General features: G+C 62.0%; 201 protein-coding genes, 1 tRNA gene and 4 pseudogenes (2 of these 206 cut by a window edge). 110 read left to right on the top strand and 96 right to left on the bottom strand.

What is annotated here, in order from left to right:
• Both AC56DI_RS17995 and AC56DI_RS17990 read left to right on the top strand, forming a co-directional pair.
• Positions 1-2,317, top strand: partial view of a DUF1631 domain-containing protein gene (locus tag AC56DI_RS17995; protein ID WP_496347358.1) — the 3' portion only. Its footprint begins 92 nt before the window's first position; the window shows 2,317 of its 2,409 coding nt (coding positions 93-2,409); its start codon lies beyond the left edge, outside the window; its stop codon occupies positions 2,315-2,317.
• A gap of 9 nt (positions 2,318-2,326) precedes the next feature.
• Positions 2,327-2,659, top strand: a complete 333-nt coding sequence (locus tag AC56DI_RS17990; protein WP_496347357.1) for a PilZ domain-containing protein — start codon at positions 2,327-2,329, stop codon at positions 2,657-2,659.
• Positions 2,660-2,717: 58 nt separating this feature from the next.
• On the opposite strand, the gene clpB is transcribed toward AC56DI_RS17990, so the two are convergent.
• From clpB to rluD, 3 genes are all read right to left on the bottom strand, one after another.
• On the bottom strand, positions 2,718-5,282 hold the full coding sequence (gene clpB, locus AC56DI_RS17985; protein ID WP_496347356.1) for an ATP-dependent chaperone ClpB: 2,565 nt from the start codon (positions 5,280-5,282) through the stop codon (positions 2,718-2,720).
• Between the two features lie 147 nt (positions 5,283-5,429).
• Positions 5,430-6,161 (bottom strand): peptidoglycan editing factor PgeF, encoded by a 732-nt coding sequence (gene pgeF / locus AC56DI_RS17980; RefSeq protein WP_496347355.1) that lies wholly within the window; start codon positions 6,159-6,161, stop codon positions 5,430-5,432.
• Positions 6,161-7,123 (bottom strand): 23S rRNA pseudouridine(1911/1915/1917) synthase RluD, encoded by a 963-nt coding sequence (gene rluD, locus AC56DI_RS17975; protein WP_496347354.1) that lies wholly within the window; start codon positions 7,121-7,123, stop codon positions 6,161-6,163. Before rluD ends, pgeF begins: the two co-directional genes overlap by 1 nt.
• Before the next feature lie 146 nt (positions 7,124-7,269).
• Here rluD and AC56DI_RS17970 point away from each other — a divergent pair, with 146 nt between their 5' ends.
• The 4 genes from AC56DI_RS17970 (at position 7,270) to AC56DI_RS17955 (ending at position 11,571) form a co-directional block, all read left to right on the top strand.
• Complete coding sequence (locus AC56DI_RS17970; RefSeq protein WP_496347353.1) at positions 7,270-8,283, top strand: outer membrane protein assembly factor BamD; 1,014 nt, start codon at positions 7,270-7,272, stop codon at positions 8,281-8,283.
• A gap of 132 nt (positions 8,284-8,415) precedes the next feature.
• The gene (locus AC56DI_RS17965) at positions 8,416-8,646 is read left to right on the top strand and encodes a PP0621 family protein (RefSeq protein WP_496347352.1); all 231 of its coding nucleotides are present in this window, start codon (positions 8,416-8,418) and stop codon (positions 8,644-8,646) included.
• Complete coding sequence (locus tag AC56DI_RS17960; RefSeq protein ID WP_496347351.1) at positions 8,588-10,231, top strand: sensor histidine kinase; 1,644 nt, start codon at positions 8,588-8,590, stop codon at positions 10,229-10,231. The genes AC56DI_RS17965 and AC56DI_RS17960 overlap by 59 nt, the downstream gene beginning before the upstream one ends.
• A gap of 2 nt (positions 10,232-10,233) precedes the next feature.
• On the top strand, positions 10,234-11,571 hold the full coding sequence (locus AC56DI_RS17955; RefSeq protein WP_496347350.1) for a sigma-54-dependent transcriptional regulator: 1,338 nt from the start codon (positions 10,234-10,236) through the stop codon (positions 11,569-11,571).
• 63 nt (positions 11,572-11,634) lie between these two features.
• On the opposite strand, the gene thiO is transcribed toward AC56DI_RS17955, so the two are convergent.
• Positions 11,635-12,744, bottom strand: a complete 1,110-nt coding sequence (thiO, locus tag AC56DI_RS17950; RefSeq protein ID WP_496347349.1) for a glycine oxidase ThiO — start codon at positions 12,742-12,744, stop codon at positions 11,635-11,637.
• A 60-nt stretch (positions 12,745-12,804) separates the two neighbouring features.
• Between thiO and AC56DI_RS17945 the strand changes: the two genes are divergently transcribed.
• From AC56DI_RS17945 to AC56DI_RS17910, 8 genes are all read left to right on the top strand, one after another.
• Positions 12,805-13,305, top strand: a complete 501-nt coding sequence (locus AC56DI_RS17945) for a GspH/FimT family pseudopilin (RefSeq protein WP_496347348.1) — start codon at positions 12,805-12,807, stop codon at positions 13,303-13,305.
• Positions 13,306-13,399: 94 nt separating this feature from the next.
• Complete coding sequence (locus AC56DI_RS17940; protein WP_496347347.1) at positions 13,400-13,918, top strand: GspH/FimT family pseudopilin; 519 nt, start codon at positions 13,400-13,402, stop codon at positions 13,916-13,918.
• Positions 13,908-14,483 (top strand): type IV pilus modification protein PilV, encoded by a 576-nt coding sequence (pilV, locus tag AC56DI_RS17935; RefSeq protein ID WP_496347346.1) that lies wholly within the window; start codon positions 13,908-13,910, stop codon positions 14,481-14,483. Before AC56DI_RS17940 ends, pilV begins: the two co-directional genes overlap by 11 nt.
• A complete protein-coding gene (locus tag AC56DI_RS17930; RefSeq protein WP_496347345.1) occupies positions 14,480-15,286 on the top strand; it encodes a PilW family protein in 807 nt (268 codons plus the stop codon). Before pilV ends, AC56DI_RS17930 begins: the two co-directional genes overlap by 4 nt.
• A gap of 10 nt (positions 15,287-15,296) precedes the next feature.
• Complete coding sequence (locus tag AC56DI_RS17925; protein WP_496347344.1) at positions 15,297-15,797, top strand: pilus assembly PilX family protein; 501 nt, start codon at positions 15,297-15,299, stop codon at positions 15,795-15,797.
• An 18-nt stretch (positions 15,798-15,815) separates the two neighbouring features.
• Complete coding sequence (locus AC56DI_RS17920) at positions 15,816-16,166, top strand: hypothetical protein (RefSeq protein WP_496347343.1); 351 nt, start codon at positions 15,816-15,818, stop codon at positions 16,164-16,166.
• 16 nt (positions 16,167-16,182) lie between these two features.
• Positions 16,183-20,478 (top strand): PilC/PilY family type IV pilus protein, encoded by a 4,296-nt coding sequence (locus AC56DI_RS17915; RefSeq protein WP_496347342.1) that lies wholly within the window; start codon positions 16,183-16,185, stop codon positions 20,476-20,478.
• Positions 20,478-20,915: a type IV pilin protein gene (locus tag AC56DI_RS17910; protein WP_496347341.1), complete on the top strand. Its 438-nt coding sequence runs from the start codon at positions 20,478-20,480 to the stop codon at positions 20,913-20,915. Before AC56DI_RS17915 ends, AC56DI_RS17910 begins: the two co-directional genes overlap by 1 nt.
• Positions 20,916-20,978: 63 nt before the next feature.
• Here the strand turns inward: AC56DI_RS17910 and ispH are convergent, their stop codons facing one another.
• The 6 genes from ispH to murJ all read right to left on the bottom strand — a co-directional run bounded on the left by ispH (position 20,979) and on the right by murJ (position 28,428).
• Complete coding sequence (gene ispH / locus AC56DI_RS17905) at positions 20,979-21,926, bottom strand: 4-hydroxy-3-methylbut-2-enyl diphosphate reductase (protein ID WP_496347340.1); 948 nt, start codon at positions 21,924-21,926, stop codon at positions 20,979-20,981.
• Between the two features lie 130 nt (positions 21,927-22,056).
• The gene (gene fkpB, locus AC56DI_RS17900) at positions 22,057-22,494 is read right to left on the bottom strand and encodes an FKBP-type peptidyl-prolyl cis-trans isomerase (RefSeq protein ID WP_496347339.1); all 438 of its coding nucleotides are present in this window, start codon (positions 22,492-22,494) and stop codon (positions 22,057-22,059) included.
• Positions 22,487-23,011: a signal peptidase II gene (lspA, locus tag AC56DI_RS17895; RefSeq protein WP_496347338.1), complete on the bottom strand. Its 525-nt coding sequence runs from the start codon at positions 23,009-23,011 to the stop codon at positions 22,487-22,489. Before lspA ends, fkpB begins: the two co-directional genes overlap by 8 nt.
• Entirely contained in the window at positions 23,004-25,835 is a 2,832-nt protein-coding gene (ileS, locus tag AC56DI_RS17890; protein ID WP_496347337.1) for an isoleucine--tRNA ligase, read from the bottom strand. The genes lspA and ileS overlap by 8 nt, the downstream gene beginning before the upstream one ends.
• A gap of 15 nt (positions 25,836-25,850) precedes the next feature.
• Positions 25,851-26,789 carry a bifunctional riboflavin kinase/FAD synthetase gene (gene ribF, locus AC56DI_RS17885; protein ID WP_496347336.1) on the bottom strand — a complete coding sequence of 313 codons (939 nt, stop codon included), beginning with the start codon at positions 26,787-26,789 and terminating at the stop codon, positions 25,851-25,853.
• Positions 26,790-26,883: 94 nt separating this feature from the next.
• Positions 26,884-28,428, bottom strand: coding sequence for a murein biosynthesis integral membrane protein MurJ (murJ, locus tag AC56DI_RS17880; protein WP_496347335.1), 1,545 nt, complete (start codon positions 28,426-28,428; stop codon positions 26,884-26,886).
• 244 nt (positions 28,429-28,672) lie between these two features.
• On the opposite strand from murJ, the gene rpsT reads away from it, so the two are divergent.
• Complete coding sequence (gene rpsT, locus AC56DI_RS17875; RefSeq protein WP_324517308.1) at positions 28,673-28,951, top strand: 30S ribosomal protein S20; 279 nt, start codon at positions 28,673-28,675, stop codon at positions 28,949-28,951.
• A gap of 95 nt (positions 28,952-29,046) precedes the next feature.
• Here rpsT and AC56DI_RS17870 read toward each other — a convergent pair whose 3' ends face one another.
• The 5 genes from AC56DI_RS17870 to rplU all read right to left on the bottom strand — a co-directional run bounded on the left by AC56DI_RS17870 (position 29,047) and on the right by rplU (position 32,678).
• The gene (locus AC56DI_RS17870) at positions 29,047-29,508 is read right to left on the bottom strand and encodes a CreA family protein (protein WP_496347334.1); all 462 of its coding nucleotides are present in this window, start codon (positions 29,506-29,508) and stop codon (positions 29,047-29,049) included.
• A 20-nt stretch (positions 29,509-29,528) separates the two neighbouring features.
• On the bottom strand, positions 29,529-30,647 hold the full coding sequence (gene proB / locus AC56DI_RS17865; protein ID WP_496347333.1) for a glutamate 5-kinase: 1,119 nt from the start codon (positions 30,645-30,647) through the stop codon (positions 29,529-29,531).
• 96 nt (positions 30,648-30,743) lie between these two features.
• Complete coding sequence (gene cgtA / locus AC56DI_RS17860; RefSeq protein ID WP_324517305.1) at positions 30,744-31,964, bottom strand: Obg family GTPase CgtA; 1,221 nt, start codon at positions 31,962-31,964, stop codon at positions 30,744-30,746.
• A gap of 106 nt (positions 31,965-32,070) precedes the next feature.
• A complete protein-coding gene (gene rpmA / locus AC56DI_RS17855) occupies positions 32,071-32,328 on the bottom strand; it encodes a 50S ribosomal protein L27 (RefSeq protein ID WP_025240448.1) in 258 nt (85 codons plus the stop codon).
• Between the two features lie 38 nt (positions 32,329-32,366).
• On the bottom strand, positions 32,367-32,678 hold the full coding sequence (gene rplU, locus AC56DI_RS17850) for a 50S ribosomal protein L21 (protein ID WP_324517304.1): 312 nt from the start codon (positions 32,676-32,678) through the stop codon (positions 32,367-32,369).
• 241 nt (positions 32,679-32,919) lie between these two features.
• On the opposite strand from rplU, the gene AC56DI_RS17845 reads away from it, so the two are divergent.
• Both AC56DI_RS17845 and AC56DI_RS17840 read left to right on the top strand, forming a co-directional pair.
• Positions 32,920-33,888 carry a polyprenyl synthetase family protein gene (locus AC56DI_RS17845; protein ID WP_496347332.1) on the top strand — a complete coding sequence of 323 codons (969 nt, stop codon included), beginning with the start codon at positions 32,920-32,922 and terminating at the stop codon, positions 33,886-33,888.
• 128 nt (positions 33,889-34,016) lie between these two features.
• Complete coding sequence (locus AC56DI_RS17840) at positions 34,017-34,271, top strand: PA4570 family protein (RefSeq protein WP_324517302.1); 255 nt, start codon at positions 34,017-34,019, stop codon at positions 34,269-34,271.
• A 46-nt stretch (positions 34,272-34,317) separates the two neighbouring features.
• Here the strand turns inward: AC56DI_RS17840 and bamJ are convergent, their stop codons facing one another.
• Positions 34,318-34,935, bottom strand: coding sequence for a BamJ family beta-barrel-assembly machinery protein (bamJ, locus tag AC56DI_RS17835; protein WP_422588900.1), 618 nt, complete (start codon positions 34,933-34,935; stop codon positions 34,318-34,320).
• 202 nt (positions 34,936-35,137) lie between these two features.
• On the opposite strand from bamJ, the gene AC56DI_RS17830 reads away from it, so the two are divergent.
• Genes AC56DI_RS17830 through AC56DI_RS17820 form a run of 3 tightly spaced genes read left to right on the top strand, consistent with a single transcriptional unit; the run spans position 35,138 to position 38,555 of the window.
• Complete coding sequence (locus tag AC56DI_RS17830) at positions 35,138-35,767, top strand: c-type cytochrome (protein WP_496347331.1); 630 nt, start codon at positions 35,138-35,140, stop codon at positions 35,765-35,767.
• On the top strand, positions 35,767-36,996 hold the full coding sequence (locus AC56DI_RS17825; protein WP_496347330.1) for a cytochrome-c peroxidase: 1,230 nt from the start codon (positions 35,767-35,769) through the stop codon (positions 36,994-36,996). The genes AC56DI_RS17830 and AC56DI_RS17825 overlap by 1 nt, the downstream gene beginning before the upstream one ends.
• A gap of 2 nt (positions 36,997-36,998) precedes the next feature.
• A complete protein-coding gene (locus AC56DI_RS17820) occupies positions 36,999-38,555 on the top strand; it encodes a parallel beta-helix domain-containing protein (protein ID WP_496347329.1) in 1,557 nt (518 codons plus the stop codon).
• Between the two features lie 188 nt (positions 38,556-38,743).
• Here AC56DI_RS17820 and AC56DI_RS17815 read toward each other — a convergent pair whose 3' ends face one another.
• The 4 genes from AC56DI_RS17815 to AC56DI_RS17800 form a co-directional block, all read right to left on the bottom strand.
• On the bottom strand, positions 38,744-39,232 hold the full coding sequence (locus tag AC56DI_RS17815) for a TIGR00645 family protein (RefSeq protein ID WP_324517297.1): 489 nt from the start codon (positions 39,230-39,232) through the stop codon (positions 38,744-38,746).
• 193 nt (positions 39,233-39,425) lie between these two features.
• A complete protein-coding gene (locus AC56DI_RS17810) occupies positions 39,426-39,767 on the bottom strand; it encodes a PA4575 family protein (protein ID WP_496347328.1) in 342 nt (113 codons plus the stop codon).
• Positions 39,768-40,102: 335 nt separating this feature from the next.
• Positions 40,103-42,568, bottom strand: coding sequence for a Lon protease family protein (locus AC56DI_RS17805; RefSeq protein ID WP_496347327.1), 2,466 nt, complete (start codon positions 42,566-42,568; stop codon positions 40,103-40,105).
• Positions 42,569-42,682: 114 nt separating this feature from the next.
• Complete coding sequence (locus tag AC56DI_RS17800) at positions 42,683-43,006, bottom strand: TraR/DksA family transcriptional regulator (RefSeq protein ID WP_496347326.1); 324 nt, start codon at positions 43,004-43,006, stop codon at positions 42,683-42,685.
• A gap of 277 nt (positions 43,007-43,283) precedes the next feature.
• On the opposite strand from AC56DI_RS17800, the gene AC56DI_RS17795 reads away from it, so the two are divergent.
• Entirely contained in the window at positions 43,284-43,772 is a 489-nt protein-coding gene (locus tag AC56DI_RS17795; protein ID WP_324517293.1) for a DUF3015 domain-containing protein, read from the top strand.
• Between the two features lie 104 nt (positions 43,773-43,876).
• Positions 43,877-45,760 (top strand): Lnb N-terminal periplasmic domain-containing protein, encoded by a 1,884-nt coding sequence (locus AC56DI_RS17790; protein WP_496347325.1) that lies wholly within the window; start codon positions 43,877-43,879, stop codon positions 45,758-45,760.
• Between the two features lie 4 nt (positions 45,761-45,764).
• Here AC56DI_RS17790 and radA read toward each other — a convergent pair whose 3' ends face one another.
• The 3 genes from radA to AC56DI_RS17775 form a co-directional block, all read right to left on the bottom strand.
• A complete protein-coding gene (gene radA / locus AC56DI_RS17785) occupies positions 45,765-47,129 on the bottom strand; it encodes a DNA repair protein RadA (protein ID WP_496347324.1) in 1,365 nt (454 codons plus the stop codon).
• A gap of 57 nt (positions 47,130-47,186) precedes the next feature.
• Positions 47,187-48,683 (bottom strand): MltF family protein, encoded by a 1,497-nt coding sequence (locus tag AC56DI_RS17780; RefSeq protein WP_496347323.1) that lies wholly within the window; start codon positions 48,681-48,683, stop codon positions 47,187-47,189.
• 265 nt (positions 48,684-48,948) lie between these two features.
• Positions 48,949-49,224, bottom strand: coding sequence for an HP1242/YdcH family protein (locus tag AC56DI_RS17775; protein WP_496347322.1), 276 nt, complete (start codon positions 49,222-49,224; stop codon positions 48,949-48,951).
• Positions 49,225-49,430: 206 nt separating this feature from the next.
• On the opposite strand from AC56DI_RS17775, the gene mscL reads away from it, so the two are divergent.
• The 4 genes from mscL (at position 49,431) to AC56DI_RS17755 (ending at position 55,848) form a co-directional block, all read left to right on the top strand.
• Entirely contained in the window at positions 49,431-49,841 is a 411-nt protein-coding gene (gene mscL / locus AC56DI_RS17770; protein ID WP_324517281.1) for a large-conductance mechanosensitive channel protein MscL, read from the top strand.
• A 202-nt stretch (positions 49,842-50,043) separates the two neighbouring features.
• Positions 50,044-52,257: a GGDEF/EAL domain-containing response regulator gene (locus AC56DI_RS17765; protein WP_496347321.1), complete on the top strand. Its 2,214-nt coding sequence runs from the start codon at positions 50,044-50,046 to the stop codon at positions 52,255-52,257.
• 14 nt (positions 52,258-52,271) lie between these two features.
• Positions 52,272-53,432 (top strand): ABC transporter substrate-binding protein, encoded by a 1,161-nt coding sequence (locus tag AC56DI_RS17760; protein ID WP_496347320.1) that lies wholly within the window; start codon positions 52,272-52,274, stop codon positions 53,430-53,432.
• The gene (locus AC56DI_RS17755; protein WP_496347319.1) at positions 53,422-55,848 is read left to right on the top strand and encodes an ATP-binding protein; all 2,427 of its coding nucleotides are present in this window, start codon (positions 53,422-53,424) and stop codon (positions 55,846-55,848) included. Before AC56DI_RS17760 ends, AC56DI_RS17755 begins: the two co-directional genes overlap by 11 nt.
• Here AC56DI_RS17755 and AC56DI_RS17750 read toward each other — a convergent pair.
• A complete protein-coding gene (locus AC56DI_RS17750) occupies positions 55,799-56,575 on the bottom strand; it encodes a ferredoxin--NADP reductase (RefSeq protein ID WP_496347318.1) in 777 nt (258 codons plus the stop codon). The two genes, AC56DI_RS17755 and AC56DI_RS17750, sit on opposite strands and share 50 nt — an antisense overlap.
• Positions 56,576-56,642: 67 nt before the next feature.
• Between AC56DI_RS17750 and AC56DI_RS17745 the strand changes: the two genes are divergently transcribed.
• Positions 56,643-57,782: a methyltransferase gene (locus AC56DI_RS17745; protein WP_496347317.1), complete on the top strand. Its 1,140-nt coding sequence runs from the start codon at positions 56,643-56,645 to the stop codon at positions 57,780-57,782.
• A gap of 10 nt (positions 57,783-57,792) precedes the next feature.
• Here the strand turns inward: AC56DI_RS17745 and AC56DI_RS17740 are convergent, their stop codons facing one another.
• From AC56DI_RS17740 to AC56DI_RS17730, 3 genes and pseudogenes are all read right to left on the bottom strand, one after another.
• Positions 57,793-58,518 carry a methyl-accepting chemotaxis protein gene (locus AC56DI_RS17740; RefSeq protein WP_496347547.1) on the bottom strand — a complete coding sequence of 242 codons (726 nt, stop codon included), beginning with the start codon at positions 58,516-58,518 and terminating at the stop codon, positions 57,793-57,795.
• Between the two features lie 132 nt (positions 58,519-58,650).
• Positions 58,651-58,815, bottom strand: a pseudogene (locus tag AC56DI_RS17735) (HAMP domain-containing protein); the annotation flags it as partial.
• Positions 58,816-59,496: 681 nt separating this feature from the next.
• Positions 59,497-60,054: a DJ-1 family glyoxalase III gene (locus AC56DI_RS17730; protein ID WP_496347316.1), complete on the bottom strand. Its 558-nt coding sequence runs from the start codon at positions 60,052-60,054 to the stop codon at positions 59,497-59,499.
• Between the two features lie 219 nt (positions 60,055-60,273).
• Here AC56DI_RS17730 and AC56DI_RS17725 point away from each other — a divergent pair, with 219 nt between their 5' ends.
• The 3 genes from AC56DI_RS17725 (at position 60,274) to AC56DI_RS17715 (ending at position 63,397) form a co-directional block, all read left to right on the top strand.
• Positions 60,274-61,569 (top strand): NCS2 family permease, encoded by a 1,296-nt coding sequence (locus AC56DI_RS17725; protein WP_496347315.1) that lies wholly within the window; start codon positions 60,274-60,276, stop codon positions 61,567-61,569.
• Positions 61,570-61,626: 57 nt separating this feature from the next.
• Positions 61,627-62,712 (top strand): tRNA (uridine(54)-C5)-methyltransferase TrmA, encoded by a 1,086-nt coding sequence (trmA, locus tag AC56DI_RS17720; protein WP_496347314.1) that lies wholly within the window; start codon positions 61,627-61,629, stop codon positions 62,710-62,712.
• Positions 62,713-62,890: 178 nt separating this feature from the next.
• A complete protein-coding gene (locus AC56DI_RS17715; RefSeq protein ID WP_496347313.1) occupies positions 62,891-63,397 on the top strand; it encodes a DUF4136 domain-containing protein in 507 nt (168 codons plus the stop codon).
• 163 nt (positions 63,398-63,560) lie between these two features.
• Here the strand turns inward: AC56DI_RS17715 and AC56DI_RS17710 are convergent, their stop codons facing one another.
• The gene (locus AC56DI_RS17710) at positions 63,561-63,944 is read right to left on the bottom strand and encodes a DUF4345 domain-containing protein (RefSeq protein WP_496347312.1); all 384 of its coding nucleotides are present in this window, start codon (positions 63,942-63,944) and stop codon (positions 63,561-63,563) included.
• Positions 63,945-64,052: 108 nt separating this feature from the next.
• On the opposite strand from AC56DI_RS17710, the gene AC56DI_RS17705 reads away from it, so the two are divergent.
• The 3 genes from AC56DI_RS17705 to ypfJ are packed head-to-tail and all read left to right on the top strand — an operon-like array spanning position 64,053 to position 66,311.
• Entirely contained in the window at positions 64,053-64,493 is a 441-nt protein-coding gene (locus AC56DI_RS17705) for a DUF411 domain-containing protein (RefSeq protein ID WP_496347311.1), read from the top strand.
• Positions 64,494-64,530: 37 nt separating this feature from the next.
• Positions 64,531-65,433: a PhzF family phenazine biosynthesis protein gene (locus tag AC56DI_RS17700; RefSeq protein ID WP_496347310.1), complete on the top strand. Its 903-nt coding sequence runs from the start codon at positions 64,531-64,533 to the stop codon at positions 65,431-65,433.
• A gap of 23 nt (positions 65,434-65,456) precedes the next feature.
• On the top strand, positions 65,457-66,311 hold the full coding sequence (gene ypfJ / locus AC56DI_RS17695) for a KPN_02809 family neutral zinc metallopeptidase (RefSeq protein WP_496347309.1): 855 nt from the start codon (positions 65,457-65,459) through the stop codon (positions 66,309-66,311).
• 121 nt (positions 66,312-66,432) lie between these two features.
• Here the strand turns inward: ypfJ and AC56DI_RS17690 are convergent, their stop codons facing one another.
• The 3 genes from AC56DI_RS17690 to AC56DI_RS17680 all read right to left on the bottom strand — a co-directional run bounded on the left by AC56DI_RS17690 (position 66,433) and on the right by AC56DI_RS17680 (position 68,644).
• On the bottom strand, positions 66,433-67,023 hold the full coding sequence (locus AC56DI_RS17690) for an HAD family hydrolase (RefSeq protein ID WP_496347308.1): 591 nt from the start codon (positions 67,021-67,023) through the stop codon (positions 66,433-66,435).
• Entirely contained in the window at positions 67,020-67,889 is an 870-nt protein-coding gene (tesB, locus tag AC56DI_RS17685; protein ID WP_496347307.1) for an acyl-CoA thioesterase II, read from the bottom strand. The genes AC56DI_RS17690 and tesB overlap by 4 nt, the downstream gene beginning before the upstream one ends.
• 170 nt (positions 67,890-68,059) lie before the next feature.
• Positions 68,060-68,644, bottom strand: a complete 585-nt coding sequence (locus tag AC56DI_RS17680) for a GNAT family N-acetyltransferase (RefSeq protein WP_496347306.1) — start codon at positions 68,642-68,644, stop codon at positions 68,060-68,062.
• Between the two features lie 304 nt (positions 68,645-68,948).
• Here AC56DI_RS17680 and AC56DI_RS17675 point away from each other — a divergent pair, with 304 nt between their 5' ends.
• Both AC56DI_RS17675 and AC56DI_RS17670 read left to right on the top strand, forming a co-directional pair.
• Positions 68,949-71,459, top strand: coding sequence for an EAL domain-containing protein (locus tag AC56DI_RS17675; RefSeq protein ID WP_496347305.1), 2,511 nt, complete (start codon positions 68,949-68,951; stop codon positions 71,457-71,459).
• A 182-nt stretch (positions 71,460-71,641) separates the two neighbouring features.
• Positions 71,642-72,673: a GGDEF domain-containing protein gene (locus AC56DI_RS17670; RefSeq protein WP_496347304.1), complete on the top strand. Its 1,032-nt coding sequence runs from the start codon at positions 71,642-71,644 to the stop codon at positions 72,671-72,673.
• Here AC56DI_RS17670 and AC56DI_RS17665 read toward each other — a convergent pair.
• On the bottom strand, positions 72,666-72,941 hold the full coding sequence (locus tag AC56DI_RS17665; RefSeq protein WP_496347303.1) for a metal/formaldehyde-sensitive transcriptional repressor: 276 nt from the start codon (positions 72,939-72,941) through the stop codon (positions 72,666-72,668). The genes AC56DI_RS17670 and AC56DI_RS17665 overlap by 8 nt on opposite strands.
• Positions 72,942-73,024: 83 nt before the next feature.
• On the opposite strand from AC56DI_RS17665, the gene AC56DI_RS17660 reads away from it, so the two are divergent.
• The gene (locus tag AC56DI_RS17660) at positions 73,025-74,158 is read left to right on the top strand and encodes a nickel/cobalt efflux transporter (protein ID WP_496347302.1); all 1,134 of its coding nucleotides are present in this window, start codon (positions 73,025-73,027) and stop codon (positions 74,156-74,158) included.
• A 29-nt stretch (positions 74,159-74,187) separates the two neighbouring features.
• Here the strand turns inward: AC56DI_RS17660 and AC56DI_RS17655 are convergent, their stop codons facing one another.
• On the bottom strand, positions 74,188-74,919 hold the full coding sequence (locus AC56DI_RS17655) for a Crp/Fnr family transcriptional regulator (RefSeq protein ID WP_496347301.1): 732 nt from the start codon (positions 74,917-74,919) through the stop codon (positions 74,188-74,190).
• A gap of 178 nt (positions 74,920-75,097) precedes the next feature.
• On the opposite strand from AC56DI_RS17655, the gene AC56DI_RS17650 reads away from it, so the two are divergent.
• The 4 genes from AC56DI_RS17650 (at position 75,098) to AC56DI_RS17635 (ending at position 78,586) form a co-directional block, all read left to right on the top strand.
• Complete coding sequence (locus AC56DI_RS17650) at positions 75,098-76,342, top strand: TIGR03862 family flavoprotein (RefSeq protein ID WP_496347546.1); 1,245 nt, start codon at positions 75,098-75,100, stop codon at positions 76,340-76,342.
• Between the two features lie 42 nt (positions 76,343-76,384).
• Positions 76,385-76,999 carry a GNAT family N-acetyltransferase gene (locus AC56DI_RS17645; RefSeq protein ID WP_496347300.1) on the top strand — a complete coding sequence of 205 codons (615 nt, stop codon included), beginning with the start codon at positions 76,385-76,387 and terminating at the stop codon, positions 76,997-76,999.
• Positions 77,000-77,092: 93 nt separating this feature from the next.
• Positions 77,093-78,115: a response regulator gene (locus AC56DI_RS17640; RefSeq protein ID WP_496347299.1), complete on the top strand. Its 1,023-nt coding sequence runs from the start codon at positions 77,093-77,095 to the stop codon at positions 78,113-78,115.
• 21 nt (positions 78,116-78,136) lie between these two features.
• Complete coding sequence (locus AC56DI_RS17635; RefSeq protein ID WP_496347298.1) at positions 78,137-78,586, top strand: PAS domain-containing protein; 450 nt, start codon at positions 78,137-78,139, stop codon at positions 78,584-78,586.
• Between the two features lie 94 nt (positions 78,587-78,680).
• On the opposite strand, the gene rhlE1 is transcribed toward AC56DI_RS17635, so the two are convergent.
• Positions 78,681-80,012 carry an RNA helicase RhlE1 gene (gene rhlE1, locus AC56DI_RS17630; protein WP_324517256.1) on the bottom strand — a complete coding sequence of 444 codons (1,332 nt, stop codon included), beginning with the start codon at positions 80,010-80,012 and terminating at the stop codon, positions 78,681-78,683.
• Between the two features lie 177 nt (positions 80,013-80,189).
• Between rhlE1 and AC56DI_RS17625 the strand changes: the two genes are divergently transcribed.
• The 3 genes from AC56DI_RS17625 to AC56DI_RS17615 are packed head-to-tail and all read left to right on the top strand — an operon-like array spanning position 80,190 to position 82,166.
• Positions 80,190-80,798, top strand: coding sequence for a LemA family protein (locus tag AC56DI_RS17625; RefSeq protein WP_496347545.1), 609 nt, complete (start codon positions 80,190-80,192; stop codon positions 80,796-80,798).
• On the top strand, positions 80,798-81,523 hold the full coding sequence (locus AC56DI_RS17620; protein WP_496347297.1) for a TPM domain-containing protein: 726 nt from the start codon (positions 80,798-80,800) through the stop codon (positions 81,521-81,523). The genes AC56DI_RS17625 and AC56DI_RS17620 overlap by 1 nt, the downstream gene beginning before the upstream one ends.
• A 25-nt stretch (positions 81,524-81,548) precedes the next feature.
• A complete protein-coding gene (locus AC56DI_RS17615; protein ID WP_496347296.1) occupies positions 81,549-82,166 on the top strand; it encodes a TPM domain-containing protein in 618 nt (205 codons plus the stop codon).
• Here AC56DI_RS17615 and AC56DI_RS17610 read toward each other — a convergent pair whose 3' ends face one another.
• Together AC56DI_RS17610 and AC56DI_RS17605 are read right to left on the bottom strand one after the other, a co-directional pair.
• Positions 82,167-82,775 (bottom strand): 3'-5' exonuclease, encoded by a 609-nt coding sequence (locus tag AC56DI_RS17610; protein ID WP_496347295.1) that lies wholly within the window; start codon positions 82,773-82,775, stop codon positions 82,167-82,169. It abuts the gene before it with no gap.
• A gap of 35 nt (positions 82,776-82,810) precedes the next feature.
• The gene (locus AC56DI_RS17605) at positions 82,811-83,290 is read right to left on the bottom strand and encodes a LabA-like NYN domain-containing protein (RefSeq protein WP_324517251.1); all 480 of its coding nucleotides are present in this window, start codon (positions 83,288-83,290) and stop codon (positions 82,811-82,813) included.
• Between the two features lie 144 nt (positions 83,291-83,434).
• Here AC56DI_RS17605 and AC56DI_RS17600 point away from each other — a divergent pair, with 144 nt between their 5' ends.
• The gene (locus tag AC56DI_RS17600) at positions 83,435-84,109 is read left to right on the top strand and encodes a DUF7847 domain-containing protein (RefSeq protein WP_496347294.1); all 675 of its coding nucleotides are present in this window, start codon (positions 83,435-83,437) and stop codon (positions 84,107-84,109) included.
• Here AC56DI_RS17600 and AC56DI_RS17595 read toward each other — a convergent pair.
• Positions 84,084-84,926, bottom strand: coding sequence for an SDR family oxidoreductase (locus AC56DI_RS17595; protein WP_496347293.1), 843 nt, complete (start codon positions 84,924-84,926; stop codon positions 84,084-84,086). The genes AC56DI_RS17600 and AC56DI_RS17595 overlap by 26 nt on opposite strands.
• A 201-nt stretch (positions 84,927-85,127) precedes the next feature.
• Here AC56DI_RS17595 and AC56DI_RS17590 point away from each other — a divergent pair, with 201 nt between their 5' ends.
• On the top strand, positions 85,128-85,913 hold the full coding sequence (locus AC56DI_RS17590; protein ID WP_496347292.1) for a substrate-binding periplasmic protein: 786 nt from the start codon (positions 85,128-85,130) through the stop codon (positions 85,911-85,913).
• On the opposite strand, the gene hrpB is transcribed toward AC56DI_RS17590, so the two are convergent.
• On the bottom strand, positions 85,910-88,429 hold the full coding sequence (gene hrpB / locus AC56DI_RS17585; protein WP_496347291.1) for an ATP-dependent helicase HrpB: 2,520 nt from the start codon (positions 88,427-88,429) through the stop codon (positions 85,910-85,912). The genes AC56DI_RS17590 and hrpB overlap by 4 nt on opposite strands.
• Before the next feature lie 132 nt (positions 88,430-88,561).
• Between hrpB and pmcY the strand changes: the two genes are divergently transcribed.
• The 5 genes from pmcY (at position 88,562) to AC56DI_RS17560 (ending at position 91,703) form a co-directional block, all read left to right on the top strand.
• Positions 88,562-88,978, top strand: a complete 417-nt coding sequence (gene pmcY / locus AC56DI_RS17580) for a periplasmic Zn2+ metallochaperone PmcY (RefSeq protein ID WP_496347290.1) — start codon at positions 88,562-88,564, stop codon at positions 88,976-88,978.
• Positions 88,979-89,011: 33 nt separating this feature from the next.
• Positions 89,012-89,902, top strand: coding sequence for a cation diffusion facilitator family transporter (locus tag AC56DI_RS17575; RefSeq protein ID WP_496347289.1), 891 nt, complete (start codon positions 89,012-89,014; stop codon positions 89,900-89,902).
• A 113-nt stretch (positions 89,903-90,015) separates the two neighbouring features.
• The gene (locus AC56DI_RS17570) at positions 90,016-90,432 is read left to right on the top strand and encodes an MAPEG family protein (RefSeq protein ID WP_422587197.1); all 417 of its coding nucleotides are present in this window, start codon (positions 90,016-90,018) and stop codon (positions 90,430-90,432) included.
• Positions 90,433-90,907: 475 nt separating this feature from the next.
• Positions 90,908-91,387 carry an Lrp/AsnC family transcriptional regulator gene (locus AC56DI_RS17565; protein ID WP_324517244.1) on the top strand — a complete coding sequence of 160 codons (480 nt, stop codon included), beginning with the start codon at positions 90,908-90,910 and terminating at the stop codon, positions 91,385-91,387.
• A gap of 100 nt (positions 91,388-91,487) precedes the next feature.
• Positions 91,488-91,703 (top strand): DUF2788 domain-containing protein, encoded by a 216-nt coding sequence (locus AC56DI_RS17560; RefSeq protein WP_496347288.1) that lies wholly within the window; start codon positions 91,488-91,490, stop codon positions 91,701-91,703.
• A 132-nt stretch (positions 91,704-91,835) separates the two neighbouring features.
• Here AC56DI_RS17560 and AC56DI_RS17555 read toward each other — a convergent pair whose 3' ends face one another.
• On the bottom strand, positions 91,836-92,405 hold the full coding sequence (locus tag AC56DI_RS17555; protein ID WP_496347287.1) for a pseudouridine synthase: 570 nt from the start codon (positions 92,403-92,405) through the stop codon (positions 91,836-91,838).
• Between the two features lie 156 nt (positions 92,406-92,561).
• On the opposite strand from AC56DI_RS17555, the gene AC56DI_RS17550 reads away from it, so the two are divergent.
• Positions 92,562-93,611, top strand: a complete 1,050-nt coding sequence (locus AC56DI_RS17550; RefSeq protein WP_496347286.1) for an MBL fold metallo-hydrolase — start codon at positions 92,562-92,564, stop codon at positions 93,609-93,611.
• Here AC56DI_RS17550 and AC56DI_RS17545 read toward each other — a convergent pair.
• Positions 93,608-94,375 carry a helix-turn-helix domain-containing protein gene (locus AC56DI_RS17545; protein WP_496347285.1) on the bottom strand — a complete coding sequence of 256 codons (768 nt, stop codon included), beginning with the start codon at positions 94,373-94,375 and terminating at the stop codon, positions 93,608-93,610. The two genes, AC56DI_RS17550 and AC56DI_RS17545, sit on opposite strands and share 4 nt — an antisense overlap.
• A 247-nt stretch (positions 94,376-94,622) precedes the next feature.
• Here AC56DI_RS17545 and AC56DI_RS17540 point away from each other — a divergent pair, with 247 nt between their 5' ends.
• From AC56DI_RS17540 to AC56DI_RS17520, 5 genes and pseudogenes are all read left to right on the top strand, one after another.
• Positions 94,623-95,570 carry a lipase family alpha/beta hydrolase gene (locus tag AC56DI_RS17540; protein WP_496347284.1) on the top strand — a complete coding sequence of 316 codons (948 nt, stop codon included), beginning with the start codon at positions 94,623-94,625 and terminating at the stop codon, positions 95,568-95,570.
• 63 nt (positions 95,571-95,633) lie between these two features.
• Positions 95,634-96,638: a lipase secretion chaperone gene (locus AC56DI_RS17535; protein ID WP_496347283.1), complete on the top strand. Its 1,005-nt coding sequence runs from the start codon at positions 95,634-95,636 to the stop codon at positions 96,636-96,638.
• A gap of 80 nt (positions 96,639-96,718) precedes the next feature.
• Positions 96,719-97,486 (top strand): substrate-binding periplasmic protein, encoded by a 768-nt coding sequence (locus AC56DI_RS17530; RefSeq protein WP_496347282.1) that lies wholly within the window; start codon positions 96,719-96,721, stop codon positions 97,484-97,486.
• Positions 97,487-97,608: 122 nt separating this feature from the next.
• Positions 97,609-98,376 (top strand): annotated as a pseudogene (locus tag AC56DI_RS17525) (MCP four helix bundle domain-containing protein); the annotation flags it as partial.
• On the top strand, positions 98,377-99,252 hold the full coding sequence (locus tag AC56DI_RS17520) for a methyl-accepting chemotaxis protein (protein WP_496347544.1): 876 nt from the start codon (positions 98,377-98,379) through the stop codon (positions 99,250-99,252).
• A 22-nt stretch (positions 99,253-99,274) separates the two neighbouring features.
• Here the strand turns inward: AC56DI_RS17520 and AC56DI_RS17515 are convergent, their stop codons facing one another.
• Both AC56DI_RS17515 and AC56DI_RS17510 read right to left on the bottom strand, forming a co-directional pair.
• Positions 99,275-99,454 carry a rubredoxin gene (locus AC56DI_RS17515; RefSeq protein ID WP_496347281.1) on the bottom strand — a complete coding sequence of 60 codons (180 nt, stop codon included), beginning with the start codon at positions 99,452-99,454 and terminating at the stop codon, positions 99,275-99,277.
• Entirely contained in the window at positions 99,451-100,656 is a 1,206-nt protein-coding gene (locus AC56DI_RS17510; RefSeq protein ID WP_496347280.1) for an alkane 1-monooxygenase, read from the bottom strand. Before AC56DI_RS17510 ends, AC56DI_RS17515 begins: the two co-directional genes overlap by 4 nt.
• A 118-nt stretch (positions 100,657-100,774) precedes the next feature.
• Here AC56DI_RS17510 and AC56DI_RS17505 point away from each other — a divergent pair, with 118 nt between their 5' ends.
• On the top strand, positions 100,775-101,824 hold the full coding sequence (locus AC56DI_RS17505; protein ID WP_496347279.1) for an AraC family transcriptional regulator: 1,050 nt from the start codon (positions 100,775-100,777) through the stop codon (positions 101,822-101,824).
• Positions 101,825-101,938: 114 nt separating this feature from the next.
• Complete coding sequence (locus AC56DI_RS17500) at positions 101,939-103,063, top strand: GGDEF domain-containing protein (RefSeq protein WP_496347278.1); 1,125 nt, start codon at positions 101,939-101,941, stop codon at positions 103,061-103,063.
• Positions 103,064-103,083: 20 nt separating this feature from the next.
• Here AC56DI_RS17500 and pbpC read toward each other — a convergent pair whose 3' ends face one another.
• From pbpC to AC56DI_RS17485, 3 genes are all read right to left on the bottom strand, one after another.
• The gene (gene pbpC / locus AC56DI_RS17495; RefSeq protein ID WP_496347277.1) at positions 103,084-105,408 is read right to left on the bottom strand and encodes a peptidoglycan glycosyltransferase PbpC; all 2,325 of its coding nucleotides are present in this window, start codon (positions 105,406-105,408) and stop codon (positions 103,084-103,086) included.
• 162 nt (positions 105,409-105,570) lie between these two features.
• Entirely contained in the window at positions 105,571-105,909 is a 339-nt protein-coding gene (locus tag AC56DI_RS17490) for an endonuclease domain-containing protein (RefSeq protein WP_496347276.1), read from the bottom strand.
• Between the two features lie 160 nt (positions 105,910-106,069).
• Positions 106,070-110,965, bottom strand: coding sequence for an alpha-2-macroglobulin family protein (locus AC56DI_RS17485; protein ID WP_496347275.1), 4,896 nt, complete (start codon positions 110,963-110,965; stop codon positions 106,070-106,072).
• 164 nt (positions 110,966-111,129) lie between these two features.
• Between AC56DI_RS17485 and AC56DI_RS17480 the strand changes: the two genes are divergently transcribed.
• The 6 genes from AC56DI_RS17480 to AC56DI_RS17455 all read left to right on the top strand — a co-directional run bounded on the left by AC56DI_RS17480 (position 111,130) and on the right by AC56DI_RS17455 (position 119,216).
• Positions 111,130-112,476 (top strand): MATE family efflux transporter, encoded by a 1,347-nt coding sequence (locus AC56DI_RS17480; RefSeq protein ID WP_496347274.1) that lies wholly within the window; start codon positions 111,130-111,132, stop codon positions 112,474-112,476.
• A gap of 12 nt (positions 112,477-112,488) precedes the next feature.
• On the top strand, positions 112,489-113,517 hold the full coding sequence (locus AC56DI_RS17475; RefSeq protein WP_496347273.1) for a sensor domain-containing diguanylate cyclase: 1,029 nt from the start codon (positions 112,489-112,491) through the stop codon (positions 113,515-113,517).
• Positions 113,518-113,536: 19 nt separating this feature from the next.
• Complete coding sequence (locus AC56DI_RS17470; protein ID WP_496347272.1) at positions 113,537-113,992, top strand: DUF2214 family protein; 456 nt, start codon at positions 113,537-113,539, stop codon at positions 113,990-113,992.
• 71 nt (positions 113,993-114,063) lie between these two features.
• Positions 114,064-115,560 (top strand): multicopper oxidase family protein, encoded by a 1,497-nt coding sequence (locus AC56DI_RS17465; protein WP_496347271.1) that lies wholly within the window; start codon positions 114,064-114,066, stop codon positions 115,558-115,560.
• A gap of 223 nt (positions 115,561-115,783) precedes the next feature.
• Positions 115,784-118,243 carry a tetratricopeptide repeat protein gene (locus tag AC56DI_RS17460; protein ID WP_496347270.1) on the top strand — a complete coding sequence of 820 codons (2,460 nt, stop codon included), beginning with the start codon at positions 115,784-115,786 and terminating at the stop codon, positions 118,241-118,243.
• 142 nt (positions 118,244-118,385) lie between these two features.
• Positions 118,386-119,216 (top strand): class I SAM-dependent methyltransferase, encoded by an 831-nt coding sequence (locus AC56DI_RS17455; protein WP_496347269.1) that lies wholly within the window; start codon positions 118,386-118,388, stop codon positions 119,214-119,216.
• Between the two features lie 152 nt (positions 119,217-119,368).
• Here the strand turns inward: AC56DI_RS17455 and AC56DI_RS17450 are convergent, their stop codons facing one another.
• The 5 genes from AC56DI_RS17450 to AC56DI_RS17430 form a co-directional block, all read right to left on the bottom strand.
• Positions 119,369-120,127: a COG4705 family protein gene (locus AC56DI_RS17450; RefSeq protein ID WP_496347543.1), complete on the bottom strand. Its 759-nt coding sequence runs from the start codon at positions 120,125-120,127 to the stop codon at positions 119,369-119,371.
• 276 nt (positions 120,128-120,403) lie between these two features.
• A complete protein-coding gene (gene speA, locus AC56DI_RS17445; protein WP_496347268.1) occupies positions 120,404-122,317 on the bottom strand; it encodes an arginine decarboxylase in 1,914 nt (637 codons plus the stop codon).
• A gap of 126 nt (positions 122,318-122,443) precedes the next feature.
• Positions 122,444-122,806, bottom strand: coding sequence for a translation initiation factor Sui1 (locus AC56DI_RS17440; RefSeq protein ID WP_496347267.1), 363 nt, complete (start codon positions 122,804-122,806; stop codon positions 122,444-122,446).
• A 424-nt stretch (positions 122,807-123,230) separates the two neighbouring features.
• A complete protein-coding gene (locus AC56DI_RS17435; RefSeq protein ID WP_496347266.1) occupies positions 123,231-123,767 on the bottom strand; it encodes an NUDIX hydrolase in 537 nt (178 codons plus the stop codon).
• A 3-nt stretch (positions 123,768-123,770) separates the two neighbouring features.
• Positions 123,771-124,841, bottom strand: coding sequence for a DUF2333 family protein (locus AC56DI_RS17430; protein ID WP_496347542.1), 1,071 nt, complete (start codon positions 124,839-124,841; stop codon positions 123,771-123,773).
• Positions 124,842-125,108: 267 nt separating this feature from the next.
• Here AC56DI_RS17430 and AC56DI_RS17425 point away from each other — a divergent pair, with 267 nt between their 5' ends.
• The 19 genes and pseudogenes from AC56DI_RS17425 (at position 125,109) to ureC (ending at position 147,894) form a co-directional block, all read left to right on the top strand.
• Positions 125,109-126,725 (top strand): diguanylate cyclase, encoded by a 1,617-nt coding sequence (locus AC56DI_RS17425; protein ID WP_496347265.1) that lies wholly within the window; start codon positions 125,109-125,111, stop codon positions 126,723-126,725.
• Between the two features lie 1,522 nt (positions 126,726-128,247).
• A pseudogene (locus AC56DI_RS17420) lies at positions 128,248-128,763 on the top strand (methyl-accepting chemotaxis protein); the annotation flags it as partial.
• Between the two features lie 240 nt (positions 128,764-129,003).
• A complete protein-coding gene (locus tag AC56DI_RS17415; RefSeq protein WP_496347264.1) occupies positions 129,004-130,764 on the top strand; it encodes a protein-disulfide reductase DsbD in 1,761 nt (586 codons plus the stop codon).
• Positions 130,765-130,879: 115 nt separating this feature from the next.
• Positions 130,880-131,323, top strand: coding sequence for a type II 3-dehydroquinate dehydratase (gene aroQ, locus AC56DI_RS17410; RefSeq protein WP_324517225.1), 444 nt, complete (start codon positions 130,880-130,882; stop codon positions 131,321-131,323).
• Positions 131,324-131,347: 24 nt separating this feature from the next.
• Positions 131,348-131,809, top strand: a complete 462-nt coding sequence (accB, locus tag AC56DI_RS17405; RefSeq protein WP_496347263.1) for an acetyl-CoA carboxylase biotin carboxyl carrier protein — start codon at positions 131,348-131,350, stop codon at positions 131,807-131,809.
• A gap of 17 nt (positions 131,810-131,826) precedes the next feature.
• A complete protein-coding gene (gene accC, locus AC56DI_RS17400; RefSeq protein ID WP_324517223.1) occupies positions 131,827-133,176 on the top strand; it encodes an acetyl-CoA carboxylase biotin carboxylase subunit in 1,350 nt (449 codons plus the stop codon).
• 263 nt (positions 133,177-133,439) lie between these two features.
• Positions 133,440-134,318 (top strand): 50S ribosomal protein L11 methyltransferase, encoded by an 879-nt coding sequence (gene prmA / locus AC56DI_RS17395; protein WP_496347262.1) that lies wholly within the window; start codon positions 133,440-133,442, stop codon positions 134,316-134,318.
• 58 nt (positions 134,319-134,376) lie between these two features.
• The gene (locus tag AC56DI_RS17390; RefSeq protein ID WP_496347261.1) at positions 134,377-135,795 is read left to right on the top strand and encodes a DUF3426 domain-containing protein; all 1,419 of its coding nucleotides are present in this window, start codon (positions 134,377-134,379) and stop codon (positions 135,793-135,795) included.
• Positions 135,796-135,963: 168 nt separating this feature from the next.
• Positions 135,964-136,962: a tRNA dihydrouridine synthase DusB gene (dusB, locus tag AC56DI_RS17385; RefSeq protein WP_496347260.1), complete on the top strand. Its 999-nt coding sequence runs from the start codon at positions 135,964-135,966 to the stop codon at positions 136,960-136,962.
• On the top strand, positions 136,959-137,309 hold the full coding sequence (gene fis / locus AC56DI_RS17380; RefSeq protein WP_422589561.1) for a DNA-binding transcriptional regulator Fis: 351 nt from the start codon (positions 136,959-136,961) through the stop codon (positions 137,307-137,309). Before dusB ends, fis begins: the two co-directional genes overlap by 4 nt.
• Before the next feature lie 84 nt (positions 137,310-137,393).
• On the top strand, positions 137,394-139,001 hold the full coding sequence (gene purH / locus AC56DI_RS17375; protein ID WP_496347259.1) for a bifunctional phosphoribosylaminoimidazolecarboxamide formyltransferase/IMP cyclohydrolase: 1,608 nt from the start codon (positions 137,394-137,396) through the stop codon (positions 138,999-139,001).
• Between the two features lie 215 nt (positions 139,002-139,216).
• Positions 139,217-140,509: a phosphoribosylamine--glycine ligase gene (gene purD / locus AC56DI_RS17370; protein WP_496347258.1), complete on the top strand. Its 1,293-nt coding sequence runs from the start codon at positions 139,217-139,219 to the stop codon at positions 140,507-140,509.
• Between the two features lie 124 nt (positions 140,510-140,633).
• The gene (locus AC56DI_RS17365) at positions 140,634-143,420 is read left to right on the top strand and encodes a hybrid sensor histidine kinase/response regulator (protein ID WP_496347257.1); all 2,787 of its coding nucleotides are present in this window, start codon (positions 140,634-140,636) and stop codon (positions 143,418-143,420) included.
• Positions 143,421-143,449: 29 nt separating this feature from the next.
• Positions 143,450-144,046: a MarC family protein gene (locus tag AC56DI_RS17360; RefSeq protein ID WP_496347256.1), complete on the top strand. Its 597-nt coding sequence runs from the start codon at positions 143,450-143,452 to the stop codon at positions 144,044-144,046.
• A 182-nt stretch (positions 144,047-144,228) separates the two neighbouring features.
• A complete protein-coding gene (locus AC56DI_RS17355; protein ID WP_496347255.1) occupies positions 144,229-145,068 on the top strand; it encodes an urease accessory protein UreD in 840 nt (279 codons plus the stop codon).
• Positions 145,068-145,370: an urease subunit gamma gene (ureA, locus tag AC56DI_RS17350; protein WP_057397787.1), complete on the top strand. Its 303-nt coding sequence runs from the start codon at positions 145,068-145,070 to the stop codon at positions 145,368-145,370. The genes AC56DI_RS17355 and ureA overlap by 1 nt, the downstream gene beginning before the upstream one ends.
• Before the next feature lie 3 nt (positions 145,371-145,373).
• A complete protein-coding gene (locus tag AC56DI_RS17345; protein ID WP_496347254.1) occupies positions 145,374-145,892 on the top strand; it encodes a GNAT family N-acetyltransferase in 519 nt (172 codons plus the stop codon).
• The gene (locus AC56DI_RS17340; protein ID WP_496347253.1) at positions 145,889-146,194 is read left to right on the top strand and encodes an urease subunit beta; all 306 of its coding nucleotides are present in this window, start codon (positions 145,889-145,891) and stop codon (positions 146,192-146,194) included. Before AC56DI_RS17345 ends, AC56DI_RS17340 begins: the two co-directional genes overlap by 4 nt.
• Positions 146,194-147,894 carry an urease subunit alpha gene (gene ureC, locus AC56DI_RS17335; RefSeq protein ID WP_496347252.1) on the top strand — a complete coding sequence of 567 codons (1,701 nt, stop codon included), beginning with the start codon at positions 146,194-146,196 and terminating at the stop codon, positions 147,892-147,894. Before AC56DI_RS17340 ends, ureC begins: the two co-directional genes overlap by 1 nt.
• 51 nt (positions 147,895-147,945) lie before the next feature.
• Here the strand turns inward: ureC and AC56DI_RS17330 are convergent, their stop codons facing one another.
• The 3 genes from AC56DI_RS17330 to AC56DI_RS17320 form a co-directional block, all read right to left on the bottom strand.
• The gene (locus AC56DI_RS17330) at positions 147,946-148,590 is read right to left on the bottom strand and encodes a hypothetical protein (RefSeq protein WP_496347251.1); all 645 of its coding nucleotides are present in this window, start codon (positions 148,588-148,590) and stop codon (positions 147,946-147,948) included.
• Between the two features lies 1 nt (position 148,591).
• The gene (locus tag AC56DI_RS17325; protein WP_496347250.1) at positions 148,592-149,890 is read right to left on the bottom strand and encodes an ammonium transporter; all 1,299 of its coding nucleotides are present in this window, start codon (positions 149,888-149,890) and stop codon (positions 148,592-148,594) included.
• A 109-nt stretch (positions 149,891-149,999) separates the two neighbouring features.
• The gene (locus AC56DI_RS17320) at positions 150,000-150,872 is read right to left on the bottom strand and encodes a DMT family transporter (protein WP_496347249.1); all 873 of its coding nucleotides are present in this window, start codon (positions 150,870-150,872) and stop codon (positions 150,000-150,002) included.
• Between the two features lie 175 nt (positions 150,873-151,047).
• Between AC56DI_RS17320 and AC56DI_RS17315 the strand changes: the two genes are divergently transcribed.
• The gene (locus AC56DI_RS17315) at positions 151,048-151,518 is read left to right on the top strand and encodes a hypothetical protein (protein WP_496347248.1); all 471 of its coding nucleotides are present in this window, start codon (positions 151,048-151,050) and stop codon (positions 151,516-151,518) included.
• 1 nt (position 151,519) lies between these two features.
• On the opposite strand, the gene AC56DI_RS17310 is transcribed toward AC56DI_RS17315, so the two are convergent.
• The 3 genes from AC56DI_RS17310 to AC56DI_RS17300 form a co-directional block, all read right to left on the bottom strand.
• The gene (locus AC56DI_RS17310) at positions 151,520-151,786 is read right to left on the bottom strand and encodes a DksA/TraR family C4-type zinc finger protein (RefSeq protein ID WP_324517209.1); all 267 of its coding nucleotides are present in this window, start codon (positions 151,784-151,786) and stop codon (positions 151,520-151,522) included.
• Between the two features lie 71 nt (positions 151,787-151,857).
• Positions 151,858-152,724 carry an isocitrate lyase/PEP mutase family protein gene (locus tag AC56DI_RS17305; RefSeq protein ID WP_496347247.1) on the bottom strand — a complete coding sequence of 289 codons (867 nt, stop codon included), beginning with the start codon at positions 152,722-152,724 and terminating at the stop codon, positions 151,858-151,860.
• 181 nt (positions 152,725-152,905) lie between these two features.
• A complete protein-coding gene (locus AC56DI_RS17300; RefSeq protein WP_496347246.1) occupies positions 152,906-153,664 on the bottom strand; it encodes a substrate-binding periplasmic protein in 759 nt (252 codons plus the stop codon).
• Between the two features lie 283 nt (positions 153,665-153,947).
• Here AC56DI_RS17300 and AC56DI_RS17295 point away from each other — a divergent pair, with 283 nt between their 5' ends.
• The 4 genes from AC56DI_RS17295 to AC56DI_RS17280 all read left to right on the top strand — a co-directional run bounded on the left by AC56DI_RS17295 (position 153,948) and on the right by AC56DI_RS17280 (position 156,862).
• On the top strand, positions 153,948-155,213 hold the full coding sequence (locus tag AC56DI_RS17295) for an Hsp70 family protein (protein ID WP_422589573.1): 1,266 nt from the start codon (positions 153,948-153,950) through the stop codon (positions 155,211-155,213).
• 424 nt (positions 155,214-155,637) lie between these two features.
• The gene (locus AC56DI_RS17290; protein WP_496347245.1) at positions 155,638-156,417 is read left to right on the top strand and encodes a class I SAM-dependent methyltransferase; all 780 of its coding nucleotides are present in this window, start codon (positions 155,638-155,640) and stop codon (positions 156,415-156,417) included.
• Between the two features lie 21 nt (positions 156,418-156,438).
• A complete protein-coding gene (locus AC56DI_RS17285; protein ID WP_496347244.1) occupies positions 156,439-156,645 on the top strand; it encodes a hypothetical protein in 207 nt (68 codons plus the stop codon).
• Between the two features lie 13 nt (positions 156,646-156,658).
• A complete protein-coding gene (locus tag AC56DI_RS17280) occupies positions 156,659-156,862 on the top strand; it encodes a hypothetical protein (protein WP_496347243.1) in 204 nt (67 codons plus the stop codon).
• Positions 156,863-157,011: 149 nt separating this feature from the next.
• Here AC56DI_RS17280 and AC56DI_RS17275 read toward each other — a convergent pair whose 3' ends face one another.
• From AC56DI_RS17275 to urtA, 7 genes are all read right to left on the bottom strand, one after another.
• Positions 157,012-157,359: an FmdB family zinc ribbon protein gene (locus AC56DI_RS17275; protein WP_422589576.1), complete on the bottom strand. Its 348-nt coding sequence runs from the start codon at positions 157,357-157,359 to the stop codon at positions 157,012-157,014.
• A 119-nt stretch (positions 157,360-157,478) separates the two neighbouring features.
• A complete protein-coding gene (gene fmdA, locus AC56DI_RS17270) occupies positions 157,479-158,708 on the bottom strand; it encodes a formamidase (RefSeq protein WP_324517201.1) in 1,230 nt (409 codons plus the stop codon).
• A gap of 281 nt (positions 158,709-158,989) precedes the next feature.
• Positions 158,990-159,679, bottom strand: coding sequence for an urea ABC transporter ATP-binding subunit UrtE (urtE, locus tag AC56DI_RS17265; RefSeq protein ID WP_496347242.1), 690 nt, complete (start codon positions 159,677-159,679; stop codon positions 158,990-158,992).
• 174 nt (positions 159,680-159,853) lie between these two features.
• The gene (gene urtD, locus AC56DI_RS17260; protein ID WP_496347241.1) at positions 159,854-160,612 is read right to left on the bottom strand and encodes an urea ABC transporter ATP-binding protein UrtD; all 759 of its coding nucleotides are present in this window, start codon (positions 160,610-160,612) and stop codon (positions 159,854-159,856) included.
• Positions 160,609-161,787: an urea ABC transporter permease subunit UrtC gene (gene urtC / locus AC56DI_RS17255; RefSeq protein WP_496347240.1), complete on the bottom strand. Its 1,179-nt coding sequence runs from the start codon at positions 161,785-161,787 to the stop codon at positions 160,609-160,611. The genes urtD and urtC overlap by 4 nt, the downstream gene beginning before the upstream one ends.
• Before the next feature lie 11 nt (positions 161,788-161,798).
• On the bottom strand, positions 161,799-162,716 hold the full coding sequence (gene urtB, locus AC56DI_RS17250) for an urea ABC transporter permease subunit UrtB (protein WP_496347239.1): 918 nt from the start codon (positions 162,714-162,716) through the stop codon (positions 161,799-161,801).
• 72 nt (positions 162,717-162,788) lie between these two features.
• Complete coding sequence (gene urtA / locus AC56DI_RS17245; protein ID WP_496347238.1) at positions 162,789-164,033, bottom strand: urea ABC transporter substrate-binding protein; 1,245 nt, start codon at positions 164,031-164,033, stop codon at positions 162,789-162,791.
• A 270-nt stretch (positions 164,034-164,303) separates the two neighbouring features.
• Here urtA and AC56DI_RS17240 point away from each other — a divergent pair, with 270 nt between their 5' ends.
• Positions 164,304-167,705: a hybrid sensor histidine kinase/response regulator gene (locus AC56DI_RS17240; RefSeq protein WP_496347237.1), complete on the top strand. Its 3,402-nt coding sequence runs from the start codon at positions 164,304-164,306 to the stop codon at positions 167,703-167,705.
• Between the two features lie 14 nt (positions 167,706-167,719).
• Positions 167,720-168,394 (top strand): response regulator, encoded by a 675-nt coding sequence (locus tag AC56DI_RS17235; RefSeq protein WP_496347236.1) that lies wholly within the window; start codon positions 167,720-167,722, stop codon positions 168,392-168,394.
• A gap of 362 nt (positions 168,395-168,756) precedes the next feature.
• Here AC56DI_RS17235 and AC56DI_RS17230 read toward each other — a convergent pair whose 3' ends face one another.
• Together AC56DI_RS17230 and AC56DI_RS17225 are read right to left on the bottom strand one after the other, a co-directional pair.
• Positions 168,757-169,827, bottom strand: a complete 1,071-nt coding sequence (locus AC56DI_RS17230) for a fatty acid desaturase family protein (protein ID WP_496347235.1) — start codon at positions 169,825-169,827, stop codon at positions 168,757-168,759.
• An 11-nt stretch (positions 169,828-169,838) separates the two neighbouring features.
• On the bottom strand, positions 169,839-170,930 hold the full coding sequence (locus AC56DI_RS17225; protein ID WP_496347541.1) for a ferredoxin reductase: 1,092 nt from the start codon (positions 170,928-170,930) through the stop codon (positions 169,839-169,841).
• Between the two features lie 159 nt (positions 170,931-171,089).
• Here AC56DI_RS17225 and AC56DI_RS17220 point away from each other — a divergent pair, with 159 nt between their 5' ends.
• The 7 genes from AC56DI_RS17220 to ppk2 all read left to right on the top strand — a co-directional run bounded on the left by AC56DI_RS17220 (position 171,090) and on the right by ppk2 (position 175,833).
• Entirely contained in the window at positions 171,090-171,773 is a 684-nt protein-coding gene (locus AC56DI_RS17220; protein ID WP_496347234.1) for a TetR family transcriptional regulator, read from the top strand.
• A gap of 118 nt (positions 171,774-171,891) precedes the next feature.
• On the top strand, positions 171,892-172,392 hold the full coding sequence (gene ureE, locus AC56DI_RS17215) for an urease accessory protein UreE (protein ID WP_496347233.1): 501 nt from the start codon (positions 171,892-171,894) through the stop codon (positions 172,390-172,392).
• Positions 172,389-173,063 carry an urease accessory protein UreF gene (locus tag AC56DI_RS17210; RefSeq protein WP_496347232.1) on the top strand — a complete coding sequence of 225 codons (675 nt, stop codon included), beginning with the start codon at positions 172,389-172,391 and terminating at the stop codon, positions 173,061-173,063. Before ureE ends, AC56DI_RS17210 begins: the two co-directional genes overlap by 4 nt.
• 19 nt (positions 173,064-173,082) lie before the next feature.
• Entirely contained in the window at positions 173,083-173,697 is a 615-nt protein-coding gene (ureG, locus tag AC56DI_RS17205; RefSeq protein ID WP_324517188.1) for an urease accessory protein UreG, read from the top strand.
• A gap of 20 nt (positions 173,698-173,717) precedes the next feature.
• Complete coding sequence (locus AC56DI_RS17200; protein WP_496347231.1) at positions 173,718-174,290, top strand: HupE/UreJ family protein; 573 nt, start codon at positions 173,718-173,720, stop codon at positions 174,288-174,290.
• 81 nt (positions 174,291-174,371) lie between these two features.
• Entirely contained in the window at positions 174,372-174,959 is a 588-nt protein-coding gene (locus tag AC56DI_RS17195; RefSeq protein ID WP_496347230.1) for a cytokinin riboside 5'-monophosphate phosphoribohydrolase, read from the top strand.
• A 49-nt stretch (positions 174,960-175,008) separates the two neighbouring features.
• Positions 175,009-175,833: a polyphosphate kinase 2 gene (gene ppk2 / locus AC56DI_RS17190; protein ID WP_496347229.1), complete on the top strand. Its 825-nt coding sequence runs from the start codon at positions 175,009-175,011 to the stop codon at positions 175,831-175,833.
• Between the two features lie 39 nt (positions 175,834-175,872).
• Here ppk2 and AC56DI_RS17185 read toward each other — a convergent pair whose 3' ends face one another.
• Positions 175,873-176,718, bottom strand: a complete 846-nt coding sequence (locus AC56DI_RS17185) for a mechanosensitive ion channel family protein (RefSeq protein ID WP_496347228.1) — start codon at positions 176,716-176,718, stop codon at positions 175,873-175,875.
• Positions 176,719-176,945: 227 nt separating this feature from the next.
• Between AC56DI_RS17185 and AC56DI_RS17180 the strand changes: the two genes are divergently transcribed.
• Positions 176,946-178,001, top strand: a complete 1,056-nt coding sequence (locus AC56DI_RS17180; protein ID WP_496347227.1) for an extracellular solute-binding protein — start codon at positions 176,946-176,948, stop codon at positions 177,999-178,001.
• A complete protein-coding gene (locus AC56DI_RS17175) occupies positions 177,998-179,728 on the top strand; it encodes a diguanylate cyclase domain-containing protein (protein WP_496347226.1) in 1,731 nt (576 codons plus the stop codon). The genes AC56DI_RS17180 and AC56DI_RS17175 overlap by 4 nt, the downstream gene beginning before the upstream one ends.
• Positions 179,729-179,793: 65 nt before the next feature.
• Here AC56DI_RS17175 and AC56DI_RS17170 read toward each other — a convergent pair whose 3' ends face one another.
• From AC56DI_RS17170 to AC56DI_RS17160, 3 genes are all read right to left on the bottom strand, one after another.
• Complete coding sequence (locus tag AC56DI_RS17170) at positions 179,794-181,164, bottom strand: DUF1329 domain-containing protein (RefSeq protein WP_496347225.1); 1,371 nt, start codon at positions 181,162-181,164, stop codon at positions 179,794-179,796.
• A 59-nt stretch (positions 181,165-181,223) separates the two neighbouring features.
• Positions 181,224-183,173: a DUF1302 domain-containing protein gene (locus tag AC56DI_RS17165; protein WP_496347224.1), complete on the bottom strand. Its 1,950-nt coding sequence runs from the start codon at positions 183,171-183,173 to the stop codon at positions 181,224-181,226.
• A gap of 352 nt (positions 183,174-183,525) precedes the next feature.
• Positions 183,526-185,832, bottom strand: a complete 2,307-nt coding sequence (locus AC56DI_RS17160; protein ID WP_496347223.1) for a YgiQ family radical SAM protein — start codon at positions 185,830-185,832, stop codon at positions 183,526-183,528.
• A 209-nt stretch (positions 185,833-186,041) separates the two neighbouring features.
• Between AC56DI_RS17160 and AC56DI_RS17155 the strand changes: the two genes are divergently transcribed.
• Positions 186,042-187,967: a diguanylate cyclase domain-containing protein gene (locus AC56DI_RS17155; protein ID WP_496347222.1), complete on the top strand. Its 1,926-nt coding sequence runs from the start codon at positions 186,042-186,044 to the stop codon at positions 187,965-187,967.
• A gap of 3 nt (positions 187,968-187,970) precedes the next feature.
• Here AC56DI_RS17155 and alr read toward each other — a convergent pair whose 3' ends face one another.
• The 8 genes from alr to rnr form a co-directional block, all read right to left on the bottom strand.
• A complete protein-coding gene (gene alr, locus AC56DI_RS17150) occupies positions 187,971-189,050 on the bottom strand; it encodes an alanine racemase (RefSeq protein WP_496347221.1) in 1,080 nt (359 codons plus the stop codon).
• A gap of 100 nt (positions 189,051-189,150) precedes the next feature.
• Positions 189,151-190,545, bottom strand: coding sequence for a replicative DNA helicase (gene dnaB, locus AC56DI_RS17145; protein WP_324517176.1), 1,395 nt, complete (start codon positions 190,543-190,545; stop codon positions 189,151-189,153).
• A 160-nt stretch (positions 190,546-190,705) separates the two neighbouring features.
• Positions 190,706-191,152: a 50S ribosomal protein L9 gene (gene rplI, locus AC56DI_RS17140; protein ID WP_324517175.1), complete on the bottom strand. Its 447-nt coding sequence runs from the start codon at positions 191,150-191,152 to the stop codon at positions 190,706-190,708.
• A gap of 22 nt (positions 191,153-191,174) precedes the next feature.
• Positions 191,175-192,050: a hypothetical protein gene (locus AC56DI_RS17135; RefSeq protein WP_324517174.1), complete on the bottom strand. Its 876-nt coding sequence runs from the start codon at positions 192,048-192,050 to the stop codon at positions 191,175-191,177.
• Positions 192,051-192,086: 36 nt separating this feature from the next.
• Positions 192,087-192,317, bottom strand: coding sequence for a 30S ribosomal protein S18 (gene rpsR, locus AC56DI_RS17130; protein ID WP_324517173.1), 231 nt, complete (start codon positions 192,315-192,317; stop codon positions 192,087-192,089).
• Between the two features lie 28 nt (positions 192,318-192,345).
• Positions 192,346-192,768: a 30S ribosomal protein S6 gene (gene rpsF, locus AC56DI_RS17125; protein WP_324517172.1), complete on the bottom strand. Its 423-nt coding sequence runs from the start codon at positions 192,766-192,768 to the stop codon at positions 192,346-192,348.
• A gap of 215 nt (positions 192,769-192,983) precedes the next feature.
• Positions 192,984-193,733 carry a 23S rRNA (guanosine(2251)-2'-O)-methyltransferase RlmB gene (gene rlmB / locus AC56DI_RS17120; RefSeq protein ID WP_324517171.1) on the bottom strand — a complete coding sequence of 250 codons (750 nt, stop codon included), beginning with the start codon at positions 193,731-193,733 and terminating at the stop codon, positions 192,984-192,986.
• On the bottom strand, positions 193,730-196,264 hold the full coding sequence (rnr, locus tag AC56DI_RS17115; protein WP_496347220.1) for a ribonuclease R: 2,535 nt from the start codon (positions 196,262-196,264) through the stop codon (positions 193,730-193,732). The genes rlmB and rnr overlap by 4 nt, the downstream gene beginning before the upstream one ends.
• Positions 196,265-196,473: 209 nt before the next feature.
• Here rnr and AC56DI_RS17110 point away from each other — a divergent pair.
• Positions 196,474-196,560, top strand: a tRNA-Leu gene (locus tag AC56DI_RS17110).
• A gap of 79 nt (positions 196,561-196,639) precedes the next feature.
• Here the strand turns inward: AC56DI_RS17110 and AC56DI_RS17105 are convergent.
• From AC56DI_RS17105 to AC56DI_RS17040, 14 genes and pseudogenes are all read right to left on the bottom strand, one after another.
• Entirely contained in the window at positions 196,640-197,524 is an 885-nt protein-coding gene (locus AC56DI_RS17105; RefSeq protein WP_496347540.1) for a methyl-accepting chemotaxis protein, read from the bottom strand.
• Positions 197,498-197,758: pseudogene (locus AC56DI_RS17100) on the bottom strand (HAMP domain-containing protein); the annotation flags it as partial. The pseudogene AC56DI_RS17100 and the gene AC56DI_RS17105, both read right to left, overlap by 27 nt.
• Before the next feature lie 953 nt (positions 197,759-198,711).
• A complete protein-coding gene (locus AC56DI_RS17095) occupies positions 198,712-200,004 on the bottom strand; it encodes an adenylosuccinate synthase (protein ID WP_422586895.1) in 1,293 nt (430 codons plus the stop codon).
• A gap of 54 nt (positions 200,005-200,058) precedes the next feature.
• Positions 200,059-201,246: an ATP phosphoribosyltransferase regulatory subunit gene (locus AC56DI_RS17090; RefSeq protein ID WP_422586896.1), complete on the bottom strand. Its 1,188-nt coding sequence runs from the start codon at positions 201,244-201,246 to the stop codon at positions 200,059-200,061.
• Between the two features lie 35 nt (positions 201,247-201,281).
• On the bottom strand, positions 201,282-201,467 hold the full coding sequence (locus AC56DI_RS17085) for a DUF2065 domain-containing protein (protein WP_324517166.1): 186 nt from the start codon (positions 201,465-201,467) through the stop codon (positions 201,282-201,284).
• A gap of 106 nt (positions 201,468-201,573) precedes the next feature.
• On the bottom strand, positions 201,574-202,443 hold the full coding sequence (gene hflC / locus AC56DI_RS17080; RefSeq protein ID WP_324517165.1) for a protease modulator HflC: 870 nt from the start codon (positions 202,441-202,443) through the stop codon (positions 201,574-201,576).
• The gene (gene hflK / locus AC56DI_RS17075; protein ID WP_496347219.1) at positions 202,443-203,591 is read right to left on the bottom strand and encodes an FtsH protease activity modulator HflK; all 1,149 of its coding nucleotides are present in this window, start codon (positions 203,589-203,591) and stop codon (positions 202,443-202,445) included. The genes hflC and hflK overlap by 1 nt, the downstream gene beginning before the upstream one ends.
• Positions 203,592-203,688: 97 nt before the next feature.
• Complete coding sequence (hflX, locus tag AC56DI_RS17070) at positions 203,689-204,990, bottom strand: ribosome rescue GTPase HflX (RefSeq protein ID WP_496347218.1); 1,302 nt, start codon at positions 204,988-204,990, stop codon at positions 203,689-203,691.
• Positions 204,991-205,002: 12 nt separating this feature from the next.
• Complete coding sequence (gene hfq, locus AC56DI_RS17065) at positions 205,003-205,263, bottom strand: RNA chaperone Hfq (protein ID WP_324517162.1); 261 nt, start codon at positions 205,261-205,263, stop codon at positions 205,003-205,005.
• 118 nt (positions 205,264-205,381) lie between these two features.
• Entirely contained in the window at positions 205,382-206,356 is a 975-nt protein-coding gene (miaA, locus tag AC56DI_RS17060; protein ID WP_496347217.1) for a tRNA (adenosine(37)-N6)-dimethylallyltransferase MiaA, read from the bottom strand.
• 9 nt (positions 206,357-206,365) lie between these two features.
• A complete protein-coding gene (gene mutL, locus AC56DI_RS17055) occupies positions 206,366-208,237 on the bottom strand; it encodes a DNA mismatch repair endonuclease MutL (RefSeq protein WP_496347216.1) in 1,872 nt (623 codons plus the stop codon).
• On the bottom strand, positions 208,234-209,721 hold the full coding sequence (locus AC56DI_RS17050) for an N-acetylmuramoyl-L-alanine amidase (RefSeq protein WP_496347215.1): 1,488 nt from the start codon (positions 209,719-209,721) through the stop codon (positions 208,234-208,236). The genes mutL and AC56DI_RS17050 overlap by 4 nt, the downstream gene beginning before the upstream one ends.
• A complete protein-coding gene (tsaE, locus tag AC56DI_RS17045; RefSeq protein ID WP_324517158.1) occupies positions 209,721-210,191 on the bottom strand; it encodes a tRNA (adenosine(37)-N6)-threonylcarbamoyltransferase complex ATPase subunit type 1 TsaE in 471 nt (156 codons plus the stop codon). Before tsaE ends, AC56DI_RS17050 begins: the two co-directional genes overlap by 1 nt.
• Positions 210,179-211,678 (bottom strand): NAD(P)H-hydrate dehydratase, encoded by a 1,500-nt coding sequence (locus AC56DI_RS17040; protein WP_496347214.1) that lies wholly within the window; start codon positions 211,676-211,678, stop codon positions 210,179-210,181. The genes tsaE and AC56DI_RS17040 overlap by 13 nt, the downstream gene beginning before the upstream one ends.
• Positions 211,679-211,734: 56 nt before the next feature.
• Here AC56DI_RS17040 and queG point away from each other — a divergent pair, with 56 nt between their 5' ends.
• Positions 211,735-212,823, top strand: a complete 1,089-nt coding sequence (gene queG, locus AC56DI_RS17035; protein ID WP_496347213.1) for a tRNA epoxyqueuosine(34) reductase QueG — start codon at positions 211,735-211,737, stop codon at positions 212,821-212,823.
• Here queG and orn read toward each other — a convergent pair.
• On the bottom strand, positions 212,813-213,355 hold the full coding sequence (gene orn / locus AC56DI_RS17030; RefSeq protein WP_496347212.1) for an oligoribonuclease: 543 nt from the start codon (positions 213,353-213,355) through the stop codon (positions 212,813-212,815). The genes queG and orn overlap by 11 nt on opposite strands.
• Positions 213,356-213,489: 134 nt before the next feature.
• On the opposite strand from orn, the gene rsgA reads away from it, so the two are divergent.
• Positions 213,490-214,521 carry a small ribosomal subunit biogenesis GTPase RsgA gene (gene rsgA / locus AC56DI_RS17025; protein ID WP_324517154.1) on the top strand — a complete coding sequence of 344 codons (1,032 nt, stop codon included), beginning with the start codon at positions 213,490-213,492 and terminating at the stop codon, positions 214,519-214,521.
• 60 nt (positions 214,522-214,581) lie between these two features.
• Here rsgA and motB read toward each other — a convergent pair whose 3' ends face one another.
• A complete protein-coding gene (motB, locus tag AC56DI_RS17020) occupies positions 214,582-215,655 on the bottom strand; it encodes a flagellar motor protein MotB (protein ID WP_496347211.1) in 1,074 nt (357 codons plus the stop codon).
• A 5-nt stretch (positions 215,656-215,660) separates the two neighbouring features.
• Positions 215,661-216,512, bottom strand: coding sequence for a flagellar motor stator protein MotA (gene motA / locus AC56DI_RS17015; protein ID WP_496347210.1), 852 nt, complete (start codon positions 216,510-216,512; stop codon positions 215,661-215,663).
• Positions 216,513-216,630: 118 nt separating this feature from the next.
• On the opposite strand from motA, the gene AC56DI_RS17010 reads away from it, so the two are divergent.
• From AC56DI_RS17010 to AC56DI_RS16990, 5 genes are all read left to right on the top strand, one after another.
• Positions 216,631-218,157 carry an HDOD domain-containing protein gene (locus AC56DI_RS17010; protein ID WP_496347209.1) on the top strand — a complete coding sequence of 509 codons (1,527 nt, stop codon included), beginning with the start codon at positions 216,631-216,633 and terminating at the stop codon, positions 218,155-218,157.
• 208 nt (positions 218,158-218,365) lie between these two features.
• A complete protein-coding gene (locus AC56DI_RS17005) occupies positions 218,366-219,181 on the top strand; it encodes a rhodanese-like domain-containing protein (protein WP_496347208.1) in 816 nt (271 codons plus the stop codon).
• Between the two features lie 56 nt (positions 219,182-219,237).
• Positions 219,238-220,098 carry an archaetidylserine decarboxylase gene (gene asd / locus AC56DI_RS17000; protein ID WP_496347207.1) on the top strand — a complete coding sequence of 287 codons (861 nt, stop codon included), beginning with the start codon at positions 219,238-219,240 and terminating at the stop codon, positions 220,096-220,098.
• A 200-nt stretch (positions 220,099-220,298) separates the two neighbouring features.
• Complete coding sequence (locus tag AC56DI_RS16995) at positions 220,299-222,107, top strand: cyclic-di-GMP receptor FimW-related protein (RefSeq protein WP_496347206.1); 1,809 nt, start codon at positions 220,299-220,301, stop codon at positions 222,105-222,107.
• Between the two features lie 201 nt (positions 222,108-222,308).
• Positions 222,309-224,378 carry an EAL domain-containing protein gene (locus tag AC56DI_RS16990; RefSeq protein ID WP_496347205.1) on the top strand — a complete coding sequence of 690 codons (2,070 nt, stop codon included), beginning with the start codon at positions 222,309-222,311 and terminating at the stop codon, positions 224,376-224,378.
• Between the two features lie 59 nt (positions 224,379-224,437).
• On the opposite strand, the gene serB is transcribed toward AC56DI_RS16990, so the two are convergent.
• Positions 224,438-225,652 (bottom strand): phosphoserine phosphatase SerB, encoded by a 1,215-nt coding sequence (gene serB, locus AC56DI_RS16985; protein ID WP_422586912.1) that lies wholly within the window; start codon positions 225,650-225,652, stop codon positions 224,438-224,440.
• A gap of 132 nt (positions 225,653-225,784) precedes the next feature.
• Here serB and AC56DI_RS16980 point away from each other — a divergent pair, with 132 nt between their 5' ends.
• Positions 225,785-227,314, top strand: coding sequence for an AhpA/YtjB family protein (locus AC56DI_RS16980; RefSeq protein ID WP_496347204.1), 1,530 nt, complete (start codon positions 225,785-225,787; stop codon positions 227,312-227,314).
• A 7-nt stretch (positions 227,315-227,321) separates the two neighbouring features.
• Here AC56DI_RS16980 and AC56DI_RS16975 read toward each other — a convergent pair whose 3' ends face one another.
• Entirely contained in the window at positions 227,322-228,020 is a 699-nt protein-coding gene (locus AC56DI_RS16975) for a PqiC family protein (RefSeq protein WP_496347203.1), read from the bottom strand.
• A gap of 170 nt (positions 228,021-228,190) precedes the next feature.
• On the opposite strand from AC56DI_RS16975, the gene AC56DI_RS16970 reads away from it, so the two are divergent.
• Positions 228,191-230,686, top strand: the 5' portion of a protein-coding gene (locus AC56DI_RS16970; protein WP_496347202.1) for an alkaline phosphatase D family protein. It continues 3,309 nt past the right edge of the window; 2,496 of the gene's 5,805 nt are visible here — the first part of the coding sequence; its start codon is at positions 228,191-228,193; the stop codon falls past the right edge of the window.

The following is a 230,686-nucleotide window of genomic DNA, read 5'->3' as shown; positions in this document are numbered from 1 at the left end:
GGGCTGCCATAAACTGGTGATGAACCGTTTGGCCGAGCACCTGGGCGGTGTTTTCGGCCATGTCGATGACACGCTATTTGAATGCGCCGAGAAAGCCGAAAACAACCAGGTGCAAACGCTGTTCTTCGACAGCATGCGCGACATCCGCAAACAGCGAGCCCAGATCGAACGCACCTATCACCAGCACATCGCCCAGAGCTTTGCCGATTTCATCGACGGCAAACTGCAGCCCAGCAACCAACCGGGCCAACTGGACGCTGAAAAGCTGTCACTGGTGCAAAACGAGGACTACGAAGAAAGCCTGCTCGTGACCAATATGTCCAGCCGGGTGAAGACCCGCTGCGCGCAGTCGCTATTTGCCCTAGAGCAACGCCTGGCACTGTTGAACAACGGCAAGAAGCTCAGCGAAGACAGCAACCCCTTCGGCCCCCAGGCCATCGCCCAGACATTCCGCGACGCCCTGACACCAACGCCCTTCCCGCTGCGAATCAAGACGATCCTTTATATGCTGTTCGACCAGCATATGATGCAGAACCTCGACAGCCTTTATGAAGCCCTGAACCAGCGCCTGATCGAAGCCGGCGTACTGCCCAACCTTAAATACACCGCACAGCGCGCCAGCAGCCGCCCACGCCCAGCATCCAGCGGCGCACCTGAGGCAACCCCGCCCCCCCCTGACGAGCACACCAGCGCAGCGCTGCCTGCCCACAATCAGGCATACAACGCGCCTTCACCAGGACAAGCAGGAGTAAAGGCCGGCAGCGCCAGCGTTCCGCACGCTCAGGCACCGTACCAAGCGGCTGATCCTGGCGACCTCAGCGGACCGCCCTCCAGCGATCCAGCCGTACTCTTCAGCGGCCTGGCCACACTATTAAGCGAACACCGCCAACACGATATTGATGCCCCCCTGCTCGGCGGCACCCGAAGCATTGCCAGCTTTGCTCCGCGTGATGCAACCCGTACCTACAGCGCCAACGAACTGCTCGACGCACTCAATCGCCTGCAACAACAATCGGCCAGCGACCTCAGCCTGCGCTTGCACAAGCCGCAAGCGGTGGAGGGCCTTAAAGCCGACCTGCAACAACAGCTAGAAAGTCACAGCAGCCTCCCCGGCCAGCAAAAACTGTCCGACCAGGAAGCCGATGTGATCGACCTGGTGGGCATGCTGTTCGACTTCATCCTCGACGACGACAACCTACCCGACAATTGCAAGACCGCACTGTCACACCTGCACACGCCTTATTTGAAAGTGGCTCTACAGGACAAAGCCCTGTTCACCCAACACCATCACCCCGCCCGCCGCCTGCTCAATGCCATGGCCCAGGCTGGCGTGCTGTATGGCGGCGAGGGTGATGAACGCGGCCTGCTGGCAAAAATGCAGTGGGTGGTTGAGCGTGTCATCCATGGCTTTGCCGGCGATCTGCTACTGTTTGAAACCCTGCTGGACGAATTCAACGAATATGCGGCCACCCTGCAGCATAAAGTCGAATTGCGTGAGCGCCGGGCCGTAGAAGCAGCCAAAGGCCGCGACAAACTGTTGGGCGCACGCCAACTGGCGATCGACGTGGTTGCCACCGCCCTGAGCGAACGCACCCCGCCTGCGATTATCCGCAACTTCCTGGAACTGACCTGGGCCGATGTTTTGGTCTTTGTCCTCCTACGCCACGGCGAACGCAGCGAAGAATGGCAACGGGCCAGTGAAGTGGCCGAACAACTGGCCTGGAGCGGCACACCACTAGACGCCAGCGGCCGCGAGCGCCTGTCAGGCCTGCGTATCACCTTGCTGGAAGACCTGCGCAAAGGCCTAGAGCTGCTGGGCGGTTACCACGAGGACGGCATTCGCCGCCTATTGCAGGACATCGTCGCCTGCCAGCACGCTGTACAGGCCAAACAGCCACTGATTGCAGCTAAATTGAATCCAACCCTGCCCACCAGCCCCCTAGGCGCCATGCTCGGTGAAGACGCCGACCTGGCCACCAGCGCCCCGCGCGCCAGTGGTTTGTCGGCCCGCGCGCAACTGCTGGTTAAAGAGCTGGAAAGCATTGAGTTCGGCACCTGGTTCGAGTTTGTTATCAATGGCGCACCTCGCGAGCTCAAGCTCTCGTGGTTCAGCCCCACCACCCGCAACTACATGTTTGTTGACCACAGCGGCCAGCGCGTCGCCATCAAACCGCTGACCTTGCTGGCCAGCGAGATGGAACAAGGCCTGGCCCGCATCATTACCCCTGAGCGCGCCGGCCCGCTGGTCGACCGTGCCCTCAATGCCATCTACCGCGTCCTGCAGCGCTTTACCGGCCGCACGGCCGATGCCACCTAAGGAGCCCCCATGGATGATCGTCGTCAGCTCAGCCGCCATCACACCGAGCTGCAGCTGGAAGTCTTCGACTGCAACAACGGGCAATGCCTGGGACGTGTCGTTGACCTTTCCGGCGATGGCTTTATGCTCTTCAGCGAGACGCCCGTAAACGCCGACTCGGTCTGGGACCTGCGATTGGTCAGCGCCCAGCCAGTGGATGGCGTCAACGAAGTGCATCTTGGCGCCGACTGCCTGTGGAGCCGGCCCGGTGCCGACGGCCAGCACTGCTGGAGCGGCTTCCATATCATTGATCTGGCCGACGACCAAAGCGCAGCGCTGGACGTGCTCTTGCAGCACCTTTAACCCGCACACAAAAAAGCCCCGCAGTCAGACTGCGGGGCTTTTTTTGTTTTTCATGGCATTAGCTGAAAACAATCTCGTCGTTCTCAACCTTGGCCACTACCTGGCTACCGGGGGCAAACTTGCCCGCCAGAATCAGCTGCGCAAGTGGGTTTTCGATCCAACGCTGAATCGCTCGTTTCAACGGCCGTGCACCATAAATCGGGTCGTAACCCACGGCAATCAGCTTATCCAGCGCCTCGTCACTCAATTGCAGATCAAGCTCACGCTCCACCAGGCGCTTGCACAGGCGCGCCAACTGGATCTTGGCAATGCCGGCAATTTGATCACGGGCCAGCGGCTCGAAAATCACCACTTCGTCGATACGGTTGATGAACTCCGGACGGAAATGTGCACCGACCGCATCCATTACCGCCGCGCGCTGAGCCTCGCGATCACCGACCAGCTCCTGAATCTGCACCGAGCCCAAGTTGGACGTCATCACGATCACGGTATTACGGAAATCCACCGTACGCCCGTGGCTGTCCGTCAGGCGACCATCTTCCAGCACCTGCAGCAGCACGTTGAACACGTCCGGGTGGGCCTTTTCAACCTCATCCAGCAGCACCACCGAGTACGGCTTGCGACGCACAGCTTCAGTCAGGTAGCCACCCTCTTCGTAGCCGACATAACCCGGCGGCGCACCGATCAGGCGGGCCACCGAGTGTTTCTCCATAAACTCGGACATGTCGATGCGCACCAGCGCCTCCTCGGTATCGAAGAGGAACTCGGCCAGCGCCTTACACAGCTCGGTCTTACCCACCCCGGTAGGGCCGAGGAACAGGAACGAACCACTCGGCCGATCCGGATCGGATAACCCAGCACGGGAACGGCGCACGGCATTGGACACTGCCACCACCGCTTCTTCCTGACCGATCACACGCTGATGCAGCAGACCTTCCATTTTCAGCAGCTTGTCGCGCTCGCCTTCGAGCATTTTCGACACTGGAATACCGGTCCACTTCGACACCACCTCGGCAATTTCTTCCTCGGTGACCTTGCTACGCAGCAGCTGGTTCTCGGTCTTGCCGTGCTGATCGACCATTTGCAGGCTGCGCTCAAGGTCTGGAATGATGCCGTACTGCAACTCAGCCATGCGGCTCAAATCACCCTTGCGCCGCGCCGCCTCCAGCTCCTGGCGAGACTGCTCGATCTTCTGCTGGATCTGCGCCGAACCTTGCACCTCGGCCTTTTCTGACTTCCAGATTTCTTCGAGGTCGGCGTACTCGCGCTCCAGGCGAGCGATTTCTTCCTTGAGTTTTTCCAGGCGCTTGATGGCCGCTTCGTCGTCTTCCTTCTTCAGGGCCTGACTCTCAACCTTGAGCTGAATCAGACGCCGCTCCAGACGATCAAGCACCTCAGGCTTGGAGTCGATTTCCATCCGAATGCGACTGGCAGCCTCATCGATCAGGTCGATGGCCTTGTCCGGCAACTGGCGGTCGGTGATATAGCGATGGCTGAGCTTGGCCGCAGCAATGATCGCGCCGTCGGTGATCGCCACCTTGTGGTGCACTTCATAGCGCTCCTTCAGGCCGCGCAGAATAGCGATGGTGTCCTCTTCGCTCGGCTCGTCCACCAGCACTTTCTGGAAACGGCGCTCCAGAGCGGCGTCCTTTTCGATGTACTGACGGTATTCGTCCAGGGTCGTGGCGCCCACGCAATGCAACTCGCCACGGGCCAGAGCCGGCTTGAGCATGTTGCCGGCATCCATGGAGCCCTCGGCCTTGCCAGCGCCGACCATGGTGTGAATTTCGTCGATAAACAGAATGACTCGGCCTTCCTGCTTGCCCAGTTCATTGAGCACCGCCTTCAGGCGCTCCTCAAATTCACCGCGGAACTTGGCCCCGGCAATCAGCGCGCCCATATCCAGCGACAACACGCGCTTGTCGCGCAGACCATCGGGCACTTCACCGTTGACGATGCGCTGAGCCAGGCCTTCGACGATGGCGGTCTTACCCACGCCAGGCTCGCCAATCAATACCGGATTGTTCTTGGTGCGGCGCTGCAATACCTGGATGGTGCGGCGGATTTCATCGTCACGACCGATCACCGGATCGAGCTTGCCGTCCTCGGCACGCTTGGTCAGGTCGACGGTGTATTTGTCCAGAGCCTGACGCGACTCTTCGGCATTCGAGTCGTTTACCGCCTCGCCACCGCGCAGGTTGTTCACTGCGTTTTCCAGGGCCTTCTTGCTCACACCTTGCGCCAGCAGCAGCTTGCCCAGTTTGGTGTTCTCATCCAGGGCCGCCAGCAGCACCAGCTCGCTGGAGATGAACTGATCACCCTTTTGCTGCGACAGGCGATCAGCCTGATTGAGCAGGCGCGCCAAATCCTGGGACAGATTCACATCGCCCGTGGGGTTCTGGATTTTCGGCAGTTGATCCAGCTCTTTGCTCAGGGCCTGACGCAGGCCCGCCACATCGAAGCCGACTTGCATCAACAGCGGCTTGAGCGAGCCACCTTGTTGTTCAAGCAACGCCTGAAGCAAATGCACCGGCTCAATCGCCGGGTGGTCGTGGCCCACAGCCACGGACTGGGCGTCTGACAGTGCCAACTGCAACTTACTGGTTAAACGATCAATACGCATGATTTCATCCTTTCTGTTGAAGGGCGGGGCCGCTGCAATGCACACAGCTCTGACGAAAGCCCGCCTGATTACAAACTAGATGAGGATGATTCTGGGCGATTCAAGGCCAGCAGCCTTGATACAGATCAGCAGTCGCGCGGTGACTGCCTAGTCCAGCCAGACCAGCGAGGCGAAGCGCCCCGTGCGCGCGGCACGCCGATAGGAATAAAAGCGTGGATCACTGACGGTGCAAAAGCCGCCGCCGTACACCGAGGACACGCCACAAGCGGCCAGACGCAGGCGCGCCAAGGCATAGATGTCCGCCATAAAGCGCCCGGCATTAACGCTTGGCACAAACGCGCTGACAGCCTGCGGGTGGTCGGTGAGAAAAACGTCACGCACTTCACCGCCCACTTCAAAGGCTCGCGGGCCAATGGCCGGGCCCAACCAGACCAGCACCTCGCTCGCGGGCACGGCCAGCGCGGCCAAGGTCGCCTCCAGCACCCCACCCGCCAGACCACGCCAACCGGCATGGGCCGCCGCGACACAGGTGCCGGCGCGATCACAAAACAGCACAGGCAGACAATCGGCCGTCAGCACGGCACAGGCAACACCGGTTTGGGCCGTCCAACTGGCGTCTGCTTCGGCAACGATGGCAGGATCTGCATCAGCCACCACGACGCCATGCACCTGACGCAGCCAGGCAGTCGGGCACTCAATGAGCGCGGACAGGCGCTGACGATTCTGCGTCACTGCCTGCAGATCATCTTCAACATGGTCACCCAGATTGAAGGTGTCGAACGGCGGCAGGCTGACGCCGCCAGCGCGCGTAGTCACGCAGGCCTTGACCCGCGCCGGCGCCGGCCAGTCAGGCAACAACCAATCAGCCGCCGGCGTCATCAGCCGATGAACGCTTCGCGATCCTGACGCAGCAGCGTCAGCAACCAGACGAAGTCATCCGGCAGTGGCGACTCCCACTTCATGCGTTGCCCGGTGGTCGGATGTTCCAACTCTAGGAAGCGCGCATGCAGGGCCTGGCGCGGGAAGTCCTTGAGTGCCTGAACCATGGTCTGGCTGGCGGCTGGTGGAATGCGGAAGCGTCCGCCGTAGGCTGGGTCGCCCACCAGCGGGAAATTGATGTGCGCCATGTGCACGCGAATCTGGTGAGTACGCCCGGTTTCCAGCTTGACCCGTGTATGGGTATGGGCACGGAAACGTTCGAGCACGCGGTAATGGCTGACTGCAGGCTTGCCGCCTTCCATCACGGCCATGCGCTGACGCTGCTGACCATGCCGGCCAATGGGCGCATTGATCTTGCCGCCGGCGGTAATCACGCCGATGACAATGGCCTCATAGATGCGGCTGACGGTGCGACTCTGCAGCTGCTCGACCAGTTTGGTCTGCGCCTGCAGGGTCTTGGCCACGACCATCAGGCCGGTAGTGTCTTTGTCCAGGCGATGGACGATGCCGGCGCGCGGCACATTAATAATGTCCGGCACATGGTGCAGCAGGGCATTCAGCAGCGTGCCATCCTGATGGCCCACTGCCGGATGCACGACCAGGCCGGCAGGCTTGTTGATCACCAGAATCTGGTCGTCTTCATAGACGATATCCAGCTCAATGTCCTGGGCGATCCACTCGCCCTGGGCTTCCTGCTCGGCGCTAAGCGCCAGAACAGCGCCACCATGGACGATATCGCGCGGGCGCAAAACAGCCCCATCAACGGTCAGATGACCGTCCTTGATCCAGCTGGACAGGCGCGAACGGGAATACTCATCGAAGAGCTGAGCGGCGATTTGATCGAGACGCTGGCCACCGAGTTCACTGGGAACCTCGGCGCTATGTTGAATGATTTCAGGCATGGGCTGCTGCAGAGGGCGCGGAGCCTTTGGTTTCGGCTGCGCGCTTGTGGTTAAATACGGCGTCTTTGTCCCGGCATTTCGGGACGCCCATCATAACAGGACGACTGCGCTCAAGACAGCCAGCCGTCACAGGGACGCAAGCCGCCATGCAAGTGAAACACCTGCTGCTGATCGCCATCCTCGGACTCACCGCCGCCTGTTCGTCCAATGACACCGTTGACGAAAACCTCAGCGAAACCGAACTGTACCAGCAGGCGCAGGACGACCTGGACACCAGCAGCTACAGCAGCGCCGTGAGCAAGCTCAAGGCCCTGGAGTCGCGCTACCCGTTCGGCCGCTATGCCGAACAGGCGCAGTTAAACCTGATCTACGCCTACTACAAGAATATGGAGCCGGAAGCTGCCAAGTCGGCTGCCGAGCGCTTCATCCGCCTGCACCCGCAGGACCCAAACGTCGACTACGCCTATTACCTCAAAGGCCTGACCTCGTTTGACCAGGACCGCGGCATCATGGCGCGCTTCCTACCATTGGACATGACCAAGCGCGACCCTGGCGCTGCCCGCGACTCCTTCAACGAATTCGCACAGTTGACCAGCCGCTACCCCAATAGCCGCTACTCGCCCGATGCCAAGAACCGCATGGTGTACCTGCGCAACTTGCTGGCCGCCTATGAAGTGCACGTTGGCCACTACTATATCCAGCGCCAGGCTTACGTTGCCGCCGCCAACCGCGGTCGCTACGTGGTGGAAAACTTCCAGGAAACCCCGGCTGTGGCCGACGGCCTGGCACTGATGGTCGAGTCTTACCAGCGCCTGGGCATGACCGACCTGGCAGCTACCAGCCTTGACCTGCTCAAGCAGAACTACCCTGATTCGCCGTTTCTGGTCGACGGCCAGTTCGTGCCCAGCGAAGCCGAAGCCGACAACCGCAGCTGGCTGAGCAAGGCCACCCTCGGCCTGCTGGAAAGCGACGCCCCACTGCCACCTGGCCAGACCCGCGCCAGCCAGGACGTAATCCGCCAGTACGAAAATGCCGAGGAAGAAATCCCCGACGAACTGCAGCCGGAAAACCAGGACGACGCCGCTGATGACGAGTCCGCCAGCGACGACAGCACCGACCGCTCGGCCTGGAGTTACATGACCTTCGGCATGTTCGACTGACCGTCCTCGCGCAATAAAAAAGGGAGGCCACTGGCCTCCCTTTTTTGTTCAGACGGCCAATCACGCTCGACGCCCCTGTGCTGACACCCCGCCGACCGCTAAACTCGGGGTTTTCGCCAAAATGAGATCGCCATGCTGCTTCGTCTGTTGTTTACGCTGGCCCTCCTGGGTGCCTTGATCTGGTTCTGGCGCCGCAGTCGCCGCGCCAACACCCGCCCACCACAGGGCGAACCCAGCAGCGAAACCATGGTCCGCTGCGCCCGCTGCGACATCCACCTGCCGCAGCGCCTCGCCCTGCAACAGCATGACCACTGGTACTGCTGCCAGGACCACCTGCAACAAGGCCCTGCAACGCGTGAGTAATGAAACCATCCCCCTAAGCAGCAACCAGGGCCTGCGCATCCTGCGCCTGTCGCACCTGTACCGCCTGATCATCGGCATAGCCCTGGTGGTGCTGATCTCCAGCGACATTGATGAGCAGGTACTCGACCTCGCCAACAGCTCGCTGTTTCGCTATGTCAGCTGGGCCTATCTGGGCTGCAACCTGCTGTTCGCTGCCTGGGTACGCAACCCCACTCATCTCCTGCAGGTGTTTACGGTCGCCCTGCTTGATGTGCTGCTGCTCTCGGCACTGTTCTACGCTGCAGGCGGCAGCCCGAGTGGTCTGGGCAACCTGCTGATCGTGGCCGTAGCGATTGCCAACATCCTGCTGCGCGGCCGCATCGGCCTGTTGATCGCTGCCGTGGCGGCCATCGGCATGATCTACCTGACCTTCTACCAGAGCATCAGCCGCCCGGCCGCCGCCAACCAGTACCTGCAAGCCGGCGCCCTCGGCGCCCTGTGCTTCGCCGCTGCAATCGTACTGCAGGGCCTGACCCGCCGCCTGCAATTGAGCGAAAGCCTGGCCGCCCAGCGCGCCGCCGATGTGGCCAACCTGGAAGCCCTCAACAGCTTGATTTTGCAGCGCATGCGCACCGGCATCCTGCTGCTCGACAACCAACACCGCGTGCTACTGGCCAACCCTGGCGCCCTGAGCCTGCTGGGCCACGAGTCACTGCAAGGCAAGGTGCTTGATCCGCACTGCATCGAGCTGGTCAAGCGCCTGCAACAATGGCGAATCAACCCGAGCATGCGCCCGCAAAGCATGCAGGCCTTGAGCAACGGCCCACTGTTACAACCGAGTTTTGTGCACATGCAACGCGGCGAGAAAATCGACACCCTGGTGTTTCTCGACGACATCTCGCAGATCGCCCAGCAGGCACAGCAGTTGAAACTGGCCTCCCTTGGCCGCCTGACCGCCGGCATAGCCCACGAAATTCGCAACCCGCTGGGCGCCATCAGCCATGCGGCACAACTGCTGCAAGAATCGGAAGAGCTACCCAGCAGCGACCGGCGCCTGGCGCAAATCATCCAGGACCATTCGCGAAGGATGAACCTGGTGATTGAGAACGTGCTGCAGCTGTCGCGGCGGCGCCAGGCCGAACCGCAATTGCTCGACCTCAAGTACTGGCTGCACCGCTTCGCCAGCGAGTTCCGCCACAACCTACCCGAACAACAAACCCTGCACCTGAAAACCTGCAGCGGCAGCCTGCAAACCCGAATGGACCCGCACCAACTGACCCAGGTGCTGACCAACCTGGTACAGAACGGCCTGCGCTACAGCAGCCAGTGCCACCCGCAAGGCCAGGTGTGGCTCGACCTGTTTCGTGACCCCGTTAGCGACCTGCCGGTGCTCGAAGTGTTGGATGATGGCCCTGGCGTACCGGACGAACAGCTGCAGAATATATTTGAGCCGTTCTATACCACCGACAACAAAGGCACCGGCCTGGGCCTGTATATTTCCCGCGAGCTGTGCGAGAGCAATCAGGCCCGCCTGGACTACCAGCGCCGCCAGAGCGGCGGCAGTTGCTTGCGCATCACCTTCGCCCATTCACGCAAACTGAGCTAATCATGAGCCGGCAGAGAGCCCTGATCGTCGACGACGAACCCGATATCCGCGAGCTGCTGGAAATCACCCTCGGCCGCATGAAGCTCGACACCCGCAGCGCCCGCAACGTCAAGGAAGCCCGCGACTGGCTGGCTCGCGAGCCGTTCGACCTGTGCCTGACCGACATGCGACTGCCCGATGGCACCGGCATGGAGCTGGTACAGCACATTCAGCAGCGCTACCCCCACGTACCGGTTGCCATGATCACCGCCTACGGCAGCCTGGACACCGCCATAACCGCGCTGAAAACCGGCGCCTTCGACTTCCTCACCAAGCCGGTCGACCTCACCCGCCTGCGCGAGCTGGTCAACACCGCCCTGCGCCTGAGCACGAGCGACAGTGACGAACGCCCGGTAGACGACCGCCTGCTCGGCGATTCCCCACCGATGCGCACCCTGCGCGGGCAAATTGGCAAACTCGCACGCAGCCAGGCGCCCGTGTATATCAGCGGTGAATCGGGCAGCGGCAAAGAGTTGGTGGCACGCCTGATCCACGAACAAGGGCCGCGTATCGACAAGCCCTTCGTTCCAGTCAACTGCGGCGCCATCCCGTCCGAGCTGATGGAAAGCGAATTTTTCGGCCACAAGAAAGGCAGCTTCACTGGCGCCATCGAAGACAAGCAGGGCCTGTTCCAGGCGGCCAACGGTGGCACCCTGTTTCTGGATGAAGTGGCCGACCTGCCCTTGCCCATGCAGGTCAAACTGCTGCGCGTTATTCAGGAAAAAGCCGTACGCAGCGTCGGCGGCCAGCAGGAAGTCGTCGTCGACGTACGCATCCTCTGCGCTACCCACAAAGACCTGGCCGCAGAAGTCGCCGCCGGACGCTTCCGCCAAGACCTCTATTACCGCCTGAATGTGATCGAACTGCGCGTGCCACCGCTGCGCGAACGCCGCGAAGACATCGGCCTACTGACCGAGCGCATGCTCGTCCGCCTCGCCCAAGGCAGCGGTCTGCCCTGCGCCAAGCTCAGCAGCGAGGCCCTAGATAAGCTGAAAAGCTACCGCTTCCCGGGCAACGTCCGCGAGCTGGAAAACATGCTCGAACGCGCCTACACCCTGTGCGAAAACGAGCATATCCAGGCCAGCGACCTGCGCCTGGCGGAAGCCAGTTGCAGTGCCGAGAGCGGCGAAGTCAGCCTCGCCGGCATCGACAACCTGGAAGATTATCTGGAGAGCGTCGAACGCAAGCTGATCGAACAAGCCCTAGAAGAAACCCGCTGGAACCGCACTGCAGCCGCCGAACGGCTCGGCATGACCTTCCGCTCCCTGCGCTACCGACTGAAAAAACTGGGCATCGACTGATAGTCGCCAGCGAGTAGCCCGGATCAGCGCAGCGCCATCCGGGAGCTCCTTAGATAAAACCGATCAAAGCACGCCTAAACGCCCAGCCGGCGCATAAGGGGCTGGATCAACAATCGGCTCACGTCCCAGCATCAAGTCCGCCAGCAACTGGCAACTGGCCGGCGCCAACACCAAGCCATTGCGAAAATGCCCGCAGTTCAACCACAGCCCAGGGTATTCAGGCACTTCGCCGATATAGGGAATACCTTCCGGTGAGCCTGGCCGCAATCCGGCCCAATGCCCCACCACCTCGGCATCTGCCAGCGCTGGCAGCAAGGCAACCGCCGACGCCTGCAAACTGGCCAGAGCCTCGTCGGTCGGTGTTTTGTCGAAGCCCGCATATTCCAGCGTGCTGCCCACCAGAATATGGCCATCCTTGCGCGGAATGGCGTAGCGGCCGCTGGCCAACACCATGCTCGGCAGAAAATCGGCAGCGCACTTATAAAGGATCATCTGCCCCTTCACCGGCTCCACCGGCAAAGCGAGCCCAAGCTTGGCCAGCAACTCGCCACTCCAGGCACCGGCAGTCAGCACCACCTGATCCGCCTCAATCAAGCCCTGACTGGTTTCGACCCCAGAAATTCGGCCTTCATCGCGCAAAAAGCCTTGCACCGCACAATGCTCAACGAGTCGCACATTGGGCAACCGCTCCAGCTCGGCACGCAACGCTTGCACCAAACGCGGGTTACGCACATTGGCCACACCCGGCATATGCAAGCCACGCGTAAAACCATCGCCCAACGCGGATACATGCTCGCGCACCTGCGCCACATCCACCGCCAACAACTCGCGCCCTTCACGCTCAGCCCACGCCAAGGCCTCAGACTCATCCGGCAAATCCAGCCAATACAAACCGGTGACATACACCTCAGGATCAACCCCGGTGGACGCCAACAACCGCTCGCCCAACCCCGGATAAAACCCCTGCGACCAATGCGCCAGCGCGGTCACAGCAGCGCTGTAACGCCAGGGGTACAGCGGCGAAATGATACCGCCGCCGGCCCAGGAGGATTCTTGGCCGGCAGCCTGCTTATCGACAACAGCAACCATCTGCCCTGACCGAGCCAACAACAAAGCAGTAAGCAACCCCAAGGCGCCACCGCCAACAACAATTACGCGCTTAAAAGCACTCAAACTGGCATCTCCAGCAAAAACATCTTTAATCAAGAAACCCCACGGATTAGGGCGAGCATCATGCCAACAAGGAACAAGGCAGGGTTCAGCATTGCTGAACTTCTAACAACGCTTTCAATTACCTCAACCCTTGTGCTCATTGGCACACCAGTACTCAGCCGAGTGCAGGATCGAATGCAGCTATCAGGTACCTGCCAAGAGCTTTACAGCCTTATCCAGGCGGCACGCCAACAATCGATTAGCCAACAGACTCGCGTGACCTTGTGCCCACTACTGGCCAATGGCGACTGCTCTAACGATTGGCAGGCTGAACTCAGCGTATTTGCAGATCCTAATGGTAATCGCCACCTTGATGCCGATGAAGCATTGGCTAGGACGATGACCATCCCGCACAAGCTGAGCATCACCTGGCGCGGGATGGGTAGCGGCAACAGCCTACACTTCAGCAGCCAAGGGGTAACCTTTGTTAGCAATGGTACATTTAGACTGAGTATCGCCGACCAGGAGCGGCAATTGGTCGTGAGTCGCATCGGCAAGCCGCGTGTTAGCACCAGCCAATAACCGTCTACTCCCCAACTCTCGCCGAACATCCATTCAGAGTTGTCACCGCCCGAAGAGGCCCTTACCTTGCACCATACAGATAAGGGGTATTTTCATGCATGAGCAACGTGGTTTCACTCTGGTAGAACTGATGGTTACTATTGCCATCCTGGCCATTGCACTGGGCGTGGCGATACCCAATCTGACCCAATTTATTGTCAAGCAACGGGTCAACGGTCAAGCTAACGAGCTACTCAACTCTCTATCTTATGCTCGCAGCGAGGCCAGCAAGATCAACAACAACGTTGTTGTCATTCCCGTAACAAACGCCGCGACTGGATGGAGCAATGGATGGTGCGTAGGGCCATCGACCATTGCAAACTGTAACGATCCTGCCGTTCTTAAAAGCTATCCAGCCGTCACAGACGACATGATCATCACATCACCGTATCTACTAGCAACGAACAAACTGACTTTTAGGCGTGACGGAACCCTACTTTCAGGAGTTAGTGCCGAGTCGTTCAACATTACATCTGAGCGTTTGCAAGCAGCCGACAATGGTGCTCGCTGTATAATTCTTAATGCGCTGGGCAAAGCCTCGATGACCAAGGTAAACCGCGATGATGACTGCTAACAACATGCATTACTCCAAAGGCTCATCCTTAATCGAAGTATTAATCACGCTGTTAATTTTTGCCGTTGGGCTTTTGGGATTTGCCGGACTGCAGGTCAATGCATTACAAAGCACAGGTGATAGCAGTCAGCGCTCACAAGCAGTATGGATTACGCAAGAACTCGCTGAGCGAGTTCGCGCCAACTCAGCCGCCAGCAACAACGACTATACTTCCGTAGTCGTAAATTGCAGCAACCTGCCAGCACAAATTTGCGCAGATCATTACAACCCGGTTAATGGCGCAAAAGTAAACGCAACACAATGCACCCCGGCACAAATGGCAGCATTCGATATTTGGGAAGCTCAATGCCCCTACAGCGGCACAAATACCTACCAAGCTAATATCACTGCCGCCAGCGGCCGCTATAGCAGCCGAGACTATCTCTCACCACCGGTAGCGGGCACTCAGCCTCTGACCTTAAATATCTCAGGAACAAGCCTGACAATGACCTCAAACTGGTCGAGCAAAGGGGCAAGAAACTTAGCAGGTGAATCCCTTTCCTCTTCTCTGGATGTTCAAAGATGAATCATCTACCCCCCCAGCAAAGAGGTTTCAGCCTGATTGAGCTTCTAGTGGCCCTCCTAATAGGGCTCATATTGTTGCTTGCTATCAGTCAAGTCTTTCTAACAAGCCGCCAGACTTTTGCGACTAACAATGCGATGTCTAAACTGCAGGAAAATGGTCGCTTTGCATTAGAATTCATTGCACGCAGCGCGCGTCAAGCTGGTTATTTATCACCAGGCTCAACACTAAACATGCCTTACCCCGCAGAGCCCACTACCTGTGGTTTAGGCACAACAGCTAGCAACCCTTGCGCAGTTAACGGCACAGGCTCTGGCACAGCCTCAGATCAGGTGAGCTTTGCCGCTGAACCCGTGGCCATAGACGGTGCCTTGCGTGACTGCGCAGGGACTATCGTCGCGGCAAATAAAGTCATCATTAACTCATATTTCATTATTGCAGCCGACGTCAACAACCCCGAGCCCGCATTGGCATGTAGCTCATATAATCGTACTGACAATGCTTGGATTACAAAAAACCAACGCCTGATTGATGGAATAGAATCACTGCAAGTGCTTTATGGGGTAAATACAACTGGCAACTCGAAAAGCATCGATCAATTTGTCTCAGCCAATAGAGTCAGCAATTGGGCAAGCGTACTCGCTGTAAGGATTGCCGTCTTAGCCAACTCGCTGGATGACACTAGCCCTACACCTCCGCAGCGCAATTACTACTTACTAGATGCTGCTCCAGTAACACCAAACGCCGATGACAAAAAAACCAGACAAATCTTCACTACCACTGTTCACTTCAAGAACGTGTACTGAGGCAAATATTTTGAATACCTTCCCAAGCCCCAAAAAACAGCATGGCGCAACACTAATTGTCGCGCTAGTTTTTTTATTAATTTTAACCGCTGCTGGAATTACTGCAGTTCGGCTAGCCACCGTAGAAGAGCGCATGGCAAGCAACAGCCAATTTCGTGGCGCAACCTTTCAGCTTGCCCAGAGTGAAATAAAAGCCCAGCTGTTATTTTTCAACCAAAACATAGCAAACCGTGCGTCCCTTCAAACAGCACTAACTAATGCAGCAGCTCCAATCACCCGCTTTCCCAACCGGCTTGCAGATCAGGCCTTAACCGCCAAAATAAGCACCACCGGCTTAACGCAATCTAGCAAGATGAACTTCATGGCTAAACCCGACTGTGCCACGTTAGGCCTTGGCGATTCTTTTGAAAACTTCAGCTGCCGTCAATACGAAATGACTATGCGCTCCACCCTTTCTGGAGGCGCATACTCGGAACAAGTCCAAGGCATCTACTTTATCACTCCGAATTAAGCATAGAGAAATAGCGCCATGAAAACGCCGAAAAAGCTTTTCCTTGCCAGTCTAACCACAACACTAATTCTATCCCTTGTGACTTCCGTACACGCGCAAGAATCGGAGAACGCACACTACATTGAAGATGCAAAAATTATTCTCAACGTACAACCACTAACAAATTCCAGCGCCGCCGTAGGTTATTTACTTGCCACAGCCTGCAACTCCTGCACACCAGTACGAATCGAAGTAAATGAATCAACGACATTTTATTTAAATGGCACACCTAGCGCCGCAAAAAACCTAGGTCTAAAGATCGACTGGCAAGGTGCCGTATTTTTCATGCCAGGAACCACGCCAGTTGCTACACGACTGATGCTGAATTAACGCTGAGGAGCTAATCGTGAAAAAAGCCACCAACACCTCCGCAGGCGTCTTCGCCTTCACCTATCTCTTTCTATCTCTGCAAAGTGGCCTTGCGATTGCCGATGACACCGAAATATATTTGACTCGTGACCTGCCTGCCGATCAACGGGTCCGCCCTAACATCATGTTCGTGATCGATACATCCGGCTCCATGCAAAGCGGAGTTCCCGGCACTGACTGCAAAGCGCTAACCCCCGTATACAATACATCATCGGGAATGCCGATTGACTGGTGCACGAGCACTGAAGGTCGAGCAAACAGAACAAACAACGGGCAACTAACAAGACTGCAAGTAGTAAAACAAGTTGTTAATCAGCTAGTTGATGAATTAGCAACATCAAATGACTCAAATATCGGCCTGGCACGATACGATTCAAACAGCAATGGCGGCTTTATCAACGTACCTGTAAAGCAAGCAGGAACCATTGCCAGCACATTCAAGTCCCAATTAAGCAGTTACTACGCAAGCGGAGCAACACCGCTGCTCGAGACCTATCACGAGGCTGCGCGCTACATGAGAGGCGAAACCCCCTTATATGGCAACAACTCAAGGGGCTACATTGAAAAACCCTCTGATAGAACCACAAATCAATTAATCAATCCGTGGAAAAGCGATAGCACGGCATACACTGGAGCCAGCTACAAGTCACCAATTGAAAACTCATGCCAAAAATCCAACATCATCGTATTGACCGATGGCTTACCAAACGGCGACGTAGGAAGCAATGCCACAATCGCCGCATTAACCAGCGGCAAAAACACACAATACACCTCCTGCAATAGAAACTACCCCACCGATGGTGCGGCGGCAGACGGCTGCTGGATGCCTGGACTTTCGGAATACCTCGCCAACCAAGACAACTCTCCTGCAACTGGAAAGCAATATATAAACACCTATACCGTAGGCTTCGGCAACATCGGCAACTCGCAACTACTGCAGGATACGGCTGATTATGGCGGTGGCAAATTCTTCACCACAAGCAACACCTCAGGCCTAGTGACCGCATTAAAATCGATTGTCGTTGATATTCTTGCTGAAAACACAACATTTACTACACCTACTGTTTCGGTAAGTGCATACAGTAACTTTGGCTACCGCAATGACTTGTTTTACGCCCTATTTCGCCCCGCCGATGGTGCGCGCTGGGTGGGTAATATAAAAAAATACAAGGCCATCACTGATAACTCTACGGGCGACCTAGTGGTCACCGACGCTCTTGGTAATAACGCTGTTGACCCTACGACTGGCTTTTTCAATGACAGCGCACAGAGTTTTTGGAGCCCTTCTGCCGACGGTAAAAACGCGGAACGAGGCGGGGCTGCTAGCAAACTAACCTCGCCCAGCACACGAAAAATGTACACATACACCGGTAGCGACAGGCTTGCGGGCTCAGGCATGACAACCTCAGTCGACCTGACCAGCACCAGTCATGCCCTAAGCAGTAGCAATACCGCAGTCACCAAAGCAATGCTGGGTGACTCTGCAATGACCGATACGTATAAAGCAAACCTGCTCAGTTGGGCGCGCGGTACAGACCCAACAACTAACACTGCACGACTGCAAATTGCGGACGTACTCCATAACGCACCAAAAGTTGTGGCTTATATCAGCGACGAAGATCTCGAACGCGTAGCTGCAGGCACTAACCAAGACAGCATGGTATTGTTTTATGGCACTAATGAAGGCCATATAGGGGCTCTTGACCCTAAAACGGGAAATGAACTATTCGCCTTTATTCCAAAAGAAATTCTACCCAACCTCAAAGCCTACTACGACGACCCCAAAGGAAGCCAAAACAAGAAATATGGAATTGATGGTCAATTTGGACTAAAAGTCACCTATGGCGCGATAAACACTACGACGAAGCTTCGCCCTGTATCGGAAGTATTATTGTATGCAGGCATGGGCCGTGGCGGCCGCAATTACTATGCCCTTGATGTAAGCCCAACAACATCAGGAGCGCCTAGCACCATTCAGCCAAAACTGAAGTGGACAATTAAAGGTGGAACCGTAGGTACGGCTTATCAGCGCTTGGGACAGACTTGGTCCACGCCTAAAGTCAGCAAAATAAAATGGAACGGCGTCACCAAAGACGTTCTAATATTCACCGGCGGCTACGATGTAAACCAAGACGACGATACACCCAACACGCCAAATAACGACACTTACGGCAATGCCCTGTATATCGCCGACGCCAGCACGGGTGAACGCTTATGGATGGCCGGCCCGCCCCCTACATCCGGAGAGACCGCAGCGGCAAACTTGCAAATTAGCGACATGACCAACAGCATGCCTGCAGATCCCACCTTGGTAGACATTTCTGGCGACGGATTAATTGACACAATTTTCACGGCCGACACTCGCGGCCAGATATTTCGCTTTGACATCAATAACACCAATACCACCGCATCGAATTTCGCCAAAGGTGGCCGAATTGCACAATTCGGCGGTAGCACTGCACAAAATAACCGTCGATTCTACAATCAGCCCGACATAGCCTTAATCAAAGAACGCGGTGGAAAATCTTATTACACGATCGCAATTGGCTCAGGTTACAGAGGTCATCCATTAAACGAAGACACTATTGACCGATTCTATGTAGTCCGCGACCCAAACATCTATTCCGCACCAACGACATACACAACAGTCACTGAAAGTAACCTTATTGATGTAAGCAGCGTTGAGTTAAATGGTACTGCGGCCACCGCCATCCAAACACAAATAGACGCCAAGCGGGCCCAAATAGACGCATTAACCCTGGCCGAAAGCAATGCTCGCAAGGTACTTTCCGACTATCAAGAAAGTGTCGGCTACGCATCAAAGCAAGATCAACTCCTACAAACAAACAATGAAATAAATCTTAAGCAAGCAGCAATAGAAACCATCCTTAAAGCTGACCCCTACATTGTTGAGCACGCAACAGAATCCGACGCTCGCACACAGCTAAACAATTTAATTGTCTCTACACTTAACGGACTTGAACAATTAAGCAGTTTTATCGCACCAGCAACCCACGCCAATACCGGGTCATTCCTGAGCACCGAACTGAGCAATTCGAACACTGCCGACTGGGGCCTTCTGCAAACCAATTTACAAGCTTTAAACGCAAGCACCGATGACACCCAATATCAGAGCGTTCTCACGGCAGAGCAAGCGCTTAGTGACGCAATACAAAGTGGGGTTGCCGACACCACAACTCAACAAACAGCGCTTAATGACGCAAGAACCGCATATGAAGCAACATCCGCTTACACTCAGCGCCAGACTCTTCTAGAGAATCAACAAGCCATAAATAGCAAGTTAACATTCATACTAAACCTGCAAACCACAATATTTAACGCACTAAACGCAAACGACTCCGCAAATGTAACAAGCGCAACAGGGCAGCTATCTACACTCAAAAGCGAGTTAAACACGCTAATAACAGGACTAACAGACCAAGGCAGTGCTGACAACGACGAGTTACTCGCAGGCAAAACAACTACAAAACAGAACCAAGTCGATAGCGAGGCCATCAGCTCACCACTGGTTTCTCAAGCCTCATTGCTGAATAATTTACAAACGGAGAAGCTGGCTCTTAGTGGCCTAGCATCAACCCTGCAAAGCGAGCTGGTTGCGCTGAGCGATGCGGCATACAACACCAGCAGCAACGTACTTACTTCCGTCCAGATAAGCGCAGCAACTGCTGCAGACACTACACCACCGCTAAGCATGTTTGATGCATATAACTATTTGATCGAGCTCCAGCGCGCGACTGCAGTAGCTGAAATTCCAACTTTACGCACAGAAATAAATGACCTCTACGCCCAATTAACACCCGGCAATAGCTACATCCCTGACCTAGCTGCCCTCAACAACAGCAAGGGTTGGTTTATTCGGTTCCCCTTGGGTGAGAAAGTGCTTTCCAGCTCCATTAGCTATAAAGGTGCATTACTATTCAGTACGTTCCGCCCAAGCGGTCAGCAAGTTACTACTTGCGGCCCAGACGTAGGCCGAGGTCGCTTCTACGCATTGAGTCTCGTTGATGCGAGTGCCGTATTTACACAAACAATTGCCGGCGTAACGACAGACAAAAGGAGTTTTGATCTTATTCATGGCGGCATCCCACCCAAGCCAGCAGTTGTGCTACGTGAAGATGGCATACCAGGCCTACTCTGCGGAGCAGAGCAGTGCGATAAAGACAACAATGGAACGCCAACTGAGTGCAAGGCAGGCATTGGCTTCTGCGAAAGCGGCACACCTGTAAGCAGCACATACTGGAGAGAAAATTAATGCAGCCGCACAAGGGCTTTACCCTTATTGAGCTATTGATTGTGATGGCAATTATCGGCGCACTAAGTGCAATCGCATTCCCAAACTATCAACTTTATGTTATTCGTAGCGCTCGCACTGAAGGACAAGCAAAGCTGATGGAAGTAATGCAAGCGCAAGAGCGCTTCTATTCACAAAATCAAACCTACACCACCAACTTAGGCGTAGGTGGCCTAGCTTACCTCAATATTGCGGCAAATGCCGCGGCACCTTCTGAAGAAGGACGCTATCTCATCACCTCTGCAGCTTGCGCAGGAAGCACGATTGCCAGCTGCGTAATACTTAGCGCAGCCCCTCAGGGCAGCCAAGTGGCTGATGATGTGTGTGGAACTATTACAATCGATAGCAAAGGCATAAAAACAGAAAGCGGCACAGGAACAGTAGCAAACTGCTGGTAACTTTACTGCTCAAAAGCAAGGCCGGTAATTACCGACCTTGCTTTTTGTGGTTATAAAAGCAGATTACTGCCTAGTAATAACTCGCAACTCCCTCGGCATCGAAAACGTTACATTTTCCTCTCGCCCCAACAACTCATCAGCCCCGTTCGCTCCCCACTCACGCAATTGCTCGATCACGCCACGCACCAGTACCTCGGGTGCCGACGCGCCGGCCGTCATGCCGATGAGTTGTACGCCGTCGAACCACTCACGCTTGAGGTCTTCGGCGCCGTCAATCAGGTAGGCAGGGGTGCCCAGGCGCTCGGAGAGTTCGCGCAGGCGGTTGGAGTTGGAGCTGTTTGGGCTGCCTACTACAAGTACCACATCGCTCTCGGCGGCCAGTTGTTTGACCGCGTCTTGGCGGTTCTGGGTGGCGTAGCAGATGTCGTCCTTGCGTGGGCCACCAATACTGGGAAACTTGGCGCGCAAGGCGTCGATGACGCGACTGGTGTCATCCATCGACAGCGTGGTCTGGGTGACGAAGGCTAATTCGGCCGGGTTGCGCACGGCAAGGTTGGCGACATCCGTCTCATCTTCCACCAGGTAGATATCACCGCCATTGCTGCGGTCGTATTGGCCCATGGTGCCCTCCACTTCCGGGTGACCGGCATGGCCAATAAGAATGCACTCGCGGCCGTCGCGGCTGTAGCGCGCCACTTCGATATGCACTTTGGTCACCAGCGGGCAGGTGGCGTCGAATACTTTAAGCCCCCGTTTAGCGGCTTCCTGGCGCACGGCCTGGGATACGCCGTGGGCGCTAAAAATGACGATCACATCGTCCGGCACCTGATCCAGCTCTTCGACGAATACCGCGCCGCGCGAGCGCAGGTCTTCGACCACGAACTTGTTGTGCACCACTTCATGACGCACGTAGATGGGCGGGCCGAAGACTTCCAGGGCGCGATTAACGATTTCGATAGCTCGATCGACGCCTGCACAGAAGCCACGGGGATTGGCGAGTTTGATCTGCATGGTGTTATCTCGGCACGCGTGGCATAGGAGTTGTTCAATGTAACGGGAGGCCGCCAAACGACCTCACGCCTTTCGTCGCCCGGATGCAATCCAGGACCAACACATTCCCGGATTGCATCCGGGCTACCGATCAGAGCGCTTTAACCTCGATGATTTCAACATCAAAGGTCAGCGCCTTGCCGGCCAATGGATGATTGAAGTCGATGGTCACTTGAGCCTCGTCGAAGGCTTTAACCACGCCCGGCAGCTCGGTATTGGCGGCGTCGTTGAAGATCACCAGCAGGCCTTCGGCCAGCTCCATGTCCTTGAACTGACTGCGCGGCATAACCTGTACGTTCTGCGGATTTGGCTGACCGAAACCCTGTTCAGGTGCAATCGGCAGGCTGCGCTGGTCGCCGCCCTTGAGGCCGAAGAGGGCCTGCTCGAACCCTGGCAACAGGTTGCCATCGCCGATTTTGAAAGTGGCTGGCGCCTTGTCGAAAGTGCTGTCCACTACGTCGCCATTGTCCAGCTTGATAGCGAAATGCAGGGTGACCTGGCTGTTGTTGGCAATGCGAATATCAGTCATGAGCGGACTCTTCGGACTTCTGCGATTTGAACATATCCAGCGCCAGGAGGATGGCGCCCACAGTGATGGCGCTGTCGGCCAGGTTGAACGCCGGGAAGTACCAACGGTTCTGCCAGTGCACGAGGATAAAGTCGATCACATGGCCGTAGGCCACGCGATCAAACAGATTCCCCAAGGCTCCGCCGAGGACCAACGCCAGCGCCAGCGCCAGCCAGGTTTCATCGGCTTTCAGGCGCTTGAGCCACACCACCAGCACACCACTGACCACTAGGGCGATGGCCGCGAAGAACCAGCGCTGCCAGCCGTCCGCGTCAGCGAGAAAACTGAAGGCCGCGCCGGTGTTGTAGGCCAAGGTCCAGCTGAAGTAATCGGGGATCAGCACGATCTGCTGATACAGCGTCAGCGTGCCCTCGAAGTACAGCTTGCTCAGCTGATCCAGCACAAACACCAGCACACTCAAGCTCAGCCACGGCAGTTTGCCGAAGCGACCAGCCTGCTTCAGGCCGCCATCACGCATAGTGACGAACCTCGCCAGCGCCATCGATGTTCTCGATGCAGCGGCCGCACAACAGCGGATGGGCCGCGTGCTGGCCAACATCTTCACGGTGATGCCAGCAGCGCCCGCACTTGCTATGGCCCGACTTAACCACGCGCAGCTTGAGACCCGCCACCTCGGTGACCACGGCATCTTCAGGTGCCGCAGCCAATGGCTCGACAGCCGCAGTGGAGGTGATCAGCACAAAGCGCAGTTCATTGCTGAGCTTGGCCAGATCGGCCGCCAACGCGTCTTCGGCATACAGGGTCACTTCGGCCTGCAGGTTGCCGCCGATGGCTTTGGCTGCACGCAGGTTCTCCAGTTCCTTGTTGACCGCAGTTTTCACCGCCATTACTCGCTCCCAGAAAGCGCGATCAAGCTCAATGTCCGCCGGCATTTCGCTGAGGCCCTGATACCAGCCATTAAGCATCACCGACTCGTTGCGCTCACCCGGCAGGTACTGCCACAGCTCGTCAGCTGTGAAGGCGAGGATCGGCGCGACCCAGCGCACCAGCGCCTCGGAGATGTGGAACAGCGCGGTCTGGCAAGAGCGCCGCGCGGTGCTGTCGGCGGCCGTGGTGTACTGACGATCTTTGATGATGTCGAGGTAAAAGCCACCCAGCTCCTGGACGCAGAAGTTATGCACTTTCTGGTACACGTTGAGGAAGCGATAGCCGTCGTAGGCCTCGATGATCTCGCGCTGCAGCAACAGGGCGCGGTCCACGGCCCAACGATCCAGCGCCAGCATGTCTTCGGACGGCAGCAAGTGCTGGGCCGGATCGAAACCACTCAGATTGGAGAGCAGGAAGCGCGCGGTGTTGCGAATCCGCCGGTAGGCATCGGCGCTGCGCTGCAGGATCACCTTGGACACCGCCATTTCGGCGGAGTAGTCAGTGGACGATACCCACAGACGCAGGATGTCGGCGCCCAGGCTGTCGTTGACTTCCTGCGGCGCGACGACGTTGCCCAGCGACTTGGACATCTTGCGGCCGTTCTCATCGACCACAAAGCCGTGGGTCAGCAGCTCTTTGTACGGTGCGTGCCCGTCGATGGCGCTGCCGGTCAGCAAGGAGGAATGGAACCAGCCGCGGTGCTGGTCAGACCCTTCCAGGTACAGATCGGCGCGCGGGCCGGTGGCGTGGCCCAGCGGATGGGAACCGCGCAGCACATGCCAGTGGGTGGTGCCGGAATCGAACCACACGTCCAGGGTGTCGCTGATCTTGTCGTACTGCGCGGCCTCGTCACCGAGCAATTCGGCGGCATCCAGCTTGAACCAGGCCTCGATGCCTTGCTGCTCGACGCGCTGCGCCACCAGCTCCATCAGCTCGGTGGTGCGCGGGTGCAGGTCGCCGCTTTCCTTATGCAGGAAGAACGGGATCGGCACGCCCCAGTTGCGCTGACGCGAGATGCACCAGTCCGGGCGCCCGGCAATCATGCTGTGCAGGCGCGCCTGGCCCCAGGCCGGGATAAATGCGGTTTCTTCGATGGCCGCCAGGGCGCGCTCACGCAAGGTGGCGCCCTGTGCAGGCTGTGTGTCCATGCCGACGAACCACTGCGCCGTGGCGCGGTAGATCAGTGGCGTCTTGTGTCGCCAGCAGTGCATGTAGCTGTGCTGAATGACCGAGTGCTTGAGCAGGCAACCGACTTCCTCGAGCTTGGCGACGATATTCGGGTTGGCCTTCCAGATGAACTGACCGCCGAAGAACGGCAGCGACTCGACATACACGCCGTTGCTCTGCACCGGGCTGATGATGTCGTCGTTGCTCATGCCGTAGCCTTTGCAGGAACGGAAGTCGTCCTCACCATAAGCAGGCGCCGAATGGACGATGCCGGTGCCAGCACCCAACTCGACGTACTCAGCCAGGTAAACCGGCGCGAAGCGCTCATAGAACGGGTGGCGGAAGCGGATGTTTTCCAGCGCCGCGCCCACGGCGATGGCAATCACTTCACCTTGCAGGCCATAGCGCTGCAGGCTGCTTTCAACCAGCTCTTCAGCCAGCACCAGCAGCTTGTCGCCGGTATCGACCAGGGCGTAGTTGAATTCCGGGTGGACGTTGAGCGCCTGGTTAGCCGGAATGGTCCACGGCGTGGTGGTCCAGATCACGATGCTGGTCGGCTTGCTCAGGCTGGCCAGACCGAACGCAGCGGCCAACTGATCGGCATCTTCGACCGGGAAGGCCACATCGATGGCGTCGGATTTCTTGTCCTGATATTCGACCTCTGCTTCAGCCAGGGCCGAGCCACAATCGAAACACCAGTTCACCGGCTTCAGGCCCTTGAAGACGAAGCCCTGCTTGACCATCTCAGCCAGGGCGCGGATTTCCCCGGCCTCGTTGGCAAAGTCCATGGTCTTGTAGGGTTTGTCCCAGTCGCCCAGCACGCCGAGGCGAACGAAGTCTGCCTTCTGCCCTTCCACTTGCTCACCGGCATAGGTGCGGCAGCGCTCACGGGTCAGGTCTGAGGGTTGGTTCTTGCCGAAGGTGGTTTCCACCTTGTGCTCGATCGGCAGACCGTGGCAGTCCCAGCCCGGCACATAGGGGGCGTCGAAACCGGACAGGGTCTTGGAGCGGGTGATGAAGTCCTTGAGGATCTTGTTGACCGCATGACCGATGTGGATGCTGCCGTTAGCATAGGGCGGGCCGTCGTGAAGGACGAACTTCGGCCGGTTTTCGCCGAGCTGACGCAGCTTCTGATACAGGCCAATGCTGTCCCAATGCTGCAAGATCTGCGGTTCGCGCTGCGGCAGACCAGCCTTCATCGGAAACGCCGTTTCCGGCAGGTTCAGGGTCGCTTTGTAATCGGTCATGTCAGTCCCGGCTCATCATTGAAAGTGGTTACCCGGCCAACTAGCTCGGGCGGCAGCGATGTCAGCAGCAATCGCCGCCTTCAGCTCATCCAGCGAGGCAAAGCGCTGTTCGTCACGCAATTTATGGTGAAAGGTCACACTCAGGTGGCGGCCATAGAGGTCGCCGGCGTAGTCCAGCAGGTGTACTTCCAGATGGGCCAGCCCATCGCTTTTAACCGACGGACGCACACCGATATTGGCGGCGCCCGGCCATACCTGGCCATCCAGCTCGATGCTGACCAGGTACACCCCGGTCAAAGGCACGCGCTTACGCTTGAGCTGGATATTGGCCGTGGGCGCACCCAGTTGCCGCCCCAGCTTCTGCCCGTGCAATACCCGCCCGGCGATCTGGAAAGGTCGTCCGAGCAGCGCCTCGGCCAAGGTGAAATCTGCTACGCCTAAGGCATTACGCACCCCGGTACTGCTGACCCGCAGGCCATCCAGTTGGACAGTGGCGGCTTCTTCAACGGTAAAACCGTTAGCCAGCCCTGCCTGCTGCAAAAAACCAAAGTCGCCAGCGCGGTCACAGCCAAAACGGAAGTCGTCGCCCACTTCCAGATGCTGTACACCCAGGCCGTTGACCAACACCGTGTTGACGAACTCGGCGGCGCTCAACTCACGCAAACGGCGGTTGAAGGCCAGGCACAGCACACGATCAACGCCCGCGGCGGCCAACAGTTCCAGCTTGTCGCGCAAACGGGTCAGGCGGACCGGCGCGGTGTCTGGGGCAAAAAACTCACGGGGCTGCGGCTCAAAAATCACCACGCAACTGGGCACCCCAAGCTCCGCCGCACGCTCGCGCAGACGCGCCAGAATGGCCTGATGCCCACGGTGTACGCCGTCGAAGTTGCCGATGGTGGCAACGCAGCCCCGGTGATGGGGACGCAGGTTGTGAAGACCTCGGACCAGCTGCATAGCACGCTTCTTGGCTAAAAAGGGGTCGATTATACGCACACCCGCCGCCAGACAACAGGCGCCACACGCACGTCTGCCGGGCGGCAGGCGTGCTTTAACTCAACGAACGCCGGGCAAAATCCCTAGGACGGAAGCCCTGCGCGAACAGCATGGCGAAATAGCTGCCCGCTCCAGCCGCCACCAGCAAGCCCAGCCGCAGGCAGCGCTGCAGCATGCCGCCCTGCTCCCAAGCCGGAAGAAAATGCATAGCCCCCAACAGCACACCCACCATCACCAGCACCGCTAACAGCAGCTTGAGACTAAACACCAGCCAACCCGCCTGAGGCAGATACAGCCCCTGACGGCGCAATTGCCAGAACAGCAAACCGGCATTCAGGCAGGCCGCCAGGCTGATCGACAACGCCAGGCCCACATGGGCCAGCGGCCAGACAAAGATAAACAACAGGTTCATCAACTGAGTGGCCAGCAGGCTGACCAGCGCAATGCGCACCGGCGTCTTGATGTTCTGCCGCGCATAAAAGCCCGGCGCCAGCACCTTGACCAGAATAATGCCGAGCAAGCCCACCGCGTATGCGATCAACGCCCGCTCGGTCATCAGCGCATCATTGGCACTGAAAGCACCGTACTGAAACAGCGTCACTACCAGAGGCTCCGCCAACACCGCCAACGCCAGCGAGCACGGCAATGCCAGCAGGAGGCACAGGCGCAAACCCCAATCCATCAGCCGCGAATACTCCTGCGGGTCCTGGGAAGCAAAGCTCTTCGCCAGGACCGGCAGCAAAATGGTGCCCAGCGCTACACCCAGCACCCCGGCCGGCAGCTCCATCAGGCGGTCGGCGTAATACATCCAGGACACCGAGCCTGCCGCCAGAAACGAGGCGAAGATGGTGTTGATGATCAGCGAGAACTGACTGGCCGAAACCCCGAGAATGGCCGGCCCCATCTGCCGCAGCACGCGCCACACGCCGGCATCACGCAGATTCAGACGCGGCAGCACAAGCATGCCGATCTTCTTCAGGTGCGGCAGCTGGTAGAGCAGCTGCAGCAAACCACCGACCAGCACCGCCCATGCCAGCGCCATCACCGGCGGATCGAAATACGGGGTCAAAAACAGGGTAAACACGATCATGCTGAGGTTCAGCAAAGTCGGCACGAAGGCCGGCACCGCGAAGCGATTCCAGGTATTGAGAATCGCCCCCGCCAGAGACGCCAGCGAGATCAACAAAATATAAGGGAAGGTCACCCGCAGCAGTGCCGTGGTCAGCTCGAACTTTTCCGCCGAATCGGCAAAGCCCGGCGCCGTTGCCCAGATCACCCAAGGCGCGGCCAACATGCCCAGCACCGTAACCACCGCCAATACCAGAGTCAGCAAGCCACTGACATAAGCGACAAAGGTGCGCGCAGCCTCCTCGCCTTGCTGATTTTTATATTCCGCCAGAATCGGCACAAAGGCCTGGGAGAACGCACCCTCGGCAAAAATACGCCGCAGCAAATTGGGCAATTTGAACGCAACAAAAAAGGCGTCGGTCGCCGCACCCGCACCAAACACCCGCGCCACCAGCGTGTCGCGGACAAAGCCGAGGATGCGCGACAACATGGTCATGGAGCTGACGGCAGCCAGCGACTTGAGTAGATTCATAAGGCAAAATTTCTACTATTGAGAGAACAACAACACGCCTGGGCGATCGCACGCAGACCGCATCTGTCTGCACCACCCACCAAAGTCGCGGAGTGTAGGGCCGCCCAGCAATTAAATCACCCCAACACGAACAACCCCCAGGCGAGCAAAGTGCATTCACCCTTGACAAGGGGTAATCACAACGGCATTATTCGCGGCCTTATTTGTTTGCAATCACCCCCAGATTTTTTCGAGGAGCTTGACGGTGGCCAATACACCTTCTGCCAAAAAACGCGCAAAACAGGCTGAGAAGCGTCGTAGCCATAACGCCAGCCTGCGCTCCATGGTCCGCACTTACATCAAGAACGTGATCAAGGCTATCGACGCCAAAGAGCTTGAAAAAGCTCAGACCGCTTACGTTCTGGCTGTGCCGGTAATCGACCGTATGGCCGATAAAGGCATCATCCACAAGAACAAGGCTGCTCGTCATAAGAGCCGCCTGAACGGCCACATCAAAGCACTCAGCGAAGCCGCTGCCGCCTAAGATGTAAGCTGTTAAAAAACCGGCCTCGGCCGGTTTTTTATTGCCTGGAGAAAAGTGCCACTGCCAACCCGCGCAGCGGCGCCATAACTGCCAGCCTAACGCGTCGCCCAGGGCAGGATCGGAATGGCCGTCACCGCATTTTGCGGACTGCCTTCGATCACCCGGTCGCTGTAGACCAGGTACACCAGGGTATTGCGCTTACGATCAAAGAAGCGCACCACCTGCATGGTCTTAAACACCAGCGATGTGCGCTCCTTGAAGACTTCCTCGCCTTCTTTCAACTCACCCTTGAAGGCGATGGCGCCGACCTGACGGCAAGCAATCGACGCCTCAGCACGATCCTCCGCCAAGCCGATACCTCCTTTCACGCCGCCCGTCTTGGCGCGCGACAGGTAGCAGGTCACACCTTCAACCTTGGGATCATCGAAGGCCTCGACGACAATCTTGTCATTTGGCCCCACCCACTTGAAGACAGTGGAAACCTCGCCAATTTCCTCGGCCGCCGCCAGCATTGGCAGCGTCAGCAACAAGCCCAGCAATCCATTTGCAATGCGCATCGTTAGCCTCTCGCTCTCAGTCAGATCAGAATCAGATTGTCGCGGTGAATCAATTCAGGCTCATCAACATAACCCAGCAGCTGCTCGATGGCATCAGAACCCTGACCGACGATCTTTTGCGCTTCCGCCGCACTGTAATTGGCCAGACCACGCGCTATCTCAGCACCATCCGGCGCCAGGCACACCACCATCTCACCGCGACGGAAATTACCCTGCACCTGTTTGACACCCACCGGCAACAGGCTCTTGTGCCCACGCAGCAGCGCCTGCACTGCACCGTCATCCAGAGTCAGACTGCCGCGAGTCTGCAAATGCCCTGCCAGCCACTGTTTGCGCGCCGCCAGCAGACCACGCTCTGGTAACAGCAGAGTACCGAGCAACTCGCCCGCTTTCAGCCGATCCAGCACGCGCTCGATGCGCCCACCAACGATCACCGTATGCGCCCCGGAACGCGCCGCCAGGCGTGCTGCGCGCAACTTGGTTTGCATACCGCCACGGCCCAGCGCACCACCAGTGCCACCCGCAACAGCATCCAGGGCCGGATCATCGGCACGCGCCTCAGAAATCAACTGCGCATCCGGGTTATTGCGTGGATCGGCATCAAACATGCCGTCGCGATCGGTGAGAATGACCAGCAGATCAGCCTCCACCAGGTTGGCCACCAACGCCGCCAGGGTGTCGTTGTCGCCAAAGCGGATTTCGTCGGTGACCACGGTGTCGTTTTCGTTGATCACCGGAATGGCGCCCAACTCCACCAAGGTGCGCAGCGTGCTGCGCGCATTCAGGTAGCGCTTGCGATCGGACAGATCGTCATGGGTCAGCAGAATCTGCGCCGTGTGCTTGCCGTGTTCGCCGAAACTCGACTCCCAGGCCTGCACCAAGCCCATCTGACCTACAGCGGCAGCCGCCTGCAACTCGTGAATGGCGCTCGGCCGCACCGACCAACCCAAGCGACTCATGCCAGCCGCTACCGCCCCTGAAGACACCAGCACCAGCTCGACACCGGCAGCATGCAACGCCACCATCTGCTCAACCCACACCGCCATGGCCGTACGATCCAGCCCGCGACCGTCCGCCGTCAGCAGCGCGCTGCCGATTTTCACCACCCAGCGCCGCGCACCCGTCACCTTGTCCCGCATGTCATTCCAACCTTGATCAGCAGATTGCACGCACCCCGGCGCCAACCCTGGAGTTAGTCAGCACAACGCCGCTAATCAGCGGCGTTGTGGTTGTACTCAGTCGCGAACGTAGATAATTTCCGGGCCGTCCGCCTCATCCTCTTCATCCCAGAAGCTGTCGTCATCCTCGGTGCCGACCGCCTTGACCCCCGTACGCCGCAGCGCACGCTGATCATCCAAGGCCTGCAACTGGGCCCGCGCCTCATCCTCGATGCGCCGATCCAGCTCAGCGAGGTCCTTGGCGTACTGTGGCTCTTCAGCCAGACGCAAGGCGCGCTCTTCGAGGTAACGCATGATGTCGTAGCAGAGCTTTTCCGTGCCCTCGCCAGCAATGGCCGAGATCACATACACAGGACCCTGCCAGTCCAGCGCATCGGTGATTTCCTTGACCCGCGCCTCCTGCTCCTCTTCGAGGATCTGGTCGGACTTGTTCAGCACCAACCAACGATCGCGATCGGCCAACGCCGGGCTGAACTTGGTCAACTCATCAACGATAGTCACTGCCGCCTCAGTCGGATCGCTCATGTCCAGCGGCGCCATATCGACCAAGTGCAACAGCAAACGGGTACGCGCCAAATGCTTGAGGAAGCGAATGCCCAGACCGGCGCCATCGGAGGCGCCCTCGATCAAGCCCGGAATATCCGCCACTACGAAGCTTTTGTAGCGATCAACGCTGACCACACCTAGGTTCGGGACCAGGGTGGTAAACGGATAATCCGCCACCTTCGGTTTGGCGGCCGACACGGAGCGAATAAAGGTGCTTTTGCCCGCATTCGGCAAGCCCAGCAGACCGACGTCCGCCAACACCTTCAATTCCAGCTTGAGGTCGCGGGACTCGCCCGGCTTGCCCAGCGTGGTCTGACGCGGCGCGCGGTTGGTACTCGACTTGAAACGGGTGTTGCCCAGACCGTGCCAGCCGCCATGGGCCACCAGCAAGCGCTGGCCCGCCTTGGTCAGGTCGCCAATCACTTCCTGGGTACCGGCATCGATCACCGTGGTGCCAACCGGCACGCGCAGCACCAGCTCTTCACCCTTGCGCCCCGTGCAATCGGTACTGCCGCCATTGGAGCCACGCTCAGCATCAAAGCGGCGGGTATAGCGATAGTCGACCAGGGTGTTGAGGTTCTCGTCGGCGATCATGTACACCGAGCCGCCATCCCCCCCATCACCACCGTTCGGCCCACCATTCTCGATGAACTTCTCGCGGCGGAAACTCATGCAACCGTTGCCGCCATCACCAGCTTTTACAAAAATCGATACTTCATCGACGAATTTCATGGGCTACGCCTCCCGCCGCAACAGCGGGCAGAATAAAACAGTGAACACAGGATACAGAAACAAAAAAGCCCCGTCGCAAGACAGGGCTTTTGCAGCACTCTCGCGATTAAGCCGCGACAACGCTCACGTAACGACGACCGAAGGCGCCTTTAACTTCAAACTTGATCACGCCTTCGACTTTAGCGAACAGGGTGTGATCTTTACCCATACCAACGCCGTAACCAGCGTGGAATTGGGTGCCGCGCTGACGCACGATGATGTTACCAGCCTTGATAACCTGGCCGCCGTACATCTTCACGCCAAGGCGCTTGGCTTCTGAGTCGCGACCGTTGCGGGTACTACCACCAGCTTTTTTGTGTGCCATGAGTTCAATACTCCAAATTGTGGATCAGGCGAGAAAGATTAAGCCTGAATACCGGTGATTTTGATCTCGGTGTACCACTGACGGTGGCCCTGACGCTTCATGTGGTGCTTACGACGACGGAACTTGATGATGGTGACTTTGTCATGACGGCCTTGGGCAATCACTTCAGCCACAACCTTGGCGCCTTCAACAACAGGTGCGCCGATTTTCACGTCGTCGCCATTGGCAACCAACAGAACGCGGTCGAAATTCACGGCTTCGCCAACGGCCAGCTCGAGTTTTTCAATTTTCAGGTATTCGCCTTCGGCAACTTTGTATTGCTTGCCACCGGTAACAATTACTGCGTACATAATTTTGCTCCGTTAATCCTGCTCACCCAGCGCTTTATAGGAATAGTCGTCGGCTGGCATGGCTGCTTGGGGCCGGAAGGACGCCCTTGCAATTGCGTAAGGCAGGTAATGCCCAGGGAAGTTCAGGGGCCGCAATTGTACGCAAGCTGCCAACGCCGCGCAAGCACCCAAGGCACTTGCCTTGACAGCCCCCACCCCGCCCCCTAGCATGCCGCGCAACCTTTAGGAGCACTCACCAACGATGCAACCCCAGGCATTTTATAGCGTAGTAGCGGACGACTTCAGTGCCGTCGACGGCATCATTCGTCGCCAGCTGGTGTCGCATGTGCCACTGGTGGAAAAAATCGGTGACTACATCATCTCCGCGGGCGGCAAACGCCTGCGGCCGCTGCTGGTCCTGCTCTGCGGCAAGGCCTTGGGCCAGGAAGGCGACGACCTGCGCCTGTTGGCCGCCACCATCGAGTTCCTGCACACCGCCACCCTGCTGCATGACGACGTGGTCGACATGTCCGACATGCGCCGCGGCCGCTCCACTGCCAACGCCCAATGGGGCAACGCGCCGAGCGTGCTGGTGGGCGACTTCCTTTATTCACGCTCGTTCGAAATGATGGTCGAACTGGGTTCCATGGAAGTCATGCGCATCCTCTCCAAGGCCACCCGCGTGATCGCCGAAGGCGAAGTGCTGCAACTGTCGAAGATTCGCGACGCCAGCACCAGCGAAGAGGTCTACATGGAGGTCATTCGTGGCAAGACGGCCATGCTGTTCGAGGCCTCGACCCACAGCGCCGCCGCCCTGGCCGGCGCCGATGCGGCACAGACCGAAGCCCTGCGCACCTTTGGTGATCACCTCGGCATCGCCTTCCAGCTGGTCGACGACCTGCTCGATTACCGTGGCGACGCCGCGACCTTGGGCAAGAACGTCGGCGACGACCTGGCCGAAGGCAAGCCGACCCTGCCGCTGATCTACACCATGCGCGAAGGCACCGCTGAGCAGGCTGCTCTGGTGCGCCAAGCGATTCAGAAAGGCGGCCTGGAAGACCTCGAAAGCATCCGCAATGCCGTCGAAGCTGCCGGCGCACTCGACTACACCGCGCAATTGGCCCGCGACTTCGCCGAACGCGCCATCGCCTGCCTCGACGTACTGCCAGCCAGCCCTTACCGCGACGCCCTGGCAGAACTCAGCCGCTTCGCCGTAGCGCGTACGCACTAAGTACCCGCCACCTGAACAGCCCGCCCGTCCGGCGGGCTTTTTATTGCCCAGCCGAAAGCCAATTTATTCTTGCTATTATTTGAATAGGAATTATTCTCATCTAAACCTCATTACCAAGGAGATGAGCCATGACCTATCTAATCGACGCCTGGCTGGACCGTCCGCACCCTTACCTGCGCATCCTCAATCGGGAAACCGGTACGGTTTGCGTAACGCTGGAAGAACAAGCTCTGGAGGAATTGCGCGAACTGGGCGACCTGGACCTCGCCAGCCTCAACTCCAGTGAGCCACTGGTGCTCAAGGAATTGCTGCGTAATTTGTTTCTATTCTGCTTCGCTCGGGCCTTGCGCCCGAATGCAGATAACGAGGCACCCCGCTTCTGAGTGCCTCGCCCGCTGAGCGCCCACCAAGGCGCTCAGCCACCGGCTCTTACAAAACGGCCAGCAACTCCACATCAAACACCAGCACGCTGTGCGGCGGGATGCTGCCGGCAGCCTGGCCACCGTAGGCCAACTCGCTCGGTACGGTCAGGCGCCACTTGCTGCCGGTATTCATCAGCTGCAAAGCCTCGACCCAACCAGCAATCACGCCACTCACCGGGAACTCAGCCGGCTCGCCACGCTCGTAGGAGCTGTCGAACACAGTGCCGTCGATCAGGGTGCCGTGGTAGTGGGTGCGCACATTGTCGTCAGCCGAAGGCTTGGCGCCTTCGCCGGCAGTCAGCACTTCGTATTGCAGACCCGATTCCAGCACGGTTACCCCGGCTTTCTTGGCGTTTTCCGCCAGGAAGGCTACGCCAGCAGCGGCGGCCGCTTCGGCCTGAGCCTTGGCCTGGGCCTGCATCACTTCACGAATCACCTTGAAGCTGGCCGACAGGTCTTCCTGGCTCACACGGCTTGGCGTGCCATTGAAGGCATCGGACAGACCGGCAACGATCGCCAGCAGATTCACACCCGGTGGCGGGTTCTCACGCAACTGGTCGCCCAATTGACGGCCAATGCCGTAGCTAACGCGTGTTTCGTCGGTGGTCAGTTTGAGTTCGGACATGCAACAGCTCCGCTGGAGGTGAAAAAAGGCCGGCCAGACTAGCACAGAAGCCTGCAGCACCCCACTCGGCAGCCCTCGGGACAAATTATCCACAGCACTTGATTGGTACGTACGTACCAGTTAGCATAAATCCCAGCTGACCACCCTTCCCGCTTTCCCGTGTAACCCCCCATACGGCACAACAAGATGCCGAAGGATGCCCATGACCCGTCCGCGCCTGCATGCCTTGCTATTACTGATCGGCCTCGCCAATGCGGCCCCCATCCTTGCCGATGCCGTTGATGGCAGCGCCCTGTATGCCGCCTGCGCAAGCTGTCACGGCGCCCAGGCCGAGGGCAACCCGACCCTGCAAGCGCCGGCCCTGGCCGGCCTAAATGCCGACTACCTGAGCCGCCAGCTTGAGCACTTCAAGGCCGGTCGCCGCGGCAGCGACCCGGCCGACAGCATCGCCGCACCCATGCGCGCCATGGCCGCCACCCTGGTGGATGAGCAGGCCGTCACGGCAGTCGCCACTTACCTGGCCGGCCTGCCACTGCCCGCCATCACACCCAGCCTGAGCGGCAACGTCGCCCAGGGCAGCCGTTTGTATCAAGCAAAATGCGGCGCCTGTCACGGCGGCAAGGCCGAGGGCAATACAGCCATGAACACCCCACGCCTGCGCCAGCAACACGACAGCTACCTGCAGCGCCAGGTCGCGCACTTCCGTCAGGGCGTGCGCGGCAGCGACCCGACGGACCGCTACGGCAAGCAAATGAAAATGATGGCTGCCAGCGTCAATGACGCCGAGCTGCTCGACGTGCTGGCCTATATCAGCAGCCTGGATAAACCCTGATGGCCGGCAACTACCTGATCTGGCTCGCCACAGCCGGCCTGCTTGCCTCCAGCGTCCAGGCTGCGCAAGCGCCCGCAACCGTGAGTTTGGCCAGCACCTGCCCGCCCGGCTTTGAGCTGAGCGCAGGCAACCAGTGCAAGCTGCACAGCCTGTATGACCAGTACAACTCGCTGTACAGCCAGGGCGTAGGCGGCTTGAAGACGGCCTTGCCGGCGCGCCGCGATGGTTTCTCGCCACAGCAGATCGACCTCGGCCGCCAGTTGTTTTTCGACCCACTGCTGTCCGGCGATCAGACCCTGTCCTGCGCCAGCTGCCATCACCCCAAGCTGGGCTTTGCCGACGGCCAAGCCAAGAGCACTGGCATCCACGGCCGCACTGCCAGCCGCGGGGCGCCAAGCCTGTGGAACATGGCGTTTTTGACCAGTTTCTTCTGGGATGCGCGGGCCAAGTCGCTGGAAGAGCAGATGACCGGGCCGCTGTACGCCACCAATGAAATGGGCAACACCCCGGCGCAGCTGCTCAGCTCAATCGACGGCAATAGCACCTACCGCCGTCTGTTCGCCGAGGCCTTCGACCAGCGCGCGGAACAACCAATCAACCTGACGCAGATCTACACCGCGATTGCCGCCTTCGAGACCTCACTGATCTCGCTGAACAGTCGCTACGACCACTATGCCCACGGCTACGCCGAGGCCCTGAATGCCAATGAACTGGAAGGCATGAACGTGTTTCGCTCGTTCGTCGCTCGCTGCGCCGAATGCCACACGCCGCCTCTGTTCACCAACCAGCAGATCGCCGTGATCGGCGTGCCGGAAGCTGCTGGCCAGCCCTTCGATGCCGGCGCCGAAAACGTGTTTCACAACCCCACCTGGCGCGGCGGTTTCAAAGTGCCGTCGCTGCGCAACATCGCCCAGACCGCGCCCTATATGCATAACGGCGCGTTCAGCAACCTGCGCGACGCCAGCGAGTTCTACACCAAGGGCCGCGGCCACGCTCTGCCGAAGGAAGAGCAAGCGCGCATGGTCCTGCACTGGCACATCTGGGAACCCAAGCTGGCCGAGCTGGAACTGGATCGCCTGGTGGACTTCATGCAGACCCTCACCGATGAAAGCTTCACCCCCGCGACCCCCACTCAGGTGCCGTCCGGCTTAACCCCCGGCGGGCGCCTGCCGGCTGCCCTTCAGGGAGCCACCAACACCGCCGTACGTCTTGTGTCACAAGGAGAATAATAATGGGCAAGAAGATCATCAGCGCCATCGCCGCCATCGCCGCCGTCGGCCTGCTCGCCGCCGGCGTCTACCTCGGTAGTCAACTTGGCAGCGACAACAGCGCCACCATCGTCGGAGGTGCCGATCGCTACGCACAAAAATCCGGGGCAACCAGCGCCGCCGTCGGCAGCCTGGCCAAATCTGTCGGTGCCAGCGGCAAGGGCCAGGTGCATGCAGTGCGCGATGGCGAATCGATCCAGGCTGCGGTGCAAAAAGCTCAGCCAGGTGATGTGATCCAGGTGTATCCCGGCACCTACAAGGAGACTGTGTACATCGACAAGGACGACATTCTGCTCAGCGGCGTGATCGTCGACGGCCAGTGGCCGACCATGGAAGGCGGGCAAACGCTCAACGATGCGGTGCTCTATTCGGGCAACAACATCACCGTCGAGAACCTGCACATTACCCATTACAAGGGCAATGCGATCATGGGTCAGGCCGGCAACAACTTCCTGATCCGCAACAACCGGGTGATCGACACCGGCGTCTACGGCATCTTCCCGCAGCTGGGCAAGAACGGCCTGGTCAGCAATAACGTGCTCAGCGGTATCGAAGACGCGGCCATCTACATCGGCATGTGCGACAACGTGCACGTCAACAACAACGAGGTGTTCGCCAACGTCGCCGGCATCGAGATCGAAAACTCCCGGCACTCCATCGTTGAGAACAACAAGGTCTACAACAACACCGGCGGCATCCTCGCGTTCATTACCCCAGGGCTGCCGATCAAAACCACCTTCGACGTGATCATTCGCAACAACTTCATCACCGACAACAACCACCCCAACTTCGGCGCACCGGGCTCGATCGTCTCCGGCGTACCGGCGGGCACCGGCATCATCGTCATGGCCGCCGACGAGGTGACCATCGAGAACAACATCATTAGCGGCAACAAGAACGTCGGCATCGTCATCACCGACCACGACAGCTTCGCCAACATCACCAAAGACCCTGACTCCGACCCGCACTCGGACAAGGTCTCGATCCTCAACAACCTGATGTTCAACAACGGCGCCGAACCCATCGACGAAATCAAGGCGCTGAAAATCGCCAGTCTGACCAGCGGTACCGTCGACATCATCAGCGTCGGCACCAGCCGCGACAGCTGCCTGCTCAACCCTGGCCAGTACCCAACCCTGGGCACTAAAAGCTTCGGCACGTGCGGCTTCTCCACCACCGCCGACACCGTCACTTACCTGCTGCCCGAGCCGGTGGCACCCCGTGAGTTCAAGCTCGAAGAGAAAGGCAAGATGGTCTACTACGGCGTTTGCGCCGGTTGCCACGCCTACAACATGCGCATGATCGGCCCACCGGTGGAGACCATCCAGGCGCTGTACATGGACAACCCGCAAGGCATCGTCGACTACATCAGCAACCCGACCAAGAAGCGCGACGACTACCCAGCCATGCCCAAGCAGGACTACCTGAGCCCGGAAATCCGCCGCGCCGCTGCCGAGTTCATGCTTAACACCGACAGCAAGGGCGTGTTCCACGACCCGGCCCTGAACCAGAAGCCATAACCGCACCAAGGCTCAGCGCCAACTGTAGGAGCGGCTTCAGCCGCGATGCTTTCTAGACAAACGGCATCGCGGACTAATCCGCACCTACAAAAGCCAAATCACACCGTCAGCGCAACCTGATTAGCACCCACAAAAAAGGAGCACCGCGGTGCTCCTTTTTTATTGCCGAACGATTAGCCCGGACGACCTCAGTGCTTGGTCAGCTTGTCCAGATAGCCCATGGCGAACGCCGAGACCACGAAGGTCATGTGAATGATCACGTACCACTTGAGGTGCTCCGGATCGGTGTTTTTTGCATCCATAAACACCTTAAGCAGGTGGATCGAGGAAATCGCCACGATCGAGGCAGCGACCTTCATCTTCAGCGAACTGGAGTCCATCTTGCCCAGCCAGCTGAGCTTCTCTTTGCCTTCGTCGATATCTAGCTGGGAGACGAAGTTCTCGTAACCGGAGATCATCACCATCACCAGCAAGCCGCCGACCAGGGCCATGTCGATCAGCGACAGCAGCACCAGGATCAGGTCCGCTTCGGCCATGGAAAACACGCTTGGCAGGATATGGAACACTTCCTGGAAGAACTTCAGGCACAGCGCCAGCAAGGCCAGCGACAGACCGAAATAGATTGGCGCCAACAACCAGCGCGATGCGTACATCGCATTTTCAATAAAGCGTTCCATGGTGCCTCGCAGAAGAATCAAAACCGGCGGCGAGTATACCCAGCCCAGGCTCACCCATATAGAGGTCCCACGCCCATCAAGGTGAGGGTTTCGGCACACAGGCATTTTGTGGATAACCTTTTTGCTCCGCCGCCCCGCACACCTTGCAGGGACGCACTCAGCACCGCAGCAAAGACGCTCCAGACAGCTAGATTCAGGCCTCAGGATGCAGCTGGCGATGCCCCAGGGGATGACCACGCGCCTGGTTTAGGCTGCGCAGTTGCGCCTGCATGTGCAAGCGCCAGATCGGCGGCTGAGTGCTCGGCTGATAGCCTTGGGACAACAGGTTGGCGGCAATTCCGTCAAGCACCTGCTCGGCCACGCAGGGCCCGCAGAATGGGCCTTGCGCCTTGATCATCGAGGGTTGACCGGCGGCCATACCGGCGGCGCAGAGCAAGGTCCAGAGGCCTTGCTCACCTGCCAGCGGGCGCACCTCACATTCGATGCGGGTGATCATTCCCAGGCAGTGACGAGTCAGACAGAGGCTGCGCGACATGGCGGCGGCTCCGGCAAGGACGAGCTTCCAGCCTACACCCGCAATACGCCTGCCGAAAGCCCAAGATTACCCCCACAAGCTGTGGATAACTCTGTGGATGAGCACTGGAAAAGCCCCTCCAGCCACGACCGGCCGGGCTGCCTGCAACAACGTTCAGTGACTGACCAGCCACCGAACGGTTGATCAGCCCTGAACGGACCCGCGACGGGTGAGCAAGTGCCCCCGGTGAGGCTTATACCCCCGCGCAATAACGGCACAGGCCGTTCGCGGTCGAGACCGCTCCCACAACTATCAGGTCCTAGCCAAACCCTGTGGGAGCGGCCTTGGCCGAGAATTCAGGCGACACCACCTTCGGTGGCTGGCTTTTTCACCGCCTTCTTGCGTGCGGGCTTGGCTGCCGCTGCCGGCGGCTCTTCCGGCTCGTCGTCATCCTGGCCCATTTCCGCGATGGCGCGCAGGCGCTCAACCACCCGCGCATTGACGCTGCCTTCGGGGAACACGCCCTTGGCATCCGGCGCGCCAGCATCGGCGCCCACCAACAGGCTTAGGGCTTCGTCCACCTGACGCACCGCATACACGTGGAACTGGCCGGCGCGCACCGCCTGCAGCACGCGCTCGTCGAGCATCAGGGTGGATACGTTGGAGTGCGGGATGATCGCGCCCTGCTCGCCGGTCAGGCCGCGCGCCTCACAAAGGCGGAAGAAGCCTTCGATCTTCTCGTTGACCCCGCCGACCGCCTGCACCTCACCGAACTGGTTGATCGAGCCAGTGATGGCGAAACACTGCTTCAACGGCGTGCGTGACAGAGCGGAGATCAACGTGCAGACCTCACCCAGGGAAGCGCTGTCGCCGTCCACATACCCGTAGGACTGCTCCAGGGCGATACTCGCGGAGATATCCAGCGGGTACTCCTGGGCATAACGGCTGCCCAAGTAGCCGGTGAGAATCATCACGCCCTTGGAGTGGATCGGTTGGCCGAGATTGACCTCACGCTCAATGTCGACAATGCCCGAGCCGCCCGGATACACCGTGGCAGAAATCCGCGCTGGCACGCCAAACGCCGAATCGCCGACTTCCAGCACGGTCAGGCCGTTGCACTTGCCGACCTCGGCACCGCGGGTGTCGATGAGAATGATGCCGGCCAGCATGTCATCCAGAATCCGCGCCGAGACCCGCCCGGTACGCACGGCCTTGGCCTTGAGCGCGCGCTCGATATGGCCGACATCGGTGCAGGCCTCGCCCGCCTGCTGGCGGATAAAGTCCGCCTCGCTGACCAACTGGAAGAGATCGCCAATCCGCGCGGACAAACGGCCCTGGTGCTCGGCGAGGCGCGCACTGTAGGTCGCCACCCGCGCCACGGCAGCCGCCGTTAGCGGTGCCATGCCCTCTTCCGAGGTGCGGGTTTTCATCAATTGGGCGAACTGCTCCAGGCTGTCTTCGACCAGGGGAATGTCCTCGTCGAAATCCACCAGCACGCGGAACATTTCCTGAAAGTCCGGATCGAGGTCCTGCAGGGTGTAATACAACTGACGTGAGCCGATGATGATGACCTTCACCTGCAGCGGGATCATCTGCGGCGTCAGGGTTACGGTGGCAATGCGGCCCAGCTCGCCGAGCGGCGACTCCATCTTCAACTGGCGCGAATGCAGGGCACGCTTGAGCGCATCCCAGACAAACGGCTCGCCCAGCAGCTTCTCCGCCTCCAGCACCAGGAAGCCGCCGTTGGCGCGGTGTACCGCCCCCGGCCGCAACTGTCGGTAACTGGTGTAAAGCGCACCTTGATCGGTGTTGTATTCGATGCGGCCGAACAGGTTGTCGTAGGTCGGGTGCGATTCGAACACCACCGGCGCGCCACCGCGATGGTGATGGCCCACCACCAGACTGGGGCTGTACTGCTCTTCCAGCAACTTACGGGTTTGCGCGTCCGCCTTGTCCACATCCACCAACTGCTCGACGACGGTCTTCAGCAGGTTGACCTGCACCGCCTGCAGGTAAGCGCCGACCCCGGCATTTTCCGCATAACGCTCGGACAGCGGCGCCAGCAGCGGCTGCAGCGCCAGGCTGATGGTTTCTTCATTGAGCTGACGCAGTTGGTTGCTCGACTCGCGCTTCCATTGCGCCAGGCTCGACAGCTCTTCGTTGAGGCGCTCTTCCAGGGCCGAGATATCGACGTGAAAACGTTCGCGCTCGGCCTCCGGCAACTGAGCGAACTCGGCCTCGTCCAGCGCCTTGCCGTCCTTCATCGGGGTGAAGGCGATGTTGCTGCTGTCGCGGTACAGAGCCACCTCTTTTTCCAGCGAGGCACGCTCGATCACATCCAGGGCGCGGTCGTAGCGCTGGTTGAAGATGCGGTCGATGGCGCTCTTCTTCTGCTGGTACGAGGGGTGCTCGAACACCGCCGGAAAGGTCGCCAGCAGGTTGTCGATCAGGTGATTGATGTCGGCCAGAAAGGCACTCGCCGTGCCCGCCGGCAACTCCAGCGCCCGCGGCTCGCGCGGTTCGTCGAAGTGATTGACGTACACCCAGTCAGACGGTGTGGCCAAACGCTTGGCTTCGGCCTTGAGGTAGCGCTGCACAAACGAGAAACGCCCGGTGCCGGGCTCGCCCATCACATAGACGTTGTAACCCGGCCGCGGCATGGCCACGCCAAACTGCAGGGCATCCACCGCCCGCTCCTGGCCGAGCACGCCGCGAAAGGGCTCCAGCTCGTCAGTACTGTTGAAGTTGAATTGGGCGGCATCAAATGGACGGGTCAACGCTTCGGGCGCCACCCGCAGGGCAGTCGCTATCGAGTCGGCCATGGCTAATCCTTAGGCAAGCGGCGCGCCAGCAGGCAGAGCGGCGCACACGGGAAGATGTGCGCATTCTGGCGCCGGCCACGGAGCACTGGCAAGGCATTCGCCGGCCTGCCTGGCTTACTCCGCCAGATCGGCACAGCCCAGACAGAAGGCCGCTGTTGGCAATGCCTGCAAGCGCGCCGGGGCGATAGCGACGCCGCAACGCTGGCACAGGCCATAGGTGCCGGCGCTTAGCCGCTGCTTGGCCTGGGCCGCCTGCGCCTGGCCCTGCTCGGCCTCGATCAGCAGCGCCTGCAACACCTCGTCGTTCTGCCGCTCGCCAGCCTGCTCGGCCGAATCCGCCGAATGGCTGCCGGTCAGATCACGGCGGATGGCCGTTGCCCGTGCCGCATATTCGGCTTCCAGGCTATCGAGAACAGCTTGCGGGTCGAAAGTCGTCATGGCGCACACTCCAGCGGAAGGATGACTTCAGTGTGGCCGGCTGACGACAACCTGCACTGACGTGCATCAAAGCCGCTTGCCGACTTGCGCACAGCCCGAGCAGTACGCCTTGACACTGGCCGGTCATTCCGAAAAGCTGCAAGGCACAGACGGGTACACAAGTGCCCCACGAGGCTGGCAAAAGTCGACCTCCGGACACCCTGGTTTCCACCCCCGCCTGGACGGCGCAGGCCTTGTGCCTGAGCTACCTACCAAGGATTGCATAGAGAGTAAAACCATGAAAAAACTCCTGCTCGGTACCCTGCTTGTTGCTGTTTCCTCTGCCGCCCTCGCCGAAGCACCCGGCGGCCCGAACTGCGGCTGGGGCAACATGCTGTTCAAAGGCCAACGCGGCACGGCCTCGCACTTCGTCGCTTCCACCACCAACGGCACCTCGGGTAACGCCACCTTCGGCATGACCTCGGGCACCAACGGTTGCTCCACCAATGGCACCCTGACCTACGGCGGCAAGCCGATGCTGATCGTCAGCAACATGATGGACGAGCTGTCGGAAGACATGGCCAAAGGCCAGGGCGAAGCCCTGACCACCTACGCCGTGGTTCTGGGTGTAGCACCGCAAGACCGCGCGCATTTCAACGAAGCCGCCCATGCGCACTTCAATGAAATTTTCAGCAGCGCCTCGGTCAGCGCCGCTGACGTGCACGCCGCCACCCTGGCGATGATGCAGAAAGACGCTCGTCTGGCTAAATACGCCCACGAAGCCTAAGCCCCCGTTCCGGGCAGCGGTTCGCACCGCCACCCGGACGCTGTGCTCCATGGCCGTAGCCCGCGTCTTTTGGCGCGGGTTTGTTTTGCAGAGTCATGCCCCCCATGTTCAAACGCCTGCTTTCCCTTCTGGCGCTGTGCGCCTGCGCGCCCCTGGCTGCGCAACCACAGTTTGCTGACACCCGCCTGCACAGCCTGGCCAACGACCCTTACTGGATTGCCCTCGGCCATTACGAGACCGGCAAACTGGGCGGCTGGCGCAGCTATGTGGACGACGGCAGATTCTTCCTCGCCGCCGACGGTGCCAGCCACCCGGAAGCTGAACTGCGCGCCACCCTGCAGGCCCTGTATGCGCCCGCCAGCCTTGGCGAACAACACGCCCAATGCGTATTCCCCGCACGCAGCCGCTGGCTGCGTGAACAACTGCAGCTGAGCAAGCTGCCGCAGCCCACCTGCAACGAACTGCGCGCCTGGTACAGCGATATCGCCCCGCACAGCGCGGTGCTGATCTTCCCGGCGGCCTACCTCAACAGCCCATCGTCGATGTTCGGCCACACCCTGCTGCGCATCGACCAAGCCAACGTCGACAGCGACGGCAGCGCCATGCTCAGCTACGCGCTGAACTTCGGCGCCTTTATCGAAGGCGCCGACAACAGCATGCTGTACGCCTGGAAAGGCCTGATGGGCGGCTATCCGGGCCTGTTCGCCCTGGTGCCCTACCGGGAGAAAATGGCCGAATACACCCGCCTGGAAAACCGCGACCTGTGGGAGTACCGGCTAAACCTGACGGCCGAAGAAACCGGGCGCATGGTCGAGCACGTCTGGGAGCTGAAGCAGATCCGCTTCGACTACTTCTTCTTCGACGAAAACTGCTCCTACCGCCTGCTGGAACTGCTGCAAGTAGCCCGCCCCGGCCTGCAACTGACCGAGCAATTCCCCCTCACCGCGATCCCCACCGACACCGTGCGTGCGGTCAAGGACGCAGGCATGGTCAAGCAGATCGACTATCGCCCGTCGCGTGAACGCGAATTGCGCAAAAGCGCCGAACCGCTGAACAAACACGAGCAGGACTGGGCACTGCGCATTGCCGCCGACACCACCGCCCTGCAACAGCCCGCCTTCCAGGCCTTGCCCGCACCCCGCCAGGCGCTGATCAGCGACACTGCCTTCCGCCTGCTGCGCTATCAGGCCAACGGCCAGGAACGCGACCCGGCCACCGCCCAGCGCAGCTTCGACCTGCTGCAGGCTATCCACCGCAACCCACCGCCGCCCCTGGTGGTCGAACGCCCCGGCTTGCCGGAAGACGGCCACGACTCACGCACCTGGCAACTGGGCGCTGGCAGCCGTGGTGATCGTGCCTTCGCCGAATATGGCCTGCGCATGGCCTATCACGACCTGGAAGACAACCTGTACGGCTTCCCCCTCGGCGCGCAAATCGAAATCCTGCAAATGAAATTGCGCCAGTACGAGGGCAACGACTGGCAGCTACAGCAACTGGATCTGGCCAGCATCCGCTCCCTGACACCGCGCAGCCAGTTGCTGCAACCCTTGTCCTGGCAAGTACGCGGCGGCTTCGAGCGGGTGCCGGGCAACAGCACCGAGCATGACGGCAAAGCCACCCTGGTCAGTCATATCAGTGGGGGTGCCGGCGCCAGCTGGCAGTTGGGCGAAGACTGGCTCGGTGATGACCTGCTGGGTTTCAGCCTGCTCACCGGCCGCCTGGAGCACAACAACGACTTCGCCCCGTTCGCCGCGCCCGCGATCGGCTTCGACAGCGGCCTGCTGTGGCGCAACCCGCTGGGCAACCTGCGCCTGGAAGCCCAAGGCGACTACTTCGCCAACGGCGAAGTGCGCCGCACACTCAGCCTCAACCAACAGTGGGAGCTCAGCCAGAACCTCGGCCTACGCCTGAGCGCCCAACGCCAGTTCAGCCAACAGACCAGCCCGCTCAACGAAGTGCAGCTGGAGCTGAAGTGGTATCACTACTGAGTGGTTACTCGAACAAGGCATCCAGCGCCTGCTCCAGGCGCGTCACTGCGATGACCTGCAAACCGGGTGGCGCTTCTTTCGGCGCGTTGCCCTTGGGTACGATGGCGCGTTTGAAACCGTGCTTGGCCGCTTCCTTCAGGCGCTCCTGACCGCTGGGCACCGGGCGAATCTCCCCGGACAACCCCACCTCGCCAAACACCAGCAGGTCATGGGGCAAGGGCTTGTTGCGCAGGCTGGACATCACTGCAGCCAGCAGCGCCAAGTCCGATGCCGTCTCCAACACCTTGACCCCGCCGACCACGTTGAGGAATACGTCCTGATCGTAGGTCGGAATACCGCCGTGCCGATGCAGAACCGCCAGCAGCATGGCCAGGCGGTTCTGGTCCAGGCCCAACGTAACGCGCCGCGGGTTGGCCATATGACTGGTGTCGACCAGCGCCTGCACCTCCACCAACATTGGCCGGGTGCCTTCCCAGGTGGCCATCACCACACTGCCAGGCACTTCCTCCTGGGCACGGGTGAGGAAGATCGCCGAGGGATTGGACACTTCCTTCAGGCCCTTGTCGGTCATGCCGAACACGCCCAGCTCGTTGATCGCGCCGAAGCGGTTCTTTACCGCACGCAGCAGGCGTAGACGGCCATCGGACTCACCTTCGAAATACAACACGGTGTCGACCATATGTTCGAGCACCCGCGGGCCGGCCAGAGCGCCTTCCTTGGTCACGTGGCCAACCAGGAAAATCGCCGTACCGCTCTGCTTGGCATAACGCACCAACAAGGCCGCACTCTCGCGCACCTGGGCCACGCCGCCAGGGGCCGACTGCAACTGTTCGGTAAAAATGGTCTGGATCGAGTCGATCACCATGACCTTGGGCTTTTCCCGCTTGGCGGTTTCGATGATCACCTCGATGCAGGTCTCGGTCATCACCTTGAGCTGATCCTGGGGCAGATCGAGACGCCGTGCGCGCATCGCCACCTGCTGTTGCGACTCTTCGCCCGTCACATACAGCGCCGGCATGCGCACGGCGATGTTGCACAGGGTCTGCAACAGGATGGTCGACTTGCCGATGCCCGGATCACCGCCAATCAGCACCACCGAACCGTCCACCAGGCCGCCGCCGAGCACCCGGTCCAGTTCGGCGGACGAGGTGGAAAAACGCGGCACTTCCTCGACACTGACCTCGGCCAGAGTCTTCAACTGCGCCTGCTCGCCCGCCCAACCGGCACGCCCGCTCGGGGCGGCGCTGTGGGCCTCAATCAGGGTTTCGGTCAGGGTGTTCCAGGTGCCGCACTCACCGCACTGCCCGGCCCACTTGGGAAAGGTCGCGCCACATTCGGTGCAGCCATACATGCGCTTGGCCTTGGCCATGGGGATCTCCGCAAACCGCAAAAGCACCGATCATAGCGTCTGCTATGGGCGCCGGCATCAGTTGCCGGGCTGCGGACGAGCCTCGGCCCGTTCGCGCAGCTTCTGTTCGGCCAGTTTGTAGACCACGTAGTACTTGTAGATATTGCCGACGTAATCCACGGTTTCGCGGCCAACGATACGCGCCGCCGCCTGCTCGACATTGCCGAACCAGACGTTCGGGTCCAGCCCGGATTTTTCTGCCAAGCGGCGAAACTTCATCAGGTTTCCCGGGCCGGCGTTGTAAGCGGCAAAGCTCAACAGGGTGCGATTGACCGGCGTCAGCTCCGGATCATCCAGGTACTTGTCAGCCAACAGGCGCATGTATTTGCTGCCGGCCTCGATGTTCTTGTCCACGCTGGTGTCGATGCCCTTGATCCCCACCGCCGGATCGGCCGCCGTGCTCGGCAACAGCTGCATCACTCCAACGGCCCCTGCCCGGCTGCGCGCGGCCTGGTTCAGCTGGGACTCCTGAAAACCCTGAGCCATCAGCATCAGGTGGTCGAAGTCGTAGGTTCCCGCATGCTTCTGGAACACCCCGACCAGCGCATTGAACTTGGCCATCTCGGCTTGGGAGGTGGCGTTGAGCACGCGCTTACTGTTTTTGAAACGGCGCAGGGTGATGTTGCCAAATTCGCTGCCGATCTTGTGTTCTTTGACGAACGCACTCAGCACCTGCTTGAACTGTGGACTGCTCTTGCGCAGCGCCCAGCTCAGCTCGCCGCCCTGATGCAGGTAAACCCCGGCCTGGATCTGCATCTCGGTATACAGCGGCTGCCACAGCAGGGCGATGTGCTGGTCGGCTACGGTAATCCCGAACAACCCGGCATTGACCATTTGCAGCAGGTCCTCGGTTTCCAGGTTCTCATTGGCCGGCATGATCTTCACCGGCGCCAGGCCTTGCGCCTTGAAACGCTCGTTGAGCGTAACCAGATGCTCGAAATAGCTGCTGGAGGGGCGCACATAGACCTCCTTACCGGCCAACTCCTCGATGTGCTGGATTTTCGCGCTACCGGGCGCAGTGACTATCACTTCACGGATGTCGCGCGCGACCGGGTCGGTGAAGTCGATCGTGCGCTGACGACCTTCGGTGATAGTCAGGCCACCCGCGGCGATGTCGCCGTCACCGGCCAGCAGCTTGGGCAGCAACTCGTTGCGCGCCGTGGGCAGAAACATCACCTGCCAGCGCTGGGTCTTGTCGGCAAAGGGCTGGGTCTTGTTCAGCCAGCCCTCGAAGGCCTTGCCAAAGGCGTAGGCCACGCCATCCTGGCGACCGCGGTCGATCAGGTAGAAGGTCTTGCTGTAGGGCACCAGGATGCGCACCATGCGCCGCTCACGCATGCCGTCGAAATCGCCGACCCAGGCCTGCGGCACAGGCAAAACCATGGCATCGACCTCAGACTCTTCCTGCGCACTCAACTGCGCCGGCGGCAACTCGAACTGACTGTGCTCGTTCGCCCAAACCGGTGAGCCACAGCCCAGCATCAGCACCAACCAACAACAAAAAAACCGCCCCATGCCTCACCCCCAACGCCACAAACAAGAATGGCAAGCGCGCTACTGAACCCGAAATAACGCCACGCCGACACCAGACAACAACTGCATCTGAGCTAAAAATGATAGGCCAAAGCTTGACCACGACCCGCTCAATCTCCCGCATGACTGAGCGTGAAGCCGCTCGGTAAGCTGCGACAAGACATCCCGCCCGGCCCTCAGCAAGGTAATGCTGCACGCATAAAAAAGGCGCGGTAATCACCGCGCCTTGAGCCTGCCTGAATGCAGATCAGCAGGTGCATTTACCGCAGCAACCTTCCGGCTCGGCAGCTTTGTTCAACTGGCGGGACAGCTCGTCCTTCAACGCCACGCGCTCAGCCTTGAGGGTCGACAGCGCGCTGTCATCCAGCAGATCAACACCGTCTTCGACGCGGCAGATGCGCTTGTCCAGCGCCTCATACTCGTCAGCCAGGCGGGCAAAGTGGTGATCCTGCTGGCGCAAGGTATGCAGCTGTTCACGCAGTTCCGGAAAGTCAGCGATCAGCGAATGGTGTTCTACATGCATGGGTCAGCTCCTGTGATAACTGTCTTCAGGCTAGCTCCGAGGCATGTACGCCCCCTTGACCAGGATCAATGCCAACGGGTTTAGCCATCGACCCATCACCCGCTACAAAACCCAGAATAAATCCCCCAAAGGCCCTACCGCCCGGATGACGGCGCGGCGACCGGCGTTTTACACTGCCGCCACCCACCTAAATAAGGAAGCTATCCATGAGTGTGCTCAGTGAGTTCAAGGCCTTCGCGGTCAAAGGCAACGTGGTCGACATGGCCGTCGGTATCATTATTGGCGCCGCATTCGGCAAAATCGTCAGCTCCTTTGTCGGCGATGTCATCATGCCGCCGATTGGCCTGCTGATCGGCGGGGTCGACTTCACCGACCTGGCCATCACCCTCAAGGCTGCCGAAGGCACTGCCCCGGCCGTGATGCTCAGCTACGGCAAGTTCATCCAGACCGTGCTGGACTTTCTGATCGTTGCCTTCGCCATTTTTATGGGCGTCAAAGCCATCAATAAGCTGAAAAGCGCCGAAGTGCCGCCTGCCCCAGCCGGCCCGACTGCCGACCAGCAACTGCTCAGCGAGATCCGCGACCTGCTCAAGGCCCAGCAAGACAAGCCGCAGTAACGCCCTCCTCTGGTGTCGCCCTGTACCGCGGGGCGGCGCCAACAATTCGTAACAAGCCCACCGCTGATCGCGTGAGTGCCGATTGCCGATTTCCTGCCTAGACTGAGACTCAGACCTAACGGCTGCAGTCATCGCCCCGTGGCAAACGCCACCAAGCCCTCTAGACCGCATGCCTCCGCCCCACTGCACGCAAGGGTTAGTGATGAGCAGCGAACATGATGACGAGCTGTTTTTCTTCAAGGATGAAGTGCTCACCGCCGAGTACTCGCACGACACGCCCACCTGGCGAATACTGATCGTCGACGATGACAAAGACGTCCATCAGTCCACCGGCTTTGCCTTGGCCAACACTGAAGTGCTCGGCCGCCCCCTGGAATTTTTCCACGCTTACTCGGCCGCCGACGCCATCCGCATTCTCGGCGAGCAAACGCAGATCGCTGTCATTCTCCTCGATGTGGTGATGGAGTCTGACGATGCTGGCTTGCAGCTGGTTCGCGTCATTCGTCAGGACCTGGGCAACAGCGAAGCGCGCATCATCCTGCGCACCGGCCAGCCGGGCTATGCCCCGGAGATGGAGGCCATTCGCGACTACGACATCAATGACTACAAGACCAAGTCGGAACTGTCACGCAATCGTCTGTACACCGCCCTGACGGCGGCGATCCGCTCCTATGAGCAAATCCACACCATCAACGCCAGTCGCCGCGGCTTGGGCATGGTGATCCGCGCCAGCAGCCAGCTGCTCGCCCGCCAGGGTGTCAACGAATTCGCCGCAGGGATCATCACCCAGATCTGCGGCCTGTTCAGTTTGCCGCCCGAAGGGGTGGTTTGCGCCTACGACCAAAAAGACTCGACTGCGCAGGCGCTGATCGTCGCCGCCGCCGGCAGTCTCACCAACTGCATCAACCAGCACCTCGACGCGCTGCCCAATACCGCCATTGCTGAAGCCCTGAACGACACCCTGCGAGAGCGGCGAAACCACTATGGCAATCACTCGACCACGCTGTTTTTCCCCGGCCAGCACAACCACGACATGGCCGCTTATCTGCAAACCGAAAAGCCCCTGAACGACCTCGACCGGCAACTGCTCGAGGTGTTTTGCAGCAACATCATCGTCACCCTCGATAACGTTCAACTGCTGACCCAGCTTAAAGATCACGCCTATAACGACCACTTGCTGCACATCCCCAACCGGCTGGCCTTTGTCCACGCCCTCGACTGTGCCCTCAGCGGTCCGCCCCGAAACGATACCACCCTGGCATTGATCGACATTGACGGTTTCTCCGAGCTCAATGACGCCCTCGGCCACCAGCACGGCGACAATCTGCTCAAGGCAGCGGCCAGCCGTCTGCAAGAGCAACTGCCCGCAGGCTCGCTGTTAGCGCGGGTGGCGGGTGACGTATTCGGCATCCTCGCCAACACCGCCGTACTCACCCCTGAATTCCTCAACAACCTGCTGCGCCAGCCCCTCTGCCTGGGGGAGCTGCAACAGAATCTCACCTCCACGATCGGCCTGATCAGTCTGGACCAGATCGACGGCAACGGCAGCGACGCCCTCAAGGCGGCAAATATCGCCCTCAAGCATGGCAAGCAGCATCACCGCGGCGGCATCAGCCACTTCAGCCTGGACATGGAATTCGAAACCCGCGCCCGCGTACACCTGCTGCAAGATCTGCGCAGCGCCTTTGAGCGCGAACGGTTGTTTGTCGTCTATCAACCACAAGTCCGCCTGAGCGACCGCCAGCTAATCGGCGTTGAGGCCTTGCTGCGCTGGCGCAATGACGACGGCAGTTTTGTCTCACCAGCCCAGTTTATCCCGCTGGCGGAGAGCTCCGGGCTGATCATCAGCCTGGGCGAATGGGTGCTGCGCAGTGCCTGCCACGACCTGCACAAAATCAACCAAATCAGTTCTCAGCCCCTGCGCATGGCCGTGAATGTCTCGGTCATGCAGTTCCGCCAGCCCAACTTCCTTGAAGTGCTCGACCGCGCCCTGGGCGAAAGCGCGATTGACCCGCGCCTGCTGGAGTTGGAAATCACCGAATCGGTGGCCATGCTCGATGCCGGCTTCATGACGGACTTGCTGAATCAGATAAAAGCTCGCGGTATCAGCATCGCGGTGGACGACTTCGGCACGGGTTTTTCGTCGCTCAGCTACCTTGAGCAGCTCAACGTCGACCGACTGAAAATCGACCTCAGCTTCGTCCGCCAGATGGAGCAGAGCGCCGGCAGCCGACGGATCGTCGAAACCATTATTCAGCTCGGCCAGAGCCTGCAACTGGAGCTGATCGCCGAAGGTATCGAACTGGAAAGCCAAGCCCACGCGCTGACAGCCCTGGGTTGCCATGAAGGCCAGGGATACCTGTTCGCCAAGCCGCTGACGCTGCCGGACTTGCTTGAGCAAGTGGCGACCTACTGATGGCGGAGAGAGCCATGCCCAAGCCTTGCTCACCTGTGTTGCCAGCGCGCCAACCATACGCCACAGGCAAACGTCTGCTGCTGCTCGCCAGCCTGCTGCTCAGCGCATGTGAGCCGAGCGCCGAGCAGCCGATTGAGCCCATCCGTCTGGGCGTGATCGTCGACACCTCCGGGCCCACCTCCAGCCTCGGCATTGCCGGGCGCAACGGCATGCAGTTGGCGGTGGAGCAGACCAACGCCGCCGGCGGCATCCACGGCCGCCCCATCGAACTGCTGCAGCGTGACGATGGCTTCAACCCACAACAGGCTGCTCAGGCCGCCACCGAGCTGATTGATGCCAAGGTCGATGCGGTTTTCGGCCCCATGACCAGCCTGATCGCCGAGCAACTGGCGCCGCAGTTCACCGCCGCGGGGGTTCTGTTGATGGGCGGCACGCCCCTCAGTCCGTTACTGGCCGGTCGCGATGATCAGTTCTTTCGAATTCTCAGCCACACCAGCCCGGACGCCCTCGGTATTGCCCAGCACCTGCAACACCAACTGGGCATCGGCCAGGTGACCGTACTGATCGAAGAGAGCAACCACACCTTTACCCGCCCCTGGCTGGCCGATTTCCAGCGTTATTTCGCCGCGGAGGGAGGCAGCGTCAGCCAGACCATTGCCTTCACCCGCAACGCGCAAACCGACTTCGCCACCCTCGCTCAACAGGCGCTGGCCAACAAACCGCGCGCAGTGATCCTGATCAGCAACGCCCTGGACACCGCCATGCTGGCCACTCAGTTACGCCAGAAAAATCCACACCTGGTGCTGGCCACGCCGGCCTGGGCCGCCGCCGATGCTCTGCTGGAAATGGGTGGCCGCGCCGTCGAGGGCATGATCACTGGCCAGGCCTATGACCTCAGCGACCAGTCGCCCGCCTTTCTCGCCTTTAAACAGGCGTATCAACAGCGCTTTGGCCAGTCGATCGACACCGCCGCAGTCACCGCCTACAACGCCACCCAGGTGCTGTTGCACGCCCTGCGCGAACGCCAACCGCAGGAGTCGCTCAAGCAGACCCTGCTGCGCATTCGTCACTTTGCCAGCCTGCAACAGCCGATTGATCTGGATGAGTTCGGCGACAGCGCAAGCCGCTTTTACCTGATGGTGGTTCGCCAGGGACGTTTTATTAATGCCGAATAAACCTCACACCTCACGCCCGTTGCTGCTGACCCTGGCTAGCCGCTTCATTCTGGTGGCCTTCATCCCGGTGCTGATGATCGCCCTGTTGTTTCGCTTCTATTACGAACCGTTGATGCGCGCCGACATCGAGACGCGCCAACTGCGAGCGGCCGAAGCCACCGCGCAACAAATTGCCCACCACTTCAGCATTGCCGAGCGCGAACTCGCCGCTCTCGGCGATTTGTTTGCCAGTGCACCGCACCTTGGCCAGGAACAGACGGAGGTGTTGCTGGATGCCTATGCCGACAGTTCGAACTTCTACGAAGCCCTGTACCTGACCGACGAACAGGGGCAGATTCGTGCCATCGGTCTGGCCAGCAATCGCCGCCTGCTGCGCCAGAACCTGCAGGGCCTGGATATGTCGGCTCGCGATTTCGTGCGCAGCGCCCATCGGCTCAGGCAAGGGTTCTGGTCCAATAGTTTTCTCTCCACCGTCAGCTCACGGCTGACCGTGGCTCTGGCGCAACCGGTAGGGCTGCGCACCCTGATTGGCGAAGTGGCCATCGAGCCACTACCGACCCTGGTGCGCCAACTGAGCCAAAACAGTCAGCTGCAAATTCGCCTGCTCGACCGGCAAAATCAGCTGGTCGCCAGCTCTGAATCGGTGCAAGCGGGGCAACAGGTCAACCTCGGCAATCTGTCGGTGCTGCAACGCAGCAATGGCCAATCCAGCCGTTTCGAGCTCGATGGCCAGGCCCTAATTGGCGTTGCCCACAAGGTCGAGGGACCCGACTGGCAAGTGCTGGTGGCACAGCCCGAGGCCAATGCCTACGGGCAAATCAACACCACCTGGCAACGCATCATGCTGTCCCTGGGGCTGGCGCTGCTGGTCGCCCTGGCGATAGCCGGTGCCACCAGTTGGACCCTGGCGCAGAAAATCTCGCAGTTCAGCGAACATGTCAGTGCCATCGCCCAGGGCAGCTATGACCTGGAACTGGAAGACAGCGACATCCGCGAACTGAATACCCTGCGCCACAGTTTGGAGCAGATGGTCGGCGCGATTGTGGAACGCGAACACAGCATGGCCCGCACGGCCTTGAGCCTGCGCGAAAGCGAAGACCGTCTGCTGGCCACTCTGGAAAACACTCCCAACGTCGCCGTGCAGTGGTTTGATCCCGAGGGCCGGGTGCTGCTATGGAACCACGCCAGCGAAACCCTCTACGGCATCGCCCGTCAGGACGCCCTGGGCAAAACCCTCGACCAACTGTTCCTCAATCCGCAGCAAGCCCGCCTGTTTCTCGCCACCCTGCGCGAGGCCGCCAAGGGCGTGGCCCTCGGTCCTTACCTGTCGGATGTACGCAATGCCGCCGGCCAGCAGCTGTATGTGCAGGGCACCACGTTCAGCATTCCGGCGCCCGGCGGCGGCAAGCACTTTGTGTGCATGAACGTGGACATCACCGAGCAGAAGAAAGCCGAACTGGCTTACCGCGACCTCAATGAAACCCTCGAACAACGCGTCGTGCTGCGTACCGATGCCCTGACCCAGAGCAACCTGGAGCTGAATCAGACCCTGGACACTCTGCAGCAGGCACAAAATGAACTGGTGCGCAGCGAGAAACTGGCAGCCCTGGGCTCGCTGGTGGCCGGCATCGCCCACGAGCTGAACACCCCAATCGGCAACAGCGTGATGGCCGCCAGCACCTTGGAAGACCACAGCAAAGCCATGTCCCAGGCCGTCACGACGGGCAACCTGCGCCGCTCCATGCTGGAGCAGTTTATCGGCGACACACAAACCGCCACCGACATTCTGATGCGCAACCTGCGCCGCGCCAGTGAACTGATTTCCAGCTTCAAACAGGTGGCTGCCGACCAGGCCAGCGCCCAGCGCCGTCAGTTCAATCTGGCTGAGGCAGTCAACGAGATATTTATCACCCTTGGACCAACCCTGAAGAAAACCCCGTATCAGATCGACAGCGAGATCGACGCCAGCATTGTCCTGGACAGCTATCCCGGTGCCCTCGGGCAGATTCTCGTCAACCTGATCAACAACGCCCTGCTGCACGCCTTCGATGGCGCCAGCCAAGGCCTGATCAGCGTAAAAGCGTTCGCCACCGAACCCGGCTGGATCGACCTGACCATCACCGACAATGGCCACGGCATCAGCGAGGAGAACCTGCCGCGTATCTTCGACCCCTTCTTCACCACCAAGCTCGGCCAAGGCGGCAGTGGCCTTGGCTTGAACATCGTCCACAACTTGGCCACTGGCGTACTCGGCGGCAACATTGCGGTGGCCAGCCAGCTCGACTGGGGCACACGCTTTATCCTGTCCCTACCGCTGGTGGCACCCAATACCGCGGCGTCAGCCGAGCAGCCGCCAGCACCGCCCCTCACCAATAGTTTTCTACGGCCACCTGCCCCGGACGACGCGTCAGGCTGAGCTGCATACCTCGGGTTTTCAACAGTGCGCGGCAGTCGTCGATCATCTGCGGGTTGCCGCACAGCATCACCCGCCCCTGTTCAGGCTCCAGGGCAAAACCGGCAGCGCGCTCCAGCTCGCCATTGGCCAGCAATGTGGTGACGCGCCCGTGCAAAGTTCCAGGTACCTGCTCGCGGGTAACCAGCGGCAGATAGACTAACTGCCCGGCGTACTCCTGCAGGTAATCACGCTGCTGCAAACCCTGGATCAGCGCCTGATAGGCCAGTTCCTGGCTGCTGCGAGCGCTGTACACCAGGACGATGCGGGCAAAGCGCTGCCACACCTCAGGGTCCTGCAGAATCGACAAAAAGGGCGCCAGACCCGTGCCGCTGGCCAACAGCCAAAGGTCGCTGCCGTCGGTAAAACGGTCGAGGGTCAGATAACCGAAAGGCAGGCGCTCCACCAGCAGCTCGTCGCCCACCTGCAGGCGGCTCAGTTCACTGGTGAACTCGCCACCCGGCACCACGATGGAGAAGAATTCGAGAAACTCGTCATGGGGCGCCGACACCAGCGAATAGGCACGCCAGATGATCGAGCCGCTGGCCTTGCGCACGCCTAGGCGGGCGAACTGGCCAGGGCGAAAGCGAAAACCGGGATCACGGCTGCAACGCAGACTGAACAGCGTCGGCGACCACGGCTGCACGCTCAGCAACTGCTGGCGGGTGAACTTATCGGCGGTGCCAGTCATACTGCGCCCCTCTCATTCGTCACTGCAGTGTCGCGCAAAGCGACGAGCAGAAACACCGCCGGTTCATATGCCTATATTCACTACGCCTTTCGCCCAGCTCGACCTGCTCCGCCAACCGGAACAACAGGACGAACCGCTGCAGGCCTTCGATGCCGCCGACGAATACCTGCTCAATCACCTGCACGACCTGGCTTTGCACGAGCAAGGCCTGCACGCCGACAGCCGCGTGCTGCTGCTGAATGACAGCTTCGGCGCCCTGGCCGCCAGCCTGGCGCCGCACTGCGTGGTGACCAGCGGCGGCGATTCGCACCTGGGCTTTCTCGCCCTGCAAAAGAACCTGGCGCGCAATCAGCTGCCAGACACCGCCGTGACGTTCGTACCCGCCAGCCAAGTGCCCCAAGGGCCGTTCGACTGGGTGCTGATCCGCGTACCCAAGACCCTGGCCCTGCTTGAAGAACAGCTGATTCGCCTGCACGGCCAACTGGCACCGGGCGCGCGGGTGATTGCCGGCGCCATGCTCAAACATTTACCGCGCGCCGCTGGCGACCTGCTGGAGCGTTACATTGGCCCGGTGCAGGCCTCCCTCGCAGTGAAAAAGGCCCGCCTGCTAAGCGCCACACCCACTGACAAGCCCGCTGTTGTCTCGCCCTACCCGAGCCGCTATGCCCTGGAACAGCCGCCCTTGCAGCTGCTCAACCACGCCAACCTGTTCTGCCGCGAAGGGCTGGATATCGGCACCCGCGCCTTTCTTCCGCACCTGCCGAAAAGCCTCGCCGCGCGGCGAGTGGCGGATCTTGGCTGTGGCAACGGGGTACTGGGCATCGCCCACGCCCTGGCCAACCCGCAGGACGAGCTGACCTTGGTGGACGAGTCTTATATGGCGGTGCAATCGGCCGCGGAAAACTGGCGCGCTGCCTTGGGTGAGCGTCCGGTAACCCTTCGCGCCGGCGATGGTTTGGCCGAGCAGGCGCCGGAATCACTGGACCTGGTGCTGTGCAATCCGCCGTTCCACCAGCAGCAGGTGGTCGGCGACTTTCTCGCCTGGCGCATGTTCACCCAGGCCCGTGCGGCACTGGTGACCGGTGGCGAACTGTGGATCGTCGGCAACCGCCACCTGGGCTACCACGGCAAGCTCAAACGCCTGTTCCGCGGCGTCGAGCAGGTGGCGGCCACCCCCAAGTTCGTGGTGCTGCGCGCTATTCGTTAACGCATCGGGGTTAGAACTTGAACTGACCGACGATAGCTTCCAGACGATGGGCATCCTCGCCCGTCGCGCGACCACGGCCGAGGGTGCTTTCGGCCAGTTCCACAGTCCGCGCGGCAACGTCGGCCACGCTGATGATGCGCTGGTTGATTTCATCACTGACCGCCGACTGCTCGCGCGCGGCTTCAGCGATGTGCAGGCTCATGTCAGAAATCGACGCCACCAGGGCACAGATACTCACCAACGCCTGACCAGCACTTTCTGCCTGCGTCACACCATGTTCGGCATAGCCGCGGCTGTCTTGCATAACCTTCACTGCCTGTTGCGAAGCACCTTGTAGGCCTTCGATCATGCTGTGAATTTCCTGGGTGGAGGCTTGGGTACGACTGGCCAGGGTGCGCACCTCGTCGGCCACCACAGCAAAGCCACGGCCCTGCTCACCAGCACGCGCGGCCTCGATGGCGGCATTCAGGGCCAGCAGATTGGTCTGATCGGCGATGGTGCGAATCACCTCCAGCACGCCACCGATTTCCCGTGAATGGGCTTCAAGTGTCTGGATGACTTCCGCCGCCTTGCCCACTTCATCGGCCAACCGGCGAATATCGGCGATCGTTTGGTTGACCACATGAATGGCCGCCTGCGCCTCGCGGTCGGCATTGCCCGTCTGTGTCGAGCTGGCCTGAGCGTTGGCGGCCACACCTTGCACGGTGGCCGCCATCTGGTTGACCGCCGTAGCCACTTGCTCCACTTCCACGCGCAACACTTCGGCACTGTTTTCAGCGGCCTGAGCATCGTTCACCAGCTGCGCAGAAGAGTGATCAAGCGTGTGGGCCACTTCGGCCACCGTGCTGATCTGCAGACGTAAGCCGGCCACAAAGCGGTTGAAGCCGTCCACGACCTGACCGATTTCATCATCATGGTCCTGGCGTAACGTGCGGCTCAGGTCACCTGAGCCGGTGTTGAGGTCCTTCAACGAACGGGTCAAACGGTAAATCGGCGGCAGCACCCGCCGACTAATGACCCACAAGGTCGCCATCATCACCGCCAGCACAAATCCCCAGGCCAGCATGGTGTTGCGCTTAAGCGCCTCGCGCACGGCCTCGGTCTCAGCGTCGGCGCGCTGGTAGCGCTGACCTAGGGGCTCGCTCAATGCGGCGAAGTTTTGAATCACCTCGGCAGAGCTCTGATCGAAAGCCGCCATCACCTCATCACCCGCGGCTTTGCCGGCCGTGCTGTAGGCCTGGAACATGCGCAAGCCCTGGGCATCGAGCTGATCAATCGGCCCACGCAAAGCCCGCAACTCGGCGGCAAAGGCCGGAATGCGCTGCTCAAGCACCGTCAGCTTCTCCAGCGCTTGACGGTGATGCTGCCGCCCCTCATCCGCCGCTTCGCGCTCGCCAGTCAGACTGGCATCGGTATAAAACTGTTGGATCTGCGCCGTGTGGTAGCGCAACTCCTGAGCGTTCTCCTGGGCCTCACCCAGGGTCGACAGCTCGTGACCCAAGTCATCCAAACGATTGACCTGGCTCGACATCCACCAGGACAACCCCACCGCCGACAGCAGCAACACCGCAGCACAACCGGACATCAAGCGAGCAATACTGATCTTCACAAAAACCCCTCAAGCCCGACCCCATGGCCAAGCGCATTTCCGATCTATCGGCGCAAATTGCAGAATACTTTAAGGCCAGCAAGGCCCTCGCACGACTAAAGTCGACTAGACAGCCAGCAACATGGCCTTAGCTACCGCAGTGCGCCGCGCCTTGCCACAGAGCTGTTCCACCAGGGTCAGGGCAAACGCCAGGGCCGTGCCCGGCCCCTGGCTGGTGATGCAATTGCCATCCACCACCACCGGCTGATCGACAAAGGTGCAGCCACTGAGGCGGTCACTGAAGGCCGGATAGCAGGTCATGCGCCGCTGCTTAAGCACACCGTAGCCCTGCAGAGCCAGCGCTGGCGCAGCGCAGATGGCGGCAAACAACAGACCCGCCCGCGCCTGTTGCTGCACCCGCTCGGCCAACGGCTGATGATCAGCCAAACGCTGGGCGCCGGGCATGCCGCCGGGCAGTACGATCAGGTCAAACGCCTGGGCCAGCACATCAACCAGCATGGCATCGGCGGTCAGCCGAGTGCCGTGAGCGCAGGTAATCATCCGCCGCCCTTCAATGCTGGCCACCAGCACCTCGACCTCGGCGCGGCGCAGCACGTCGATCAGGGTCACGCATTCCAGTTCTTCCACCCCGTCAGCGACGGTAATCAAGGCGCGCACACTCATCTCGGTTCTCCTTGGCTAAATTCGCCCTCTGACCATAGCCGGCCTCGGGCAGACAATCGACTGCACGGCGCACGGCGGAAATTCTCTGCCTTTGGGCGAGCTGTTATCATGCGCGACTTCTTCGCCCGCACGTAGCCTCGCACCAGTAGCATTGGCTTCGGCGGGTATGGCTAAAACGCAGCAAACATCGGCGCCGGTGGCGTCCTGAGGAACTTTCACATGCTGGAAAAGCTGTTCCAACTGCAGGCGCACAACACCAGCGTGCGCACCGAAATGCTGGCCGGTCTGACAACTTTTCTGACCATGGCCTATATCCTCTTCGTCAACCCGGCGATCCTCGGCGAAACCGGCATGGACAAGGGCGCGGTGTTCGTCGCCACCTGTCTGGCCGCCACCATCGGCTCGGCCGTCATGGGCCTGATCGCTAACTACCCGATCGCCCTGGCACCGGGCATGGGCCTCAACGCTTTCTTCACCTACACCGTGGTCCTGCATATGGGCCACAGCTGGCAGGTGGCGCTGGGCGCGGTGTTTATCTCGGCCACGTTGTTCTTTGTCTTGTCGGTGTTTCGCATCCGTGAGTGGATCATCAACAGCATTCCGCTGCCGCTGCGCTCAGCCATCAGCGCCGGCATCGGCCTGTTTCTGGCCCTGATCGCGCTGAAGGAAGCCGGCCTGGTGATTGCCAACCCGGCCACTCTGGTGGGTCTTGGCGACCTGTCCAGCCCAGGTCCGCTGCTGGCGATCCTCGGCTTTTTCCTGATCGTCGCCCTGGAAGCCCGACGCGTCACGGGTGCAGTGATGATCGGCATTCTGGTGGTCACTGCCATTGCCATTGCGCTGGGCGTCACCCCATTCGGCGGCATTCTGTCGATGCCGCCGTCGATGGCCCCAACCTTCCTGCAACTGGACATAATGGGCGCCCTGGACGTGGGCATGATCAGCGTGATCTTCGCCTTCCTGTTCGTCGACCTGTTCGACAACACCGGCACCCTGATCGGCGTGGCCAAACGCGCCGGGCTGATGAGCAAAGACGGTCACCTGCCGAAAATGGGCCGCGCCCTGATCGCCGACAGCACCGCGGCCATGGGCGGCTCGCTGCTCGGCACCAGCACCACCACCAGCTATATCGAGTCGGCCGCTGGCGTGGCTGCGGGCGGGCGTACCGGCCTGACCGCCTGCGTGGTCGCCGTGCTGTTCTTGCTGGCGCTGTTTTTCGCCCCGCTGGCGGGCACCGTGCCGGCCTTTGCCACCGCGCCGGCGCTGCTGTTCGTCGCCGTACTGATGACCTCGGGCCTGGCGGAAATCGACTGGGACGACATCACCGTCGCCGCGCCGGTGGTGATCACCGCCCTGGCCATGCCACTGACCTTTTCGATCGCCAACGGCATCGCTTTCGGCTTTATCAGTTGGGTGGTGATCAAGAGCCTCGCCGGCCGTTGGAAGGACCTCAATCCGGCGCTGGTGGTGCTGGCCGCGCTGTTCGTGATCAAGTTCGGTTTCTTCAACGCCTGATTTCCTTTTCAAGCTGGCTGAGCCCCGTGCCAGCCAGCCTATTGACCGAGTTTTGCCATGACTGCCGTGCACGACGACTCTGCTTACGCTGACCAACTCGCCGCCAAACAGGCCCGCCTGACGGAGTTGCTGGCGCCCTTTGACGCGCCAACGCCTTCCGTTTTCGACTCGCCCCGCGAGCATTACCGTCTGCGTGCAGAGTTCCGCTTGTGGCGTGAAAACGAAGAACGCTTCTATGCCATGTTCGCGGCCGGCGATAAGCACACGCCGATCCTGATGGACGACTTCCCCACCGCCAGCCTGGCCATCAATGCGCTGATGCCCAAACTCAAGGCGGCCTGGCAGGCCAGTTCGGCGCTGTCGTTCAAACTGTTCCAGGTTGAGTTTCTCACCACCCTGGCCGGCGACGGGCTGATCACCCTGTGCTACCACCGGCCCCTGGATGCCCATTGGCAGACAGCAGCAGAACAACTGGCCGCCGACCTGGGCGTGAGCATCATCGGTCGCTCCCGTGGCCAGCGCCTGATGATCGGCCGTGATCATGTGGTCGAGCGCCTGCAGGTGGCCGGTCGCGAATTCAGCTACCGCCAGCCCGAAGGCGCCTTCACCCAGCCCAACGGCACGGTCAATCAGAAGATGCTCAGCTGGGCCTACGACGCCCTCGGCCAGCGCGACGACGACTTGCTGGAGCTGTATTGCGGCAACGGCAACTTCACCCTGCCGCTGGCCACACGCGTGCACAAAGTACTGGCCACCGAGATCAGCAAGTCGTCGGTCAACGCCGCCCTGGCCAACCTGGCCGACAATGGCGTCGACAACGTCACCCTGGTGCGCCTGTCCGCCGAAGAGCTGACCCAGGCACTCAATGAGGTGCGACCGTTCCGCCGTCTGCAAGGCATCGACTTGCCCAGCTACACCTTCGGCACTGTGTTCGTCGACCCGCCGCGCGCCGGCATGGACCCGGACACCTGCGAGCTGACCCGGCGCTTCGAGCGCATTTTGTACATCTCCTGCAACCCGGAAACCCTGGCCGCCAACATCGCCCAACTGCACGACACCCATCGCATCAGCCGCTGCGCGCTGTTCGACCAGTTCCCGTTTACCCACCATATGGAAAGCGGCGTGCTGCTGGAGCGGCGCTAAGGTCTGGGGGCTAGGACGGGTTGAGCGTGCGACACCCGTCAGGGATTTGTGCCTAACAGATGGGTATCGCTGCGCTCCACGCCATCCTACGCGCCGGCAAGCAGCCCCAACCAAGGGATGGCGACGACGGCCGCGGGGCTGATTAGTCTGGACAGACAATAAAAATACCGGAGCGCCCATGTCCTCTCTACGCCTGCTATTGCCGCTGCTGTTCTGCCTGCTGAGTGCCTGTGCCAGCGACCCTGCCACCCCGGATATCGAAGTCAGCGAGGCCGCCCTGGAGGGCGATTTCAGCACCTTCGTGATCAAGCCGATCCGCGGCCAGGGCCATCGCCAGGACCTCGAAGAGCGCTTCAACACCGCCCTGCGCCTGGCGCTGACAGCCAAGGGTTACCGCGAACAGGCGCAGAACGCCGACCTGCGAGTGATCTATCTGGTGGGCCTGGAGGCCAACACCGGGGTCGACGTCAAGCAGGTCAACATTGGTGGCGCGACCTACAGCGACGTCACCTTCACCCCCGAACAACGCGCTCGCCTCGCCCTGCGCATCCTCGACAACCACGACCACGACAGCCTGCTGTTCCAGGCCCTGATCGACCGCCAGGTACGCGATCCCAACGCCAGCCAGGACGTGATTAACCAAGCGGTGGCCAAGCTGCTAGCGCGCTTCCCGGCCAAGCGTTAAGTGCGTCGTTAGGCGTTGCCGAGCATTAGTCTCGCCGCCTGCTTCCGCGGTAAAACGCTTCGCGGTCAAGACCGCTCCCACAGATGTTGTAGGCGCCTCGAATCCCCGGTCCCGTCAGGAGGCCGAGTGCAGGCATTGTTTCATCGCAGCTGATCTCAGCCAACTAATCCCGCAAACGGCGCAGCAACAGCATGGCCAGCGCCGCTGACACCAACTCGAACAGCAGGGCCACGAGATTGAAGGTCTGCTGCAGGCCGCCGTCCAGCCACAGGCCGCCGAGGCGCGCCAGGGCCAGAGCGCAATACAGCAGCACCAGCAAGGTCAAGGCACCGCGCAGCAGCTCCACCTGGCGACAGGCCAGCAACAGGAACATCCCCAGACCCATCTGCAAGCCACCGTAATAGGCGCGCACATCGGTGATCGCAGCCGGCGCCATCAGCAGCATGCCGCTGAGGTTGGTCATTTCGTGGGGCTGGATAAAATAGGCCAGACCCAGCGTCATCAAGGCCAGGGCCTGCACCAGCAGGAATAGTTGGGTAATGCGCATGGTCAATCCTCATTCGACGAAGGCCGAGCATATCCTGAAACAGCCTGGGGCCGACGCGACTCAATGCGCCGGTTAAACTTGACCGATTATCTGACCGGGAGCCCGACCATGCGCAACGTCCATTTATTGCTCGCCAGCCTGCTGCTGAGTACCGCCGCCCAAGCCGCCGAACCGCAGACCATCGATGTCTACCGCGACCCCAACTGCGGCTGCTGCGGTGCCTGGGTCAAGCATCTGAAGGCCAACGGCTTCAGCGTCAACGAACATATCGAGGCCGACATGAGCGCGGTCAAAGCCCGCCTAGGCGTGCCACCGCGCCTGGCCTCGTGCCACACCGGGGTGCTTAACGGCCAATTTATCGAAGGCCATGTGCCGGCCAGCGACATCCACACACTCACCCAGCAGCCGCAACTGGCCGGCATCGCCGTACCGGGCATGCCAGCAGGCTCGCCCGGTATGGAGATGGGCGACCAGCAAGACGCCTACCAAGTCATCGGCCTCGACCGGCAGGGCCAGGAGCAGGTCGTCAGCAGCTACCCAGGCAACTGACAGCCCCCCACCACCACAAGCAACAGGAGTGCGCGCCATGCAGTACTGGCAACTGGATGTGTTTGCCGAACGGCCGCTGGCCGGCAATGGTCTGGCGGTATTCGACGATGCCCGCGGCCTGTCCGCCAGCGCCATGCAGGGGTTGACCCAGGAACTGCGCCAGTTCGAGTCGATCTTCCTGCTTCCCGGTGCCGACGCCAGTCGCTACAGCGCACGGATATTCACCCTGGAAGAAGAGCTGCCCTTCGCCGGCCACCCAATCATTGGTGCCGCCGCCCTGCTGCACCACCTGCACAGCCCTGCCGAACACGCCGACTGGCACCTGCAACTCACAGCGAAAACCGTGCAGGTCAGCACCCGCCGCCTGGCCCAAGGCTTTTATGCCGAGATGGACCAGGGCGTGGCCGAGTTCGGTGACCAGCTCAGCGCGGTGCAAGCCGCCGAGTTCGCCAGCGCCTTCGGTCTCGACCACAGCGAGCAGGACCTGCGTTACCCAGCCACGGTGGTCAGCACCGGCCTGCCCTATGTGCTGCTGCCCGTCACTGGTGCTGGCCTGGCCAAAGCCAGACAGCAGCGGGCACTGGACCTGGAGTTGCTGGCCTGCGGCGCCGCGTTTGTGTTCCTGCTGGATATCGACGCCCGCGAGGGCCGCACCTGGGACCCCGCGGGAGTGATCGAGGACATTGCCACCGGCAGCGCCGCAGGACCGGTGGCGGCCTACCTGGTTGCCCATGGCCAAGCCCCGCGTGACAAGCCCTTTCAGCTCAACCAGGGGCGCTTCCTGCAACGCCCCAGTCGCCTGCAGGTGTGCGTCGGCAACGACGACAGCGTGCGCGTCGGCGGCCATGTGCAGCTGCTGGCCCGCGCTGAACTGCTGGTCGATCCCTCCACGTTGTCAACCTCACACTGGCGCCAAACCGCGCCAAGGCAGACACTCTAAGACCGACTTAAGAGGATCGAGTCATGCTCTGGAAACGCGCTCGGCGCAGCGACAACGTGGTGTCAGGGGGCAGCGGTGGTGGACGCGGCGGCAAAGGCCTGACCTTGGGCGCCGTAGTGCTGGTGGTGGCCTTCGGCCTGATCACCGGCCAGGACCCAATGCAGATTCTCGGCCAGTTGGCCGGCAAGCTGGAAAGCCCGACCACCAGCAGCCAACGCACGCCGGTGGCCAACGACGAGCAGACTGACTTTGTCCGCGCCATCCTCGGCGACACCGAAGACACCTGGCGCCAGTTGTTCCAACAGGCTGGCCGCCAATATCAGGACCCGACCCTGGTGCTGTTCAACGCCAGCGTGCGCTCGGCCTGCGGCATGGCCAGCGCGGCGAGCGGGCCGTTCTATTGCCCGGCCGATCGCCAAGTCTATCTGGATGTCAGTTTCTTCCGCGAGCTGGCCCAGCGCTATGCCGCCGCCGGCGACTTTGCCCAGGCCTATGTGATCGCCCATGAAGTGGGCCACCACGTGCAAACCCTGCTCGGCGTCTCGGCCAAGGTGCAGGCCGCGCGCCAGCGTGGCGAGCGCATGGAGGGCGACAATGGTTTGCTGGTCCGTCAGGAGTTGCAGGCCGACTGCCTGGCCGGGGTCTGGGCCCACCATGCCCAACAGCGCCTCGACTGGCTGGAAGCTGGCGATCTTCAAGAAGCCCTGCATGCCGCCAGTGCCATCGGCGACGACCGCCTGCAACAGCAAAGCCGCGGCCAGGTGATGCCCGACGCCTTCACCCACGGCACCTCGGCCCAGCGCGTGCGCTGGTTCAAGCTCGGCTTCGAGCAAGGCAAGGTCAACCAGTGCGACACCTTCAAGGCGCGCACGTTGTAAACCGTAGGATGGGTTGAGCTTGCGATACCCATCGAGTAACCGCGAGGGAGCAGCAAGGTGATGGGTATCGCTGCGCTCAACGCCATCCTACAAGCGCGCTCCAGTCATCGCAGAGCAATAGCTAACTCAACTGCCGCAGCAGCTCGGCACAATCCTGAGCATAGCCGCTGCTGAGCGCCGGCCAGGGATTTTCGGGCAGGTTGACCAGCACTCCGTGGGCGCCGGCAGCACGGGCGCATTCGAGGTCATAACGATAGTCGCCGACCATCACCAGCTGCTGCGGCGCCACCTGCCAGCGCTCGGCCAAGTGCAGCAGGCCGGCGGGATCGGGTTTGGGTATGGCCTCATCCCGGCCGAGCACATCCGCCACGGCAAAGCAGTCATCCAGGCCGATGGCCTGCAGGGTCAGCAGCGCCAGCGGGTGGGCATTGCGGGTCAGAATGCCGAGGCGGCAATCGCGGGCGCGCAGCTCCCGCACCAGTTCCAGCGCACCCGGTGCCGGTTGCGAAGCGGCAGCAAGCTCGCGCTCGTGCTCGAGCAACCAGGCATGTTTGGCCGCTGCCTCGGCAGCCGGTAGCGCGGCCAGATGACCAAGAATGTCCTCGTCCAGCGGGATTTCCAGGGCGCGCTTGATGGCGTCGAAATCATGCACGGCCACGGTCAGGGTGCCGTCCATGTCGAACACCCAGTGGCGGCTGTGCTGCCAGCTCACTTCCAGTCCTCACGCAGACGGGTCAAGCCTTCCTGGGCCACCGAGGCTACCAACTGGCCTGCACGATTGAAGATGCTGGCACGGGAGAATCCGCGGGCGTTACCGGCCCAGGGGCTGTCCATGGCGTACAGCAGCCAGTCGTCCATGCGCAGGTTGCCGTGGAACCACAGGGCATGGTCGAGGCTGGCGACCTGCATAAACTTCTGGAACACCGACACGCCGTGGGGCTGCATCGAGGTGGTCAGCAGGTTGAAGTCCGAGGCGTAGGCCAGCAGGTATTTGTGCAACTGCGGGTCATCCGGCAGCTCACCGTCGGCGCGAAACCAGACGTACTTGACCGGGTCGCAGGCCTTGGGCGCAAAAGGATTGATCAGGGTCACCGGGCGAATCTCTATCGGCTTGTCGCTGACCGCACGCTCGCGCAAGCGCTCCGGAATCATCGGTGCAATCAGCCGTGCCAGCTCGGTTTCCGACTTGAAGTTCTCCGGCCCCGGCACATCGGGCATCGGCAGCTGATGATGGAAACCCTCCTCGTCGTACTGAAACGAGGCGGCGCAGCTGAAAATCGGCTTGCCCTTCTGGATCGCCGTCACTCGCCGCGTGCTGAAACTGCCGCCGTCGCGAATCCGGTCAACCTGATAGACCACCGGCAAGCTGGCATCGCCAGGGCGGAGGAAATAGCCGTGCATGGAATGCACATGGCGGCTCGCTTCCACCGTACGGCTGGCCGCCGATACACACTGGCCAAGCACCTGACCGCCAAACAGCTGGCGAAAGCCCAGATCCTGGCTGCTGCCGCGGTACAGGTCTTCCTCGATGGCTTCGAGGCTCAGCAGCGAAACCAAATTCTTCAGCACCTGAGTCATGCACCCTCTCTTGTACGCAAGGTGTGGCGCCGCTCATGGGTGGCCGCGCGCACAAAAATTGCGGCAGGCCGGGCGCGAGCCCGAACTGCCGATGGTCAAATGGTAATGGCTTTAGCGCCGGCTGTCGGCACTTGCCGGTTGATCATCGCCCGACGGCATCGAATCGGCCCCTATCTCCTTGTTGGCAAAGCGCTTTTCCGCTGCACGCGCCAGCTCGCCTGAGTCAGCCGATAGAGCACATGCTGGCGCAGTGGATGCCCCACCGGCAGCAAGGGATGCTGGAAATCCTGCTCGACCTGATGCTGCATGCCCAGGCGCTGCATCAGCCCCTGAGAGGGAAGATTGGCCGGCACGGTAAAGGCCAGCACCTCGCTTAACTGCAACACCTCGAAGGCATGGGCCAACACCGCCTCAGCCGCCTCCAGAGCATAGCCTTGACGCCAATGGGCCCGTTGCAGGCGCCAGCCGATCTCCACCGCCGGGGTAAATGCAGCCTCGAAGCCCACATGCTGTAACCCCAGGCTACCGATCAGGCCCGGCTGCTCGCGGCGCTCCAGCACCCACTGGCCGAAGCCATGCAGAGCAAAGTGCGCCTGGATACGCCGGGCCATGGCATCGCTCTGCGCCCGGTTCATGACGCTAGGGAAGTGACGCATGACCTCGGCGTCGGCATTCAGCGCGGCAAACCCTCGCAGGTCCTCAGTGCGCCAGCCGCGCAAGCGCAGACGCGGTGTATGCAGTTCAATTTCAGCCATGTCCCATCCAACCTGTGCGCCTGACGATGGGCGCCCGCCACCCAGGCGAGCGCTCCCATTTGCGGCTCCGCCTGCCGCACCACTGCAGGCCATCGGTGCCCTGCTGTCGCTATCAGTTGACCTGCGGCAAGCAAAACCAACAACGCCAACACCAGCGATTGCACGGACCAATTCGAGCCCTTACTTTGGTCGCATTGGCCCAAACAGACGCCCCATTCATGCTGTCGTGGCCCAGTCTAAACTGAGCCGGCGATGAGCCACGCATACGCCATACTGCACTCCATACCAGCAAAGCGAATTGAGCATGCCTGCGACCCGTAATCTTTCGACCATCCTGGTGCAGACGCTCGAACAAGCGGGCGATGGTGTCGTATTGATCGACAGCGGCATGCGCGTTCTGTTGTTCAACCAGGCTGCCGAACAGTTATGGGGCATCCCGCGGGCGAGCATTATCGGTCATGAGGCCAAAGCACTGCTGCCCGCTGAATTACGCGAGCAGTTGGACCAATACGGCAGCGGCGACCACACCCTGCCCATCGAGCGGCCAGATGGCCAGCGGCGCTGGACCAACATGTCGATCTCACGCATCGAGGCCGATGGCGAGGTGCTCTACACGGCCTTTATCAAAGACATTACCGTACAGCACCAGCAAACCGAGCAACTGCGCTTGCTGTCGTTGGTGGTCGACCAGACCGATAACGCCATCCTGATCACCGATGCCGAGTGGCGCATCGTCTATAGCAACAGCGGTTTCACCCGTCTATTCGGCTACGCTGCCGAGCAAGCTCTGGGCAGCAGTCCAGCGGCGGTAGTTGCGCCCTATCTGCAGCCGACAGCACTGGAAGCGCTGCATGCGCAACTGCTGGCGGGCCAGCCCTACAGCAGCGACGAACTGACCTACTGCGCCGACGGCCAACGCATCTGGTGCAATGTGACGGTCAATCCAATCCTCGATCAGCTCGGCGTGCTGACCAACACTGTGGCGGTGTTTACCAACATCACCCACTCAAAAATGCATGAAGTTCTGCAGAACCGCATGCTTGAGGCCATGGTCCATGAGGACCCGCTAGAAACGCTGATGGAAAAGGCCTGCCACGAAGTCGAGCGGATTGCCCCAGAGGTCACCGCCTCGATCCTGCGCGTCAGCCGCGAAGGTCTGCTCCATCCGCTGGCCGGCCCCAGCCTGCCGGCCAGTTATTCCCAAGCCCTAGAAGGCGTGCCCATCGGCCCGTGCGTCGGTTCCTGCGGTACCGCGGCCTATCGCGGCGAGCCGGTGCTGGTCAGCGATATCGCCAACGATCCGCTGTGGGCCGAGTTCAAGGCCCTGGCGTTGCCCATCGGCCTGCGCAGCTGTTGGTCAACGCCGATCAAGGACAGCAAGGGCCGGGTGCTTGGCACCTTCGCCTTCTACTACCGTGAACCCCGTGGCCCCAGCAGATTTCACCAGCGCCTGATCGACGTCATCGTGCACCTCTGCTCGCTGGCCCTGCAGCGCGAAGAGAGCCGCAGCCAGATTCGCCAACTGGCGTTCTACGACAGCCTCACCGAACTGCCCAACCGTAGCCTGTTGCACGCCAAGGCCGATCAGGCGCTGGCCGAGGCCGAACGCAACAAGACGCCTCTAAGCGTGTTGTTCGTCGACCTGGATCGCTTCAAGCAGGTCAACGACTCACTCGGCCACCCCGCCGGCGACGAACTGCTGCGCCTGATGGCCAAACGCCTCAGCGAGCACCGCCGGCACTGCGACATCGTCGGTCGCCTGTCCGGTGACGAATTCGTCCTGGTACTGCCGCAATGCGACAGCCAGCAGGTCCGCGAGGTGGTGGAACAGCTCAAGGCCACCCTTAGCCAGCCCTGTCAGTTGAATGGCACCACCCTGTGCCCGTCGGCCAGTATCGGCATCAGCCTGTACCCGCTGGACGGCCACGACATGGGCACCCTGGTGCACCGCGCCGATATGGCCATGTACCAGGCAAAAAGCGCCGGTCGCGGCCATTTCAGCTTCTTCAGCCACGAATTGAACCTGCTGGCCCAGGAGCGCCTGGCCCTGGAGAGCGCCCTGCGCGAGGCCCTCGAACTGGACCAACTGCAGCTCCACTACCAACCACAGGTGCGCATGCCAGACGGCCTGCTGTATGGCGTCGAGGCGCTCGCGCGCTGGCACCATCCACAGTTTGGTGAAATCTCCCCGGCGCGCTTTATTCCCCTGGCCGAAGAGTGCGGCCTGATCAATCAACTGGGGCTCTGGGCGGTGCGCGAAGCCTGTCGCCAGCTGGCTGAATGGCGCCGCCAGGGCCTGCTGATTCCGGCGGTATCGGTCAACCTGTCGCCAACCAACTTCCACAACCTCGACCTGCCCGGCATGGTCGCTAGCACCCTGACCGAGCACCAGCTACAGGCCAGCGACCTGACCCTGGAAATCACTGAAAACGTGCTGCTGGACACCAACCCCAGCACCCTCAAAACGCTCGACGAAGTGCATGCCCAGGGCGTGCGCCTGTCTCTGGACGACTTTGGCACCGGCTATTCGAGCCTCAGCTACTTGCGCCGCCTGCCGATTCAGGAGCTCAAGCTGGACCGCAGCTTTGTCAGTGACCTGGACGCTGACGCCACCAACCGCGCCCTCAGCGAAGCGGTGATTCGCCTCGGTGAAAGCCTGCAACTAACAGTGGTCGCCGAAGGCATCGAAACCAGCAGCCAGTACCACATTCTCAAGGCGCAGGGTTACCACGTGGCCCAGGGTTATCTGTTTTCCCGCGCGCTGGCTGCCAAGGACCTGGAAGCCTGGCTGCAAACAGCCACGGTCAGCCCGTAGCCGCCATACCACTGCCCCTGACAGGGCGACCACCCAGACAGAAAACTCACCGCCCAGCGGCCCCCGCTGGTGGGGTTGCGGCGAAGCACGCTAAGCTCTGAGGAGGATTTATTCTCGCCTCATGCGCGGCCGCGATGAGACGGCAAAAACCCTTTAGCCCATAACAACAAGAACCGGCAACGATGATAAAAACCTCACGCCTGCTCAAGCGCCTGCGTAGCGACTTTCAGCTATCGATCATTACCCTGATGTGTCTGCTCGGGGTGGTCGGGGTCTCGCCCTACGCGGTGTATCGCCTGTCCCAAGGCAACTACGTGGTGGGGATTACCGACGTCATCATCGTCATCTCGGCCATCTCAACCACGCTCTACGCCTGGCGCACGGGTGACACAGTCAAACCGGGGATTATCGCCTCCATCATTCTCTCCGCCGCCGCTACCCTGATCGCTATCCGCCTGGGGGTTAACGGCCTGTTCTGGATCTATCCGCTGATCCTCTTCAACTTCTTCATGGTCTCGCCGGGCAAGGCCCTGTGCGCCACCGTACTGGTCATGATCGGCCTGGTCAGCTATGCGCTCAGCGTGCCCGGCACGGTATTCGAAAGCGACTATCAGATGACCTCGTTTCTGGTTACCAGCCTCACGGCCAGCGTACTGACGTTTATCTTCGCCTCACGCACGCGCAACCAGCGTGACCAGTTGCAACTGCTCTCCGTACTTGACCCGCTGACCGGTGCACGCAATCGACGGGCAATGAACGATGAGCTGAAAATCGCCAGCGCCACCCAGCGCCGGCATGGCGATCAGTACGCCGTACTGGTGATGGACCTCGACTCGTTCAAGCAGATCAACGACACCCACGGCCACCAGGCCGGCGATCAGGTGCTGAAGGATTTTGTCGAGCTGATCAAAGCCCATTCGCGCAAGGAAGACCGCCTGTTCCGCTTCGGCGGCGAGGAGTTCTTGCTGCTGTTACCCAATACCGACCAGGACAGCCTGCAAACCGTCGCCAGCCACTTACAGCAGCAAGTGGCACTGCACCTGAAAGGCCCCGGCGGCACGGTGACCATGTCCAGCGGCGGCGCCATCCTGCAACGCGGCGAGCATTGGGAGGCCATGCTGCAGCGCGCCGACCAGCGCCTGTACCTGGCGAAAAGCGCCGGGCGCAACCGCGCGGTGGTGGACGACGCCAGCTGCGAGCAGACGCTTATTTGAGGTAAGAGCGCAGCACACCAATGACCTGTTCCAGGTCGGCCTCGCGCTGCTGCGCATCCTCAACCTGCGGACCCAGATGTTCGCGCAGATGCCCTTCTAACACCTCGGCCATCAAGCCATTGACCGCCCCGCGAATCGCCGCGATCTGTTGCAGCAATGCCGCGCAATCACCTTCCTGCTGCAAGGCTCGCTCAAGCCCTTCTGCCTGGCCTTTAATTCGCCGAACACGGGTCAACAGCTGTTTTTTGCTGCTGATGATATGGGACATGGACACTTCCTGAGCGCGATAAAAGTACTAGGGGGGAGTATAGTTGCGCACAGACATTCGCAGCGCAGCGCCAAGGATACTCCATGCTCCCAATCGCCGAACTGCTCCAGCAAGGTTCCAGCAACGCCTGGCTGTTTATCCCCAGTGCCATTTTGCTCGGCGCCTTGCACGGCCTGGAGCCGGGGCATTCAAAAACCATGATGGCGTCGTTCATCATCGCCATCCGCGGCAGCGTGGCGCAGGCCATCCTGCTTGGCCTGTGCGCGGCGCTGTCGCACTCACTGATCGTCTGGCTGCTGGCCGCAGTCGCGCTGAAGTTCGGTAATGAGCTGATCGCCGAGCAGGCCGAGCCCTACTTCATGCTGCTCTCGGCGCTAATCGTCGCTGCCGTGGCGCTGTGGATGTTCTGGCGCACCCGCAAGGACAATCTGGCCGCGACGATGCAGGAGCAGGCGCCCCACGGCGGCAAGCTCATCAATACCGGCCACGGCCTGCTCGAAGTCAGCATTTATGAGGACGGCGTGCCGCCGCACTTTCGCCTATATCGCTACGACGCCCAGATGCAGCCGTTGCCGATAGCGGCCGAGGAACACCTCGAAGTGGCAATCCTGCGTCCGGATAACAGCCGCGAAACCTTCAGCCTGCACGCCGCAGACGGCTACCTGGCGAGCACCACCCCTATCGCCGAACCCCATGAGTTCATGCTGCACCTGAGCCTCGGCCACCAGGATCACCAACATCATTTCACCCTGCAGTTCAGTGAAGCTCAGCACGAGCACCATCATCACGATCACGATCATGCTGCGCACAGCCACACGAGCGACACCCGCGGCGACTACCAGGACGCCCACCAACGCGCCCATGCCGCCGAGATTGAAAAGCGCTTTGCCGGCCGCCGGGTGAGCAATGGGCAGATCGCCCTGTTCGGCCTCAGCGGCGGCCTGGTGCCCTGCCCAGCCTCCGTCACCATTCTGCTGATTTGCCTGCACCTCAAGCAGTTCAGCCTGGGCGCGGCGCTGGTTGCTTCGTTCAGCCTCGGCCTGGCCATCGCCCTGGTGGGTGTTGGCGTCATTGCCGCCTGGAGCGCACGCCAAGCCAGCCAGCGCTTTACCGGCCTGAGCCACCTGGCGCGCAAAATGCCCTACCTATCCAGCGCCCTGATGTTGCTGGTCAGCGCAGTGATGGGTATCCAGGGCTGGCTGCACCTCAGCCTGTGACACGAGGCTGCGGATCAGGCCGGAGACGATCAGAGCGGCGAGGGTTGTGCTGACGAGACTGGGAACAGGCGCTCAAACTCATTTTTAACCACGCTGAAGCACTCACAGCAGCGCTGTTGCAGTCCGGGCCGATCCAGCAGGCTGATGCAGCCGCGGTGATAACTGATCAGCCCAGCATCCTGCAGCTTGCCCGCCACTTCCGAAACGCTGCCGCGGCGCACACCGAGCAGGTGGGCGATCAGCTCCTGGGTCATCAGCAACCGATTGTTCGGCAAGCGCTCGAAATATTGCAGCAGCCAGTTGCAGAGCTGCTGATCCAGCGAGTGCAGACGCACGCACACCAGACGTTGGGCCATTTGCGTCAACAATGCTTGGGTGTAACGCAGTATCTTTTGTTGCAGCGCACCGGCCTGATCGAACTCGGTCTTGAGCAACGAGCCTTTCAGCCGATAGGCCGAGCCCGGACATTGCACCATGGCCCGGTTGAGGGTGGTTTCACCGCCCATGAACAGGACCAGGCCGACGAGACCTTCGTTACCGACCACGGCGATTTCCAGCGCGGAGCCATCCTTGATGGTGTACAGCAGCGAAACGATGGCATCGGTGGGGAAGTAGATATGCCGCATCGGTTCCCCGGCCTGGCACAGCACCTGGCCCACCGCCAAGGGAACCCGTTCGAGAAATGGCAACAATCGCTCGAGGTCTTCGGCGGGCAAGGCCGCCAGCAGGTGATTTTGGCGTGGATCACTGGGGCAAAGCATTAACATCCTTGGCTCGAAGGTGCGGTTATCCATGGCAGGCATGGGCCGGCAGCCAACATCATGGCGACAAACCCCCAAGAGTTCTGTCCGTTTCCGAACAGAGCGCGCCGAAGTTGGCGAGATGGCCAGCTCTGCTCGGGTAGAATGCCCAATCCTCGTCATCGACCGTGCCTTGCCCATGCCCCATTCAACCCCGACCCCATCCTTGCCCGCCGTAATCATCGGCGGCGGCCCCGCCGGCCTGATGGCAGCGGAAGTGCTGGCCCTAGCCGGGATCAAGGTCGAGCTGTTCGATGCCATGCCCTCGGTCGGACGCAAGTTCCTCCTGGCCGGCGTCGGCGGCATGAACATCACCCACGCCGAGCCCACTGCGGCCTTTCTCGGCCGCTACGGCGAGCGCCGTGACGCGTTGGAAAAACTCCTGCATGGCTTCGACGCCACTGCGCTACGTGAGTGGATCCACGGCCTGGGCATCGACACCTTTGTCGGCAGCTCCGGGCGCGTGTTCCCCACCGACATGAAGGCCGCGCCACTGCTGCGTGCCTGGCTCAAGCGCCTGCGCGAGCGGGGTGTAACCCTTCATACCCGCAGCCGCTGGCTGGGCTGGAACGACGATGGCAGCCTGCGCATCGCCAGCGCGGAGGGCGAGCGCGCCGTAAACGCCAGCGCCACCCTGCTGGCCCTTGGCGGCGGTAGCTGGGCGCGCCTGGGTTCCGATGGCGCCTGGATGCCCTTGCTGGCCGCCCGCGGGGTTCCCCTGACAGCCTTGCAACCGAGCAATTGTGGTTTCGACGTGGCCGGCTGGAGCCCGTTGTTTAGGGATAAATTCGCCGGCGCGCCGGTCAAGTCCACGGCCATCGCTCTCGATCAGCAAGCGCCGCGCCTGGGTGAATTCGTGATCACTGCCAGCGGCGTGGAAGGCAGCCTGATCTATGCCCTGTCGGCACCAATCCGCGAGCAGATCAACCAGCACGGCACGGCAACCATTCACCTCGACCTGCTGCCGCATAAAACCGCAGAACAGATCGAAACCGTGCTGCGCAAACCGCGCGGCAGCAAATCCATCAGCAACCACCTGCGCAGTCAACTCGGCCTGGACGGCGTACGCGCCGGCCTGCTGCGCGAGCTGAGCGACGCCGCCACCTTCACCGAGCCGAGCTTACTGGCCGCCGCGATCAAACGCTTGCCGTTGACGCTGGTGCGCACCCGGCCGCTGGACGAAGCCATCAGCACGGCCGGCGGCGTGCCCTTCGAGGCGCTAAGCGAACAGTTGATGCTGCGCCAACTGCCGGGGGTGTTCTGTGCCGGCGAAATGCTCGACTGGGAGGCGCCCACCGGCGGCTACCTGCTCACCGCCTGCTTCGCCAGCGGCCGCGCCGCAGGGTTGGGTATGGCTGACTGGCTGCGGGTACGGATAAAGTAGAACGATAGTGCTAAATTCGCACTCTCCATCCCGCACGAGTCCATGCCCATGTCCCTGCACTTTCGCCGCGCCCGCCCCGAGGATGTCGACGCCGCCGTTGCCTTGATCTACAGCTCCGGCCCTGCGGCCTTCGATTACGTCTTCAGCGGTACACCCAAAGGCACCGCCCTGGACTTCCTGCGCCGCGTGTTCGTCAGCGGCGCCGGGCAATTTGGTTACCGACAGCATTGGGTCGGCGAACAAGACCGTCAGGTGGTCGCCGCCGGCACCGCCTTGAGCGGTGAAGTAAACCTGCGCAACATGGCCGGCGCGGCGGCGCAAATCATCGGTTTTTATGGCCTGCGGCATTGTTGGCGCGTGCTGTGGCGCGGCCTGCAGATGGAACGCATTGTCCTGCCGCCGCCCAAGCGCACCTTCTATCTCGCTCATTTGGGCGTCAGCAGCGCCCTTACCGGGCAAGGCATCGGCAGCCAATTGATTGAGTTTCTCCTGCAGCAGGGCCGTAGCGCGGGCTTTGCCAGGACGGCACTGGACGTTTCCGCCGGCAACCCGAACGCCCAGCGTCTGTACGAACGCCTGGGCTTTGTCGTGCAGGTCGAGCGGGCGTCCCATCTGCCCGGCATTGCCGCGCATCGCTATCTGCAACGACTGCTCTGAGTCGGACTCGCACGCAGCAGCCCTGAACGGCTATGCTGGAGGCAAGCCGGCAAGCGAACCGGCACCTTATCTGCGTACGGTGGTAGCCCGACAGTGATTCCTCTTCTGGTCTGCGATGACTCCATGATGGCGCGCAAGCAGCTGATTCGCGCGCTGCCGGCCGAATGGCCGGTGACCATCAGCCAAGCCAACCACGGCGAAGAAGCCATGCAGGTGCTGCGTCAGGGCCTGGCTGAAGTGATGCTGCTGGACCTGACCATGCCGGTGATGGACGGCTTCGAGGTGCTTGCTGCCCTGCGGGATGAAGGCATCAGCTGCAAGGTCATCGTGGTCTCCGGCGACGTGCAGGAAGAAGCCATTCGCCGGGTCAACGAACTCGGCGCCCTGGCCTTTATCAAAAAACCCGCCGACCCGGAAAAACTGCGCGAGACCCTCAGCAATCTGGGCCTGCTTGCACCGCCCGCCCCCGCCGGCGCCACAAGTGCCCCCGCCGCGGTGGCGGTACCGCCGCGGCCGGCGTTCGAGCTGAAGGTCAACTTCCGCGATGCCCTGCGCGAGATCAGCAACGTCGCCATGGGCCGCGCCGCCGCCCTGCTGGCCAAGGTGCTGGGGGTGTTCGTACAGCTGCCGGTGCCGGCGGTGAATATCTTCGAGGTCAGCGAGCTGCACATGACCCTCGCCGACGCCCAGCGTGGCGAGCGCTTCAGCGCCCTGTGCCAGGGGTTTATCGGCGACGGCATCGCCGGCGAAGCCTTGCTGCTGTTTCACGACTCGGAAATTGCCGACATCAGCCGGCTGTTCAAGTGGCAACCCAAGGATGAAACGGAAACCTCGGAGATGCTCCTGGACCTGGCCAGCATCCTGATTGGCGCCTGCCTGAGCGGAATTTCCGAGCAGATTGACGTGCGCTTCTCCCAGGGTCATCCACAACTGCTGGGCCTACATGGCTCCATCGACAGCCTGATTCACGTCAACCAGCAGCGCTGGCGCAAGACCCTGGCGGTGGAGATCAGCTACAGCCTGGAAGGCCACAACGTGCATTTCGACCTGTTGCTGCTGTTCACCGAAGACTCGATCCAGCGCCTCAGCCACAAGATCAACTACCTGCTCAACTAGGTTCGCAAGCGAGAAGCCGGCATGCCCGCACAGATCGACATCAAAGAGTTCCACTGGCTACTGGATATCGTCCAGTGCATCGATGTGGGCGTGATCGTGCTGGACCGCCAGTACCAGATCGAAGTGTGGAACAGCTTTATGGAAAACCATTCGGGCATGGGGCCGGATGAGGTTTACGGTAAATCGTTGTTTGGCTTGTTCGCGGAAATCGATGAGGCCTGGTTCCGCCGCAAGGTCGACACCGTGGTGCAACTGGGCACCCGCGCCTTCAGCCTATGGGAACAACATCCGTACCTGGTGCACTTCAAGAACTACCAGCCGATCACCGGGCAAGCCGACTACATGTACCAGAACGTCACGCTGCTGCCGCTGACGGCCGCCAACGGCGCGGTCGAGCACATTTGCGTGGTGATCTACGATGCCACCGAGGCAGCCGTACACAAGCGCCAGCTGGAAGCCGCACGGGCCTGATCGCCGTAGGATGGGTTGAGCGCAGCGATACCCATCAATCGCCATGGTGGGTTACGCCGCTGCGCGGCTAACTCACCCTACGTCTCGCGAGCGTTTACTTCTTCTTTTTCGGCCCGGTGTTGAAGCTCGGCACCTTGCGCACGGCCTTGACCGGCGGCGCACTTGGCTCATCAGCGCTTTCCAACCATTTGCCCAGGGTCTTCTTGCCGCCACCACCGACGATTTTCGGCTTTTTCGGTTTCTTGGCTTTTTTCAGCACCTGGCCACTGGCATCGGTAAGCGGTACCCGGTGCTCGGGTTCAAAATCCTGTTCATCCACGCGCTTGAGGAGTTGCCCGGTCAGCACTTCGATGGCCGCCAGCATATTCACCTCATCGGCGCACACCAGGGAGATCGCCTGCCCCGTATTGCCGGCACGGCCGGTACGGCCGATGCGGTGGACATAATCTTCGGCAACGATCGGCAGATCGAAGTTGACCACCAGTGGCAGGTCGTCAATATCCAGGCCGCGGGCCGCCACATCGGTGGCCAGCAGGATCTGCACTTCGCGGGCCTTGAAGCGGTCCAGGGCCCGTTGACGGGTAGCCTGGGGCTTGTCGCCGTGGATACCGTCGGCGTTGATGCCCTGCTGCTGCAGTAACTCAGTAAGCTCATCAACGCCCTTGCGGGTTTTCACGAACACCAGGGCCTGGGTCCATTTCTGTTTTTTCAGCAGATGACAGAACAGCTCGGTCTTGCGCTTCTTGTCGACCGGGATCAGCCACTGCTTGACGCTGCTGGCCGCGACATTGCGCGGGCTGACTTCGATGCTCAGCGGGTCATCCAGCATTTGCCCGGCCAGCAGGCGGATAGCCTCGGAGAAGGTGGCGGAGAACAGCAGGGTCTGGCGCTTCTTCGGCAGGGCCGCATAGACCGCGCGCAGCTCGTCGGCAAAGCCCAAGTCGAGCATGCGGTCGGCTTCGTCCAGCACCAGGGTCTGCAACTGGTTGAACTTCACCGCGTTCTGGCGGAACAGATCGAGCAGGCGACCGGGAGTGGCCACCAGCACGTCGATGCCCTTGCGCAGCTTCATCATCTGCGGGTTGATGCTCACCCCGCCGTATACGGCGTAGGTGCGCAGCGGCAAGTGCTGGCCGTAGGTACGAAAGCTCTCATGCACCTGCTCGGCCAGCTCGCGGGTCGGCACCAGCACCAAGGCGCGCACCGAATTACTCGCCACTTCCGGACCTTCCATCATCAAGCGCTGCAGCAGCGGCAAGGCAAAACCGGCGGTCTTACCGGTGCCGGTCTGCGCCGCGGCCATCAGGTCACGGCCGGCCAGCACCGCCGGGATCGCCTGGGCCTGCACCGGCGTCGGGATCTTGTAGTCGAGTTCGTCGAGGGCGCGCTGCAGGGGTTCGATCAGGCCGAGGGAGGCGAAAGTCATGGAGGTAACCAGAGTTCAGGAAAGCGAATATGCCAAGCCGCACAGTTTAACCTGCCCACGCGTCGCCAGCCTGATTCTGTTCGGCCTATCGCCGTTGTCCCGGACTGGCGGCTGGCGCAACGCCTGTTCAGGCGGTAGGGTGTGACTCCAATTTCTGCCGCAGGGAGCATCCAGAACATGCCGACCTTCACCCTTGCCCCACGGGGCGCCCGCCTCGCCGCCCTGTTGTTGCTGACCACGCTGCTCAGCGGCTGCGGCATCAACAACATTCCCACCTATGACGAACAGGTCAAAGCCGCCTGGGCCCAAGTGGAGAACCAATACCAACGGCGCGCCGACCTGATCCCCAACCTGGTGGCCACCGTCAAGGGCTACGCCAAGCAAGAGCAGGAGACCCTGACGGCGGTGATCGAAGCCCGCGCCAAGGCCACATCGATTCAGGTCGACGCCAGCACCCTGAACAACCCGCAGGCCATGCAGCAGTTCCAGCAAGCTCAGACCCAACTGAGCGGCGCCTTGAGCCGTCTGTTGGTGGTGGCCGAGCGCTACCCGGAGCTGAAGTCCAACCAGAACTTCATGGCCCTGCAATCCCAACTGGAGGGCACGGAGAACCGCATCAGCGTGGCGCGCCGCGACTTCATCACCAGCGTCGAGCGCTACAACCGCGAGATTCGCACCTTCCCAGGTCGGATCTGGCATAGCGTGCTGTACAGCGACATGCCGCTGCGGGAAAACTTTGAAGCAACCGCCCCGGCAGCCGATAAAGCGCCTGAAGTGAAATTCTGATGGGCCGCCTGTGGCGCCTGCCACTGCTCGTGCTGCTGGCCGGCTGGCTGAGTCTGAGCCAGGCCGAGGTCAGCTTTCCGCCCCTGAGCGGTCGGGTGGTGGACCAGGCAGGGTTGCTTGATGCCGCCACCGAGGCGCGCCTCAGTCAGCTGCTGGCTGCCCATGAACAGGCCAGCAGCGACCAATTGGTGGTGGTCACCCTGAGCGACCTGCAAGGGCTGCCGATTGAGGACTTTGGCTACCAACTGGGCCGTCACTGGGGCATTGGCCAGCAGGGCAAGGATAACGGCGTCCTGCTGCTGGTCGCCCGCGACGAACGCAAGGTGCGCATCGAAGTCGGTTATGGCCTCGAAGGCACCCTGACCGACGCCCAGGCGGCGCTGATCATTCAGCAAAAGCTGCTCCCCGCGTTCAAACGCGGCGCTTATGCCGAGGGCATCAGCGCTGGGGTCGACGCCATTCTGCAAGTGCTGGGCGGTCAACCCCTGGCCCAACCGCCACCGACTGCGGCGTCTAACGGCTTGGGTACGGCACTGTTTATGCTGATGCTGATTATCGTCGTGGTGCTGATACTCGGCCGCCTCGACCTGGTCATCCCTTTTCTGCTGGCCAGCGGCAGCTCGCGCCACGGTGGTTACGGCGGTGGCGGTGGAGGGTTCGGCGGCGGCGGTTTTGGTGGCGGTGGTGGCGGCTTCGGAGGCGGTGGTGCCTCGGGTGGCTGGTAATGGAATACGCACAGGAGCAACAGCCATGAGCCTACTCAGCGCGAATGAGCAACAGCAGGTGGCGGATGCCATTGCCCAGATCGAACGCGACACTGATGCCGAACTGGTCACGGTACTGGCCGCCCAGGCCGATGATTACCGCGACGTCGCCCTGCTCTGGGCCAGCCTGCTGGCCTTGCTGCTGCCGGGGGCGATCAACTACTACCCGGCCTGGCTGGATAGCGGCCAACTGCTGCTGGTGCAATGGGCGAGCTTTATCGGCCTGGCCCTGCTCTTCAGTCGCCCGCGCATTAGCGCCCGTTTGGTGCCACGGGCGGTGCGCCACTGGCGGGCCGGCAACCTGGCGCGGCGGCAGTTCCTCGAACACAACCTGCACCATACGGCGGGCGAAACCGGCATGCTGATTTTCGTCGCCGAGGCCGAGCGTTATGTCGAGATTCTGGTCGATCGCGGCATCTCCCGACACCTGCCAGATAGCACCTGGCAAACGCAGATCGATGCCTTCACCCGCCAGGTGCGGCAGGGCCAGACGCTGCAAGGGTTTCTCGACTGCATTCAGGGCTGTGGCGCGCACCTCAAGCAGCACCTGCCAGCCAGCCACAGCCGCAACGAGCTGCCCAACCGTTTGGTGTTACTGCCTTAGCTAGCCGCGCGCTTTGCTAAGGGCTTCGGCAATCTTCGCCGCCGGCACTTTCTGCAAGCGGCACAGCAGTGCATGGGGAATCTCGCGAATGCCATGGCGTTCGCGCAGTTGCGCGGCCATAAACAGCATCAGGTTGGCGGCCATTTCCGCATCGGCCATGGCCCGGTGCGCCTGGCCGGTGTGGGGCAACTGCGCCCAACTGTTGAGGGTGCCGAGCTTGTGATTGGGCGCCTGCGGCAGCAGGCGACGAGCCAGCAGCATCGAGCAGGCAAAATCCTGTACGCGCTGGCGCTGGATCAGGCCCAGTTCGGCATCCCAGAACTTCTGGTCGAACGAGGCGTTGTGTGCCACCAGCGGCGTGCGCCCGACAAACTCAGCCACCTGAGCCATCACCTCGGCCGCCGGCGGGGCCTTGCGCAGCATGGCATTGCTGATGCCAGTCAGGCTTTCGATAAACGGCGGCACATAGGCACCACTGTTCATCAGGTTCTGATAACGGGCAACGATGCGCCCGTCCTCGACGATCACCGCAGCGATCTCCGTGGCACGACAACTGTGGCCGGGTGACATGCCGGTGGTTTCAAAGTCGATGACTGCGATGGGTTCCACGAACGATCCGTTTTATTCAGGTAAGAGGTCGGGGCTCAGTTCTTCAGCAGCAAGCTGCCTTCCACCGGCACATAGCGACTGGCCGCCCGCATCAGCGCCTGGGCGGTCAGGCCCGGCACGCCGTAGGCCACGGCCTCGACGCCGTAACTGGCGCGGATCTTGTCGAGCAGAATGGCAAAGTCGCCGTCACCGGAGGCCAGCACCACTTCATCCACCCGCGGCGCAGCATCCAGCACGTCGATGGTAATACCCACGTCCCAGTCGCCCTTGGCCGAGCCATCGCTGCGCTGGATGTAGGGTTTGAGCTTCACCGTAAAACCGAGGTTGCGCAGGATCTGCTGGAACTGCTGCTGCTTGGCATCGCCGCGCTCGATGGCATAGGCGTATGCCTCGACAATCTGCCCGCGCTGGCTGATGTCCGCCCACAGGGCGGCATAGTTGAAGTGGCAGCCATGGGCCTGGCGCACCGTGTAATAGAGGTTCTGCACATCGGCGAATACGGCGATTTTCTTCACCAGGAGTTCCTGCGGGCGAAAGCGGAGGCCGATTATGGGCGAACACCCCGGCCGGTGCACCCTTCCTCGATCAGCGCAGCGGCAATTGGAACCACTACAGGCAACCCGCTACAGTGGGCACCCACTCACCGTTGATGCCTGCCGATGAACCCGCTGATTCCCCTGCGCGACGCCTGGTACTTTTTTAGCCGCCACCTGATCACCATCGCCCTGCTGTGCCTGCCCTGGGTGCTGCTGGAAAATCTGCTCGCCCAGTTCATCGGTCTCTGGGCTGGCGAGAGCACCAGCGTGCCTTACAGCCTGCTGGCCGGCCTGCTGATCTATCCGCTGTACAGCGCCGCGCTGATTCTGCTGGTGGATGCCCGCAGCCGTGGTCTGCAGCCACGCATTGCCGACCTGCTGGCCGCGGCCCTACGCCTGTGGCCGAGCCTGGCCGTACTGACAGCCCTGACCAGCCTGCTGATCCTGCTGGGCATTTCGCTGCTGGTGCTGCCGGGGCTGTGGGTGATGGTCAAGCTGGCCTTTGCCGAATACCTGCTGGTGCTACGCGGCTACACGCCACTGGCCGCCTTGCGCGGCAGCCTGAATCTCAGTGCCGGGCATTTTTGGCCGCTGCTGGCCTGCCTGCTGGCGGTGTTGTTGCCGTTGTGGCTGCTGGACTGGTGGGTGTATCAACTAGTGGGCGAGTCGCCTAGCGCCTGGTTGAGCCTGCTGCTGGACAGCGCCAATGGCTTCCTGCAGCTGTTCCTGACCCTGGTGATGCTACGTTACTTCATCCTGATCGAAAACAGCCCTAGCGTCCGCCCCGATCTGGCTTGATCCCGGAGATGCGCGGCAACAGCGCACGCTCGAACAGCCAGGGGAAATAGCGCGCCAGCAGGCGCGCCCGCCAGTTGACGTTGGACAACACCAGCAAGCTCTTGCGCTTGAGTGCTGCGCGGTAGACCTCCTCGGCCACGTCATGGGCCGAGGCCACCCGGCCCATGGCCAGGGGCGGACTCGGCGCCAACCCGGCGTCACCGACCAGGGCATTCTTGCGCAGGTCGGTGGCGGTAAAGCCCGGACAGACCAGCATGACATTCACCCCCGAACCCTTGATCTCGTAACGCAGCGTCTCAAACAGACCATGCAGCGCGTGCTTGCTGGCGTTGTAGGCGCTGCGATACAGCAGCGGAGCAAAACCCGACAGCGAGCTGAGTACGATGATCTGCCCGTGTCGAGCAATCAGGCTGGGCAACGCTGCCTTGGTGCAGTTCAGCGCGCCGAAATAGTTGACCGCCATGACCCGCTGAAACACCTCCAGATCGGTGTCGGCAAAGGTGCTGCGGTGGCTGACGCCGGCATTGTTGACCAGCACATCGATGCCACCAAAACGCTCTGTGGCCAGCGCCACGGCCTCTTGCACCGCCGCTGCATCGGCCACGTCGCAGCGCAGGCCCATGGCCTCCACATGGTGATGATCAGCCAGGTGCTGCAACAGACCATCCAACTCATCCTGCTGCAGATCGAGAATCACCAACCGCGCGCCAGCCTGAGCAAAACGCAACACCAGCGCCCGGCCGATACCGGCACAGCCGCCGGTGACCAGCACCACCTTGCGCTCATAAACCTTGCTGGTAAAAACCTTGCGATGCATGCCCAACCCCCACGATCAAAGCGACAAGTTACTCAGGCGCTGCTGCCCTTCCGTTCACGCATGCACCAGCGACAGCCCCTCACCCGCCCAGCATAGCCTCAAGGCGCCGGGGATGCGGCGCCCGACACCGTAACGGCAGCGCAACATGATGGCCTCGGGCTAAACTGACGAAACTGCACCTCGGCCAACCACGGTTACTTTATGCCCTTGACCCGCACACCTGCACGACCGCGCTTTGGCTTACTGCTGTGGGCATTGTCATGCCTGTGCCTGAGCGAAATCAGCATGGCCGCCGACCGCGAACCGGTGCGCTTTGCCTACCTGGAATTCCCGCCTTTCAGTTACACCGACAGCCAGGGCCGCGCCCATGGCGAGATCATCGGTATCATTCGCCAACTGTTGCAGCAGGCCGGCTACCCCGCCGAGTTCCGCTCACTGCCGGGTGCTCGGCTGTACAACGGCCTGGTGGACGGCAGCGTGCAGATGTCGGCTGGCGCACCGGGCGTGCCGCAATTACAGGGGCATATTCTCGAAGGCCGGCACCAACTGAGTACCGTGGACATCAACCTTTACCACCGCACCGACACGGCGCCACCGGCACTGCCGGAAGGGCTGCGCGGCAAACGTCTGCTGCTGATCAACGGCTACGCCTACCGCCAGCCGATTTCCGACTGGCTGACCGATCCCAGTCTCGACGTACAGATAAGCCGCAGCAGCAGCCACCAGGCGGCCCTGGCGATGCTGATGCGCCGGCGCGGTGATTTTCTGATCGACTACAGCAAGCCCATCGAGCAAGCCTTGCAGGATGCCGACTTACCGGAGCTGCCCTACATCACCTTGCGCCACCTGCCGATCACCCTGCAGATTTCCAAGGCCATGCCCGGCGCCGAACAGCTGCGCGACGACCTCGACCGCGCCTATGAACACCTGCAGCTCGGCGCACCGCCAGCAACGCCGCCAGCAGTAGAACCGAAGGCAGCCAACTAGCGGCGCGGTTTGGCCCGCGCAGTGGGCTCGGCAATTAAGGGGTCGTCTGGCCAGTAATGCTTCGGGTAGCGGCCCTTAAGGTCCTTCTTCACCTCCAGGTAGGTATTGGCCCAGAAGCTGGCCAGGTCCTGGGTCACCTGCACCGGCTTGTGCCCCGGCGACAGCAGATGCAGCAGCAGTTGCTGACGACCGCCCGCGATACGCGGCGTCACCGCCAGGCCGAACAACTCCTGCAGGCGCACCGCCAACACCGGCGTGTCGTGCTCATAATCGATGCGAATACGCGAGCCGGACGGCACCTCCAGGCTTTTCGGCGCCAGCTCATCGAGGCGCTGGGGCAGCGGCCAGGGCAACAGACTGGCGAGCATTGCCGGCAAATCCAGGTTGGCAAAGTGACTGAGGCGGCTGACCTTGCCCAGGTACGGCAGCAGCCAGTCGTCCAGGCGCGCCAGCAGCGCGGCGTTACTCACGTCCGGCCAGTCGCTGTGCCCCGCCTGGGCCAGGTCCAGGCGCCGCAATAAGGCCAGGCGCGCCTGCCACTGACGCAATTCCGGGGTCCAGGCCAGCAGCTCCAGGCCCTTGCGCCGCACCAGAGCGAGCAGGGCCTGACCACGGGCGTCGGCATCCAGATCAGTCAGCGGCTGACTGTCGAGCAGCAACTCTCCGACCTTGCGCTGGCGCTCGGCGCGCAGCACGCCTTCGCGCTCGTCCCAGTCCAGCACATCGAGGCTGCGCACCTGTTCGGCCAGCGGCCCGGCGAACAGCTCAACCTCAAGATCGGCCGCCAGGTAGATGCGCTCCTCGCGCTGGCCCTGACGGCTGCCGAGATCGGCGATCACCAACCACTCGTGCTTCATCAGCCCATCGGTTTCGCTGAACAGCGCCGCCCGGCCATTGGCCAGGCGATACTCGGCTGCGCCAGCCCGGCGCTGGCGGGCAATACGGTCGGGGTAGGCCAATGCCAGCAGACAACCGAGCCAGCGCGGATGCTCGGGATCGGCCACGGGCGAAGTCGCTTTGCCACGCAAATAACCCCGGTACTGACGGGCCAGTTGCCGTGCCCGCGACACCCCGCCAGCACTGCTGCGGCCAGCCTTGTCGGCGCCGCTGAGCAAGGCCATGCGGCTGTGCAGATCGGCACCGGCACCGCGCAAAATATCGCGCTCGCCGAGCAAGGCGGCCAAGTCGCAGGCCGCCGTCGCCAGACCAAGCGCCTGACCGCGCAGCAGCAAATGGGCGATGCGCGGATGGGCCGGCAGCTCGGCCATCGCCTGGCCGTGGGCGGTCAGCGCACCGCGACCATCTAGGGCACCGAGTCGCCCGAGCAGGTCACGCGCCTGGGCGAAAGCCGCCGCCGGCGGTGGGTCCAGCCAGGCCAACTCAGCCGGCTGCACGCCCCAGCGCGCCAACTGCAGGGCCACGCCAGCGAGGTCGGCCTGAAGGACTTCGGCCGTACCATAGGCGGCCAATTGTTCGTGCTGGGCCTCGGACCACAGCCGGTAACACACCCCCGGCTCCAGACGCCCGGCGCGACCAGCACGCTGGGTGGCCGAGGCGCGAGCAATACGCTGAGTGTCCAGGCGGGTCATGCCACTGGCCGGATCGAAGCGCGGCACCCGCTCTAAACCAGCGTCGATCACCACGCGCACGCCGTCGATGGTCAGGCTGGTTTCGGCAATATTGGTGGCCAGCACCACCTTGCGCTGACCTGCCGGCGCCGGCTCGATGGCCGCGCGCTGGGCCGCCAGGTCCAGTTCGCCATGCAGCGGGCAGAGCACAACCTCCGTGCGGCCGGCCAACGCGTCGGCCAATTGCTCATGCACCCGGCGGATCTCGGCTTGACCGGGGAGAAACACCAGCAGGCTGCCGGGTTCATCGCTAAGGGCCTGCAGCACCGTCTGCACGACTTTCGGTTCAACCCATTCGCCCGGCTGAAAGGGTCGCCCCCAGTGGATCGCCACCGGGTGCATGCGTCCGCTGCTGCTGACCACTGGCGCATCACCGAGCAAGGCCGCCAGGCGCTCGCCTTCCAGGGTGGCGGACATCAGCAGGATCTTCAGCGGCGGTTCGTCACGCAGCAATTCGCGGCCATTGAGGCTCAGGGCCAGGGCCAGGTCGGCATCCAGACTGCGCTCGTGGAACTCATCGAAGATAATCAGACCGACGCCTTCCAGGGCGGGGTCGTCCTGCAGGCGGCGGGCGAGGATGCCCTCGGTGACCACCTCGATACGGGTACGCGGGCCGACCTTGCTGTCCAGGCGAATGCGATAACCGACCGTTTCACCCACCGCCTCGCCAAGTTCGCTGGCCAGCCGCTCGGCCGCTGCGCGGGCCGCCAACCGCCGTGGCTCAAGCATCAGAATGCGTTGCTCGCCCAGCCACGGCTCGTGCAGCAGCGCCAGCGGCACCCGCGTGGTTTTACCGGCGCCGGGCGGCGCTTCCAGCACCGCTTCGTGGCGCTCGCGCAGGGCGGCACACAGGGCGGGCAAAACGTCATCAATGGGTAAGGGTTTCATCGGCACTCCAGCGCAGGCCGGCGATTATAGCGGCGAACGACTAATCCTCGCGCCAGCCGGCATAAGCGTGCCGCCGCACAGCATTGTCGGGCGCTGCTTGGTATAGTGGCGGCCTTATTTTTGGAGGTGCTTATGCGCTCGCAATTCCGTGGTATCTGCGCCGTTCTGGCCATCACCCTCCTCAGCCAGGTGGCCGCGTGCGGCACCCTGTTCTACCCCGATCGGCGCGGCCAGATCGACGGCAAGATCGACCCGGCCATCGCCATCGCCAATGCCGTCGGCCTGCTGTTTTATGTGATTCCCGGCCTGATTGCCTTTGCCATCGACTTCACCACCGGCGCCATCTACCTGCCCGAAGGCACCTACTCGGTTGCCCCTGAGCGCCTGCAGGACGCCGTGGGCCGCGACGGCCAGATCGACAACCACAAACTCAAAGCCATCATCGAGGAACAAACCGGTCACCAGCTGCCGCTGCTGCACCCCAACCTGCGACAGCAGCACGGCAGCCTGGAACAACTGGCCAGCCTCGGTTTGCGCAACGCCGGCTAAGCAGTACGTCTAACTATTTCGTCTGGAGTTTGCATGTCGATCAGTGCCGAACACGCTCGTTTAATGCGCCTGGCCAGTGGCGCGGCACTGGTCGTTGCCCTCAGCCTGGCCCTGGCTAAAGCCGTTGCCTGGTGGATGAGCGGCTCGGTGAGCCTGCTGGCGGGGCTGACCGATTCGCTGCTGGACGGCGCCGCCTCTCTGCTCAACCTGCTGGCCGTGCACTACGCCCTGCGCCCGGCAGATGACGATCACCGCTACGGCCACGGCAAGGCCGAAGCCCTGGCAGGCCTTGGGCAATCGCTGTTTATCGGCGTCAGCGCGATCCTGGTCGGCGTCCAGGGCGTCAACCGCGTGCTCCATCCGGAACCCCTCGGCGCCCAGGGCCTGGGCATCGCCGTGATGCTGGTGTCCCTGGGCCTGACCGCCGCCCTGTTAGTGTTCCAGCAGCATGTGGTCAAAGTCACCGGCTCCACCGCCATCCGTGCCGACTCGCTGCACTACCGCTCCGACCTGCTGCTCAACAGCAGCATCCTGCTGGCGCTGATCCTCGCCGGTTTTGGCTGGCATCGCCTGGACGCGATCTTCGGTATTGCCATCGCCTTCTACATTCTCTGGAGCGCCCTGAGCATTGCCCGCGAATCCGTTGCGGTGCTGATGGATGCCGAGTTGTCCGTGGAGATCACCGAGCGCATGCACCTGCTGGCCTGCACCGTGCCTGGCGCACTCGGCGCCCATGACCTGCGCACGCGCATCTCTGGCACCCGCTGGTTCGTGCAACTGCACCTGGAGCTGCCCAACGAAATGCCGCTGTCGCAGGTGCATGAACTGTGCGAGCAGGTCGAAACGGCCATCCAGACCGAATTCCCCCAGGCCGAGGTGTTGGTCCACCCGGACCCGCAGGACGTGCTGCCGGCCTCTGCTTAAGCAGGGTACGCACCGGCAAAAAGGTCGGCGAACACAAGTAGAGCAATTACTCTAAATATCTTAAGCTGGCGCCTCCTTCCGATAACAACAAGATCGAGGTTTCTGCCATGCCCATCGCCCTTACCCCCAGCGCTATCGCCCTGCTCGGTCTGGTGGCCTGGAGCCTGCTACTGGTGTTTCTGCTGGCCAACATGCGCGGCATCAAGGTGCTCGGCGGACACAAGGCCGTCAACGCCTTCAATGCCGACGGCAGCGACGTACCCGGCTTCGGCCAGCGCCTGACCCGCGCCTACGCCAACTGCCTGGAAAACCTGCCAGGCCAAGCCGCCGTGCTGCTGTTCGCCATGCTGGCCGGGCAAACCGCACTCACCGACCCGCTGGCCCTCGGCCTGCTGGCCGCGCGCGTACTGCAATCGCTGGTGCACCTGCTGAGCACCGCGCCGCTGTTCGTCTGGCTGCGTTTTGCCAGCTACCTGGTGCAGGTGCTGATTCTGGCCTGGTGGCTGTTGCAGCTCAGCGGCCTGCTCTAAACCTGCCGGGAGCAAATCCGGCGCAACAAAAAGGCTTCATATCCGTTAACTATTGCAGCGCTAGCGTCGCGCAGTAGGAGCGGCTTCAGCCGCGAATTTCGCGGATAAATCCGCTCCTACAAAAGCTCAATCGCACCGTCAACGCATAACGTAGAAAGAGCCAACAAAAAGGGCGTCCCGCGGGACGCCCTTTTTGCTTTCATCCGGCACTGGCGAGGGTAGCGCGCTGTGCATCGCAGGCCTGATTGGGCGCTGCGAACCCGGTGGCCAGGCCACCCCGATAAGGGCGCCGGCATCGACTCACCTGGTTGGGCGGGTCGGCTGGACGAGAATGTCCGGGCCTTGAAACTGAGAAGAATATTAGCGCCGCAGCTGCGGAAAAAGATTGCGAAGATTGCCGAACCGCACGTCACTTGCGCAACAAATCACCACAAGCGCATGATATCGCGCAATACAGCTAATAAATCAGGCCAACATGAACAAACTCGACCGCTACGACCTGAACATTCTCAGCGAATTGCAGCGCGACTCGCGGATTTCCAACCAAGACCTGGCCGAGCGCATCGGCCTGTCGCCCTCGCCGTGCTCGCGACGGGTCAAGCAACTGGAGGACGACGGCTACATCCTCCGTCAGGTAGCCCTACTGGACCGCAAGAAGCTCGGTCTGAGCCTGACCGCCTATGTGCTGATCGGCATGGACCGGCACACCCCGGAACGCTTTGAGGGTTTCGAAGGTGCCATCCGCCAATGCCCGGAGGTGCTTGAGTGCAGCCTGGTGACCGGAATGGACGCGGACTATCAACTGAAGGTGGTGGTGGCCGACATGGACCACTACCAGAAGTTTCTCCTCGGCCACCTGACCCGCATCGAAGGGGTGACCAGCGTGCGCTCCAGCTTCGTGCTCAACCAAGTGCTGAGTAGCACCGAGCTGCCGCTCAACCACCTGCGCGGCTAAGCCGCGCCCAGCGCTGCCCAGTGGCAGTCGCCAGCGCCGGCAACGCGCGTATAATCGCCGCGCCGCTGCTGCGGCTCCGAATTACGCCACTGAGGTCGCCATGGAAACCGAACAGTTTGAAGCCCTGATGATGTACGTGCTGGTCAGCGGCCTGATGGCCTTTATGGCCTTCATCATCTGGGACCTGGCAAAAACCTCGAAGGCCGGCCGCATGGGCACCGCCATCCTGTTTCTCGGCCTCGGTCTGTGTCTGTTCGCCTTCGCCGCCAAGCCGATCATCGGTTATCTGGTGGAAGTCACCTTCGGCATTCAGTAACAACCACCGCTCTTCGGCTTTGCTGTCACGACAGCGCGGTTCACGCCGTTCGCGGTCGAGACCGCTCCCACGGGATTTGCGCCAGGGGTGCACTTTGTGGGAGCGGTCTTGACCGCGAACTCAGGCGACTCCTTAGGGCAACTGGGCCGGCACCGCACGCCACTCGCCAGGCGCCAGCCCTTCGATACTCCAGGGACCAATGCGCACCCGCACCAGACGCAGAGTCGGCAAGCCCACCGCCGCCGTCATACGTCGCACTTGGCGATTGCGCCCTTCGCGAATCACTAACTCCAGCCAGTGGGTCGGCACGCTCTTGCGAAACCGCACCGGCGGATTGCGCGGCCACAGCTCGGGCTCATCCAACAAACGCGCCTCGGCCGGCAGGGTCGGGCCGTCGTTGAGCTGCACGCCTTCGCGCAATTGCTGCAACTGCTCGGCACTCGGCTCGCCCTCCACCTGCACCCAGTAAGTCTTGGCCAATTTGTGCTTGGGGTCGGCGATGCGCGCCTGCAGGCTACCGACATTGGTCAGTAGCAACAGCCCCTCGCTGTCGCGGTCCAGGCGCCCGGCCGGGTACACGCCCGGCACAGGGATAAAGTCCTTGAGGGTGGCGCGCCCGCCTTCGTCATTAAACTGGGTGAGCACGTCAAACGGCTTGTTGAACAGCAACAGCTGCGGCTCGGCCGGCGCTGGCTTGGCCACTCGCCGTGGCGCAGACGAACCCTGGCCAGGACGTGGGGAACGGGTAGCAGCAGGACGAGCAGGAGGTCGTGACATGAGTAGAAAAGACTTGGCCAGGCGAGCGACGGGAGCGGCATGCTAGGTTGAGCCACCTTCGTCCTGCAAGAGCGAATCCGTATGTTCCGTGTTCTGCGCCCCACCTGGTGGCTGGCCTTGCTCAACCTGCTGGGCCGCCATGGCCGTCCCTACCGAGGGCCCCGCAGCGACCATTTCGATGGCGAACGTTTTCACAACCTCGAACCCAAGGCCCATAAAAGTCTGGGCGATGTACTCAAGTGGCGGTTCAGCCGCCCGCCGCAAATGCAGTGGGTGGCGCAGCCAGGCCCACAGATACCGCCCGAGATCGTCAGCCGGGTGCACGGTGCCGAACTGCGCGTCACCTACATCAATCACGCCACCCTGCTGATCCAGCAGCACGGCCTGAATATCCTCACCGACCCGCTGTGGAGCAAACGCGCCAGCCCGTTCGAATTCATCGGCCCGCAGCGTTATCACCCGCCCGGCCTGAGCCTCGAGCAGCTACCGCCGATTGACCTGATTCTGGTCAGCCACAACCACTACGACCACCTTGACCTGTTCAGCCTGCGCCAACTGGCCGAGCGTTTCCCCAAGGCTCAGGTGGTGACAGGCCTGGGCAATGGCGGGTTGATTGGCGAATGCGGTTTCCCCGATGTCATTGAGCTGGACTGGTGGCAAAGCCTGCCGCTGAACGAGCAGCTCAGCCTGCATGCCGTACCCGTGCAGCACTGGTCGGCACGCGCCCGCCACGACACTAACCGCAGCCTGTGGCTGGGCTTTGTGCTCGACTCGGCCGAAGGGCCGGTGCTGTTTCCCGGTGACAGTGGCCTGGGACCAGAATTCAAACTGATCAACCAGCGCTTCGGCCCGCTGCGCTTTGCCGCCCTGCCGATTGGCGCCTACGCCCCCCGCTGGTTTATGCGCGACAACCACATGAACCCCGACGACGCCGTGCAGGCCCACCAGCAACTGGCCTCGCAGTGCAGCATGGCGATCCACTTCGGTACCTTTAACTTGAGCGACGAGGAGCAGTTTGCCCCGCCCCAGGAACTGGCCAGAGCCCTGGCCGAGCGGCAGGTGCCAGCCAACGAATTCCGCCCGCCCAAGCCCGGCGAGCAGTGGCAAATACCGGTGCTGGCGCGCGCCTAACCCGCATACATGCGCATCCGCCCACGCGGATTGAGCATGGCCGACGGCGGCATGCCGAGGATGCTGCGAAAGGTGCGGCTGAAATGCGCCGAATCAGTAAAGCCAGCCTCCAACGCCGCGGTGGTCAACGACAGGCCCTGGGTCACGCCAACGGCGGTGACGAACAGCCGGTGCCACTGCCGGTAACGGCGGATCGGCACGCCCAGGGTGTCCTTGAACAGCTGCGACAGGCGTGGCTCGGACAAGTCCACCTGGGCCGCCAGATACCGGGCCGAGAGGTTATTCGCCACGTCACGTTTGATCAGCGCCACCACGCTGCTGATGCGCGCATCCAGCTTGAACGGCGCCGGCGTGCCCACCAGTTGTTCGATCAAGGCATAGGCCTGGGCGGGTGTGGTCTGTTCATCAAGCAATTGGCGATGGCGCTCAAGCCACTGCGACTCATCTGCCAGCCCCATACACAGCCCGCCCTCGACCGTCGTCATCTGCCCACGCAGGGCGGCGCAGTCGGCACCAAAGGGGTCTAGATACCAGACCACCAGACGGTTGTCCGCAGCCTGTAAACGCACGCGACTGCCCGATGGCAGCAGCGCACTGCGACACGGCAACAGGCGCCCGGCCGACTCCAGGGTAAAGCCCTGATCGAGGCCAAGCACCAGAGTGGCGGCGGCTTGCGACAGCTCCAGGGACTCGCTCAGTTGACCAATGAACAGGGTGCGGCGGTCCCAGAGATACAGCAATGACGATGGCGTAGCCGAAGGCATGGCGGTGGTCCTGAATGAGCGATCAGCCGTAGCTGTGGCTCTTATTGTTGTCTGGTCGCGAGATTGAGCGTTTACACGCGCGACGTAAAGGCGCAGGCGTGTGCTTTGTGCAGTCGACACACAGGCCTGGCAAGTTCATCGGTTCTTACAAGTCAGATGGCGATCGGCGTGCTCAGATGGCGGATGCCTCGTGTCGGCAATACGAGGCGCAAAACACACAATAAAAACAATATTCAGGAATGCCAACATGAAGAAACTGCTTGCTGTTTCGCTGCTCACCCTCGGCCTCGGTTTGTCCTTCAGCCAGGCCAGCCACGCTGCCACCACCGAAGCCAAAACCAAGCACCCGATTGTCCTGGTGCCTGGCATCTTTGCCTTCGACAGCATTGCCGCCATCGACTACTGGTACAAAATCCCCGCGGCGCTGCAAAGCCAGGGCGCCACCGTGTATGTACCGAAGATCAACGCCTTCGACAGCTCCGCCAAGCGTGGCGAAGCGCTGATCGCCCAACTCGACAACATCCGCGCCAGCTCCGGTGGCAAGATCAGCAAGTTCAACCTCATGGGCCACAGCCAGGGCGGCATCACCGTGCGTTACGTGATGAACACCCGGCCAGACCTGGTGGCCTCTGTGACCACCATGAACACCCCGCACAAGGGCTCGCCCCTGGCCGACCTGGTGACGGGCGTGGCACCGGCCAGCAGCCTGCAGGGCGTGGCGTTCACCGCCTTTGCCAATGCCGTCGGCGACCTGGTCAACCTGCTGTCAAATAACAAAAAGAGCCCGGCCGATGTGCGCGCCATGCTCGCCGAATTCAACAAGCCCGGCGCTGCTGCCAATAATCAGCGCTACCCGGTTGGCATTCCCACCACCGCCTGCGGCGCCGGAGCGGAAACCGCCAACATCAACGGCAACAGCGTGCGCATGTATTCGTGGAGCGGCACCGCCCCTCTGACCAACGTGCTGGACGCCTCCGATGTGCTGTTCGGCATCTCACGCTTTGCCTTCACCGAAGCCAACGACGGTGTAACCGGCAAGTGCTCCAGCCACTTCGGCAAAGTGCTTAAAGACGACTATTTCATGAACCATCTGGACGTCACCAACCAGATCTTCGGCGCCGTCTCGCTGTTCGAGACCAACCCCAAGACCCTGTTCCAGAACCATGCTAGCCGCCTGAAAAGCCTTAGCCTGTAAACCGCTCAAGCGCGCCACCGGCGGCCTGCCGGCGGCGCGCTTCTGCGCGACTGGAGAAACATAATGCCCCTCCGTTTCCGCCCACTGGCCATCGCCAGCGTCAGCCTGGCTGTGTTGGCCGCCACGGCCGGCTACTTTTTTGCCAGCCATGCTGCCCATACACCCAGCCCAGTCAGGCAAAGCGCCAAGGCCGTGCAGGTACGCAGCCTCAATCAGCAACTCAGCCAGCAAACCGCCGTACAACTGCCGAGCCCCGGCGCTCTGCCCGTACCCCTGCAAGGCGCCGGCCACGGCGTGGTCCTGCAGGCCGATGGCAACGGCCAACTGCGCCTGCAGCCAGAGCTGCTGCAACTGTTCGATTTCTATTTCAGTGCCATCGACGAGGAGCCGGTGGCGCAGATTCTGCTGCGCATTCATCACGATCTGGCCAGCCAACTGCACGAGCCGGCCCTGGCTCAGGCCCGTGACCTGCTCAAACGCTACCTCGACTACCGCCTGGCCATGGCCGACCTGCCCGCTGGCAACGCCTCACCCAGCGCAGAGAGCTTTGCCCAGCACTTGGAGGCCATGACGCGCTTGCGAGCGGAGTATTTCAGCGACGAGGAAAACCAGGCCTTCTTCAGCAGCGACCTGAGCCAGGACCAGTTCATGCTCGCCCAACTGCGTCTGAACGAACGCGGCCTCAGCCCCGAGCAACTGCGCCATGAGCAGGCCCAGTTGGAAGCCAGCCTGCCGGCCGAACAACGGGCTGTGCGCCAGCAGGTCAGCCGTGACGGCGAGCTGTATGCCGCCACCGAAGCCCTGCGCGCCGCCGGCGCCAGCGATGAAGCCATCTACCAACTGCGCGCCAGCACCCTCGACCCACAGGCCGCCAGCGCCCTGCAACAACTCGACGAGCAGCGCCGCCAGTGGCAAGCCCGCTTGCAGGCCTATGCCACGGAGCGCAACAGCCTGCGCCAGTCAGGCCTCAGCCCTACGGACCAACAGCAGGCCATTGAGCAACTGCTGGCCCAGCGCTTTGATGAGCGCGAGCGACTGCGCGTCATGGCCCTCGACGCCGAACTCTGAGCCGCCGACGATCAGCACGGACGTTCCATAAGCCTTCCATTAAGCTATAGGCATCTCACTACCCATCCAGTGACTCGCCCATGCACATTTTCCGCTGGCTACTCTGCCTGCTGGCCCTGCACCTGACGCCTGGCCTGCAGGCCTCGCCCCTGCAGCTGTACACCGAAGACTATCCGCCGCTGAACTTCAGCCGCGATGGCAAGCCGACCGGCCTGGGTGTGGAAGTGGTAGAGGAAATCCTGCGCCGCACTCAACAGCACGCGCATATCCAGGTGGTGCCCTGGGCGCGGGGCTATCAAAAAGCCCTGACCGAACCCAACAGCGGCCTGTTCGTGACCATGCGTACGGCCGAGCGGGAAAAACTGTTCAAGTGGGTAGGTCCCATTGCCGTTACCGTGACCAGCTTCTATGCATTGAAAGGCTCCGGCATGACCATCAGCAGCCTCGACGATGCGCGCCAACTCGGCACCATCGCTGTGCCGCGTCAGTGGTACAGCTTCCAGACCCTGAAAGCGCAGAACATGCCCAACCTGTATGGCGTGCTCGGCCCCAAACAGATGATGACCATGCTGCGTCATCGGCGGGTAAACCTGGTGGTGGCTGACAACCTGACCCTGCCCGACCTGCTGGCGCTGGGCAACCTCACCCCTGATGATGTCGAACCGCTGCACAGTTTTTTGCACAGCTACGCCTACATCGCCTTCTCCCTCGACACCGACGACGGTCTGATCGATCAGTGGCAACGCAGCCTCGATCAGATGAAGGCCGATGGCAGTTTCCGCGCCATTTGTCAGCGCTGGCTACCCGGTCAGGAATTCCCCCTGGCACTCACCGCCCCCGCGCCTTAAAAGCCCAACGGCTTGGTCGACCATGCGCACGAGCCCTGAATTTATAGCCAAACGGTCTTAACCCCTCAGCATCTAAAGCCACACTGCGAATATGTATTCACAGTAATACGGGCTTAGAGGGCATGGGCATGCACGACATCAAGGTGGTTCACCGGCTGTTTCTCCTGATCATCATTCCCCTGTTCGCCATGCTTGGCATGCTGGCGGTGGCTATCAGCGGCTTCAGCCGCATTGATGCCGGGGTCGGCAGTCTGTACGACGACCGCGTAGTGCCCTTGCAGCAGCTCAAACAAATCAGCGACTACTACGCGGTGAACATCATCGACGCCGTCAACAAGGCCGACCACGGCCTGTTCAGTCGCGATCAGGCACAGAGCGAAATCAACACCGCCCAGAGCGAAATCGAGCGGCTCTGGCAAGCCTATATGGCCACCAAGCTGACCCCGAGGGAAAGCCAACTGGCCGAGCAGGCCCGCAGCCAATTCAGCACGGCAAACACTGAGCTGCAGCGCCTGGAGGCGTTCCTGCAGGGCGCCCCTGACGACCTTAAGGGCCAACTCGGCGCCTTCAACGGCCCGCTGTACCAAAGCATCGACCCCATCAGCAACAGCATCGGCGAACTGATTCAGTTGCAACTGGACGAAGCCAAACTGGCCCGCGAGGCCGCGACCGACGTCTATCACGATGTGCGCAACCTGATGATTGGCTTGGTTCTGTTTATTGTTGCCGTCAGCCTGCTGGGTGGCCGCTGGGTGGCCGGCAGCATCAGCCAACCCCTGGGCAACCTGCTGGTCGCGCTGCGCAAGGCGGACAAAGACTCGGACCTAACCGCCCTGGCTCAAGCCTTCGGCAACAATGAAATCAGCAGTGTGGCCAGTGCTTATAACAACATGCTGCAACGCTTCAGTACGGTGATCACCGCCCTGCAAGAACTGACCGAAAGCATTCGCAGTCAGACGGAGGAGCTCAGCGCCGTCACCCTGCAAACCCGCACAGACGTCGAACGTCAGCAACATGAGACCGACCAGGTCGCTACGGCAACCACGCAGATGGCGGAAACCATTCAGGAGGTCGCGCGCAATGCTGCGAGCGCCGCCCAGGCGGCCAATAGCGCCGACCATGAGGCCATCAGCGGCAGTCAGATGGTCAGCCACACCCTGCAAGCGGTGTCCGCCCTGTTCACCGAACTGGAACACACCTCCAGCCTGATTGGCGAAGTAGAGAATGCCAGCAACTCCATTGGCACAGTGCTTGAGGTGATCCGCAGCATTGCCGAACAAACCAACTTACTGGCCCTGAATGCGGCCATCGAAGCCGCCCGCGCCGGCGATCAGGGCAGAGGCTTTGCGGTGGTGGCAGATGAAGTGCGCAACCTGGCCAAGCGTACCCAGGAGTCCACGGCGGAAATTGACCGCATGATCCTGCGCCTGCAAAAAGGCTCGCGCGACGCCGTGAATGCCATGCACAACGGCCAAGACCAAGCCAAGCAAACCGTTGACGAAGCCGGCCAGGCCGACGGTGCCCTGCACAGCATCCGCCATTCGGTGGACACCATCACAGCAATGAACACGCAGATTGCCAGTGCCACCGAAGAGCAAACGGCGGTGGCCCATGAGATCAATCGCAACCTGATCACCATTCATGACGTCGCCATCAGCACCCAGCAGGCCGTAAATCACATCGACCAAACCAGCCATGCATTAGCCGAGATAGTGGCCAAGCTGCTGTCGATGACCCGCAGCTTCCGGGTCAAGGCCGCTCACTGAAAAGCCTTGAACCGGCGCCCACTCAAGCGTCGGCCGACTCCTCAAGGGCGATGAAGTCCGGCTTGTCACGCACGCAACACTGCGGGCAGTTGTAGTCCTCAGGCAATGCGGCAAACGGTGTACCGGGTGCGTAGCCACTGAAGCGATCACCCAACGCGCTGTCATACACGTATCCACACTCGGGGCATTGATGCTGGCTCATGCGGCCTCCTGTGCCTGTGCAGTTGGCTCGGTTTGCAAGCCGTACTGACGAATCAATTGCTGACGCTTGGCCGGCAGGAAGTTGATCCGCTCGACATCGCCACCGACGGCCGCGATCAACCGCGGATTCATCACATGGAACCACAGCGGCGGAATGTAAGCCGCGATAAACATGCCGAAGTAGCCGGACGGCAAACGCGGCAGCTCACTGAAATCACGCAGGGCCTGATAGCTGCGGGTTGGATGGGCGTGATGGTCGGAGTGGCGCTGCAAATGGAACACCACCAGGTTGGAGACGATGTGGTTGCTGTTCCACGAGTGGCGCGGTTGGCAGGGCTCATAGCGGCCATTGGCGAGCTGCTGACGAACCAAGCCGTAGTGCTCGATGTAGTTGGCCGAGGTCAGTTGAAACGCGCCCCAGAAAGCCACCAGTAGCAACACCGGGACCATCGCTGGGCCGAACAGGGCAATCAGGCCGCCGTACAGGGCCAGGGTCAGCAACCCCGCCTGAACGATTTCGTTGTCCAGACTCCAAATGGAACGGCCCTGACGCTGCATGCGCTCGGCCTCAAGATCCCAGGCGCGAAAAAACGCACCCGGCAGTTCACGGAACATAAAGCGGTAGATGCTCTCGCCCATCTTCGACGAAGCCGGATCATCCGGGGTCGCCACATGGCGGTGATGGCCGCGGTTGTGCTCGATGGAAAAATGCCCGTAACCACCCAAAGCCGTATTGAACAGGCCGACCTTGCGTCCCAACCAGTCCTTTTTGTGCCCCAGCTCGTGACTGAGATTGAGACCAAAACCAAGCATCGAGCCGGTCACCACTACCGTCGCCAGCCAGCTGTACCAGGGCAGCTCGTGGGTCGCCAGGTAGATACAGTTGAACAACATGCCGAACCACAGCACCGGCACCACCGCATAGTTGATCGCCCGGTAATAACCGTCGGCCTCCAGGGCCGGCACGGCGGACTCCGGCGGATTGCTCAGGTCTTCACCGAGCAGTTTGTCCAGCAACGGAATGCCCAGGTAGAAGAAACCCAGCGAAACAAAGAACCACAGCTGGCTGCTGGCTCCCAGCAGATGGGCCAACGGGCCGACGGTGACCGCCAGCGGGGCAACAACTGACAGCAACCAGGCATATCGTTTACGGTCGCGGTAAACCGCTTGATCCGCTACAGCGGTAGGCATCACGGCACTCATACAACGCTCCTCAGTGTTTTTTGTGAGGCAAGCATGCGCTGTAGGATTGTCCGACAATACCGTTTACTCGGGCAGATAATCGTCATATTGTGCCAACTCGATCGAGGAGCACATGCCCATGCCCGACGCGCAAACCTGGCTTCAACCCTGCCTGCACCCGGTATACGCCCGCCTGTTGTGTGCCGAGTTACGCCGCCGCGGATTCGAACAGCAGCAGATCATGGCGGACACCCGTCTGGACTGGGCAACACTGCACACGGATAACCGCTTCCTCAGCTTTGCCCAATTTCGTCGTCTGGTGCTACGCGCGCTCGAGCTCAGCCAATGCCCATGGCTAGGCCTGCACGTTGGCGCCAGCACCCAACTGGCCACCCACGGTGCTTTGGGCGTTCTGGCCATGGCCTGCCCGACAGTGGCCCAGGCGCTGCTGGCGGTTCAGCGCTTCGCCAGCCTGAGGGAAAACCTCGCCACCTTCAGTATTGCTAGTGGCGATGCCGATGGCCTGACCCTGCACTTACACGAGCAGCTGGACAGCGACGACATCCGCGAATACGTCCTGGGTCATCTGCTGGCGGGCATGCTCAACCTGCTGCAAACCATCAGCGGCCAGGCGCTGCACGACCACGTCAGGATCAGCTGGCCGTTTGCCGAACCGCCCTGGGCTGAGGCCTATCGCGCGCTGTATCCGCAATCGAGTTTCAACGCCCCTCAATTGCAGGTCCAGCTGCCCATGAGCCTGCTCGAATGCCCGAGCTTGGCCAGCGATACCGAGGCCCAGCGGTTGGCCCTGCGCGACTGTGAGCATCAGCTCAAACAGCTACAGGGAGGCAGTCTGAGCCAGCGCATCCATCAGCGTTTACTGGCCTGTGACGGCCGCTACCCGAGCCTGGAGCAACTGGCCGCACAAGAGCATGTGGCCCCCCGCACCCTGATCCGTCACCTGCGCGAAGAAGGCGTCAACTACCAGCAACTGCTCGACCGCGTGCGCGAAGAGCTGGCCTGCTGGCTGCTGCTGCACACGCCGCTGAGTGTCGAAGCCATCGCCGAACGCCTTGGCTATCAGGACACCTCCAACTTCAGTCGCACCTTCAAGCGTTGGCTGGGTATCACCCCGCGTGCCTTTCGCCAGCAGCAGCCGGGGAACAGCGGCGCCGCAATGGAAGGCTGATACGCGCCCAAGCAGAATCCTAGGACTGACCGCCAGGCACACAACAGGCAATTGGCCAGCACTGCAGATCACAAAAAGGCTATGCTGCCAACGCACCATTAATGACCAGTTCCTATGCCCCTCACCAGCGCCCCCAAGCAACCCAGCACATACGCCCTGTGGCGAGAAGTCCAGGACGTCAGCAATCGCACCCGCCTGGGCAGCATCTACTACCTTATGGCGTGGTTGCTGACCTGGGGTTTCAGCAATGCACCGCTGCAGCACCTGCTACTGGGCCTCGGCGGCTGCAGCTTTTTTGTCCTAATGCTGGCCCTGCGCTGGGCCCATCTACCTCCGACCACCCATAGCGACCGCCGCCTTACACGCTGGATCAACCGCCACTGGCTGCTGGTATTACTGACGGCCATGGGCTGGGGGCTGGCCCACGCCTTGGCGCTCTACAGCCCCGACTTTCAACGCTCGCAACTGGTCGCCACCGTCAGCACCATCGCCTTTAGCTCGGCAGTCGCCTTCACCTTTTCCATGCGCCTGCGCCGTGGCCTGTGCACCGTTTTACTGCTCAACCTGCCTGGTTTGCTGGTGCTGGCCAGCAACGGCGAACAGCAACTGCCGATCTTGCTGACCCTGGCGTTCTACCTGATCTACCTGCTGATGGTCGGCACCCGCAGCTTTCGCGAATACCACGCTGGGATTGCCCTGGAACTCCAGCTGCTGGAGCAGCGCGATGCCCTGGAGCGTCTCAGCCGCACCGACAGCCTGACTGGGCTGGGCAACCGCCATCAGTTCAACGACCTGTTTCCGCTGATGCTGGCCAATGCCAAACGCCAGGGCAGCCCGCTAGCGCTGGTGCTGATGGACATCGACCTGTTCAAGCGGGTCAACGACCAACACGGCCACCTCACTGGCGACGCCTGCCTGGAGGTGTTTGCCGAGCGCATGCGCCAGGTGTTCCGCCGTGACAACGACATTCTCCTGCGTATGGGTGGCGAAGAGTTCGCCGTGCTAATGCCCGGCACCGACCTGGAAAGTGCGCAGCAGATGGCCGAACAGTTCCGCACCTGCATCGCCGACAGCCCGCTACAAGCCCGTGAACACAGCCTCAACCTGACCACCAGCCTCGGCGTCGGCACCTTCGAACCTACGCGTGACAACAGCAGCGAAGCCTTTTTCCAGCGCGTCGACAGCGCCCTGTTCCAGGCCAAAGCCGATGGCCGCAACCGCCTGGTGCTGGCCCGCTAAATTGGCAGCGCACCGAGCCATCACGGCGCGATGCTGAACTCCAGCCGAGCGGTCTGCCCAGACTCATCCAACACGCTGAGTTGCTGTCGCCCCAGCTGATTGAACGCCTGGTTGAAGCTGGCGTCGGGGGCCGTATCGGTCAGCGGCTGACCATTAAGAAACCACCAGCGTCTGCCACTGCCACCCAACGCCGACAGCTTGAGTTGCAGCGCCTCGCGGCTGGCGGCCGGACGACGCAGGTTGTCGCCTTCGCGCACGCCGACAATCGACAGCGGCGCCACCGCCGCCGGCAAGGCCGGCGGGCACGCCGGATCACTGGCTGGCAGTCGCGCACTGCGTCGCTCCCGCCTCGGCAGCCAAGGCTCCAGCGGCGCCGGCCAGAGGGTCACACTGCGCGCCTGGGCGCCGGCACAGGCGGCCCCCACCTGCAGGCCCTGGGCGTTGACCCAAATGTTCTGCTGCAAGCCCAAGCCCAGGGGCTGGTCGAGGGCCTGCAAGGTCGGCGGCGTGGTGCCATCCAGGGTCCAGGCAAAGCGCTGGCGGCGACAGTTGGGATCATCCTTGGCCAGCGGCTGACCCAGGGGCCAGCAGATCGCCGCCACCCCAACATTCGCCGGCACCTCCTCCACCGGTAACGGCAGGCCGCGCTGGCGGTCGCGATTCACCAACAGGTCATGCACCTGCAGCATCAGCGGCGCCGCCGAGGCCAGGCCGAACTGGCCGGGCACCGGGGTGCCGTCCGGGCGACCGATCCAGATGCCGATCAAATAACGCGGCCCCACACCTATTGCCCAGGCATCGCGAAAGCCGTAACTGGTACCGGTCTTCCAGGCCAGGCTGGGACGTTGCAACAGGTGCGCGCGCGGGTCGCGGTCCGGGCGGGCCTGGCCACTGAGGATGCGGCGAATGATCCACGCCGAGCCTGGCGACAACAGCCGCCGCTCAACCAGCAAGTCCTGCGGTTGCAAGCGCAAGCGAGCACTCTTGCCGCCGTGGGCCAGGGCGCGGTAGCCACCCACCAAGTCCTCCAGACGGCTGCCGGTGCCGCCGAGAATCAGCGCCAGGTTCGGCTCGGCCAAGGCCGGCAAGGCCAGCGGCACGCCGGCGCTGCGCAGTTCGCCGGCAAAACGCTTCGACCCGTATGCCTCCAGCAATTGCACCGCCGGCAGATTCAGCGAAGTAGCCAACGCCGCGCTGGCCGCCACCGGGCCGCTAAACCCGGTGGCGAAATTGCCCGGCCGGTAATCACCATAACGGCGCGGCACATCCTGCAGCAGCGACTCGGAATGAATCAGCCCAGCGTCCAGAGCCATGCCATACAGGAACGGCTTGAGGGTCGAGCCGGGCGAGCGCTGGGCGCTGATCATGTCGACATGACCGAAGCGTCGCGGGTCGTTGATGTCCACCGAACCCAAGTAGGCACGCACCGCCATCGTCTCATGCTCAACCACCAGGATCGCCGCCGAGGTGCGCTCCGGCAGGCGCGCGCGCCAGCCCAGCAGCAAATCTTCCAGACGACGCTGCAAGGCGGCATCCAGAGTGGTACGGATCAGCGCCGGGCTGTGCGGCGTGTTCAGCCGCCGCGCCAGCAACGGCGCCAGACTCGGCTCGCGGCGCGGCGCCAGCAGCACCGGTTCCTCCAGCGCCTCGCGCAGCTGTGTCGGCGTCCACACCTGGAACTGCGCCAGACGCCGCAGCACCTTGTCGCGTGCCGCTTGAGCGGCGTGCGGGTGACGGTCCGGGCGCAAGCGGCTGGGCGCCTGGGGCAGCACCGCAAACAGCGCAGCCTCGGCATGGGTTAGCTGACTCGGCGGCTTGCCCAGATAGGCCCAACTGGCCGCCGCCACGCCCTGCAAGGTGCCGCCGAAGGGCGCGCGATTGAGGTACAGGGTGAGAATGTCCGCCTTCGACAGGTGCCACTCCAGCTGCAAGGTGCGCCACAGCTGCTTGAGCTTGCCGGACAAGCTGCGCGAGTGCGGGTCGAGCAGCCGCGCCACCTGCATCGACAAGGTGCTGCCACCGGACACCACCCGCCCACCGCTGAGGTTCTGCCAGGCCGCCCGCCCCAACGCTAACGGGTTGACCCCAGGGTGCTGATAGAACCAGCGATCCTCATAACTGAGCAGCGCCTGCAAATACGCCGGCGCAACCTGCTCGGGCGTGACCGGATATCGCCACACCCCCTCGGCATCGGCAAAGCGCCACAACGGCGTACCGTCCTCAGCCAGCACCACCCGCGCTTGGTCGTCCTCTGGCAACGGCAGTGGGAACAGGCGGTCGGCAGACCAGAGCAGGGCGAGCAGGATGATGAACAGAACCAGCGACTTGCCAAGCCAGCGCTTCATGCGTGACCTCTTGGCCCGAGGTAATGCCGACCCTCTCCCCCGGCCCCTCTCCCATAAATGGGCGAGGGGAGTGGTTGAACGCAGCAATTAAATAGGTGACTGGACCATTGTCCGCTACTGGCGCCAAGCGAATAAGCGCGTGCAAGCTGCCTCCTCTCCCGTTTACGGGAGAGGGCCAATGGCCAGTCTAATCTGCTCAAGTACCGCATCCGTTTCCGTCAAAACCTGATGATTCCAGAAGCGCAGAACCTGATAGCCCCGCGCCCGTAAATAGTCATCCCGCAACTGATCGTGCTGCCACTGCTCAGCATGCTGACCACCGTCCAGTTCGATGATCAGAAAACACTCCAAACAGACAAAGTCGACGATATAACGGCCGATAGGCTTCTGCCGTTTGAACTTCAACCCCATGAATCGATGAGCACGCAGGTGATACCAGAGCCGGGCTTCGGTGTCGGTCATGTGGGTGCGCAGACGTTTGGCGTTTTCCCGTAGAGCCATGGGAGCCTCCTGCTCCGTTTTCCCTCTCCCCCGCCCCCTCGGCTTGGGCCTCCTGCATCCATGCAGCCGTCTCCCATAAATGGACGAGGGGTGACGCAGGCCGGTCATCCCTGCACAGATTGCCCCCTCTCCCGTTTACGGGAGAGGGCTGGGGAGAGGGTCAGTGCCCCTTCACCACCAACTGCGCAGGCGCCTCGCCCACCGCCTGCCAGTTCGGCCGGTACATGGACTCAACCTGCGGTGGCGGCACCCGGTAGGTGCCTGGCGTGACCGCACGGGCCAGGTACAGCAGGTGGGTGGTGCCGTAGCCGTTGACGTCCACTGCCGCGACATAACGGTCACCGCGGAACTCCTGGTGCTTGGGCGTGGCGTTCTGCATCGCTTGCTGCCATTCCTTGACCTCGCTGCTGGCGTCTTCCAGGCTCGCGGCGCTTTGCCCAAGGTTCTGGTTTTCCAGTTCCAGGCCGGCAGGCAGCAAGTCGATCACCAGCGCATCCGGCACCCGTTGCTTGGCCTCCACGGCCAGGTGCACCAGCACCAGCTCACCGCTGGCGAGGTTGTTGAGGTCCAGCGGCTCACCGTCCATGCCCAAGTATTCGCGGCGGATGCTGAGGTTCTCGCCACCGGCTGCCGGCGCCTTGACCGGGTAGCCGGAAATGCTCAGTTGCTGGAACAAGGTGCCCTCGCCCAGGCTGCGCACGCTCATCGGCTCGGCCAGTGCCGCACCTTCCAGCTTGATGCCGGACTGGCTGTTGCTCAGCGCCCGCACGTTGCCAGCCAGGCTCAACTCGGCTTGCCAGGCCTGCTCAGGTTCCAGCAGCAGGCCGCGACCGGCGAGGAACAGGGCATTGCGCTCCTGAGTGGACAGGTACGGACGGCTGGCCAATTCATCCGCCAAACCGAACAGACGCTCGTCCCGTTGCTTGCTGGCCAGGCTGTGCTCGTTGAGCAGGGCCAGGATCAGCGCATCGTCGCGCAGCACGCTGCCGTAATCGTGGAACCACTGCTGGTCGTCACGCTTGATCGCCAGGCCAGCCAGCAGGGCGTCGTCGGCCCGTGGCTGGTCGCCCATTTTCTGCAAGGCCACAGCCAGGTGAACCAATGGCAGACCCGAACGGGCGTCACTGCGCCGCTCGAACAGCGTACGCAAGGCGCCCAGCGGTGCCTGCTGGCTGCGCGCCAGCACATAACCGGCGTAGGCCTGCACGGCAAAGCGGGTCTGGTCGGCGTTGTCGCTGTAGCCGTCCTCGATAATGCTGCGCTCTTGCAGGTAACGCAGCAGCCGCTGGTTGGCCTTTTCCAGGGCCTCGGACGGCACGGCAAAACCCTGCTCACGGGCGCGCAGGAGGAAGTCGGTGACGTAGGCACTTAGCCAGTATTCCTCGTCACTGTCGGCGCCCCACAGGCCGAAGCTGCCGTTGTAGCGCTGCATGCCGAGCAAGCGTTCGATGCCCAGTTCGATGGACTGGCGCCGCTGCTCGGCCGGTTCGCCCTCGATACCCAAGCGTTTGAGGCTGTCGGCATCGGCATACAGCGACGGGTACAGGCCACTGGTGGTCTGCTCCAGGCACCCATAGGGATAGGCCTTAAGCGCGCGGATCTGCTCGGCCAGGTTCAGCGGCGGCCGACTGGAGATCGCCAGCAAGGCTTCACGCCCGGCCACCTCGAACTGCTCCAGAGTGCCCGTCGGCAAGCTCCAGCTATCGCCCTTGAGCACTGCGCGGAAGTTTTGCAGGGTGGCCGGATAAGCCGGACGCACGCCGAGGGTCCACTCACGGCTCAGCGGTGGCAGGCTCTCGCCCGGTAGGTCGAGGCCGTTGACCGTGACCTTCAGCGTACCCTGGCCATAACCGCCCAGCGCTCGCACCGGGATCTGCAGGGTGGTGCGCTGACCTTGCGCCAGTTGCAACGGCACCACTTGTGGCCCCGCCGTTTGCGCCAGGCTCAACTGGCCGGCGGCGCTGAGCTGCACGTCGAGGCGCTGCTCCTTGCCGGAGAGGTTGCTGATATCCAACGCCAGCTTGGTTTCATCGCCACCGGCGAGGAAGCGCGGCGCCGACAGCTCGGCGATCAGCGGCGCGGCCACCACCGTTTTGCCTTCGGCCATGCCGTAGCTGTCGTCGCTCCAGGCTTGCGCCATCAAGCGCAGCTCGCCGTTGAAGTCAGGGATAGCCAGGCTGATTTCGCCCTCGCCCTGCGCGTTCAGGCTTACTGGCGCGCTCTGCTGGGCAACAATCAGCACGCTGGTGTCCGGGCGTTTGCCGCCCGCCTCCAGGCCCGCATCACCACCGAAGGCCAGCTTGGCCACTCGGCCCTGGCCGGCTTCGATCAACTGGCCATAAACATCCAACTGGTCAGCACCGTAACCCTTGCGTCCGAAGAACGCGGCAAACGGGTCAGGGGTGGCGTACTCGGTGATATTGAGGATGCCGACATCGACCGCCGCCACCAGCACCTGCACGCTTTTAGGCACAGAACCATCGGCGTTGAGCGCCTTGACCTTGACCGTCAGCGGCTGATTCGGACGCATTTTCTCCGCCGCACTGAGGCTCAGCGCCAGCTTGCGCGGTGCCCGCTCCAGCGGCAGGTGCAGCAGGCCGACTGCACGCTTGGGCGTGACATTGGCCTTGCGCTCACCCGGACGGATAACCAGGGCGCTGACATACAGGTCATGCCGCGCCCACTCTTTGGCGATCGGAACCTCATAGCTTTTGCCTTCCGCCGGCACGTCGATGGCTTGCCACCACAGCGGCCCCTCGGCGGACTCTACCAACAGATAACCACTGCCCGCGGCCGGCGGTGTAACGGTGACCGTGGCGGTATCGCCATTGCCATAGGCCGGTTTGTCCAACGCCAGCTTGACCTGATCGGGACGCACGGCGCCGCCTTCGGCGTTGTCCTGCCAGCTGTAGCCGGCCCAGAAACGCAGACTACTGAGCAAGCCGGTCTGCGGGTCTTCGACCTCGACGCGGTAAGGGCCCCACTCGACCGGGAAGCTGACCTTGGCGGTGCCGCCCTTGGCCACAGTGACCGTCTCTTCGCTGAGGTTCAGGTACTTCTCGTTGTAGTGATAGCTCCAGCCATCGCCCTCGGAGAAGTTCCAGTAGTAGTCGCGGCGCTCGCGAATCAAGCGCACCTTCAGCCCGTCGCTGGCCAGCTTGTTGCCCTGCGGATCGGCCAGCAGCAGCTCGAATTCAGCCAGGCCATTGCCGTCGATTTCTTCACCGTCAAACAGGGGACGCAGGCCTGGCAGCTGCTCAGCCGGCCACACCGGCTGAACGATACGCCGGGTGATCGGGCGACCACCGGACTCCTGCAGGCTGGCCTGGAGGATCAGTTTCAGTGGCGACTTGACCTCGGCCCACTTGCTTTCGATCTCCAGGCTGGCCTGGCCGTCGGCATCCAGTACGGTCTCGTCCAGCTCCAGGTCCTGGTTCAGTTCCTCTTCATTGACCGAGCCGAACTGATAGCCCGGTAGGCTCGCCACCGCTTCGCGCAGCGGGCGCACATAAATCTGCCCACTCAGGCGATTGCCGGCCGCCGGCGCGCCGTACAGGTAGCGGCCGGTGACCTCGAACTGAGCATTCTCGGCTGGGCTGAATGGCACCTCACGGCCCTTCAGCTCCAGTGCCAGGCGCTCGGGCAGGAAGTCCTCGACGAGAAACTCATACAACTGCGGCTGACCATCACCCAGGTCGAACACCAACTGCCAGCGCCCGGTCGGCGCTTCGCCGGCAATCGGTAAAGCGTACTGATACAGGCCATTGTCGCCGGCCTGCCAGACAAACTTGCGGCTGACCTGTTCATCTGGGCGACGCACTTCTACGTTCACCGGCTGGTTCTGCACCGCGCGGCCATCGGCATCGCGCAGCAAGGCGTTGAGCAGCACGCTTTCGCCAGGGCGATAGAGATCGCGCGGGCCAAAAACGAAGAACTGCAGCGGATGGGCCTGGGGCCCGGCGATATCAAATTCGGCCAGGTCCAGGGCCGCGCCACTCAGGCGCAACAGACTGGTCTGCGCGCCTTGCTGGGCCAGCAGCACCTCGGCCTTGGCCGGCAGCGCCAGCTCGGCATGCCCGTCGCTGTCGGTGCGGCCTTCACCGAGCACCCGACCATTGCCGTCGAGCAGTTGCAGCTGCACCGCCTCCAGCGCCTTGCCGCCCTCCAGGGCCTGGGTGAACACGTCCAGACGCTCGCGGTAGCGGTGGGCCGACAGGCCGATATCACTGAGGGTAAACAGAGTCGCCGGCTGCGAATAGTTGTAGGTGCCCGCCTGGCGCATCACCGCCAGGTACACGCCCGGTTGCTTGAACGGCTCCAGGCCGGCAATCGGCAGCAGCAGGGTTTCGCGGGTGTTGCGCGCGGGCTTCAGGTCGAAACGACCGCCGTAGACCAACTCGGCCATCGGCAACAGCTCACGCGACTCCCAGGTGTCCAGGCTGGTGCCACGGCCCCACTGGCTGAGGAAGGCTGGCAAGGCCTCGGGTTTGATGCGGAAGAACTCGACGTTGACCTGATCGACGTTCAGGGCAATCACCGGCAGGCCTTCGGCCAGGCGCGTCGGCAGCAACGAGCCACGGCTGGCAAAACCAATGCTGGCTTGCAGGTCGCGGGTTTCCAGCTGGCTGATGTGTTCCTTGGCCAGGGTCGCGCCATTGACGCCACGCAGGCCGGCATCCACGGTCAGCACCAGCTTGCGCTGCGGCTCCAGGTGGCGCAGGCGCAGTTCCATCAGGTTGTCGGCCAGTTCCCAGGCGCCATCGACCTTGCCGTCCTTGCTGTCGACCAGGTGCAACTGGGCAGCGAAATCCTGCTCCGGATCAAGCGGCACACCGAAGGTCACAGCCAGGGCGCTGGCGCCCTCCAACTGCACTTCGGAAACGTCCACCACCTCAAGCGGCCGGCCGGCGTAGCGCTTGCCCAAGGCAGCCAGATCCTGCACGGGCGCCGCCTGTTGGCTGGCGGGGGCAGGCGTGGCGGCCTGTTCGGGGGTGGAGGAATCACAGGCGCTGAGCAAGCTCAGGACCAGGGCCAGAAGTAATCCTTTCTTCGGCATTGCGGGCTCCCGGAGAGGGTAGGTGCGGAGGGTCGCTACTATAGCCGAGGCGGGGCTGACCAGGCAGTCGGAAAAAGCTGAAAATGGCGACTGGCACCAACCGCGCTCGGGATGCCTGGGTGGCCAAGTCGACGTATAGTGCGGCGCTATTCTGGAGTCTGTAGATGCCTCGCCTAATCCACGCCTGGCGGCACCGCCCTACCCATCGACGGGTCTGGGCGCTGGCCGCGCCGATGATGCTGTGCAACCTTTCGGTGCCCATGGTGGCGCTGGTGGACAGCGCCGTGGTCGGCCACTTGCCCCACGCCCAGGACCTGGCCGCCGTGGTGATCGGCAGCAGCCTGTATGGCTTGCTGGTCGGCCTGATGGGCTTTCTGCGCATGGGCACCAGCGGCTTCAGCGCCCAGGCCTGCGGCAGTGGCGACGGCGCCCTGCTGCGCCAGACCCTGCTGCAAGGCCTGTTGTTGGCGCTGGGCTGGGCGCTGCTGCTGATCGTCCTCAGTTTGCCGTTCAGCGACCTGGCCCTGCGCCTGATGCAACCTGCCGCCGAACTCGACTCACTGGCCCGCGAATTCTTTTACCTGCGCCTGCTCGGACTGCCCGCGGCGCTGGCCAACTTCGCCCTGATCGGCTGGCTGCTGGGCACCCAGAATGCCCGCGCGCCGCTGCTGATCATGCTCACCACCAACCTGTTGAATGCGGCGCTGTGCGTGCTGTTTGTTCTCGGCTTGGACTGGGGCATCAGTGGCGCCGCCTACGCCGCAGTGCTGGCCGAATGCAGCGGCACCCTGCTCGGCCTGCTGCTGACCCGCCGTGCAATCCGCCAGTGGCCGGGGCGTATCGACTGGCCTGCCTTGCGCCACTGGTTGAGCTGGCACCCCTTATTGGCGCTGAACCGCGACATCCTGATCCGCACCCTGGCGCTGCACCTGGTGTTCTTTCTGGTCACTGTGCAGGGTACGCGCCTGGGCACCAGCACCGTGGCCGCCAACGCCCTGTTGATCAACGGTCTGATGCTATGTGCCTTTGCCCTGGATGGACTGGCCAATGCCGTGGAAGCGCTCTGCGGCCACGCCATTGGTGCCCGCGACGGCGTGGCGCTGAAGCGCAGCCTGGTGGTGGCAGGCGGCTGGTCGTTGCTGCTCAGCCTGCTGCTGGCCGTGGCCCTGTTACTGGGTGGCAGGCTGTTTATCGAGCTGCAAAGTGACATCGCCAGCGTGCGCGCAGCGGCTTACGACTACCTGCCCTATCTGGCCCTGCTGCCGCTGCTGTCGGTGGCCAGCTACCTGCTCGACGGCCTGTTTATCGGCGCCACCCGCGCCCGCGAAATGCGCGATGCCATGCTCCTCGCCGTGGGCCTGAGCCTGCCACTGGCCTGGCTGCTGCAAGGCTATGGCAACCACGGCCTGTGGCTGGCGCTGCTATCTTTTATGTTGCTACGCAGTTTATGCCTGGCCGCCCTGGCTTGGCGCCTACACCGACAGGACGCCTGGTTGGCACCACAACACTGACCGGAGATACCCATGCTGCCTGCCCCGATCCCCTCTGATGAACCCCTTCGCCAGCAGGCGCTGGACGATCTCGACCTGCTCGACACCCCCGCCGAGTTGTATCTCGACACCCTGGTACGCCTGACCCGTGAACTATTCGGCGTCGATACCGTGCTAATCAGTCTGGTCGACCGCGATCGACAGTGGTTCAAGGCACGCACGGGCCTGGACATAGCCGAAACCCCACGCAATATTTCCTTCTGCGGTCATGTGGTAGCGGCGCGTTGCCCGCTGGTCGTCGAGGATGCCCAGCAGGATCCGCGCTTCAGCGACAACCCGATAGTGGTCGGCGCACCCTTTGTGCGCTTCTACGCTGGCCAGCCGCTCTACAGCCGCAACGGACAACCGATCGGCACGCTCTGCCTGATGCATCCACAGCCGCGCGGCCTCGATCCGGCGGAGCGTCTGCGCCTCTGTGATCTGGCCACGCTGGTCGAGGGTTACCTGCACCTACGCAATGTCAGCCAGCATGCCCACAAGTTGCGCCAGGCGGTCAGCCGCGAACAACGCAAGGCGCTGATCGATCCGCTGACTCAACTGTGGAACCGCGCCGGCCTCAATGAATTCTTCCCCCGCGAGCAGGCCAGCGCGACGGATCTGGGCTTGAAACTCGCTGCGATCTATTGCGACCTCGACCACTTCAAGCAGGTCAACGACCAGTTCGGCCATGGCGGCGGCGACCAGGTGCAGTGGGAAAGTGCGCGCCGCATGAGCGCCTCGCTGCGCCCGGATGATCTGCTGGTGCGCCTGGGTGGCGAAGAGTTCGTCGCGCTGGTCAGCGTGCACGACGCCAACGAACTGCAGCACATCGCCGAGCGCATCCGCCAGACCATTGCCGCCACACCAATAAACATCGGCACACTCAGCCATGCGCTGACCAGCAGCATCGGTACGGCCATCGCAGCGCCAGGAGAAAACCAGACCTCACTGCTGGAACGTGCCGACAGCGCGCTGTACCTTGCCAAGCATCAGGGCCGTAACAGAACAGTCCACGCGGCCTGACCCTACACAAGGAACCCCCATGGCCCAGGCCATCGCCGCCCTGCATTACCTGTCGATCCTCCTGCTATTCGCTCTGCTCGGCATCGAGCATCTGCAATTCAAACCGCCCCTGGACCTGACACGAGCGCGGCGCCTGGTGATCATCGACATCGCCTACGGCGTCAGCGCCAGCCTGGTGCTGTTCAGCGGCGCGGCGCGGGTGATCTGGTACGGCAAGGGCCTGGATTACTACCTGCACAACGGCCTGTTTCACGCCAAGGTCGGTTTGTTCCTGCTGGTCGGTGTGTTGTCGACCCTGCCGACCTTCGTCTTCCTCAACTGGCGCAACGCCCTGCAGGCGGGCCAGGTGCCCGAGGTCAGCCCACGCCAACGCCAGTGGCTGACCCTGTGTATCCGTCTGGAATTGCTGTTGCTGCTGAGCATCCCGCTGCTGGCCATGCTGATGGCCCGCGGTTATGGGGTGATCGGCCAATAACCTGCCCTTGACCTTGCCACAGTGGCAAGCTTGATTCTGGCCGCCTGTTTTTGTGTTGCTGGAGAACTTCGATGATTCGTCGCACCTTTCTCACCCACGCCCTCGGCGTTGGCGGCCTGGCCCTGTTGCCCGGCTGGCTGCGCGCGCAAAGCATGGATCACTCGATGCACGACATGGCCGGCATGGACCACAGCATGGCCACGCCATTGCCCCAGGGGCTTGCCGCCAGCGATGCCCTGCCCCGTGGCGCCGCCTTAGGGCCGCTGCACAGACTCAGCAACCAGAGCTCCCAACCGGGCCTGTTCCAGGCCGAGCTGAGCGCCGCGCCCGTGCAGGTCGAGTTGCTGCCCGGTCAGCCGACCACCTTCTGGGCCTACAACGCCAGCATCCCCGGCCCGCTGATCGAGGTGAACGAAGGCGACCGCGTGGAAGTGCGCTTTATTAACCGCCTGAGCCAGCCCAGCACCCTGCACTGGCACGGCCTGCCGGTGCCGCCCGAGCAGGACGGCAACCCCCATGACCCGGTGCCGCCGGGTGGCGAGCGCACTTACAGTTTCAACCTGCCCAAGGGCAGTGCCGGCACCTACTGGTATCACCCGCACCCCCACGGGCATACCGCCGAGCAGGCCTTTCGTGGCCTGGCCGCGCCTTTTATTGTGCGTGCCAGCGATGACCCATTGAGCGGCTTCCAGGAACGTCACCTGCTGCTCTCCGACCTCAAGCTGAACGCCGACGGCAGCATCCCCGACAACGACGCCAACGACTGGATGAACGGCCGCGAAGGCCAGTTCGTGCTGATCAACGGCCAGCATCAACCGACCCTCGAACTGCGCGGGCCGGAACGCTGGCGCCTGTGGAACGCCTGCAGCGCGCGTTACCTCAAGCTCAACCTCGGTGGCCACCGCTTCAGCCTGGTGGGCAGCGACGGCGGCCTGCTGGAACAGCCGCAAGCCATGACGGAAATCCTGCTGGCGCCGGCCGAACGTATCGAAATCATCGTCCAGTCCGGCAGCGAGCCGCGCCAGTTCGCCCTGACCGCCGAGATTTACGATCGCAACAAGATGGGCATGGTTGCCGCCGAACAGGTCATCACCCTGGCCCACGTCAGCCTGCCCGCCAGTCAGCCGGTCAGCCTGCCGACCAAACTGCGCGAGATCGCCGACCTCGGCCCGGCCAGCGCCCACAAGCACGTGGTGTTCAGCGAGAACATGCGCATGGACAACGGCCAGCACCAGATGGATTTCCTGGTCAACGGCAAAAGCTTCGACATGCAGCGCGTCGACCTGACCAGCAAGCTGGGTGAAGTGGAACTGTGGGAGCTGGTCAACGACTCGCACATGGACCACCCCTTCCATATCCACGGCTGCCAGTTCCAGGTCATCGAGCACGAGCTCAACGGGATAAAAACCCCGGCGCCGTACCGCGCCTGGAAAGACACCATCAACCTGCGCCCACGGGAAACCATCCGGATAAAAATGGCCCAGCCATTCAAGGGCCTGCGCATGTTCCACTGCCACATTCTCGAACACGAGAACCAGGGCATGATGGGGATGTTGGAGGTGGTTTAAACAACCACGATTGCTTGCTCAAAAAACGGGGAAAAACACGCTTAAGCCGCGTCGTTTCCCCATTTTTCTGCCCTGATGACAGCGCCGCGCATTAGTTGCGCACCTGCCCTACCACGCTGAAATGTCTATTTTTCAGTATGGCGAAGGTGCGGTTATTGCCGCATGCTCTGCCCCTGCACAGCGCTCACCCAGCCCAACATGAAAGTCAACAAGGAAGTTGCTCATGCTTATCCGCAATACGCTGCTGTGCATTGCCCTCACTGGCGCACTGCATACGGCCCATGCTGGCGTTAGCCAAGGTTTAACTGCGGCAGCATTAGGCGATTTCAACGCGGCCTTGCGCGAGTGGCAGCCTTTAGCCGAACAGGGCCATGCTGACGCACAAGCCAAACTTGCCTGGTTATATGACCTGGGAAAGGGCGTGAAGCAGGACTATCAAGTCGCCAGCAAGTGGTATCGCCGTGCGGCAGAGCAAGGCGATGCCGACGCACAACGGCGCCTTGGCGAGATGTTCATGACGGGGCAAGGCGTACCGCAGGACCAAACAGAAAGCTATCACTGGACTCGCCTTGCCGCTATGCAAGGCTTAGCTCAGGCGCAGTACGACCTTGGGCAGATCTACCAGCACGGTCAAGGCGTACAGCAAGATGAGGAGCAGGCCACTCAGTGGTATCGCCTTGCCGCCCAACAGGGAAATGTCGCTGCGCAAGCCAAGTTAAAACCTATAGCTGGCCATGAAAACCGGGGGCAAGAGGGCGAGAAAGATCCGGCAAAACTGCGACGCATCGCCGCCGAGCGAGGCGATGTTCGGGCGCAAAACGGTATTGGCGCGGCCTACCGCGATGGCAAAGGTGTGCCGCAAGACTACCAAGAAGCCATTAAGTGGTATCGCAGGGCGGCCGAGCACGGAAGTGCCGAAGCACAATCAAACATCGGGCTAATGTACGAAAACGGCCAAGGTGTACCGCAGAGCTTCGCGGAGGCGCTCAAATGGTATCGCCTCGCCGCGCAGCAAAAAGATGCCTGGGCACAAAATAGACTTGGCGATAGCTACCGTGATGGCAAAGGCGTGTCGCAGGATTACAACGCGGCCTTCCAGTGGTATCGCCGCGCCGCAGAACAGAATATCCCCTCCGCACAATCCAACCTCGGCTGGTTATACGAAAACGGCCAAGGTGTGCCGCGAGACCAAGTGGAAGCCATCAAATGGTATCGCCTTGCCGCCGAGCAGGATTTCACCTGGGCGCAAAAGAAACTTGCCTCAATGCACGGTGCGGGTGCCGCCGCAGAACAGGACAACCCACAGACAATCAAACGCTATCGCCTCGCTGCTGAACAAGGCGATGCTGTTGCACAATTGCGCCTAGGGCAAATGTATGCAGAAGGCCAAGGCGTATCACAGGATGCCAAGCAAGCCCTTAAGTTGTATCGGCTCGCCGCCGAGCAGGGCAATGCAATAGCGCAGCATTACCTAAGCAACATGTATATGACGGGCCAAGGCACAACCCAAGACTACCAAGAAGCGCTCAAGTGGGTTCGTCGTGCCGCCACACAGGGACTGCCTCGCGCGCAACACAACCTCGGCGCAGCATTCAACAGCGGTCTAGGCGTAGCGCAGGATTCCAAGGAAGCGGTTAGATGGTTTCGCCTCGCCGCCGACCAGGGATATGTCCCCGCGCAATACAATCTCGCTGTGATGTACACGAGCGGCCAAGGCGTACCGCAGGACTACGCAGCGGCGGTCAAATGGCTGCGCCACGCCGCAGAACAAGGTGATGCTACAGCGCAGTCAAACCTTGGCGTGATGTACAAAAAAGGCCAAGGCGTAACACGCGACGCTAAAACCGCAACCCAGTGGATGCGCCTCGCCGCGGACCAGGGCTTTGCTAAGGCACAATCCAATCTTGGCTGGATGTATCTCAACGGCCAAGGCGTAGCACAGGACGACAAAGAGGCATTGATGTGGTTCAGCCGCGCGGCTGAACAGGGCGACGCCAACGCACAAGCCAACCTCGGCCAGATGTACACGCAAGGCCAAGGTATTTCGCCAAACCATCAAACCGCCATCAAACTGTTTCGCCTCGCCGCAGCGCAGGGACTGGCCGAAGGGCAGCTTAGTCTGGGCCGCATGTACTATGCGGGCAAAGGCGTAGCACAAGACCATCAAGAAGCCGTTAAGTGGTATCGCCTCGCGGCTGAACAAGGCAATGCCGAAGCACAACTCATCCTTGGCATGCTGTACAACCAAGGCCAGGGCGTGTCGCAGGACTACCAGCAATCCCTCAAGTGGTACCGTTTGGCCGCCGAGCAAGGCAATGCCCTCGCACAATCCAACCTCGGCGCCATGTACCAGCACAGCCAAGGTGTACCTCAAAGTTACGAGCAAGCCCTAAAGTGGTACCGCCTGGCCGCAGAGCAGGGGCTTGCCGAAGCGCAATCCAACCTCGGAGTGATGTACGGCCGCGGCAGCGGTGTGCCGCCGAATCGTATCGTGGCTTATGCGCTCTGCAACCTCGCGTCCGCCAAGACACACTTTGTCAATGCCGAAGAAAACCGCGATTTATACCTCTCGCAAATGACCGCCAAAGAGATAGAAGCAGGACAAGCACTGACGCGGGAAATGGCTGAACACCCGCTTAAAGCCATAGACGAGTTTTTGGCGAAAGAAATGCCATATAACTGATTAGTTGCAGGAGCAGGTCTACACGCATGTGAAATCCACATCACTAATCCGCTGCAATCCAAACGCATAACGGCATGCTGGTGGTGCACCCGCCCTACGATTAGCGCCCGACATGCCCACAGACAAGAACGGAGTCTTGATCATGAGTGACTACATAATCCTGAACAAAGCCAATTGGGACGAGCGCGCGCCGTTGCACGCGGCATCAGCGGACTATGAAACCCAGGCGCTGGTGGATGACCCTACGCGCCTCTCCGAAGTGGTGCGCTTCGATCTGCCCTTGCTGGGCGATATTTCGGGCGCCAGGGCCGTGCACCTGCAATGCCATATCGGCACTGACACCCTCTCGCTGGCACGCCTGGGCGCGCACATGACGGGGCTGGATTTCTCTCCCGCCGCCATCGTCCAGGCCCGCTTACTCGCGCAGCGCGCGGGCGCCAACCTCAATTTTGTCGAGGCCAATGTGTTCGAGGCGGCAGAGGCTCTGCCCCGCGAGTCGTTCGACCTCGTCTACACCGGCATAGGCGCGCTGAATTGGTTGCCCAGCATCGAGCGCTGGGCCAACGCAGTCGCCAGCCTACTGAAACCTGGCGGCCGCCTGTTTATTCGCGAAGGCCACCCTGTTCTGTATGCCCTCAACGACGACCGGCAAGACGCGCTGGTGATCGAGCACGCCTACTTCGAGCGGGAAACACCTCTGGTCTTGGACAGTGAGCAAACCTATGTCGAGACTGATGGACGGCTAACCGCCACGATCACCCATGAATGGAATCATGGCCTGGGCGAGATTATCAGCGCACTGCTCAATCACGGCATGCAGATCACCGGCCTGGTGGAACACGACAGCATTCCCTGGGAGGCGCTGCCGGGGCAAATGAGCTGTGACGATCATGGCGAATGGCGCCTGGATCGTGACCGCTGGCGCGCGCCGCTCAGCTACACACTGCAGGCCAGCAAGCGCTCACGAGAATGACTGACCGCTTAACGTAACGCGAGCCCGTAGGATGGGTTGAGCGCAGCGATACCCATCACCGCATCATCTGCATTGGCACTGATCGCGTGATGGGTTACGCCGCGGCGCGGCTAACCCATCCTACGGTCCTTTAAGTGCTGGCTGCTACCAAGTTAAGCCGCTTCACCCACCAGCGGCTCGATGTCGCGACGCTTATGCCGATAGCTTGCGTAAGCCACCAACACCACCAGCACCGCAGCCAATACCAGGGACGAACCGACGGTACCGAAGTCCAGACCACCTTTGTCGAATGGCTTGGTAAGGAAGTCGCCAAGCGTGGCACCGAACGGACGCGTCAGCACAAACGCCAGCCAGAACAGCAGTACCGTAGAAATCTTGGTGTAAAACTTGGCCAGTACGACCAACGCAATGGCCGAACCGATCAGCAGCGCACCACCGGCGAAGCCAAGCCCCGAATCATCCGCCAGGTAGTCACCCAAAGCCGTCCCCAGCGTGTTGGAGATCAAAATCGCCGTCCAATAAAACAACTCGCCCTTGGTGGTATGAATGCTGTCGACTGACAGACTCTTCTCACTCAGGCGCCAGATGGCAAAAATGCTCACCAACATGCAGATCAGAATCGCCGATCCCGTGGCATAACCCAGCCCCAGCGTGCGGTCCATAAAGTCCGACATGGTGGTTCCCGCCGTACTGGTAGACAGGATCACGATCCAGTACAGAAGCGGGTTGTGGCTCTTGGAAAGCAATTGCAAACCCAGGGTCACCAAAAATGCGCTGAGCAAAATCAGCGAGCTCATGGCGTAGCCCACATTCAACGTCATTGACAGCAGATCACCGGCGGTTTCGCCAAGGGTGGTGGCGCAAATCTTCATCACCCAGAAAGCCAAGGTGATTTGCGGCAGCTTATTCATGCTCATTACGTGAGACACCTGATATGCGAGAGAAGTGGCTGAGCACACAAATTGTTAACCGCTGCTCACACCTCTCGTACCGCCGAATCGGCAGGGAAGGCGCAAGGAAGTAGAGCGAGAGGTAACAAGATGTAACGCCTGCAGAGTGCGCGGAGAAAGGTCGAAAAATCGTTAAAAGAGAATCAAAATCATATTCAGGCGCCCAAAGGGCCGCATTAGTCTGCCGGCATAAAAAAGCCCGACACTTGGTCGGGCTTTTTTATGCCGCTAACGATGCTAGCTCGACAAATACGACGAGCGCGTCAGCCCCAAACGCAGGGCATCCAGGTACTGGGTGCGTTCGCGCGCGCTGAGTTTGGCGCTGGCGACCTTGTCGCGGTAGTGGGTCATCAGCTCCTCGGGTGACAGGTGCACATAGCGCAGCATGTCCTCGATGGTGTCGTGGGTTTCGATGCCGGCGTGGTACACGCTACCGTCGCTGTTCTGGTAGATGTTCACCGAGTCGGTGTCACCGAACAGGTTGTGCATGTCACCGAGAATTTCCTGGTAGGCGCCGACCAAGAAGATGCCCAACAGGTAGTCCTCACCCTCGCGCACTTCGTGCACCGGCAGGCTGGTCTCGATGCTCTGCTCGTCGACGTATTGCTTGATCTTGCCGTCGGAGTCGCAGGTCAGGTCCTGCAGCACGGCGCGACGCAGCGGCTCTTCGTCGAGGCGGTGCAGCGGCAGAATCGGCAGCACCTGGCCAATCGCCCAGGTGTCCGGCAGGCTCTGGAATACCGAGAAGTTGCAGATGTATTTATCCGCGAGCTTGTCGTTGAGTTCATCCAGCACCTGGCGGTGCGAGCGCTGCCGGGCCTTGAGCGAGTTGTGCAGGCGGCGGCACACGGCGAAGTAGCACTGCTCGGCCAGGGCCTTCTCGGTCAGGCTGATCTTGCCATCCGCATACTGAGCCGCCACGTCGCTCATATAGTGGGTGGCGCGCCAGTAGGTTTCGGTGACCATCTCGATATCAGTCGGGCCGAGCAGCTCAACCAGATAACGCACGGTTTCCGGCAGGCTGGTGACATCTTCGATCTGCGGGATCTGGTCGTTGTGCTTTTCCACATCGGTAACCTGGACCACCAGCATGGCGTGGTGGGCGGTCAGCGAGCGGCCGCTCTCGGAGAAGATGTGCGGATGGGGCAGCGCCTGGGCATCGCAGAACTCTTTCAACATGCCCACGACCACACCGGCGTAGTCGTCCATGTCGTAGTTGATCGAGCTGGCGTTGCGCGAATGGGTACCGTCGTAGTCCACACCCAGGCCGCCGCCGACGTCGATATGGTCGACCGGCAGGCCGAGGGCGCGCAGCTCGCCGTAATAGCGGATGGCTTCCTTGAAGCCGTGCTGGTAGTCGGCCAGGTTGGCGATCTGCGAGCCCATGTGGAAGTGCAGCAGACGGATGCCCTGGTCCAGACCGGCCTTGCGGAAGCGCTCGACCACGGACAATAGCTGCGCCGCCGACAGGCCGAACTTGGACTTCTCACCACCGGTGTCGGCCCACTTGCTCGACGCCAGCGAGGACAGGCGCACGCGCAGGCCGACCTGGGGCACCACCTTGAGTTCGGCGGCCTCGTCGATCACCAGCTGCACTTCGGACTCTTTCTCGATGACGATAAAGACGTTGTGGCCGAGCTTCTGGCCCATCAGCGCCAGGCGGATAAATTCGCGGTCCTTGTAACCGTTGCAGACGATAGTGCCGCCCTTCGGCGCCAGCGCCAGCACGGCCAGCAGCTCAGGCTTGGAGCCGGCTTCGAGGCCGATGGAGACATTTTGGGTGGCGATGATGTTTTCGATCACTGCCTCCTGCTGGTTGACCTTGATCGGGTACAGGGCGGTGTACTGGCTCTGGTACTCAAGGCGGGCGATGTTGGCATCGAAAGCACCGGTGAGCTGACGCACGCGGTCCTGCAAGATATCCGGGAAGCGCACCAGCAAGGGCAGCGACAGACCCGTCTTGCGCAGCTCGTCGACCTGCTCATAGAGGTCAATCGGCGCGCTCTGCGGGCCGTTGGGGCGCACTTCGACGCGACCCGCTTCATTGATGGCGAAGTAACCGGCGCCCCAATGGCGAATGCCGTAGACGCTGCGACTGTCCGCGACTGTCCATTGGCTGCCGTCATCTTTACGTGTGCGTCGTACGGGCATCGTGGTCTCCCTGGGGCAATAAAGGCGCCTGCCTGCGCGGCAAGAGCAGTAGCAAAGTAGCGAACGGAAATGACGATTCCTGGCGAGTGGACTCAATCGCCAGGAGAAAGTTTAGAAAAACGGGACTTAACCGCCGGATTTCTTCGTGCGAAAGCCGCGGGCGGTCAGTTCGGCCAGCAGCAGGTCGACGTGATCACCCTGAATCTCGATCACTCCGTCCTTCAGCGCGCCGCCGCAGCCGCAGCGTTTCTTCAACGCCGTGGCCAACGCCGTGAGGTCATCGAGGGCCAGCGGCACGCCGCTGATGGTGGTTACCGTTTTGCCGCCACGGCCTTTGCTTTCGCGGCGCACACGGGCGATACCATCGCCGTCGGGAATCTGGCTTTGTTTGCAGGTACAGGCGGCCACCGGCTGGCTGCAGTCCGGGCAATGCCGGCCGCTGTCGGTGGAATACACCAAGCCGCTGAGGGCGGCAGCTTTCTTGACCACGGGCAGGTCCTCGCGGGGGTCAGAAGATATGCAGCAATTGAGGTTGGCAAGGGCATATCTGAAAGCGACTGGCCGGCAAATGCCGACCGCGAAGCCCCACTCTGGCAGGGGCAGCGCAAACGAACTGCAACAAGGTCTGCGGTTCGAGGGCGCGCAGTGTAACGGCAAAAAAGCCGCGTGCTAATAGGCCGATTGCGTCATTGCCGAGCGGATTGGCGACGCCACCCGCGCAACGTGCAAGATGCTGCACGCAACGCCTGCAAATCCTGCACAAAGGGCCGGCATGTGGCCTGCCTATCCTATTCAGTGGTCATGCGCCGGGGGGGGACGTAGGAGCGGCTTCAGCCGCGAAGCTTTTGCAAAGTGTGCATTTGTTCGCGGCTAAAGCCGCTCCTACGCATCCTCGTCGGGGCGCGGTAATGGCTCAACCCATCGCCGTCAGATAACGCTTGAGCGCCACCAGCGAGTCCGGGCAGTAAGGCTGAACGGCGGCATCGGCCAACGCCGCCTCGATCGGCACAAAGCGCGCCTGCAGCACTTCTTCCGCCTGCAACTGCAATGGCGCGTCAGAGACGGCAGAAAACACACCGCACCAGAGGCGATTATCCGGCTGCTCGAAGTAGAAGCGGCCGTGCTCGCGCAGGGCCACATCGGCGATGCCCAGTTCTTCCGCCAGTTCCCGCGCGGCCGACTCGGCATAGCTCTCCGCCGCCAGCACCATGCCGCCGGCGGCTACATCCCAGTAACCGGGATACAGCGCCTTGCTGAACGTGCGCTGATGCACGCACAACTCACCAGCGGAATTAAACAGCAGGATAAAGGTGCCACGACCGACCAGCCCGCGGGCGCGCAGTTCGGCTCGCGGCAAGCTGCCCAGCAGCTGATCGGCCTCATCAACCCAAGCGATCAGCTCGGCATCCGAGGCGGCGCGATGGGCCGCCTCTTGGTCGCAGTTGGGCATGACTCAGCCTTGAGTCAGCAAGGTGCGCAGGTCGATGATCGCGGCGTTAGCACGGGAGATGTAGTTGGCCATCACCAGCGAGTGATTGGCCAGCACGCCATAACCGCTGCCGTTGAGAATCATCGGGCTCCACAGTGGTTCCTGGGCGGCCTCCAGCTCACGGATGATCTGCCGCACGCTGACGGTAGCGTTCTTCTTCGCCAGCACGTCGGCAAAGTCCACCTCGATGGCGCGCAGCAGGTGCGACAGCGCCCAGGCCTGGCCACGGGCTTCGTAGAACACGTTGTCGATCTGCAGCCACGGGGTTTTTACCACTTCCTCGCTAACCAGCGGCGCTTCACCCGAGGCCAGCGCAGAATCGCCCTTGAGGTCGGTGTTCAGGCGCACGCGGCCGACGCTGGCCGACAGGCGCTGGGACAGCGAACCAAGACGGGTGGCAACATCACCCAGCCAGTTATTCAGGTTGTCGGCGCGGGTATAGAACTGGGCATTGGGCTGACTCGGGTCGGCCAAACGGGTCTGGTAGCGGTCCAGGGATTTGATCCCTTCGCGGTACTCGGCCTCCGTGGCCGGCAGGGCCCAGCTCTTGTTGTCGAAGTTGAAGCGCGGCTCGGCCTTGGCCAGATCCGGGTCTTCGGTGGACTGCGACTGGGAACGGGCAAAGTCCTTACGCAGGGCACGCACAACGTCGCGCACCTGCACCAGCACGCCGTATTCCCAGCTTGGCATGTTGTCCAGCCACAGGCCCGGCGGCGCTAGGTCGTTGGACAAATAGCCGCCATCCTTGTCGAGCAGGGTGCTGGCCACGCTCTTCACGGTTTCCACCGTGGTGTAGCCACTGACCAGCGGGCGCTGGGCCAACTCGGCCGCGGCCTTGGCATTCTGCTGCACCGGGAACAGCGCCGGCTCCTGGCTCCAGTACCAGCCCACCACCAGAGCAGCCAGCAAATACAGTCCCAACAGGCCGCCGAGGGCGCGGCTTAGCCACAGGCCTCCGAGGTAACTGCGCACATCGTCGACCGAGTCGTCGACCCGACCGCGCAGGTCATTCTTGCGGTTTTTCCAGTCCAGCATGGCCATGTCCTTGATTTGCTGCATGAAAGGGTTTGGGCAGCGGCGGCATCTGCCACTGCGCGTACCCGCACTATAAGGGAAGCGCTAGCCGATGCGCAGCGCATCACGGCAAACTTAGCGTTGGCAGCCCATGCTCGGCGCCGGCGTCCAGCAGAAACAGACAAAAGGATGACGCCAATTGATCGACGGCACTATCACTGCCACTATCCTGTGCCAGCATAGCGCCATCACCACCCTGCCATCGCCACAGCCACCTGCCAGCGAACCATGACCGAGCCAGAAGACCCCAGTCGCGACCGCATCAAGCACCACTTCGCCCAGCGCGTGACGCATCAGGCCAGGCAAGCCCTGGAGGTCTGGCAACGCCTGCAGTGCAGCGAGTGGAATGCCGAGGAAATGGCCGAGCTGAGCGAAGCCAACCTGCTATTGCTGCGCTACGCCCAGCGCTTTGAGCAGGCCGAGCACAGCCAACTGGCAGAGGCCATCCAACACTGCCTGGCAGCGGTAGAAGCCAATCGCGGACGCCTCAACAGCGAGCTGATCAGTCAGCTCAACCAGTTGATGCAGCGCCTTTCACGCACCGGCCTGCGGCACAGCGACCAGCTCGAGCAAACGCCCCTGCCCGCGCTGCGCAAGCCGGTGTACCTGGCGCTACAGGATGCCGTGCAGGGCCAGCGCCTGTGCCAGCAACTGCAATCCTTCGGCCTGCAGGCGCAAGCCCTGGACACCGCCAACGGCTTTCGCTCGGCGATGACCGAACGCCATCCAGCGGCCATTCTCATGGACATCGACTTTGCCGGCCAGGGCTGCGGCCTGCGCCTGGCCGAAGACGTGCAAAACAGCCTGGAGCAAAAACTGCCGCTGCTGTTCTTCAGCCAGGAAGAGACCGACACGCCAACGCGCCTGGCCGCCGTGCGCGCCGGGGGCCGCGAATTCTTCACCGGCATACTGGATGCGTCCTGCCTGCTGGAGCGGATCGAGACCCTCACCCACGTCAGCCAGTACGACCCCTATAAAGTGCTGATCGTCGATGACTCGCGGGCCCAAGCGACCCACACCGAGCGCGTACTCAACAGTGCTGGCATCCTCACCCACACCCTGACCGAGCCGCTGCAGGCGATGGCGGCACTGGCTGATTTTCAACCGGACCTGATTATTCTCGACATGTACATGCCGGCTTGCAGCGGCACCGAGCTGGCCAAGGTGATCCGCCATAACGACCGCTACGTCAGCGTGCCGATCATTTACCTGTCAGCCGAGGACGACCTCGACAAACAGCTGGATGCCATGAGCGAAGGCGGTGACGACTTCCTCACCAAGCCGATCAAACCGCGCCACCTGATTGCCACCGTGCGCAACCGTGCAGGACGCGCCCGCAGCCTGCGCTCGCGCATGGTGCGAGACAGCCTGACTGGCCTGTTCAATCACACCCACACCCTGCAGCTGCTCGAAGATGCACGCTCGCGGGCACGGCGCAGCGACACGCCGCTGAGCTTTGCGATGCTCGACATCGACTTCTTCAAGAAGGTCAACGACACCTACGGCCACCCCATGGGCGATCGGGTGATCAAGAGCCTGGCGCTGTTTCTCAAGCAGCGCCTGCGCAAGACCGACCATATCGGCCGTTACGGTGGCGAAGAGTTCGCCGTGGTACTACCCGACACCGACGCGGCCACTGCACTCAAGGTGCTCGACGAAATCCGCCAGCGCTTTGCCGAAATCAGCTACCCGGCCCAACCGATGGACCTGTCCTGCACCTTCAGCTGCGGCATCGCCGAACTGCACGAAGGTGTCGACAGCAAAACCTTGTCCAAACGCGCCGACGAGGCCCTGTACGAAGCCAAGCACAGCGGCCGCAACCGCAGCGCGGTGTACCCTGCCTGAGCCCCAAGGGCTGTAATCAAGCTGCAACAAAATAGTCATATGGTGCTGGCCTAACGCCACTTCGCGTGCCGAGGTCAGGATGCGCCTGAAACTGCTTACCAATCTCAACACCCTGCTACTGATCGGCGTCTGCCTGGCGCTGGGCGCCACCCTCTGGTGGTCGCAGCAAGCCCTGGAGCGCCCCTACCAGTTGATGGCGCGCTACCTGAGCCTGTCGCAGAGCTTCCAGCAGGACGTGGCACAAAACATCCATGACTACCTGGCCAACGGCGACGCCCTGCGCCACAGCGCGGCCACCAAGGCCATCGGCCAATTTGCTGGCGAGCTCGACAGCCTGCCGAGCGACTTGGCCACCGACCTAAAGCCCAGCTTGCTGGAGCTGCAGGACTTTACCGCCAACGACTTGCTCGCCGCCGGCAAACTGGCCGGCGATCCGCAAGGCTTGTTGCTGCAGGCTGAGCGCGAAATGAGCGGAGCCCTGGAACAGTTGTCCGCTTACGCCGACAGCAGCAACGACGGCAGCACGTACCGCGCACCACTGTTCCAGGCCGCCCAGCACCTCATCCGCTTGAGCCATGCCCGCGGCAAACTGGTGAGCAGCGGCCGCAGCGAGCTGCGCAGCGAGGTTGAGCACGAACTGAGCCAGCTCAATCAGCAGGCCCAGCGCCTCAACGACCTGCCCCTGCTCGGCGTCAGTGCACAGAAGAGTGACGACAGCACCGATTTTAGCGCCCTGCTCGGCCTCGACAGCGAGACCAGCAGTCAGCCTGAAGAAGATCAAGGCATCGCCCTCAAGCGCGAGTTCAGCAGCCTGCTGCAACGCTACCCTGCCGAACTGCAACGCACCCGCACACTGATCGAGCAGCGCCAGGAGCTGGCCGGCAGCACCCAAGCGAAAGTCGGCGCCCTGCAACAGGCCCTGGCCGCCATTGAGCCGCAGGTCCGCGCTCAATACGGCGAGATTCAAGGCCAGGTGCAATTGCTGCAGGGCCTGATGATCGGTTTGATCCTGCTGATCGCCTTGACCATCGACACCATCCAGCGCCGCCTGACCAATGTCCTTCATCGCCTGGTGCCGGCACTGTCGGCCTGGGCCGCCGGCGACTTCAGCGGCGAAGTGCAACTGCAGGCGCAAACCCGCGAGCTGCGCGATATCGAAGAGTCCCTCAATCGCCTGCGCCTGTACCTGGTCGACCTGGTCGGCACCATTCGCGGTCACGCCGAACACGTAGCCGGCAGCAGCCGCACCCTGGCCGACCTCAGCAGCGGTCTGCACAGCGGCGCCGAGCGTCAGGCCGGTGACACTGCACAGATCCGCGATGCCCTCGGCGAGCTGGAAGGCACCATCCTGCAAGTGGCCGGCGACGCCAGCCAGGCCGCCGACGCCAGCCGCGATGCCGGGCGCGCCGTGGAGCAAGGACAGACCGTGATCGGCCACAGCCTCACCGGCCTGCATGGCCTGGTCGGCGAAGTGCAGAGCAACGCCCAGGCGATCGAACGCCTGGCCGAAGAAACGGCCACCATCGGCAAGGTGCTGACGGTGATCCGCGGGATCGCCGACCAGACCAACCTGCTGGCCCTGAATGCCGCCATCGAGGCTGCCCGCGCCGGCGAAATGGGCCGCGGCTTTGCCGTGGTGGCCGAGGAAGTGCGCTCCCTTGCCCTGCGCACCAGCGGCGCCACCGAAGAGATCCAACAGCTGATCGCCCGCTTGCAACAAGCCGCGCACAGCTCCCTGGAGGCTATGCGCAGCCAGGTCGTCCATGCTCAAACCACCGCTAATCAGGCCGCCGCCGCCGACAGCGCCCTGGCCGAAATCGTCGCTGCGATTCGCACCATCGCCAGCATGGCCGAGCGCATCGCCGATGCCACCGCCCAACAGAGCGGCGCAGTCAGCGAAATTCGCGGCCACAGCGAGCGCATCCATACCCTCGGCGGCGACAATCTGCGGCGCATCGGCCAGAGCCGCCAGCAAGGCGAACAGCTGTTGCTGCTGGGCGGTGAGTTGCATACGGCGGTGCAGGCGTTCCGCGTCTGAGAGCTACGATCTGCTGCGCGTCGGCCATACTGCGTTAAAACCGGCCTCCGGATGCTCATTTACAACTCGTAAATTCCGCTCCCTCGGCCAGTTTTGCCTTGTCTGGCTCTAGCTCGCGAGATCGTAAACAGACTCAAAAGCAGCCGTTGGGCCGGCTGTAACGCCCTCTTACAGCCTCAGCCCTGCTCCCCGGCGGCAGTCTCCGTTATCATGCCGGCACATTTGCCGAGCGAGACATGCATGCGCCGCCTGTTGAGTCTGATCCTCCTACTCGTCGCCCTGCCGGCCAGCGCCGGCCTGCTGGACGCCCTGCCCAACGCCAAGCTGGGCGCACCGCTGAATAACAGCAGTGACTTTCTGCCGGTACGTGAAGCTTTTCGCCTGAGCCTGGTGAACAGCGACGCCCGCGCCATCCAGCTGCAGTTCGTCGCCGCCGACGGTTATTACCTCTACCGTCATCGCTTCCAGTTCCGCACCGAACCGGCCGACATCGCCCTGGGCGAGGCCGTGTTGCCGGCTGGCGAAGCCAAGACCGACGACTACTTCGGCGATGTCGAGGTTTATCACGGCGTGCTGGATGTGCAGTTGCCGCTGAACAATCCGCAGCAGCGCCCCTTCACCCTGCAGGTGACCTACCAGGGCTGCGCCGACAAGGGCCTGTGCTACCCGCCGGAAACCCAGAGTTTCGCCATTGGCGACGCCCCAGCGGCTGCGAGCGCAAACCCCGCCAACGCCTGGAGCTGGCGTGAACTGGCGCTGTTCTTTCTCGCCGGTTTAGGCCTGACGTTTACCCCGTGCGTGCTGCCGATGCTGCCGATTCTCTCCGGCGTGGTCCTGCGCGGCCAGGTTGGCGGCCTGCGCGGTTTCAGCCTGTCCAGCGCCTACGTACTGTCGATGGCCGCCTGCTTCGCCGTGCTCGGCGCCCTGATGGGCGTGTTCGGCGCCGAACTGAACCTGCAGGCACGCCTGCAATCGCCGTGGGTACTGGTGCCCTTCGCGCTGTTTTTCGGCGTCTTTGCCCTGGCCATGTTCGGCCTCTACGAACTGCGCCTGCCGCATTTCATCAGCGACCGCCTCGACCGCGTCGCCGGCAACACGCGCGGCGGTTCGCTATGGGGCGCGGCGCTGCTGGGCGTGCTGTCCAGTCTGCTGGTCTCGCCCTGCGTATCGGCCCCCCTGGCCGGCGCCCTGCTGTACATCAGTAGCAGCGGTGATGCCTTGGGCGGCGGCCTCAAGCTCTTTATCCTCGGCCTGGGCATGGGCACGCCCATGGTGCTGTTTGCCACCGGCGGCGGCGCCCTGCTGCCCAAGTCCGGGACCTGGATGGTCAGCGTGCGCAACGGCTTTGGCGTGCTGCTGCTGGCAGTGTCGGTATGGCTGCTAGATCGCGTCCTGCCGGGGCCACTGACCCTGGCGCTGTGGGGGCTGCTGGCCGGCGGCGTGGCGCTGTACCTGGGCGCGCTGGAGTTCACCCCGAAAACCCACCGACAGAAGCTCAGCCAACTGGTCGGCCTGCTGTTGCTGGTCTACGCCCTGAGCAGCTGGACGGGTGCCCTGCAAGGCCATAGCGACCCACTGCGGCCCCTCAACGGCCCGGTCGCTGCGACTACAACCAGCGGCGTTACTGAGCAAAACGCCTGGCAGACCATTCGCACCCCCGGCGAACTGACCCAGGCCCTGGCCAGTGCCAAGGCTGCCGGCCAGCCCCTGCTGCTGGACTGGTATGCCGATTGGTGCATCAGCTGCAAAGTAATCGAGCGCGAAGTGCTGACCGCGCCGGCCGTGACCGCACAATTGGGCAATTACCGCCTGATTCGTTTCGACATGACCGAGAGCAATGCCGAGCAGCGCGCCCTGCTCGACCATTACCAGTTGTTTGGCCCGCCCGCTTTGATGCTGTTCGCCGGCAACGGTGACGAACACCAGGCCTTGCGTGTCATAGGCGAGATCAACGCCGAAGACTTTACCGAGCGCCTGCGCCAGGCCAATGCCAGAAACTAAACGCTAGTTTCATGCATCTGTCTTAAACAGCGGCCATCGTGATGGCTATTGCTGGTAACTGGACAGGCCGGCAGGCATTCGGCATAGTCCCCGCACGACCATAAAGGACATTCCCATGGCCACCCTACTGGTGCTCCACGGCCCCAACCTGAATCTGTTGGGCACCCGCGAGCCAGGCGTCTACGGCGCCACCACCTTGGAACAGATCAACCTCGACCTGGAGCGCCGTGCTCGCGAAGCCGGCCACCACCTGCAGTACCTGCAGAGCAATGCCGAGTACGAGCTGATCGAGCGAATTCACGCCGCGCGCAACGAAGGCGTCGACTTTATCCTGATCAATCCTGCCGCTTTTACCCATACCAGCGTCGCATTACGTGACGCATTGCTGGCGGTGAGCATCCCATTCATCGAAGTGCACCTCTCCAACGTGCACAAACGCGAAGCTTTCCGTCATCACTCCTACTTCTCCGATGTGGCTGTGGGAGTGATCTGCGGTCTGGGTGCCACCGGCTATCGCCTGGCCCTGGACGCGGCAATCGAACAACTTGAACGCCCCTGACCTCACTTTGGGAGTCGCTGCTGAATGGATATCCGTAAAGTTAAAAAACTGATCGAACTGCTGGAAGAATCTGGCATCGATGAACTTGAAATCCGCGAAGGCGAAGAGTCTGTGCGCATCAGCCGCCACAGCAAGCAGCCCGCCTACGCCCAGCCGATGTACGCACCGGCCATGGCACCGGCTCCGGCCGCTGCACCTGTGGCCGCGGCTGCACCCGTCGCTGCCGCTGAAGCTGCAGCACCGAAGCTGAACGGCACCGTGGCCCGCTCGCCAATGGTCGGCACCTTCTACCGCACCCCGGCACCGACTTCGCCTGCCTTTGTCGAAATCGGCCAGAGCGTGAAGAAGGGCGACATCCTTTGCATCGTTGAAGCGATGAAAATGATGAACCACATCGAGGCCGAAACCAGTGGCGTGATCGAATCCATCCTGGTGGAAAACGGTCAGCCGGTGGAATACGACCAACCGCTGTTCACCATCGTTTGAACCGCGGAGTGCCTGCAATGCTGCAAAAAGTCCTGATCGCCAACCGCGGCGAAATTGCCCTGCGCATCGTTCGCGCCTGCAAGGAAATGGGCATCAAGACCGTCGCGGTGTACTCCACCGCCGACCGTGAATTGATGCACCTGGGCCTGGCAGACGAAACCGTGTGCATCGGCCCGGCGTCAGCTGCCCAGTCGTACCTGCACATCCCGGCGATCATCGCTGCGGCCGAAGTGACCGGCGCCACCGCCATTCACCCTGGCTATGGCTTCCTCGCCGAGAACGCCGACTTCGCCGAACAGGTGGAGAAATCCGGCTTCGCCTTTATCGGCCCGACCGCCGACACCATTCGCCTGATGGGCGACAAGGTGTCTGCCAAGCACGCCATGATCGCCGCCGGCGTACCGACCGTACCCGGCTCCGACGGCCCGTTGCCAGAAGACGAAGAAACCGCCCTGGCCATCGGCCGTGAAGTCGGCTATCCGGTGATCATCAAAGCCGCTGGCGGCGGCGGTGGTCGCGGCATGCGCGTGGTGCACAACGAAGAAGACCTGATCAAGTCGGCCAAGCTGACCCGCACCGAAGCCGGTGCAGCGTTTGGCAACCCGATGGTCTACCTGGAAAAATTCCTCACCAACCCGCGCCACGTGGAAGTCCAGGTGCTGTCGGACGGTCAGGGCCACGCCATTCACCTCGGCGACCGCGATTGCTCGCTGCAGCGCCGGCACCAGAAGGTGTTGGAAGAAGCGCCAGCACCGGGCATCGACGAGAAAGCCCGCGCTGAAGTGCAGGCCCGCTGCGTCAAAGCCTGCATCGACATCGGCTACCGTGGCGCCGGCACCTTCGAGTTCCTCTACGAGAACGGGCATTTCTACTTTATTGAAATGAACACCCGCGTACAGGTCGAACACCCGGTTTCCGAGATGGTCACCGGCATCGACATCGTCAAGGAAATGCTCAGCATTGCCGCCGGCAACAAGTTGTCCTTCACCCAGGACGACGTGGTCATCCGCGGTCATGCCCTGGAATGCCGGATCAACGCCGAAGACCCGTCGACCTTTATGCCGAGCCCCGGCAAGGTCAAGCACTTCCATGCCCCTGGCGGTAATGGCGTGCGGGTCGACTCGCACCTGTACAGCGGCTACAGCGTACCGCCGAACTATGACTCGCTGATCGGCAAGCTGATCACCTACGGGGCAACCCGTGACGAGGCCATGGCACGCATGCGCAACGCCCTGGAGGAAATCGTCGTCGACGGGATCAAAACCAACATCCCGCTGCACCGCGATTTGGTCCGCGACAAGGGCTTCTGCAAAGGCGGCGTGAATATCCATTATCTGGAAAAGAAACTGGGTATGGATAAGCACTAAGCCGCCATGACCTGCTGCGCGTCGGCGATACAGCGTCAAAAACAGCCTCGGAATGCTCATTTACAGACGTAAACTCCGCTTCCTCGGCTGTTTTTTCCTTGTCTCGCTCTAGCTCGCGAGGTCATTGATCAAGCTTTCTACAAGGGCTGCCATTGGGCAGCCCTTGTCGTTTCCGGCCCGCCACCGGTGGCAGGCAACCCCTGGCTTCAAGTAAGCTGCGCGCCAATTTGCGCCATCACGCCACCGTGTTCACGAGGTTTCCCATGCCCTGGTTACAAGTCCGTCTCGCCATCACCCCAGAGCAGGCGGAAACCTACGAAGACGCGCTGCTGGAAGTCGGCGCCGTGTCGGTGACCTTTATGGACGCCGAAGACCAGCCGATTTTCGAGCCAGACCTGGGCACGACCCCGCTGTGGTCGCACACCCACCTGCTCGCGCTGTTCGAGGCCGATACCGATGCCGACGCAGTGTTCGCCCACCTGCAACTGCTGACCGGCGCCGAACTGCCAGAGCGCCATGCTGAAGTCATTGCCGACCAGGACTGGGAACGCAGTTGGATGGACAACTTCCAGCCGATGCGTTTCGGCCAGCGCCTGTGGATCGTGCCGAGCTGGCATGCCGCGCCGGAACCGGACGCCGTCAACCTGCTGCTCGACCCAGGCCTGGCCTTCGGCACCGGCACCCACCCAACCACCGCCCTGTGCCTGGAATGGCTGGACGGCCAGGACCTGCAGGACTGCAACGTGCTGGACTTCGGCTGCGGCTCGGGGATTCTGGCCATCGCGGCCCTGCTGCTCGGCGCCAAACAGGCGGTCGGCACCGACATCGACTACCAGGCCATCGAGGCCTCGCGCGACAACGCCGAACGCAACGGCATCGACGCCAGCCGCTTCCCGCTCTACCTGCCGGAACAACTGCCAGCCGAGCAGGCTGACGTGGTGGTCGCCAATATTCTCGCAGGCCCACTGGTGGCTTTGGCCCCGCAGATCACCAGCCTGGTCAAGCCGGGCGGCCGCCTGGCACTGTCGGGCATCCTCGCCGAACAGGGTGAAGACGTGGCCGCGGCCTACGCCGACGCTTTCGACCTTGATCCGCTGTGCATCCGTGATGGCTGGGTACGCATCAGCGGCCGTCGGCACTGATGCTCGCAGGGCATACAGCTTGCGTTAGACTAACGCCTCGTTTTGCACGGACCGCCGCATGACCGACAGCTTCGTCACCCAATGCCCCCATTGCCGCACCAGCTTCCGCGTCAGTCGCGCGCAGCTGAGCGCCGCCCATGGCGCGGTTCGTTGCGGAGCCTGTCTGCATGTGTTCAATGCTGGCCAGCAGCTGCTTAGCCAACTGCCGCAGCAGGTGCGCACGAGCGCCCCAAGCCAACCGCCAGCACCACGTCCGACGCCGACCAGCGCTCAGCCAGCTGCACCTGCACCTGCACCTGCACCTGCACCTGCGGCAAGCGCGCCCACACCCACTGAACAAGCAACACCGGCCGGCAAACAGCCGAGCAAAACCCTGTGGATTCACGACGACTTGGATCTGGACAGCATCGACCTCGATGACGCACTGGCCAAACTGGAAGAGCAGGAACAACAGCTGTCCCAGGACTTCCTGGCCATTGCCCGCGCCCCGGACCCGACCGAACGCTTTCTAAACTCTCGCGAACCGGCCAAGGCCTACGACGAAGATTGGGCCGAAAGCCTGCTGCGCAACGACAGCAACGCCGCACGCCCCGCCCCACCGGAGAGCCGCGCAACCGTTCGCAGTGAAGTGAACACTGCACCGACGCCCATCGTCGAACCCGCCAGCGCCGCACCAGTAGAGCCCGCCGCCGCACCGAGTACGCCAGCACGCAGCGAACCGACCCTGAACCTCAACAGTTTCCAGGTCGAAAGCTACACCCCGAGCACAGAGCCGGAGCCCCTGCACGCCGAACGTGACGAACCGCCACTCAGCGCCATCGAGGCGGAGGACGACGAGCACGAGCGTGACGAGCTGCAAGAGCCGGCAGAACAACAGAGCATCAGCGACAGCGACTACCGCAGCCCGCGCAACGAGCCGGGCCTGCGCGACGAAGGCCTGCTGCACCTGGAGCAGGAACCGCTGCAACTGGACTGGCAACAACCGGCGAAAAAGCCCTGGGGCCGAACCCTTGGCTGGCTGGCGCTGAACCTGTTTGGCCTGCTGGCGCTTGGCGCCCAGTACACCAACTACCACTTCGACGAACTGGCACGCCAGGATCAGTACCGCCCCTGGTTTGAGCAACTGTGCCCAGAGCTCGGCTGCAAACTGCCGTCCAAGGTGGAAATCAGCCTGATCAAGAGCAGCAACCTGGTGGTGCGCAGCCACCCGGATTTTGCCGGTGCGCTGATCGTCGACGCCATCCTGTACAACCGCGCGCCCTTCTCCCAGCCCTTCCCGCTGCTGGAGCTGCGCTTCGCTGACATGAACGGCCAACTGCTCGCCAGCCGCCGCTTCAAACCCAGCGAATACCTCGCCGGCGAACTCGCTGGTCAGGCCGAAATGCCGCCGCAAACCCCAATCCACATCGCCCTGGACATCCTCGACCCGGGCACCAAGGCCGTGAACTACAGCCTCAGCTTCCACTCCCCGGAATAAGTCGCAGGCGCTGTAATAGCGGCGCCTACAGGCCAAACCAAACCCTTCGCGATAAGCCCTGCACTGTTCATAATTTGTTCAAAACAGCCTTTATCCGGACATCTAGAGCGGGTATCATGCCCACCCTTTTTCGCACTCATCCGATCCAGCCAACTGCAGGGAAGACCCATGTCGGCGGTACGCATCGGCCCGTATACATTGCCCAATCAGCTGATTCTCGCGCCCATGGCCGGGGTCACTGACCAGCCTTTTCGTCAGCTGTGCCGACGCCTGGGCGCCGGCCTGGTGGTCTCGGAAATGGTCACCAGCGATGTCAGCTTGTGGAACACGCGCAAATCCAGCCTGCGCATGATCCATAGCGGCGACGCCGAGCCACGCTCGGTGCAGATCGCAGGTTCAGACCCGCAGATGCTGGCCGAAGCCGCCCGGCGCAATGTCGAGATGGGTGCACAGATTATCGACATCAACATGGGCTGCCCGGCCAAAAAGGTCTGCAACAAGGCCGCCGGCTCCGCGTTGATGAAGGACGAACAGTTGGTCAGCGCGATTCTGCAGGCGGTAGTCGCCGCCGTGGATGTGCCGGTGACCCTAAAGATCCGCACCGGCTGGGACCGGGCGAACAAGAACGGCCTGACCGTGGCGAAAATCGCCGAACAGAGCGGCATCAGCGCCCTGGCCGTGCATGGCCGCACACGCGCTGACCTGTACACCGGCGAGGCCGAGTACGACACCATCGCCGCGATCAAGCAGGCCGTAACACTGCCGGTGTTCGCCAATGGCGACATCGACTCGCCGCAAAAAGCCCGGCAGGTACTCGACGCCACCGGCGCCGATGGCTTGTTGATCGGCCGCGCGGCACAGGGCCGACCGTGGATTTTCCGCGAGATCGATCATTACCTGGCGACGGGCACGCAACTGCCAGCGCCGAGTTTGCTGGAAGTAGAAGGCATTTTGCTGGAGCACCTGGCCGCCCTGCACGCCTTCTATGGCGACGTGATGGGCGTGCGCATTGCGCGCAAGCATGTCGGCTGGTACCTCGCCACCCTGCCGGGCGCCAGGGAGTTTCGCGCCCAGTTCAACCGGTTGGAGTCCACGGACGCACAGTGCGCCAACGTTCGACAGTTTTTCATCGAGCGGCATAACGAAAAACAAGGAGTGGCCGCATGACAACCATGACCGAGCATTTTCCTGAGCTGAATGGCTTTCAGGTAGCAACCTTTGATGGGGCAACAGCGGTGAGTGACAACGTTAATCTGAAGCAGCACCTCAACACCCCAAGCGCCGAAGGCCAGACCTTGCGCGGCAATGTGGAGCGGGCACTGCACAACTACTTCACCCGCCTGGAAGGTGCCGACGTCACCGACGTCTACAACCTGGTGCTGTCCGAAGTCGAGGCACCGCTGCTGGAAACCGTGATGAATTACGTCAAGGGCAACCAGACCAAGGCCTCCGAACTGCTCGGCCTGAATCGCGGCACCCTGCGCAAGAAGCTCAAACAGTACGACCTGCTGTAACCCGAGAATGTGATGGAAAAGGCCGGCGCGCGATGCGTCGGCCTTTTTGCTGATAAATCCTTTGACCGCCTGATGGAAACCACCATGACCGACCAGACCACTCGCCTCCCTGTCCGCCGCGCCCTGATCAGCGTCTCCGACAAGACCGGCATCCTTGAGTTCGCCCGCGAACTGGTAAACCTCGGCGTGGAAATCCTCTCCACCGGCGGCACCTTCAAGCTGCTGCAGGACAACGGCGTACCCGCGGTCGAAGTGGCCGACTACACCGGCTTCGCAGAAATGATGGACGGCCGGGTGAAAACCCTGCACCCGAAAATCCACGGCGGCATCCTTGGTCGCCGCGGCATCGACGACGGCATCATGAGCGAGCACGGCATCAAGCCGATCGACCTGGTGGCGGTCAACCTCTACCCGTTCGCCGCCACCGTAGCCAAGCCAGGCTGCACCCTGCCGGACGCCATCGAGAACATCGACATCGGCGGCCCGACCATGGTCCGCTCCGCCGCCAAGAACCACAAAGACGTGGCCATCGTGGTTAACGCGGGTGACTACAGCGACGTACTGGCCAGCCTGCAAGCCGGCGGCCTGACCTACGCCGAGCGCTTCGCCCTGATGCTCAAGGCCTTCGAGCACACCGCCGCCTACGACGGCATGATCGCCAACTACCTGGGCACCATCGACCAAGCGGCAGCAACCCTGTCCACTGAAGCCCGCGGCACCTTCCCGCAGACTTTCAACAGCCAGTTCATCAAGGCTCAGGAAATGCGTTACGGCGAGAACCCACACCAGAGCGCGGCGTTCTACGTGGAAGCACAAAAAGGCGAGGCCAGCATTTCCACTGCCGTGCAACTGCAGGGCAAAGAGCTGTCGTTCAACAACGTGGCTGACACCGATGCTGCCCTTGAGTGTGTGAAGAGCTTCGTCAAGCCGGCCTGCGTGATCGTCAAGCACGCCAACCCGTGCGGCGTGGCCGTGGCCCTGGACAGCGAAGGCGGCATTCGCCAAGCCTACGAACTGGCCTACGCCACCGACACCGAATCGGCCTTCGGCGGCATCATCGCCTTCAACCGCGAGCTGGACGCCGCCACCGCTCAGGCGATCGTCGACCGTCAGTTCGTCGAAGTGATCATCGCGCCGAAAATCAGTGCTAAAGCGCGCGCTGTCGTCGCGGCCAAAGCCAACGTGCGCCTGCTTGAATGTGGCGAGTGGGCCGCCGAGCGCAGCGCCGGTTGGGACTTCAAACGCGTCAACGGCGGCCTGCTGGTGCAGAGCCGCGACATCGCCATGATCACCGCCTCCGACCTGAAAGTGGTGACCAAGCGCGCACCGAGCGAACAGGAAATCCATGACCTGATCTTCGCCTGGAAAGTGGCCAAGTTCGTCAAATCCAACGCCATCGTCTACGCCAAGGGCCGTCAGACCATCGGCGTCGGCGCCGGCCAGATGAGCCGCGTCAACTCCGCCCGTATCGCCGCCATCAAAGCCGAACACGCGGGCCTGCAAGTGGCCGGCTCGGTAATGGCATCGGATGCCTTCTTCCCGTTCCGCGATGGTCTGGATAACGCTGCTGCCAACGGCATCACCGCCGTGATCCAGCCGGGTGGTTCGATGCGCGACGCCGAAGTCATCGCCGCCGCCGATGAAGCCAATATCGCCATGGTGTTCACCGGCATGCGTCATTTTAGGCATTAATGCCGGCCGCACTGAAACCGGCATCTGCTGTGTTGCCTAGGGTTCCGCCAATGCTCATTGCCAGACGGCAACTCCGCTTGTCGAAACCCTAGGCGCCTTGCATCTACCAGCTTCATTGCGACCTCGTTTTTGCGGTGCCAATTTTTTTGTAGGGTGGATAACGCTTCGCTTATCCACCAAAAGGGCCAAGGCCCAGCCTCCCCAAGGAGACCAACATGAACGTATTGATCATCGGCAGCGGCGGACGTGAACACGCCCTGGCCTGGAAAGTGGCGCAAGACCCGCGCGTCGCCAAAGTTTTCGTCGCCCCCGGCAACGCCGGCACCGCCACTGAAGCCAAGTGCGAGAACGTCGCCATCGACGTGCTGGCCATTGAGCAGCTGGCTGATTTTGCTGAGAAGAACGTGCAGCTGACCATCGTCGGCCCGGAAGCGCCGCTGGTGAAAGGCGTGGTTGACCTGTTCCGCGCCCGCAAGCTGGACATCTTCGGCCCTACCGCCGCTGCCGCTCAGCTGGAAGGCTCCAAGGCCTTCACCAAGGACTTCCTGGCGCGCCAGAACATCCCCACCGCCGACTACCAGAACTTCACCGAAGTCGAGCCGGCCCTGGCCTACCTGCAAAAGGTCGGCGCGCCTATCGTGGTCAAGGCCGACGGCCTGGCTGCCGGTAAAGGCGTGATCGTCGCCATGACCCTGCAGGAAGCCGAAGACGCCGTGCGCGACATGCTCGCCGGCAATGCCTTCGGTGAAGCCGGTTCGCGCGTGGTGATCGAAGAATTCCTCGACGGCGAAGAAGCCAGCTTTATCGTCATGGTAGACGGCGAGAACGTGCTGCCGATGGCCACCAGCCAGGACCACAAGCGCGTTGGCGATGCCGATACCGGCCCGAACACCGGTGGTATGGGCGCCTACTCGCCAGCTCCAGTGGTCACCGCCGAGGTGCACCAGCGCGTGATGGACGAAGTGATCTACCCGACCGTGCGTGGCATGGCGGCCGAAGGCAACGTCTACACCGGCTTCCTCTACGCCGGGCTGATGATCGACAAGGCCGGCAAGCCGAAAGTCATCGAGTTCAACTGCCGCTTCGGCGATCCGGAAACCCAGCCGATCATGGTCCGTCTGGAAAGCTCCCTGGTGCTGCTGGTGGAGGCCGCCCTGGCCAAGGCGCTGGACAAGGTCGAAGCCACCTGGGACCCGCGCCCGACCGTGGGCGTGGTGCTGGCGGCCGGCGGCTACCCGGCCGACTACGCCAAGGGTGACGTAATCGAAGGCCTGGATGCCGCCGCCGAGCTGGACGGCAAAGTATTCCATGCCGGTACGGCGCTGAACGCTGCCGGTGAAGTGGTCACCGCAGGCGGCCGCGTGCTCTGCGCCACGGCCATCGGCCGCACCGTAGAAGAAGCCCAGCAACAGGCTTACCGCCTGGCCGAAAAAGTGCGCTGGAATGGCCGTTTCTACCGCAACGACATCGGCTATCGCGCCATCGCCCGCGAACGCGGCGAGGACTGATTCGCCGTTTCACGCCGCTGCGACCCAAGGTCGTGTATCTGACCGGATACATGACCTTTTGCGGATTACGGCCAGGCCGTTGTCTGGCTATAATCGGGCCACTACTTTCGAAGGGATTTCGCCCGTGCCGCGGCTCAGGATTGCCATAGGACTCTGCGTCAGCCTACTGCTGACGCTGCTCGGCCCGCTTAGCGCCCAGGCGCAAGAAGGCGGCTGGAGCCTGCTACTCGACCCTCATGCCGAGCTGCAGATCGACGATATTCGTCGCCCCGAACAGCGCGAGCTGTTTACTCCCCTGACACTCGACCAGCTCTACACCCCCGGCGCCAACACGGCCACCTGGCTGCACATGCGCCTGGCACCCAGCCAGCAGCAACAAATGCTGCGCATATTCTCGCCGTTTCTCGACTACCTCGACCTGTATCTGTGGCAGAACGACCAGCTGCTGAGCCACACCCGCACAGGCAACAAACTGCCCTTGAGCAGCCGCCCCCTGCCCAGCCGCGACTTCCTCCTGCCACTGCCAGCCAGCGAGCAACCCATTGATCTGTATCTGCGTCTGAACTCAGAACAAGCACTGCGCCCAGATATCAGCCTGCACACCACCACCGCCCTGGCCGCTGACGACAGCAGCGCCATCCTGTTTGGTGCCCTGCTCGGCGGCCTGGTGATGCTGGTGCTCTACAACCTGGTGCGCTTCGCCTATGTGCGCACCCCCAGTTCCCTGTGGCTGGCCGCCACGGAACTGTCGATCCTGTTCGCCGCCCTGACCCTGCAGGGCATCAGCGCCCCCTGGCTAGGTGCCTGGCAAGCTGCGCAATCGACCATTCTCAACCTGGCCATTCTGTTTAGCATGCTCTGCACCCTGGGCTTTACCGCCAGCTTCTTCCGCCAGGTCTGCCCGACCACGCCACTGGGCAAGCTGCTGCTGGGGGAAATGCTGTTGATCGGCCTAACCGCCGCCTTGCTGATGGCCACCACCGACTTGCAGTTCAACCAGTTGGTCTATGTGCTGACTGCCATCAGCGCCCTGGGCATCCTGTTGATCGCCTTCTACCACTGGCGCCATGGCTATCGCCCCGCACGCCTGTTCACCCTGGCCCTGCTGGTGTTCTGCGTAACCTTCTGCGGCGCGTTGCCGGTGTATCTCGGTTACTGGCAGGTGCGTTCGGAGTGGCTGACCTATACCGTGCTGGCCGCGGCCACCCTCTGCGGTTTTTTGCTCAGCATGGCCCTCAGCGAACGTCAGCGGCGTATCGTCCAGGACGACTTCAGCGCCAGCCGCAACCTCGCCACCAGCCACGCCGAGCTGAAAGCCAAGGCCGAGTTCCTGGCCAAGATCAGCCACGAAATCCGCACCCCGATGAACGGCGTGCTGGGCATGACCGAGCTGCTATTGGGCACCCCACTGTCGACCAAGCAACGCGACTATGTGGAAACCATCCACAGCTCCGGCAACGAACTGCTCACGCTGATCAACGAAATTCTCGACATCTCCAAACTCGAATCCGGGCAAATCGAGCTGGACGACGTGCAGTTCGACCTTAACGCCCTGATCGAAGACTGCCTGGCGATCTTCCGCGCCAAGGCCGAACAGCAAAAGGTCGAGCTCATCAGCTTTATCCAGCCGCAGGTACCGCGCGTGATCAGCGGCGATCCCACACGCTTGCGCCAAGCCCTGCTGAGCCTGCTGGACAACGCTTTCAAGCAGACCGAAGAAGGCGAAATCCTACTGGTGGCGGCCCTCGACGGCAGCGGCCCGACCCCACGCCTGCGTATTGCCGTGCAGGACAGCGGCCAACCCCTGCGGGCCGACGAGCGTGAGGCGCTGCTGACCACTGAGCTGCGCAGCAAGGACTTCCTCGACAGCAATAAGCTCGGTGGCCGCCTCGGCCTGATTATCGCCCGTCAGTTGGTGCGCCTGATGGCCGGCGAGTTTGGTGTGCAGAGTGGCAACCAGCAGGGCAACACCCTGTGGCTGAGCCTGCCGTTGGACAGCGAGCGCCTGCAGCAACCTGGCAGCGCCCTCGACCAGCAATTGCAGGATGCCCGCGTGCTGGTGGTGGATGACAACGACACCTGCCGCAAAGTGCTGCAACAGCAATGCACCAGTTGGGGCATGAGCGTCACCACCGCGCCGTCAGGCAAAGAAGCCCTGGCCCTGCTGCGCACCAAGGCCAACCTGCGCGAATACTTCGATGTGGTCCTGCTCGACCAGGACATGCCCGGCATGACCGGCATGCAGCTGGCCGCCAAGATCAAGGAAGACCCCAGCCTCAACCACGACATTCTGATCATCATGCTCACCGGCATCAGCAATGCGCCGAGCAAGATCATCGCCCGCAATGCCGGGATCAAGCGCATCCTGGCCAAGCCAGTGGCCGGCTATACGCTGAAAACCACCCTCGCCGACGAGCTCAGCCAGCGCAAACAGGGCGTCACCAGCAGCAGCCTGATGTACAGCACGCAGCCGCTGCCGGCGCAGCTCCCCAGCGACTTCCGCATCCTCGTGGCCGAAGACAACAGCATCTCCACCAAAGTCATCCGCGGCATGCTCAACAAGCTCAACCTCACCCCGGATACCGCCAGCAACGGCGAGCAGGCCCTGCGCGCCATGCAGGCACAGCATTACGACCTGGTGCTGATGGACTGCGAAATGCCGGTGCTCGACGGTTTTACCGCCACCCAGATGCTGCGCGAGTGGGAAGCCCGCGAACAGCAGCCGCGCACCCCAGTGGTGGCCCTGACCGCGCATATCATGTCCGAGCACAAGGAGCGCGCCCGCCAAGTGGGCATGGACGGCCACGTGGCCAAGCCGGTAGAACTGTCGCAGTTGCGCGAGCTGATCGAACATTGGGTGGCCGAGCGTGATCGCCACAACACGTTAGAACCGGACCAAGCGCCGAGCTGACCCACACCCCTCGACCAAGAGCACCGTCCATGCTGCCCACGATGTTCAGCCTGTACCTGAAGATGCTGGTGCTCTACAGCCCGTTCTTCGTGCTGTCGTGTTTTATCAGCCTGACCCGCGGCTACACGGTCAAGGAGCGCAAGCGCCTGGCCTGGAAGGTGGCCATCGGCACCCTGATTTCCAGCGTCCTGCTGTACCTGTTCGGCCAGAGCATCTTCGACGTGTTCGGCATCACCGTTGACGCCTTCCGCATTGGTGCCGGCTCGGTGCTGTTTATCTCGGCCCTGGGCATGGCGCAGGGCAAGCCGGCGGTGCAAGCCGACAACTTGCAGCAGGACGTCACCATTGTGCCGCTGACCATTCCGCTCACGGTCGGCCCCGGCACCATCGGCGCCCTGCTGGTGATGGGCGTCAGCCAACCGCACTGGGACGACAAACTGCCGGCCCTGCTCGGCATCCTCGCCGCCAGCATTACCGTGGGGCTGGTGCTGTACCTCTCCGACCTGTTCGAACGCCTGCTCGGTGATCAGGGTTTGCAAATCGTCAGCCGCCTGATGGGCCTGTTCGTCTGCGCCCTGGCCGCGCAGATCATCTTCACCGGGGTGAAGAATTACCTGGGCCTGTAAACGCCCCATCCTGATGCATCGCGCCCATATTGCTGCACCACGATGCACGCGCACGCCTCAATCTGGTTCATGGACGCCGCAATCGGCGGGCTACGGCGTCTGCTGCACACGGCTTTAGGGGTTCTGGCACGCTTTGCGCAATAAGCCGGTACACCTTCTGGCCCACCCCACGGTCAAGCACCATGAATGCACCCGTCCCCGTCACCCTGTTCACCCCCAGCTGGCATGCCGAGCTGGAGCTGGGCTATGGCCGTGACGGCGAGACCACGCGCCCCACGTTGCGCCGCCACAAAGGCCCGCTGCGGGTGCAGAAGCACCTGTACGGCGAAGGTCCCGAGGTGTGCCAGCACATCATCGTCCACCCCCCAGGCGGGATTGCCGGCGGTGATCGTCTGGACATTGCCGCCACGGTGGGTGCCAACGCCTGGGCGCAACTGACCAGCCCCGGCGCAGCCAAGTGGTACCGCGCCAAAGGCCCCGCCTATCAGCGGCTTGAGCTCAAGGTCGGCGCCGGCGCCACCCTGGAATGGCTGCCCCAGGAAACCATCGTCTATTGCGGCGCCCAGGCCGAGCTCAGCACTTGCATTGAGCTCGAAGGCGACGCCCGCCTGTGCTACTGGGACATGGTCGCCCTCGGTCGCCCGGCCAGTGGCGAGCGCTTCAACACGGGGCATTTCCAGGCGCATCTGGATATCCGCCGCGACGGGCAGCTGCTCTGGCACGAGCGCCAGCGCATCCGCGGCGACGACGGCCTGCTCGACTCGCCCATCGGCCTGGCCGGGCAACCGGTGTTCGCCACGTTGCTGATCAGCGGCGAGATCGACGCCGATCTACTCGAACGTTGCCGCATGATTCCCAGCCTGGTACGCGGCGATCTAAGCCAACTGCCAGGCCTGCTGGTGGCCCGCTGCCTGGCCAGCGAAGCGCTGCATGCCCGCGCCTGGCTGATCGACCTTTGGCGCCTGCTGCGCCCTGTATTGCTCGGGCGCGCCGCCGTGCCCCCACGAATCTGGAGTACCTGATGGATCTCACCCCCCGCGAAAAAGACAAGCTGTTGATCTTCACCGCCGGCCTGGTGGCCGAGCGGCGCCTGGCCCGCGGGGTCAAGCTCAACTACCCGGAAGCCATGGCCTACATCAGCGCCGCCCTGCTCGAAGGTGCCCGCGACGGCCAGACCGTGGCCGAGCTGATGCATTTCGGCACGACCCTACTGACCCGCGAGCAGGTGATGGAAGGCATCCCGGAAATGATCCCGGAAATCCAGGTCGAGGCCACTTTCCCGGACGGCACCAAGTTGGTCACCGTCCATCAACCGATCGCGTGAGCCATGAGCATTTCGATTCGCGACGCCCGCGACAACGACCTGGAAGCCATCCGCACCATCTTCAACGACGCCGTGCTTAACACCACGGCGATCTGGATGGATGCCACCGTCGATTTGGCCAACCGCCAAGCCTGGCTGGCCGAACGTCGCCAGCAGGGTTATCCGGTACTGGTGGCGGTGGATGCCGATGACAACCTGCTCGGCTATGCCGCCTATGGCGACTGGCGGCCTTTCGACGGTTTCTGCAACACCGTCGAAAACTCGCTGTACATAAGCGCGGAGCAACGCGGCCGTGGCCTTGGCGTACGGCTGCTCGGCGCACTAATCGAGCGTGCCCGGGCAGACGGCAAACACGTGATGGTCGCCGCCATCGAGAGCGGCAACGCCGCCTCCATCGGCCTGCACCAGCGTTTTGGCTTCGCCATCACCGGGCAGATGCCCCAAGTCGGGCGCAAATTCGGCCGCTGGCTGGACCTGACCTTTATGCAATTGATCCTTACCCCCGAGCGGAGTGCGCCATGATCCCCGGCGAATACCTGATCCAAGACGGCGAAATCGAACTCAACGCCGGCCGTCGCACCTTGAGCATCACCGTAGCCAATAGCGGCGACCGGCCGATCCAGGTCGGATCGCATTTTCACTTCTTCGAAACCAATGACGCGCTCAGCTTCGATCGCGCAGCCGCGCGCGGTATGCGCCTGAATATCGCCGCTGGCACCGCCGTACGCTTCGAGCCGGGCCAATCGCGCCAAGTCGAACTGGTAGACCTCGCTGGCGAGCGCCGTGTGTTTGGCTTTGCCGGTCGTATCATGGGAGCGCTGTGATGAAGATTTCCCGTCAAGCCTACGCCGACATGTTCGGCCCCACCGTCGGCGACAAGGTGCGTCTGGCCGATACCAACCTGTGGATCGAGGTCGAAAAGGACTTCACCACCTACGGCGACGAGGTGAAGTTCGGCGGCGGCAAGGTCATCCGCGACGGCATGGGCCAGAGCCAGCTGTGCGCGGCGGATGTAGTCGACACGGTGATCACCAACGCGCTGATCATCGACCACTGGGGCATTGTCAAAGCCGACGTCGGCTTGAAAGGCGGGCGCATCGCCGCGATCGGCAAAGCCGGTAACCCGGACATCCAGCCGAACGTCACCATCGCCATCGGCGGTGCCACCGAAGTGATCGCCGGCGAGGGCATGATCCTCACCGCCGGCGGCGTCGACACCCATATCCACTTCATCTGCCCGCAGCAGATCGAAGAAGCCCTGATGAGCGGCACCACCACCATGATCGGCGGCGGCACGGGGCCGGCCACCGGCACCTACGCCACCACGGTCACGCCAGGGCCGTGGCATATGGCGATGATGCTCAAGGCCGCCGATGCCTTCCCGATGAACATTGGCTTTACCGGCAAGGGCAACGTCTCACTGCCGGAGCCGTTGATCGAGCAGGTCAAGGCCGGCGCCATTGGCTTAAAGCTGCACGAAGACTGGGGCACCACTCCGGCGGCCATCGACAACTGCCTGAGCGTGGCCGATGAGTACGATGTACAAGTGGCGATCCACACCGACACCCTGAATGAATCCGGTTTCGTCGAAACCACCCTGGGCGCCTTCAAAGGCCGCACCATCCACACCTACCACACCGAAGGTGCCGGCGGCGGCCATGCGCCGGACATCATCAAGGCCTGCGGCTTCCCTAACGTGCTGCCCAGCTCGACCAACCCGACCCGGCCGTTCACCAAGAACACCATCGACGAACACCTGGACATGCTGATGGTCTGCCATCACCTCGATCCGAGCATCGCCGAGGACGTGGCCTTTGCAGAAAGCCGGATCCGCCGCGAGACTATCGCTGCCGAAGACATCCTCCATGACCTCGGTGCGTTCAGCATGATCAGCTCCGACAGCCAGGCCATGGGCCGCGTTGGCGAAGTGATTACCCGCACCTGGCAGACCGCCGACAAGATGAAGCAGCAGCGCGGCGCTCTGCCAGAAGACGGGCCAGGCAACGACAACTTCCGGGTCAAACGTTACATCGCCAAGTACACCATAAACCCGGCGATCACCCACGGCATCAGCCACGAAGTGGGCTCCATCGAAGTGGGCAAGTTTGCCGATCTGGTGCTGTGGCGCCCGGCGTTCTTCGGCGTAAAGCCGACACTGATCCTCAAGGGGGGCGCGATTGCCGCCAGCCTGATGGGCGATGCCAACGCCTCGATCCCAACGCCACAACCGGTGCACTACCGGCCGATGTTCGGCAGCTACGCTGGCATGCTGCACGCCACCAGCCTGACCTTTATCAGCCAGGCCGCCTTCGACGCCGGGGTGCCAGAGCAACTGGGTTTGCAGAAGAAGATTGGCGTGGTCAAGGGCTGCCGTACCGTGCAGAAGAGCGACCTGATCCACAACGACTACCTGCCCGATATCGAAGTTGATCCGCAGACCTATCAGGTCAAGGCCGATGGCCAACTGCTCTGGTGCGAACCGGCCGATGTGCTGCCGCTGGCGCAGCGCTACTTCCTGTTCTGAAGTGACCTCGCCGTCTTGCCCGAGGCTCGACGGCGAGGGCTTGGTACAGCGCTATAACAGCTTCTGCGGCGCCAACGGCAGTTGCAGCAGTTCGACCTGCTGCACCGCACGCGTCAGCAATTGATCAGCCTTGACCGGCCCCAGGTACTCGCACAGGCCGATATACAGCAGGCTTAAGAGTTTGCGCAGCTGCTGCAGATCGAGGCCAATGCGCGCCAAGGTGCCGCCACGCTCGAGCCAGCCACGCAGACGCAAGCGCAGCTCGGTGTCCATGCCCATGTCATTCAGGTTGGCCGCCGCAAAGCGCCGCAGAGAAATCACCTGCGACTCGCTCAACCCGGCAAACAGCGCATCGCTGAGGGCCTCGAAGGTCTGCCGGGCCTGCGCATCCGGACCGCTGACTTCGACGGCTTTGGCGCCAGCACCTTTACGCCAGGCTTCCAGCTGCGCCGCAGGGTCCGGCAACAGCGCCGAACTGGGGCCACTCATCACGCTGATCAACTCGCGGTACAGCAGTGCGCGCTCCAGCTTGCGCCCGCAACGCTTGGCCACCTCGCCGAGAAACTCATTCAGGGCAAAGGATGGTTTGTCTGCGTAGTTGGCCTCCCACAGCGACAGCATCGGCAACAGTTCATCTTCAGTCAGATAACTGGCGAGGCCGGTATAGATCGCACGTCGGCGTGTACTCAGACTCATCTCAAGCCCTCCTACCCAGCTCGCTGGCATCAAAGGTCACACTCTGGCCAAACTCGGGATAACCCACTTCCGCGTGCTCAGAGAAGTCCAGCCCACGCTGTTCGTGCTGCACAGGCACACGCAAGCCAATGGTTTTGGCCATCAGCAAGTACATCATCAATGCCAGTGGAAACACCCAGAGAAAGGCGGCGGCCACACCGAGCAACTGGATCAGCACCCGTGAGCCATCAAACAGATCACCGCTATAAAACAAGCCGGCCGCCAGCGTGCCCCAGACGCCGGCAAAACCATGCACCGGCACCGCGCCCACCACATCATCAAGACGCAGGGCCTCCATCAGGCGCATGCCGTATATCACCAGAAAACCGGCAACTAGACCGGTGAGCAAGGCAAACGCCGGCGCCATGGTGGCGCAGCCCGCCGTGATGCCGACCAGCCCACCCAAGGCACCATTGACGGTACTGGTAAGCAGGATCGGACTGGAACTGCTGCGCAGCGCCAGGACCGCCCCGAGCGCGCCGGCCGCCGCTGCCAGATGGGTGTTCAGAGCAATCAGGCCCAGGCTGACATCGACCTTCAAGGTGCTGCCGGCATTGAAGCCAAACCAGCCGACCCAAAGGATAAAAGCCCCCAAGGTCACCAGGCTGAGGTTATGCCCAGGGATCGAACGCGGCGTACCATCCGGAGCAAAGCGACCCAGGCGCGGGCCCAGCACCAAAATGCCCGCCAATGCACACCAGGCCCCCACACCATGCACCACGGTGGAGCCGGCAAAGTCGATAAACCCCAGCTTCGCCAACCAGCCCTGGCCGCCATAAGCGCCACCCCAGGCCCAGCTGCCGAAGACCGGATAAATGAAACCGCAGATCAGCAACGCACCCATCAGGTAAGCACCGTAACGCGTGCGCTCGGCCATGGCGCCGCTGGCGATGGTTGCTGCCGTGGCCGCGAACATCATCTGAAACAGCAGGAAGGTGAAGTCCCAGGGCTCGCCGCTGTAGGGCGCAAAATGGCTCATGCCATACCAGCCCGTAAGGTTGGCGCCAAACATCAGGCCAAAGCCCACCAGCCAGAACATGATGCTGCCGACGCAGCCGTCCATGAAGTTTTTCATCATCACGTTGACGGCATTCTTGGCCCGCGACATGCCGCTCTCCAGCAGGGCGAAACCCGCCTGCATAAAGAACACCAGGGCACTGGCGAGCACGACCCAGGCGGTATTGATCGCCTCATCAGTGGCCGCGTGGGCCAATGGCGCAACGCCCAACAGGACCAACAACAGCAGAAGATGCTTGTTCATACGGCGCCCCATCATTGAGTGATGAGGAGACATAGCAACTCTTACGCCAACACCGGAAATACGCCTGCATGCGTCCGCAGCAGACCGGCCACCCGACTCTCGCCAGCCGCTAGCTGTTGGCCGTCGCGCGGTGTTGGCTCCAGGCCAGGGCGAAGCCACTGAGGATGATCACCGCCATGCCGAGAATCGCCCAGAGATCCGGCGTGTGGTCGAAGAACAGCATGCCCAGCACGGTCGCGGTGACGATTTGCACATAGGTGAACGGCGCCAGGCTGGCGGCGCTACCGAAGCGGTAGGCATGGGTCAGCAGCATGTGCCCGGTCATGGCGGTGGCGCCCAGGGTCGCCATCAGCAGGCCATCCACCAGGGTTGGCGTCTGCCAGAACCAGGGCAGCAGCACGCTCACGCTCAGGGTGCCGACCAGGGCGGAGAGAAAGTTGCTGGTGGCTGGGTGGTCGGTGCTGCTCAGGCGCCGGGTCAGGAGCTGATACAGGCCAAAGCAGAACGCCGCGCCCAAGGGCAACAGGATCGCCGGAGTAAACAACGCGCCACCAGGGCGCACGATCAGCAATACGCCGAGCAGACCAACGCCCACTGACAGCCACAGGCCGCGACTGATGTGCTCTTTCAGCCAGGTGGCCGACAGCACAATAACCACCAGCGGCGCGAGAAAGATCACCGCCGTGGCCTCACCCAAGGGGATAAAGCGCAGCGCGCTGTAGAACAGCAAGGTGATGGCCACCAGGCTCAGGCCACGCACCAACTGCAACCATGGCCGCTGGGTGCGCAGCAGGTTAAGGCCCATGCGTGGTGCAAACAGGGCGAGCATCAGCACGCTCTGCGACAGGTAGCGCAGCCATACCACCAACAACAGGGGGTACACCGCCGTAAGCGACTTCGACAAAGCATCCTGGCTGGCCAGCAACAACCCGGCAGCCAGAATCAGCAGGATGCCCAAGGTGGGCTGATGACGCGTTGGCACGGACAGGTACCCAACTCATAGTTAGCAGACTAACAATACTAACGACGACGCCAGCGCCTGACCAGCCAGTCAAGACCGCTGACCGCGGACACATCCTTGATATACGACAATCCGCAGCAGCCTTGCGCGACTAGACTGAAAAGTCTCAGCCCATACGCGTTGGAGGATCTTCAGCATGACCAGCCCCAAGTACCTTTGCCTCCTGACCGCTGCCCTGCTGTTGGCGGGATTACCACTGGCCCATGGCGAAACCCTGGTGCCGCTGCAGGGCCAGACCCAACAGCAGATCCAGGCGGACATTGCCGCCTGCCAGAGCAGCGCAAGCAGTACAGCCAGCAGCACCACGAGCAGCAGCGGCGGTGAGCGCTTACGTGGCGCAGCCAAGGGCGCCGTGGCCGGAGCGGCAGCGGCCGAGGTGCGCGGGCAACGACACGACGGCGCCTATGACAAGGTGAATGACGATATCAAACAGGAGTACCGCCAGGAGCAGGCCCGCGACACGGCCAAGGTCGGCGTAGTGGTCGGCGACTCACAGCAGCGCCAGAGCCGGCGCGAAGAGCGGCGCAATGGCGACTCGGCCACCAGCAGCTCGTCGGCGAACTACCAGAGCTGCATGAGCAGCCGCGGCTACTCGATCACCCCGTAACTCAGCGCAGCTGGCTGTCCTTACTACCGCGGCGGTTGTAACCGGCGCTCACGGACTGCTGCTGGTCCAACTGCGCCTGGCAGCTGACGCACAAACGTACACCGCGGATCGCCACACGCCGCGCCTCGGGGATGGGCGCCTCGCACTCGGCGCAATGACTCAGGCTTTCGCCCGTCGGCAGCTGACTGCGAGCGCGCTGGATGGCGTCCTCAATGCTGCTGTCGATCTGCTCCTGCACCGCCCCGTCACTGGCCCAACCACCAGCCATGCCGTTCTCCCACTGAATGCCTGTGAAGGCTCAGGTATGGGCGCATCGACGACCTTTTACAAGCCTGGTACTTACTCTTGCACGTCCATAAATTCCCGCGCCCAGACGAAGTAGTCCTCGGGCTGGGTGTACTTGTGCGCCAGCTCCGAGGCGCTTAAATCATTGCCGCAAGCCAGCTGGCGCTGCTGGCGCAGGCAGTCGTAGGTGGCCTTGATCGCGGCAAAATAAGCCGCATGGCCGTCGACCACGATGCGCACGCCGAGGCTGGCCAGGCGCGCATCGTCGCGCAGCGCCGGATTGCCGTAACTCACCAACATCAAGGGCACCCGCAGATGAACAGCAATCTGTTCCAAGTGCTCGAAGTCGCGCACACCCACCAGGCAGATGGCATCGGCACCGGCCTGCTGATAGGCGCTGGTGCGCTCAATCACCTGCTCGACCGCCAACACGCCGGCATGGGTGCGGGCGATGATCGCCAGCTCACTGTCGACCCGCGCCTCCAGCGCCGCGCGCAGCTTGCCGACGCCCTCGTCGACGCCAATTAGGTCGGTGGATTTGCGCCCGAACTGGGCTGGCAACAGGGTGTCTTCCAGGGTCAGGGCGGCGACGCCAGAACGTTCCAGCTCGACCACGCAGCGCATCACATTGAGGGCATTGCCATAGCCATGGTCGGCATCAGCAATCACCGGCAACTGGGCGACACGACCGATGCGCGTGGCCTGCTCGACGAACTCGCTGAGGCTGATCAGGGCAAAGTCCGGCGCAGCCAAGACCTGCAAGGAGGCGACCGAGCCACCGAGAATGCCGACTTCGAAACCGAGGTCAGAGGCGATGCGCGCCGACATGGGGTCGAACACCGAGGCGGTGTGATAGCAGCAAGTGCCACTGAACAACGCGCGCAGATCAAGGCGGAGCTGATGGTGTGAGATTCGGGACATGGGCGATTCCAGCAACATGGGAGCTAAGGTGAGTCGTCCGTTTGCCCTGGCAAGACACATACCAAAGACCTATTGCCAGCGCTGGCGCGCTGTTGCAGGCAGTCGACGCCTGCAGAAACGGCGGGTTCACGCCAGCCCAGTCGTTGGAGTGGCGACGTGCCGCCACTACCTGAGCCTGTTGCTAGCGATCCGCCAACGGCACAGTCTCGACCCGCACTGCATCCGGCAAGGGCCGGCCGGGAAACCAGCGTTCGTGGATGCGGGCAAAACTGCCATCAGCGCGCATCGCCTGCAGACTGTCCTGCCAGCGGTTGACGATGGCCGCATCGGTCTGCAGAGAGAACGCCAGGTACGACTGATTCTGCATAAAGCACAGCTGACGCTTCACCGCGCTCGCCTCCATGCCGTGCTGAGCCAGCATCTGCGGCAAGGCCACGTCGCTGGCAACCAGCAGGTTGATGCGCTGGTTCTGGAACATGGTCATCATCTTTTCCGGAGTGGTGACCGTAAAGATGTTGTTCAGCCCCTGGCTGCTCAGGTACTCGTGGCTGTACCACTGGCGCGGCACGGCCAGGCGGCCATCGCGAGCCGCATCGGCCAGGTTGTTGATGCGCAAGGGCGAGTCTTGGTGCGAGTAAAAACAGGTGCGCGCCTGCACCAGCGGCCCAACCCACTGGAACAACGCTTCACGCGTGGCACCACGGGCAGTGGCAAACAGCCCGACATTGGCCTGGCTCTTGGCTAGGTTATAACCGCGGGTCCAGGGCGCTAGTTCGATGCGCGCGCTATCACCACTGCGAGCCAACAACGCCTGCACCACTTCGACCACGAACCCCGCCGGCTGGCCATCCTGGCTGTAATTCAGCGGCGGATTCTCTTCGGTGTACAGCCGCAAGTCAGCCGCCTGCAGGCGCAGCACCTGCCACGCGCAGACAGACAAAAGCAAACATCTTTGCATTCTCATTGAAGACTCCCGTGCCTGGGCTGTTACCGCTCCGTTACGGCACTCTAGACGCAGTCTAGCCGGGGCATGACCCAAACGAACGAAGGGCTGAAGGCGCCTGGTCGGCGCCGCAGAGCGGCAACTGACGAACGGTGATCCGGGCCACGACAGCCGCCCAACCCGATACCTCGACTGCGCATATAACAAACGACAATTGGCCAAGCACCCGGCGACGCTCTCGCATACACTGCGCGGCCGTTTTTTCCGGAACACTCGTCGTATGAGTCTCGACCTTCCCGCCAATGCCCTGGGCATCGATTTCGGCACGTCCAACTCCACCGTCGGCTGGCTGCGCCCCGGAGCGCCGACCCTGCTGCCCCTGGAAGAAGGCAAGATCACCCTGCCGTCAGTGCTGTTCTTCAACTACGAAGAACGCCACTCGGTGTTCGGCCGCCTGGCCCTGCACGAGTACCTGGAAGGCTACGAAGGCCGGCTGATGCGCTCGCTGAAAAGCCTGCTGGGCTCCAAGCTGCTGAAAAGCGAAACCACCGTGCTCGGCAGCGCCGTCCCCTTCAAGCAGATCCTTGGCCTGTTTATCGCCGAGTTGAAGCAGCGCGCCGAGGTGATTGCCGAGCGGCCGTTCGAGCAGGTGGTGCTGGGCCGCCCGGTGTTCTTCGTCGACGATGACGAGAAGGCCGACAAAGAAGCCGCCGACACCCTCGAAGGCGTGGCCAAGAGCATCGGTTTCAAGGACGTGTCGTTCCAGTACGAACCCATCGCTGCAGCCTTCGACTACGAAAGCACCATCAGCAAGGAAGAACTGGTGCTGATCGTCGACATCGGCGGCGGCACCTCGGACTTCTCGCTGATCCGCCTGGCGCCCGAGCGGCACATGGTCGCCGAACGCCATGACGACATCCTCGCCACCGGCGGCGTGCACATCGGCGGTACCGACTTCGACAAACAGCTCAGCCTGCAAGCGGTGATGCCGCTGTTCGGCTACGGCAGCCGAATGAAAAGCGACGCGCCGATGCCCACCAGCGTGCACCTCAACCTGGCCACCTGGCACACCATCAACGCGGTGTACGCACAAAAATCCCAGCTGGCGCTGAAGAGCATGCGCTACGACATCCTCGACCCGACCGGCATCGACCGCCTGTTCAAGCTGATCGAACAGCGCGCCGGGCACTGGCTGGCCATGCAGGTTGAAGACAGCAAGATCGCCCTCAGCGAAACCGAACGCCTGCACCTGTCCCTGGAGCGCATCGAGGCGGAGCTGGGTGTCGAACTGACCCGCGCCGGCTTCAACGCCGCCATCGGCAATCTGCTGGAGCGCGTACGTGGCAGCGTTACCCAACTGCTGGGCAACGCCGGGGTCAGCGTCGAGCAGGTCGACACGGTGTTTTTCACCGGCGGCTCCAGTGGAATCCCGGCCCTGCGCCAGCAGATCGCCGCCCTGCTGCCCAATGCGCGGCATGTGGAAGGCAATGTGTTCGGCAGCATCGGCAGCGGCCTGGCGATTGAAGCGAAGAAGCGCTATGGCTAGTGCCCTTTGCTGACGAGGCATCCATTAGCTTTTGCATGCTCAGCGCCTACTGGTTTCGCCCTTACGGCGAGTTACTTTCTCTTTGCTTGCGCGAAAGAGAAAGTAACCAAAGAGAAAGCGCACCCGACATCCGGGTTTCGCTGCGCGAAACTTCCCTCGCTACGGCACTGTTCCGAGGGTCGTCACGGTGGGCCATCCCTGGCCCATCGCTCCTCATTTGGCATCCCTGCCAAATGCCCCTCTACACAGCACCTCCACTCGGCCTCCTGACGGGACCGAGAGATCGAGGCGTGTCTAATATTTGTGGGAGCGGTCTTGACCGCGAAGCCAGGCAAACACAGCTCCAAAACGCTGTAGCGCCCAACGCGCGTTACCCGCCGCGCTTAAATGCTAGGATTGCCGCTAGCCACAGCGGACCCGCCCGATGACAGCACTGCAACAACCGCCAGCCTTGCCTCACCCTGCCCCGCGCGCCTTGCTGGCTCAGCTGGGGGCGGCGTTGTTGGTGCTGGGACTGATGCTGATGGCTCAGCAGCTGTTCGCCTATCGCCCCAGCCTGCTCGGTGCCGGGTTGTTGCAAGGGTTGCTGGCGGCCTTGCTCGGCCAGCGCTTGGGCTTGTCGTCCTGGTGGCTACCGATCAACCTGCTGTTCGTACCTGCCCTGCTCGCCCTCAATGGTCAACAACTGCCGCCGATGCTGTTACTCGGCGCCTTTGTGCTGCTGTTGCTGCTGAACTGGAACAGCCTGCGTGAGCGGGTGCCGCTGTACCTGAGCGGGCAAAAAACCATCGCTGAGCTGGAACAACTGCTGCAAGCGCTGCCGGCCAATTTGCGCTTTATCGACCTCGGCTGCGGCCTGGCTGGCAGCCTGTATCAACTGTCGCGGCGCTACCCGCAGGCGCACTTCGCCGGGGTGGAAACCGCACCACTGGTGTTCCTCCTGGCCTGGTTGCGCTGCCTGCTGCGACCCAATTGCCAGATCCGCTACCGCAACCTCTGGCAGCAACCGCTGGGCGGTTTTGACGTGGTCTATTGCTTCCTCTCGCCAGCGCCGATGCCGCGTTTGTGGGCCAAGGCCCGCGGCGAAATGAGCCCAGGCGCGCTGTTGATCAGCAACACCTTCGCGATTCCCGACGTAGCGCCCGATCAGTTGATTGAGCTGCACGACTGGCGTTCCTCGCGGCTGTTAATCTGGCGCCTGTAATTCCATCCTGCGGAGCGCCCCATGTCCCTTTTACGCCTCAGCCTTGGCCTGTTTACCGTAATCAGCCTGAGCGCCTGCGGCCTGGGCGAAACCGCCACCAGCGCCAGCCTGCAAGCCAAGCAAGCGCAGCAACTGCAAGAGCAGGCCAAACAGCTGCAAGAGCAGATCAACCAGGCCAATGCCGTGAATCAGCAACGCCTGCAACAAGAGCTGACCAAGCAACAGTAAGCGGGAGGCACAGATGGACACGGCAACCCTGCTCAGCGGCCTGTTGTTCAGCTCGATTGGCGTCGGCTATCTCATGTACGGCAAGAAGCAACAACGCCAGGCCGCGTTCTTCAGCGGCCTGGCGTTGTTGGGGTATTCCTATCTGGTCAGCGATCTGTGGCTGATCTGGGTAATCGGTATAGCGCTGCTGGCCGTACCTATCATCTGGAAAAACTAGCGGTGTTTAGCAGGCCGTTGAAAAATGTAGGCGAGGCAGCCGAGACAAGGCAAAAACAGGCGAAAAAGCGGAGTTTACTGCTGTAAATGAGCATTTTGAGCCTGTTTTTAACGCCGTATCGGCAACGTAGGTAGTTTTTCAACGGCCTGTTAGTGGCTGATCATCCAGGGTCGGCCACCCATCTTGCCCTTCATCGCATGGGGATTGGCTTTGCTCGGCGCCAGCGGTTTGCTCGGCCCGCAACAGCTGCAACCACTGGGGTGTTTGCGTTTGCTGGCGTATTCCTCGACCGTCTGTGGCGCGTTGGCACTGCGCTCGTTGGCGGCATGGGCGCGGCGCTGGCTGCCGGCCATGGTCGCCAGGCCTGGCGCAGAAAGAATCACCCGCTGGCTGACGCCACCGCAGTAAGGACAGGCGCAGGCCTGGTCGCGATCGGCCATGGGCCGCAACTGGGTGAAGTCCCCACAGTCAGCGCAGTCGTATTCATAGATGGGCATGCTGTCTTCCTCTGTCGGCGTAGGTTGGGTTGAGCGCAGCGAAGCCCAACGGTGAGTGACGCTGCTCGTTGGGCTTCGTCGCCTCGCTCCTCAATCCAACCTACGTCATGGGTTCCCGCTTACTTGTCGTAGGCGATGGGCAGGTCGATGCTGCCGTCGAGGAACTTGGTTGGACCGTTGGCGTTGGGGTTGATGTCGAAGTCGAAGATCTCCGTCGGCAACCACAAGGTGGCGCAGGCGTTGGGGATGTCGACCACGCCGCTGATATGCCCCTGCACCGGCGCCGAGCCGAGCAGCGCATAGCCTTGGGCCGGCGAGTAACCGAACTTGGTCAGGTAGTTGATGGCATTCAGGCAGGCCTGTTTGTAGGCAATGTTGACGTCCAGGTAGTGCTGCTTGCCGGCCTCGTCCACCGAGATGCCTTCGAAGATCAGGTAGTTCTTGTAGTTGGGCGTGATGGGGCTGGGTTTGAACACCGGGTTTTTGATCCCGTACTTGGCCATCCCGCCTTTGATCAGCTCGACCTTCATGTGCACCCAGCCGGCCATTTCGATGGCGCCGCAGAAGGTGATTTCGCCATCGCCCTGGCTGAAGTGCAGGTCACCCACCGACAGCCCGGCGCCGTTCACATACACCGGGAAGAAGATCTTCGAGCCGCGGGACAAATCCTTGATGTCGCAGTTACCGCCATGCTCACGCGGCGGCACGGTGCGTGCGCCGGTCAGCGCGGCCAGGTCGCGGGCCTCGCCCTTCATCTTGCCCATGTGCGCGGTCGGCGCCATCGGTGCGTTGGCCAGGGGCGGTACGCGAGTCGGGTTGGTGTCGATCAGCTCCTGCTCGCGCTTGTTCCAGTCGGCCAGCATCTTGTGGTCCGGCAGACAGCCGATCAGACCGGGGTGGATCAATCCGGCGAAGTTCACCCCAGGAATGTGCCGGCTACTGGTGAACATGCCTTTGAAGTCCCAGATGGCCTTCTGCGCCAGCGGGAAGTGGTCGGTAAGAAAGCCGCCGCCGTTTTGTTTGGAGAAGAAACCGTTGAAGCCCCACTGCGACTCAGCCTTGGCGCCGATGTCGAGCAGGTCGACCACCAGCAGGTCACCGGGCTCAGCACCATGCACACCGACAGGGCCGGACAGGTAGTGCACGGTGGAGAGGTCAACGTCGCGCACGTCGCTGGCGTCGTCGTTGTTCTTGATCGCGCCGGCGGTCCAGTCGTAGGTTTCGAGGATGAAGTCGTCGCCCGGCTTGACCCAGCAGGCCATCGGAATGTCCGGGTGCCAACGGTTGTGAATCTGCTCGTTTTCGGTGGCGGCCTGGTTGAGGTCGACCTTGATCAGGGTATCGGTCATGACAAAGCTCCTGGGACCATTGAGGGAGACTTGGCGCCACGGCGCCGGAGTACGGAGCTAGTCTTGAACGATGCCCGGCGGGAGGAAATACGCTGAATGACGTATGCCGGAAACTCAGTAATGGCGGGGCTTTCAGCTGTTTTCAGGCGGCACGAAAAAGCGGCCGGCGCATAAACAACACGCCAGCCGTAAAACAGGAAAATGATGCCGTAGCCCGGATGCAATTCGGGGCAAATCGTATACCCGCCCCGGATTGCATCCGGGCTACGCAGGGTGAGCCATTACACCGACAAATAGCGACTGATGCTCGCCTCGTCGACCTTGTCGCGGCTCTCCTCGACCACGAACTTGCCCTTCTCGATCACCAGGAAACGGTCGGCGATTTCCATGGTGAACGACAGCACCTGCTCGGACACCACGATGGTCAGGTCACGCAGGTTGCGGATCTCTTTCAGGGTGCGCGCCAGGTCCTTGATGATCGACGGCTGAATGCCCTCGGTGGGTTCATCGAGCAGCAGTACCTTGGGGTTGGTCGCCAGGGCGCGGGCAATCGCCAGCTGTTGTTGCTGACCGCCGGAGAGGTTGCCGCCCTTGCGCGCACGCATGTCGAACAGCACCGGGAACAGCGCGTAAAGGTCTTCCGGCACCTGGCCACGGGCCGACGCCGGCAGGCCGGTCTGGATATTTTCCAGCACGCTCATACTCGGAAAAATCATCCGCCCCTGGGGCACATAGGCGATACCGCTGGCCACCCGCTGGTGGGTTTCCAGCTTGGACACATCGCAGCCGTCGACACTGATCTGCCCGCCCCATTGCGGCAGGATGCCCATCAGGCTTTTGAACAAGGTGGTCTTGCCCATGCCGTTACGGCCCATCACCGCGACGATCTCGCGCTTGGCCACGTTGAGGTTGAGGTCATGCAGAATCTGACTCTGGCCATAGCCGGAGGCGAGGTTGGAAATCGTGAACATAGGTCTGCCTCTTGCTCGATACCAAGGGGTTACGCGACTCGTAACCCAGCCTACGAAACAGTCCCCTCTCCCGTTTACGGGAGAGGGTTAGGGAGAGGGCTTTCCAGCCACACCGCGTCGCCTGCGGCCCTCTCCCCCAGCCCCTCTCCCGCTAGCGGGAGAGGGGAGCAAGGCTCAATGCCCCAGATACACCTCAATCACTTTCGGATTGCTCTGCACCGACTCCATGCTGCCCTCGGCCAGCACCTTGCCCTGGTGCAGCACCGTGACCTTGTGGGCGATGCTTTTTACAAACTCCATATCGTGCTCGATCACCAGCACCGAACGGCCCTGGCTGATGCGTTTGAGCAGGTCGGCGGTCTGTACCCGCTCGTTGACGCTCATGCCGGCCACCGGCTCATCGAGCATCAGCAGCGCCGGGTCTTGCATCAGCAGCATGCCGATCTCCAGCCACTGCTTCTGGCCGTGGGACAGTAGGTCGGCCTGTTGCTGTAGCAGGTCGCCGAGAAAGATCTCCGCCGCCACTTCCTCAACCCGTGCAACCACCTCGGCGGTGCGCTGGAAAAACAGCGCGCCGAACACGTTGCGGCCCTTGGGAAAGGACATTTCCAGATTCTCGAACACCGTCAGGTTTTCGTAGATCGACGGGTTCTGAAACTTGCGCCCGACGCCGGCACGGACGATGTCGAACTCGCGCATCTTGGTCAGTTCCCGGCCCTCGAACTGGATGCTGCCGGTGGTGGATTTAGTCTTGCCGCAAATCAGGTCGAGCACCGTGGTCTTGCCGGCACCGTTGGGGCCGATCACCACGCGCACTTCATTGCGGTCGATATACAGGTTGAGGTCATCGACCGCCTTGAAGCCGTCGAAGGAAACGGTCAGGCCCTCAATGGCCAGCACCGGTTTGGGCATCTGAAAACCTGTGGCAGTCATAGGGTGGTCTCCAGTTGTTTGGCTTCAGGGGCAGGCGTTTGAGCCGGGCTAACCGCCGCAACCGGCGCGACCGACTTGCGCTCAAACCGTTGCAGTAACTTCTCCAGGTGCTTACGCCCGTGGCTTTCCCAGACGCCGGCCAGGCCGTTGGGGAAATACATGACCACGGCGATAAACAGGCCACCCATCAGGTACAGCCACAGCTCGGGGAAGGTCTCGGAAAAGTAGGTCTTGCCGTAGTTGACCAGCAGCGCGCCATACACCGCGCCGAGCAGCGACATACGCCCACCGACCGCCGCGAAGATGACCATCTCGATCGACGGCACGATGCCGACGAAGCTGGGCGACATAAAGCCCACCTGCAGGCTGAACATGGCCCCGCCGATGGCCGAGAACGCCGCTGCTACGCAGTAGACGAAGATCTTGAAGCTGGCCACGTCGTAGCCGGAGAAGCGCACCCGCTCTTCCTTGTCGCGCATGGCCATCAGCAGGCGGCCAAGCTTGGACGAGAGGATGAAGCGGCCAAGCAGGATGCAGCCGAACAACAGGAAGGCGTTGATGAAGTAGAGGATCATCTTCGAGCTGTCGTCGCGGATGTCCCAACCCAGCAAGGTCTTCAGGTCGGTGATGCCGTTCACCCCGCCAGTCAGGCCTTGCTGGCCGATGATCAGCACGGTGAGGATCAGCGCAATCGCCTGGGTGACGATGGAGAAGTACACGTCGCCGACCCGGCGTTTGAACATCGCCACACCGATGATCAGGGCCAGGATCACCGGCACCGCAATCACCGCCAGCAGGGTGAAGCTGAAGCTGTGGAACGGCTGCCAGAGCAGCGGCAGCTCGGTGATCTGGTTCCAGTCCATAAAGTCCGGAATACCGGGGGTGGACTGGATTTTGGTGCTTTCCGGGTCGGAGGCTTCAAGCTTGAGAAACATCGCCATGCAGTAGCCGCCGAGGCCAAAGAACACCCCCTGGCCAAGGCTGAGAATGCCGCCATAGCCCCAGCACAGCACCAGCCCCACCGCGACGAAGGCGTAGGTCAGGTACTTGCCGACCATGTTCAGGCGAAAGGCATCCAGCGCCAGCGGGAACACCACCAGGATCAGCACGGCCAGCACCAGCAGGCCAATCGCCCCCTGCTTGCCGCCGATAAATTTATTCAGTGTCGGGTTCATCAGCCGTCCCCTTACTTACGCACTTTGATGGAGAACAACCCTTGCGGGCGCAGCATCAGGATCACAATCACTGTCGACAGCGTCAGCACCTTGGCCATCGAGCCGCTCATGAAGAATTCCGAGATCGACTGTGTCTGGGCAATCGCAAAGGCCGAGGCAATGGTGCCGAACAAACTCGACGCGCCGCCGAACACCACCACTAGGAAGGTGTCGACGATGTACAGCGAACCGGCCGTCGGCCCGGTGGAGCCGATGGTGGTGAACGCCGCACCGGCCACACCGGCCACGCCACAGCCAAGGGCGAAGGTCATGCGGTCGACCTTCTTGGTGTTGATCCCCACGGCGCGGCTCATCACCCGGTTCTGCATGGTGGCGCGCACCTGCAAGCCCCAGCGCGAGCGGTAGAGCATGAGGAAGATGGTCGCGGTGAGGACAAAGGTCAGGGCCATCACGAACAGGCCGTTAAGGGGGATGTCGACGTTTTCGCTAGGGTTCCACGAGCCCATCAACCAGTCCGGCAAGGTGGCGCTGACTTCCCGTGCACCGAAGATCGAACGGAACGCCTGCTGCATCACCAGCGACAAGCCCCAGGTCGCCAGCAAGGTGTCCAGCGGTCGCTGGTACAGCTTGCTGATCATCGCCCATTCGGCGAGCCAGCCAATCGCCCCGGCAATCAGGAACGACAGGACAATGGCGAGAAAAAAGTAGTACGGCTGGAAACCGGGCGCGTATTGCTCGGTCAAGCTCGACAGCACGTAGGTGGTGTAGGCACCAATGGTGAGGAACTCACCGTGGGCCATGTTGATCACGCCCATCTGGCCGAAAATAATCGCCAGCCCCAACGCCATCAGCAGCAACACGCAGAACACGGACAGACCGTTGAAACCCTGCATGGCCGCGATGGCACCAAATTCCGATAGCCATTCCATGATGCTGCTCTCCTGGCGAGAGGAAGGTTTAAAACCCCCGCGACCAAGGCTGGCCGCAGGGGTAAACGGAGGTTACTGGTAGCCTTTAGGGAACGGGTTCGGCTCGATCAGGCCCGACTCGTACACCACTTTGAATTGACCGGTTGGCAGCACTTCGCCGATGCGGGTCTTGCTCCACAGGTGATGGTTGTCGTGGACTTTGACGTAGCCTTCAGGGGCGGTGTTCAGCTCGATGCCAGGGGAAGCGGCAACCACTTTGTCGACGTCAAAGCTGCCGGCTTTTTCCACCGCGGCTTTCCACAACCATGGGCCGAGGTAGGCGGCCTGGGTCACGTCGCCGATCACCGAGTCTTTGCCGTACTTGGCTTTGAAGGCTTCAACGAAGGCTTTGTTGTTGGGGTTGTCGAGGCTCTGGAAGTACTTCATCGAGGCGTAGAAACCTTCCATGTTCTCGCCACCAATGCCGAGCAATTCATCCTCGGTCACCGACAGGGTCAGCACGTTTTGTTTCTTCGCGGTCACGCCAGCGGCTTTCATCTGCTTGTAGAAGGCCACGTTGGAACCACCGACCACAGCGGTGAACACCACGTCAGGCTTTTTCAGTTTGACCTTGTTGATCAGCGAGCCGAACTGGGTGTTGCCGAGCGGGTAGTAGTCCTCGCCCACCACCTTGCCGCCGAGCACGTTTTCAATGTGCTTGCGGGCGATTTTCATCGAGGTGCGTGGCCAGATGTAGTCCGAGCCGATCAGGTAGAAGCTCTTGGCGCCCTTCTCTTTAGCGATCCAGTCGAGGCCGGCCAGAATCTGCTGGGTGGCTTCCTGGCCGGTGTAGATGACGTTCTTCGACTGCTCCAAGCCCTCGTAGAAGGTCGGGTAGTAGAGCAGGCCGTTTTCCTTCTCGAACACCGGCAGTACCGCTTTGCGCGAGGCCGAGGTCCAGCAGCCGAACACGGTGGCAACCTTGTCACCGACCAGCAGTTTTTTCGCTTTCTCGGCGAAGGTTGGCCAATCGGAGGCACCGTCTTCCTGGATCACCTTGATCTGCCGACCGAGGATGCCGCCGCTGGCGTTGATCTGTTCGATGGCCAGGCGCTCAGCCTGGATCGAGCCGGTTTCCGAAATGGCCATGGTGCCGGTGGCCGAGTGCAGCTGGCCGACCGTCACTTCGGTATCAGTAATGGCCAGGCCGGTGGTGTTGGCCGCGTCCGCCAGCACGCTCTGGCTGAACACACTGGCCGCCAGCAACGAGAGTGCCGCGGCACCTAGCGCCAGCCGGCGGGGAAGTAAGCGTTTCGCACCCGTCAGTTGTGAATCCATGGTCTTGCTCCTCTGCTGGTTATCCTCACCGGCGGCCCTGATGGGTGCGGATCGGCTTCGCAGCAAGGATGCGTTTGCCGGGGGTGCCGGGGTATACGCAGATTGACGTAACGGCATACGTCATCTGACGTAGCGATGCGCGCACCAGATTGGGGCGCGACACACCCATCGCCAGCCCGAGAACTGGCGCTAACCCGCGCCACTGTGGGCGTCCAGTTTGGGGCATGGATGTTGCAGCGCGCCTTGCATCTACTCGCCAGGATCGCCTTCATGCTGAGCAACGGCACGCAACGGATTGCCAAGATCCGCCGCGACTACAACCGCTGGGTCGCCGACGAGACCTTGGAAGACTACGCCCTGCGCTTTACCCCAAAATCGTTTCGTAAGTGGTCGGAGCTGCGCATCGCCAACACCGCCCTGGGCGCCGTGTCGTTCCTGGCCCTGGAAGCCATCGGCGGCGCCCTGGCCCTGAGCTATGGCTTCACCAATACCCTGTGGGCGATTCTGGCGGTGAGCCTGATCATCTTCCTCACCGGCCTGCCCATCAGTTACTACGCCGCGCGCTACGGCGTGGACATGGACCTGCTGACCCGCGGCGCCGGCTTTGGTTATATCGGCTCGACCATCACCTCGCTGATCTACGCCAGTTTCACTTTCCTGTTCTTTGCCCTCGAAGCGGCGATCATGGCCCTGGCCCTGGAGCTGTATTTCGAGATTCCGCTGGCGCTGGCCTATGTGCTTTGTTCGATCCTGATCATTCCCCTGGTGACCTATGGCATCACCCTGATCAATCGCTTGCAGGTCTGGAGCCAGCCGGTGTGGCTGCTGTTGCTGTTGCTGCCGTATGTGTTTGTGATCATCAAGAACCCGCAGGCTCTGAGCGACCTGCCCAGCTTTGCCGGCCGGGAAGGCGAAGGTGGCAGCTTTGATCTGCTGTCGTTCGGCGCCGCCTGTACCGTGGCCCTGGCGCTGGTGACGCAGATTGGCGAACAGGTCGACTACCTGCGCTTTCTGCCGGAAAAAACTCGCGCCAACCGCAAGCGCTGGTGGGCGGCGATGCTGATGGCCGGCCCCGGCTGGATCATCCCCGGCGCATTGAAAATGCTCGGCGGCGCCTTCCTGGCGTTTCTCGCCCTGCAGCACGAAATCCCCATGGAGCGCGCCGCCGAGCCCACGCAGATGTACCTGGTGGCTTACAGCTATGTGTTCTCCTCGCCGGAGTGGGCGCTGGGAGCGATGGTGCTGTTCGTCATCGTCTCGCAGATCAAGATCAACCTAACCAACGCCTATGCCGGCTCCCTGGCCTGGTCGAACTTCTTTGCCCGCGTCACCCACAGCCATCCGGGCCGCGTGGTCTGGCTGGTGTTCAACGTCGCCATCGCCCTGATGCTGATGGAGCTGGGCGTATTCGATGTGATCGAACAGGTCCTCGGCCTGTACGCCAACATTGCCATCGCCTGGATCGGCGCCCTGGTGGCCGACCTGGTGATCAACAAGCCCCTGGGCCTGTCGCCCTCTTATATCGAGTTCAAGCGCGCGCACCTGTACGACATCAACCCGGTGGGCGTTGGCGCCATGCTCAGCGCCTCGCTGCTGTCGGTGCTGGCCCACGGCGGGCTGTTCGGCGAACTGGCCCAGGCCGCCTCGCCGCTGGTAGCCCTCGGTTCGGCGCTGTTCATTGCTCCGCTGTTGGCCGTGCTGACCCGCGGGCGTTTCTACATTGCCCGGCAAAGCCCGAGCGAGTTGCTCTACCCGCACATGCAGCAGAAAAAGATTGCCTGCGTGCTGTGCAGCAATGGCTTTGAGGTGGAAGACATGGCCTTCTGCCCCGCCTACGGCGCACCAATCTGCTCGCTGTGTTGTTCGCTGGATGCGCGCTGCAACGACCTGTGTAAACCACGGGCGCGGCTGGCTGAGCAGTTCGACGACCTGGTTCGCTGGGTGCTGCCCAACGCCAGCATCCCGCGCCTGCACACCCGCCTGGCCCATTACCTGGGGGTACTGACAGTCATCGTCAGCCTGTTGTTCTGCGCCTTCGCGCTGATCTACAGCCAAGTTGCCCAGGGCCTCGGCGAGAATGCCGGCGATGCGGTGCAGACCTTGTACCTGGCGTTTCTCAAGGCTTTTTTGACTCTCTCGATGTTTGCCGCCGTGCTCGCCTGGTGGATTGTGCTGACCCGCGAAAGCCGGCACGTGGCGCAGGAGGAATCGAGCCGCCAGACCCATCTGCTGATGCAGGAAATCGAAGCGCACCAACGCACCGACGAGGAGCTGCAAAAAGCCAAGGAAGCCTCCGAAGCCGCCAACGCGGCCAAGAGCCGCTACGTCACCGGCCTGTCCCACGAGCTGCGTACGCCGCTCAACAGCATGCTCGGCTACACCCAGATTCTGCAGCGCGATGCCGCCACCCCACCGCAACAGCAGGACGCCCTGGCGACCATTCTGCGCAGCGGCTCGCACCTGCTGTCGCTGATCGACGGCCTGCTCGACGTGGCCAAGATCGAGGTCGGCAAGCTCAATCTGGAGCCCAGCGAAATTCCCTTCCCGGAGTTCCTCCAGCAGTTGCAGCGGATGTTCAGCCCGCAGGCCGAAGAGAAGGGCCTGCGCTTTCACTTCGAGTTGCAAGGGCGGATGCCCGCAGTGGTACGCGGCGACGAGAAGCGCATCCGCCAGATCCTGATCAACCTGCTCGGCAATGCCGTGCGCTACACCGAGCAGGGCATCGTCGGCCTGCGCGTCAGCTATGCCCGCGAGACGGCCACCTTCGAGATCAGCGACAGCGGTATCGGCATCCCCGAGGCGCAGCTGGAGCGCATCTTCCAGCCGTTCGAACGCGGCGACCCGCTGCGCCAGGACAACGGCGTCGGCCTCGGCCTGACCATCACCAAGCTGCTGATCTCGCTGATGGGCGGCGAACTTTCGGTGAAGAGCCAGCCCGGCCAGGGCACCCAGTTTCAGGTGCGGCTGTTTCTCTCCGAGGTGCGGGTGCCGCAGGCAGTGGTGCATGTGGAGCACAACATCATCGGCTACCAGGGCCGTCGCCAACTGATCCTGGTGGTCGACGACCACCAGCAGCACCGCCAAGTACTCGCCGGCATGCTCGAACCCCTGGGCTTTCAGGTGCTGCAGGCCAGTAACGGCCTGGAGGCCGTGCGCCTGGTGGCCGAGCGCCAGCCCGACCTGATCCTCATGGACCTGGCCATGCCGCAGATGGACGGCTGGCAAACCAGCCACCTGATCCGCCGCAACGCGCTGTCGCAGGCGCCGATCATCGTGGTCTCGGCCAACGCCTTTGCCGACGACCGCGAACGCAGCGTCGAGGCCGAGTGCAACGACTACCTGGCCAAGCCGGTGTACATCCCGGCACTGCTGGACAAGATCAAGACCCACCTGCAGCTGCAATGGCTCAAACGCGCCGAACCGCTGCCCGGCCCGCTGGCGCCGCTGATTGCGCCGTCGGTGGCCGCCCTCAATGCCCTCTACGAGTTGGGCGAGCTGGGTTACGTCAAAGGCATTCTGGAAAAACTCGACTGGCTGGAGCAGCACGAACCGCAGAGCGCCAGCTACGTGCAGAGCCTGCGTGGCCAGGTAAAACGCTTCCAACTGAACGATTTCAACCGCCGCCTGAAGGACGCCCTGCACCACGCCGGGCGCCCCATCAGCACGGAATAACCCAAGGACACGCAATGACTGCCGCCATTACCGCCATCGCCCCGATCGAACAAGGCATTGTGCTGATCGTTGACGACACCCCGGACAACCTGGCCGTACTCTCGGACGCCCTCGACCTGGCCGGCTATATGGTGCTGGTGGCCATGGACGGCACCAGCGCCCTGGAACGCATGCACCGCCGCCGCCCCGACGTGGTCCTGCTGGACGCCATGATGCCGGGCATCGACGGCTTCGAAACCTGCCGCCGGATCAAAGCCCAAGCCGAGCTGGCGGACATTCCGGTGCTGTTTATGACCGCCCTGAGCGACAGCGAACATGTGGTCGAAGGCTTTGCCGCCGGCGGTATCGACTACGTGACCAAACCGATCCGCACCGACGAAGTGCTGGCCCGCGTCGCCGCCCACCTGCGCACCGCCCGCAGCCTGCGCGCGGCCCGTGAATTACCGGCCGAGCGCCCACAACTGAGCGCCGCGCAAACCCAGGCGGCGCTGAGCAGCCGTTACCTGCTCACCGAGCGGGAAGTGGAAGTGCTGCAATGGGTGGCCTGCGGCAAAACCAACCGCGACATCGGCGACATCCTTGGCCTCAGCCCACGCACGGTGAACAAACACCTGGAGCACGTGTACGTAAAACTCGGCGTAGAAACCCGCACCGCCGCCGCCGCCGTGGCGATTGCGGCGAGTCACTAGGACGCTCCGATTATGCGAAAGACGACTAGCCCGTTAGCTGTTGCGTACCCGCCACTACCGGTTTCGCCTTTACGGCGAGTCACTTTCTCTTTGCTTGCGCGAAAGAGAAAGTAACCAAAGAGAAAGCGCACCCGGCATCCGGGTTTCGCTGCGCGAAACTCCCCTCGCTCCGGCACTGCTCCGAGGGTCGTCACGGTGGGCCATCCCTGGCCCATCGTTCCTCGTTTGGCATCCATGCCAAACGCCCCTCTCCACAGCACCTCCACTCGGCCTCCTGACGGGACCGGGGGACCGAGGTGCCTGACAAATTTGTGGGTGCGGTCTTGACCGCGAAGCCCTAAATCATGACAGCCAGCGCCCAATCAAACAGCATTCGGCAGGCGATAGACCCAGATGCGTTTGAGCACCGAACCGAACTGCGCGGCAAAACTGCCGCTGTTGTAGGTCTGGCCGTAGCGCTGGGCGATCTCGCGCACCTGCACGGCCAGCTCGGCATAGCGACGGGCAGGCAGGTCGGGGAACAGGTGGTGCTCGATCTGGTGACTGAGGTTGCCGGTGAGGATATGAAACAGCCGGCCACCTTCCAGGTTGCTGGAGCCGCGCATCTGCCGCAGGTACCAGTGGCCACGGCTTTCACCCTCCAGCACGCTGGCCGGGAACACCGCCGCCTGTTCGGTGAAGTGGCCGCAGAAGATGATGGCAAAGGTCCACAGGTTACGGATCAGATTGGCCACCACGTTACCGGCCAGCACCGCCAGGGCATTGGCCCCCAGCAGCAGCGCCAGCAACGGGAAGAACAGGTAATCCTTGGCCCACTGGCGGGCGATCTTGCCGTTGAACTGCTTGAGCAGCGGGCGCAATTCTTCACGGCTCATGCGCCCCTTGAAGTACTGATCAAGACGCAGGTGCTGCACCGCCACCGAGTACTGAAACAACAACGCCTGGATCGTCACCCACAGCGGCTGCCAGCGGTAATACGGCTTCCAGCGCTGCTCCGGGAACAGGCGCACCACGCCGTAGCCGATGTCATCGTCCATGCCCAGCACATTGGTGTAGGTGTGGTGGATATGGTTGTGGGTGTGCCGCCAGAAATCACCGGGGCCGGCGATGTCCCACTCGAAGGTGCGCCCGCTCAGCTCAGGATCGTTCATCCAGTCGTACTGGCCGTGCATGACGTTGTGGCCCAGTTCCATGTTGTCGAGGATCTTGGCCAGCCCCAGCAGGAGGCTGCCGAGCAGCCAGGTCGGCGGAAACCAACCGGCCAGCAGCAACAGTCGGCCGGCTAGGGCACTCAGCCGAGTAACACGGCGAATACGGCGAATATAGCGCGCATCGGCCGCGCCGAGGTCGGCCAGGGTGCGGTTGCGCAGGGCATCCAGCTCGGCGCCGAAAGCATCCTGCTCGGCCGGGGATAATTGACGGTCTTCGCGCATGGCGGACTCCTTCACAGATCGACCACGACATCGCCCTGGGGGACGCTGACGCAGATGCGGATGGGTTGGCCGGGCTCGTGCTGCAGTTGGCCGTTGCGCAGGTCGCGCACCGTGCCGCTGAGCAAGGTGCAGGTGCAGCGAGTGCAAATGCCCTGGCGACAGCCGTGCACAGGCCGCAGGCCATGGGCCTCGGCTTGCTGCAACAGGCTGTTCGCGCTGTCGCCCGTGACCGCCAGTTGGCTGCGCGCGAACTGCAGCTGCAGCGGCGCCGTACTGGCGCTCGACTCGGCCGGCGGCAGGCTGAAGGATTCCGCCTGCACCTCGCCCGCCCACTGTTCGCGCACGCTAGCGACAAAGCCATGGGGGCCGCAGACCAGCAGGCTGCTGCCCGGCAAAGCGTGCAGGTGGGCCGGCTGAAAGCGCCCGCTAAGTTCATCGGCCGCCGCCAGCTCGCCACTGATGGCCCAGCGCACCTGCAGGTTCGGGTACTGGCTCATCAGGGTCTGCAATTCCCGGTTGAAGGCCCGCTGGCTGCGCTGGCGTACGTAGTGCAGCAAGGTAATCGGCGCCGTGAAACCCTGACTCAGGGCTTGCCGTAACAAACCCAACAACGGCGTGATTCCGCTGCCGGCGGCGAGCAACAGAACGCCATCACGGCTCGCCGGCCAATACAGGCTGCCGTCGGCCTGCCCCAGCTCCAGCACCTGGCCCACCGGCAGATGGTCGAGCAACTGGTTAGACAAGCGCCCGCCGGGCTGACGTTTGATCGCCAACTCGATACGGCCATCTCCGTGCACGGCGGTCAGGCTGTAGCTGCGGCTCAGGCGCGTGCCCTCATGCGGCATGTACAACTGCACATACTGGCCGGCCTGCCAGCCGCGGGCGTTGCCGTTGCAGCGCAAGGTCAGGGCCAGCATGTCTTCGGCCACCCACTCGCGCGCCTCAACCTGGGCCATCACGCGGTTCAGGCGCCAGGCCGGGTGCAGGGCCTGCAGGAGCAAATCGACATCTGCTTCGCGCAGCCAGGCCGTAGCGCTCAGCCGCCGCAAGGGCTGCAACAGCGCCGCACTGGCGCGCATCCAGGCAAAGGGAATCAGGGCCATGGGCTTGATCTCAGTGAACAATTGTTCACCAAGATGCCAGAAGCCCAAAGATTCAGTCAACACTTGTTCACTTGAATCGCCGAACGGTCGCCTATGGGTTCGACGCCGCCAGACAGCTTTTGTTAAAGTGCAGGCCGTTACCCAGGATGCTGTGCCGCCATGTCTTCCCCCCGCGCCGCCCAAAAACAGCAAACCCGCCAGGCCTTGATGGCGGCTGCCCGTACCTTGATGGACGGCGGCCGTGGCTTCGGCAGCCTGAGCCTGCGCGAGGTGACCCGCACCGCCGGCATCGTGCCCACCGCGTTCTACCGGCACTTCCATGACATGGACGAGCTGGGTCTCGCCCTGGTGGCCGAGGTCGGCGAGACCTTTCGCGAAACCCTGCGCCAGGTACGCCGCAATGAATTCGAGCTGGGCGGCATGATCGAAGCCAGCACGCGCATCTTTCTCGATTCGGTGGCCGCCAACCGAGCCCAGTTTCTGTTTTTGGCCCGCGAACAGTACGGTGGCTCGCAGCCAGTGCGGCAGATCCTCACGGACCTGCGTCAGCGCATCACCGATGACCTGGCGGCCGACCTGAAACTGATGAATCGCATGCCGCATCTGGATGACGCGGCCATGGATGTGGTTGCCGATTTGGTGGTGAAAACCGTGTTCGCCACCCTACCGGAACTTATCGACCCACCGGCCGAGTCCCTGCCAGCACACCTGACCGCACAAGCCAAAATCACCCAGCAACTGCGCTTTATCATGATCGGCGGCAAGCACTGGCAAGGGCTGGGCAAGCCAGAGGGCGAGACAGGCACCGCAGCGGTGCAAGAGCCTCAAGCGCGCACCAAATAAATCCGACCGATCTACCCAAGCTGATGCACACCACCGACCGCCGTGGCCTTGCACACTTATAGGGCGCTTGGCACCACCCTTGCTTTGCCAGTGACATTCACCTTGTCGGAATGTCGTCATGCTGGTCATCCACCACCGCATTCAAGCCCAGGAGCACTGGGACGCTGAGCTGCTGCTGAACTTCGAGGCCCGCAGCAAGAGTCGCCTGCGCTGCTTTACCACCACGGGCGAAGACGTCGGTCTGTTTCTCGAACGCGGTCAGCCCGCGCTGCAACAGGGCGACTGCCTGCAAGCGCTGGACGGCCGCGTCGTGCGCGTCTGCGCGCGGCCAGAAGCGCTGCTGCACGTGACCTGCGCCAACGCCTTCGAACTGACCCGCGCCGCCTATCACTTGGGCAACCGTCATGTGGCCCTGCAACTGGGCGATGGCTGGCTGCGGCTGCCCGATGACTACGTGCTCAAGGCCATGCTCGAACAACTGGGCGCCTGCGTGGAATTGATCGAGGCGCCCTATCAACCGGAGCAAGGCGCCTACGGCGGCGGCCATCACCATTCCCATGCAGGCGATGCCGAGTTCAGCTATGCGCCGCGTCTGCATCAGTTTGGTGTGCGCACGTGAACCCAGCGTGGCAGCTTCTGCGGCTGGCCAGCCCACAGCTGCCAATCGGCGGCTACAGCTATTCCCAGGGGCTGGAAATGGCCGTGGAACAGGGCCTGGTCGCTAACGCAGAAAGCGCCCAGCGCTGGATCAGCGACCAACTACTACTCAACCTGGCGCGCTTCGAGGCGCCGCTGCTGCTTGCCCATTGCCAAGCCGCCGCCAGCGAGGACTGGGGGCAACTGCGCAGCCTGGCCGAACAACAGCGGGCCAGCCGCGAAACCCGCGAGCTACAGCAGGAAAGCCGGCAAATGGGCTACTCCCTGCAGCAACTGCTGCAAGGCCTGCCGGAACTGGATGACGACGCCCGCAGCTGCCTGAGCAGCCTCAGCGAACCCGGACTGGCGGTGACCTGGGCCCTGGCCGCCCGTGCCTGGCAGATCAGCCCGCAGGATGCCCTGGCCGCCTGGCTGTGGGGCTGGCTGGAAAACCAGCTGGCGGTGCTGATGAAGACCCTGCCGTTAGGCCAGCAAGCCGCCCAACGCCTCACCTCACAACTGTTACCTGCGCTGCAAAGCGCTCAGCAAGAGGCCAGTAGCCTGGACCCGCAGCAGTTGGGCAGCGCCGCCTTCGGCCTGGCCCTGACGAGCATGGCGCACGAGCGCCAGTACAGCCGTTTATTTCGTTCTTGATGATAAGGAAGACGCAACCATGAACAGCCAACCCCTGCGCATTGGCATCGGTGGCCCGGTCGGCTCCGGCAAGACCGCCCTGACCCTGGCCCTGTGCCTGGCTCTGCGCGAGCGCTACAACCTGGCCGTGGTCACCAACGATATCTACACCCAGGAAGACGCGCAGTTTCTGGTGCGCAATGAAGCCCTGGCCCCGGAGCGGATCATCGGCGTGGAAACCGGCGGCTGCCCGCACACGGCAATCCGCGAGGACGCCTCGATCAACCTGGAGGCAGTCGACCAGCTCAACCGGCGCTTTCCGGGGCTGGATCTGATCATCGTCGAATCCGGTGGCGACAACCTGTCAGCCACCTTCAGCCCTGAGCTGTCGGACCTGACCCTGTACGTGATCGATGTGTCGGCCGGCGACAAGCTGCCGCGCAAGGGCGGCCCCGGCATCTGCAAATCCGACCTGCTGGTGATCAACAAAATCGATCTGGCGCCGCTGGTGGGTGCGTCTCTGGAGGTGATGGAGCGCGACACCCTGAAGATGCGTGGCGACAAACCATTCGTGTTCAGCAACCAGAAAACCGGCCTGGGACTGGAGCAGATCATCGCCTTTATCGAACGCCACGGCATGCTCAACGCTGCCTGAAACCGTCAAGGAGACCCACTATGAACCTACGCAACAGTTTGTCAGCCCTCGCCCTGCTGTTAACCCCAACACTGGCATTTGCTCACACCGGTCATGAGACCAGCGGCCTGCTGGCCGGCCTCAGCCACCCACTCGGCGGCCTGGATCATCTGCTGGCCATGCTTGCCGTCGGCCTGTGGGCAGCCCAGCAACAGGGCCAGGCGCGCTGGGCACTGCCCGTGACCTTTGTCGCCAGCCTGCTGTTCGGCGGCCTGCTGGGCTTCGCTGAGATTCAGGTGCCACAGCTGGAAACCGGGATTGCCGGTTCAGTGCTGGCCCTCGGCCTGCTCGTAGCCGTGGCGGCGCGCTTGCCGATGGCCGCAGCTTTGGGCCTGACGACCTTATTTGGCCTGAGCCACGGCATCGCTCATGGCCTGGAGCTCCCCGGCGCTAGCAGCCCGCTGGATTACACCCTCGGCTTCGTGGCCGCCACCGCCCTGCTGCATGCCAGCGGTTATGCCCTGGCCCGCTACCTGCCGCTGGCCACGGCCGGCCTGGTGCGCCTGGCTGGGGCCAGCACTGCAGGCGCCGGCCTGTGGCTGCTCGCCAGCTAAAGCGCCAGGCGTTAACCTGCCACCTTCACAGGCTGCCGCCATGCCCATGGCGCGGCCTGTTCACGGCTCAAGGAGGTGAGCATGGCATTGCGTTCAATTTGTGTATTTTGCGGCGCCCGGCCGGGCCATGATCCGGCCCACGCTGCGGCAGCGGTGACCCTCGGGCGCACCCTCGCCGAGCAGGGCATCCGTTTGGTCTATGGCGGCGGCGCGGTGGGTTTGATGGGCATCGTCGCCGATGCGGCACTGGCGGCGGGCGGCGAAGTGATCGGCATCATCCCGCAGAGCCTGGAGCATTCGGAAATCGGCCACAGCGGCCTGACCCGCCTGGAAGTGGTGGACGGCATGCACGCCCGCAAAGCGCGCATGGCTGAACTCAGCGACGCCTTTATCGCCCTGCCCGGTGGCCTCGGCACCCTGGAAGAGCTCTTTGAGGTCTGGACCTGGGGCCAGCTTGGCTATCATCAAAAACCCCTGGGCTTGCTGGAGGTCAACGATTTCTTCGGCAAGCTGTGTATTTTTCTCGATCATCTGGTGAGCGAAGGCTTTGTTCGCAGCGAACACCGCGCCATGCTGCAAAGCAGTAGCAACGCCGAAGCGCTGTTGCAACAGCTGCGCGACTGGCAGCCGACCGCAGCGGCCAAGTGGGCTGGACAACGACAACACTGAAGCACCTTGAGATCGAAGCGCCCCACCCTGACCCGCCCTGGAGGCATAGATGGCCAAGCACAAGAAAGCCGAGCAGGCGCAACACGACGCCGAGCAGGTAACGCAAAAAATCAGCCGCAAAGACTACGACAAGGAGCTGGAGCGCCTACACGTTGAGCTGGTGAAACTGCAGCAATGGGTGGTGGCCAAAGGCCTGAAAGTGGTGGTGGTGTTCGAAGGCCGCGATGGCGCCGGCAAGGGCGGCACCATCAAGGCCATTACCGAGCGCGTCAGCCCGCGAGTGTTCCGCGTGGTGGCCCTCCCGGCCCCTACCGAGCGGCAAAAAAGCCAGATGTACATGCAGCGCTACGTTGAGCACCTGCCGGCGGCCGGCGAAGTGGTGATCTTCGACCGCAGCTGGTACAACCGCGCCGGCGTCGAGCGGGTGATGGGCTTTTGCACCGACGAGCAGGTGAACAAGTTCCTGCAAGGTGTGCCGCTGTTTGAACGCAGCATCGTCGACTCGGGCATCATCCTGCTCAAGTACTGGCTGGAAGTCAGCCCGGAAGAACAAACCCGCCGCTTGGAAAGCCGCATCCACGATGGCCGCAAGACCTGGAAGCTGACGGCCATGGACCTCAAGTCCTACAACCGCTGGGACGACTACACCCAGGCCCGCGACGACATGTTTGCCGCCTCCGACACCTCCTGGGCACCCTGGTACATGGCGCTCTCCGAAGACAAGAAGCGCGTGCGCCTGAACGTCATCAGCCACCTGCTGGAGCACGTGCCGTACGAGGAGCTGCCGAAAGAGAAGGCCATCAAGCTGCCGAAGCGGCGCATCGGCAAAAGCACCAGCAACTACCCGTTCCGGGTCATCGCCGAGAAGTTCTGATGCGCTGGCGGGCTCCCTTGCAGTGCCCGCCAACCACCGTCATGGCTGCTGCATGATCACCGTCTGAGTCGGCATCGGCGCTGGGAAGCCGGCATCACCCAGGGCATCCTTGAGCACCTTGTTGGTATCAAAATACACCTGCCAGTAATGCGCGTTATGGCAATACGGGCGTACCGCCAGCACCGGCCCGAGCAGATTGAACTCCAGAATCTCCACATCAACCGCCGGTGTAACCAACACGTTGGGCACGGCGGCGATGCGGGTTTTCAACACCTCGATAGCCGCCCGGTAATCCGCCGCCCCTGACAACTGCGCCTGCAGGTCCACCCGGCGAAAGCTGTTGTGGCTGTAGTTCTGGATGTTGTCGGCAAAAATCTTGTTGTTGCCCACCAGGGTCAGCACATTGTCCGGCGTATTAATGGCCGTCACGAACAAGCCGATTTCGGTCACCGTGCCAGTGACGCCGCCTGCGCTGATAAAGTCGCCGACCTTGAAGGGTCGTAAAACGATGATAAAGCCGCCGGCCGCCAGGTTGGCCAGCAGCCCCGACCAGGCCATGCCGATCGCCAGGCCCACGGCTGCCAGCAGTGCGGCGAAGGTGGTGGTCTGCACCCCCAGATAGCCCAGAATGCCGATCACCAAGAGAATATTCAGGGTCACGGTGATAAACGAGCCAACATACCGCAGCACGGTTGGGTCGACCTTTTGCCGGCCCAGCGACCCCTGCACCAACCCCACAGCAAACCCGATTAGCCAGCGGCCAATCACCCAAAACGCCACTGCCGCCAGTACTTTTACGGCAAACGCCGCGCCGTACTGGGTGACCAACGCCATCAGGGCGTCGACCTTTTGCGTACCTGCAGCAATCAATGTGGCTTCATCCATGACTCGAACCCTCAGTAAGTAAGTGACTCGGGAAAACTAGCACGCCGCGAAAAATTTGCCGAGCTCATGCCGGCAGCCCTAAGGGCTCTAAACCCGCCATTCACAGGCACGGCCGATGCCGCCAGCGGCCATCGATACACACTTTTGGCAGCGCAGGTGCACGGTCTTGTCTTGCCTGCGCAAACACCGTATAGACTGCAAGCAACAGCTTCTTTCTGGTTTCGCCCATGCAGTCATACCGCCTTGCTCGATACCTGTGCCGCCCCTTAAGTCTCGCACTGGCCTGCCTGCTGGCCCAACCGCTGCAGGCCGAGGAAACCCTGCGCATTCTTACCTGGCCCGGTTATGCCGACAGCGATCTGGTGCAAGAGTTTGCCGAACGCTACGGGGTCAAGGTGAATGTCAGCCTGATCAGTAACGACGACAGCCTGCGCGAGAAGCTCAGCGTCAACCAGGGCGGCAACTACGATGTATTTGCCGCCAACACCGCCGAGATCCAGCACTACATCGACCAGCAACTGGTGCAGCCATTGCAAGCCAGCGCCATCCCCAATACCAAGCGCCAGCTCTGGCGCTTTCGTAACCTGCAGAGCATCCCCGGCATCACCCAGGGCGCGACCACGTATGCCATCCCCTACACCTACGCGGAAATGGGCCTGATCTACGATCGCCAGCAGTTTTCCCGCCCGCCTGATTCCCTGGCCAGCCTCTGGGACCCGCACTACCGAGGCAAGGTGCTGGCCTACGACGGCAGCAGTCACAATTACTCGATCGCCCGCCTGCTACAGGGCGGCGCGCCGTTTCAGATTGCCGAGCAGGACTTCCCCGCCGTCAACGCCAAGCTGATCGAGCTGCGCCGCAACGTGCTGACCTTCTACAGCCTGCCGGAAGAGTCGGTCAGCCTGTTTCGCGAGCACAAGATCGCCCTGCTGTACGCCAACTATGGCCGCCAGCAGCTCAAGCTGCTGCAGGATGCCGGGGCCGATGTGGGTTATGTCATCCCCAAGGAAGGCGCCCTGGCCTGGCTCGACTGCTGGGCCATCAGCCGCGGAGCAAAGAACCCGCAACTGGCACAACACTGGATCAACTTCACCCTGGAGCCGCGCGTCAGTAGAGAGCTGAGCCGCCGCCAAGGCCTGGCCAATACCCTGGAAGCCCCCGCCGAAAGCAGCAACCTGGACAAAATCGTCTGGCTTGAACCCGTTGAAGACGCCGCCCGCCGCGCGCACCTCTGGACCCGCATCCGCTCCGGCGACAGCCTGCCGGCACTGGATACGCCATGAATTTCAGCATGCGCTTCAAGCTCGCCAGCCTGCTGGCCGTGTTCGGCATCCTCATCAGCGGCCTGACCGGCTATTACTCCTACAACAGCAGCCGGACCATGCTTCTGAATGCCGCCGAGCGCGACCTACTGACCGCCACCCAAGTACTCGGCCGCAGCCTGCAAGCCAGCCTGGCCAGTGCCAGTCAGGATGTGCGCCTGCTTGCCAGCCTGCCGCAAACCCGCCAACTCAGCGGCCAGCCAATCGTCCACCCGCAGGCGCACGACGAACTGGCGGCCACCTTCAGCAGCCTGCTCAAGGTGCATCCCGAGTACCTGCAGATTCGCCTGATCGGCCTCGCCGAGCATGGCAAAGAGCGCGTACGTGTCGAGCGTGACGGTAAGCAGCTGACCCGCGTTGAAGGCCTGCTGCTACAAGAGAAGGCCCACTTCCCCTACGTGTTCAAAGCCCTGGACCTGAAACCCGGCCAGGTGCGTCTGTCGCCCATCGTGATCAACCACGAACAAGGCGCGCACTCGGGCCTGGACAAGCCGACCCTGACCATCTCCGGCCCCAGCGATACCGGCAGCGCCAGCATCAGCGACCTGATCGTGCTAAACATCGACCTTAATAAGCTGTTCAAACAGCTAAAGGCCGACCTGCCCGCCCAGTACGAGGTGTACCTGAGCAACGAGCTGGGCGACATTCTCATTCACCCCGATAGCAGCCTGACGTTCGGCTTTGACCGCGGCCAACGCATCCTCCTGCAGAGCTATTTTGACCCTGTCAGCAGCCTTCTGGACGGCAGCCGCACCGCCCTGGTAACCACCAGCCTTGACCACGCCAACGCCGACCGCGAGCTGATCAGCGCCTTTGTACGCCTGCCGCTGGATGACGATGCAGGCAAACGCCAGGTGATCCTCGGCCTGTCTCAGCCCGCCGATTTTATCGTGCGCGATATCGGCACCCTGGCCTGGAGCATCGCCAAGATCGTGGCCGTACTCAGCCTGCTCAGTCTGCTGCTTTCAGCCCTGGCGGCCCGCGCCCTAACCCGGCCGCTGCACGACATGATGCATGCCATCCAGCGCTTCTCCAAAGACCGCACCGTGAGTCCGTTGCCATTGCGCCGCCGGGATGAGCTGGGCCAACTGGCGCGCAGCTTCCAGGAGATGCAACAGGAGATCGTCGAGCACCTCAACCAGCTCAATGAAAGCCGCAATGCGCTTGATCACCTGGCCCAACACGACCCACTGACCGGCCTGCCCAACCGGCGGATGTTCTTCGAACGCCTGCAGCAGGCCATTGCCAACGCCAGGCGCACCCACCAGCCGCTGGCGCTGCTGTTTATCGACCTGGACTACTTCAAGGAGATCAACGACAGCCACGGCCACGCCCTCGGTGACGAGGTGCTTAAAGCCGTGGCCCGCCTGCTCAGTTCGGCCACCCGCGAAGTGGATACAGTGGCGCGCCTGGGCGGTGACGAGTTCGTCATCCTGTTTAACGTGCTGGAAGAACCCGAGGATATTCAGCGCATCGTGCACAAGCTGCATGAGCGCTTTCAGAGCCCGCTGCGCATCGACGGACTGGCCCTGAACGTGCGCGCCAGCATCGGTGTCAGCCGCTACCCGGAAGACGGCGACAGCGCCGAACGGCTGCTGCAGCATGCCGACCGCGCCATGTACGCGGCCAAGAATGACGGCCGCAACACCTTCGCCTTCCACGACAGCAGCACCTCCCAGAGCGAATAAGCCTGCAACAAACGACAACGCCCCGCATCAGCGGGGCGTTGTCGTTAAAGCGCGTATCTCGCGGCCTAACGAGAGGCCTTGCGGCGCATGGCAGCTGGGGTAAAGCCGCCATCGCCCGGCGAGGGCTGAGCAAAGTCCACCGTGCCACGCTCTTCACTGTCCAGGCCGAGCACGCTGTAGGTGCGCGACTGCAGGTCGTGATAGGTGTCCAGGGCGGTCCACACGGTCGGCAACTCGTAGTAGTTCTTCAGGAACGCCTGAGACACCCGCCACAGATCACCGCGGCCGTCATACTGGTCGACCACCGCCGCACCCCAGCTGTCCTCGTCAAGAAACAGCACGCGCTTGGAGTAGACGTGGCGCATGCCGGGCTTCAGCGTACCCTCGACCACCCACACCCGGTGCAGCTCGTAACGGGTGTAGTCAGGGTTGATATGGCCCGGGGTCAGCAACTGGTCATATTTGACCCCCGGCATACCCAGACGGTAGTTGTTGTAGGGGATGTAAACCTCGCGTTTGCCCAGCAGCTTCCAGCTGTAGCGGTCCGGCGAGCCGTTGAACATGTCGGTGTCATCCACCGTGCGCATACCGTCCACCGACTCCACCGGGGTGTCGTAGGCCACCGTCGGCGCTCGGCGCACACGGCGCTGGCCCGCGCTGTAGGCCCAGGCCTGGCGCGGTTCCTTGACCTGATCAAGGGTCTCGTGCACCAGCACCCCGCCGCCGGCCAGGCGTGCCGGCGCGGTGTTGAAGGCCATATAGTTGAACAGCGTGTTGTTCAGCTCGGCGTAGCTGCCCTTGGGCTCGTAGAAGTTGAACAGCGCCTCGTCGCGCGAGGTCACCACTGACTTGTTGCCGTTGCTCTGCACGCCCGCTTCGCTGGAGCGGCGCACCAGGTAAGTACCGCGGTAGCGGGCGATATGGTTCCACAGGGCCTCGACACCGCTCTGCGGCAGCGGAAACGGCGTGCCACCGTAGGCATCGCTGAAACCATTGCCGCCATCCAGCAGCTTGGCGCTGGTGGCGTTGGTAAAGGTGTTGTCATACACCCATTGCGGCGCCGCACCCGTGCGATGACTGGGGTAGACCGGTATGCGGAAGCTGTCCGGGTAAGTGTTGATCAAAGCAATCTGACCTGCAGTCAGGTTGGCCTGGTACTGGGCTAGGTTGGCCTTACTGATGGTGAACAGCGGTTTTTCCGCCGCGAATGGATCGGCGTGGTGACTGCCGGGGCCTTGATAGCCGGCCGGGGCCTTGGTCAGGCCGCCGCTCCAGACGGGAATGCTACCGGCAGCGTTGCCGGCTTTTTCCGCGCCCAGTGGGGTGAGTTGACTTTTCAGGGCACTGGCCTGTTCGGCCGATACGGCGGCCAGGCTGTTGCCGGCACTAAGGCCGAGGGCGATAGCCGCCACCAGCAGGGAAAGAGTCTTGGTCATAGGGTCAATCTCCATAAACGAAATGCCCCAGCTGGCCTGCGCCAGCGGGGGCCAAGGCATCAGAATGCGTACTTGCCGCTCAGCGAGACGAAGTCGCGGTCGTACAGGCTGTTGATGCCCCGATAGTCGGTGTAGGCCAGACCCACTTCGAAGCTGTTCAGGTAGCTGGCATCCATGCCCAGGGTGTAAGCCTTGCTGCCTTCGCTGAAGTTGCCGGTGAGGTCGGAGTTGCCCTGGAAGTCATTCTGGTAGGCCACATAGGGCGACAACTTGACGCCGGCATACACGTCGTTCCAGCTGCCTCCCAGCATCACCGTGCCGCCGTAGCTGTCGGCGGTAATCTGATTACCGCTGGCGTTACCGCCGACGTAAGCCTTGTCGCGGCTGCTCACCAGCTTGCGCTTCTGATACTCGCTGCCGTTGAAGCCGGTGTAGGTCAGGCTGTCGCCACGGATGTGCTGGGACGCCAGCTCGGCAACACCGAACAGCGCATCGAAGCTGAGCATCGGGCCGAAGTTGTAGATAGTCGAGATCGAGGTGTTGAACATCTCTACCCGACGGTAGTTCTCGAACAAGCCACTGCGACACAGCTGTTTGCCAGACACCTGAGCACAGGCCTGATCGCCGGCTACAGCGGCATCGTAAACATTGGTGGTGCCACTCACGCCCTGGCCAAGAATGTCGCCCAGCAGGTCATCGGTGGAGGCAATGCTGATCGGCGCATTGGGCCGGTAAGACACCTCACCGGAGACTGAGGCATCGCCGGCCGTGGTGTTAAAGCTCAGGCCGTACATCTGGATGTCTTCTACATAGTCACGCCGGGCCATGGCATTACTGGCCATGTCCAGAGTCGCCAGACCATACTCGGCACCCGCCGCCCCCAGGCCATCGGCAACCACGCCCAGGGTTGCCACGTCGATACCCTGATAACCGTTGAGGTCGATGGCGACCGTCGGCTCCTTGGCGTGGTAGTTGACGAAGTAGAAACCAAACTCGGTGGCGTTCAACTCCTCAGCAATGTAGTGAAAGGACGTACCCCACTGGCCGCTGTCACGGGCGGCAATGTCATCACCTATATTCGCCACCTTGAAGGTGCCGGTGTCCGCCGCCAGGAAGGCATTGCCCCCGGACGGACCATTGCCGACAAAGCCAAACTGCTCAGCCAGGGGATAAAACTGCATCAACTGCCCCAACTGTGGATTGTCATCCACGGCATAGGCGGTATTGCCGCCCGGCCCGAACAGGTCAGTGGTGGAGTAATAGCTGCCCACCGCATCCAGTGTGGTTTCCTTCCAGTTCCACTGGTAATAGGCATCCATCGACAGGTTGTCGGTGAGGCCAAGGTTGAAGCTCAGGGCCTGTAGGGGCACCAGCACTTCCTTCAACTCGGAACCGGGAATATGGAACTTGGCCGCGTCCAGCGGGTTGCTGGTGTTGATGCCACCGCGATAGAACACCCCTTCACCCCAGTTGAACACCTGATTACCGACGCGGGCGCTTAACGGGCGGTCGAACACATCCCAGTTACCGAACACATAGGCATCGAGGATTTCCGCATTGCTGGCCGCATCGCGGGTGTCCTGGGTGAACTGGTTGTCGTTGGGATACGCCTGACTGGGCCGCTCCACACCACCCGTGGTGCTGTAGTAGTCGTTGTGTTTGTCCTTGATCTGGGTGTCGTAAGCTGCCGTACCGCGCACGAAGGCGCCGTAGTTCTGGTAATTGAGCAGCAGCTCCGAGGTTACCTTGAACACCTCCGAGACCTGGCCGGTATCGAAGTTACGGTTGCCGTCATCGGTGTTGATATCGGAGACATCGTCCCGACCGCTGACGCGCCAGACGCTGCCATAGGACAGCGTGGTGTCCAGGGAGCCACTGACCTGATCATCCATCAGGCTGATTTCAACGGCCTGGGCGGAGCCAGCCACCAGCAACGCCAGCACGCCAAGGGTCGCGCCGGCCTGGAGGGGACGGCCAAGCAAGGGATTGTTGCGCACAAGGAAGTTCATTCGCGGTGTACCTCTCATAACGGCCAAGATCATTGGTCAACGCGGGTGGTCGACCTAATTGTTGTTGTCTCTCGGCTGCTGATGGCGTGGTGGCGTTCGCGTGAACAATCCCCCCGACCACTCGCAGATACAGCAAGGCGTGCCTTACGCCAGCCGGGGGACCGAATGGCCACACCGACAAAATCGCCCGCACCCATAAATGGTACGACCGTGCAAAGACAGTAACCGATTGTTACGAACCTTGCCGTTAACGTCAACCTCGAATTTCACCGCGCCAGCTCCGGTATTTTCAGCAGACGACAGAAAGCCAAACGCCAGCTCGATGGCTGGCGTTTGGCGACTTCAGGCTGTTTTAGCGCGGTACGGCGGGTGGGCGCTTAGGACCCTTTTTGCCCAGGCCTTTCTTCGCATCGCTGCGCTCCTTGGCCGCGGCTTTGTTGCGCACCAGCGCGGCGGCCTTGGCCTCCTCGCGCTTGTCCCAGGGGTTGCCGCCGTCGCTGGCACGCGGAGGCAGGCCGGTGTGCTGGGTGAGGATGCGCGTGCTGGTTTCCTTGGCGACCTTGTGGCTACCGGCGGGCGTGGAGTTCTTGCGGCGCGCGCTTTGATAGCCTTCGGTGGTCGGCTGATGCAGTGGAATCAGTTGGTTTTTGCCCGGCCCGATCAGGTCGGCACGGCCCATACGAATCAGCGCCTCACGCAACATCGGCCAGCCTTTCGGATCGTGATAGCGCAGGAAGGCCTTGTGCAACCGACGCTGCGCCTCGCTCTTGACGATGGCCACGCCGTCGCTCTTGTAGGTCACCTTGCGCAGCGGGTTCTTGCCCGAGTGGTACATGGCCGTAGCAGTGGCCATCGGCGACGGGTAGAACGCCTGCACCTGATCCGCCCGGAAGCCGCTGCTCTTGAGCCACAGGGCAAGGTTCATCATGTCCTCGTCGCTGGTGCCAGGGTGGGCGGCGATAAAGTACGGAATCAGGTACTGCTCCTTACCCGCCTCCTTGCTGTACTTCTCGAACATGCGCTTGAACTTGTCGTAGCTGCCGATGCCCGGCTTCATCATCTTGGTCAGCGGGCCTTCTTCGGTGTGCTCCGGAGCGATCTTCAGGTAGCCACCAACGTGGTGGGTGACCAGCTCCTTGACGTACTCCGGCGACTCCACGGCGAGGTCGTAGCGCAAGCCGGAGGCGATCAGAATCTTCTTCACCCCAGGCAATGCACGGGCGCTGCGGTACAGCTGAATGAGTGCCGAGTGGTCGGTATTGAGGTTCTCGCAAATGCCAGGGAACACGCAGGACGGCTTACGGCAGGCGGACTCGATTTCCGGGCTCTTGCAGGCGATGCGGTACATGTTGGCGGTCGGCCCGCCGAGGTCGGAAATGACGCCGGTGAAACCTGGCACCTTGTCACGGATCTCTTCGATCTCGCGAATGATCGACTCTTGCGAGCGGTTCTGGATGATCCGCCCCTCGTGCTCGGTGATTGAGCAGAAGGTGCAGCCACCAAAGCAGCCGCGCATGATGTTCACCGAGAAACGGATCATGTCGTAGGCCGGAATCTTTTCCTTGCCGTACGCCGGGTGCGGGATGCGCGCATAGGGCATGCCGAACACGTAGTCCATCTCTTCGGTGGTCATCGGGATGGGTGGCGGGTTGAACCACACATCAACCTCGCCATGCTTTTGCACCAACGCGCGAGCGTTGCCAGGATTGGTTTCCAGGTGCAGTACGCGGTTGGCGTGGGCATACAACACGGCGTCGCTGCGTACCTTCTCAAACGACGGCAGGCGGATCACGGTCTTGTCGCGGGTCAGCTTGGGGTGCGGCAACAGCTGCACCACCTTGGCTTCATTCGGGTCTTCGACTGGGCCTTTTTCCTGCTCGATAGCGCAGGCCTGGGTGTCCTGGGTGTTCACATAGGGGTTGATGATCTTGTCGATCTTGCCCGGCCGGTCGATGCGACTGGAGTCGATCTCGAACCAGTCCGTGGGGCTGTCGCGCCGGATAAACGCAGTGCCGCGAATATCGGTGATGTCTTCGATCTTCTGCCCGTAGGACAGGCGCTGCGCCACTTCGACGATGGCCCGCTCGGCGTTGCCGTACAGCAGGATATCGGCGCAGGCGTCGATCAGGATCGAATGGCGGACCTTGTCCTGCCAGTAATCGTAATGAGCGATGCGGCGCAGCGAAGCCTCGATGCCGCCAAGTACGATCGGCACATTCTTGTAGGCTTCCTTGCAGCGCTGGCTATACACCAGGCTGGCGCGATCCGGGCGCTTACCGGCCAGACCGCCTGGGGTGTAGGCGTCGTCAGAGCGAATTTTCTTGTCGGCGGTGTAGCGGTTGATCATTGAGTCCATGTTGCCGGCCGCGACACCGAAGAACAGGTTGGGCTCGCCAAGCTTCATGAAGTCGTCTTTCGACTGCCAGTTGGGCTGGGCAATGATGCCGACGCGAAAGCCCTGGGACTCCAGCAGCCGGCCGATGATAGCCATGCCGAACGACGGATGATCGACGTAGGCATCACCGGTCACGATGATGATGTCGCAGCTGTCCCAGCCAAGCTGATCCATTTCTTCCCGACTCATCGGCAAGAACGGCGCCGGGCCAAAGCACTCGGCCCAGTATTTTGGATAATCGAATAACGGCTTGACTGCTTGCATGACGATGACCGGTAAGGCGTGGAGAGGAATTTCGCGGGCGCGCAATATAGCACAAAAAATAACCAATTCCGACTAGCACGCTGGGTTTAAGCCTGCGCCTGCATCATGGCATTTTGCCCACAGCACTGCGGCACGTCATGACTTGTGCTTATACTCGAAAGAAATCACAGCACCTGAGCACCCCGCATCAGGCGCACGGAGCCTGACGCGTGACCTCATCACTTGGCCGCTTAATCCTCTGCTTGGGCGTGCTCTGCTGCAGCGCCCTTGCGACTGCCGCACCGATCGTCCTGACGCCGGCCAGCAGTGGCAGCAGCCTCAACGGCCAGATCGAACTGCTCGAAGATGTCGGCGCGCAACTGCACATCGAAGACATGGCCCGCGCGGACATCCAACAGCGTTTCCAACCTGCCGCCGGCCGCGCCAGCGTCGGCCTTAGCCCCAATCCGTGGTGGATCAAAGTCAGCTTGACGGCCAGCCGCGACGCGCCGCAGCAATGGTGGCTGGAAAATGCCGGCATCACCCTGCTCGACCTGCGCCTGTATCTGCCGGATGGTCAGGGCGGCTGGCAGCAACGCTTGAGTGGCGAGCAAGTGCCCTTTGCCGCCGGGCGCGACCTGCCCTATCGACGCCAGGTGTTCCAGCTCCCGCAGCTGGGCGAACAGCCGTTGGTTGTGTACTTTCGCAGCTACGACCCACGGGGCAATTCGTTCCCGCTGAAAATCTGGCAGCGGGACGACCTGCAACAACTTGCCGCCACCGAGAACCTAGGCCTGAGCCTGCTGTACGGCATCATTCTGGCCCTGATGCTCTACAACCTGTTCATCTTGATCAGCCTGCGCGACAGCGCTTACTTCTGGTACGTACTGGCCACCGGCTGCGCCCTGGGCTTTATCCTGAGCATGAGCGGCCATGGTTTTCAGTACCTGTGGCCGAACCAGGCGGTACCCTTCTGGCTGGACCGGGTGACCCTGCCAGCACTGTGGGCAATCCTGGTCATGCGCTTTACCCAGGCGCTGTTCACCACCAACCACGACCTGCGCTGGGCCCATCGCCTGCTCAACCTGGGTTGCGTGGTGTATGCCGCCGCCATTCTGGTCAACGCATTGGGCCTTGCCCATACCGGCGCACAGATCATCGCCCTGGCGCCAATCCTGAGCATGCCCGTAGCCCTGATCGTCGCCACCCTGCGCATGCGTCAGGGCTTCTTCCCCGCCCGCCTGTACCTGATTGGTTACGGCAGCGTACTGGTCAGTACCGTGATCCTGGTGCTGCGCGCCGGCGGCATCCTGCAACCCAGCCCGTACACCGCCTACCTGTTCCCGCTGACCGTGGCCGCCGAAACCATTTTGTTTTCTTTCGCCCTGGCCTATCGCATTCAGATTCTCACGCATGAAAAAAATGCAGCCTTCAAGTTGGCCTCCCAGGAAAAAGCCGCGCGCCTGCTGCAGGCTGAAGCCAGCGCCAACCAACTGCAGGACGCCGTCAATCAGCGCACAGCCGAACTGGCGGCGGCCAACCAGCAACTGCGTGAGCGTGAGCTGGAGCTTCAGCACGCCGCTTTCCATGACCCGCTGACCGAACTGGCCAACCGCCGCTACCTGATGGAGCGTACCGAGGCGGCCATGACTGACGCCCAGCGCCGCGGTGAATCAATTGCCTTGATCCTGCTCGACCTCGACCACTTCAAGCCGATCAATGATCAGTACGGCCACAGCGCCGGCGATCAGGTGCTGCAAACCATCGCTCAACGCCTGCATGAGCATGTGCGTGGCAATGATCTGGTGGCGCGCCTGGGCGGGGACGAGTTCGCGGTGCTGATTTGCGGTGCCGACGCCGAGATCCAGGCGTGTGAAATCGCCCAGCGCCTGCTCAATGCCCTGGCCAAACCGATTTTCTATGGCGCAACACCACTGTCCGTGACCATCAGCATTGGCGCCGCCCTGTATCCGCAACACGCGCAATACCTCGCGGGCCTGTACAAGGCTGCCGATGAAGCCCTCTACGAGGTCAAAAAACATGGCCGCAGTGGTTTCAGCCTGCACGGCGCCAACGGCGCACCCAGCCGCGCCGACTGTGCACGCTTGGATATTCTTCAGGTCTCCAGCGGTCTGGCCGAGAGCTCGCCGAAATAGCCCTCAGAACTGCCGGTAGCGCCGCGGCACTCGCGCCGTGACCTTGCTCAGCAGTTCGTAACCGATGGTGCCGCAGGCCTGGGCCAGTTCATCCACCGGCAACTGGGCGCCCCACAACTGCACTGCCGAGCCCAGCTGCGCCTGCGGTACAGCCGTGATGTCCAGGGTCAGCATATCCATAGACACCCGCCCGACCAACGGCGCACGCTGCCCGGCCACCCACACCGGCGTGCCTGCCGGGGCTTGGCGCGGGTAGCCGTCGGCATAACCGCAACTGACCGTGGCAATGCGTGAGTCACGCGGCGCCACCCAGCTGGCGCCATGCCCCACGCTCTGCCCCGCCGCCACCTCATGCACCGCAATGATCTGCGCCGTCAGGCTCATGGCCGGACGCAGGCCGAGTTCCTGGGCGCTCAGGTCAGCAAACGGCGTCGCACCGTAAAGCATGATGCCGGGGCGCTGCCAGTCCATATGGGCGGCGGGAATGGTCAGCAGAGCGGCCGAGTTGGCCAGTGAACGCTGATCGAAATCCAGGTCCAGTAGGTCGAGAAACACCTCCACCTGCTCCTCGGTCAGCGGATGGCCGCGCTCATCGGCACAGGCGAAATGACTGAGCAGGTTGAGCTCCGCCACCTGCGCCGCGTCGCGCAAGCGCGGATGCCAGGCGCGCACCTCGGCGGGACTGAAACCCAGTCGGTGCATGCCACTGTCGAGCTTCAGCCACACTCGCAGCGGCTGCTGCAGATCGGCCGTCAGCAGAGCCTCGGCCTGCTCGGCAGTGTGCACCGCCACATCCAGCGCCAACTGCGCCGCCTGGGCATATTCGTCCGCAGCAAAGCAGCCTTCCACCAGCAGAATGCGCGCGCTGGCATGCAGCTCACGCACCACGAGTGCCTCCTCGATGCTGCTTACGGCAAAACCGTCGGCCAGCTCCAGCAAGGCGCCGACCACCTCACGCACACCATGGCCGTAGGCATTCGCCTTGACCACGGCAAAGGCCTGGCGACCCGGCGCGCAGCGCTGAGCCAGGGCGTAGTTATGCTGAATGGCGGCAAGATCGATGGTGGCAAGCAACGGACGCATGGACACAGCCCTGAACAAAAACGGGCGCCCATCTTAACCGCTAGGCGCCCGTTTGCTGCTGCTTCTGTAGTCACACGGGCCGCATCAAGCAGCCACAGCGTCAGTCGTCGTCGAACTGATAGCTGCCCGGCGCCAGGTTTTCAAAGCGCGAATACTTACCCAAAAAGGCCAGGCGCGAAGTACCGATAGGGCCGTTACGCTGCTTGCCGATAATGATTTCGGCCACGCCCTTGTACTCGGTTTCCGGGTGATACACCTCGTCGCGGTAGACGAACATGATGATGTCGGCGTCCTGCTCGATAGCACCGGATTCGCGCAAGTCGGAGTTGATTGGGCGCTTGTTTGGCCGCTGCTCCAAACCACGGTTGAGCTGCGACAGCGCCACCACCGGGCAGTTGAACTCCTTGGCCAGGGCCTTGAGCGAGCGGGAGATTTCGGAAATCTCGTTGACCCGGCTCTCGCTGCTGGAGCCTGGAATCTGCATCAGCTGCAGGTAGTCGACCATGATCATGCCGATCTCGCCATGCTCGCGGGCCAAACGCCGAGTACGTGCGCGCATTTCCGAGGGCGAGATACCGGCGGTGTCATCGATAAACAGCTTGCGATCATTGAGCAGGTTGACCGCCGAGGTCAGGCGCGGCCAGTCGTCATCGTCCAGGCGGCCGGCACGTACCTTGGTCTGGTCGATGCGACCGAGGGACGCGAGCATCCGCATAACGATGGAGTCGGCCGGCATCTCCAGGGAGTACACGACGATGGCCTTGTCGCTGCGCAGCACCGCGTTCTCCACCAGGTTCATGGCGAAGGTGGTCTTACCCATCGACGGACGGCCGGCGACGATCACCAGGTCAGCCGGCTGCAAGCCGCTGGTCTGCGCATCCAGGTCAGTAAAGCCGGTGGACAGGCCGGTGATCGCATCGCCCGAGTTGAACAGCGTGTCGATGCGGTCAATCGCTTTGGTCAGGATGTCATTGATGCCGACCGGGCCGCCAGTCTTGGGGCGCGCTTCGGCGATCTGGAAGATCAGCCGCTCGGCCTCATCGAGAATCTCCTCGCCGGTACGACCTTGCGGGGCGTAGGCGCTGTCGGCGATTTCGCTGCTGATGCCGATCAACTGACGCAAGGTCGCGCGCTCACGGATGATCTGCGCATAAGCCTTGATGTTGGCCACCGACGGCGTGTTCTTGGCCAATTCGCCCAGGTAGGCCAGGCCACCGGTTTGCGACAGCTGACCTTCCTTGTCCAACTGCTCGGACAGGGTCACCACGTCAAACGGATGATTACGCTCGGCCAGCTTGTAGATCGCCCGAAAAATCAGCCGGTGGTCGTGGCGGTAAAAATCGCCATCGGACACCTGATCCAGCACCCGCTCCCAGGCATTGTTGTCCAGCATCAACCCGCCCAGCACCGCCTGTTCGGCTTCGATGGAATGCGGCGGCACCTTGAGGGCGGCGGTTTGCAGGTCGTACTGCTCGGGAACGGAAATATCATTCATGGTATGGGCTCTGTTGACGTATCTTTGCGCGCTGCGTTGCTGGGCCAACAGAGCCTAAGCAAACGCCGTACTGCAGAAAGACAAAGGGCACGACAGCGCTTTCACACTGACGTGCCCGATGTTAGCGAGCCTGCGCAGCAGCGCAAGCTCTCGACGGCATTTAGCCGGCGATGACAACCACCTTAACAGTGGCTTCAACGTCAGTGTGCAGGTGCACAGCAACGTCGTATTCGCCAGTGTGGCGAATGGTGCCGTTCGGCAGACGAACTTCGCTTTTCGCTACTGCAACGCCAGAGGCGGTCAGTGCGTCAGCGATGTCGTGAGTACCGATGGAACCGAACAGCTTGCCTTCATCGCCCGCGGTAGCGGTAATGGTGACTTCCAGCTCAGCCAGATGCGCAGCGCGCTCTTCGGCCGAAGCTTTCTTGTCGGCAGCAGCCTGTTCCAGCTCAGCACGGCGTGCTTCAAATGCAGCCACGTTGGCAGCAGTTGCAGCAGTGGCCTTGCGCTGAGGCAGCAGGTAGTTACGGCCGTAACCAGCCTTAACATTCACTTTATCGCCCAGGTTGCCCAGGTTGGCGATTTTTTCCAGCAGGATGACTTCCATTTGGGTCTTACCTCTTGAACTTTTAACCTTCACCGTTCGCAGGACCGGCGCCATTGTGGCGCGCCAGGCGACCGCGAAAATCAAACAGACCATCAACAACAGCTAACAGACAGATCAGGTTACCGAGCAGCAGTACCGCTATGTACAGGCCAATCAGCCAAAAGCTGGAAAGGCGCTTCATTTCGATCAGGCCATGCCCTAAGGCCAGCCCGGCGAAAAACAGCGGCACCGTACAGATCGGTGCCAATACGGCAGCTTGCGTTCCCAACGCTGGCGTCACCAGGACGCCAAACAACAGTGCCAAGGCAACTGCCGGGTGTAACCGCACGCTACGAAACTCACGACCGAAGCCGCCCGGGTTGTACAACGCCGCTTGCCAGTACCGCGCCAACACCAGACTGAGTACACAGGCCGCCTGCAATGAGGAAGCCAGTAACCCGGTCAGGGTCGGAATCAACGAATCCTGCAAACCTGCGAGTTGCTCGGCCGGCACCTTGGCCTGCTCGATGAACTGCGGCAGCGCTGTGCGGACTGCATCCGCCAAGGCCTCGATCAGCTCACCGGAGGTAGCCCCCAGCACCAGCGCAAACACCACGCCGAGTACAACACTGGCCAACAACGTCCTCATCCAGGAACCGCTGGCGCGCAATACCTGCGCCAACAACAGCGTACCGACCATGATCAGGAGAATGCTCGGATCACCCAGCACCCACCAAGTCACTGCAGGCAACAACGCCCAAATCAGGATGCCGAAAGCATCGTTCATGCCGCGACGGAGCAGTACCAGACTGCCCGCTGCAGCACTCAACCAGAACAACAGCGGCAATGCCGCCGAACCCACCACCACCAGGGTGGCCTGCATACGACCGCGCATGATGAACTCAGCTAAGGCGCGCATGCGATCTATCCCTTACCGTATGTCGACGACCCGGTCTCAGCGGCCGTGGCTGTCGGTGTAGGGCAGCAGGGCCAGGAAGCGGGCGCGCTTGATAGCGGTAGCCAGCTGACGCTGATAACGAGCCTTGGTCCCGGTGATACGGCTAGGTACGATCTTGCCGGTTTCGGAGATGTAGGCTTTCAGAGTGTTGAGATCCTTGTAATCGATCTCTTTCACTTCTTCAGCGGTGAAACGGCAGAACTTACGACGACGGAAAAAACGTGCCATGAGAGTGGCTCCTCAATAAATCCGTGGATTACTCGTCAGCGTTGTCGCTGTCGCTGTTGTCACTGTCATCGCCATCGGCGGAGTCAGCGTGCTCAGGACGGTCACGACGCTCGCGGCGTTCGCTACGGTTTTCCTCAGCCTTGAGCATCTCGGACTGGTCGATAACGGCCTCGTCGCGACGGATGACCAGGTTACGGATCACGGCATCGTTGTAACGGAAGTTGTCTTCCAGCTCAGCCAGGGCTTTGCCGGTGCACTCAACGTTCAGCATCACGTAGTGAGCCTTGTGAACATTGTTGATTGCATAGGCCAGTTGACGACGGCCCCAGTCTTCCAGGCGGTGAACTTTGCCGCCGTCTTCTTCGATCAGCTTGGTGTAACGCTCAACCATGCCGCCGACTTGCTCGCTCTGGTCCGGGTGAACCAGAAAGATGATTTCGTAATGACGCATAAATGCTCCTTACGGGTTGAAGCCTGCCGAAAATCGGTCAGGCAAGGAGTGAATAACACTGGTGTCTTGCAGAGTGGAGGGCACAAAAGCGCCTGCCCGCACGGCAAGGGGCGCAATTCTAGAGAAGGGGGGGCAGCGGCGCAAGGAAAATTGGTGATTATTTGTACAATCAATCGATAGGCGACGGGCGTTGCGCCCGCCACCTTAAGCGGCGGCTACTTCTGCTTGCCGGCCCGCTGACGCACAGCTTCGAACAAGCACACGCCCGCGGCGACCGAAACGTTGAGGCTGCTGACACTGCCCGCCATCGGCAGACGCACCAGGTAGTCGCAATGCTCACGAGTCAGGCGACGCATGCCTTTGCCCTCAGCCCCCATGACCAGCACAGTCGGCCCGGTCATGTCTTGCTGATACAGCTCCTGCTCAGCTTCGCCGGCGGTGCCGACCAGCCACAAACCACGCTGCTGGAGTTTCTCCAGGGTGCGCGCCAGATTGGTCACCGCCACCAGCGGAATCACTTCCGCCGCGCCGCAAGCCACCTTACGCACGGTGGCATTCAGGGTTGCCGATTTGTCTTTGGGCACGATCACCGCCAGGGCGCCCGCCGCATCGGCGGTACGCAGACAGGCACCGAGGTTGTGGGGATCGGTCACGCCGTCCAGCACCAGCAACAGCGGCACGCCCTCGCTGCGATCAAGCAGCTCTTCGAGCATGGCCTCACCCCAGACCTGGCTAGGGCTGACTTCCGCCACCACGCCCTGATGCACACCCTCGACCCAGGCATCCATCTCACGACGCTCGCAGTTGCCAACACTCACCCGCGACTCGGCCGCCAGCGCCAGCAACGCCTGAATGCGCGGGTCTTGCCGGCTTTCTGCCAACCAGACCTGCTTGACCCGCTTAGGGTGATGACGCAGCAGCGCCTCTACGGCGTGGACGCCGTAGATTTTCTCCAAATCACTCATGACTTGGTCCTGCGCTTACGCGGCGCCGAGGACGCTGGCGCCCCGTCGGCCTTGCCGGCGCCCTTGCGATGGGAGCTGGCCTTACCGGCCGGCGCAGAGCTCGACTTACCCTTTGGCGGACGCTTACCGGCGGCCTTGGCCTCACCCAGCAAGGACTGCTTCAGCTCGCGACTCTTGTGCACGTCTGTGCTGGCAGAGTCCTTGCCCGACGCAGAGCTCTTGCGGCCTGCCGGTGCAGCGCCACGGCCCTTGCGCCCGACCGGCGCATTGAGCATGCCTTCGGACATTTCGAAGTCGATCTTGCGCTCGTCCAGATCAACACGCATGACCCGCACTTCCACGCTGTCGCCCAGGCGGAAGTTGCGACCACTGCGCTCACCCGCTAGACGGTGATGCACGGGATCGAAGTGGTAGTAATCGCCCGGCAGCGCAGTGACGTGTACCAAGCCTTCGACGTAGATATCTTTCAGCTCGACGAACAAGCCAAAGCCCGTCACCGCAGTGATCACGCCCTGGAAGGTTTCGCCGACGCGATCTTTCATAAACTCGCACTTGAGCCAGTTCACGACGTCACGGGTCGCTTCATCAGCGCGCCGCTCGGTCAGCGAGCACTGCTCGCCCAACTGCTCCAGCGCCGCCTCATCGTACGGATAGATGCGCGCGCGCGGCATCGCCACGGCGCCGGCACGACGAACGTGCGGAGTATCCAGCTTGGAACGAATAACACTGCGAATGGCCCGATGGGTCAGCAGGTCCGGGTAGCGACGGATCGGCGAGGTGAAGTGGGTATACGCCTCGTAATTCAGGCCGAAGTGACCCTGATTATCGGCGCTATATACCGCCTGACTCAGCGAACGCAGCATCACGGTCTGGATCAGGTGATAGTCGTCACGCCCACGAATGGTTTCCAGCAGGGCTTGGTAGTCCTTCGGCGACGGGCCCTCTTTGGACTTGCCACGGTGCAGCGACAAGCCCAGCTCAGCGAGAAACGCCTTGAGCTTTTCCAGACGCTCAGGCGGCGGACCATCGTGCACCCGGTATAGCGCCGGAATTTCATGCTTCTGCATAAACGCAGCAGTGGCCACGTTGGCCGCCAGCATGCACTCCTCGATCAGCTTGTGAGCATCGTTGCGCTGAGTCGGACGAATTTCCGCGATCTTGCGCCCAGCACCGAAGATGATCCGGGTTTCCTGGGTTTCAAAATCGATAGCACCGCGCTCATGACGGGCAGCCAGCAATACCTGGTACAGGGAGTACAGCTGCTTGAGATGCGGCAGCACCTCGCTGTACTCGCCACGCAAGGCCTTGCCTTCCGTGCTCTTGGGCTGCTCAAGCATGGCGCTGACCTTGTTGTAGGTCAGCCGCGCATGGGAGTGAATCACCGCCTCGTAGAACTGGTAATCGGTCATTTTGCCGGTTTTCGACATGGTCATTTCACAGACCATGGCCAGCCGGTCAACCTGCGGATTCAGCGAGCACAGACCGTTGGAAAGCTCCTCCGGCAGCATCGGTATCACGCGCTCGGGGAAGTACACCGAGTTGCCGCGCACGGTCGCCTCTTCGTCCAGCGCCGAACCCACCTTGACGTAATGGGACACGTCAGCAATGGCCACGTAGAGCTTCCAGCCACCGGAAAACAGCTTCCAGCCAGAGGCATTCTTCTCGCAGTACACGGCATCATCGAAGTCGCGGGCATCTTCACCGTCGATGGTAACGAACGGCAAGTGGCGCAGATCGATGCGCTTTTCCTTGTCCTTCTCTTCCACCTGCGGCTTGAGCTTGGCAGCCTCGGCCACCACAGCATCTGGCCAGACGTGAGGAATGTCGTAGCTGCGCAGCGCAACGTCGATTTCCATGCCCGGCGCCATGTAGTTGCCGACCACTTCGACAATATCGCCCTGCGGCTGAAAGCGCGGCGTAGGCCAATGGGTGATTTTCACTTCAACGAACTGGCCGATCTTGGCATTGCCTGCACGACCCGGCGTCACCAGCACTTCCTGCTGAATCTTCGGGTTGTCGGCGAGCACAAAGCCAATGCCACCTTCCTCGTAGTAACGACCCACGAGAGATTCGTGTGCACGGGAGATCACTTCGGCAATCGCGCCTTCGCGCCGACCGCGGCGATCCAGACCAGAAACCCGCGCCAACGCACGGTCACCATCAAAGACCAGGCGCATCTGACTCGGACTGAGGAACAGGTCATCACTGCCATCATCAGGAATCAGGAAGCCGAAGCCGTCGCGATGACCGCTAACCCGGCCAAGGATCAAATCAAGCTTGTCCACCGGCGCATAAGTGCCGCGGCGGGTGTAAATCAACTGACCGTCACGCTCCATGGCGCGCAAACGGCGGCGCAAGGCCTCGACCTGATCTTCAGTGGTCAGGCCAAACTCTTCCACCAACTGCTCACGATTCGCGGGCGAACCACGGTCGGACAGCTGCTGCAAAATCAGCTCACGGCTGGGGATGGGGTTGTCATATTTTTCCGCTTCACGAGCGGCCTCGGGATCGAGGGATTGCCAATCGGCCATTAGAAAGAATTCACCTTGTCTACTTAGATAATATTTGCCATGTGCCTATTGAAGCGCGAAACGACCGTGTTGGTCAGCCTAACCGCTAGAATAAAATTATTTTCACAACAGGTGTTTACAAGTCTAAACCTCATCCGTATAGTGCGCACCCACAACGACGGCAAACGTTGTTGTGACAGAGACTAGATGAGCGATCATCGAACTCTAATGCCCAGGTGGCGGAATTGGTAGACGCACATGGTTCAGGTCCATGCGGTGGCAACACCGTGGAAGTTCGAGTCTTCTCCTGGGCACCAAATTACCAAACAAAGAACCGAGCCAAGCGCTCGGTTTTTTGTGCTCGCATGAAAATGGTTTTTCAGCACGCAATATGACTCACACCCGAAACTGGCCAAGACTCCCCCTGAGCTGAGCTGCCAACCCATCAAGCGCTCGCCCACTGGCCGCAGTAGCCGCTACTGCCTGCTCCGCCCGCTGCGCTTCTTGGAGAATATTTTCTACCCGGCCGCGCACACTCGCCGCCCCCTGCGCCTGATGCTCAGCCGCCAGAGTGGCGCAATTGATCGCCTCGTGCACCCCATCCACCAGCGCCTGCACCGACTGCTGCAGGCGGGAACTGTCCCGCAGCGCCGCCAACCCCTCAGTTGCCTGCCGCCCCGCCAACCCAACCGCCCCGACAGCTTCGCGCGCACCACTTTGCAGAGCGCCGATATGCGCCTGGATATCGCCCGTCGACTGCTGCGTCTTGCTGGCCAGCGCACGCACCTCGTCCGCCACCACCGCAAAACCCCGCCCACTCTCACCCGCCCGCGCAGCCTCGATAGCGGCATTCAGCGCCAACAAGTTGGTCTGCTCGGCAATCCCATGGATGACCGTCAACACCACCTCAATCTGCTCACTTTGCCGGGCCAGCCGCTCAATCACCGTCGCCCCCACCTCGACACTGACCACCAACTCCTCAATCAGGTGCCCGACCTTGCCCGCGATTGCCCCATTCTCATGAGCAGCCTCGCGAATAGCCTGCACGCGTTGCAAGGCGTGCTGCATGGCCTGACTCTCTGCATGCGCCTCATCAGCCATATGCGCTAAAGCCTGCAAGCTGGCAGCCACCTCATCACGCTGCCGCCCTGCAGCCGCCTCGGCAGCCACGCTACGCTGCGCCAATCCGGCAATCTCCTGCCCGACCTGCTGTGCAACATCGCCCGCCTCGCGCACGATCGGCTGCAGCTTGGCCACGAAGCGGTTCACTGCCGCCGCCATATCGACGATCTCGTCGCGACCAGCCAACTCGATGCGCCGCGTCAAATCCCCCTCACCAGCCGCCAGATCATCCAAAGCGATGACCAACAGACGCAACCTGCTTAGCACCCGCCGCCCCAGCACCAGCGCCAGCAACAGCAACAGCGCCACACCCACCAACGCCAAACCCACCCCTATATTGCGACGCAAATCAGTGGCTGCCGCCTGGACCACGGCACGACTGCCCGCCTGCATCCCCAGCGTCGCCTCCTCAGCAGCCCGCAGTCGCGCACCAAGGACAGCGCTACTGTCCGCCGCAGCACCACTCAACCCATCAGAAACCAACTGCCCGCTGCCAGCGATCAACTCGACAAACCGCTTATCGAGCGCAGCAAGATCCCTGTCGACCTTTTCTGTCGAGACCGCCAGCAACACCTTGCCAATCTCTGAGCCTAAGGGGCTGATTGGCGCCTGCGCGATATAGACCGAGGCGTCGGCCTGAGCTGCCGCTAACACCTTGTCCAGCGTCCCCTTTCCATGACCACGCGCCAACAGCGCCTGCACGCGCTTATCCTGACGATTGAGATGACGGGTCAGCCGCTCACCACTGGCATTGATATAGATAGCGAACAAAACATCCGGATTGCGCTGAGCCATGCGCGCCAACTCCGTCAGCGCCGGCACATCGTTATCCCAGATGGCCTTTGGCGCGACCGCGGCCAGCAGCGAGGCCTGGTCATCTGCCGAGCGCCTGAGCCCAGCCACCAACACCTCTCGCAAGCGCACTTGCTCCTCTTCCAGGCGCACCGACAAACCCGCCGCCAGCCGCTCCTCGGTACGCTGCGAAAGACTCGCCAATCCGGCCCGCACCTCCTGCCCGGCACGCTCAAGCTCAGCAGCGATCACTCGCACATCCTCGCCCAAGTGCGTATCCAGGGTCTCCACCAACTGCACGATAGTGGCGCGCGTCAACGCCAAGGCCAGACCCACCTCAATCACCAAGGCCACCCCCAGCGCAATAAACACCGGGCGCAGCAAACGACTACGCAACAGCAAGAGAATGGCCGACACGCACTTACCCCTCAACGCAGAACAACCTCAGCACCACGCTTGAGTTATAGCCCACCCCCGGCAACAGGCAGTAAACGCCCACCCCAAAAACAAAAAAGGGCCGCCAATGGCGACCCTTTTTCTACAGCACCGAACAATCAGGCAAACGGGTGACGCAAAACGATGGTCTCGTTGCGATCCGGGCCAGTGGAGACGATATCAATCGGCGCCCCAACCAGTTCTTCGATACGGGCGATGTAATGGCGCGCATTGACCGGCAACTCTTCCAGGGTCTTTGCCCCCAGCGTCGACTCGCTCCAACCCGGCACTTCCTCGTACACCGGCTGCAAGCCGATGTAGCTGTCCGCATCAGTAGGCGCAGCAATCACTGCACCGTGCTCGTCCTGATAGCCGACACAGATGCGAATGGTCTCCAGACCATCCAGCACGTCCAGCTTGGTCAGGCACAAGCCAGAGATGCTGTTGATTTCGATGGCACGGCGCAGGATGACCGCATCGAACCAACCGCAACGGCGCGCACGGCCGGTCGTCGAACCAAACTCATGACCACGCTTGGCGAGAAAGGCACCCGTCTCATCAAACAGCTCAGTCGGGAACGGGCCAGAACCAACACGCGTGGTGTAGGCCTTGGTGATACCGAGGATGTAGTCGAGGTACATCGGACCAAAACCCGAACCGGTGGCAATGCCGCCAGCCGTGGTATTGGAACTGGTCACGTACGGATAGGTACCGTGATCGATGTCCAGCAACGAACCCTGGGCGCCTTCGAACATGATGTCTTTATCGGCACGACGCATGTCATGCAGCACAGCGGTGACATCCGTCATCATCGGCTTGAGCAGGGCGGCGTATTCCATGCACTCGTCGAGCGTCTTCTGGAAATCGATCGCCGGCTCTTGGTAATAATTGACCAGCACGAAGTTGTGATAGTCGAGCAGCTCGGCAAGCTTGGTGGCGAAACGCTCGGCGTGGAACAAATCGCCAATGCGCAGGCCACGGCGCGCCACTTTATCTTCATAAGCCGGACCGATACCACGACCGGTCGTACCGATTTTGGCCTCACCGCGAGCCTTCTCACGCGCCTGATCGAGGGCTACGTGATAGGAAAGGATCAGCGGGCAAGACGGGCTGATGCGCAGACGCTCACGCACCGGCACACCCTTCTCTTCCAGCTTGACGATCTCACGCATCAAAGCGTCTGGCGCAACCACCACACCGTTACCGATCAGGCACTGCACGCCTTCGCGCAGGATGCCCGAGGGAATCAGGTGCAGTACGGTTTTCTCGCCATCGATCACCAAGGTGTGACCTGCGTTGTGGCCGCCCTGATAGCGCACCACAGCAGCAGCGTGCTCAGTCAGCAGATCAACGATCTTGCCTTTGCCCTCATCACCCCACTGGGTGCCCAGGACTACGACATTCTTGCCCATAACACTTGTCCTCTTTACGGAAGCTCGATGCCGGCGCAGGCCGGCGGAAACAATTCAGGGCGCCAGGGGCGCCAACTGCCAACGTCCGTCACACACCTGCAGCAGGCGATCACAGCCCGCTGCGTGTGCCGCCGCCAGATCCTGCCCAGGCAATGCCTGCACCACGCGCACGCCTTCGCGGCGCAGGCGCTGCACAGCCTGCCACAGGTACAAATCATGACTGTCCGGAGCCCACACACCTGCAGGCAGCTCGATCTCCGGCATCTGCCCGCGATCGACCAGCGATTTCAAATCCGTGGAGAAGCCGGTGGCCGGGCGCGCACGACCAAAATCAGCACCGATATCGTCGTAACGACCGCCTTGGGCTATCGACTGACCTGAGCCCGGCACAAAGGCCGCAAAGACCACGCCGGTGTGATAGTGATAACCGCGCAACTCGCCCAAGTCGAAGTACAGCGGCAACTCGGGGTAGCGCACGCTGAGCATGTCGGCAATGGCCATCAGCTCATCCAGCGCCACATGAACCTCTTCCGGCGCCTCGACCAGGCAGGCCTGAGCCAGATCAAGCACATCGCGATCACCACACAACTCAGCCAGCGCACGCAGCATCTTGCGCGGCTCGGCCGGCAGGTCGGCGGTCAAAGCCTCAACCTCGTCAATAGCCTTGCGCTGCAAGGCATCAAACAGCTGCTGCTCCAACTCGCCACACAGACCGGCGGCACGGGCCAGGCCGCGGTAGATACCGACATGCCCCAGGTCCATGTGCACATCAGGCACCTGCGCCAGCGCCAGGGTGTCGAGCATCAAACTGATGACTTCAACATCGCTGGCCGGGCTGGCATCGCCATACAACTCGGCGCCCAACTGGATCGGGCTGCGCGAAGTGCTCAACGCCCGCGGCTGCGCATGCAGCACGCTGCCGGCGTAACACAAGCGGCTCGGCGCTTCACGGCGCAAGGTATGGGCGTCAATACGCGCGACCTGCGGCGTGATGTCGGCACGAAAGCCCATCAAACGCCCGGAATTCGGATCAATGACCTTGAAAGTGCGCAGATCAAGATCCTGACCCGCGCCCGTCAGCAGCGACTCCAGGTATTCGATATGCGGGGTGATAACGAGCTCATAGCCCCAGTTCTGGAACAGATCCAGCACCTGCCGGCGCGCAGCTTCAATGCGCGCCGCTTCGGGCGGCAGTATTTCTTCGATGCCATCTGGCAGCAGCCAGCGGTCTACCGTTGCCATTTCGCTATTCCCCTCTCGACCTGGGCGGCAAGCCTTCAGTGAAGCAGATAAAGGAGGCTGGTCCCCAGCAGCATGCTGGCCAACCCCATTAGTCGCAGCTGCGTGTTACTCAGCCGTAATAGCTGAGCCAACGCCCCACGCCAACGCTGCGGAGAAAGAAAGGGCAAGACGCCTTCAAGCACCAACAACAAACAAAATGCGATGCCAAGTTCTTGCCACATGCTTCCCACAGACGCAAAAAAGCCGGGATTTTCCCGGCTGGCTCATGATAACACGTTTTCTTCTGAGGTCACCCCGGCGGGCGCTGGGCGCCCACCGGAGGTAGCTTCAAGGCTTGGCTTTTTCCAGGTAGCGGAAGAACTCGCTATTGGGATCAAGCACCAGCACATCACTCTTACTGGCAAAGCTTTCACGGTAGGCACGCAGGCTACGGTAGAAGGCGTAGAACTCCTGATCCATGCCGTAGGCCTTGGCGTATATCGCCGCTGCCAGGGCATCACCATCACCACGCGCTTCTTCCGAACTACGATACGCCTCGGCCAACAACACGCGACGCTGGCGATCGGCGTCAGCACGAATACCTTCGGCCAACTCCTTACCTTTGGCGCGATGCTCACGGGCCTCACGCTCACGCTCGGTGCTCATCCGCTCAAACACGCTGCGGTTAACTTCCTTGGGCAGGTCAATGGCCTTGACGCGCACATCAACCACTTCGATGCCCAACTCTTTCATCGCCAGCTTGTTCAGCAGGGCCGTGATATCCGCCATCAACGCATCACGCTCACCGGACACCACTTCATGCAGCGTGCGCTTACCGAACTGGTCACGCAGACCCGACTCCAGACGGCGCGACAAACGTTCGTCGGCAATCTGCTTCAGGCCCGAGGTCGCAGTGTAGTAACGCTCGGCATCCGCCACCCGCCATTTGGCATAGGCATCCACCATCACCGCTTTCTTTTCCAGGGTCAGAAACCGCTGAGTCGGCGAATCAAGGGTCAGCAACCGCGCCTCAAACTTGCGCACCTGGTTGATGTACGGGTACTTCACATGCAGACCCGGCTGTACGTCAGCCTGGACGATACGCCCGAACTGCAGGAGCACGGCCTTTTCGGTCTGCGCCACGATGTAGAAGCTGTTCCAGGCCAATACAGCCAGGATCACGCCACCTACCAGGGCAATCAGTGATTTATTGCTCATCAGCGACTCTCCCGCGAACGCAGATCACGCTGCTCGAGATCGGTTACTACACGCGTATCGGCATTGCCGCCCGCGGCTGCAGTGACAGAAGCAGCGCTGGCGCCACGACCTTCGATCATTTTATCCAGCGGTAGATAGAGCAAGTTGTTCTGCCCTTTATCACCGGTTACCAGCACCTTGCTGGTATTGCTGAAGACTTCCTGCATGGTGTCCAGGTACAGACGCTGACGCGTGACCTCAGGCGCTTTGCGGTACTCGGCGACCAGCTTGGTAAAGCGATCCGCCTCACCCTTGGCACGAGAAACCACTTCATCGCGATAGCCGTTGGCATCTTCAAGAATACGCTGCGACTGCCCGCGCGCTTCCGGCACTACGCCGTTTGCATAGGTTTCCGCCTGATTCTTCTCACGCTGCTCGTCTTCACGGGCACGGATCACGTCATCAAAGGCTTCCTGCACTTCACGTGGTGCGGCGGCGTTCTGCACGTTCACCTGAGTCACGGTGATACCAGTGCCGTAGGCATCCAGGAAGCGCTGTAGCCGCTCCTTGATTTCGCTGGCCATCAACTCACGGCCCTCAGTCAGCACCTGGTCCATTTCAGTAGAGCCGACCACATGGCGCAGGGCGCTCTCGGTGGCTTGCTGCAGGCTGATCTCAGGTTGATCGACGTTGAGCACGAAGTCTTTCAGGTTGCTGATCTTGTACTGCACGGTCAGCGGGACCTCGACGATGTTCTCATCTTTGGTCAGCATCTGCCCTTGCTTGGTATAGGAACGCTCACGGGTAACGTTTTCCTGGTACTTCTTGTCGAACGGCGGTAGATAGATGTGCAAACCATCGCCTTCGGTCGTGTGGTATTTGCCCAGCCGCAAGATCACTGCCTGCTCCTGCGCATCCACGGTGTACACCGCGCTGAATAGCCAAAACACGGCCGCCACAGCCACGCCGATGCCGAGCAGGGCAAAACCACCTGCGCCGCCACCCTCGTCACCGCCACGTTTTTTACCGCCACCGAACAGCCCATTCAGGCTTTCTTGTAGCTTGCGGAAGGCCTCGTCGAGATCAGGCGGCCCCTTGCGATCACCGCCTTTGCGGCCACCCCAGGGATCCTGATTATTCGAGTTGCCACCCGGCTCATTCCAAGCCATAGCGCTCTCCATACTGATAAAGCCAAGACGCGCCCACGGCGCGCCCGCCCATGCTACCGAATGCCCCCCACCAGCAGCAAAGCCACTGACAGAGGCTTTATTGCAAAGTGTGTTGCTGAATAAACGCGTCCGGCTCCCAGCCTTCGCGACTGACCAGCCGATTCAACTCGCTGCGCGGTAAACGCACCGCCAAAAGACTGCTGCCCTGCTCGTCGTAGGATTCCTGCTGCACCACGCCGAGGGTAAAAAACTGGGCCCGCAGGCGCCCCAACTGCTGCGGCAAACACAGAGTAGCCGCGAACATGTCATTACCCAGCAACTCTGCCAAGGCCTGACGCAACAAATCGAGACCACTTCCATCCTGCGCCGACAACCAGACACGCTGCGGTTTGCCGTCGGCATCGCGCTGAATCTGCGGCTCGACGCCTTCGAGCAGATCGACTTTGTTGTAGACCTCCAGCAGCGGCAGGCTGTCGGCGCCAATTTCACCCAGCACCGCCAGCACCTGCTCGATCTGCGCCATACGCTCAGGTTCGTGAGCATCAATCACATGGATCAGCAAATCGGAATTGCTCGACTCTTCCAGCGTAGCGCGGAAGGCCTCGACCAGTTTGTGCGGCAGGTGACGGATAAAGCCCACGGTGTCGGCCAGCACGATCGGCCCCAGATCATCCAATTCCAGACGACGCAGGGTCGGATCGAGGGTGGCGAACAGTTGGTCGGCAGCAAACACGTCGGATTCGGTCAGCACATTGAAGAGCGTCGACTTGCCGGCGTTGGTGTAGCCAACCAGGGACACCGACGGAATATCTGCCCGTTGGCGACCACGCCGCGCCTGCTCGCGCTGACTGCGCACCTTGTCGAGCTTTTGCTTAATCTGACGAATACGCACACGCAGCAAGCGGCGGTCGGTTTCCAGCTGGGTCTCGCCCGGCCCACGCAGGCCGATACCGCCTTTCTGCCGCTCAAGGTGCGTCCAGCCGCGCACCAGGCGCGTGCTCATATGGTCAAGCTGAGCCAACTCGACCTGCAACTTGCCTTCATGGGTGCGCGCGCGCTGGGCGAAGATATCCAAGATCAGGCCGGTACGATCCAGCACGCGACACTCGAACACACGCTCGAGGTTACGTTCCTGACTGGGCGTAAGGACGTGATTGAAAATCACCAGATCGGCTTGAGCGGTCTGCACGAGGTCGCGCAGCTCAACGACCTTGCCACTGCCGATAAGAAACTTGGCCGTTGGCCGCTGACGCGGCACGGTAACGAAACTGACCGTCTCGGCACCTGCCGAGAGAGCCAGCTCCTGGAATTCCTGCGGGTCTTCACGCGCCTCAGGGTCTTGGCCGTCCAGATGAACCAGAATGGCCCGTTCACCACCACCGTGACGCTCAAAGAACAAAGCAGACTCCTATCAAGCGTTGCCGGGTTCGGCGTCAGCCAACTCGGTTTCAGTCGCGGTCGGCAAGCGCACTGGGCGGCTCGGTACCACGGTGGAAATAGCGTGCTTGTAAACCATCTGGCTGACGGTGTTCTTCAGCAGAATGACAAACTGGTCGAACGACTCGATCTGACCCTGCAGCTTGATCCCGTTAACCAGATAGATGGATACCGGAACGCGTTCCTTACGCAAGGTGTTCAGGTAAGGGTCTTGTAGCGAATGCCCTTTTGACATGTGCCGCACTCCTAATGAGGATCAGATAAATAGGGATCTAAGATCCAATAATTGTATAAAGCAAAACCGCTGCCTTATGCCGCCAAACGCTAAGGATAGCCGGCAACCAGCAAAAAACTCAGTCCAATATGGAGTTGGCCTGCAGGTATTTCAAGGCGAGGGGCAGATTGTCGTCCGCCAGGCTGTCCAGCCAGTGCAACCCATCCCAGCCACGCAGCCAGGTAAATTGCCGTTTGGCCAGCTGACGCGTGGCAATCACGCCGCGCTCCTGCATCTCGGCATGACTGAGACGCCCCTCAAGGTAATCCCAGACTTGGCGGTAGCCAACCGCCCTTATAGACGGCATTTGCGCGTGCAAGTCACCTCGCTCGTGCAACGCCTGAACCTCGTCGACAAAGCCTTGGTCCAGCATTTGCTGAAATCGTTCCGCAATTCGCTCATGCAGCACCTGACGCTGCGCCGGTGCGATCGCCAATTGCGCCACAGTATAGGGTAATAGCGCCGCCTTCGATGCGTCTGGATCGGCGCTTTGGCCGTGTTGAAGCTGGCGATGAGCGGTCATGCTCTGCCCACTCAGGCGGTAGACCTCCAGCGCGCGGAGCAGGCGCTGCGGGTCATTGGGATGAATGCGCGCGGCCGACTCAGGGTCGACAGCACGCAGTTGCTCATGCAACACCTGCCAGCCCTCGCGGGCCGCCTGCGCTTCCAACTCCGCGCGCAAAGCCGGATCGGCTGCCGGCATATCAGCCAGACCTTCCAGCAAGGCCTTGAAATACAACATGGTGCCGCCCACCAGCAGCGGAATACGGCCACGCGCAGTGGCAGCCGCCATGGCCTCCAGGGCGTCGGCTCGAAAGTCTGCAGCCGAATAGGTTTGCGCCGGGTCGCGAATATCGATCAGTTGATGAGGATATTGCGCCAGCACGGCCTTGCTCGGCTTGGCCGTACCAATGTCCATATCGCGATAAACCAGGGCCGAATCGACGCTAATCAGTTCGCACGGCAAGGCGCGAGCCAGGGCCAGGGCCAGATCGGTCTTGCCGGCCGCGGTCGGGCCCATGAGGAAAATCGCAGGCGGCAGGCGCGCTGACATAAATAGCCCTTAGCGTCCGCGCAAGAAGAGTTTGTCCAGATCGTCCATGCCCAACTGGGTCCAGGTCGGACGCCCATGGTTGCATTGGCCGCTGCGTTCGGTGTGTTCCATGTCACGCAGCAAACCATTCATTTCCGGCAGGGTCAGGCGGCGGTTGGCGCGCACCGCGCCGTGACAGGCCATGGTGCCCAGCAGCTCGTTGATATGGGCCTTGATCCGGTCGCTACTGCCGTACTCCAGCAGGTCTGCCAGCACATCACGCACCAACTGCACGCTTTCGGCCTGCTTAAGCAGGGCCGGGGTTTGACGAATCGCCAGACTTTCCGGCCCCAGGCGCTGCAATTCAAAGCCCAAACGCTGGAACCACTCGCCATGCTCCTCGGCACAGTCGGCCTCACGCTGACTGACCGCCAGCGACTCCGGCACCAGCAGCGGCTGGCCGCGCAAGCCCTCGGAGGCCATGGCCGTTTTCAGCCGCTCGTAGGTGATGCGCTCGTGCGCCGCGTGCATGTCCACCAGCACCAACCCCTGCGCATTTTCAGCCAGGATGTACACGCCCTTGAGCTGAGCCAGGGCATAACCCAGCGGCGGGATATCGCCCTGATGCTCCGGCAGGCTCGGGGCCGTGGTGTTCAGCGGGGCAAAATACTCGCGATAGGCACCGGCCGCCTCGGCCATCGGCATTCCGCCTTGGGGCCGTGGCGCCTGGTAGCCGGCACCCGGCGCCTGCCAGGTCGACGGCGCCGCGGGGGCTTGCAGCAGATTGCCCGCCAGGCTCATTTCCGCCTGCGGGCCGAACTCGCCAGCCTCCTGCCCGGTGGCGCGCACCATGCTGCTGACGGCAGCGGGTGCCGCCAACTGGTCTTCCGGGCGTACTTCGCCGAGGGCACGGTGCAGGGTGCCGTAGAGAAAATCGTGAACCATGCGCCCATCACGAAAGCGCACTTCGTGCTTGGTCGGGTGCACGTTGACGTCGACGGCGGCCGGGTCGATCTCCAGAAACAGCACAAAGGTCGGATGTCGACCATTGAACAGCACGTCGCGGTAGGCCTGGCGCACGGCATGGGCAACCAGTTTGTCGCGCACCATGCGGCCATTGACATAGAAATACTGCAGGTCGGCCTGGCTGCGCGAGAAGGTCGGCAAACCCACCCAACCCCATAGATGCAGACCATTGCGCTCGATCTCGATCGGCAACGCCTGCTCGAGAAACGCCGGACCGCACACCGCCGCGACCCGTCGCGCACGACTCAGATCATCGGCAGCCTCATGCAGCGCCAGCACACTCTTGCCGTTGTGGCGCAGATGAAAAGCCACATCGAAGCGCGCCAGTGCCAGACGGCGGATCACTTCCTGCAGGTGCTCGAACTCGGTCTTTTCAGTTTTGAGAAACTTGCGCCGCGCTGGCGTGTTGAAGAACAGGTCGCGCACCTCCACCGAGGTACCTACCGGATGGGCAGCAGGCTGCACTCGCGGCGCCATGTCGCGGCCTTCAGTCTCTACTTGCCAGGCCTGATCGGCCTCGGCGGTGCGCGAGGTCAGAGTCAGGCGGGCAACCGAACTGATCGAGGCCAACGCCTCACCACGAAAACCCAGGCTAAGCACCTGCTCAAGGTCTTCCAGTTCGCGAATCTTGCTGGTGGCATGTCGCGCCAGGGCCAGCGGCAAATCATCGGCAGGGATGCCGCCACCATCGTCACGCACGCGCAGCAACTTGGTGCCGCCCTGTTCGACATCCACATCAATGCGCCGGGCGCCGGAATCCAGGCTGTTCTCCAGCAACTCCTTGATCACCGAAGCAGGTCGCTCGACCACCTCGCCAGCGGCGATCTGGTTGGCCAGTCGCGGGCTCAGCAGTTGAATGCGCATGGCTTCACTCATGGCTGAGCCGCCAATGCGGTGGTCGGAATATTCAGGGTCTGACCGACCTTGATGGTGTCGCTGCGCAAGTTGTTGGCACTGCGCAGCACTGCCAGGCCGACCTGATAACGCTGGGCAATCAGCGCCAGGCTCTCGCCGGAACTGACCACGTGCTCACGGGGGCCAGGGGCAATCTTGCCCGAATCCCGCAACCAGGCGACGTAGGTGCCCGGCGGTGGGTTCTGCTGGAAGAACTGGCGGATACCGCTCTGAATCGAGCGCGCCAGGCTCTGCTGATGGCTGAGAGTGGCCAACTTGGCCGCCTCATTGGGGTTAGAGATAAACCCGGTTTCCACCAGAATCGAGGGAATATCCGGCGACTTCAGCACCATAAAACCGGCCTGCTCTACCCGGCGCTTATGCAGCGGTGTGATGCGGCCCATGTTGCTCAGCACCTTCTGGCCGACATTCAGGCTGGAAGACAGCGAAGCGGTCATCGACAGATCCAGCAATACGCCGGCGAGCATCTTGTCCTTGTCATCCAGGCTGACGTTACCGGCACCGCCGATCAGGTCTGACTGGTTTTCACTGTCGGCCAGCCAGCGGGCGGTTTCCGACGTAGCGCCACGATCCGACAAGGCATACACCGAAGCGCCGAAGGCAGCTGCCCGTGGCGCCGCATCGGCATGAATGGAGACGAACAGATCAGCGCCCTTTTTGCGCGCAATGACCGTGCGCTTACGCAGCGGAATAAAGTAATCGCCAGTACGCACCAGCTCGGCACGATAGCCGCGCTCGGCATTGATCTGCCGCTGCAGCTCCTTGGCAATCGCCAGGGTCACATGCTTTTCGCGGGCGCCTTTGGGGCCGAGAGCACCGGGGTCTTCGCCGCCGTGACCGGCGTCGATGGCAATCACAATCGCACGCTTACCGCTGGGCATCGGCGCGGGTGGGGGCAGCTTGGCCGGTGCCGGCTCCATGGTCACCGGCACCACCGGGCGCACACTCGGTGGCGGATTAACCGCCACTGGCACACCCGCAGGGGCCGTACTGCCAGCCGTGACGGGCTTGTCCGCGGCGGCACCGTCAGCGTCGCCGTCATAGAGATCAACCACCAGACGATGGCCGTACTGCTGATTGGGGGCCAGGCTAAAACTTTTCGGCGAGACCGCCGACGACAGATCGATAACCAGGCGCAAATCCGTGGGACTGCGCTGCGCCGAGCGAATACTGGTAATCGGCGTATTGCTCAGCGACAGTGTCTCAAGCTTGGTCGCCAACTGCGCCCCAGCCACATCGATGACGATGCGATTCGGCGCACTCAGGGTAAACACGCTGTGTTGCACCGGCCCGGACAGGTCAAACACCAGGCGGGTGTTATCCGGTGCGCGCCACAGCCGTACGCTGCGCAAATCCGCGGCGGCCGCCAGCGCATCGCTGGCCAGCAACGCCAACAGCACACCTATTCCAGTCGTGCGCGTGCGCAAGCCCATTGCCCATCTCATTATTGTTGTTCCTTGGCCAGAGCAGCACACCACGACTCACCACGCGCGCCCTGAGGCCGTAAAGACAGCGAGCGAGCGCCCGCCTGTGCGGCAATGGTAATGTCCAGGTCCGCCTTTGGCAAAACGCCGACGCCGCGCTCGGGCCACTCGATCAGGCACAAGGCATCGTCTTCGAAGTAATCGCGAATGCCCATGAACTCCAGCTCCTCCGGATCGGCGAGACGATACAGGTCGAAATGAAAGACCTTGCAGGTACCGATCTCATAGGGCTCCACCAGGGTAAACGTCGGGCTTTTAACCGCACCGACATGACCCAGGCCGCGAATGATGCCGCGCGACAGGGTAGTTTTGCCGGCCCCCAGATCGCCGTGCAAGTACAAGGTACCGCGCCCCTCGGTTAGCGCCGCCAGGCGTGCGCCCAAGGCCAACATGGCTTCCTCACCCTCGATATGCAGCGTCACGACAGACACGGTGAAACCTCCTCCAACAACTGACGAATAACCGGCAGCAGCTCGCTGGCAGCCAGGCCGCGACCCTGCTGGGCCAGTTGCTCACCGGCGCTGGCGTGCAACCAGGCACCCAGGCAGGCGGCCTCAAATGCTGGCAAGCCCTGGCCGCGCAGTGCACCAAGCAGGCCCGCTAGCACATCACCAAGACCCGCACCGGCCATGGCGGGATGACCACGATCACACAAGGCCAGACGCCCATCGGCGCTGGCGATCAGGCTACCGGCGCCCTTGAGCACCACCACAGTTTGATAACGGCGCGCCAGGGCCAGGGCGGCGGCCGGGCGATCCGCTTGCACCTGCGCTGTAGAAATTCCCAACAGACGCGCCGCCTCGCCCGGATGGGGCGTCAACACGGCATCGGCTGGCAACTGCACACCACCCTGAGCGAGCAAATTCAGGCCATCGGCATCCCACACCTGGGGCAATACCCGGCTGGCGGCGGCGCTCAGCAGGCTGCGCCCCCAGGCCTGCACACCCAGCCCTGGCCCCACTACCAGCACATCAGCATTGGCCGCCAGGGCCAGCAACTGATTGGCCGAGGCGACGCCCTGGGTCATCACTTCTGGCAGGCGTGCCAACGCCGCAGGCACATGCTCGTCACGGGTCGCCAAGGACACCAGCCCAGCACCGCCACGCAGAGCTGCCTGCGCCGCCAACAGTGAGGCGCCACCCAGGCCGCGATCGCCGCCAACCACCAGCACCCGACCGTACAAACCCTTGTGCGCCGTGCGTGGACGCGCGGCCAGACGCGGCAGATTGGCCGGCGCCAGGCGCTGGGCGGCAGGCGCAACAGCGGCGAGCACCTGCGCATCGGCATGCAGATCATCCAACTGCAGCACCCCGACCCGATCCGGACCGGCACCAGTCAGCAGCCCAAGCTTGAGCGCGATAAAGGTCACCGTCAGCTCGGCCTGCACCGCCACGCCGAGCTCGGCGCCGGTATCGGCACACAACCCCGAGGGCAGGTCCAAAGCCAGCACTGGCAAGTTACTGGCGTTGATCTGGCCGATGGCCGCCGCAAAAGGCTCACGCACCGCCCCCGTCAGGCCGGTGCCGAGCAGCGCATCGACCACCACCCCGTGCAGCGGTATGTCGACACGCCAAGGTTGCACCGCCACTCCGGCGGCCAGCGCTTCGGCATAGGCCTCGGCGGCCGTCTCGCGCAGGGCGCTTGGCGCCACCACGGCCAACACCTGCACCTGCCAGCCGGCACGCTGCGCTAGGGCGGCAACTAGATAGCCATCACCGGCATTGTTGCCGCTACCGGCCAGCACGGTGACGCTGCCGGCGTGCGGCCAGCGCTGACGCAAGGCACGCCAGGCACCATGGGCAGCGCGCTGCATCAGCTCAAACGCCGGCGTGCCAGCGGCGATCAGGCGCGCGTCCAACTCACGAACCTGAGCGGCGCGATACAACGGCAATGGCAATTGGTGGTGGGTAACAGGCATGCGTCGACTCCAATGTCTGGCAGAATTATACGCACCTCTGCCCCGGTTTCTCGCCCATGTCCGCATCCAGTCTCGATCTTCCCGCCCTCAGCCAGACCATCAAGGACTGGGGCCGCGAGCTGGGCTTTCAGCAGGTGGGGATTGCCGGCCTGGATCTGGCCAGCCATGAAGCCCATCTAGAGCGCTGGCTCGCTGCGGGTTATCACGGCGAGATGGACTACATGGCCGCCCACGGTAGCAAACGCTCACACCCCGAGGAGCTGGTGCCCGGCACGCTGCGGGTCATTTCGTTGCGCATGGACTACCTGCCCGGCGACACGGAGATGAGCAAGCGCCTGGGCGAGCCGGAGAAGGCCTACGTATCGCGCTACGCCCTGGGCCGCGATTACCACAAGCTGATCCGCAAACGCATTCAGCAGTTGGCCGAGCGTATTCAGCAGGCGATTGGCCCGTTCGGTTATCGCGCCTTTGTCGACAGCGCACCAGTGCTGGAAAAGGCCATTGCCGAACAGGCTGGCCTTGGCTGGATCGGCAAGAACACCCTGGTGCTCAATCGCAAAGCCGGCAGCTGGTTCTTTCTTGGCGAGCTGTTTGTCGACCTGCCGCTGCCGGCAGATGCCCCCCACGCCAGCGAACACTGCGGGCGCTGCAGTGCCTGCCTGGACATTTGCCCGACCGCGGCCTTTGTCGGTCCTTATGTGCTGGATGCGCGGCGCTGCATTTCCTACCTGACCATCGAACTCAAGGGTGCAATCCCCGTCGATCTGCGCCCGCTGATCGGCAATCGGGTGTTCGGCTGCGATGACTGCCAACTGGTCTGCCCCTGGAACCGCTTCGCCCGGCCCACCGATCAGAGCGACTTCCAGCCGCGTCACCAGTTGGACAATGCCGAGCTGGCGACGCTGTTTCGCTGGACGGAAGAGGAGTTTCTCAGCCGCACCGAAGGCTCGCCACTGCGCCGTACCGGTTACCACAACTGGCTGCGCAACCTGGCCGTGGGCCTGGGCAATGCACCATCAAGCATTCCGGTACTGGAGGCCCTGCACGCGCGGCGCGAGCACCCCTCGGAGCTGGTGCGCGAGCACGTCGAATGGGCGCTCGATCAACACCAGCGGCGCGCCAGCACGGCAGGCCTCACGCCTTAATAAAGTGCTCACGGTAGTACTGTAGCTCGGCGATTGACTCGCGGATATCGTCCAGCGCCTGGTGAGTGCCCTTTTTCTGGAAGCCCTCTTTGATCTGCGGCGCCCAACGCTCGGCGAGAATCTTCAGGGTCGAGACATCCAGATTGCGGTAGTGGAAGAACGCCTCCAGGGTCGGCATGTAACGGCAGAGAAAGCGCCGATCTTGGCCGATGCTGTTGCCGCAAATTGGCGACTTGCCCTTGGGCACCCACTGTTCGAGGAAGGCGATGGTCTGTGCCTCGGCCTCGGCCGTACTGATCTTGCTGTCGCGCACGCGCTGGGTCAGGCCGCTCTCGCCGTGGGTGCGGGTGTTCCACTCATCCATACCGGCCAGCAGCGCATCGCTCTGATGCACGGCGATGACCGGACCGGTGGCGAGAATATTCAGGTCGCTGTCGGTGACGATGGTCGCCATCTCGATGATGACGTCATGCTCGGGTTCTAAACCAGTCATTTCCAGGTCGATCCAGATCAAGTTCTGCGGGCTTTGCATGGTTGTGCTCCTCGGCGTAGAGCGACAGTTTAACCCAGGCCAGCAAGCACCGCATGGGCCGCCAGGTAAGCGCCCGCCCATGCTAAACTGAGTGCCGATTCACCCATCCGTCGCCCTCCCCACTCGGAAGCCCCATGGCCAAACGCCAACTCAACCGCCGGCAAAACTGGCGCATCGAGAAGATTCAGGAAGAACGCGCTGCCCGCGCGGCCAAACGCGAATCCCACACCCTGGAAACGCTTGAAGGCGGCGAACTGGGTCCCGAACAGCTAGGCCTGGTCATCGCCCACTTCGGCGTACAAGTGGAAGTCGAGGCACTGGATGGCGAACTGGCCGGGCAGATCTGCCGCTGCCACCTGCGCGCCAACCTGCCTGCTCTGGTAACCGGCGACCGCGTCGTCTGGCGCGCCGGCAACCAGGGTATCGGCGTGATCGTCGCGCAACTGCCGCGCAACAGCGAGCTGTGCCGCCCAGACAGTCGCAACCAGCTCAAGCCAGTGGCCGCCAACGTCGACACCATCGTCATCGTGTTCGCGCCCATGCCTGAGCCCCACGCCAACCTGATCGACCGTTACCTGGTGGCTGCCGAGCACGCTGGCATCCAGCCGCTGCTACTGCTGAACAAGGCCGACCTGATTGACGAGCAGAACGCCGTGGCCCTGAATGCCTTGCTGGCGGTCTATCGCCAACTCGGCTACCCGCTACTGGAAGTGTCCGCCCACCACGGCAACGGCATGCAGGATCTACAGGCTCGCCTGGACGGTCACGTCAGCGTGTTCGTAGGCCAGTCCGGGGTCGGCAAGTCGTCGCTGGTCAACAGCCTGCTGCCAGGCGTTGACCTGCGCGTCGGGCCACTGTCCGAACTGAGCGGCCAAGGCACCCACACCACCACCACCGCACGGCTGTTTCACTTTCCCGGCGGCGGTGAGCTGATCGACTCACCCGGCATTCGCGAGTTCGGCCTCGGCCACGTCAGTCGTGCCGATGTTGAGGCGGGCTTTATCGAGTTCGACGAACTGCTTGGCACCTGCCGCTTCCGCGACTGCAAGCACGACCGCGAACCCGGCTGCGCCTTGTTAAAAGCGCTGGAAGACGGCCGCGTGCAGCAGCAGCGCATGAACAGCTACCGCAGCATTCTTGCCAGCCTGCCGGCGTCGAGCCACTAAGCAGAACTGCACAGCACCGACAGCAAAAGGCCGCGATGAACGCGGCCTTTTGCTGTGCACTTACTGCTGATCGGCCGGCGGCCGGTCCAACTGCAGGGTGCCGTCTTCGAAGATATTCAGCCGCTCACGCAGCTCCGCATCCTGCGCTGGCGCGCCCGTCGCACCCGGAGCTGCGGCACGCTCACGCATCGACGGCGGCGCTACGGCAGGAGTCGACGACGAAGGTACCGCCGGCTCGCCAGACGCCTCAGGCGCGGCACCATCCTCGGTGTCACCCTCAATGCTGCGCTGAGCCTTTTTGGTCAGCACGATAATGTCGATGCGGCGGTTCACCGGATTCAGCGGCTTATCCCGATCAAACAGGGCCGACGAGGCATAACCCACTACCCGCGCCACCTGATCGTCGGGATAGCCACCAAAGACCAAGGCACGGCGAGCGGCGTTGGCACGGTTGGCCGACAGCTCCCAGTTACCGAAATCACCGCGCCCAACAAACGGCTTGGCATCGGTATGACCACTGACACTGATTTTGTTCGGCACGGCCTTGATGGTGTCGGACATGGCCAACAGGATGTCTTCGAAATAGGGCTCCAGGTTGGCGCTGCCGCTGGCAAACATCGGCCGATTTTCGGCATCCATGATCTGAATGCGCAAACCATCCTGGGTAATCTCGAAAAGAATTTGATCCTTGAACTGCTTGAGTTGTGGATTTTCTTCGACCTTGTTCTGCAACTCCTGCAGCAGCAACTCCAGGCGCTCACGCTCAACTTGCTCGGCCAGGCTTTCTGCTTGGGCCGGGTTGACTTCGGACTCCTTGCCGACATCCTGCTCGGGCCCAGCCTCCAGCTGATCCTTAACCTCGGGATTGAGGGTCTTGTCCGGTGCTGGGGTCGGCGTACCGCCCAGGTCAATCACATAGGGACTGGCGCTTTCGGTGAAACCCACGGGATCCTGGAAGTAACCGGAAATCAGTTTCTTCTGTTCCGGGGTGGCCGACGACATCAGCCACAGGAGCATAAAGAACGCCATCATCGCGGTGGCAAAGTCGGCAAACGCGATCTTCCAGGCGCCGCCGTGATGGCCGGCAGCCATCTTTTTGACCCGTTTGACGATAATCGGCTGATTATTTTCCATGGCTATCAGCTGCCACGCATGGCTTGCTCAAGCTCACTGAAGCTTGGTCGATGGGCCGGAAACAGCACCTTGCGCCCGAACTCTACCGCCAGGGTCGGCGGCATACCAGACGCCGAAGCGACCAGGCAGGCCTTGATCGCCTCGTAGACATTCAGCTCTTCCTTGGCATCGTGCTCGATCGCCGTCGCCAGCGGGCCGAAGAAGCCATAGGCCGCGAGAATCCCGAGGAATGTACCCACCAGCGCCGCGGCCACGTGAGCACCCAACGCATTTTGCTCAACCTGGCCGAGCAGACCCATGGTCACCACGATCCCCAATACGGCAGCAACGATACCCATCGCCGGCATACCGTCGGCAATTCGCGCCACGGCGTGGGCCGGATGTTCCAGCTCTTCCTTGAGGCTGGTCAGCTCCATATCGAACAGACCTTCCAGCTCATGGGGCGCCATATTGCCGGATGACATGATGCGCAGGTAGTCGCAGACGAAGGCGGTCATACCCGCATCCTTTAGGATGCCTGGGTACTTGCTGAAAATCGGGCTGGCCGCTGGATCCTCTACGTCGGCCTCAATGGCCATCATGCCTTCGCGGCGGCTCTTGTTGAGAATCTCGTAGAGCATCTTCAACACCTCCAGGTAGAAGGTGTGGGTGAAGCGCGAACTGAACATCTTCATCGACTTCTTGAAGACGTGCATGAAGGTGCTCGGGGTGTTGGCCTGCAGAAATGCGCCCAAAGAGGCGCCGCCGATGATCAGCACTTCAAACGGCTGAAACAGCGCTGCGACCTTACCGTGAGACAGAACATAGCCGCCGATAACGCTGGCGAACACGACGATGATGCCGATGATTTTGATCATAAATACAACGCTTGCTGAGTCAGGACGAAGGGGCTTTGCAAACAACCCTTCTATTTATCGGAACTTATGCGCCAGACTATAGCCAGTTAGTGCGAAAAGCCAATTTGACGCGGACCTCATGTCGACCAGCAAAGCGCTTCCCCAAAATCTCAGTGCCTGGCTCAAAGAGCTGGATGGCGTGCGCCTGCCGGTCAGTAGCGACAACCACCGCCAGGCCGTTTCGGCGCTGCGTAACGGCAGCAGTTCGCTGCGCGATATTGCCGAGCAGTTGCAGCAAAGCCCGGCATTGGCGCTGGTCATCATGCGCGGAGCCAACAGCAGCAAGAGCAGCCTCAATGAACCTGCCGCCAACCTCGAAGTAGCCCTGACACGCCTGGGCCTGCAGAGCGCGGAAAGATTGCTGAACAAGTTGATTCCCGTCGCCGATGCAGACATCCCCCTGCAGCTGCGGCAACTCCAGTCACTCAGCCGACAGGCTGCACACCAGGCAAGCGGTCTGTTTGGCGCACGTCTGGCGCGCCTTTGGCTTGATATTCAATGCAGCAGCCTGCTCTTTTTGGCGCCACTCTGGCCATTGGTTGCGCGCTACCCAGAGCTGTTTACGGCCTGGGAGCAGCGAGTGCTGATCAAAGGCGAGCCTGCCAGCAAGGTGGAACAGCAACTGCTCGGCGTGCCATTGCTGCAGCTGTGCCTGGCCCTGGCCGAAAAATGGCGCTTACCCGAGTGGATTTTGCATGGCTATCGCCTGCTGCTGAATGACCGCCGCCAACTGGTCAAGGCGCTACGCATTGCCGGCAGCGGCGAACAACTCCATCAGCAACAGCAACGACTCGATGACGACGGCCACTTGCGCCGCTGGCTGACCCTGCCAACCAACTGCATCCTGTTGGCCAACGGCCTGGTGGTTGGCGCCCACGAGTCCTGGGACTGCAAAGCCTCGCGCCGCTGGCAACAGCTCACAGCCCTGTACCTGCAACTTAACCTCGACGACGTGCAGCAACTCGTGCACCAGCATGCAGCGCAGAGTGCGCGCACCGGCTATGAAGCCGATCTCTGGCACCCAGCCCTGGCCCTGCTGTGGCCGTGGAATGCACGCCATCTGCAGGCGGAAAAACCGGCCGTCGCACCCGCACCAGCGAAAACCGAGGTCGATGCCTGGCGCAGGCACTGCACCCAGCTCCTGCGCGAGCCCAGCGCCTTTGCCAATGTGTTGCAGCTCACCAGCTGTGCCCGTGACGCCCTGCAGGCTTGTGGCATGCAACGCCTGCTGATCCTGCTTAGCGACCGCACCCACAGCCGCCTTATGAGCCAGCAAAGTATCGGCGTAAGCATGCCCGGCAGCGGCCTGAGCCTGGACCCGAGTCAAAGTCAGGTGCTGCGCCGCCTGCTCAACGAAGCCACACAACTGCGCCTGACACCCGCCAACATCGCCCAATACTCGGCCCTGCTGCCCGGCAATCTGAAAAGCCTGTTCCCTGGCGAACACCTGATCTTGCGCTCCGTTGCCAACCAGCAGCGGGTGGCCATGGTGCTGGTGGCCGACCAAGGCGGCGGCCCGTTCAGCGAGGTCAGCGTGCAAGCCTTCGGTAAAACCGTGCAATGCATCGAGCGCGCCCTGGCCAGTTTTGCCAACCGCGCGCGATAGGGGCTGTTGCCGTTTCATCGCAACCCGAAGGGCCGGGCCTGTTTTTGTGCGAGGCTGCGTTACTCGTCGCTCATTTGGAACAACCCAATCTCGCTCCTCGCACCTTGCCTCGCGCAAAAACAGGCTCCGGCGCGGCCGCGAACGAAACGGCAACAGCCCCTAACCTTTCCGCTACAATCGACGCCTTTCCCTGACTTGGAAGCCGTTTATGTCTGCCTTCCGCGACCTCCCGCTGGTGATCGAGCCGAGCCAACTGGCTGAACGTCTGCATGCCCCAGAATTGATCCTGGTGGACCTGACCAGCGTCGCGCGCTACGCCCAGGGCCATATCCCTGGCGCTTATTTTGTCGACCCCAAGCGCACCCAACTGGGCACACCGCCAGCGCCAGGCCTGCTGCCAACCCAGCAATACCTCGAAAACCTGTTCGGCGAACTGGGGCATAACCCCCAGACCGTTTATGTGGTGTATGACGATGAAGGCGGTGGTTGGGCCGGGCGATTTATCTGGCTGCTCGATGTTATTGGTCACAGCCACTATCACTACCTCGACGGTGGCCTGCCGGCCTGGCTGGCCGAAACCCGTGAGCTGTCCGTCGACACGCCGCCCGCGCATCACGCAACCGTCAGCCTGAACCTGCAAGAGGCGCCAACCGCCAGCCGTGAGTACCTGCAAAGCCGTCTAGGCGCCAGCGACTTGGCCATCTGGGACGCCCGCTCGGCCGCCGAATATAGCGGTGACAAAGTGCTCGCAGCCAAGGCCGGACACATACCTGGCGCCATCAACTTCGAGTGGACCCTGGGCATGGACCCGGCCCGCGCGCTGCGCATCCGCAGCGACATGCCACAGATCCTCCTGAACCTGGGCATCAGCCCGGACAAGGAAGTGATCACCCATTGCCAGACACACCACCGTTCGGGCTTTACCTACCTGGTCGCCAAGGCTCTCGGCTATCCACGGCTCAAGGCCTATGCCGGCTCGTGGGGCGAATGGGGCAACCACCCCGACACCCCGGTCGAGCGCTAATCCATTTGCGGCCGCCCACCCATGACTGGGCGGCCTGGTTTTATCAAGGAGATTCCATGCAACAGCGCCTGTTTATCCTCAGCCAGTACCTACTGCCCCATCACTTGCTCTCGCGCCTGATCGGCTGCGCCGCCGAGTGCAAGGCCACCTGGTTCAAGAGCCGCCTGATCAACTGGTTTGCCCGCCAATACCAGGTCAACATGAGTGAAGCCGAAGTCGAGCAACTGGACGCCTACGAGCACTTCAATGCCTTCTTCACCCGCGCCCTTAAAGAGGGCGCGCGCCCGCTCGACGAGACGCCGGATGCCATCCTCTGCCCCGCCGACGGCGCGGTCAGCCAGCTTGGGCCGATCGAGCATGGTCGTATCTTCCAGGCCAAAGGCCATAGCTTCAGCGTGTTGGAGCTGCTGGGCGGCGACAATGAGCGCGCCGCGGCCTTTATGGGCGGCGAGTTCGCCACCATCTACCTCTCGCCGAAGGACTACCACCGTGTGCACATGCCCCTGGCCGGCACCCTGCGCGAGATGGTTTACGTCCCCGGCCGGCTGTTCTCGGTCAACCAGACCACCGCTGAAAACGTCCCTGAGCTGTTCGCACGCAATGAGCGTGTGGTCTGCCTGTTTGATACCGAGCGTGGGCCAATGGCCGTCGTCCTCGTCGGCGCGATGATCGTCGCCAGCGTCGAAACCGTGTGGGCCGGCCTGGTTACGCCACCCAAACGCGAGCTGAAAACCACCCGTTACGACGAGGCTGCGCGCGCACCGATCAGCCTAGAAAAAGGCGCAGAGCTGGGCCGTTTCAAGCTGGGGTCAACCGCCATCGTGCTGTTTGGCCCGCAGCAGGCCCAGTGGGCCGCCGAGTTGGCAGCAGGCACGTCCGTGCGCATGGGCCAGCGCATGAGCGCTGTGCCGGTCTAAGCATCGCCCGCCAACCAAGCAAGACAACCCGCGAGATTGCGCCATCGGCCAATCGGACGGGTTGAACGCGTACCGGCTTCGAGGCCAACCACCGACCCGTCCTGGGATGTGCGCACAGGCACGCGGATACTGCTAGAGTTCGGCTAGAACAACTCTTATCACAACACGCCCGGCTCCGACCGGCGGAGCCTCCAAGCTACATGGATAAACAGAGCCCCCATCTGCTGCTACGCGTACCCACGCCCAACAAGCACAGCCTGACCTTCTGTGATGCCAGCCCGCGCGACCTCAAGCGCTGGGTAGCGGACCTGCCTAAAGCCAACCTGGGTGAAACAGCTCGCCTGCTGTACCAGGCGCTGGTTGAACTCAACCAACTGATCACCTCCAGCGACACGCGCCTGCAACTGCTGGAGTTGTTGCGCCCCGACATTTACTACGTCTGCCAGAATCTGGAGCGGCATTTTCTCAATCAGGCAGTAGTCCTGGATGAACGCCCGCGCAAGGTTGCCAACCTCTGCCAAGCCCTGCAAAACCACTTGGCCACCGGCTACAAGCTGATCATCAGCCAGGAAGCGGGTAATCAGAGTCGCGACGGCCAACAGCGTCTGACCACCGCCCTGCAGCGTGCAGCCCACAGCCTCTGCGGCGCCCTGGTGCGTGCCACGCAGCTGTACTGCCCGGTGCCAGAAGGCCTATGGCTGGAGTTGCACCAGCTCTATCAAATCGGTCTCAACCAGAGCCTGCACACCCTGGCCGTCCGCGACGAACAGGCACGCCACAACCTCAGCCTAAGCCTGGAGCAGACCTACAAGACCGCCCTGCTGATCGGTTGCGCGCGCTGCAACCAGATGCGTCAAAGCGGTATTGCCGCCCTGGCTGCCGCGCTGGAGCCCTGGTGCCAGCTGGTCACCCTGCAACCGGCCAGCCTGCCCAGCAGCCTGTTCGCCATCGCGCCACTAATGGATGGGCCACCCCGTTACAAGTCGCTGTTTCCGGCTGGCGAGTTGCCGAAGCTACTGGGCCTCGACCCGCAAGCCCTGGTGGACGCCATCAAGGAATACCTGCAACTGCCGGCCGACAATCGCGCCCAGTCACAACTGCAGGTCAACGAAGGTTTTAACCTGGACGTGCTGCAACACCTGAGTGCCGCCTGGGGCGACATTTCCGAGCGCACCTTCCAGCGCAACAATGGCAATGGCACCCTGACCCTCAGCATCGGCATGAGCTCGGCGCACTACTACCTGGCCGGCCGCTGCTTGTTTGCCGACGTGCTGAAGAAAGAACAGCAAGTCGCCAAATTCACCGCCAACACCACCGAAAGTGGCCCGGATGTCTGGGGTGCGGCCTTTGATGCCCAGCGCATTACTCGCTGGGAACCAGGCTTGCCGATGGAGGAAATCCAGTACCAAAAGTCGGCCAACGAGACCCGCGACGAGACCGAGGCGGCAGAGCCTGAGCTGTATCCGACCTTCACATTGCCCATCGTCAACCATAGCCCTGGCGGCTACTGCCTGGCCTGGCCCAAGGAAGTTCCGGGACAGCTGCAAGCCGGCGAAATCCTCAGCCTGCAAGACAGCCCCAACCAGGCCTGGAGCGTGGCAGTGGTGCGCTGGATCCGTCAGGTACGCGGTGGCGGCACGCAGATGGGGATTGAATTGGTCGCCCCCCACGCACAGCCCTGCGGCTTGCAATTGATGCGCAAAACCGAGCAAAGCAGTCAGTTCCTTCGCGCCTTGTTGCTGCCGGCTATCGCTGCCATTTCTCGCCCTGCCAGCTTGATCACCCCGCGCCTGCCCTTCCAGGAAGGCAACAAGGTATTGATCAACCTTCATGGTGTGGAACAGCGCGCTGTGCTCACGCGCAAACAGGTCAGCACTGGGAGTTTCAGCCAGTTCGAATACCGCAGCGTAGAGCTGAACAGCCCAGCCCAAGGGAAATCCGTCACAGCCCCAGAAGCGAGTGGCAAGGCGGGCGAGGAAGACTTTGACTCACTCTGGAAGTCGCTGTAGATTCCGGGCACTTCCATTTGTCGCCTTTTAGCGCCCGTTCGGCGCGACTCCCAGCGCCTGAGCGCCACTGGCATCCACACCATCAGGCCCGGTGAGCAGAGGCGAAGATGCGCCATTAAGGCTGGCCACACGCACCCTTAGGACGTGTGACAACCACCCCTTAAGCGCACAGCTGCTATTCAAAGGTTTTAACTACACGCCATGGCCATCGAAAAAAAAACCATCCGCTTGCTGATTCTCGAAGACTCGCAAAACGAGGCCGAACGCCTGGTCAGCCTGTTTCGTAACTCTGGACGGGCCACCCGCGTGCATCGCTTGGTCTCCAGCGATGACCTGGCGCAAGCGCTGCAGCAAAGCTGGGATTTGCTCATTGCCGCACCCAGCAGCGAACACCTCGATCCCAACGAAGCCATCACCGCAATTCGTCGTCAGGCCAAGGATATTCCCTTTATCCAGCTGACCGAGGGCAACGACTCCGATGCCATTACCGAGGCCCTGGCCCTGGGCGCTCAAGACGCGCTGCCGCAAGGTGAAGACGAACGTCTGATTCTGGTGGCCAATCGTGAACTGACCAACCTCGAGGAACGTCGCGCCCGCCGTGTGGCCGAAGTGGCCCTGCGCGAAGCTGAAAAGCGCTGCCAATTACTGCTGGAAAGCTCCGTAGACGCCATCACCTACGTGCATGACGGCATGCACATCTACGCCAACCGCGCCTACCTCGACATGTTCAGCTACGAAGACGGTGACGAGCTGGAAGGCATGCCGATGATTGACCTGATCGCCAGCTGCGACCAGGCCAGCTTCAAGGATTTCCTGAAGAACTACCAAAGCGCCGAAGGCCATGCCGAACTGGCCTGCACCGGGGTCAAGGCCAACGGCCAGACCTTTGCCGCACGGATGACGTTTTCCCCGGCCACCTATGACGCCGAGCCGTGCATCCAGGTGGTCATCCGCGCCGAAACCGGCAACGCCGAACTGGAAGAAAAGCTGCGTGAAATCAGCAGCCAAGACCTGGTCACCGGCCTCTACAACCGCACCCACTTCCTTGAGTTGATGGACACCGCCGCCGAGCGTGCAGTCAACGCCGGGCAAGCCGCCACCCTGGCGTATATCCGCCTGGACCGCTACGCCAGCCTGCTGGCCGAGACCGGATTGGCCGGCATCGACCTGCTGCTGACCGACCTGGCCAACCTGCTGCGCGCCCACTTTACCGGCAATACTCAGCTGGCCCGTTTTGGTGACGACGTGTTCAGCGCCCTGATCATCGGCCAGAGCGCCGAGCAAAGTCAGCCGAGCCTCCAGGAGCTGTTGAAAAAAGTCGAAGGGCACCTGTTCGACGTCAATGGCCGCACCCTGCAGACCACGCTGTCGATCGGCGTAGCCGGTCTCAACGAGAAAACCCCGCGCGGGCAGGATGTCGTCGACCGCGCCCACCGCTGTGCCGATGAACTGGCCAACGGCAACGCCCTCAAATTATTCAACGCAGCAGACGAACTGGCAGCTGCTGCCAGCCGTGGCAGCATCGTCGCCATGCTCCAGCAAGCCTTGGAGAACAACAGTTTCCGCCTACTGTTCCAACCCATTATCAGTCTGCGTGGCGACAGCCATGAGCATTACGAAGTGCTCCTGCGCATGCTCAGCCCGCAAGGGGAAGAAGTTCCACCGGACGACTTCCTCACTGCCGCCAAGGATGCCGGGCTGGCCGAGAAGATCGACCGCTGGGTGATCCTTAACTCCATCAAGCTGCTCTCCGAGCACCGCAGCAAAGGCCACAGCACGCGCCTGTTCGTCCACCTGTCGAGCGCCAGCTTGCAGGATCAGACGCTGCTGCCATGGCTCAGCGTAGCCCTCAAAGCCGCGCGCTTGCCCTCTGACGCCTTGGTCTTCCAGCTCAGCGAACCAGACGCCATTGCCTACCTGAAGCAGGCTAAAACCCTGACTCAGGGTCTGGCGGAACTGCACTGCAAGATCGCCCTGAGCCAGTTCGGCTGCTCGCTGAATCCGTTCAATACGCTCAAGCACCTGAACGTCGATTTCGTCAAAGTCGACGGTTCCTTCACCCAGGACCTGTCCAGCGCCGAACATCAGGAAAGCCTGAAAACCCTGCTCGCCAGCCTGCATGCCCAGGCCAAGTTGACCATCGTGCCCTATGTCGAAAGTGCTAGCGTGCTGGCCACCTTGTGGCAGGCCGGGGTCAACTACATTCAGGGTTACTACCTGCAAGGGCCGACCCAGTCGATGGATTACGACTTCTCCGCTGGCGACGAGTAATTTTCGCAGTAATAAAAAAACCGCCGAAAGGCGGTTTTTTTATTGGCGATGCACGTGGCTCAATCGTGGCCGTCGCGGTCGCGAAAGCCCAGCAGATAGAGAATACCGTCCAGACCCAGGGTGGAAATCGCCTGCTTGGCCGACTGTTTGACCAGCGGTTTGGCACGGAACGCCACACCCAGACCCGCCAAGCCCAGCATCGGCAAGTCATTGGCACCATCGCCAACGGCAATTGTCTGCTCCAGACGTAGACCTTCCTTGTGCGCCAGTTCGCGCAGCAGGTCAGCCTTACGCTGAGCATCAACGATCGGCTCCACCGCCACGCCAGTCAGCGCGCCATCAACGATCTGCAGTTCGTTGGCGAACACATAATCAATGCCCAACTTGGCCTGCAACTGGTGGGCGAAGTAGCTGAAGCCGCCAGACAGAATGGCGGTTTTGTAACCCAGGCGCTTGAGCTCGGCGAACAGGGTTTCGGCACCTTCGGTCAGACGCAGGCTGGCACCGACTTCTTCCAACGCCGATTCCGGCAAGCCCTTAAGCAGGGCCAGACGTTCCTTGAAGCTGGCGCGGAAATCTAGCTCACCGCGCATTGCCCGCTCGGTGATCTCTGCCACCTGCTCGCCAACCCCGGCAGCCTTGGCCAGCTCGTCGATAACTTCCGCCTCGATCAGCGTCGAGTCCATATCGAACACCGCCAGGCGCCGGTTACGACGGAACAGCGAGTCGCGCTGGAAGGCGATGTCGACATTCAGCTCCTGAGCCACGCTGAGGAACTCCGCACGCAGGGCCGCCGGATCGGCCGGCTCGCCGCGCACCGAGAACTCGATACAGCCCTTGCCCTGGCTCTCCGGGGTGTCCAGCGGCATACGCCCGGACAGCCGATCGATATGGTCGATATTCAACCCGTAGCGCGCGGTGATGGTGCTCACCCGCTGCAGCTGCTCGGCCGTGACCTTGCGCGTCAGCAGGGTGACGATATGCCGGGGCTTGCCCTGGGCACCGACCCATTGCTGGTAATCGGCCTCGGCCACCGGTGTGAAGCGCACCTGTTGGTCCAGCTTGTAAGCGGTGAACAACACATCCTTGAGCACCGAGGACGCCGCCTCGGTATCCGGAATTTCCACCAGAATGCCGAACGACAGGGTGTCATGGATGACCGCCTGGCCGATGTCGAGGATATTCACCCCGCCTTGGGCCAGCACACCGGTAATCGCGGCAGTCAGACCGGGACGGTCTTCACCGGTGATGTTAATCAGGACGATTTCGCGCAAGGTAGGCTCCCCGCAGAGGAAAAGGCGCACATTCTAACCATTTTCCGCGGCCGCCGGGCATGCCCGGTGCTTTGCCCTCCCCCCTCGGCTCGCTATACTGCGCGGCAATTTCCTCAATAAGAGCCGAGCCCCGTGAACCGGCCCGCATCCGTCAAACCCGATAACTTCTTCCTGCTGATCTTCCACGCCCTGCGCCAGCGGCGCGTGCCCCTGGCCCTGCGCATCGCCAGCCACAGCTTGCTGCTGGTGGCGCTGGCGCTGGTGATCTACGCCTGGGTGATGGGCATGCAGTTCAAGCAGGCCATGCAACAGCAGGCCGACGCCCTAGGCCAGAGCCTGATTGTGCAGACAGCCGCCTCGGCCACCGAACTGCTGGTGTCCAACGACATCCTCAGCCTCAACATCCTGCTCAACAACCTGGAAAAAAATCCGCTGGTGGCCCACGCCGCCATCTACAGCGTCGATAACCGCATCCTCGCCGAAGCCGGCTCGCGCCCCAAACAAGGCCTGCTGGGCGAAACTGAAGGGCTGTACTCGACGCCGATCACCTTTCAGGAAGTGATCGCCGGGCACCTGCGCATCAGCCTCGACACCGAGCAATTCCAGCAGCCGATGACCATCAGCCTGCAAAGCATGGGCCTGCTCAGCCTGATTCTGCTGGCTTTGACCATGTCGCTGTCGCTGCGTCTGGGCCGGCATATTTCCACCCCGCTGCTGCAATTGCGCGTCTGGCTGCGCGACCCCGATGACCCCGCTCCCGGCGCTGGCCGCCAGGACGAAATTGGTGATCTGGCGCGCCAGCTGCAAGCGCGCCTGGTGCCGATCAAGATCGAAACCCAGGCTACGCCGGCCTATCGCGACCGCGACGACGAGGAAGACGAACACGAGATCAGCTTCGACGACCACGAAGATGAGCACGAAGAGTTTGCCGTACGCGACCTGCACGACCCGCAATTCGACAGCCGCGAGCCGCATCGCGATGACTTCAGTGCCGCGCCGCTGGATGACGAAGAAGACGACCCGTTTGCCGACCTGCGCGACCACAGCAGCGCCGAAGCCCCCTTGCTGCCGGCAGCCAAGGTTCAGCGCCCAAGCGCCGTATTGGCCATGCAACTGGGCGCCCAGGAGCAATTGCGCCGCTTGCCGCGCTCACGCCTGATGGACCTGCTGCAACGCTACCGTGACTGCCTGGACCAGGCCGCTAGCCTGTATCAAGGCCAGCTGCACACCCTCAGCGACGGCAGCAGCCTGATGCTGTTTCACCAGCGCGACAGCGGTGATGATTACCTGACCCATGCGATTTGCTGCGGTGAACTGATGCGCGCCCTGGGCCACGCCCTGCAAATCCAGGTGGCCGACAGCGGCATCACCCTGCAACTGCAGTTCGGTCTGACCCTTGGCACAGACCTGGAAGACCTCAGCCAGGGCGAGCTGTTACTCAGCGACAGCGCCCAGGATGCCCTAGCCCTGTCCCAGCACAGCCGCAACCTGCTGCTGGTGGCGCGGGAAATTGGTGACGATCCGCTGCTGCGTCAACGCGTTCGTATCCGCTCCATCGCCAGCCCAGAAGGGGCCAGCTGCGTGGAGCGGCTGCTCGATCCTTACCCGGCCCTGCTGGAGCGCCAGCTGGCGCGCATGCACGACGCCAGCTCCCACGCCTGAGCCGTCCTTAGAAACGAAACACTTCCACCGCCCCTTGGGCCGGCGCCACGGGCGGTGCCGGCGGCAACGGGGTAGTTTTACGCGCTGGAGCCACGCGCTTGCTGGTCGGATTGGCTACCGCGGGCACCTTCAAGGCCGTCACCGCCGCCGTCGCCAATTGCTCGGCCAACTGCTGCAACAAGCGGCTCTGCGCCTGCACCTGACTGGCCAGACTGCCCTGGTGCGCCTGCTCCAGCTGCAACAAACGACTGCCCTGCAGCTGACCGGCCTTGTCCAGCAGACGCCATTGCGCATGCAGCACCGCCGGCATCTGTGGCCCGGAATCCAGGCGACTGATGCTGACCTGTACCTGCAAGTCGGCACTTACCCCAGGCCCAGCCGGGGCCAGGAGGATATTCGGCGTTTGCAGACGCCCAGCCAACTGGCGCAACAACAACTGCTCGACATCCGCATTCAGGCTGCCGGCCCATTGCGCCTCACTGGCCACACTGAGGCTGCCATCGGCCTGACGCTGCAACAGCTCGCCGCGTTGTAGGTAGTCGGCCAGGGTCAGCGGCCCCAGCAGCACCAGCGCGCCGTCAGTGGCCGTCGGCACCTGTGGCTGGCCGCCATCCAGCTGATACAGCGCCACCGGCGGGTGCACGCTGCAACCAGCCATGGCCAGCACCAGGGTCATCAACAGCAAAGTCCAGCTACGCAACATCATCGGCCTCACACGCCCCAAAACAGCGGCCTATCATCCGTCAATCCGTGACCTGGCTCCAGCCCTGAACTTTTTCCACACGTGACAGTTACACTCGCTGCGTCACCCGGCTGCCTGGTGCTGCAGCGCCAGCAACGGGTGACACCCACAACCTGAACAGGGAGGTCAGCCGCATGCAGTGGCTCGCACAGGACGTCGAACAGTTAATCAATCTCAGCCAGGACCCGAACAATCCTTATTGCCCCGACGTGCTGGTGGTTGGCTCTGGCTATGGCGGTGCAGTCGCGGCCCTGCGCTTTGCCGAGCATGGTCAGAGCGTGGCCTTGCTGGAGCGCGGCAACGAATACCTGGCCGGCGAGTTTCCCAGCGACCTCAGCCAGACCGGCGGCTTCATCCGCGCCGAGCTACATGCCAACCAAGGCGCCAATTCCGTCGGCAATGAAGACGCCCTGTTCGATTTCCGCCTCGGCCAACGCGCCTCGGCCCTGGTCGGCAATGGCCTGGGCGGCGGCAGCCTGATCAACGCCGCCGTGGCCCTGCGCCCCGACCCACGGGTGTTCGCCCACAGCCCCTGGCCGCAAGCTATTCGAAGTGCCAACCTGGACGATGACTTCCAGCGCGCCGGCGCTGGCCTGCAGGTGCAGACACCAGCTACCCAGGCCGCCAGCAGCACGTGCGTGCCGCAACGCACGGCCAAGTACCAGCGCCTGCAGCAAATCGGCCGCGCCGCCGCCAGCACCAGTGCCAACCCGCTGTTAAGTGTCAGCTGCGAAGACGTGCCACTGGCCATCGAGTTCAGCGACCAGCCATCCCAGGCCCAAGGCCCGCGGGCCGCCTGCGTAGGGTGCGGCAACTGCGTATCCGGCTGTAACCACCAGGCCAAGCTGAGCCTGGACAAGACCTACCTGCCGCGCGCCTGCCAGGCTGGCGCACGGCTATTCACCCGAGTCAGCGTGCTGTCTGTCGAGCACGTGCCCAGCGACGTCCGCCACCCCTGGCGCGTGCATTGCGTGCGCACCAGCGAGCGCGCGCAGTGGGGCGCCCTGCAGCGCAACGGCGCCGCCGAGCTTGAGCACTACGGCTTCAGTATCCGCACCGCGCGGATGATCCTCAGCGCCGGCACCTTCGGCTCCAGCGAAATCCTCCTGCGCTCCCAACGCCAGGGCCTGGATGTGGCCAGCGCCTGGCTTGGCCAGGGGATTTCCGCCAACGGCGACGACCTCTGCGCCGCCTATGCCCTGCCCGACATAGCCGACGGCATTGGCCGCAGCAGCGTAGCGGGCGCCACCAACAGCAGCGGGCCGACCATCAGCGCGGTGATCCGCTTTGACGATCATGCAGACCACCGCCGCAGCACCATCATCGAAGACGGCGGCATTCCTGGCCTGCTCGCGCCGCTGGCCAACGAACTGCTCAGCACCCTTGGCGTGCTGCCGCAACTCAACCGCTTCGGCCTGCGCAGCCGCCCAGGCCACGACCCGCTGGCGGTTGACCCGCAACTGATCCAGCGCAGCCTGGCCCTGCTCGGCATGGGCCACGACTCAGCCGCCGGCCAGGCCACCCTCAACGACCCCGGCGCACGCCTGAACTGGAGCTGGCCGGCCCAGGCCGCCGACCCTGCACCGCAGCTGCATCGCCAGCGTATGGCCTGCATCCAGCAGCTCGGCGGCGAGTTCCTGCCCAACCCGACCTCTGGCGTACTGCCCGACGACATTGCCCAGGTGCTCAGCGGCCCCGCGCCAGAAGCCGGCTGGGTCACCGTGCACCCGCTGGGTGGCTGCCGGATGGCCGATGGGGTGCAAGACGGTGTGGTCAATGAACGCGGTCAGGTGTTTCGTCAGGACGGCAGCGTGCACGCCAGCCTGCAGGTGCTGGACGGTTCGATTATCCCCAGTTCCCTGGGGGTCAACCCGCTGCTGACCATCACCGCCCTGGCCGAACGCGCCTGTCGCCTGACCCTGGCCGAACTGCCTGCAGGCCGCCCCAATGCGGTCAGCCTGCCGGCCTACCCGCAGGTGCCGCCGCCATTCGAACGCGCCCAGACGGTCAGCAGCGGCGCAGTTCTCGCCGAGGTGCTGCGCGGCCCGCTGACCTGGCAGGAGCAACCCGGCAGCGCCCCCCAGCAACGGGACGGTGCGCTGTTTCTGCAGATGGACGTACCGGACTGGCAACGCCTGTGGGCCAGCCCCGCGCACCGGGTGGCGGCCATTGCCTTCAGCGCCGACCAGCAGTTGACCGCTTCGCGCCTGGTCATCGACCGTCCCGACCAAGCCGCGCTGACCTTGCAGGTGCGCAGTGGCCACGTCGAGCTGTTTCGCGCCCTGGCCGACAGCCCCACGGCGCGCCTGAGCCGCTTTGCCCGCGCCGGCCTGACCTACGCGATCAACCGCTGGCTGCCCGACCGCCACCGGGCCAAGCCGGCCAATGCTCCAGGCCTGTGGCACAACCTGTTGAGCGGGGCACGCCTGCTCTGGCACGCCAGCGCAGCGCGCAGCTTCGACTATCAATTGCAGCTCAGCGACGGCCAGCAGGACTACCAGCTGCGCGGCAGCAAACTGATCCAGCCGGCCGCCGAGTGGGCCGAACTGGGCCGCTGGCTGTTGGGTAAATGGCGCCACGGCGGCTGGCCGGTGCTACCGCGCCGCAGCGTCTGGGCGCAACTGACCGAA

The sequence above is a fragment of the Pseudomonas sp. BGA-UO-ETr-WB11 genome, from assembly GCF_059567785.1.
This window is presented reverse-complemented; position numbering and strand designations above follow the sequence as displayed.

Coding starts and splice junctions, on each gene's coding strand:
- AC56DI_RS17990 (WP_496347357.1), top strand. CDS start 2,327: ATGGATGATCGTCGTCAGCTCAGCCGCCATCACACCGAGCTGCAGCTG.
- clpB (WP_496347356.1), bottom strand. CDS start 5,282: ATGCGTATTGATCGTTTAACCAGTAAGTTGCAGTTGGCACTGTCAGAC.
- pgeF (WP_496347355.1), bottom strand. CDS start 6,161: ATGACGCCGGCGGCTGATTGGTTGTTGCCTGACTGGCCGGCGCCGGCG.
- rluD (WP_496347354.1), bottom strand. CDS start 7,123: ATGCCTGAAATCATTCAACATAGCGCCGAGGTTCCCAGTGAACTCGGT.
- AC56DI_RS17970 (WP_496347353.1), top strand. CDS start 7,270: ATGCAAGTGAAACACCTGCTGCTGATCGCCATCCTCGGACTCACCGCC.
- AC56DI_RS17965 (WP_496347352.1), top strand. CDS start 8,416: ATGCTGCTTCGTCTGTTGTTTACGCTGGCCCTCCTGGGTGCCTTGATC.
- AC56DI_RS17960 (WP_496347351.1), top strand. CDS start 8,588: ATGACCACTGGTACTGCTGCCAGGACCACCTGCAACAAGGCCCTGCAA.
- AC56DI_RS17955 (WP_496347350.1), top strand. CDS start 10,234: ATGAGCCGGCAGAGAGCCCTGATCGTCGACGACGAACCCGATATCCGC.
- AC56DI_RS17945 (WP_496347348.1), top strand. CDS start 12,805: ATGCCAACAAGGAACAAGGCAGGGTTCAGCATTGCTGAACTTCTAACA.
- AC56DI_RS17940 (WP_496347347.1), top strand. CDS start 13,400: ATGCATGAGCAACGTGGTTTCACTCTGGTAGAACTGATGGTTACTATT.
- pilV (WP_496347346.1), top strand. CDS start 13,908: ATGACTGCTAACAACATGCATTACTCCAAAGGCTCATCCTTAATCGAA.
- AC56DI_RS17930 (WP_496347345.1), top strand. CDS start 14,480: ATGAATCATCTACCCCCCCAGCAAAGAGGTTTCAGCCTGATTGAGCTT.
- AC56DI_RS17920 (WP_496347343.1), top strand. CDS start 15,816: ATGAAAACGCCGAAAAAGCTTTTCCTTGCCAGTCTAACCACAACACTA.
- AC56DI_RS17910 (WP_496347341.1), top strand. CDS start 20,478: ATGCAGCCGCACAAGGGCTTTACCCTTATTGAGCTATTGATTGTGATG.
- ispH (WP_496347340.1), bottom strand. CDS start 21,926: ATGCAGATCAAACTCGCCAATCCCCGTGGCTTCTGTGCAGGCGTCGAT.
- fkpB (WP_496347339.1), bottom strand. CDS start 22,494: ATGACTGATATTCGCATTGCCAACAACAGCCAGGTCACCCTGCATTTC.
- lspA (WP_496347338.1), bottom strand. CDS start 23,011: ATGCGTGATGGCGGCCTGAAGCAGGCTGGTCGCTTCGGCAAACTGCCG.
- ileS (WP_496347337.1), bottom strand. CDS start 25,835: ATGACCGATTACAAAGCGACCCTGAACCTGCCGGAAACGGCGTTTCCG.
- ribF (WP_496347336.1), bottom strand. CDS start 26,789: ATGCAGCTGGTCCGAGGTCTTCACAACCTGCGTCCCCATCACCGGGGC.
- murJ (WP_496347335.1), bottom strand. CDS start 28,428: ATGAATCTACTCAAGTCGCTGGCTGCCGTCAGCTCCATGACCATGTTG.
- AC56DI_RS17870 (WP_496347334.1), bottom strand. CDS start 29,508: ATGCGCATTGCAAATGGATTGCTGGGCTTGTTGCTGACGCTGCCAATG.
- proB (WP_496347333.1), bottom strand. CDS start 30,647: ATGCGGGACAAGGTGACGGGTGCGCGGCGCTGGGTGGTGAAAATCGGC.
- cgtA (WP_324517305.1), bottom strand. CDS start 31,964: ATGAAATTCGTCGATGAAGTATCGATTTTTGTAAAAGCTGGTGATGGC.
- rpmA (WP_025240448.1), bottom strand. CDS start 32,328: ATGGCACACAAAAAAGCTGGTGGTAGTACCCGCAACGGTCGCGACTCA.
- rplU (WP_324517304.1), bottom strand. CDS start 32,678: ATGTACGCAGTAATTGTTACCGGTGGCAAGCAATACAAAGTTGCCGAA.
- AC56DI_RS17845 (WP_496347332.1), top strand. CDS start 32,920: ATGCAACCCCAGGCATTTTATAGCGTAGTAGCGGACGACTTCAGTGCC.
- AC56DI_RS17840 (WP_324517302.1), top strand. CDS start 34,017: ATGACCTATCTAATCGACGCCTGGCTGGACCGTCCGCACCCTTACCTG.
- bamJ (WP_422588900.1), bottom strand. CDS start 34,935: ATGTCCGAACTCAAACTGACCACCGACGAAACACGCGTTAGCTACGGC.
- AC56DI_RS17830 (WP_496347331.1), top strand. CDS start 35,138: ATGACCCGTCCGCGCCTGCATGCCTTGCTATTACTGATCGGCCTCGCC.
- AC56DI_RS17825 (WP_496347330.1), top strand. CDS start 35,767: ATGGCCGGCAACTACCTGATCTGGCTCGCCACAGCCGGCCTGCTTGCC.
- AC56DI_RS17820 (WP_496347329.1), top strand. CDS start 36,999: ATGGGCAAGAAGATCATCAGCGCCATCGCCGCCATCGCCGCCGTCGGC.
- AC56DI_RS17815 (WP_324517297.1), bottom strand. CDS start 39,232: ATGGAACGCTTTATTGAAAATGCGATGTACGCATCGCGCTGGTTGTTG.
- AC56DI_RS17810 (WP_496347328.1), bottom strand. CDS start 39,767: ATGTCGCGCAGCCTCTGTCTGACTCGTCACTGCCTGGGAATGATCACC.
- AC56DI_RS17805 (WP_496347327.1), bottom strand. CDS start 42,568: ATGGCCGACTCGATAGCGACTGCCCTGCGGGTGGCGCCCGAAGCGTTG.
- AC56DI_RS17800 (WP_496347326.1), bottom strand. CDS start 43,006: ATGACGACTTTCGACCCGCAAGCTGTTCTCGATAGCCTGGAAGCCGAA.
- AC56DI_RS17795 (WP_324517293.1), top strand. CDS start 43,284: ATGAAAAAACTCCTGCTCGGTACCCTGCTTGTTGCTGTTTCCTCTGCC.
- AC56DI_RS17790 (WP_496347325.1), top strand. CDS start 43,877: ATGTTCAAACGCCTGCTTTCCCTTCTGGCGCTGTGCGCCTGCGCGCCC.
- radA (WP_496347324.1), bottom strand. CDS start 47,129: ATGGCCAAGGCCAAGCGCATGTATGGCTGCACCGAATGTGGCGCGACC.
- AC56DI_RS17780 (WP_496347323.1), bottom strand. CDS start 48,683: ATGGGGCGGTTTTTTTGTTGTTGGTTGGTGCTGATGCTGGGCTGTGGC.
- AC56DI_RS17775 (WP_496347322.1), bottom strand. CDS start 49,224: ATGCATGTAGAACACCATTCGCTGATCGCTGACTTTCCGGAACTGCGT.
- mscL (WP_324517281.1), top strand. CDS start 49,431: ATGAGTGTGCTCAGTGAGTTCAAGGCCTTCGCGGTCAAAGGCAACGTG.
- AC56DI_RS17765 (WP_496347321.1), top strand. CDS start 50,044: ATGAGCAGCGAACATGATGACGAGCTGTTTTTCTTCAAGGATGAAGTG.
- AC56DI_RS17760 (WP_496347320.1), top strand. CDS start 52,272: ATGCCCAAGCCTTGCTCACCTGTGTTGCCAGCGCGCCAACCATACGCC.
- AC56DI_RS17755 (WP_496347319.1), top strand. CDS start 53,422: ATGCCGAATAAACCTCACACCTCACGCCCGTTGCTGCTGACCCTGGCT.
- AC56DI_RS17750 (WP_496347318.1), bottom strand. CDS start 56,575: ATGACTGGCACCGCCGATAAGTTCACCCGCCAGCAGTTGCTGAGCGTG.
- AC56DI_RS17745 (WP_496347317.1), top strand. CDS start 56,643: ATGCCTATATTCACTACGCCTTTCGCCCAGCTCGACCTGCTCCGCCAA.
- AC56DI_RS17730 (WP_496347316.1), bottom strand. CDS start 60,054: ATGAGTGTGCGCGCCTTGATTACCGTCGCTGACGGGGTGGAAGAACTG.
- AC56DI_RS17725 (WP_496347315.1), top strand. CDS start 60,274: ATGCTGGAAAAGCTGTTCCAACTGCAGGCGCACAACACCAGCGTGCGC.
- trmA (WP_496347314.1), top strand. CDS start 61,627: ATGACTGCCGTGCACGACGACTCTGCTTACGCTGACCAACTCGCCGCC.
- AC56DI_RS17715 (WP_496347313.1), top strand. CDS start 62,891: ATGTCCTCTCTACGCCTGCTATTGCCGCTGCTGTTCTGCCTGCTGAGT.
- AC56DI_RS17710 (WP_496347312.1), bottom strand. CDS start 63,944: ATGCGCATTACCCAACTATTCCTGCTGGTGCAGGCCCTGGCCTTGATG.
- AC56DI_RS17705 (WP_496347311.1), top strand. CDS start 64,053: ATGCGCAACGTCCATTTATTGCTCGCCAGCCTGCTGCTGAGTACCGCC.
- AC56DI_RS17700 (WP_496347310.1), top strand. CDS start 64,531: ATGCAGTACTGGCAACTGGATGTGTTTGCCGAACGGCCGCTGGCCGGC.
- ypfJ (WP_496347309.1), top strand. CDS start 65,457: ATGCTCTGGAAACGCGCTCGGCGCAGCGACAACGTGGTGTCAGGGGGC.
- tesB (WP_496347307.1), bottom strand. CDS start 67,889: ATGACTCAGGTGCTGAAGAATTTGGTTTCGCTGCTGAGCCTCGAAGCC.
- AC56DI_RS17680 (WP_496347306.1), bottom strand. CDS start 68,644: ATGGCTGAAATTGAACTGCATACACCGCGTCTGCGCTTGCGCGGCTGG.
- AC56DI_RS17675 (WP_496347305.1), top strand. CDS start 68,949: ATGCCTGCGACCCGTAATCTTTCGACCATCCTGGTGCAGACGCTCGAA.
- AC56DI_RS17670 (WP_496347304.1), top strand. CDS start 71,642: ATGATAAAAACCTCACGCCTGCTCAAGCGCCTGCGTAGCGACTTTCAG.
- AC56DI_RS17665 (WP_496347303.1), bottom strand. CDS start 72,941: ATGTCCCATATCATCAGCAGCAAAAAACAGCTGTTGACCCGTGTTCGG.
- AC56DI_RS17660 (WP_496347302.1), top strand. CDS start 73,025: ATGCTCCCAATCGCCGAACTGCTCCAGCAAGGTTCCAGCAACGCCTGG.
- AC56DI_RS17655 (WP_496347301.1), bottom strand. CDS start 74,919: ATGCTTTGCCCCAGTGATCCACGCCAAAATCACCTGCTGGCGGCCTTG.
- AC56DI_RS17650 (WP_496347546.1), top strand. CDS start 75,098: ATGCCCCATTCAACCCCGACCCCATCCTTGCCCGCCGTAATCATCGGC.
- AC56DI_RS17645 (WP_496347300.1), top strand. CDS start 76,385: ATGCCCATGTCCCTGCACTTTCGCCGCGCCCGCCCCGAGGATGTCGAC.
- AC56DI_RS17635 (WP_496347298.1), top strand. CDS start 78,137: ATGCCCGCACAGATCGACATCAAAGAGTTCCACTGGCTACTGGATATC.
- rhlE1 (WP_324517256.1), bottom strand. CDS start 80,012: ATGACTTTCGCCTCCCTCGGCCTGATCGAACCCCTGCAGCGCGCCCTC.
- AC56DI_RS17625 (WP_496347545.1), top strand. CDS start 80,190: ATGCCGACCTTCACCCTTGCCCCACGGGGCGCCCGCCTCGCCGCCCTG.
- AC56DI_RS17620 (WP_496347297.1), top strand. CDS start 80,798: ATGGGCCGCCTGTGGCGCCTGCCACTGCTCGTGCTGCTGGCCGGCTGG.
- AC56DI_RS17615 (WP_496347296.1), top strand. CDS start 81,549: ATGAGCCTACTCAGCGCGAATGAGCAACAGCAGGTGGCGGATGCCATT.
- AC56DI_RS17600 (WP_496347294.1), top strand. CDS start 83,435: ATGAACCCGCTGATTCCCCTGCGCGACGCCTGGTACTTTTTTAGCCGC.
- AC56DI_RS17595 (WP_496347293.1), bottom strand. CDS start 84,926: ATGCATCGCAAGGTTTTTACCAGCAAGGTTTATGAGCGCAAGGTGGTG.
- AC56DI_RS17590 (WP_496347292.1), top strand. CDS start 85,128: ATGCCCTTGACCCGCACACCTGCACGACCGCGCTTTGGCTTACTGCTG.
- hrpB (WP_496347291.1), bottom strand. CDS start 88,429: ATGAAACCCTTACCCATTGATGACGTTTTGCCCGCCCTGTGTGCCGCC.
- pmcY (WP_496347290.1), top strand. CDS start 88,562: ATGCGCTCGCAATTCCGTGGTATCTGCGCCGTTCTGGCCATCACCCTC.
- AC56DI_RS17575 (WP_496347289.1), top strand. CDS start 89,012: ATGTCGATCAGTGCCGAACACGCTCGTTTAATGCGCCTGGCCAGTGGC.
- AC56DI_RS17565 (WP_324517244.1), top strand. CDS start 90,908: ATGAACAAACTCGACCGCTACGACCTGAACATTCTCAGCGAATTGCAG.
- AC56DI_RS17560 (WP_496347288.1), top strand. CDS start 91,488: ATGGAAACCGAACAGTTTGAAGCCCTGATGATGTACGTGCTGGTCAGC.
- AC56DI_RS17550 (WP_496347286.1), top strand. CDS start 92,562: ATGTTCCGTGTTCTGCGCCCCACCTGGTGGCTGGCCTTGCTCAACCTG.
- AC56DI_RS17545 (WP_496347285.1), bottom strand. CDS start 94,375: ATGCCTTCGGCTACGCCATCGTCATTGCTGTATCTCTGGGACCGCCGC.
- AC56DI_RS17540 (WP_496347284.1), top strand. CDS start 94,623: ATGAAGAAACTGCTTGCTGTTTCGCTGCTCACCCTCGGCCTCGGTTTG.
- AC56DI_RS17535 (WP_496347283.1), top strand. CDS start 95,634: ATGCCCCTCCGTTTCCGCCCACTGGCCATCGCCAGCGTCAGCCTGGCT.
- AC56DI_RS17530 (WP_496347282.1), top strand. CDS start 96,719: ATGCACATTTTCCGCTGGCTACTCTGCCTGCTGGCCCTGCACCTGACG.
- AC56DI_RS17520 (WP_496347544.1), top strand. CDS start 98,377: ATGCTGCAACGCTTCAGTACGGTGATCACCGCCCTGCAAGAACTGACC.
- AC56DI_RS17515 (WP_496347281.1), bottom strand. CDS start 99,454: ATGAGCCAGCATCAATGCCCCGAGTGTGGATACGTGTATGACAGCGCG.
- AC56DI_RS17510 (WP_496347280.1), bottom strand. CDS start 100,656: ATGAGTGCCGTGATGCCTACCGCTGTAGCGGATCAAGCGGTTTACCGC.
- AC56DI_RS17505 (WP_496347279.1), top strand. CDS start 100,775: ATGCCCGACGCGCAAACCTGGCTTCAACCCTGCCTGCACCCGGTATAC.
- AC56DI_RS17500 (WP_496347278.1), top strand. CDS start 101,939: ATGCCCCTCACCAGCGCCCCCAAGCAACCCAGCACATACGCCCTGTGG.
- pbpC (WP_496347277.1), bottom strand. CDS start 105,408: ATGAAGCGCTGGCTTGGCAAGTCGCTGGTTCTGTTCATCATCCTGCTC.
- AC56DI_RS17490 (WP_496347276.1), bottom strand. CDS start 105,909: ATGGCTCTACGGGAAAACGCCAAACGTCTGCGCACCCACATGACCGAC.
- AC56DI_RS17485 (WP_496347275.1), bottom strand. CDS start 110,965: ATGCCGAAGAAAGGATTACTTCTGGCCCTGGTCCTGAGCTTGCTCAGC.
- AC56DI_RS17480 (WP_496347274.1), top strand. CDS start 111,130: ATGCCTCGCCTAATCCACGCCTGGCGGCACCGCCCTACCCATCGACGG.
- AC56DI_RS17475 (WP_496347273.1), top strand. CDS start 112,489: ATGCTGCCTGCCCCGATCCCCTCTGATGAACCCCTTCGCCAGCAGGCG.
- AC56DI_RS17470 (WP_496347272.1), top strand. CDS start 113,537: ATGGCCCAGGCCATCGCCGCCCTGCATTACCTGTCGATCCTCCTGCTA.
- AC56DI_RS17465 (WP_496347271.1), top strand. CDS start 114,064: ATGATTCGTCGCACCTTTCTCACCCACGCCCTCGGCGTTGGCGGCCTG.
- AC56DI_RS17460 (WP_496347270.1), top strand. CDS start 115,784: ATGCTTATCCGCAATACGCTGCTGTGCATTGCCCTCACTGGCGCACTG.
- AC56DI_RS17455 (WP_496347269.1), top strand. CDS start 118,386: ATGAGTGACTACATAATCCTGAACAAAGCCAATTGGGACGAGCGCGCG.
- AC56DI_RS17450 (WP_496347543.1), bottom strand. CDS start 120,127: ATGAATAAGCTGCCGCAAATCACCTTGGCTTTCTGGGTGATGAAGATT.
- speA (WP_496347268.1), bottom strand. CDS start 122,317: ATGCCCGTACGACGCACACGTAAAGATGACGGCAGCCAATGGACAGTC.
- AC56DI_RS17435 (WP_496347266.1), bottom strand. CDS start 123,767: ATGCCCAACTGCGACCAAGAGGCGGCCCATCGCGCCGCCTCGGATGCC.
- AC56DI_RS17430 (WP_496347542.1), bottom strand. CDS start 124,841: ATGCTGGACTGGAAAAACCGCAAGAATGACCTGCGCGGTCGGGTCGAC.
- AC56DI_RS17425 (WP_496347265.1), top strand. CDS start 125,109: ATGACCGAGCCAGAAGACCCCAGTCGCGACCGCATCAAGCACCACTTC.
- AC56DI_RS17415 (WP_496347264.1), top strand. CDS start 129,004: ATGCGCCGCCTGTTGAGTCTGATCCTCCTACTCGTCGCCCTGCCGGCC.
- aroQ (WP_324517225.1), top strand. CDS start 130,880: ATGGCCACCCTACTGGTGCTCCACGGCCCCAACCTGAATCTGTTGGGC.
- accB (WP_496347263.1), top strand. CDS start 131,348: ATGGATATCCGTAAAGTTAAAAAACTGATCGAACTGCTGGAAGAATCT.
- accC (WP_324517223.1), top strand. CDS start 131,827: ATGCTGCAAAAAGTCCTGATCGCCAACCGCGGCGAAATTGCCCTGCGC.
- prmA (WP_496347262.1), top strand. CDS start 133,440: ATGCCCTGGTTACAAGTCCGTCTCGCCATCACCCCAGAGCAGGCGGAA.
- AC56DI_RS17390 (WP_496347261.1), top strand. CDS start 134,377: ATGACCGACAGCTTCGTCACCCAATGCCCCCATTGCCGCACCAGCTTC.
- dusB (WP_496347260.1), top strand. CDS start 135,964: ATGTCGGCGGTACGCATCGGCCCGTATACATTGCCCAATCAGCTGATT.
- fis (WP_422589561.1), top strand. CDS start 136,959: ATGACAACCATGACCGAGCATTTTCCTGAGCTGAATGGCTTTCAGGTA.
- purH (WP_496347259.1), top strand. CDS start 137,394: ATGACCGACCAGACCACTCGCCTCCCTGTCCGCCGCGCCCTGATCAGC.
- purD (WP_496347258.1), top strand. CDS start 139,217: ATGAACGTATTGATCATCGGCAGCGGCGGACGTGAACACGCCCTGGCC.
- AC56DI_RS17360 (WP_496347256.1), top strand. CDS start 143,450: ATGCTGCCCACGATGTTCAGCCTGTACCTGAAGATGCTGGTGCTCTAC.
- AC56DI_RS17355 (WP_496347255.1), top strand. CDS start 144,229: ATGAATGCACCCGTCCCCGTCACCCTGTTCACCCCCAGCTGGCATGCC.
- ureA (WP_057397787.1), top strand. CDS start 145,068: ATGGATCTCACCCCCCGCGAAAAAGACAAGCTGTTGATCTTCACCGCC.
- AC56DI_RS17345 (WP_496347254.1), top strand. CDS start 145,374: ATGAGCATTTCGATTCGCGACGCCCGCGACAACGACCTGGAAGCCATC.
- AC56DI_RS17340 (WP_496347253.1), top strand. CDS start 145,889: ATGATCCCCGGCGAATACCTGATCCAAGACGGCGAAATCGAACTCAAC.
- ureC (WP_496347252.1), top strand. CDS start 146,194: ATGAAGATTTCCCGTCAAGCCTACGCCGACATGTTCGGCCCCACCGTC.
- AC56DI_RS17330 (WP_496347251.1), bottom strand. CDS start 148,590: ATGAGTCTGAGTACACGCCGACGTGCGATCTATACCGGCCTCGCCAGT.
- AC56DI_RS17325 (WP_496347250.1), bottom strand. CDS start 149,890: ATGAACAAGCATCTTCTGCTGTTGTTGGTCCTGTTGGGCGTTGCGCCA.
- AC56DI_RS17315 (WP_496347248.1), top strand. CDS start 151,048: ATGACCAGCCCCAAGTACCTTTGCCTCCTGACCGCTGCCCTGCTGTTG.
- AC56DI_RS17310 (WP_324517209.1), bottom strand. CDS start 151,786: ATGGCTGGTGGTTGGGCCAGTGACGGGGCGGTGCAGGAGCAGATCGAC.
- AC56DI_RS17305 (WP_496347247.1), bottom strand. CDS start 152,724: ATGTCCCGAATCTCACACCATCAGCTCCGCCTTGATCTGCGCGCGTTG.
- AC56DI_RS17295 (WP_422589573.1), top strand. CDS start 153,948: ATGAGTCTCGACCTTCCCGCCAATGCCCTGGGCATCGATTTCGGCACG.
- AC56DI_RS17290 (WP_496347245.1), top strand. CDS start 155,638: ATGACAGCACTGCAACAACCGCCAGCCTTGCCTCACCCTGCCCCGCGC.
- AC56DI_RS17285 (WP_496347244.1), top strand. CDS start 156,439: ATGTCCCTTTTACGCCTCAGCCTTGGCCTGTTTACCGTAATCAGCCTG.
- AC56DI_RS17280 (WP_496347243.1), top strand. CDS start 156,659: ATGGACACGGCAACCCTGCTCAGCGGCCTGTTGTTCAGCTCGATTGGC.
- AC56DI_RS17275 (WP_422589576.1), bottom strand. CDS start 157,359: ATGCCCATCTATGAATACGACTGCGCTGACTGTGGGGACTTCACCCAG.
- fmdA (WP_324517201.1), bottom strand. CDS start 158,708: ATGACCGATACCCTGATCAAGGTCGACCTCAACCAGGCCGCCACCGAA.
- urtE (WP_496347242.1), bottom strand. CDS start 159,679: ATGTTCACGATTTCCAACCTCGCCTCCGGCTATGGCCAGAGTCAGATT.
- urtD (WP_496347241.1), bottom strand. CDS start 160,612: ATGACTGCCACAGGTTTTCAGATGCCCAAACCGGTGCTGGCCATTGAG.
- urtC (WP_496347240.1), bottom strand. CDS start 161,787: ATGAACCCGACACTGAATAAATTTATCGGCGGCAAGCAGGGGGCGATT.
- urtB (WP_496347239.1), bottom strand. CDS start 162,716: ATGGAATGGCTATCGGAATTTGGTGCCATCGCGGCCATGCAGGGTTTC.
- urtA (WP_496347238.1), bottom strand. CDS start 164,033: ATGGATTCACAACTGACGGGTGCGAAACGCTTACTTCCCCGCCGGCTG.
- AC56DI_RS17240 (WP_496347237.1), top strand. CDS start 164,304: ATGCTGAGCAACGGCACGCAACGGATTGCCAAGATCCGCCGCGACTAC.
- AC56DI_RS17235 (WP_496347236.1), top strand. CDS start 167,720: ATGACTGCCGCCATTACCGCCATCGCCCCGATCGAACAAGGCATTGTG.
- AC56DI_RS17230 (WP_496347235.1), bottom strand. CDS start 169,827: ATGCGCGAAGACCGTCAATTATCCCCGGCCGAGCAGGATGCTTTCGGC.
- AC56DI_RS17225 (WP_496347541.1), bottom strand. CDS start 170,930: ATGGCCCTGATTCCCTTTGCCTGGATGCGCGCCAGTGCGGCGCTGTTG.
- AC56DI_RS17220 (WP_496347234.1), top strand. CDS start 171,090: ATGTCTTCCCCCCGCGCCGCCCAAAAACAGCAAACCCGCCAGGCCTTG.
- ureE (WP_496347233.1), top strand. CDS start 171,892: ATGCTGGTCATCCACCACCGCATTCAAGCCCAGGAGCACTGGGACGCT.
- ureG (WP_324517188.1), top strand. CDS start 173,083: ATGAACAGCCAACCCCTGCGCATTGGCATCGGTGGCCCGGTCGGCTCC.
- AC56DI_RS17200 (WP_496347231.1), top strand. CDS start 173,718: ATGAACCTACGCAACAGTTTGTCAGCCCTCGCCCTGCTGTTAACCCCA.
- AC56DI_RS17195 (WP_496347230.1), top strand. CDS start 174,372: ATGGCATTGCGTTCAATTTGTGTATTTTGCGGCGCCCGGCCGGGCCAT.
- ppk2 (WP_496347229.1), top strand. CDS start 175,009: ATGGCCAAGCACAAGAAAGCCGAGCAGGCGCAACACGACGCCGAGCAG.
- AC56DI_RS17185 (WP_496347228.1), bottom strand. CDS start 176,718: ATGGATGAAGCCACATTGATTGCTGCAGGTACGCAAAAGGTCGACGCC.
- AC56DI_RS17180 (WP_496347227.1), top strand. CDS start 176,946: ATGCAGTCATACCGCCTTGCTCGATACCTGTGCCGCCCCTTAAGTCTC.
- AC56DI_RS17175 (WP_496347226.1), top strand. CDS start 177,998: ATGAATTTCAGCATGCGCTTCAAGCTCGCCAGCCTGCTGGCCGTGTTC.
- AC56DI_RS17170 (WP_496347225.1), bottom strand. CDS start 181,164: ATGACCAAGACTCTTTCCCTGCTGGTGGCGGCTATCGCCCTCGGCCTT.
- AC56DI_RS17165 (WP_496347224.1), bottom strand. CDS start 183,173: ATGAACTTCCTTGTGCGCAACAATCCCTTGCTTGGCCGTCCCCTCCAG.
- AC56DI_RS17160 (WP_496347223.1), bottom strand. CDS start 185,832: ATGCAAGCAGTCAAGCCGTTATTCGATTATCCAAAATACTGGGCCGAG.
- alr (WP_496347221.1), bottom strand. CDS start 189,050: ATGCGTCCGTTGCTTGCCACCATCGATCTTGCCGCCATTCAGCATAAC.
- dnaB (WP_324517176.1), bottom strand. CDS start 190,545: ATGAATGATATTTCCGTTCCCGAGCAGTACGACCTGCAAACCGCCGCC.
- rplI (WP_324517175.1), bottom strand. CDS start 191,152: ATGGAAGTCATCCTGCTGGAAAAAATCGCCAACCTGGGCAACCTGGGC.
- AC56DI_RS17135 (WP_324517174.1), bottom strand. CDS start 192,050: ATGCGCGCCTTAGCTGAGTTCATCATGCGCGGTCGTATGCAGGCCACC.
- rpsR (WP_324517173.1), bottom strand. CDS start 192,317: ATGGCACGTTTTTTCCGTCGTCGTAAGTTCTGCCGTTTCACCGCTGAA.
- rpsF (WP_324517172.1), bottom strand. CDS start 192,768: ATGCGTCATTACGAAATCATCTTTCTGGTTCACCCGGACCAGAGCGAG.
- rlmB (WP_324517171.1), bottom strand. CDS start 193,733: ATGAGTGATTTGGAGAAAATCTACGGCGTCCACGCCGTAGAGGCGCTG.
- rnr (WP_496347220.1), bottom strand. CDS start 196,264: ATGGCCGATTGGCAATCCCTCGATCCCGAGGCCGCTCGTGAAGCGGAA.
- AC56DI_RS17105 (WP_496347540.1), bottom strand. CDS start 197,524: ATGGCGGCGGCAGTGAACCGCTTCGTGGCCAAGCTGCAGCCGATCGTG.
- AC56DI_RS17095 (WP_422586895.1), bottom strand. CDS start 200,004: ATGGGCAAGAATGTCGTAGTCCTGGGCACCCAGTGGGGTGATGAGGGC.
- AC56DI_RS17090 (WP_422586896.1), bottom strand. CDS start 201,246: ATGGCAACGGTAGACCGCTGGCTGCTGCCAGATGGCATCGAAGAAATA.
- AC56DI_RS17085 (WP_324517166.1), bottom strand. CDS start 201,467: ATGTGGCAAGAACTTGGCATCGCATTTTGTTTGTTGTTGGTGCTTGAA.
- hflC (WP_324517165.1), bottom strand. CDS start 202,443: ATGAGCAATAAATCACTGATTGCCCTGGTAGGTGGCGTGATCCTGGCT.
- hflK (WP_496347219.1), bottom strand. CDS start 203,591: ATGGCTTGGAATGAGCCGGGTGGCAACTCGAATAATCAGGATCCCTGG.
- hfq (WP_324517162.1), bottom strand. CDS start 205,263: ATGTCAAAAGGGCATTCGCTACAAGACCCTTACCTGAACACCTTGCGT.
- miaA (WP_496347217.1), bottom strand. CDS start 206,356: ATGTCAGCGCGCCTGCCGCCTGCGATTTTCCTCATGGGCCCGACCGCG.
- mutL (WP_496347216.1), bottom strand. CDS start 208,237: ATGAGTGAAGCCATGCGCATTCAACTGCTGAGCCCGCGACTGGCCAAC.
- AC56DI_RS17050 (WP_496347215.1), bottom strand. CDS start 209,721: ATGAGATGGGCAATGGGCTTGCGCACGCGCACGACTGGAATAGGTGTG.
- AC56DI_RS17040 (WP_496347214.1), bottom strand. CDS start 211,678: ATGCCTGTTACCCACCACCAATTGCCATTGCCGTTGTATCGCGCCGCT.
- queG (WP_496347213.1), top strand. CDS start 211,735: ATGTCCGCATCCAGTCTCGATCTTCCCGCCCTCAGCCAGACCATCAAG.
- orn (WP_496347212.1), bottom strand. CDS start 213,355: ATGCAAAGCCCGCAGAACTTGATCTGGATCGACCTGGAAATGACTGGT.
- rsgA (WP_324517154.1), top strand. CDS start 213,490: ATGGCCAAACGCCAACTCAACCGCCGGCAAAACTGGCGCATCGAGAAG.
- motB (WP_496347211.1), bottom strand. CDS start 215,655: ATGGAAAATAATCAGCCGATTATCGTCAAACGGGTCAAAAAGATGGCT.
- motA (WP_496347210.1), bottom strand. CDS start 216,512: ATGATCAAAATCATCGGCATCATCGTCGTGTTCGCCAGCGTTATCGGC.
- AC56DI_RS17010 (WP_496347209.1), top strand. CDS start 216,631: ATGTCGACCAGCAAAGCGCTTCCCCAAAATCTCAGTGCCTGGCTCAAA.
- AC56DI_RS17005 (WP_496347208.1), top strand. CDS start 218,366: ATGTCTGCCTTCCGCGACCTCCCGCTGGTGATCGAGCCGAGCCAACTG.
- asd (WP_496347207.1), top strand. CDS start 219,238: ATGCAACAGCGCCTGTTTATCCTCAGCCAGTACCTACTGCCCCATCAC.
- AC56DI_RS16995 (WP_496347206.1), top strand. CDS start 220,299: ATGGATAAACAGAGCCCCCATCTGCTGCTACGCGTACCCACGCCCAAC.
- AC56DI_RS16990 (WP_496347205.1), top strand. CDS start 222,309: ATGGCCATCGAAAAAAAAACCATCCGCTTGCTGATTCTCGAAGACTCG.
- AC56DI_RS16975 (WP_496347203.1), bottom strand. CDS start 228,020: ATGATGTTGCGTAGCTGGACTTTGCTGTTGATGACCCTGGTGCTGGCC.